General features: G+C 67.1%; 215 protein-coding genes, 2 tRNA genes and 2 riboswitches (2 of these 219 only partly in view). Of the genes, 121 read left to right on the forward strand and 96 right to left on the reverse strand.

The genetic code is table 11. The features are described from left to right. The 4 genes from BUA54_RS01605 to BUA54_RS01620 all read left to right on the forward strand — a co-directional run. On the forward strand, positions 1 to 48 hold the end of the coding sequence (locus BUA54_RS01605) for an ABC transporter substrate-binding protein (RefSeq protein ID WP_072855453.1). It extends 918 nt beyond the left edge of the window; the window shows 48 of its 966 coding nt (coding positions 919-966); the start codon falls outside the window, past its left edge; the stop codon is at positions 46 to 48. Then, the gene (locus BUA54_RS01610; protein WP_072855454.1) at positions 45 to 656 is read left to right on the forward strand and encodes an ABC transporter ATP-binding protein; all 612 of its coding nucleotides are present in this window, start codon (positions 45 to 47) and stop codon (positions 654 to 656) included. Before BUA54_RS01605 ends, BUA54_RS01610 begins: the two co-directional genes overlap by 4 nt. Before the next feature lie 134 nt (positions 657 to 790). Then, positions 791 to 1315 (forward strand): SRPBCC family protein, encoded by a 525-nt coding sequence (locus tag BUA54_RS01615; protein ID WP_072855455.1) that lies wholly within the window; start codon positions 791 to 793, stop codon positions 1313 to 1315. Positions 1316 to 1599: 284 nt separating this feature from the next. Then, a complete protein-coding gene (locus BUA54_RS01620; RefSeq protein WP_072855456.1) occupies positions 1600 to 2403 on the forward strand; it encodes an ABC transporter permease in 804 nt (267 codons plus the stop codon). A gap of 10 nt (positions 2404 to 2413) precedes the next feature. Here BUA54_RS01620 and BUA54_RS01625 read toward each other — a convergent pair whose 3' ends face one another. The 3 genes from BUA54_RS01625 to BUA54_RS01635 all read right to left on the reverse strand — a co-directional run bounded on the left by BUA54_RS01625 (position 2414) and on the right by BUA54_RS01635 (position 5937). Beyond that, the gene (locus BUA54_RS01625; protein ID WP_072855457.1) at positions 2414 to 2866 is read right to left on the reverse strand and encodes a hypothetical protein; all 453 of its coding nucleotides are present in this window, start codon (positions 2864 to 2866) and stop codon (positions 2414 to 2416) included. 254 nt (positions 2867 to 3120) lie between these two features. Beyond that, entirely contained in the window at positions 3121 to 5163 is a 2043-nt protein-coding gene (locus BUA54_RS01630) for an ASKHA domain-containing protein (RefSeq protein ID WP_072855458.1), read from the reverse strand. An 87-nt stretch (positions 5164 to 5250) separates the two neighbouring features. Then, a complete protein-coding gene (locus BUA54_RS01635; protein ID WP_072855459.1) occupies positions 5251 to 5937 on the reverse strand; it encodes a hypothetical protein in 687 nt (228 codons plus the stop codon). A 177-nt stretch (positions 5938 to 6114) separates the two neighbouring features. On the opposite strand from BUA54_RS01635, the gene guaB reads away from it, so the two are divergent. The 3 genes from guaB (at position 6115) to BUA54_RS01650 (ending at position 11209) form a co-directional block, all read left to right on the forward strand. Then, complete coding sequence (gene guaB, locus BUA54_RS01640; RefSeq protein ID WP_072855460.1) at positions 6115 to 7563, forward strand: IMP dehydrogenase; 1449 nt, start codon at positions 6115 to 6117, stop codon at positions 7561 to 7563. Between the two features lie 45 nt (positions 7564 to 7608). Continuing rightward, complete coding sequence (locus BUA54_RS01645) at positions 7609 to 8775, forward strand: RsmB/NOP family class I SAM-dependent RNA methyltransferase (protein ID WP_072855461.1); 1167 nt, start codon at positions 7609 to 7611, stop codon at positions 8773 to 8775. A 178-nt stretch (positions 8776 to 8953) separates the two neighbouring features. After that, positions 8954 to 11209 carry a hybrid sensor histidine kinase/response regulator gene (locus BUA54_RS01650; protein WP_084114104.1) on the forward strand — a complete coding sequence of 752 codons (2256 nt, stop codon included), beginning with the start codon at positions 8954 to 8956 and terminating at the stop codon, positions 11207 to 11209. A gap of 508 nt (positions 11210 to 11717) precedes the next feature. Here the strand turns inward: BUA54_RS01650 and BUA54_RS01655 are convergent. Further along, complete coding sequence (locus BUA54_RS01655; protein ID WP_072855463.1) at positions 11718 to 12698, reverse strand: glucokinase; 981 nt, start codon at positions 12696 to 12698, stop codon at positions 11718 to 11720. Continuing rightward, positions 12695 to 14026, reverse strand: coding sequence for a GH1 family beta-glucosidase (locus tag BUA54_RS01660; protein WP_072855464.1), 1332 nt, complete (start codon positions 14024 to 14026; stop codon positions 12695 to 12697). Before BUA54_RS01660 ends, BUA54_RS01655 begins: the two co-directional genes overlap by 4 nt. Before the next feature lie 136 nt (positions 14027 to 14162). On the opposite strand from BUA54_RS01660, the gene BUA54_RS01665 reads away from it, so the two are divergent. After that, complete coding sequence (locus tag BUA54_RS01665; protein WP_072855465.1) at positions 14163 to 15806, forward strand: alpha-amylase family glycosyl hydrolase; 1644 nt, start codon at positions 14163 to 14165, stop codon at positions 15804 to 15806. Positions 15807 to 15817: 11 nt separating this feature from the next. Then, the gene (locus tag BUA54_RS01670; protein ID WP_072855466.1) at positions 15818 to 16585 is read left to right on the forward strand and encodes an HpcH/HpaI aldolase family protein; all 768 of its coding nucleotides are present in this window, start codon (positions 15818 to 15820) and stop codon (positions 16583 to 16585) included. Positions 16586 to 16634: 49 nt separating this feature from the next. Here the strand turns inward: BUA54_RS01670 and BUA54_RS01675 are convergent, their stop codons facing one another. The 4 genes from BUA54_RS01675 to BUA54_RS01690 are packed head-to-tail and all read right to left on the reverse strand — an operon-like array spanning position 16635 to position 19238. Continuing rightward, positions 16635 to 16865 (reverse strand): N-(5'-phosphoribosyl)anthranilate isomerase, encoded by a 231-nt coding sequence (locus tag BUA54_RS01675; RefSeq protein ID WP_072855467.1) that lies wholly within the window; start codon positions 16863 to 16865, stop codon positions 16635 to 16637. 35 nt (positions 16866 to 16900) lie between these two features. Next, positions 16901 to 17968, reverse strand: coding sequence for a methyltetrahydrofolate cobalamin methyltransferase (locus tag BUA54_RS01680; protein ID WP_072855468.1), 1068 nt, complete (start codon positions 17966 to 17968; stop codon positions 16901 to 16903). Then, the gene (locus BUA54_RS01685; protein WP_143155341.1) at positions 17965 to 18891 is read right to left on the reverse strand and encodes a methylenetetrahydrofolate reductase; all 927 of its coding nucleotides are present in this window, start codon (positions 18889 to 18891) and stop codon (positions 17965 to 17967) included. The genes BUA54_RS01680 and BUA54_RS01685 overlap by 4 nt, the downstream gene beginning before the upstream one ends. A gap of 50 nt (positions 18892 to 18941) precedes the next feature. Continuing rightward, entirely contained in the window at positions 18942 to 19238 is a 297-nt protein-coding gene (locus tag BUA54_RS01690) for a virulence factor (protein WP_072855470.1), read from the reverse strand. Positions 19239 to 19492: 254 nt separating this feature from the next. Here BUA54_RS01690 and BUA54_RS01695 point away from each other — a divergent pair, with 254 nt between their 5' ends. Further along, complete coding sequence (locus BUA54_RS01695) at positions 19493 to 20605, forward strand: Ppx/GppA phosphatase family protein (protein ID WP_072856092.1); 1113 nt, start codon at positions 19493 to 19495, stop codon at positions 20603 to 20605. Positions 20606 to 20695: 90 nt separating this feature from the next. Next, positions 20696 to 21436, forward strand: a complete 741-nt coding sequence (locus tag BUA54_RS01700) for an RlmE family RNA methyltransferase (RefSeq protein ID WP_072856093.1) — start codon at positions 20696 to 20698, stop codon at positions 21434 to 21436. Here BUA54_RS01700 and BUA54_RS01705 read toward each other — a convergent pair. Beyond that, positions 21415 to 22017 carry a sulfotransferase family protein gene (locus tag BUA54_RS01705; protein ID WP_072855471.1) on the reverse strand — a complete coding sequence of 201 codons (603 nt, stop codon included), beginning with the start codon at positions 22015 to 22017 and terminating at the stop codon, positions 21415 to 21417. The two genes, BUA54_RS01700 and BUA54_RS01705, sit on opposite strands and share 22 nt — an antisense overlap. Before the next feature lie 198 nt (positions 22018 to 22215). Between BUA54_RS01705 and recA the strand changes: the two genes are divergently transcribed. The 4 genes from recA (at position 22216) to BUA54_RS01725 (ending at position 26876) form a co-directional block, all read left to right on the forward strand. Further along, the gene (gene recA, locus BUA54_RS01710) at positions 22216 to 23295 is read left to right on the forward strand and encodes a recombinase RecA (protein ID WP_072855472.1); all 1080 of its coding nucleotides are present in this window, start codon (positions 22216 to 22218) and stop codon (positions 23293 to 23295) included. Between the two features lie 175 nt (positions 23296 to 23470). Next, on the forward strand, positions 23471 to 26125 hold the full coding sequence (alaS, locus tag BUA54_RS01715) for an alanine--tRNA ligase (RefSeq protein ID WP_072855473.1): 2655 nt from the start codon (positions 23471 to 23473) through the stop codon (positions 26123 to 26125). Beyond that, a complete protein-coding gene (locus BUA54_RS01720) occupies positions 26122 to 26409 on the forward strand; it encodes a DUF1330 domain-containing protein (RefSeq protein ID WP_072855474.1) in 288 nt (95 codons plus the stop codon). The genes alaS and BUA54_RS01720 overlap by 4 nt, the downstream gene beginning before the upstream one ends. 20 nt (positions 26410 to 26429) lie before the next feature. Further along, on the forward strand, positions 26430 to 26876 hold the full coding sequence (locus BUA54_RS01725) for an MOSC domain-containing protein (RefSeq protein WP_072856094.1): 447 nt from the start codon (positions 26430 to 26432) through the stop codon (positions 26874 to 26876). Positions 26877 to 27044: 168 nt separating this feature from the next. Here the strand turns inward: BUA54_RS01725 and typA are convergent, their stop codons facing one another. The 9 genes from typA to BUA54_RS01770 all read right to left on the reverse strand — a co-directional run bounded on the left by typA (position 27045) and on the right by BUA54_RS01770 (position 35951). After that, on the reverse strand, positions 27045 to 28862 hold the full coding sequence (gene typA, locus BUA54_RS01730; RefSeq protein WP_072855475.1) for a translational GTPase TypA: 1818 nt from the start codon (positions 28860 to 28862) through the stop codon (positions 27045 to 27047). 63 nt (positions 28863 to 28925) lie between these two features. Next, positions 28926 to 29261, reverse strand: a complete 336-nt coding sequence (locus BUA54_RS01735) for a DMT family transporter (protein ID WP_072855476.1) — start codon at positions 29259 to 29261, stop codon at positions 28926 to 28928. A gap of 100 nt (positions 29262 to 29361) precedes the next feature. Continuing rightward, positions 29362 to 30360 (reverse strand): hypothetical protein, encoded by a 999-nt coding sequence (locus tag BUA54_RS01740; RefSeq protein ID WP_072855477.1) that lies wholly within the window; start codon positions 30358 to 30360, stop codon positions 29362 to 29364. Between the two features lie 254 nt (positions 30361 to 30614). After that, a complete protein-coding gene (locus BUA54_RS01745) occupies positions 30615 to 31217 on the reverse strand; it encodes a YitT family protein (RefSeq protein ID WP_072856095.1) in 603 nt (200 codons plus the stop codon). A gap of 110 nt (positions 31218 to 31327) precedes the next feature. Beyond that, positions 31328 to 32536 (reverse strand): NADP-dependent isocitrate dehydrogenase, encoded by a 1209-nt coding sequence (locus tag BUA54_RS01750; RefSeq protein WP_072855478.1) that lies wholly within the window; start codon positions 32534 to 32536, stop codon positions 31328 to 31330. A 93-nt stretch (positions 32537 to 32629) separates the two neighbouring features. Further along, on the reverse strand, positions 32630 to 33631 hold the full coding sequence (locus tag BUA54_RS01755) for a serine hydrolase domain-containing protein (protein WP_072855479.1): 1002 nt from the start codon (positions 33629 to 33631) through the stop codon (positions 32630 to 32632). Positions 33632 to 33688: 57 nt separating this feature from the next. After that, complete coding sequence (locus tag BUA54_RS01760; RefSeq protein WP_072855480.1) at positions 33689 to 34672, reverse strand: quinone oxidoreductase family protein; 984 nt, start codon at positions 34670 to 34672, stop codon at positions 33689 to 33691. A gap of 86 nt (positions 34673 to 34758) precedes the next feature. Beyond that, on the reverse strand, positions 34759 to 35364 hold the full coding sequence (locus tag BUA54_RS01765; RefSeq protein ID WP_072855481.1) for a TorD/DmsD family molecular chaperone: 606 nt from the start codon (positions 35362 to 35364) through the stop codon (positions 34759 to 34761). Next, positions 35361 to 35951 (reverse strand): DUF3306 domain-containing protein, encoded by a 591-nt coding sequence (locus BUA54_RS01770; protein ID WP_072855482.1) that lies wholly within the window; start codon positions 35949 to 35951, stop codon positions 35361 to 35363. Before BUA54_RS01770 ends, BUA54_RS01765 begins: the two co-directional genes overlap by 4 nt. 284 nt (positions 35952 to 36235) lie before the next feature. Between BUA54_RS01770 and BUA54_RS01775 the strand changes: the two genes are divergently transcribed. From BUA54_RS01775 to BUA54_RS01795, 5 genes are read left to right on the forward strand one after another with little or no spacing between them, the layout of a single operon-like run. Next, entirely contained in the window at positions 36236 to 38185 is a 1950-nt protein-coding gene (locus tag BUA54_RS01775; RefSeq protein WP_072855483.1) for a 4Fe-4S binding protein, read from the forward strand. A gap of 9 nt (positions 38186 to 38194) precedes the next feature. Next, entirely contained in the window at positions 38195 to 38410 is a 216-nt protein-coding gene (locus BUA54_RS01780) for a DUF6494 family protein (protein ID WP_072855484.1), read from the forward strand. Beyond that, entirely contained in the window at positions 38407 to 39471 is a 1065-nt protein-coding gene (locus BUA54_RS01785; RefSeq protein ID WP_072855485.1) for an Mrp/NBP35 family ATP-binding protein, read from the forward strand. Before BUA54_RS01780 ends, BUA54_RS01785 begins: the two co-directional genes overlap by 4 nt. Beyond that, a complete protein-coding gene (locus tag BUA54_RS01790) occupies positions 39468 to 40172 on the forward strand; it encodes a biotin/lipoate--protein ligase family protein (RefSeq protein WP_072855486.1) in 705 nt (234 codons plus the stop codon). The genes BUA54_RS01785 and BUA54_RS01790 overlap by 4 nt, the downstream gene beginning before the upstream one ends. Next, positions 40169 to 40672 (forward strand): DUF6505 family protein, encoded by a 504-nt coding sequence (locus BUA54_RS01795; RefSeq protein WP_072855487.1) that lies wholly within the window; start codon positions 40169 to 40171, stop codon positions 40670 to 40672. Before BUA54_RS01790 ends, BUA54_RS01795 begins: the two co-directional genes overlap by 4 nt. Before the next feature lie 15 nt (positions 40673 to 40687). Here BUA54_RS01795 and BUA54_RS01800 read toward each other — a convergent pair whose 3' ends face one another. Further along, positions 40688 to 41116: a cupin domain-containing protein gene (locus BUA54_RS01800; RefSeq protein ID WP_072855488.1), complete on the reverse strand. Its 429-nt coding sequence runs from the start codon at positions 41114 to 41116 to the stop codon at positions 40688 to 40690. A gap of 131 nt (positions 41117 to 41247) precedes the next feature. On the opposite strand from BUA54_RS01800, the gene BUA54_RS21515 reads away from it, so the two are divergent. Continuing rightward, a complete protein-coding gene (locus BUA54_RS21515; protein ID WP_245810539.1) occupies positions 41248 to 41877 on the forward strand; it encodes a PRC-barrel domain-containing protein in 630 nt (209 codons plus the stop codon). Between the two features lie 186 nt (positions 41878 to 42063). On the opposite strand, the gene eno is transcribed toward BUA54_RS21515, so the two are convergent. The 3 genes from eno to BUA54_RS01820 all read right to left on the reverse strand — a co-directional run bounded on the left by eno (position 42064) and on the right by BUA54_RS01820 (position 44823). Beyond that, positions 42064 to 43341 carry a phosphopyruvate hydratase gene (gene eno, locus BUA54_RS01810; RefSeq protein ID WP_072855489.1) on the reverse strand — a complete coding sequence of 426 codons (1278 nt, stop codon included), beginning with the start codon at positions 43339 to 43341 and terminating at the stop codon, positions 42064 to 42066. A 37-nt stretch (positions 43342 to 43378) separates the two neighbouring features. Then, on the reverse strand, positions 43379 to 44269 hold the full coding sequence (locus BUA54_RS01815) for a DMT family transporter (protein WP_072855490.1): 891 nt from the start codon (positions 44267 to 44269) through the stop codon (positions 43379 to 43381). Positions 44270 to 44412: 143 nt separating this feature from the next. Continuing rightward, complete coding sequence (locus tag BUA54_RS01820) at positions 44413 to 44823, reverse strand: Fur family transcriptional regulator (RefSeq protein ID WP_072855491.1); 411 nt, start codon at positions 44821 to 44823, stop codon at positions 44413 to 44415. Positions 44824 to 44974: 151 nt separating this feature from the next. Between BUA54_RS01820 and BUA54_RS01825 the strand changes: the two genes are divergently transcribed. Next, entirely contained in the window at positions 44975 to 45727 is a 753-nt protein-coding gene (locus BUA54_RS01825; RefSeq protein WP_072856097.1) for a DUF533 domain-containing protein, read from the forward strand. Here the strand turns inward: BUA54_RS01825 and BUA54_RS01830 are convergent. From BUA54_RS01830 to BUA54_RS01845, 4 genes are read right to left on the reverse strand one after another with little or no spacing between them, the layout of a single operon-like run. Next, positions 45724 to 46701: a CorA family divalent cation transporter gene (locus tag BUA54_RS01830; RefSeq protein WP_178352693.1), complete on the reverse strand. Its 978-nt coding sequence runs from the start codon at positions 46699 to 46701 to the stop codon at positions 45724 to 45726. The genes BUA54_RS01825 and BUA54_RS01830 overlap by 4 nt on opposite strands. Then, positions 46688 to 47542, reverse strand: coding sequence for a PhzF family phenazine biosynthesis protein (locus tag BUA54_RS01835; protein ID WP_072855492.1), 855 nt, complete (start codon positions 47540 to 47542; stop codon positions 46688 to 46690). The genes BUA54_RS01830 and BUA54_RS01835 overlap by 14 nt, the downstream gene beginning before the upstream one ends. Then, the gene (locus tag BUA54_RS01840) at positions 47539 to 48798 is read right to left on the reverse strand and encodes a cation:proton antiporter (protein ID WP_072855493.1); all 1260 of its coding nucleotides are present in this window, start codon (positions 48796 to 48798) and stop codon (positions 47539 to 47541) included. Before BUA54_RS01840 ends, BUA54_RS01835 begins: the two co-directional genes overlap by 4 nt. 44 nt (positions 48799 to 48842) lie before the next feature. Further along, the gene (locus tag BUA54_RS01845; protein WP_084114000.1) at positions 48843 to 49712 is read right to left on the reverse strand and encodes a GNAT family N-acetyltransferase; all 870 of its coding nucleotides are present in this window, start codon (positions 49710 to 49712) and stop codon (positions 48843 to 48845) included. Positions 49713 to 49782: 70 nt separating this feature from the next. On the opposite strand from BUA54_RS01845, the gene BUA54_RS21710 reads away from it, so the two are divergent. Then, on the forward strand, positions 49783 to 49905 hold the full coding sequence (locus BUA54_RS21710; protein ID WP_281250627.1) for a hypothetical protein: 123 nt from the start codon (positions 49783 to 49785) through the stop codon (positions 49903 to 49905). Here the strand turns inward: BUA54_RS21710 and tyrS are convergent. After that, a complete protein-coding gene (tyrS, locus tag BUA54_RS01850; RefSeq protein WP_072855494.1) occupies positions 49902 to 51152 on the reverse strand; it encodes a tyrosine--tRNA ligase in 1251 nt (416 codons plus the stop codon). The two genes, BUA54_RS21710 and tyrS, sit on opposite strands and share 4 nt — an antisense overlap. Positions 51153 to 51213: 61 nt before the next feature. Between tyrS and BUA54_RS01855 the strand changes: the two genes are divergently transcribed. Further along, positions 51214 to 52314: an anhydro-N-acetylmuramic acid kinase gene (locus BUA54_RS01855; protein WP_072855495.1), complete on the forward strand. Its 1101-nt coding sequence runs from the start codon at positions 51214 to 51216 to the stop codon at positions 52312 to 52314. 117 nt (positions 52315 to 52431) lie between these two features. After that, positions 52432 to 53040, forward strand: a complete 609-nt coding sequence (locus tag BUA54_RS01860) for an outer membrane protein (RefSeq protein ID WP_072855496.1) — start codon at positions 52432 to 52434, stop codon at positions 53038 to 53040. Positions 53041 to 53140: 100 nt separating this feature from the next. Here BUA54_RS01860 and BUA54_RS01865 read toward each other — a convergent pair whose 3' ends face one another. Together BUA54_RS01865 and BUA54_RS01870 are read right to left on the reverse strand one after the other, a co-directional pair. After that, a complete protein-coding gene (locus tag BUA54_RS01865) occupies positions 53141 to 54313 on the reverse strand; it encodes a pyridoxal phosphate-dependent aminotransferase (RefSeq protein WP_072855497.1) in 1173 nt (390 codons plus the stop codon). 31 nt (positions 54314 to 54344) lie between these two features. Further along, the gene (locus BUA54_RS01870; protein WP_084114108.1) at positions 54345 to 54701 is read right to left on the reverse strand and encodes an MmcQ/YjbR family DNA-binding protein; all 357 of its coding nucleotides are present in this window, start codon (positions 54699 to 54701) and stop codon (positions 54345 to 54347) included. A gap of 220 nt (positions 54702 to 54921) precedes the next feature. Between BUA54_RS01870 and cysS the strand changes: the two genes are divergently transcribed. The 3 genes from cysS to BUA54_RS01885 all read left to right on the forward strand — a co-directional run bounded on the left by cysS (position 54922) and on the right by BUA54_RS01885 (position 58856). Continuing rightward, on the forward strand, positions 54922 to 56367 hold the full coding sequence (gene cysS, locus BUA54_RS01875; protein WP_072855498.1) for a cysteine--tRNA ligase: 1446 nt from the start codon (positions 54922 to 54924) through the stop codon (positions 56365 to 56367). 70 nt (positions 56368 to 56437) lie between these two features. Next, complete coding sequence (gene cimA / locus BUA54_RS01880) at positions 56438 to 58057, forward strand: citramalate synthase (protein WP_072855499.1); 1620 nt, start codon at positions 56438 to 56440, stop codon at positions 58055 to 58057. Between the two features lie 31 nt (positions 58058 to 58088). Next, entirely contained in the window at positions 58089 to 58856 is a 768-nt protein-coding gene (locus BUA54_RS01885) for a squalene/phytoene synthase family protein (protein ID WP_072855500.1), read from the forward strand. On the opposite strand, the gene BUA54_RS01890 is transcribed toward BUA54_RS01885, so the two are convergent. Genes BUA54_RS01890 through cobA form a run of 3 tightly spaced genes read right to left on the reverse strand, consistent with a single transcriptional unit; the run spans position 58853 to position 62259 of the window. Beyond that, positions 58853 to 60067, reverse strand: coding sequence for an MFS transporter (locus BUA54_RS01890; RefSeq protein ID WP_072855501.1), 1215 nt, complete (start codon positions 60065 to 60067; stop codon positions 58853 to 58855). The two genes, BUA54_RS01885 and BUA54_RS01890, sit on opposite strands and share 4 nt — an antisense overlap. 28 nt (positions 60068 to 60095) lie before the next feature. After that, entirely contained in the window at positions 60096 to 61358 is a 1263-nt protein-coding gene (locus BUA54_RS01895; protein ID WP_072855502.1) for a cobyrinic acid a,c-diamide synthase CobB, read from the reverse strand. A 49-nt stretch (positions 61359 to 61407) separates the two neighbouring features. Further along, on the reverse strand, positions 61408 to 62259 hold the full coding sequence (gene cobA / locus BUA54_RS01900; protein WP_072856101.1) for a uroporphyrinogen-III C-methyltransferase: 852 nt from the start codon (positions 62257 to 62259) through the stop codon (positions 61408 to 61410). A gap of 85 nt (positions 62260 to 62344) precedes the next feature. On the opposite strand from cobA, the gene BUA54_RS01905 reads away from it, so the two are divergent. From BUA54_RS01905 to pgi, 8 genes are all read left to right on the forward strand, one after another. After that, positions 62345 to 63391, forward strand: coding sequence for a cobalt-precorrin-5B (C(1))-methyltransferase (locus tag BUA54_RS01905; RefSeq protein WP_072855503.1), 1047 nt, complete (start codon positions 62345 to 62347; stop codon positions 63389 to 63391). Next, complete coding sequence (locus BUA54_RS01910; RefSeq protein ID WP_072855504.1) at positions 63388 to 64116, forward strand: cobalt-precorrin-6A reductase; 729 nt, start codon at positions 63388 to 63390, stop codon at positions 64114 to 64116. Before BUA54_RS01905 ends, BUA54_RS01910 begins: the two co-directional genes overlap by 4 nt. Further along, on the forward strand, positions 64098 to 64742 hold the full coding sequence (locus tag BUA54_RS01915; protein ID WP_072855505.1) for a DNA-3-methyladenine glycosylase family protein: 645 nt from the start codon (positions 64098 to 64100) through the stop codon (positions 64740 to 64742). Before BUA54_RS01910 ends, BUA54_RS01915 begins: the two co-directional genes overlap by 19 nt. Continuing rightward, entirely contained in the window at positions 64739 to 65407 is a 669-nt protein-coding gene (locus BUA54_RS01920) for an alpha/beta hydrolase (RefSeq protein WP_072855506.1), read from the forward strand. The genes BUA54_RS01915 and BUA54_RS01920 overlap by 4 nt, the downstream gene beginning before the upstream one ends. A 211-nt stretch (positions 65408 to 65618) precedes the next feature. After that, positions 65619 to 66203 carry an HNH endonuclease gene (locus tag BUA54_RS01925; RefSeq protein WP_072856102.1) on the forward strand — a complete coding sequence of 195 codons (585 nt, stop codon included), beginning with the start codon at positions 65619 to 65621 and terminating at the stop codon, positions 66201 to 66203. Between the two features lie 125 nt (positions 66204 to 66328). Further along, the gene (gene zwf, locus BUA54_RS01930) at positions 66329 to 67783 is read left to right on the forward strand and encodes a glucose-6-phosphate dehydrogenase (RefSeq protein WP_072855507.1); all 1455 of its coding nucleotides are present in this window, start codon (positions 66329 to 66331) and stop codon (positions 67781 to 67783) included. A gap of 102 nt (positions 67784 to 67885) precedes the next feature. After that, positions 67886 to 68557, forward strand: a complete 672-nt coding sequence (gene pgl, locus BUA54_RS01935) for a 6-phosphogluconolactonase (RefSeq protein ID WP_072855508.1) — start codon at positions 67886 to 67888, stop codon at positions 68555 to 68557. A gap of 2 nt (positions 68558 to 68559) precedes the next feature. After that, positions 68560 to 70158, forward strand: a complete 1599-nt coding sequence (gene pgi, locus BUA54_RS01940; protein WP_072855509.1) for a glucose-6-phosphate isomerase — start codon at positions 68560 to 68562, stop codon at positions 70156 to 70158. A 20-nt stretch (positions 70159 to 70178) separates the two neighbouring features. Here the strand turns inward: pgi and BUA54_RS01945 are convergent, their stop codons facing one another. Both BUA54_RS01945 and BUA54_RS01950 read right to left on the reverse strand, forming a co-directional pair. After that, positions 70179 to 70649: an acyl-CoA thioesterase gene (locus BUA54_RS01945; RefSeq protein ID WP_072855510.1), complete on the reverse strand. Its 471-nt coding sequence runs from the start codon at positions 70647 to 70649 to the stop codon at positions 70179 to 70181. Next, a complete protein-coding gene (locus BUA54_RS01950) occupies positions 70649 to 70993 on the reverse strand; it encodes a RidA family protein (protein ID WP_072855511.1) in 345 nt (114 codons plus the stop codon). The genes BUA54_RS01945 and BUA54_RS01950 overlap by 1 nt, the downstream gene beginning before the upstream one ends. A gap of 446 nt (positions 70994 to 71439) precedes the next feature. Here BUA54_RS01950 and BUA54_RS21135 point away from each other — a divergent pair, with 446 nt between their 5' ends. Continuing rightward, complete coding sequence (locus tag BUA54_RS21135) at positions 71440 to 72720, forward strand: hypothetical protein (protein ID WP_178352694.1); 1281 nt, start codon at positions 71440 to 71442, stop codon at positions 72718 to 72720. A 543-nt stretch (positions 72721 to 73263) separates the two neighbouring features. Here BUA54_RS21135 and BUA54_RS01955 read toward each other — a convergent pair. Together BUA54_RS01955 and mepK are read right to left on the reverse strand one after the other, a co-directional pair. Continuing rightward, positions 73264 to 73337: transfer RNA gene (locus tag BUA54_RS01955), tRNA-Gly, on the reverse strand. A gap of 121 nt (positions 73338 to 73458) precedes the next feature. Further along, on the reverse strand, positions 73459 to 74028 hold the full coding sequence (mepK, locus tag BUA54_RS01960) for a peptidoglycan L,D-endopeptidase MepK (protein ID WP_072855512.1): 570 nt from the start codon (positions 74026 to 74028) through the stop codon (positions 73459 to 73461). Between the two features lie 318 nt (positions 74029 to 74346). Between mepK and BUA54_RS01965 the strand changes: the two genes are divergently transcribed. The 4 genes from BUA54_RS01965 to BUA54_RS01980 are packed head-to-tail and all read left to right on the forward strand — an operon-like array spanning position 74347 to position 78608. Continuing rightward, complete coding sequence (locus tag BUA54_RS01965; protein ID WP_425434941.1) at positions 74347 to 75972, forward strand: L,D-transpeptidase family protein; 1626 nt, start codon at positions 74347 to 74349, stop codon at positions 75970 to 75972. 36 nt (positions 75973 to 76008) lie between these two features. Continuing rightward, positions 76009 to 77103, forward strand: coding sequence for a UDP-3-O-(3-hydroxymyristoyl)glucosamine N-acyltransferase (locus BUA54_RS01970; protein WP_072855513.1), 1095 nt, complete (start codon positions 76009 to 76011; stop codon positions 77101 to 77103). A 33-nt stretch (positions 77104 to 77136) separates the two neighbouring features. Then, positions 77137 to 77394: an acyl carrier protein gene (locus BUA54_RS01975; RefSeq protein ID WP_072855514.1), complete on the forward strand. Its 258-nt coding sequence runs from the start codon at positions 77137 to 77139 to the stop codon at positions 77392 to 77394. Positions 77395 to 77399: 5 nt separating this feature from the next. Next, complete coding sequence (locus BUA54_RS01980) at positions 77400 to 78608, forward strand: beta-ketoacyl-[acyl-carrier-protein] synthase family protein (protein ID WP_072855515.1); 1209 nt, start codon at positions 77400 to 77402, stop codon at positions 78606 to 78608. A 62-nt stretch (positions 78609 to 78670) separates the two neighbouring features. On the opposite strand, the gene BUA54_RS01985 is transcribed toward BUA54_RS01980, so the two are convergent. Then, positions 78671 to 79456, reverse strand: coding sequence for an invasion associated locus B family protein (locus tag BUA54_RS01985; protein WP_245810540.1), 786 nt, complete (start codon positions 79454 to 79456; stop codon positions 78671 to 78673). 419 nt (positions 79457 to 79875) lie between these two features. On the opposite strand from BUA54_RS01985, the gene BUA54_RS01990 reads away from it, so the two are divergent. Both BUA54_RS01990 and BUA54_RS01995 read left to right on the forward strand, forming a co-directional pair. Then, positions 79876 to 80754 carry an SDR family oxidoreductase gene (locus tag BUA54_RS01990; RefSeq protein ID WP_218588260.1) on the forward strand — a complete coding sequence of 293 codons (879 nt, stop codon included), beginning with the start codon at positions 79876 to 79878 and terminating at the stop codon, positions 80752 to 80754. 244 nt (positions 80755 to 80998) lie between these two features. Further along, entirely contained in the window at positions 80999 to 82543 is a 1545-nt protein-coding gene (locus BUA54_RS01995; RefSeq protein ID WP_072855516.1) for a helicase HerA-like domain-containing protein, read from the forward strand. A gap of 163 nt (positions 82544 to 82706) precedes the next feature. Here the strand turns inward: BUA54_RS01995 and ggt are convergent, their stop codons facing one another. The 5 genes from ggt to BUA54_RS21140 all read right to left on the reverse strand — a co-directional run bounded on the left by ggt (position 82707) and on the right by BUA54_RS21140 (position 88631). Next, entirely contained in the window at positions 82707 to 84500 is a 1794-nt protein-coding gene (gene ggt / locus BUA54_RS02000; protein ID WP_072855517.1) for a gamma-glutamyltransferase, read from the reverse strand. A 79-nt stretch (positions 84501 to 84579) separates the two neighbouring features. Further along, entirely contained in the window at positions 84580 to 85887 is a 1308-nt protein-coding gene (locus BUA54_RS02005; protein ID WP_072855518.1) for an HlyC/CorC family transporter, read from the reverse strand. Between the two features lie 85 nt (positions 85888 to 85972). Continuing rightward, on the reverse strand, positions 85973 to 86932 hold the full coding sequence (locus BUA54_RS02010; RefSeq protein WP_072855519.1) for a site-specific tyrosine recombinase XerD: 960 nt from the start codon (positions 86930 to 86932) through the stop codon (positions 85973 to 85975). Further along, positions 86929 to 88476, reverse strand: a complete 1548-nt coding sequence (locus BUA54_RS02015; RefSeq protein ID WP_245810541.1) for a hypothetical protein — start codon at positions 88474 to 88476, stop codon at positions 86929 to 86931. The genes BUA54_RS02010 and BUA54_RS02015 overlap by 4 nt, the downstream gene beginning before the upstream one ends. Before the next feature lie 2 nt (positions 88477 to 88478). Beyond that, a complete protein-coding gene (locus tag BUA54_RS21140; RefSeq protein ID WP_178352695.1) occupies positions 88479 to 88631 on the reverse strand; it encodes a hypothetical protein in 153 nt (50 codons plus the stop codon). A 159-nt stretch (positions 88632 to 88790) separates the two neighbouring features. On the opposite strand from BUA54_RS21140, the gene BUA54_RS02020 reads away from it, so the two are divergent. Next, positions 88791 to 89363 (forward strand): shikimate kinase, encoded by a 573-nt coding sequence (locus BUA54_RS02020; protein WP_072856107.1) that lies wholly within the window; start codon positions 88791 to 88793, stop codon positions 89361 to 89363. Next, positions 89360 to 90463 carry a 3-dehydroquinate synthase gene (aroB, locus tag BUA54_RS02025; protein WP_072855520.1) on the forward strand — a complete coding sequence of 368 codons (1104 nt, stop codon included), beginning with the start codon at positions 89360 to 89362 and terminating at the stop codon, positions 90461 to 90463. The genes BUA54_RS02020 and aroB overlap by 4 nt, the downstream gene beginning before the upstream one ends. 39 nt (positions 90464 to 90502) lie before the next feature. Here aroB and ssb read toward each other — a convergent pair whose 3' ends face one another. Continuing rightward, positions 90503 to 91024, reverse strand: coding sequence for a single-stranded DNA-binding protein (gene ssb / locus BUA54_RS02030; RefSeq protein ID WP_072855521.1), 522 nt, complete (start codon positions 91022 to 91024; stop codon positions 90503 to 90505). 132 nt (positions 91025 to 91156) lie between these two features. Between ssb and BUA54_RS02035 the strand changes: the two genes are divergently transcribed. Next, positions 91157 to 91744 (forward strand): lytic transglycosylase domain-containing protein, encoded by a 588-nt coding sequence (locus BUA54_RS02035; protein ID WP_072855522.1) that lies wholly within the window; start codon positions 91157 to 91159, stop codon positions 91742 to 91744. Here the strand turns inward: BUA54_RS02035 and BUA54_RS02040 are convergent. Further along, on the reverse strand, positions 91741 to 92586 hold the full coding sequence (locus tag BUA54_RS02040; RefSeq protein ID WP_072855523.1) for a DUF1206 domain-containing protein: 846 nt from the start codon (positions 92584 to 92586) through the stop codon (positions 91741 to 91743). The two genes, BUA54_RS02035 and BUA54_RS02040, sit on opposite strands and share 4 nt — an antisense overlap. Positions 92587 to 92735: 149 nt before the next feature. On the opposite strand from BUA54_RS02040, the gene BUA54_RS02045 reads away from it, so the two are divergent. Continuing rightward, the gene (locus BUA54_RS02045; RefSeq protein ID WP_072855524.1) at positions 92736 to 94034 is read left to right on the forward strand and encodes a DUF2254 domain-containing protein; all 1299 of its coding nucleotides are present in this window, start codon (positions 92736 to 92738) and stop codon (positions 94032 to 94034) included. A 96-nt stretch (positions 94035 to 94130) separates the two neighbouring features. On the opposite strand, the gene BUA54_RS02050 is transcribed toward BUA54_RS02045, so the two are convergent. From BUA54_RS02050 to miaA, 3 genes are all read right to left on the reverse strand, one after another. After that, positions 94131 to 95807 carry an ABC transporter substrate-binding protein gene (locus BUA54_RS02050; protein WP_072855525.1) on the reverse strand — a complete coding sequence of 559 codons (1677 nt, stop codon included), beginning with the start codon at positions 95805 to 95807 and terminating at the stop codon, positions 94131 to 94133. 181 nt (positions 95808 to 95988) lie between these two features. Then, a complete protein-coding gene (locus tag BUA54_RS02055; RefSeq protein ID WP_072855526.1) occupies positions 95989 to 96828 on the reverse strand; it encodes a helix-turn-helix transcriptional regulator in 840 nt (279 codons plus the stop codon). A gap of 65 nt (positions 96829 to 96893) precedes the next feature. Next, a complete protein-coding gene (gene miaA, locus BUA54_RS02060) occupies positions 96894 to 97787 on the reverse strand; it encodes a tRNA (adenosine(37)-N6)-dimethylallyltransferase MiaA (RefSeq protein ID WP_072855527.1) in 894 nt (297 codons plus the stop codon). A 112-nt stretch (positions 97788 to 97899) separates the two neighbouring features. On the opposite strand from miaA, the gene pyrH reads away from it, so the two are divergent. The 13 genes from pyrH to lpxB all read left to right on the forward strand — a co-directional run bounded on the left by pyrH (position 97900) and on the right by lpxB (position 110051). Continuing rightward, positions 97900 to 98622: a UMP kinase gene (pyrH, locus tag BUA54_RS02065; protein ID WP_072855528.1), complete on the forward strand. Its 723-nt coding sequence runs from the start codon at positions 97900 to 97902 to the stop codon at positions 98620 to 98622. Positions 98623 to 98741: 119 nt separating this feature from the next. After that, positions 98742 to 99302, forward strand: coding sequence for a ribosome recycling factor (gene frr / locus BUA54_RS02070; RefSeq protein WP_072855529.1), 561 nt, complete (start codon positions 98742 to 98744; stop codon positions 99300 to 99302). 60 nt (positions 99303 to 99362) lie between these two features. After that, the gene (gene uppS / locus BUA54_RS02075) at positions 99363 to 100100 is read left to right on the forward strand and encodes a polyprenyl diphosphate synthase (protein ID WP_072855530.1); all 738 of its coding nucleotides are present in this window, start codon (positions 99363 to 99365) and stop codon (positions 100098 to 100100) included. Between the two features lies 1 nt (position 100101). Further along, the gene (locus BUA54_RS21520; RefSeq protein WP_072855531.1) at positions 100102 to 100905 is read left to right on the forward strand and encodes a phosphatidate cytidylyltransferase; all 804 of its coding nucleotides are present in this window, start codon (positions 100102 to 100104) and stop codon (positions 100903 to 100905) included. Continuing rightward, positions 100902 to 102071 (forward strand): 1-deoxy-D-xylulose-5-phosphate reductoisomerase, encoded by a 1170-nt coding sequence (dxr, locus tag BUA54_RS02085; protein WP_072855532.1) that lies wholly within the window; start codon positions 100902 to 100904, stop codon positions 102069 to 102071. Before BUA54_RS21520 ends, dxr begins: the two co-directional genes overlap by 4 nt. Before the next feature lie 4 nt (positions 102072 to 102075). After that, positions 102076 to 103398, forward strand: coding sequence for an RIP metalloprotease RseP (gene rseP, locus BUA54_RS02090; RefSeq protein WP_072855533.1), 1323 nt, complete (start codon positions 102076 to 102078; stop codon positions 103396 to 103398). Positions 103399 to 103476: 78 nt separating this feature from the next. Further along, on the forward strand, positions 103477 to 103602 hold the full coding sequence (locus BUA54_RS21715; protein ID WP_281250628.1) for a hypothetical protein: 126 nt from the start codon (positions 103477 to 103479) through the stop codon (positions 103600 to 103602). A 120-nt stretch (positions 103603 to 103722) separates the two neighbouring features. Continuing rightward, the gene (gene bamA, locus BUA54_RS02095) at positions 103723 to 106077 is read left to right on the forward strand and encodes an outer membrane protein assembly factor BamA (protein ID WP_425434942.1); all 2355 of its coding nucleotides are present in this window, start codon (positions 103723 to 103725) and stop codon (positions 106075 to 106077) included. After that, a complete protein-coding gene (locus tag BUA54_RS02100) occupies positions 106077 to 106769 on the forward strand; it encodes an OmpH/Skp family outer membrane protein (protein ID WP_072855535.1) in 693 nt (230 codons plus the stop codon). Before bamA ends, BUA54_RS02100 begins: the two co-directional genes overlap by 1 nt. A 108-nt stretch (positions 106770 to 106877) precedes the next feature. Next, on the forward strand, positions 106878 to 107351 hold the full coding sequence (fabZ, locus tag BUA54_RS02105) for a 3-hydroxyacyl-ACP dehydratase FabZ (protein ID WP_072855536.1): 474 nt from the start codon (positions 106878 to 106880) through the stop codon (positions 107349 to 107351). Then, positions 107351 to 108130, forward strand: coding sequence for an acyl-ACP--UDP-N-acetylglucosamine O-acyltransferase (gene lpxA, locus BUA54_RS02110; protein WP_072855537.1), 780 nt, complete (start codon positions 107351 to 107353; stop codon positions 108128 to 108130). Before fabZ ends, lpxA begins: the two co-directional genes overlap by 1 nt. Beyond that, positions 108130 to 108918 (forward strand): LpxI family protein, encoded by a 789-nt coding sequence (locus tag BUA54_RS02115; protein ID WP_072855538.1) that lies wholly within the window; start codon positions 108130 to 108132, stop codon positions 108916 to 108918. Before lpxA ends, BUA54_RS02115 begins: the two co-directional genes overlap by 1 nt. Then, positions 108915 to 110051, forward strand: coding sequence for a lipid-A-disaccharide synthase (lpxB, locus tag BUA54_RS02120; RefSeq protein WP_072855539.1), 1137 nt, complete (start codon positions 108915 to 108917; stop codon positions 110049 to 110051). The genes BUA54_RS02115 and lpxB overlap by 4 nt, the downstream gene beginning before the upstream one ends. A gap of 60 nt (positions 110052 to 110111) precedes the next feature. Here lpxB and BUA54_RS02125 read toward each other — a convergent pair whose 3' ends face one another. The 3 genes from BUA54_RS02125 to guaA form a co-directional block, all read right to left on the reverse strand. After that, positions 110112 to 111470: a hypothetical protein gene (locus BUA54_RS02125; RefSeq protein WP_072855540.1), complete on the reverse strand. Its 1359-nt coding sequence runs from the start codon at positions 111468 to 111470 to the stop codon at positions 110112 to 110114. 127 nt (positions 111471 to 111597) lie between these two features. Continuing rightward, positions 111598 to 112461, reverse strand: coding sequence for a DMT family transporter (locus BUA54_RS02130; RefSeq protein WP_072855541.1), 864 nt, complete (start codon positions 112459 to 112461; stop codon positions 111598 to 111600). A gap of 19 nt (positions 112462 to 112480) precedes the next feature. Then, positions 112481 to 114040, reverse strand: coding sequence for a glutamine-hydrolyzing GMP synthase (gene guaA / locus BUA54_RS02135; protein ID WP_072856108.1), 1560 nt, complete (start codon positions 114038 to 114040; stop codon positions 112481 to 112483). Positions 114041 to 114170: 130 nt separating this feature from the next. On the opposite strand from guaA, the gene BUA54_RS02140 reads away from it, so the two are divergent. Beyond that, entirely contained in the window at positions 114171 to 115718 is a 1548-nt protein-coding gene (locus tag BUA54_RS02140) for a trimethylamine methyltransferase family protein (RefSeq protein WP_072855542.1), read from the forward strand. Here the strand turns inward: BUA54_RS02140 and BUA54_RS02145 are convergent. Continuing rightward, positions 115711 to 116013 (reverse strand): DUF6477 family protein, encoded by a 303-nt coding sequence (locus tag BUA54_RS02145; protein ID WP_072855543.1) that lies wholly within the window; start codon positions 116011 to 116013, stop codon positions 115711 to 115713. The genes BUA54_RS02140 and BUA54_RS02145 overlap by 8 nt on opposite strands. 253 nt (positions 116014 to 116266) lie before the next feature. Between BUA54_RS02145 and BUA54_RS02150 the strand changes: the two genes are divergently transcribed. Beyond that, complete coding sequence (locus BUA54_RS02150; RefSeq protein ID WP_143155345.1) at positions 116267 to 117340, forward strand: DUF6456 domain-containing protein; 1074 nt, start codon at positions 116267 to 116269, stop codon at positions 117338 to 117340. Positions 117341 to 117342: 2 nt separating this feature from the next. Here BUA54_RS02150 and BUA54_RS02155 read toward each other — a convergent pair whose 3' ends face one another. Then, entirely contained in the window at positions 117343 to 117816 is a 474-nt protein-coding gene (locus tag BUA54_RS02155; protein ID WP_072855544.1) for a hypothetical protein, read from the reverse strand. Between the two features lie 130 nt (positions 117817 to 117946). On the opposite strand from BUA54_RS02155, the gene lipA reads away from it, so the two are divergent. After that, entirely contained in the window at positions 117947 to 118894 is a 948-nt protein-coding gene (gene lipA, locus BUA54_RS02160; RefSeq protein WP_072855545.1) for a lipoyl synthase, read from the forward strand. Positions 118895 to 120265: 1371 nt separating this feature from the next. On the opposite strand, the gene BUA54_RS02165 is transcribed toward lipA, so the two are convergent. The 3 genes from BUA54_RS02165 to hpt are packed head-to-tail and all read right to left on the reverse strand — an operon-like array spanning position 120266 to position 122229. Further along, positions 120266 to 121504: a sensor domain-containing phosphodiesterase gene (locus BUA54_RS02165; protein WP_072855546.1), complete on the reverse strand. Its 1239-nt coding sequence runs from the start codon at positions 121502 to 121504 to the stop codon at positions 120266 to 120268. A gap of 6 nt (positions 121505 to 121510) precedes the next feature. Beyond that, the gene (locus BUA54_RS02170; RefSeq protein ID WP_072855547.1) at positions 121511 to 121690 is read right to left on the reverse strand and encodes a hypothetical protein; all 180 of its coding nucleotides are present in this window, start codon (positions 121688 to 121690) and stop codon (positions 121511 to 121513) included. Next, on the reverse strand, positions 121687 to 122229 hold the full coding sequence (gene hpt / locus BUA54_RS02175) for a hypoxanthine phosphoribosyltransferase (protein WP_072855548.1): 543 nt from the start codon (positions 122227 to 122229) through the stop codon (positions 121687 to 121689). Before hpt ends, BUA54_RS02170 begins: the two co-directional genes overlap by 4 nt. 79 nt (positions 122230 to 122308) lie before the next feature. On the opposite strand from hpt, the gene BUA54_RS02180 reads away from it, so the two are divergent. Next, entirely contained in the window at positions 122309 to 122764 is a 456-nt protein-coding gene (locus BUA54_RS02180; protein WP_072855549.1) for a type II toxin-antitoxin system RatA family toxin, read from the forward strand. Here the strand turns inward: BUA54_RS02180 and BUA54_RS02185 are convergent, their stop codons facing one another. The 3 genes from BUA54_RS02185 to BUA54_RS02195 are packed head-to-tail and all read right to left on the reverse strand — an operon-like array spanning position 122765 to position 124853. Continuing rightward, positions 122765 to 123250, reverse strand: coding sequence for a CinA family protein (locus BUA54_RS02185; protein ID WP_072855550.1), 486 nt, complete (start codon positions 123248 to 123250; stop codon positions 122765 to 122767). Next, on the reverse strand, positions 123247 to 123738 hold the full coding sequence (locus BUA54_RS02190) for a phosphatidylglycerophosphatase A family protein (RefSeq protein WP_072855551.1): 492 nt from the start codon (positions 123736 to 123738) through the stop codon (positions 123247 to 123249). The genes BUA54_RS02185 and BUA54_RS02190 overlap by 4 nt, the downstream gene beginning before the upstream one ends. Further along, positions 123735 to 124853 (reverse strand): bifunctional 2-C-methyl-D-erythritol 4-phosphate cytidylyltransferase/2-C-methyl-D-erythritol 2,4-cyclodiphosphate synthase, encoded by a 1119-nt coding sequence (locus BUA54_RS02195; protein WP_072855552.1) that lies wholly within the window; start codon positions 124851 to 124853, stop codon positions 123735 to 123737. Before BUA54_RS02195 ends, BUA54_RS02190 begins: the two co-directional genes overlap by 4 nt. A 189-nt stretch (positions 124854 to 125042) precedes the next feature. Here BUA54_RS02195 and dusB point away from each other — a divergent pair, with 189 nt between their 5' ends. The 9 genes from dusB (at position 125043) to hflX (ending at position 136789) form a co-directional block, all read left to right on the forward strand. Continuing rightward, on the forward strand, positions 125043 to 126032 hold the full coding sequence (gene dusB / locus BUA54_RS02200) for a tRNA dihydrouridine synthase DusB (RefSeq protein ID WP_072855553.1): 990 nt from the start codon (positions 125043 to 125045) through the stop codon (positions 126030 to 126032). Continuing rightward, on the forward strand, positions 126029 to 127102 hold the full coding sequence (locus tag BUA54_RS02205) for a two-component system sensor histidine kinase NtrB (RefSeq protein ID WP_072855554.1): 1074 nt from the start codon (positions 126029 to 126031) through the stop codon (positions 127100 to 127102). The genes dusB and BUA54_RS02205 overlap by 4 nt, the downstream gene beginning before the upstream one ends. After that, on the forward strand, positions 127102 to 128472 hold the full coding sequence (locus tag BUA54_RS02210; protein ID WP_072855555.1) for a response regulator: 1371 nt from the start codon (positions 127102 to 127104) through the stop codon (positions 128470 to 128472). The genes BUA54_RS02205 and BUA54_RS02210 overlap by 1 nt, the downstream gene beginning before the upstream one ends. Positions 128473 to 128597: 125 nt before the next feature. Continuing rightward, on the forward strand, positions 128598 to 130808 hold the full coding sequence (locus tag BUA54_RS02215; RefSeq protein ID WP_072855556.1) for a sensor histidine kinase NtrY-like: 2211 nt from the start codon (positions 128598 to 128600) through the stop codon (positions 130806 to 130808). Positions 130809 to 130818: 10 nt separating this feature from the next. Then, a complete protein-coding gene (gene ntrX, locus BUA54_RS02220; protein ID WP_072855557.1) occupies positions 130819 to 132219 on the forward strand; it encodes a nitrogen assimilation response regulator NtrX in 1401 nt (466 codons plus the stop codon). Between the two features lie 56 nt (positions 132220 to 132275). Then, positions 132276 to 133652, forward strand: a complete 1377-nt coding sequence (trkA, locus tag BUA54_RS02225) for a Trk system potassium transporter TrkA (protein ID WP_072855558.1) — start codon at positions 132276 to 132278, stop codon at positions 133650 to 133652. Further along, positions 133652 to 135172: a TrkH family potassium uptake protein gene (locus tag BUA54_RS02230; RefSeq protein ID WP_072855559.1), complete on the forward strand. Its 1521-nt coding sequence runs from the start codon at positions 133652 to 133654 to the stop codon at positions 135170 to 135172. The genes trkA and BUA54_RS02230 overlap by 1 nt, the downstream gene beginning before the upstream one ends. A gap of 101 nt (positions 135173 to 135273) precedes the next feature. Beyond that, the gene (hfq, locus tag BUA54_RS02235) at positions 135274 to 135507 is read left to right on the forward strand and encodes an RNA chaperone Hfq (protein WP_072855560.1); all 234 of its coding nucleotides are present in this window, start codon (positions 135274 to 135276) and stop codon (positions 135505 to 135507) included. Between the two features lies 1 nt (position 135508). Continuing rightward, complete coding sequence (gene hflX, locus BUA54_RS02240; RefSeq protein ID WP_072855561.1) at positions 135509 to 136789, forward strand: GTPase HflX; 1281 nt, start codon at positions 135509 to 135511, stop codon at positions 136787 to 136789. Here hflX and BUA54_RS02245 read toward each other — a convergent pair. From BUA54_RS02245 to BUA54_RS02270, 6 genes are all read right to left on the reverse strand, one after another. Further along, entirely contained in the window at positions 136770 to 137567 is a 798-nt protein-coding gene (locus BUA54_RS02245; protein WP_072855562.1) for a GGDEF domain-containing protein, read from the reverse strand. The genes hflX and BUA54_RS02245 overlap by 20 nt on opposite strands. A gap of 63 nt (positions 137568 to 137630) precedes the next feature. Then, entirely contained in the window at positions 137631 to 138389 is a 759-nt protein-coding gene (locus BUA54_RS02250; protein WP_084114008.1) for a GGDEF domain-containing protein, read from the reverse strand. A gap of 54 nt (positions 138390 to 138443) precedes the next feature. Continuing rightward, entirely contained in the window at positions 138444 to 140921 is a 2478-nt protein-coding gene (locus tag BUA54_RS02255; RefSeq protein WP_072855563.1) for a penicillin acylase family protein, read from the reverse strand. 74 nt (positions 140922 to 140995) lie between these two features. Continuing rightward, positions 140996 to 141343, reverse strand: coding sequence for a DUF4345 family protein (locus BUA54_RS02260; RefSeq protein ID WP_072855564.1), 348 nt, complete (start codon positions 141341 to 141343; stop codon positions 140996 to 140998). 67 nt (positions 141344 to 141410) lie between these two features. Further along, positions 141411 to 142046 (reverse strand): nucleoside/nucleotide kinase family protein, encoded by a 636-nt coding sequence (locus tag BUA54_RS02265; RefSeq protein WP_072855565.1) that lies wholly within the window; start codon positions 142044 to 142046, stop codon positions 141411 to 141413. A gap of 184 nt (positions 142047 to 142230) precedes the next feature. Beyond that, the gene (locus tag BUA54_RS02270; protein WP_072855566.1) at positions 142231 to 142542 is read right to left on the reverse strand and encodes a hypothetical protein; all 312 of its coding nucleotides are present in this window, start codon (positions 142540 to 142542) and stop codon (positions 142231 to 142233) included. 384 nt (positions 142543 to 142926) lie between these two features. Here BUA54_RS02270 and BUA54_RS02275 point away from each other — a divergent pair, with 384 nt between their 5' ends. From BUA54_RS02275 to pepT, 7 genes are all read left to right on the forward strand, one after another. Beyond that, entirely contained in the window at positions 142927 to 143856 is a 930-nt protein-coding gene (locus BUA54_RS02275; protein WP_084114010.1) for a YihY/virulence factor BrkB family protein, read from the forward strand. Between the two features lie 121 nt (positions 143857 to 143977). Further along, positions 143978 to 146809: a BapA prefix-like domain-containing protein gene (locus BUA54_RS20770; protein ID WP_072855567.1), complete on the forward strand. Its 2832-nt coding sequence runs from the start codon at positions 143978 to 143980 to the stop codon at positions 146807 to 146809. A gap of 95 nt (positions 146810 to 146904) precedes the next feature. Beyond that, entirely contained in the window at positions 146905 to 148236 is a 1332-nt protein-coding gene (locus BUA54_RS02285) for a TolC family protein (RefSeq protein WP_143155324.1), read from the forward strand. Beyond that, positions 148233 to 150479, forward strand: a complete 2247-nt coding sequence (locus tag BUA54_RS02290; protein ID WP_072855569.1) for an ATP-binding cassette domain-containing protein — start codon at positions 148233 to 148235, stop codon at positions 150477 to 150479. Before BUA54_RS02285 ends, BUA54_RS02290 begins: the two co-directional genes overlap by 4 nt. Continuing rightward, on the forward strand, positions 150479 to 151648 hold the full coding sequence (locus BUA54_RS02295) for a beta-barrel domain-containing protein (protein WP_072855570.1): 1170 nt from the start codon (positions 150479 to 150481) through the stop codon (positions 151646 to 151648). The genes BUA54_RS02290 and BUA54_RS02295 overlap by 1 nt, the downstream gene beginning before the upstream one ends. Positions 151649 to 151796: 148 nt before the next feature. Then, positions 151797 to 151883: riboswitch (glycine riboswitch) on the forward strand. 5 nt (positions 151884 to 151888) lie between these two features. Then, positions 151889 to 151974, forward strand: a riboswitch (glycine riboswitch). Positions 151975 to 152033: 59 nt separating this feature from the next. Continuing rightward, positions 152034 to 153260 (forward strand): D-amino acid dehydrogenase, encoded by a 1227-nt coding sequence (locus tag BUA54_RS02300; protein ID WP_072855571.1) that lies wholly within the window; start codon positions 152034 to 152036, stop codon positions 153258 to 153260. 98 nt (positions 153261 to 153358) lie between these two features. Next, positions 153359 to 154618 (forward strand): peptidase T, encoded by a 1260-nt coding sequence (pepT, locus tag BUA54_RS02305; protein ID WP_072855572.1) that lies wholly within the window; start codon positions 153359 to 153361, stop codon positions 154616 to 154618. A 239-nt stretch (positions 154619 to 154857) separates the two neighbouring features. Here the strand turns inward: pepT and BUA54_RS02310 are convergent, their stop codons facing one another. Continuing rightward, positions 154858 to 155619, reverse strand: coding sequence for an SDR family NAD(P)-dependent oxidoreductase (locus BUA54_RS02310; protein ID WP_072855573.1), 762 nt, complete (start codon positions 155617 to 155619; stop codon positions 154858 to 154860). 186 nt (positions 155620 to 155805) lie between these two features. Between BUA54_RS02310 and BUA54_RS02315 the strand changes: the two genes are divergently transcribed. From BUA54_RS02315 to BUA54_RS02325, 3 genes are all read left to right on the forward strand, one after another. After that, positions 155806 to 157380 carry a Re/Si-specific NAD(P)(+) transhydrogenase subunit alpha gene (locus BUA54_RS02315; RefSeq protein WP_072855574.1) on the forward strand — a complete coding sequence of 525 codons (1575 nt, stop codon included), beginning with the start codon at positions 155806 to 155808 and terminating at the stop codon, positions 157378 to 157380. A 14-nt stretch (positions 157381 to 157394) separates the two neighbouring features. Continuing rightward, positions 157395 to 158828, forward strand: a complete 1434-nt coding sequence (locus BUA54_RS02320) for an NAD(P)(+) transhydrogenase (Re/Si-specific) subunit beta (protein ID WP_072855575.1) — start codon at positions 157395 to 157397, stop codon at positions 158826 to 158828. A 114-nt stretch (positions 158829 to 158942) separates the two neighbouring features. Beyond that, entirely contained in the window at positions 158943 to 159590 is a 648-nt protein-coding gene (locus BUA54_RS02325; protein ID WP_072855576.1) for a hypothetical protein, read from the forward strand. Positions 159591 to 159713: 123 nt separating this feature from the next. On the opposite strand, the gene BUA54_RS02330 is transcribed toward BUA54_RS02325, so the two are convergent. After that, complete coding sequence (locus tag BUA54_RS02330; RefSeq protein WP_072855577.1) at positions 159714 to 160256, reverse strand: pseudouridine synthase; 543 nt, start codon at positions 160254 to 160256, stop codon at positions 159714 to 159716. Between the two features lie 229 nt (positions 160257 to 160485). On the opposite strand from BUA54_RS02330, the gene BUA54_RS02335 reads away from it, so the two are divergent. Both BUA54_RS02335 and BUA54_RS02340 read left to right on the forward strand, forming a co-directional pair. After that, entirely contained in the window at positions 160486 to 161655 is a 1170-nt protein-coding gene (locus BUA54_RS02335; protein WP_143155325.1) for a type III PLP-dependent enzyme, read from the forward strand. Between the two features lie 148 nt (positions 161656 to 161803). Continuing rightward, the gene (locus tag BUA54_RS02340; RefSeq protein WP_072855579.1) at positions 161804 to 163084 is read left to right on the forward strand and encodes a DUF3422 family protein; all 1281 of its coding nucleotides are present in this window, start codon (positions 161804 to 161806) and stop codon (positions 163082 to 163084) included. A 65-nt stretch (positions 163085 to 163149) separates the two neighbouring features. On the opposite strand, the gene BUA54_RS02345 is transcribed toward BUA54_RS02340, so the two are convergent. From BUA54_RS02345 to BUA54_RS02365, 5 genes are all read right to left on the reverse strand, one after another. Continuing rightward, on the reverse strand, positions 163150 to 164139 hold the full coding sequence (locus BUA54_RS02345; protein ID WP_072855580.1) for an ABC transporter permease: 990 nt from the start codon (positions 164137 to 164139) through the stop codon (positions 163150 to 163152). Then, entirely contained in the window at positions 164132 to 165139 is a 1008-nt protein-coding gene (locus tag BUA54_RS02350; RefSeq protein ID WP_072855581.1) for an ABC transporter permease, read from the reverse strand. The genes BUA54_RS02345 and BUA54_RS02350 overlap by 8 nt, the downstream gene beginning before the upstream one ends. 85 nt (positions 165140 to 165224) lie before the next feature. After that, positions 165225 to 166952, reverse strand: coding sequence for a peptide ABC transporter substrate-binding protein (locus BUA54_RS02355; RefSeq protein WP_072855582.1), 1728 nt, complete (start codon positions 166950 to 166952; stop codon positions 165225 to 165227). A gap of 25 nt (positions 166953 to 166977) precedes the next feature. Continuing rightward, the gene (locus BUA54_RS02360; protein ID WP_072855583.1) at positions 166978 to 168009 is read right to left on the reverse strand and encodes an ABC transporter ATP-binding protein; all 1032 of its coding nucleotides are present in this window, start codon (positions 168007 to 168009) and stop codon (positions 166978 to 166980) included. Next, positions 167999 to 169015 carry an ABC transporter ATP-binding protein gene (locus tag BUA54_RS02365; protein WP_178352696.1) on the reverse strand — a complete coding sequence of 339 codons (1017 nt, stop codon included), beginning with the start codon at positions 169013 to 169015 and terminating at the stop codon, positions 167999 to 168001. Before BUA54_RS02365 ends, BUA54_RS02360 begins: the two co-directional genes overlap by 11 nt. A 290-nt stretch (positions 169016 to 169305) precedes the next feature. Between BUA54_RS02365 and argE the strand changes: the two genes are divergently transcribed. The 3 genes from argE to BUA54_RS02380 all read left to right on the forward strand — a co-directional run bounded on the left by argE (position 169306) and on the right by BUA54_RS02380 (position 173037). Then, positions 169306 to 170472, forward strand: coding sequence for an acetylornithine deacetylase (gene argE, locus BUA54_RS02370; protein ID WP_072855584.1), 1167 nt, complete (start codon positions 169306 to 169308; stop codon positions 170470 to 170472). After that, positions 170469 to 171809: an NAD(P)/FAD-dependent oxidoreductase gene (locus tag BUA54_RS02375; RefSeq protein WP_072855585.1), complete on the forward strand. Its 1341-nt coding sequence runs from the start codon at positions 170469 to 170471 to the stop codon at positions 171807 to 171809. Before argE ends, BUA54_RS02375 begins: the two co-directional genes overlap by 4 nt. Positions 171810 to 171873: 64 nt before the next feature. Beyond that, positions 171874 to 173037, forward strand: coding sequence for a M20 aminoacylase family protein (locus tag BUA54_RS02380; protein ID WP_072855586.1), 1164 nt, complete (start codon positions 171874 to 171876; stop codon positions 173035 to 173037). 146 nt (positions 173038 to 173183) lie between these two features. Here the strand turns inward: BUA54_RS02380 and BUA54_RS02385 are convergent, their stop codons facing one another. The 3 genes from BUA54_RS02385 to moaA are packed head-to-tail and all read right to left on the reverse strand — an operon-like array spanning position 173184 to position 176513. Further along, positions 173184 to 174236 carry a glycosyltransferase family 4 protein gene (locus tag BUA54_RS02385; RefSeq protein ID WP_072855587.1) on the reverse strand — a complete coding sequence of 351 codons (1053 nt, stop codon included), beginning with the start codon at positions 174234 to 174236 and terminating at the stop codon, positions 173184 to 173186. Then, entirely contained in the window at positions 174233 to 175507 is a 1275-nt protein-coding gene (locus BUA54_RS02390) for a 3-deoxy-D-manno-octulosonic acid transferase (RefSeq protein WP_072855588.1), read from the reverse strand. The genes BUA54_RS02385 and BUA54_RS02390 overlap by 4 nt, the downstream gene beginning before the upstream one ends. A 1-nt stretch (position 175508) precedes the next feature. Then, positions 175509 to 176513 (reverse strand): GTP 3',8-cyclase MoaA, encoded by a 1005-nt coding sequence (moaA, locus tag BUA54_RS02395; RefSeq protein WP_072855589.1) that lies wholly within the window; start codon positions 176511 to 176513, stop codon positions 175509 to 175511. Between the two features lie 87 nt (positions 176514 to 176600). On the opposite strand from moaA, the gene BUA54_RS02400 reads away from it, so the two are divergent. Beyond that, positions 176601 to 177086: a D-galactarate dehydratase gene (locus BUA54_RS02400; protein WP_072855590.1), complete on the forward strand. Its 486-nt coding sequence runs from the start codon at positions 176601 to 176603 to the stop codon at positions 177084 to 177086. 159 nt (positions 177087 to 177245) lie between these two features. Here BUA54_RS02400 and glmS read toward each other — a convergent pair whose 3' ends face one another. Further along, positions 177246 to 179069: a glutamine--fructose-6-phosphate transaminase (isomerizing) gene (gene glmS / locus BUA54_RS02405; RefSeq protein WP_072855591.1), complete on the reverse strand. Its 1824-nt coding sequence runs from the start codon at positions 179067 to 179069 to the stop codon at positions 177246 to 177248. Positions 179070 to 179074: 5 nt separating this feature from the next. Continuing rightward, positions 179075 to 180424: a bifunctional UDP-N-acetylglucosamine diphosphorylase/glucosamine-1-phosphate N-acetyltransferase GlmU gene (gene glmU / locus BUA54_RS02410; protein WP_072856113.1), complete on the reverse strand. Its 1350-nt coding sequence runs from the start codon at positions 180422 to 180424 to the stop codon at positions 179075 to 179077. Positions 180425 to 180552: 128 nt separating this feature from the next. Between glmU and BUA54_RS02415 the strand changes: the two genes are divergently transcribed. Genes BUA54_RS02415 through BUA54_RS02425 form a run of 3 tightly spaced genes read left to right on the forward strand, consistent with a single transcriptional unit; the run spans position 180553 to position 182994 of the window. Beyond that, entirely contained in the window at positions 180553 to 181215 is a 663-nt protein-coding gene (locus BUA54_RS02415; RefSeq protein ID WP_072855592.1) for an HAD-IA family hydrolase, read from the forward strand. A 40-nt stretch (positions 181216 to 181255) separates the two neighbouring features. After that, positions 181256 to 182461, forward strand: a complete 1206-nt coding sequence (locus BUA54_RS02420) for a DegT/DnrJ/EryC1/StrS family aminotransferase (RefSeq protein WP_072855593.1) — start codon at positions 181256 to 181258, stop codon at positions 182459 to 182461. Continuing rightward, the gene (locus BUA54_RS02425; RefSeq protein ID WP_072855594.1) at positions 182458 to 182994 is read left to right on the forward strand and encodes a hypothetical protein; all 537 of its coding nucleotides are present in this window, start codon (positions 182458 to 182460) and stop codon (positions 182992 to 182994) included. Before BUA54_RS02420 ends, BUA54_RS02425 begins: the two co-directional genes overlap by 4 nt. Positions 182995 to 183118: 124 nt before the next feature. Here BUA54_RS02425 and BUA54_RS02430 read toward each other — a convergent pair whose 3' ends face one another. Further along, positions 183119 to 183595, reverse strand: coding sequence for a CreA family protein (locus BUA54_RS02430; protein ID WP_072855595.1), 477 nt, complete (start codon positions 183593 to 183595; stop codon positions 183119 to 183121). Positions 183596 to 183695: 100 nt separating this feature from the next. On the opposite strand from BUA54_RS02430, the gene BUA54_RS02435 reads away from it, so the two are divergent. The 11 genes from BUA54_RS02435 to BUA54_RS02485 all read left to right on the forward strand — a co-directional run bounded on the left by BUA54_RS02435 (position 183696) and on the right by BUA54_RS02485 (position 193805). Then, positions 183696 to 184859, forward strand: coding sequence for an isovaleryl-CoA dehydrogenase (locus BUA54_RS02435; protein ID WP_072855596.1), 1164 nt, complete (start codon positions 183696 to 183698; stop codon positions 184857 to 184859). Then, a complete protein-coding gene (locus tag BUA54_RS02440; RefSeq protein WP_072855597.1) occupies positions 184856 to 185140 on the forward strand; it encodes a hypothetical protein in 285 nt (94 codons plus the stop codon). Before BUA54_RS02435 ends, BUA54_RS02440 begins: the two co-directional genes overlap by 4 nt. Positions 185141 to 185151: 11 nt before the next feature. Further along, a complete protein-coding gene (locus tag BUA54_RS02445) occupies positions 185152 to 185658 on the forward strand; it encodes a lysozyme inhibitor LprI family protein (RefSeq protein WP_072855598.1) in 507 nt (168 codons plus the stop codon). After that, positions 185655 to 187214 (forward strand): carboxyl transferase domain-containing protein, encoded by a 1560-nt coding sequence (locus BUA54_RS02450; protein ID WP_072855599.1) that lies wholly within the window; start codon positions 185655 to 185657, stop codon positions 187212 to 187214. The genes BUA54_RS02445 and BUA54_RS02450 overlap by 4 nt, the downstream gene beginning before the upstream one ends. Positions 187215 to 187288: 74 nt before the next feature. Next, entirely contained in the window at positions 187289 to 189217 is a 1929-nt protein-coding gene (locus BUA54_RS02455) for an acetyl/propionyl/methylcrotonyl-CoA carboxylase subunit alpha (protein WP_072855600.1), read from the forward strand. Positions 189218 to 189426: 209 nt separating this feature from the next. Further along, positions 189427 to 189792, forward strand: a complete 366-nt coding sequence (locus tag BUA54_RS02460; protein ID WP_072855601.1) for an NADH-quinone oxidoreductase subunit A — start codon at positions 189427 to 189429, stop codon at positions 189790 to 189792. Beyond that, positions 189792 to 190313, forward strand: a complete 522-nt coding sequence (locus tag BUA54_RS02465) for a NuoB/complex I 20 kDa subunit family protein (RefSeq protein WP_072856114.1) — start codon at positions 189792 to 189794, stop codon at positions 190311 to 190313. Before BUA54_RS02460 ends, BUA54_RS02465 begins: the two co-directional genes overlap by 1 nt. Positions 190314 to 190322: 9 nt before the next feature. Then, the gene (locus BUA54_RS02470; protein ID WP_072855602.1) at positions 190323 to 190955 is read left to right on the forward strand and encodes an NADH-quinone oxidoreductase subunit C; all 633 of its coding nucleotides are present in this window, start codon (positions 190323 to 190325) and stop codon (positions 190953 to 190955) included. Next, positions 190952 to 192190, forward strand: a complete 1239-nt coding sequence (locus BUA54_RS02475; protein WP_072855603.1) for an NADH-quinone oxidoreductase subunit D — start codon at positions 190952 to 190954, stop codon at positions 192188 to 192190. The genes BUA54_RS02470 and BUA54_RS02475 overlap by 4 nt, the downstream gene beginning before the upstream one ends. After that, positions 192187 to 192528 carry a hypothetical protein gene (locus tag BUA54_RS02480; protein ID WP_072855604.1) on the forward strand — a complete coding sequence of 114 codons (342 nt, stop codon included), beginning with the start codon at positions 192187 to 192189 and terminating at the stop codon, positions 192526 to 192528. Before BUA54_RS02475 ends, BUA54_RS02480 begins: the two co-directional genes overlap by 4 nt. Positions 192529 to 192578: 50 nt before the next feature. Next, entirely contained in the window at positions 192579 to 193805 is a 1227-nt protein-coding gene (locus tag BUA54_RS02485; RefSeq protein ID WP_072855605.1) for an NADH-quinone oxidoreductase subunit E, read from the forward strand. A 58-nt stretch (positions 193806 to 193863) separates the two neighbouring features. Here the strand turns inward: BUA54_RS02485 and BUA54_RS02490 are convergent, their stop codons facing one another. Both BUA54_RS02490 and BUA54_RS02495 read right to left on the reverse strand, forming a co-directional pair. Further along, positions 193864 to 194922 carry a FliG C-terminal domain-containing protein gene (locus BUA54_RS02490; RefSeq protein ID WP_072855606.1) on the reverse strand — a complete coding sequence of 353 codons (1059 nt, stop codon included), beginning with the start codon at positions 194920 to 194922 and terminating at the stop codon, positions 193864 to 193866. A 45-nt stretch (positions 194923 to 194967) separates the two neighbouring features. Then, the gene (locus tag BUA54_RS02495) at positions 194968 to 195450 is read right to left on the reverse strand and encodes an autoinducer binding domain-containing protein (protein WP_084114016.1); all 483 of its coding nucleotides are present in this window, start codon (positions 195448 to 195450) and stop codon (positions 194968 to 194970) included. 142 nt (positions 195451 to 195592) lie between these two features. Here BUA54_RS02495 and BUA54_RS02500 point away from each other — a divergent pair, with 142 nt between their 5' ends. Both BUA54_RS02500 and BUA54_RS02505 read left to right on the forward strand, forming a co-directional pair. Next, positions 195593 to 196189 (forward strand): helix-turn-helix transcriptional regulator, encoded by a 597-nt coding sequence (locus BUA54_RS02500; protein ID WP_245810543.1) that lies wholly within the window; start codon positions 195593 to 195595, stop codon positions 196187 to 196189. Between the two features lie 141 nt (positions 196190 to 196330). Further along, complete coding sequence (locus BUA54_RS02505) at positions 196331 to 196981, forward strand: acyl-homoserine-lactone synthase (protein WP_072855608.1); 651 nt, start codon at positions 196331 to 196333, stop codon at positions 196979 to 196981. A gap of 46 nt (positions 196982 to 197027) precedes the next feature. On the opposite strand, the gene BUA54_RS21145 is transcribed toward BUA54_RS02505, so the two are convergent. Next, positions 197028 to 197186 (reverse strand): hypothetical protein, encoded by a 159-nt coding sequence (locus BUA54_RS21145; RefSeq protein WP_178352697.1) that lies wholly within the window; start codon positions 197184 to 197186, stop codon positions 197028 to 197030. A 92-nt stretch (positions 197187 to 197278) separates the two neighbouring features. Then, on the reverse strand, positions 197279 to 198586 hold the full coding sequence (purB, locus tag BUA54_RS02510) for an adenylosuccinate lyase (protein WP_072855609.1): 1308 nt from the start codon (positions 198584 to 198586) through the stop codon (positions 197279 to 197281). Between the two features lie 124 nt (positions 198587 to 198710). Here purB and BUA54_RS02515 point away from each other — a divergent pair, with 124 nt between their 5' ends. Then, positions 198711 to 199466, forward strand: coding sequence for a helix-turn-helix transcriptional regulator (locus BUA54_RS02515; RefSeq protein WP_178352698.1), 756 nt, complete (start codon positions 198711 to 198713; stop codon positions 199464 to 199466). Between the two features lie 232 nt (positions 199467 to 199698). On the opposite strand, the gene glnA is transcribed toward BUA54_RS02515, so the two are convergent. Beyond that, positions 199699 to 201117 (reverse strand): type I glutamate--ammonia ligase, encoded by a 1419-nt coding sequence (gene glnA / locus BUA54_RS02520; RefSeq protein ID WP_072855611.1) that lies wholly within the window; start codon positions 201115 to 201117, stop codon positions 199699 to 199701. Positions 201118 to 201165: 48 nt separating this feature from the next. Further along, positions 201166 to 201504, reverse strand: coding sequence for a P-II family nitrogen regulator (locus BUA54_RS02525; RefSeq protein WP_072855612.1), 339 nt, complete (start codon positions 201502 to 201504; stop codon positions 201166 to 201168). Between the two features lie 172 nt (positions 201505 to 201676). Between BUA54_RS02525 and BUA54_RS02530 the strand changes: the two genes are divergently transcribed. Further along, positions 201677 to 203224: a bifunctional ADP-dependent NAD(P)H-hydrate dehydratase/NAD(P)H-hydrate epimerase gene (locus BUA54_RS02530; RefSeq protein WP_072855613.1), complete on the forward strand. Its 1548-nt coding sequence runs from the start codon at positions 201677 to 201679 to the stop codon at positions 203222 to 203224. 24 nt (positions 203225 to 203248) lie between these two features. Here BUA54_RS02530 and BUA54_RS02535 read toward each other — a convergent pair whose 3' ends face one another. Then, a complete protein-coding gene (locus BUA54_RS02535; protein ID WP_072855614.1) occupies positions 203249 to 203707 on the reverse strand; it encodes a Hint domain-containing protein in 459 nt (152 codons plus the stop codon). A 172-nt stretch (positions 203708 to 203879) separates the two neighbouring features. On the opposite strand from BUA54_RS02535, the gene BUA54_RS02540 reads away from it, so the two are divergent. The 3 genes from BUA54_RS02540 (at position 203880) to BUA54_RS02550 (ending at position 205965) form a co-directional block, all read left to right on the forward strand. Beyond that, a tRNA-Leu gene (locus BUA54_RS02540) sits at positions 203880 to 203963 on the forward strand. A gap of 26 nt (positions 203964 to 203989) precedes the next feature. Continuing rightward, positions 203990 to 205324, forward strand: coding sequence for a trigger factor (tig, locus tag BUA54_RS02545; protein ID WP_072855615.1), 1335 nt, complete (start codon positions 203990 to 203992; stop codon positions 205322 to 205324). Between the two features lie 149 nt (positions 205325 to 205473). Beyond that, positions 205474 to 205965 (forward strand): hypothetical protein, encoded by a 492-nt coding sequence (locus BUA54_RS02550; RefSeq protein ID WP_072855616.1) that lies wholly within the window; start codon positions 205474 to 205476, stop codon positions 205963 to 205965. A gap of 36 nt (positions 205966 to 206001) precedes the next feature. Here the strand turns inward: BUA54_RS02550 and BUA54_RS02555 are convergent, their stop codons facing one another. The 6 genes from BUA54_RS02555 to rpsF form a co-directional block, all read right to left on the reverse strand. Continuing rightward, positions 206002 to 207960 (reverse strand): bifunctional 2',3'-cyclic-nucleotide 2'-phosphodiesterase/3'-nucleotidase, encoded by a 1959-nt coding sequence (locus BUA54_RS02555; protein WP_072855617.1) that lies wholly within the window; start codon positions 207958 to 207960, stop codon positions 206002 to 206004. 132 nt (positions 207961 to 208092) lie between these two features. Next, entirely contained in the window at positions 208093 to 208602 is a 510-nt protein-coding gene (locus BUA54_RS02560) for a hypothetical protein (RefSeq protein ID WP_072855618.1), read from the reverse strand. A 114-nt stretch (positions 208603 to 208716) separates the two neighbouring features. After that, the gene (locus BUA54_RS02565; protein ID WP_072855619.1) at positions 208717 to 209778 is read right to left on the reverse strand and encodes an SDR family oxidoreductase; all 1062 of its coding nucleotides are present in this window, start codon (positions 209776 to 209778) and stop codon (positions 208717 to 208719) included. Positions 209779 to 209896: 118 nt separating this feature from the next. Beyond that, complete coding sequence (rplI, locus tag BUA54_RS02570) at positions 209897 to 210496, reverse strand: 50S ribosomal protein L9 (protein ID WP_072855620.1); 600 nt, start codon at positions 210494 to 210496, stop codon at positions 209897 to 209899. A gap of 12 nt (positions 210497 to 210508) precedes the next feature. Next, positions 210509 to 210736, reverse strand: a complete 228-nt coding sequence (gene rpsR, locus BUA54_RS02575) for a 30S ribosomal protein S18 (RefSeq protein WP_072855621.1) — start codon at positions 210734 to 210736, stop codon at positions 210509 to 210511. Between the two features lie 24 nt (positions 210737 to 210760). Continuing rightward, complete coding sequence (gene rpsF / locus BUA54_RS02580) at positions 210761 to 211114, reverse strand: 30S ribosomal protein S6 (protein ID WP_072855622.1); 354 nt, start codon at positions 211112 to 211114, stop codon at positions 210761 to 210763. A gap of 270 nt (positions 211115 to 211384) precedes the next feature. Between rpsF and BUA54_RS02585 the strand changes: the two genes are divergently transcribed. From BUA54_RS02585 to BUA54_RS02595, 3 genes are all read left to right on the forward strand, one after another. Continuing rightward, entirely contained in the window at positions 211385 to 211966 is a 582-nt protein-coding gene (locus BUA54_RS02585) for a hypothetical protein (protein WP_072855623.1), read from the forward strand. 99 nt (positions 211967 to 212065) lie between these two features. Further along, positions 212066 to 212644 carry a YceI family protein gene (locus tag BUA54_RS02590; protein ID WP_072855624.1) on the forward strand — a complete coding sequence of 193 codons (579 nt, stop codon included), beginning with the start codon at positions 212066 to 212068 and terminating at the stop codon, positions 212642 to 212644. A gap of 158 nt (positions 212645 to 212802) precedes the next feature. After that, the gene (locus tag BUA54_RS02595; RefSeq protein WP_072855625.1) at positions 212803 to 213141 is read left to right on the forward strand and encodes a hypothetical protein; all 339 of its coding nucleotides are present in this window, start codon (positions 212803 to 212805) and stop codon (positions 213139 to 213141) included. Between the two features lie 13 nt (positions 213142 to 213154). Here the strand turns inward: BUA54_RS02595 and BUA54_RS02600 are convergent, their stop codons facing one another. Further along, positions 213155 to 213385: a hypothetical protein gene (locus BUA54_RS02600; protein ID WP_072855626.1), complete on the reverse strand. Its 231-nt coding sequence runs from the start codon at positions 213383 to 213385 to the stop codon at positions 213155 to 213157. Between the two features lie 142 nt (positions 213386 to 213527). Beyond that, the gene (locus BUA54_RS02605; RefSeq protein ID WP_072855627.1) at positions 213528 to 214724 is read right to left on the reverse strand and encodes a cytochrome b/b6 domain-containing protein; all 1197 of its coding nucleotides are present in this window, start codon (positions 214722 to 214724) and stop codon (positions 213528 to 213530) included. Positions 214725 to 214863: 139 nt separating this feature from the next. Between BUA54_RS02605 and fabD the strand changes: the two genes are divergently transcribed. From fabD to BUA54_RS02620, 3 genes are all read left to right on the forward strand, one after another. Then, entirely contained in the window at positions 214864 to 215808 is a 945-nt protein-coding gene (gene fabD / locus BUA54_RS02610; RefSeq protein ID WP_072856117.1) for an ACP S-malonyltransferase, read from the forward strand. Then, positions 215808 to 216545: a 3-oxoacyl-[acyl-carrier-protein] reductase gene (gene fabG / locus BUA54_RS02615; protein WP_072856116.1), complete on the forward strand. Its 738-nt coding sequence runs from the start codon at positions 215808 to 215810 to the stop codon at positions 216543 to 216545. Before fabD ends, fabG begins: the two co-directional genes overlap by 1 nt. A gap of 138 nt (positions 216546 to 216683) precedes the next feature. Next, positions 216684 to 216917, forward strand: coding sequence for an acyl carrier protein (locus BUA54_RS02620; protein ID WP_072855628.1), 234 nt, complete (start codon positions 216684 to 216686; stop codon positions 216915 to 216917). Between the two features lie 129 nt (positions 216918 to 217046). On the opposite strand, the gene BUA54_RS02625 is transcribed toward BUA54_RS02620, so the two are convergent. From BUA54_RS02625 to map, 3 genes are all read right to left on the reverse strand, one after another. Continuing rightward, on the reverse strand, positions 217047 to 217436 hold the full coding sequence (locus tag BUA54_RS02625; RefSeq protein ID WP_072855629.1) for a RidA family protein: 390 nt from the start codon (positions 217434 to 217436) through the stop codon (positions 217047 to 217049). A gap of 164 nt (positions 217437 to 217600) precedes the next feature. After that, positions 217601 to 218050, reverse strand: a complete 450-nt coding sequence (locus BUA54_RS02630) for a GFA family protein (RefSeq protein WP_072855630.1) — start codon at positions 218048 to 218050, stop codon at positions 217601 to 217603. Between the two features lie 68 nt (positions 218051 to 218118). Continuing rightward, complete coding sequence (gene map / locus BUA54_RS02635; protein WP_072855631.1) at positions 218119 to 218868, reverse strand: type I methionyl aminopeptidase; 750 nt, start codon at positions 218866 to 218868, stop codon at positions 218119 to 218121. Positions 218869 to 219031: 163 nt separating this feature from the next. Here map and fabF point away from each other — a divergent pair, with 163 nt between their 5' ends. The 5 genes from fabF to BUA54_RS02660 all read left to right on the forward strand — a co-directional run. Further along, positions 219032 to 220294 (forward strand): beta-ketoacyl-ACP synthase II, encoded by a 1263-nt coding sequence (fabF, locus tag BUA54_RS02640; protein ID WP_072855632.1) that lies wholly within the window; start codon positions 219032 to 219034, stop codon positions 220292 to 220294. Continuing rightward, the gene (gene mltG / locus BUA54_RS02645; protein ID WP_072855633.1) at positions 220294 to 221457 is read left to right on the forward strand and encodes an endolytic transglycosylase MltG; all 1164 of its coding nucleotides are present in this window, start codon (positions 220294 to 220296) and stop codon (positions 221455 to 221457) included. Before fabF ends, mltG begins: the two co-directional genes overlap by 1 nt. 190 nt (positions 221458 to 221647) lie before the next feature. Then, entirely contained in the window at positions 221648 to 222067 is a 420-nt protein-coding gene (locus tag BUA54_RS21525) for a hypothetical protein (protein WP_245810544.1), read from the forward strand. Beyond that, positions 222003 to 223265: a DNA-packaging protein gene (locus BUA54_RS02655; protein WP_245810545.1), complete on the forward strand. Its 1263-nt coding sequence runs from the start codon at positions 222003 to 222005 to the stop codon at positions 223263 to 223265. Before BUA54_RS21525 ends, BUA54_RS02655 begins: the two co-directional genes overlap by 65 nt. A 124-nt stretch (positions 223266 to 223389) precedes the next feature. After that, positions 223390 to 223424 carry the beginning of a phage portal protein gene (locus BUA54_RS02660; protein ID WP_072855636.1) on the forward strand. It continues 1141 nt past the right edge of the window, so 35 of the gene's 1176 nt are visible here — the first part of the coding sequence; it begins with the start codon at positions 223390 to 223392; its stop codon lies beyond the right edge, outside the window.

Here is a 223424-nt window from a genome sequence, read left to right on the forward strand (position 1 = left end):
GATGTCACGGCGCTGCCGGACGGCCTGTTCTACACACCCCCGGAATGAGCGTCGTCCACCTTCACCTGCCGGGATTCTCCTTCGGCGACGTTCCGGTGCTGGGGCCCTTGACCCTGACGGTAGACCGGGGCGAGACGCTGGCCCTGACCGGCCCGTCCGGCATCGGCAAGTCGACGCTGCTGCGCATCGTGGCGGGAGTCTATCCGGCCCGCGGCACCCGCGAAATCGCTGGGCGGATGGCCTTCGTCTTTCAGGAACCGACCCTGCTGCGCTGGCGCACCGCGCAGCGGAATGTCGAGATCGCGGCGAAGGTGTCGCCCGACACGGCCCTTGCGGCGCTGACGGAGGTCGGCCTCGGCGCTTGCGCTGACCGGTTTCCGGACCAGCTTTCGCTCGGGCAGCAGCGGCGGTTGGCGCTGGCCCGTGCCTTTGCCTGCGATCCGGACCTGATGCTTCTGGACGAACCCTTCGTGTCCCTCGACGCGGCAGCGGCGGAGGAGATGATGGGCCTTTTCGCCGATCTGCGTGCCCGTCGCAACATGGCGGGCATCCTTGTCACCCATGACGCCGCCGAGGCCCGCCGCTTGGCGACGCGGACCCTGACGCTGTCGGGCCGCCCCGCGACGGTCACAGCCGATGTCCATGCCGCGGCCTGATCAGAACCTGTCGCCGCGATCCGGCGAAGGGCACTCGATCTGCTGGCGGACCACGGCGCCGGTCGCTACCGTGGTCCTGCGGTTGACGATCAGGGCCCGGGCTTGCCGGCGCTGACAGAACAGGAGGAGAGGACATGGAACTCAAGGACGAACGCGCGATCGACGCCCCGCCAGAGGCCGTCTGGGCCGCACTGCTGGACGCCGATGTATTGCGGCAGTGCGTTCCCGGCTGCACCGAGATGTCGGGCAATCCCGAGGACGGGTTCGAGGCTGTCGTGGTGCAGAAGGTCGGCCCAGTGAAGGCCACCTTCAAGGGGGAGGTCACACTGACCGACATGACGCCGCCGCACAGCCTGACGATCACCGGCGCCGGCAAGGGCGGCCCCGCGGGCTTTGCGTCCGGCGGGGCGGATGTGGTGCTGACGCCGCAAGGTGATGGCACGCTGCTGTCCTACGACGTGAACGCCAAGGTCGGCGGCAAGATGGCCCAGCTGGGCAGCCGGGTCATCGACGGCTTTGCACGCAAGATGGCGGACCAGTTTTTCGACGACTTCAAGCGGGTGGTCGAGGGTGGGGAGGCCGGCGACGCCCCCGCACCCGACGCCCCGGCGGAGGAGAAGAAGGGCTGGGTCAAGCGCCTGATCGGGTCGAAGGAGTAGCCCGCGGGTTCGGCGTTCCCCTGTGGCGGGCCGGCGGGGAGGGCGAAGGTGGGCCAGCACCCCGTCCGTGCCGGAGTCCCCCGGGAGTTTATCTGGCCAGGTGAACGGGGGGCACCGCGCCCCTTTGGGACGAAGTGCGACGGGGCGCGGCGGTCTTGAAGTGTCGCATGGGACGGACTGTTTCAGGGGCGCGGCGGGCGGCCAGTCGTTGGCCTGCGGCATTCGGTGGCAGATGATTGTGCACGTCAGGCTGCGGCTTTGACCTGGGAGGGGCAGGGCCGACCATGGCGACAGGAGAGCGGGCCTTGCATCCACGGCTGACATCGACGGCGATCACGGTGGCATCGTTGCTGGCGCTCATTGCGCTCTGGGGCGTGGCCGCGGGGGCGATCGACACGCCGCGCACCTTTCCGGGGCCGGGCCGTGTCGGCGCGATCATGGCGGCCGAGGCCCTGAACGGCAAGTTGCTGCATCATCTGGTGCCGACGCTGGTGCGGGTGGCGCTGGCCTTCGGCATCTCGATGGCGCTTGGGGTCGTGCTGGGGGTGATGCTTGGCACGATGCCGCGCCTGAACCGCTGGCTCGACCCGTGGGTCGTCGTGGCGCTGAACATTCCGGCACTGGTGGTGATCGTGATGTGCTATCTCTGGATCGGGCTGAACGAGACGGCGGCCATCGTCGCCGTCAGCTTCAACAAGACGGCGACCGTGATCGTGACGGTGCGCGAAGGCGCGCGCGCGCTGGACCGCCCGCTGAAGGAGATGGCGCAGGTCTTCGGCCTGTCGCGGATGGACCGGCTGCGGCACGTCGTGGTCCCGCAGCTGGCACCCTATCTGTCGGCGGCGGCGCGCAACGGCCTCGCCATCATCTGGAAGCTGGTGCTGGTGGTCGAGTTCCTGGGGCGGCCCGACGGGATCGGGTTCCAGATCCACCTGTACTTCCAGCTGTTCGAGGTGCCCTTCGTCATGGCCTATGCGCTGGCCTTCATCGTCGTGATGCTGGGCATCGAATACGGCATCATGCAGCGGATCGAGGACCGGGCGACCCGCTGGCGACGCACGGTGGCGCTGGACCGGACGGTCGCCTGAGCTGGCGCCCTCAGCAGGTCGGGTAGCCCATCGCGATCAGCTGGCGGCCGGACACCTGCGTCAGGGTCGTGATGCTGTAGCGGGCCTGCGACATGAACCATTGCTGCAGTTGCGGGCTGTAGTAACGCGCCATGATGCGCGACCACTTGTCGAACTGGTCGGCGGGCAGGGGGCGGCCGCTGCGGCTGGGGCCGTGGAACCCGAAAGAGGTGCGTGGATCGACGCAGACATTGCCCGCGCCAAGGTACATCGTGCAGGACGAATAGCAGACGCTGCCGCGGATTTCGACCCGCCGGCCGGCGCGCTTCAACTGCTCGATCTGAAGGGCGCGCTGGCCGACCAGGCCGCCGCGGTCGTTACCGACGACGAGGGTCTGCTGGGCCGCGGCGGGAGCGGCGCCAAGGGCGGCGGCAAAGCCCGCGGCGAGGGTGAGGCTGCGCAGGACGGTCTTGAGGGATGGCATGGACAATCTCCTGATCTGTGGCGGGATCAGAAGTGGCCGAGGCTGTTAAGTAGCAGCTAAAGCACGGATTTGCTGCAGTTTTTCGAGAAATGCGAATTACGGGCAAGACCCGGTAAAAAAGGGGGAACGCCCGGAGGCGTCCGAAAAGAGAGAAGGATTGTGCGTATTGAGCAGGAGGCCGGCCGCGGCGTCGGGTCGTCACGGCGCCGCCCAGGATACCGGGCCGGCGCCGCGATTCGCCCGGATCGCCCGGCCTAGTCCGTCGTGCGGGCGCGCCTGCGCCGCCGGCCGTCCGCATCGACACTGCCGCCGCCGCCAAGGTTGAAGCTGACCTGCGGCAGCGTCACGACGGCCGAGAGGTGCGGGAACGGATCGGTGGCGTGAGGGATCGCGTTGGCGTTGACGAAATGTTCCTGGAACTTCGGCGCGATGGCGGTTTCGACCTTGGTGATCTGCCGCACCGTCTGCGCAATCGTGCGACGCGCGTCGACGGAGCAGAGCGCGATGCGCGCCCCGGTGCCTGCCGCGTTGCCGGCAGAGGTCACCTTGTCAAGTGGCGCGTCGGGGATCATGCCCAGCACCATCGCGTGCTTGGGGCTGATATGCGCGCCGAATGCCCCCGCCAGCGTGATCCGGTCCACGTGATCGACGCCCATCTCGTCCATCAGCAGCCGCGCCCCGGCGTAGAGGGCCGACTTCGCCAGCTGGATGGCGCGGATGTCGCCCTGCGTCACGGTGATCAGCGGCCCGCCTGTCGCGGTGCCGTCGTGCAGGACATAGGCGTGGGTGCGGCCCGTCTCGACGGCGCGCGGGGTACCGGTCTGTTCGGCAGAACCGATCAGCCCCTTGGCATCGACGATGCCCGCCATGCGCATTTCCGCCACCGCCTCGATAATCCCCGACCCGCAGATGCCGGTGATCTGCGGCGTGCCGAAAGCGGGATCATCGGACCAAAGGTCGCTGCCGATGATCTTGAAGCGGGCGTCCTTCGTGACCGGATCGATCTCCACCCTCTCGATGGCGCCGGGGGCGGCGCGCTGGCCCGAGCTGATCTGCGCGCCCTCGAAGGCCGGCCCGGTGGGGGAGGAGCAGGCCAGCACCCGGGTCTTGTCGCCCAGCAGGATCTCTGCATTCGTGCCGACGTCGACGATCAGGACGAGGTCCTCGGACTTGCCCGGCTCCTCGGACAGGGCGACGGCGGCGGCATCCGCGCCAACGTGACCCGCGATGCAGGGCAGGATGAAGACCTGTGCCGCAGCGTTCATCGCGGTCAGCTCCAGCGCCTCTGCCGACAGCGCCATCGCGTCGGAGGTCGCGAGGGCGAAGGGGGCCTGACCAAGCTCCACCGGGTCGATTCCAAGCAGCAGGTGGTGCATCACCGGATTGCAGACGAAGACGGCTTCGAGGATCTGAGCGGGTTCGATCCCGGCCTCTGCCGCGATCTCGACCGTCAAGGCGTTGATCGCCTGCCGGACGGCGGCGGTCATCTCGACCTCTCCGCCGGGGTTCATCATGGCATAGCTGACGCGGCTCATCAGATCCTCGCCAAAGCGGATCTGGGGGTTCATCACCCCGGCGCTGGCCTTGACCGTGCCGTTGCGCAGGTCGCAGAGATGGGCGGCGATGGTGGTGGAGCCGAGGTCGATGGCAAGGCCGTAGATCCGCCCTTCGTGGAAGCCCGGCCAGATGTCGATCAGCTTGTGTCGGTCGTCGAGCGATCCGCGGTGCAGGGCGACCGTCACCTCCCAGTTGCCCTTGCGCAGGGCCTTCTGCAGCTTGCGCAGCACCGGCAGCGGGGCGTGCAGGTCGTCGATCTGCCATTCCGCCTTCAGCGCGGCGGCAAGGCGTTCCAAATCGCCGGAGGGTTCGTGCATGTCGGGTTCCTGCACATGCACGAAGTAAAGCTTCGTCGCCGGGTCCATGATGATGTCGCGGGCAGAGGCCGCCTTGCGCACGACCTGCCGGTGGACCTGGCTTTCAGGCGGTACGTCGACCACGATGTCGCCCTGCACCGTCGCCTGACAGCCCAGACGCCGCCCCTTGGGAAGGCCGCGGATGTCGTCGTAGCGCTGCTCGACACTGTTCCAGGGCGACAGCGCATCGTCGCGCACCGTGACGCCGTGCTTGGGGAATTCGCCGAAGGACGGGCTGACCTGACACTTGGAACAGATGCCGCGCCCGCCGCAGACCGAGTCCAGATCGACGCCCAGCTGCCGCGCGGCGGTCAGGATCGGCGTGCCAACCGGGAAATGCCCGCGCTTGCCGGAGGGGGTGAAGATCACGAGGGGGTCGGTCATGGGGATGCTTTCGGTCAATTCAGGCGCAACCTAGCGATTTCGGCGGGGGGTGAAAGGGCGGTTGCGGCATGGGATGCGCGACCTGCGTCACTTCAGGACGTCGGCGCCCATGAACCAGACCGCCAGCGGCACCGGCGCGGTGGCAAGGCAGACCGTCAGCAGCGTCCAGCCGGGGGCGAACAGGCGGCTGATCCCCGCCAGCATCAGGATACCGCCGCCGCCGCCAAGTGCCACGTTTCCGGGCACATTCAGCAGGACCGCCAGCATGGCATAGCGATAGCGCGTCGCCAGCGGCGCCAGCCAGCGCGGCAGGCGGTCGGACAGGCTGGCGAGGCGGTTTTCCGGCGGTTCGGTCTTGATGCGGTAGACCATCTCGCAGGCGCGCAGCAGATGCAGGTCGCGAAACATGCCGTGCAGCCAGTCCAGAGAGACCTTTCGCCCCACGACATAGGCCAGCAGCAGCCCCAGCACGGTGGCGATCCAGACGAAGGGGGCCATGATCGGCCCCTCCATCACCATCAGGGCGATCGCGATCTCGATCGCGGGGACGAACGGGATGGCGATGATCGTGGCATAGGCCACGATGGCTGCGATCACGAGGGTCGTCATCATGCGCGACCGGGCCGCGTCCTCCAGATCCGCGATATGGCCCTGCAGCCAGTCGAAAAGCGCAAGGCCGGCCCAGACCATCAGGCCGATCACCGCCAGCCGCAGGATCAGCCGGGGCAGGGACCTGCGCAGGGGCGGTGGCGTGATGGTGGGGGCGGGCTTCATACCGTCTTCTGCGGTGTTCCGTGCGCTGACGCAAGCGGCGCCGCCGGTGCGGGACCGCACAGAAGCGCGGCACCGGACGCACGGCCGACCATTCCGACCGCGGCGTTTCGGCCTTTTGCCCACCGCCGTTCCATGCGATAGCGCAGTGCCAAGTGACCACATCAGGAGAAGACCGTGATGGAGATTCGCGAGGCATTGACCTTTGACGACGTCCTGCTCGTACCCGGAGCAAGCGCCGTCCTGCCCAGCACGGCAGATACCCGCACCCATGTGACGAAATCCATCGCCATGAACATCCCGCTGCTGTCCAGTGCGATGGACACGGTGACCGAAGGGCGCATGGCCATCGCCATGGCACAGGCCGGCGGCATGGGGATCGTGCACAAGAACCTCGACATCGCGGCGCAGGCCAAGGAGATCCGGCAGGTCAAACGCTTCATCTCGGGCACCGTCTACAACCCGGTGACGCTGACGCCCGACCAGACGCTGGCCGACGCCCGCGTGCTGATGGAACGCTATCGCGTCACCGGCTTTCCGGTCGTCAACGAAAAGGGTCTGGTGGTCGGCATCGTCACCAACCGCGACATGCGCTTTGCCACCGACGACAACACGCCGGTCAGCGTGATGATGACTTCCGACAACCTCGCAATGCTGCACGAACCCGCCGATCTGGACGAGGCGCGGAGCCTGATGCAGGCCCGCCGGATCGAGAAGCTGCTGATCACCGACGGCACGGGCAAGCTGACCGGCCTGCTGACCTTGAAGGACAGCGAACAGGCGGTGCTGAACCCGATGGCCTGCAAGGATCATCTGGGTCGCCTGCGGGTCGGCGCTGCGACCGGGGTCGGCGATGCCGGTTTCGAGCGCAGCCAGGCGCTGATCGAGGCGGGCGTCGACCTGATCGTCGTCGACACGGCCCACGGCCATTCCGAAGGCGTCGCCCGCGCCGTCGAACGGGTCAAGGCCCTGTCGAACGAGGTGCAGGTCGTCGCCGGCAACGTCGCCACGGGAGAGGCGACGAAAGCCCTGATCGGGGCGGGGGCGGACGCGGTCAAGGTCGGCATCGGGCCGGGGTCGATCTGCACGACGCGGATGGTCGCCGGCGTCGGCGTGCCGCAGCTGACCGCCGTGATGGACTGCGCGCAGGCGGCGGGCGACGTGCCCGTCATCGCCGATGGCGGCATCAAGTTCTCCGGCGATTTTGCCAAGGCGATCGCGGCGGGCGCGTCCTGCGCCATGGTCGGCAGCATGATCGCTGGCACGGACGAAAGCCCGGGCGAGGTCATCCTCTATCAGGGACGGTCGTTCAAGTCCTACCGTGGCATGGGATCGCTCGGCGCCATGGCCCGCGGGTCCGCCGACCGCTATTTCCAGAAGGATGCCGCCAGCGACAAGCTGGTGCCGGAGGGGATCGAGGGGCAGGTGCCCTACAAGGGGAGTGCCTCTGCGGTGGTGCACCAGCTGGTGGGCGGCCTGCGCGCGGCGATGGGCTACACAGGCTGCGCCACGGTTCCCGAAATGCGGCGCAACTGCACCTTCGTGAAGATCACCGGCGCCGGCCTGCGTGAAAGCCATGTCCACGACGTGCAGATCACGCGCGAAAGCCCGAACTACCGGATTGGATAGCAATATCAAACTTCTACGCGCCGTCCTTCAACTTGATGGTCGATCGTGACCCCGGCCGCACGACTGGCCGCGGCGATCGACGTCCTTGACGACGTGATTGCCGGCACGCCCGCGGAACGGGCGTTGACGCACTGGGCGCGGACGCATCGCTTTGCCGGCTCGGGCGACCGGGCGGCGCTGCGCGATCACGTCTACGACGTGCTGCGCGCCCGCCGGTCGCTGGCTGCGCTGGGTGGTGGAGATACAGGCCGCGCGCTGGTTCTGGGCCTGTTGCGGCGCGACGGACCCGACCCGCTGACCGTCTTCGGCAGCGGCGGCCACGCGCCGCAGGCGCTGACCCCAGAGGAGACCGAGGTCGCACACCCGCCGACGAACGAGGCGGCGATGGCGGACCTGCCGGACTGGCTGTGGCCCTTGTGGCAGAGGGCGCTGGGCGATCGCGCGATGGAACTGGCGCAGCTGCAGCTGCAGCGGGCGCCGGTCTTTCTGCGGGTCAACCTGTCGCGCATCAGCCGGGCCGCCGCGCAGGCCAGCCTGCTGGCCGAAGCCGTGACGACCCAGCCGCACCCCTTCGCCGACACGGCCCTGCAGGTGACGGACAATCCCCGTCGCGTTGCCGCCAGCGCCGCCTATCTTGACGGTCAGGTGGAGGTGCAGGACGCCGCTTCTCAGATCGCGGTCGCCCGGCTGCCGGTGGACCCGGGGCAGCGTATCCTCGACTATTGCGCCGGCGGCGGTGGCAAGGCGCTGGCCCTCGCCGATCGTCTTGGCGGCCCGGTCTGGGCCCACGACATCGACCCGCGCCGCATGGCGGATATTGCTCCCCGCGCCGCGCGCGCCGGCGCCACGATCAAGACGCTTGCGACAGCCGAAGTGGCCAAGGCCGCCCCTTTCGATCTGGTGCTATGCGACGCCCCCTGTTCCGGCAGCGGAACATGGCGCCGGACACCCGACGCGAAATGGCGGCTGACACCGGAAAGGTTGAGCGATTTGAACACGATGCAGGCTGATATTCTGGCAACCGCCGCGACCCTGACGCGGCCGGGCGGGTTGCTGGCCTATGCAACCTGCTCCGTCCTTTTGGAAGAGAACGAGGCGATTGTGGCGTCGTTTCTGTCCGGCCACGCCGGGTGGAGCCGGGTCGACCGCCTATTGCTTTCGCCGACCGCCGATCACGACGGGTTCCAGATGTCGGTCCTGCGTCGGTCCTGAAACATCTTCGGGCGTCATTTCCTTAACCTTTTGTTGACCTGCGCCGGCCTAGGCTGCAACCTCTCGTTGAGATCGGGGTCGGGGTGAACGGAACGTGCGCGATGGTGGATTGAACTTGGCCTCGCGGCCACCGGCGCTTTTCTGGGTGTTGTTGGCGGCGACCGCGGGGCTGGGACTGATGGCACTGCTGGGGCGGGGGAATGTGGTGCCCACCGTAGCGGCCGCCGCGGCCGCGACGATGCTGTTGCTGGCCTGCGTGGAACGGCTGCGACACGGCCGCCGCGGCGGCGTGGGGCAGGACCGTCCCGGCGGCGGGCGAACCCCCTCCGCCCCGGCGGAGGACGCGATCGCGGCGCTGCTGTTGCACGATGCGGACGCGGCCTATCTGACCGATGTCGACGGCGACATCATCTATGCCAACCCCGTTGCGCTGGAACGCTTCGGTGCCATATCCGACGGGCATCTGGCCTCTGCCTTCAGCCGAATCCTCGCCAACCCCGAGGCCGTGCTTTTTCGCCTGCAGAACCGCGCCGCGGCGACCGGTTCCGCACGAGAGGACATTATTACCCGGTCGGGGCAGTTCCGCATGTCCCTTGTGCATCTGGGCGATGACCGGCAGCTCTGGCGTCTTGACGATCTGGGCAAGGCAGGGCGGTCCACCGGACGCGCGGCCGACCTGCTGACCCTGCCGATGCTGACCGCCGGATCGACGGATGCGATCCTCTATCTGAACGAGGCGTTCCGCAAGCTGCTGGGCGCGCGGCCGAAATCACTGTCGGACATCTTCGGCCCCGATGCCCTGTGCAGCGGACAGACCCGACAGATCCGGACCGTGGACGGCCAGCAGACCGTTCTGCTTGGCGTCGTCGAAGGTGCGGCGGGCCGACGGGAGGTCTATATCTTCCCCCCGGGCCCGACGGGCAAAAGCACCACGCCGGTGCTGTCCGCGGGGTGGAACGCGATCGAGGATCTGCCGGTCCCGCTGCTGAAGATCACCGAGGACGGCCAGATCACCGCCTCCAACCGCGAGTCGCGCAGCCTGCTTGGCCTGACCGAAGGACAGGACAAGCGGGTGCAGGACGTGCTGGACGGTCTGGGGCGGCCGATCACCGACTGGGTTCGTGAGGCTTTGAACGGCCACGGCGGCCATGTCAGCCAGTTCCTGCGCGGTCGCGGCGAGCGTCAGGAGATCTTCGTGCAAGTCACGCTGAACACCGCGGACGGGGCCGACGGACGGCACCTGATCGCCGTCCTGAACGACGTGACGGAACTGAAGACGCTGGAAGCGCAATTCGTCCAGAGCCAGAAGATGCAGGCCATCGGCCAGCTGGCCGGCGGTGTGGCGCACGATTTCAACAACCTGCTGACGGCGATTTCCGGCCATTGCGACCTGCTGCTGCTGCGGCACGACCAGGGGGATCAGGATTACGGCGACCTGATCCAGATTCACCAGAACGCCAACCGTGCGGCGAGCCTCGTGGGCCAGTTGCTGGCCTTCTCGCGCAAGCAGAACCTGCAGCCGGAGCGGATCGACCTGCGCGATACACTGTCAGACCTGACGCACCTGTTAAATCGCCTCGTGGGGGAAAAGGTGTCGCTGGTGCTGGACCACGATCAGGACCTCGCGGCGATCAAGGCCGACAAGCGGCAGCTGGAACAGGTGATGATGAACCTCGTCGTGAATGCCCGCGATGCGATGCCCCAGGGGGGCGAGATCGTGATCAAGACCGAAAACCGCATCCTTTCAAAACCGCTGGACCGGGACCGGGTGACGGTGCCGGCCGGCGACTACGTCGTCGTCCGCGTGGTGGACGAAGGCTGCGGCATCCCTGCCGACAGATTGCACAAGATCTTCGAGCCGTTCTGGACGACGAAACGCCCGGGCGAGGGGACGGGCCTTGGCCTGTCGACGGTCTACGGCATCGTGAAGCAGACCGGGGGTTATATCTTCGCCAACTCCGAGGTGGGCGTCGGCACGGAATTCGAGTTGCTCTTCCCCAGCCATTCCTTGCCGGTCACCGATTCGCCATTGCTGGCACCGCCGCCGCATGCGGCGCTGGCCCGGCACGGCGACGGCGTGGTTCTGCTGGTCGAGGACGAAGCGCCGGTCCGTGCCTTTGCCTCGCGCGCTTTGCGTCTGCGCGGATACACCGTGCTGGAGGCGGACTGCGCGGAAGGGGCCCTTGCGCTGCTGTCGGACCCGGATCTTCAGGTCGACATCTTCGTGACGGACGTAATCATGCCCGGAAAGGACGGCCCGACATGGGTGCGAGAGGCGCTGGCGGACCGTCCCACGACGAAGGTCGTCTTCGTGTCGGGCTATTCAGAGGACGCCTTCACCGACGAGAACGAGCGCATTCCGAATGCCGTATTCCTGCCCAAACCGTTCTCTCTGAACGAATTGACGAATACGGTTCAAGATCAATTGATGTAACCGACACGGGCCAATGGCAGTCACCACGCACTAGCACGGGGCGGCCAATGCGTTGGGCGGAGGGGCCGCCGTTCCGGTGCGTTTGAGCATGGAGGGCAGACTTCGCAGCGACAATCGGCTTTGGTGACCGGCCTGTAAGGTGACGGTCGGTTCGAACGGCAAGGTGATTTGAAGTAAGGCGTTGGCCGGGCAACCATGCTGGCCGCTGTCAGCGCCCTGTGGCAAAGATAATGCGTTTGGCGCAACGTCTGGCATTTGCCGGGAACGGTGAGCCCATGACTGCCATCGACAAAAGCAGCAGCAGGACTCATCGCGCTGAGCAGATTTTTTCGCCGGATACCTAGAAAGGTCGACGCCATGACCCGAAGACCATCGGTCTTGGCCTAATCCTGAACGAGCCGTGACAATGGTTCTGAATTTCATCCTGAGGCTGATCTTGCATGAGCGCGGGGACTTGATCGGCCAAGCTGTGCGTCGATCCACCCCTCCGCCCCCCGAACCAAATCGTTCAGTCGGCAGCGGACAGGGCCATGAGGTGTGCGGCGGACCCGGTCAGGGCGGCGTAGTCGTCCTCGACCACCGACACGCTGAAGTTGCCCATGAACCCTGCGAAGCGGCCCTTGTCGCGGAAGGCTTCGCCGAAGCCGAATTGCGAAAGGTAGGGGGCGATGGCGCGGGCTACGCCACCCACAAGGAAGACGCCGCCGAAGGGCAGCTGGATCAGCGACAGGTTTCCGGCGACGGTGCCGAGGATCCGGGTAAAGATCTGCACCGCGTCGACCGCCCGGGGATCGCGCCCGTCGGCAAGGGCCGCCATGATCATATGGGCGCGCTCCTCGCGCGGATCGCCAGCCTCTTGCCCAAGAAAGGCATAGACCCGTTCCAGCCCGCGCCCCGACAGCACGTCCTCGACCGCCGGGAACCCGTGCGCGTTCGACACGTAGCGGCACAGGCGAAGCTCCTGCTCCGTGCGGATCGGGAGGTTGGCGTGGCCGCTCTCGGACGGCGTCACGAGGCGGCCGGCATCCGTCTCGAACACCGGGGCCGCGTTGAAACCGGTGCCGACGCCGATCACCAGCTTGGCGGCATGGGCGCCGCCGGCGATCCCGTCAAGGATCGGCAGCACATTCGCGGGATCGAGGAAGCCCAGTGCATGCCCCTGCGCCTGCAGGTCGTTCAGGATCGCCACGGTCTCGGACCGCGTCGCGCGGGCCAGGGTGTCCTTGTCGATGACCCAGTCGAGGTTGGTCATCGTGGCGCGTCCGTCGCGCACCGGTCCCGCCACCGCGACGCAGGCGGCATGAGGGTCGAGGCCGCCGGAATCCGCCTCGAACTGGCGGATCACGCTTTCGAGGCCGGGGAAGTCGGCATTCTGGTAGCGCCGCACGGTGTCCGGCAGCACGCGCCGCGCCTCTGCCAAAGCGATCCGCGTGTTCGTTCCGCCGATATCGGCGACCAGATTGTAGGAATTGGCGGGCGGCAGGGTCATGGGACGTTCTTTCGCGGGGCGATGGCGGACTTCAGCGCGTGATAGGAGGCTTTCGGCGTCCGGTCCAGCGTTTCGAAATCCACGTGGACGAGGCCGAACCGCTTCTCGTAACCGAAGGCCCATTCGTAATTGTCGAGCAACGACCAGTAGAAGAAGCCCTGCAGGTTCACGCCAGCGGCGATGGCGTCGTGCATCGCACCCATGTGCGCATCGATGAAGGCGATGCGCGCCTCGTCGTCGGTGCCGACCGCATCGGGCCAGGCCATGCCGTTTTCGGTGACGAAGACCGGCAGGTCGCCCACGTAGTCCTGCGCCATCCGTGTCAGGGTCCGCTTCAGCCCCTCCGGGTAGACTTCCCAACCCATCTGGGTCTTGTCGAGCGGCCCTGTGACGGGCCGCGTGCCGGGCCACGTCGCCTCCGGATCGGCGGCGACAAGCCCGCGGGTGTAGTAGTTCACGCCGAGGAAATCGATCGGCTGGGCGATCTCTGCCATGTCGTCCTGCCAGCCCCGCGGCAGGTGGGGCCCGAAGCCCTGCAGCGCCTCCTCCGGGTAGGTGCCTTTGGTGATCGCCTCGATGAACCAGCGGTTGTGGGTCGCATCCTGCGTCACGGCGGCGGCCCGGTCGGCGGCGCTGTCGGTGGCGGGTTCAGTCGCCTCGAAGTTCAGGACGATGCCGCAATTCTGCATGCCGAGGTCCCGCAGGCGGGTCATCGTGCGGCCGTGGGCCTTGTTGACGTGATGCATCGCGCGGGCCGCGGCGCGGATATCGCGCAGGCCGGGGGCGTGGTGGCCAAGGAAGTGAGACAGATAGGCGACGCACCAGCTTTCGTTCAGGGTGGCGATGGAATGGACCCGGTCGCCGATGCGGTTCGTGATGACCTCGGCGTAGTCGGCCATCCAGTCGGCGACGTCCGGGTTCGTCCAGCCGCCCAGATCGGCCAGCGCGGACGGCATCTCCCAGTGGTAGAGGGTCTGGAACGGTCTGAGCCCACGGGCCAGGCAGCCGTCGACGAGGCGGTCGTAGAAATCGAGCCCCTCCTGATTCACCTGACCCCGCCCTTCGGGCAGAACGCGCGCCCAGCTGGTCGAGAAACGGTAGGCATCCATGCCGGCGTCGCGCAGCAGGTCGAGGTCGCCCTCCCACCGGTGGTAGTGGTCGCAGGCGACGGCCCCGTCCTCTGCCCGCACGACATTTTCCGGCCCCTTGGCGAAGGTGTCCCAGTGCGTCGGACCGCAGCCGCCGAAAGACGACCCCTCGATCTGGTAGGCCGCGGTAGCGGCGCCGAACAGGAAGCCCTGCGGAAAGTCGCTGCGGGTCAGTTTCATGAGGTCCTCCGGCCGGTCACGTCCCTATCAGTCGCGCACGGGCCGGAGAATGACAAGACCGCCGACCTTCGGCCCGTTGTGTTCGCAGGTGGGCGTTGCTAGCAGAAGACAAAGCGCGCAGACCAAGGACGCCCCCATGACGCCAGCCAAGATCGACAACGTCGCCAACCCTGACTGGTGGCGCGGCGCCGTGATCTATCAGATCTATCCGCGCAGTTTTCAGGACAGCAACGGCGACGGTGTCGGCGACCTTCTGGGGATCGTCGGGCGGATTCCCTATATCACGTCTCTGGGTGTCGACGCGATCTGGATCTCGCCGTTCTTCACCTCGCCGATGAAGGATTTCGGCTATGACGTCAGCGACTATTGCGATGTCGACCCGATGTTCGGCACGATTGCGGATTTCGATGCGGTGGTCGAAACGGCGCATCGCTTCGGCATCCAGGTGATGATCGACCTCGTGCTGAGCCATACCAGCGACCAGCACCCCTGGTTCAAGGAAAGCCGCGAGGACCGCACCAATCCTCGGGCCGACTGGTATGTCTGGGCCGATCCCAAGCCGGACGGCACGCCGCCCAACAACTGGCTGTCGATCTTCGGCGGCAGCGGCTGGCGGTGGTCGCCCCGGCGCGAGCAGTATTACCAGCACAACTTCCTCGCCAGCCAGCCGGACCTGAACTTTCACAACATGGACGTGCAGGATGCCCTGCTGGATGTCGCCACCTTCTGGCTGCACCGCGGTGTCGACGGGTTCCGGCTGGACACCATCAACTTCTACACCTGCGATGCAGAGCTGCGCGACAATCCCGCGCTTCCGAAGGAGCGGCGCAATGCCACCATCGCGCCCGCCGTCAACCCCTACAACCATCAAGAGCATGTCTACGACAAGAACCGGCCCGAGAACCTCGACTTCCTGCGCAAGCTGCGCGCCGTCATGCAGCCCTACGGCGCCGCCGCCGTGGGCGAGGTGGGCGATGCGCAGCGCGGGCTGGAGATCATGGGCGAGTACACCCGCGGCGATGACCTGATGCAGATGTGCTATGCCTTCGAGTTCCTGTCCGACACCCAGCCCACCGCCGCCCGCATCGTCGAGGTGATGCAGGATGTCGACCGGCTGGCGGCCGACGGCTGGGCCTGCTGGGCGTTTTCCAACCATGACGTGATGCGCCATACCAGCCGCTGGAACCTGTCGACCGGGGCGCAGCGGATGTTCGTCACGCTGATCATGGCCCTGCGGGGGTCGGTCTGCCTCTACCAGGGCGAGGAACTGGGACTGCCCGAGGCGGAGCTGCGCTTCGCGGACCTGCAGGATCCCTACGGCATCGAGTTCTGGCCGGAGTTCAAGGGCCGCGATGGCTGCCGGACACCGATGGTCTGGGATGCCGGGGCGCAGAACGCGGGGTTCTCGACGGCCCCCCGGACGTGGCTGCCGATCGGCAACGCGCACCGCGATCTGGCGGTATCGGTGCAAGAGGCGGACCCGGGCGCGGTGCTGCACCACTACCGCAAGGCCATCGCCTTCCGTCACACGCACCCGGCGCTGCGCACCGGCGCGCACGACGGTTTGAAATCCGACGGCGACGTGATCTACTTCACGAGAGAGACCACGGCCGAAAAGCTGTTCTGCGTGTTCAACGTGTCCAACAGTCCCAGCAGCTTCCGGATGCCCGAAGGGCACTGGCGCTCGGTCGGTCAGGAGTTGGGCAGCGCCACGATCGGAGAGGACGGCTGGCTGCATCTGGGGCCGTGGCAGGCATGCTTCGCGCTCGACCGCACATGAAGGACTGACCCATGGACCTGCCCGAGAACACCCTCAAGACCCGCCTGCAATCCGGCGAGGTGCTGACCGGCCTGTGGCTGTCCAGCGCGTCGTCCCTGCTGGCGGAACTGGCCGGGCAGGCCGGGTTCGACTGGTGCCTGATCGACGGAGAACACAGCCCGCAGAGCCTGCCGGACATGCTGCCGCTGCTGCAGGCACTGGCCGCGACGCCGACGCCGGCGGTGATCCGGATACCGGCAGCCGAGGACTGGATGGTCAAGCAGGCGCTGGACATGGGCGCCCATGCCGTGCTGGTCCCCCTCGTGCACGATGCCGATACCGCCACCCGGATGGCGCGGGCCATGCGCTATCCACCGGACGGGACGCGCGGCATGGGGGCGGCAATGGCGCGGGCGTCGCGCTTCGGCGCGATGACAAGCTACGCGCATCAGGCCAACGCCAACGCCTGCCTGATCGTGCAGGCCGAGAGCCGCGCCGCCCTGGACAACATCGATGCGATTGCCGCGGTCGACGGCGTCGACGGCGTCTTTGTCGGCCCGGCCGACCTGTCGGCCGACATGGGATTCGTCGGTCAGCTGGAGCACCCGGAGGTCGACGCCGCCATCGATCACATCATCGCGCGGACGCAGGCGGCAGGCAAGTTTGCGGGCGTGCTGACCTTCAACCCGGAGCGAATCGCGAAGTATCGCAGGATGGGCGTCGCATTCCTTGGCGTCGGCGGCGATGTGGCAGTGCTCGCGAAAGCCCTGCGGGTGCTTGCGCAGGAAGCGCGGGGGTAGCCGATTTTTCTAGAAAAATCGGAGACTCCAAATTTTCTAGAAAATTTGACTAGAACAGGACCCGGATCGCGCCAGAGTGGCAGATCACCACGAGATCGGCACCCGTTTCGATGAGGTGAAAGCCGCGGCGTCGCACTTCCGCCTCGAACCGATCGCGACCGACCTCCTGAGCGACCCAATCGGCCTTGCGCCGGATTACACCTCCCTGAGCGACGGCCTTGGCCGTGAAGATCTGTGCAAGCCAGTCTTTAGGTGCATGGGTGCGGGTCACGATCTTCATGCCCGCACCACATCATAGCTGACGTAAAGACGTGGTTAACCGCGCTTGCGGCGTCCCGTGCGCGCACGACCTTCGCCTTCGGCGACGACGGCGCGGTTGAAGCGGATCCATTCGCCGCCCGACGGGTCGTTGTCGGTCAGGAAGTTGGCGGCGCGGATCGCCTCCATTTCGGATCCGGCGCGCGACTTGGTCGAGCCGAGGCCGGTCAGCTGGCAGAACAGCTCCAAGTCGATGTCGTCAGGCACCATGATCCCGGCGGCGGCAAGTTCGGCCTTCTTCGCCTCGATCTTGGCCGCCGTCACCGGCAGGGCGACCGGGTTCATGATGGCGGACGTCATGCCCGTCGCCATCGCCATCGGCAGGAAGGCGTTGTTGATCCCGTGGCGGTTCGGCAGGCCGAAGCTGATGTTGGACGCGCCGCAGGTGGTGTTCACGCCCAGCTCGTCGCGCAGGCGGCGGACGAGGGTGAAGACCTGCAGGCCCGCGGTCCCCATTGCGCCGATCGGCATGACCAGCGGATCGACCACGATGTCATGGGCCGGGATGCCGAAGTCGGCGGCGCGCTCCACGATCTTCTTTGCCACGGCGAAGCGCACCTCCGGGTCTTCTGAAATGCCGGTGTCGTCGTTGCTGATCGCCACGACAGGCACGTTGTATTTCTTGACCAGCGGCAGGACGAGTTCCATCCGCTCCTCTTCGCCCGTGACCGAGTTCAGCAGCGGACGGCCTTCACAGGCGGCCAGACCTGCCTCCAGCGCGCCGGGGACCGAGCTGTCGATGCACAAGGGCACGTCGACGACGGCCTGCACGCGCTTGATCAGTTCCGGCATCAGCATCGGCTCGACGAAATTGTTGTCGGCGTAGCGGGGATCCTCGGCCATCTTGTTGGTAAAGACCGCACCGGAGTTGATGTCGAGCACCGTGGCCCCGGCGGCGACCTGCGCCATGGCATCGGCCTCGACCCGGCTGAAATCGCCCCGTTCCAGTTCGGCGGCGAGGATCTTGCGGCCCGTCGGGTTGATGCGTTCACCGATCACGCAGAAGGGCTGGTCAAAGCCGATGATGGCGGTCTTGGTCTTGGATTCGACGATGGTGCGGGTCATGCGGGGTCCTTCTGCGGGTTGGCCGGGCGGGCATTGGCGCCGCCGTGGTCCATGGCCCACTTTGCGTTGGTCTTGATCCCGCCCAGCGGGAAGAAATGCACGTTCGTGACATTGAAGTCGGGGTGGGCGGCCTTGTGCGCGGCAAGGGCGGTAATGACCTCGTCCGGCTCGTAGGGCAACAGCAGCTTGGTCACATCCATCGCGCGGCGTTGCAGGACGCGCAGGGACGGGCCGACGCCGCAGGCCATCGCGAACTTGATCATCGTCTGCAGCTTGGCGGGACCGGCGATGCCGATGTGGATCGGCAGGGTGATTCCTGCGTCCTTCAGCGCGTCCGCCCAGGCGATGATCGGTTCCGCCTCGAAGCAGAACTGGGTCGCCAGTGCCATCTGCGCGTCCGTCGTGTCGCTGAAACGCTGTTTCCAGCGCAACGCCTCGCTGACGTTGGTGTCGGACCCGTCCGGATCGATGTCGCGGTTGCCTTCCGGATGACCCGCGACGTGCAGACGCCTGAAATCGGCGAAGGCGCCGGACTCGAGCAGTTGCATCGAGGTCTCGAAGTCGCCGTGGGGCAGGGTGACGCCACCGGCCAGCAGCAAGGCCTGATCGACGCCCGCCTCGCCTTGGTAGCGGGCGATCCAGTCGGTCAGTGTGGCACGGTCCTTGATGATGCGCGCTGGAAAGTGCGGCATCACGGCGTAGCCGTCACGCGCCAGCCGCTTCGCGGTGGCGACCATGTCCTCGATCGGGGTGCCGTCGATATGGGCGATGTAGACGCGGGTGCCGGCGGGCAGCAGCGACTGGAAGTCCTCGACCTTCTCGGCGGTGCGGGGCATCACCTCGATCGAGTAATCCTTGAGGAAGGCGGCCACCTGCGCATCCGGCGCGACGGCGGGGGCCGGTTTCTTCTTGAGAAAGGGCATGAGCGACACGACGGACTCCTTCAGTCTGTGGGGCAGGGACGGCGTGTCGGTCACGACCAGCCGTCGTTGTCGATCAGCGTCCGCAGGCGGTCCGCCGTATAGTCGCGGTCGAGACGCGCGGCCTCGGAACTGGCGACGACGGCATCGTCGCCCTCCATCGTATAGGGGTCGCCACGACGCATGCCGGCCAGATAGTCCTCGGTGCCGGCGGCACCCGACTTCATCGCGGCGCGGTCGATGGCCTGTTCGAAGCGTTCCGGCAGCTGGATCTTGGTCGCCTTGCGCCCGCGGCCGACCATGACCTGCGCCGGCATGTCGCGCCAATAGATGATGGTGACGTCTGGCATTCGCGTGATCCTCTCGCGCCCCGGGGGCGTGTCTGCCCCGCTGTCTAACAGTCCGGTGCCCCGCAGAATGTCGAATTTCGACATTCTGCGTTGACTGCGCGACGGTATCGCCCGCGCCGCCTGCGATGGCCAGACCCGCGCGCGCCCGAATCCCGCATGATGATGGTGAAGCGCCTTCATGCCGCAAGGCAAACCCTTGCAAGCGCAGGCCCGAGCGCCTAGCCTTGAGGCAACTCGAAATGGAGGGCGTGACCATGGCGCCCAAGCGTCCCCTTGGTGCGGGCGCGTTCCCGATAGCGGTCGATACCCCCGCGCCACAGACCCCGGATCCGGAAACGCTTTATGCGGCTCTCGATCTGGGGACAAACTCGTGCCGCATGCTGATTGCCCAGCCGAAGGGCAGCCAGTTCCATGTGGTCGACAGTTTCTCCAAGTCCGTCCAGCTGGGACAGGGATTGGAGAGCAGCGGAAAGCTGTCCCGCGCGTCCATGAACCGGACGATCGCGGCGATGCGGATCTGCAAGCAGAAGCTGGAGCGTCACAAGGTGACCCACATGCGCCTCGTCGCGACAGAGGCTTGCCGCCGTGCGCGCAACGGCGCCAATTTCGTGGCTCAGGTACGACGAGAGACCGGCCTCAAGCTGGAGATCATCAAGCCTGAGGAGGAGGCGCGGCTGGCCGTCATCTCCTGCGCGCCGCTGGTCAGCACCAAGACGGAGCAGCTGCTGGTCGTCGACATCGGCGGCGGCTCGACCGAGCTCGTCTGGATCGACCTCGGTCATGTGCCCGCCCGCGAGCGACCGCGCGCCATCATGCGGCTGCACGCCGGTTTCACCGCCGACCCCGGTCCCTTTGCTGCGGCCAAGGTCGTGGACTGGATTTCCGTGCCGCTGGGTGTGGCCACCCTGCGCGATCAGTTCGTCGACGTGGAGGATGACGCCGCACGCTTCGCCCTCATGAGCTGGTTCTTCGAGGAGAACCTCGCGAATTTCTCGCCCTATACGTCGGAGCAGGCGCGCGAGAACTTTCAGATCATCGGCACCAGCGGGACGGTGACGACCGTCGCGGCGAGCCATCTGGGGCTGAAGCGCTATGACCGGACCAAGGTGGACGGGCTGCGCATGACCTCCGACCAGATCGACACGGTGATCCGCAACTACCTGACGCTGGGACCATTGGGCCGGCGCAGCGATCCGAGGATCGGGCGCGACCGGCAGGCGCTGATCATGTCCGGGGCGGCGATCCTGCAGGCACTGATGCGGCTTTGGCCGACGGACCGGCTGTCGGTGGCGGACCGCGGCCTGCGCGAGGGGTTGCTTTATGCGCAGATGTCGGCAGATGGAGTGTTGGAAGATGCGCCGTATTGAGCGCGAGCCGATTTTTCTAGAAAAATCGGAGAGAAAATTTTTCCAGAAAAATTTTCGCTTCCTTGCCGGCCAGTGGAAGAAGAAGATGACATCGTGAAGAAACCGACGAAGAATACCTCCGGTCGCGGCCAGCGCGACCTGACCGTGAAGGTCAAGACCGCCCGCGGTCGCTCGCTGTCCTCGACCCGCTGGCTGCAGCGGCAATTGAACGACCCTTACGTCAAGAAGGCCAAGGCCGAGGGCTATCGCGGGCGGGCTGCATACAAGATCCTCGAGATCGACGACAAGTACCGCTTTCTCGTCCCCGGCGCGCGGATCGTCGATCTGGGCTGCGCCCCCGGGGGCTGGTGTCAGGTCGCGGTCAAGCGCGCGAACGCCCTGGCCGAGCGGCCGTCGAAGGCGCAGGGCCGCGTGCTCGGCATCGATTTGCAGGAGGTGGAGGCGATCCCGGGGGCGGAAATCCATCAGCTCGACTTTTTGTCCGAAGATGCCGACAAGCTGGTCATGGCATGGCTCGACGGACCTGCGGATGTGGTGATGTCCGACATGGCGGCGTCATCCTCCGGTCACAAGCAGACCGACCATCTGAAGATCATCGCGCTGTGCGAGGCGGCGGCGGAATTCGCCTTCGACGTGCTGACGCCGGGGGGCACCTTTGTCGCCAAGGTGCTGGCCGGCGGGGCAGAGGGCAATCTGCAGAAATTGCTGAAGTCCCGGTTCGAGAAGGTGGCCAACGTGAAGCCGCCCGCGTCACGCGCCGACAGTTCTGAGAAATTCGTCGTCGCGACCGGCTTCAAGGGGCCGCTGGTTCAGGACGATCCGGACGCCTGATCCCAGACTGCGAACTCCGCCGCGCACCGGTCGCGCAACTTCGCCTCGACCGCCGGGCTGAGCGCCGTGTCCCGCCGCGGCGAGACGTTCAGGCGGGGCAGGTCGAGCGTGACGTTCAGCCGCCGTTCCAGAAACGCGATCAGGCGGTCCTGATCCTCGTACCGGAACAGATGGTCGACGGCGATCTGCCCGTCGCCGTCGCAGACGAACTTGGCCTGGCTGCCGACATTCGCGAAGGGTGCCGGCTTTCCCTTCGTGTATTCCAGCACGAAATCGTCGAATGAGATGTCCTTCGTGCTGTTGGGATGTCCATCGAGATCGGGCCGACCCCGGTAACGGTACCAGCTGCCCAGCCAGTCGACGGGATGACGCAGGACGGCCATGGTCTCCGGCTCCCGCCCGCCGGCCTGAACGAACAGCGGTTTGAGGAAACGGCGGTAGCGGTAGATCGGCGCATGCTTGATCGTCGGCGGATCCCGCAGGACCATGGCGGCCTTCGGCGCCAGCGCGCCTTCGATCGCCGTGGTGCCGGTCTTGGGAACCGCAAGGAATACGAGGTTTTCCTTCCAGAACACCAGCATCGCCACCTCCGCATCAGATAAATCGCGGCCACCTTATGGGATGCACGCTTTTTTAACCACTGGGGTGCAAGGATAAAATGGTTAAGAAAAAGATTGAAATGTTCCTGCTTTGGTCCCATATCATGTGTCGGAACAGACCAAGAACGAATTGCGGCGTTGCCGCGCACCCACCGGGCATGACATAAGGACGCGACTGACATGGCAACGGCAGAACTTCTGAACATGACTGACAAGAAAACCGCCGACAAGCAGAAGGCGCTGGAAAGCGCCCTGGCGCAGATCGAGCGTCAGTTCGGCAAGGGGTCGATCATGACCCTTGGCGGACAGAATCAGATGCGCGACATCGAGGCGACCAGCACCGGGTCGCTGGGGCTGGATATCGCGCTGGGCATCGGCGGCCTGCCCAAGGGCCGCATCATCGAGATCTATGGTCCCGAATCCTCGGGCAAGACGACGCTGACCCTGCATTCCATCGCGGAAGAGCAGAAGAAGGGCGGCGTCTGCGCCTTCGTCGACGCGGAACATGCTTTCGACCCCACCTATGCGAAGAAACTGGGCGTCAATCTGGACGAACTTCTGATCTCGCAGCCCGACACGGGCGAGCAGGCGCTGGAGATCGTGGACACGCTCGTCCGCTCCGGCGCCGTCAGCCTCGTCGTCGTCGACTCCGTCGCGGCGCTGACGCCCAAGTCGGAGATCGAGGGCGACATGGGCGACAGCTCTGTCGGCGTCCACGCCCGCCTGATGAGCCAGGCGATGCGCAAGCTGACCGGGTCGATCAACCGCTCCGGCTGCATGGTGATCTTCATCAACCAGATCCGCATGAAGATCGGCGTGATGTTCGGATCGCCCGAGACGACGACGGGCGGCAACGCGCTGAAGTTCTATGCTTCGGTCCGCCTCGACATCCGGCGCATCGGGTCGATCAAGGACCGGGACGAGGTCGTGGGCAACTCGACCCGCGTGAAGGTCGTCAAGAACAAGGTGGCACCGCCCTTCAAGCAGGTCGAATTCGACATCATGTACGGCGAGGGCATTTCAAAGACCGGCGAGCTGCTGGACCTCGGTGTCAAGGCCGGTGTCGTCGAAAAGTCGGGCTCGTGGTTCAGCTACGGCGACGAGCGCATCGGGCAGGGCCGCGAGAATTCCAAGCAGTTCCTGAAGGACAACCCCGCCACGGCGCTGGAGATTGAGGACAAGATCCGCGCCGCCCACGGTCTGGATTTCGCCATGACCGAAGGCGGCGACAGTTCCGATGACGATCTGGTCGAAATGTAAGCGCCACGCTTTTGAAAGAACGGTGCGGGGCGACACCAGAAACGCCTGACACGTTGGACGACGTGGACAATACCCGGGAAAGGGCGCGGCGCAGGCCGTGCCCTTTTTCGTTATGGCTTTACGGTCCGGCATGGCCCCGCTATTTCAACGGCAACCCAAGTTGACAGGCGCTGACATGACATCCCTTTCCGATATCCGTTCGACCTTCCTGAATTTCTACGGGCGCAACGGGCACGAGGTCGTGGCGTCCAGTCCGCTGGTGCCGCGCAATGACCCCACCTTGATGTTCGCGAATTCCGGCATGGTGCAGTTCAAGAATCTGTTCACGGGGGTCGAGACGCGGGATTACCAGCGCGCCACGACGGCCCAGAAGTGCGTGCGCGCGGGGGGCAAGCACAACGATCTGGACAACGTGGGCTATACCGCGCGGCATCACACGTTCTTCGAGATGCTGGGGAATTTCAGCTTCGGCGACTATTTCAAGGACGATGCCATCGCCTTTGCCTGGGAGCTTTTGACCAAGGATTTCGGCCTGAACAAGGACAAGCTGCTGGTCACCGTCTATCACACGGACGACGAAGCGGCCGCGATCTGGAAGAAGGTCGCGGGCATCACCGACGACCGGATCATCCGTATCCCGACCGACGACAACTTCTGGCGGATGGGGCCGACCGGCCCCTGCGGGCCCTGCACCGAGATCTTCTATGATCACGGCGACAGCATCTGGGGCGGCCCTCCGGGCTCCGCCGAGGAGGACGGCGACCGGTTCATCGAGATCTGGAACCTCGTCTTCATGCAGAACGAGCAGTTCGAGGACGGCACGATGCGCCCGCTCGACATGCAGTCGATCGACACCGGCATGGGGCTGGAACGCATCGGCGCGCTGCTGCAGGGCAAGCATGACAACTATGATACCGACCTGATGCGCAGCCTGATCGAGGCCAGCGCCCACGCCACCAGCTCCGACCCCGACGGCCCCGGCAAGGTGCATCACCGCGTCATCGCGGACCACCTGCGGGCGACCTCTTTCCTGATCGCCGACGGCGTGATGCCATCCAACGACGGGCGCGGCTACGTCCTGCGCCGGATCATGCGCCGCGCGATGCGGCATGCGCATCAGCTGGGCGCGCAGGATCCGCTGATGTACCGCCTCGTGCCCTCTTTGGTGCAGGAAATGGGCGCGGCCTATCCGGAGCTGGGGCAGGCGCGCACGCTGATCGAAGAGACGCTGAGGAACGAAGAGGTCCGCTTCCGACAGACCCTCGACCGGGGACTGAAGCTGCTGGACGACGAGGTGTCGCGGCTTGGCGAAGGCGAGAACCTCGCCGGCGAGGCGGCCTTCAAGCTCTACGACACCTACGGCTTCCCGCTGGACCTCACGCAGGACGCGCTGCGCGAAAAGGGGCGCGGTGTGAATACCGAAGGCTTTGACAGCGCCATGGCGGAACAGAAGGCCAAGGCGCGTGCCGCCTGGGCCGGGACGGGAGAGGCGGCGGATGCGTCGGTCTGGTTCGATCTGGCCGAAGACAAGGGTCTGACCGATTTCCTCGGCTACGACACGCTGACCGCAGAGGGCCAGATTCTTGCGCTGGTCGTCGACGGTGCGCAGACCGACACGGCAAAGGGCACGGTGCAGATCGTGCTGAACCAGACGCCGTTCTACGCGGAATCCGGTGGTCAGGTCGGCGACACGGGCACGATCAGGACCGAGACCGGCATGGCACGGATCACCGACACCAAGAAGGTTGCGGGCGTCTTCATCCACTTCGGAGAGATCACGATGGGCGAGATCAGCCGCGGGCAGGGGGCGCAACTGACCGTCGACATGGATCGCCGCGACGCGGTGCAGGCCAACCACTCTGCCACGCACCTTCTGAACGAGGCCCTGCGCGAGACGCTGGGCGATCACATCGCGCAGCGCGGATCGCTGAACGCGGCGGACCGCCTGCGCTTCGACTTCAGCCACAACGCCGCGCTGTCGGCAGAGGACATGCGCTCGGTCGAGGAGACGGTCAATGCCATGATCCGCCAGAACGCGGCTGTCGAGACGCGGATCATGACGCCGGACGATGCGCGCGGACTGGGGGCGCAGGCGCTCTTTGGCGAGAAATACGGCGACGAGGTGCGGGTCGTGTCCATGGGGCGCAAGGCCGGCTCCGGCAAGGGGGCCGACGGGCAGACCTGGTCGCTGGAACTGTGCGGCGGCACCCATGTGAAGCATCTGGGCCAGATCGGCACCTTCGTCCTGCTGGCCGACAGCGCCAGCAGCGCCGGGGTGCGGCGCGTCGAGGCGCTGACCGGTCAGGCGGCGCTGAACCACCTGCGCGCGCAGGACGCGACGCTGGCGCAGGTCGCGGCGACGTTGAAGGCGCCGGTGGCCGAGGTGGCAGAGCGGGTGCGCAGCCTGATGGACGATCGCAAGGCGCTGGTCAACGAAGTGGCACAGCTGCGCCGCGACCTCGCCATGGGCGGCGGCAAGGCCGAGACCAGCGTCGAGACGGTCAACGGCGTGACCTTTCAGGGCCAGCTGATGCAGGGCGTCACCGGCAAGGACCTGCCAGCGCTCATCGACGACATGAAGGCCCGCATGGGCAGCGGCGCGGTCCTGCTGATCGCCGAGGCCGGCGGCAAGGCCGCTGTCGCTGCCGGCGTGACGGCGGATCTGACGGACCGGGTGTCGGCCGTCGATCTGCTGCGCGCGGCGGTGGCAGAGCTGGGCGGCAAGGGCGGCGGTGGCCGACCCGACATGGCACAGGGGGGCGGCGCATCCGTCGATAACGCGGAAGCGGCCATCGCCGCGGCCCGCACGGTTCTGGAGGGACTGGCATGAAAACGGCACTTTGGGTGGCGCACGTCCACGTGACGGACGCGGAGGCCTACGGCAAGTACGCAGCCCTCGCGACGGGTGCGATCACGGATCACGGCGGCGTCTTCCTCGCCCGCGGCGGCGCCTACGAGACGCTGGAAGGTCCCGATCGGCCGCGCAACGTGGTCGCGCGCTTTCCGTCGATGCAGGCCGCCCACGATTGCTATTATTCCGATGCCTACCAAGCGGCACTGTCTCACGCCAAGGGCGCTGCGCAGCGCGAGTTGAGCATCATCGAAGAGCTGTGAGCCCCGCCTCGCTGGCCGAGATGATGAGCCGCCACGCGCAGGCGGGGCGGCTCGACTGGATCGGCCTGCGGGCGGCGCGGCGCAGCGCCGTGATCCCTGTCGACCGGGTTGCGGTGGCCGAGGACGGTCTGGCGGGCGACCACGCACGACCGGGCAAGCGCGCCGTGACGCTGATCCAGGCAGAGCATTTGCCAGTGATCGGGGCCCTGACCGGCCGCGCTGTCGCCCCGGCAGACCTGCGGCGCAATCTGCTCGTGTCCGGCATCAACCTCGCGGCCCTGCGCAAGGGGCAGGTGCGGATCGGTGATGTCGTGTTGACCGTCGAGGGGCCTTGCCCGCCGTGTTCTCGCATGGAGGAGGTTTTGGGGCCGGGCGGATACAACGCCGTGCGCGGACACGGCGGCTGGTATGCGAGCGTCGCAACGGGCGGCATGCTGCGGGTTGGCGATGCGGTGATGGCGAGGTAGCCGAATTTTCTAGAAAATTCGGAGACTCCGATTTTTCGGGAAAAATCGGTGGGGGGCCAGCCCCCCGTCGCGCGAGGCGCGACTCCCCCCGAGGTATTTGTGACGAGAAGAAGGATCAGACAGAGCCTGACGTGAATAGGCCCGCCTCAGGGGCGGGCCTTTGAAGGATCAGCTGGCCTTGGCGTGGCGCTTGCGCTCGTGCGGGTCGAGGTAGCGCTTGCGCAGGCGGATGGCGTTCGGCGTGACTTCGACCAGTTCGTCATCGTCGATGTAGGCGATAGCCTGTTCCAGCGTCAGCGTGATTGGCGTCGTCAGGCGCACGGCCTCGTCCGTGCCGGAGGCGCGGACGTTGGTCAGCTGCTTGCCCTTCAGCGGGTTCACCTCGAGGTCGTTATCACGGGTGTGCTCGCCGATGATCATGCCGGTGTAGACGGCCTCCTGTGCGCCGATGAAGAACTTGCCGCGATCTTCCAGCTTCCAAAGGGCGTAGGAGACGGAGGTGCCGTTTTCCATCGAGATCAACACGCCCTGCCGGCGACCCTGGATCGGGCCCTTGTAGGGGGTCCAGCCGTGGAACAGGCGGTTCAGCACGCCGGATCCGCGGGTGTCGGTCAGGAATTCGCCGTGGTAGCCGATAAGGCCCCGCGACGGGACATGGGCAATGATGCGGGTCTTGCCGGCGCCGGCGGGCTTCATCTCCAGCAGGTCGCCCTTGCGGGGGCCGGTCAGCTTCTCAACCACGGCACCGGTGTACTCGTCATCCACGTCGATGGTGACTTCTTCCAGCGGCTCCATCCGCACGCCGTCCTCGGTCTTGAAGATGACCTGGGGGCGGGACACGGACAGTTCGAAGCCCTCACGGCGCATGTTCTCGATCAGCACGCCCATCTGCAACTCGCCACGCCCCGAAACCTCGAAGGCATCGCCGGTGGGGGTGTCGGCGATCTTGATCGCGACGTTGACCTCCGCCTCGCGCATCAGGCGCTCGCGGATCACGCGGGACTGCACCTTCTTGCCGTCGCGGCCCGCGAGCGGCGAATCGTTGATGCCGAAGGTGACGGTGATCGTGGGCGGGTCGATCGGCTGTGCCGGGATCGCGGTGTCGACGGACAGATCGCAGATCGTGTCGGCCACGGTGGCCTTGGACATGCCGGCGAGGGTGACGATGTCGCCCGCCTCTGCCACGTCGATGGCGGTCTGGGACAGGCCGCGGAACGCCAGGATCTTGGACACGCGGAACTGTTCGATCTTGTCGCCCTTGCGCGACAGCGCCTTCACGGTCTCGCCCGCGCGCAGCGTGCCGGCCTCGACCCGGCCGGTCAGGATGCGACCGATGAACGGGTCGGCGGACAGCGTGGTGGCCAGCATCTGGAACGGCTCTTCGCGGCGTTCGATCTGCTTGGGCATCGGCACGTGCTTGAGGATCATGTCGAACAGCGCGTCGAGGTTTTCGCGCGGACCGTCGAGTTCCATGTCGCACCAGCCGGAGCGGCCGGAGGCATACATCGCCGGAAAATCAAGCTGCTGGTCGTCGGCGTCGAGGGCGGCGAAAAGGTCGAAGACCTCGTCCAGCGCGCGATCCGGCTCCGCATCCTGCTTGTCGACCTTGTTCAGGACGACGATCGGCCGCAGGCCCAGCGCCAGCGCCTTGGAGGTCACGAACTTCGTCTGCGGCATCGGGCCTTCAGCGGCGTCGACCAGCAGGACGACACCGTCGACCATCGACAGGATCCGCTCCACCTCGCCGCCGAAATCGGCGTGGCCGGGGGTGTCGACGATGTTGATGCGGGTGCCTTTCCACTCGACACTCGTGCATTTCGCGAGGATGGTGATTCCGCGCTCGCGCTCGATGTCGTTGCTGTCCATGGCGCGTTCGGTCGTCGCCTCGTTCGCGCGGTAGACGCCCGATTGCTTCAGAAGCTCGTCCACCAGGGTGGTTTTGCCGTGGTCAACGTGTGCGATGATCGCAATATTGCGAATTTCCATGTGGTCTGCCTTTGTCCGGAGTTGTCGCGCGCATACAGTGCAAACGCAGCAAAGGCTAGTCCCTTAGTGCGGCGTGGTGTCCGAGAAGAGCTGGATCACGACGATGCCCGCGATGATGAGCGCGAGGCCAAGGACCGCGGCGCGGTCCAGCCGCTGGCCGAAGACGACGAATCCGATGCCCGCGATCAGCACGATGCCAAGGCCGGACCAGATCGCGTAGACGATGCCGACCGGCATGACCTTCAGCGCCAGCGCCATGAAGTAGAACGACGCCATGTAGGTCAGGATGCAGACCACGGTGGGCAGGGGGCGGGTGAACTGCTGGCTCGCCTGCAGCGCGGTGGTGCCGATGGTTTCGGCGATGATCGCGATGACGAGGGCAAGGTAATGGTATGGCATGCTGCCGGGATCACCGATGGACCGCGACTTGTCAATCCATGTGAAAGCGCCCCGGCAGCGGTGCTGCCGGGGCGCTTTGCCGTCGCATGGGGTGCGGGCGTCAGCCGTGATAATGCAGCCCGCGGAAGGTGCGTCCCGCGTCGCGGTCGCGACCGCCGTGAACCGCACCTGCGAAGGCTGCGACACCGGCGATCAGGGCCGCGGCCGCCAGCACGAAGGCTGTCAGGATGCCGGCGTTGCGCGCGGTACGGGCGGCTTCGACGGCCGTGGCCTTGGCCTCGTCGGCCAGCTGCTGGGCCTCGTCCTTGGCGGCCTGCACCGCATCGGCGGCCTGCTGACGGGCGGTCTGGGCGTCCGTCACGACCTGATCGACGCGGGCCTGCGCCTCTTGCTGGGTCATGTTCGTGCGCGCGGCGACGGCGCTGGCCAGATAGGTGCGGTCGGCATCGCTGACTTCACCGGTGCGATAGACATTGGCCACGATGCTGGCGGCCTGCTGGGCCACCTGCGCGGGGTCGGCGGCGTTCGGATCGACCTGTGCGGGACGCAAAAGCTGGTTCGACAGATACTCGGTCGGGTCCGCCTTGGCCTCGTCCGGAATCGCGGCACCGGCGGCATTCGCGACGCCAGAGGCGACGCCGCCGACGGCGGATCCGGCGGTCTGCACGACGGCCCCCGCGGCCTGACCAGCGCCGGCGGCGACGGAGCCTGCGGTGTTCGCGGCAAAGCTGACGGCGTTGGACAGCAGCACGGCGGTGATGATCGTGCCAAGGCCCCAGACGGTGAGGCCATTGATGCCGTCGCGGGTGGTGACTTCATCCTTGGTGGCGGACTTGACGCGGCGACGCATGCGGCCCGCGATGTAACCGCCTGCAAGGTAGGAGGCGATCAACGTCAGGACCAGCCACAGTGCGGTCAGGATCAGCTCGAAGGTGGAGGAGTCGTCGGTGCCGTCCAGCGTGATGCTCGACAGTCCGAGGGCGGCGCCGAAGGTGGTCAGCAGCAGGCCGATGGCGACGGCGACGACGGTGCCCGCGAAAATGGCAGCCCAGTCGACGTAGGATCCGTCGGTGGCCGTCGCGGTGTTCGGTGTGTTCATGGTGTTACCCTTTTGATGCGGTGATGTCGGTGTCGGTGCGGCTTAGCCCAGACCCAGCAACGACAGGACCGCCATGACCACGACAACGAGGCCCACAAGATAGATGATTCCGCCCATTTGAATTCGTCCTTCATTCTGACCGCCCGCAAGGTGCGGCGGTTTGGTGGAGGTGAACCTTGGGCGGGGTGCGTTGTTCCGTCGCAGCGGCGAAGATTCGCGCGATGCGGCTGCGGTTTGGATATTCCTGATCTGGATCAGGTCGCGATGTAGCGATCGCGGCGGTGGTTGAAGGTGATGATAAGGTTCAGCACCACGGCGCCCAGCAGGGACCACATCACGATCGTGGCCGGGAACAGGAAGAACGCGGCGCCAAAGATCACCGCATCGACCGACAGCTGCACGTAGCCCGCCTTGAACCCGGTCGTGTCCTGCACCAGCAGCGCCACGACGCCAAGGCCGCCAAGGCTGCCGTTGTGGCGGAACAGGGCCAGCAACCCGAGGCCCGTCACGGCGCCGAACGTAATCGCAGCCAGCGCCGGGTTCAGCGTGGCGAAGGTCATGCCGCGCGGGATCAGCGTGCTGAGGACGGACAGCAGCGTGACGGAGATCAGCGACTTCACGGTAAAGACCGGCCCGAGCCTGCGCCAGGCCAGCACGTAGAAGGGCAGGTTGATGACGAAGAAGACGAGGCCGAAGGACCAGCCCGTCAGGTAGGCGATGATGACGGCCAATCCCGCCGTCTGCCCGGTGATCAGGCCGACCGCCGTCAGCACCGTCAGCCCGAGGGCGCAGAGGAAGACCCCGAGGGCCATGCCCTGGATGTCTTCGAGAAGGCTGTGCTTGGTGCTCGGGCTCATGCCTGTCGGATAGGACAGCAATGATGACCTGTCTAGACGAGAAAGGCCGCCCCCGGGCGGGGACGGCCTCTGTGCTGTTCGATTTCGGAACGACTGCCCGAAAAACGGGCTTACATCGCCTTTTGCAGGTTCTGGTCGACAGCGTCGAGGAAGCCTTCGGTCGTCAGCCACTTCTGATCCGGGCCAACCAGCAAAGCAAGGTCCTTGGTCATCTGGCCGCTCTCGACCGTGTCCACGACGACCTTTTCTAGCGTCTCGGCAAAGCGCATCAGCTCGGCGTTGTCGTCCAGCTTGGCGCGGTGCTTGATGCCACCGGTCCAGGCAAAGATCGACGCGATGGAGTTCGTCGACGTCGCCTTGCCCGCCTGATGCTGGCGGTAGTGGCGGGTGACGGTGCCGTGGGCGGCCTCGGCCTCGACGATCTTGCCGTCGGGCGTCATCAGCTGCGATGTCATCAGGCCGAGCGAGCCGAAGCCCTGCGCCACGGTGTCCGACTGCACGTCGCCGTCATAGTTCTTGCAGGCCCAGACGTAGCCGCCGGACCATTTCATCGAAGCGGCGACCATGTCGTCGATCAGGCGGTGTTCATAGGTGATCCCGGCCTTCTTGAAGTCCTCGGCGAACTCCTGGTCGAAGACCTCCTGGAAGATGTCCTTGAAGCGGCCGTCGTAGGCCTTCAGGATCGTGTTCTTCGTCGAAAGGTAGACCGGGTAGCCGCGCTTCAGGCCGTAGTTCATGGATGCGCGGGCGAAGTCGCGAATGCTGTCGTCGAGGTTGTACATCGCCATCGCCACGCCGGCGGAGGGGGACTGGAACACCTCGTGTTCGATCGTCTCGCCGTCGTCGCCGACGAACTTGATCGTCAGCTTGCCCTTGCCCGGGAAGCGGAAGTCGGTGGCCTTGTACTGGTCGCCGAAGGCGTGACGGCCGACGATGATCGGCTGGGTCCAGCCGGGCACCAGACGGGGCACGTTCTTGCAGATGATCGGCTCGCGGAAGATTACGCCGCCCAGAATGTTGCGGATCGTGCCGTTGGGGCTGCGCCACATCTTCTTGAGGCCGAATTCCTCGACCCGCGCCTCGTCGGGCGTGATGGTGGCGCATTTCACGCCGACGCCGACTTCGGCGATCTTGTTGGCCGCATCCACGGTGATCTGGTCGTCGGTGCGGTCACGCTCCTCCATCCCCAGATCGTAGTAGAGCAGGTCCACGTCCAGATAGGGCAGGATCAGTTTCTTCTTGATGAAATCCCAGATAATGCGGGTCATTTCGTCGCCGTCGAGTTCGACGATCGGGTTGGCTACCTTGATCTTGGACATGGGTATCCCCTTTGGGCACGTTGCGATTGCAGACGTCCTAGCGGATATCGATGGGCGCGTGAAGGCGGTATACCTGTGTATACCGTAAAATCGTCAGGCGGCCCGCGCGGTCGGGATGATGGCCTGTTCGATCAGATCGGTCAGGACCCCGAAATAGCCGTCGCTGCGTGCGGGCAGGGTGGGGTCGGACGTGATGACGACGCTGGTCGCAAGCGCCGGGACGATGCAGATGATCTGCCCGCCGTAGCCGCGCGCCAGCGCATAGTCGGACCCTTGGGCGCGGCCCAGAAACCAGCCGTAGCCATAGGACAGACCGGAGTAGGGAGAGCGGGTCTGCGGCGCGAAGGAGGCCGCGATCCAGTCGCGGCTGACGATGCGGGCGCCGTCCCACGTGCCGCCCTGCCGGATCATCTCGGCAAAGCGCAGCATGGCCGTGGGGGTCAGTGCCATCTCGTTCCCGCCCAGATAGCGGCCCTGCGGGTCGCGGGTCCATGGCGGGATGTCGATACCGAGCGGGCGGCCCAGACGCTGGCGCGCAAGGTCCAGCAGGTTTGTGTCGGCCACCGTGGACAGGACGGCGCCAAGGACGTGGATGGACCCGGTGGAATACAGCATACGGCCCCCCGGTTCGGCCACGAAGGGACGCGACAGCGCATTGGCGACCCAGTTGCCACTGCTGACCCAGCTGCCATAGCCGGGGCCGGAGGTGCGTTCCAAACCCGCGCGCATGGTCACGAGGTCCTGTACGGTCAGGTCCGCCACGCGCGGATCGGCACCGGCGGGGATCAGGCGCGGGGCAACTTCGGACAGGGTGTTGTCGAGGGTCAACTCGCCCCGTTCGATGGCGATGCCGGTCAGGGTCGCGACGATGGTCTTGGACACGGACTTTATGTTGGCCAGCCGGTCCAGCCCCGGTCCGCGCGGCGCGATCGCCAGCACCCGCGCGCCGTTCCGGGCGACGATCAGGCTGTGCAACTGATCCAGACTCCGCGCCCGATCCGCCACGGCGTCCCAGCCGGCGGCCTGCGCCGGTAGGCGCGTTGCGGTGGCGGCCAGCGTGCCGGCAAGGAAGAGGCGTCGGGTCAGGTCTGTCATGGCCCTCAGATGGGGCGGCGGCGGCCCCCGGCCACTCACCGCCCGATCACGCCTGTGTCAGAGCGTCAGGATCGTCGAACCGGTCGTCTTGCGCGCCTCGAGGTCGCGGTGCGCTTCTGCCACCTTGTCCAGCGGGTAGCTCTGACCGATGTTGATCGTGACGGCACCGCTGGCGACCTTGTCGAACAGGTGCTGCGCCATTTCCTGACAAACCACGTGGTCCGCGATATGGCTGAACAGGGTTGGGCGGGTGATCTGCAGCGACCCCTTCTTGCCCAGCATTCCCAGATCGACCGGCGGCACCACGCCAGAGGCATTGCCGAAGCTGATCATCATGCCGACGGGCCGCAGGCAGTCGAGCGAGCCTTCGAAGGTATCCTTGCCCACCGCGTCCATCACCACGTCGACGCCGCGCCCGTTGGTCAGCTCGCGGACGCGACCGACGAAATCCTCGTCCTCGTAGTTGATCATGTGCGTGGCACCATGATCCAGCGCCAGCTGACACTTCGCATCGCTGCCGGCGGTCCCGATCAGCGTGATACCCTCGCTTTTCGCCCACTGGCAGGCGATCAGGCCGACCCCGCCGGCGGCGGCGTGCATCAGGACAGTGTCGCCGGCCTTCAGCGGGACCGTGCGGTGGAACAGGTATTCGACCGTCATGCCCTGCAGCATCATCGCCGCGCCTTCCTCGAAGCTGATCGCGTCGGGCAGGGGGCAGACCTGTGCCGCCGGCATCACCCGGGCCGCGCAATAGGCACCCGGCGGGTTGGAGGCATAGGCGGCGCGGTCGCCGACCTTGAGGTGCGTGACACCCTCGCCCACGGCCTCGATCACGCCAGAGGCTTCCATGCCGATGCCGTGCGGCAGGTCGAGGGGGTAGACACCACTGCGGTGATAGACGTCGATGTAGTTCAGGCCGCAGGCCTTGTGCGCGATGCGGACCTCGCCCCGGTCCGGGTCGCCGACGGGGCGATCCTCGATCTGAAAGACGTCGGGGCCGCCGGTGTCGCGGATGATGACGGTGCGGGCTGTATCGGTCATGGCGTGGGCCTTTCGGGCAGTCTTTGGGATACGGACATGGTGGTGGCCGCCGCCCGGAGGACAAGGGGCGGCAAGGGGAGGTCAGGTCAGGACGACATCCGGAACGCCTCGCGCTCGATCTCGAGGAAGGCGAGGCCCAGATCGCCGACGGCGGTATAGAACGCCGCCCCCTCGGCCTGGGTCAGATCGGTCATGAAGCGGTCGGCCCAGGGGCCGATATGCTTGTCGAAAAAGTCCTGTTGTGCCGCGGGCCCGGCGGGCGAACCGAACCGTCCGGTGATCAGGCCCGCCATCATCTCGAACAGGGCGGCGATGTTGTCCTCGGGATCGGATGTGCCGCCGGACCGGGCGATTCCCAGCGTCTTCATGTCGCCACGCAGCCGCGCCAGCGGCTTGTCGTTCAGAAAGCCGGTCAGGTAGTAGCTGGCGTAGGGCAGCAGTTCGCCGCGCCCGACCCCGATGAACAGCGCGTTGTATTCGCGGGTCAGCGCCTGCGGTGTCGCGGCACCCGCCGCCCGCGCCAGCCGCTCGATGCCCTGCCCAAGGCGCGATGCGTCCCCGGTCAGGCCGGCGGTGCGGTCCAGCAATGCCTGATCGGGCGGTGCAGTCAGCAGGACGGCGAGGAAGTCGTAAAGGTCCGCGCGCAGGCGATCCTCGGGATCGATGGAAAGGGAAGAGGTGGCGTCGGTCATGTGCTGTCTCCGAATTGAAAGCGCATGCGGCGCGGGAACGGGGGAGTGTCGTCTTCCGGCACGGGTGGCGGATCGGTTGCGGCGGGATCGGCGAGGGGAGCAGGGTCTTCGACCGTGGGCGCCTCTGCCAAGGCAGCGGGCGTCGGGTCGGTCACCGGATCGGGTTCCGGCGCAGCGGGCGCCTCGGGCACGGTCACCGGGTCGGACAACAGGCCGCGTCCGACCCGGTAAGCGCTGCGCAACATCTCCTGCCCGGTCGCGGGGACGGTATAGTCCGCATCGTAATCGTTCAGCCCGTCGAGGTTGGCCAGCACCGGGTCGGACCGCCACAGGCTGCGCAGCGCCCGGTTGCGCAGGTGCTGCGGCACGGCGCGCGCCATGAACGCGGCGAAGTCGTCCTCGCGCTGCAAGGTGTCCGGGTCCGGCAGGTCCAGCGCGTCCAGCAGTTCCGCGTCGGAGAGTTCCTCCGGGACCTGCTCCGGGCTGTCCACGGCCTCCTCGGATGGGGCCACCGGCGCCTCTTCGGCCGCGCGTTCCGCGATCAGCCCGGCACGGCGGCGGGCAAAGAACGACGGCCGGTCGGTCACGGGCGGGCCTGCGGGCGGCTGGTGTCGCACGCAGCAAAGGCGCCGGGCGTCGCGGGGGCAGGGGGCATGGGCTGTGTCGGGTGCAAGGTGAACCCTCCGATCAGGTCCGGGGCAGTCAGGTGGAACAGCGGACAACATGACGCAAAGCCCCTCCGCCGCCAAGGGCAAACTCCACCCCGCTGCCACGGGGTCGCGCCGCGGCCCGCCCGCATCACGCAGGTTTGCGGTTTACCTCCGGCCCGTTTGATGATGAACAGGGGTCTGCACGCAGCGGAGCATTCCCCATGTCCAGACCGGTCCTGATCTGCAGCTGCCTTGGCAGCCAGCGCGCCGACGGCCCAACCCTGTCAGAGGCGACCGGCCTGTCCTGTTCGCGCACCTTCGACAGTCTTTGCGACCGGCAGATCGATGCGGCCTCTGCCGCGATGGCGCAGGGCGATGTCGTCATCGCCTGCGGGCAGGAGGCGCCCCGCTTCACCGCCCTCGCGGCAGAGATCGGCGCCACGGTCCCCGATTTCGTCGACATCCGCGACCGCGCCGGCTGGACCGACGACGCTGACGCCACCCCCAAGCAGGCAGCCCTTCTGGCCGAAGCGATGCTGCCCGTGCCTGATGTGCGGTCGCTGGACGTGACCTCTGCCGGCACCTGCCTGATCCTCGGCCGTGACGCTGTGGCCGTCGGCGCTGCAGAGGCGCTGTCGGACATCCTCGGCGTCACCCTGCTGATGCCCGAGGAGTGGGAGGTCGAACGCCATCCCGGCTTCGACACCGTCACGGGCCGGCTGGTGCAGGCGACCGGATCGCTGGGCCGGTTCGAGACCCGGATGGACGCCCTGCGACAGGTCATCCCCGGTGGCCGCGGCCCCGCCACCCTGACGCCCCCGCAGGACGGCGCCCGGTCAGAGTGCGACCTGATCCTCGACCTGCGCGGCGACGGCCCCCTCTTTGCCGCCGACGCCAAGCGCGACGGCTACCTGCGCGCCGACCCCGCCAGCCAGCCAGCCGTCGCTGCCGCCGTGCTGGCCGCCAGCCAGATGATCGGCACCTTCGAGAAGCCGCTTTACGTGCGCCTCGAAAAATCTCTCTGCGCCCATTCCCGCGCGGAACAGGTGGCCTGCACCAATTGCCTCGACCTGTGCCCGACCGGCGCGATCAGCCCGGACGGCGATCACGTCACCGTCGACCCGATGATCTGCGCGGGCTGCGGCGCCTGTTCCGCCGTCTGCCCGTCCGGCGCGATCAGCTTCGACGCGCCCCCGGTCGAGACGGTCTTCGCCCGCCTGACCACGCTCGCCGCGACCTACCGCAAGGCAGGCGGCACCGCCCCCCGCCTGCTGGTCCACGACGCAGAGCATGGGGCAGAGATGATCCGCCTCGCCGCCCGCTTTGGGCGCGGCCTGCCCGCGGACGTCATCCCGCTGGAGGTCGCGGCCCTTGCCGCCTTCGGCCACGCCGAGGCGGTCGCCGCACTGGGTGCGGGCTTTGCCGATGTCGCCGTGCTGCTGTCGCCAAGGACCGAGACCGAGGCCCCGGTGCGCGAGGCGGCGCTGGCCAACGCCATCGCCGGGCGCGACGCGATGGTCCTGCTGGACATGACCGATCCGGATGCGCTGTCGGATCACCTCTACGACACGCCCGCCGGTCCGGTGGTGGCGACGCCGACCCTGCAGATCGGCACCCGCCGCCAGATCACGCGCCTGGCCGCCCGCACCCTGCAGCCGCAGGCAGAGGTCATCGACCTGCCCGCCGACGCCCCCTACGGCGCGGTCCTCGTCGACACCGACGCCTGCACGCTGTGCCTGGCCTGCGTGTCGCTGTGCCCCTCCGGCGCGCTGGGCGACAACCCCGACCTGCCGCAGTTGCGCTTTCAGGAAGACGCCTGCCTGCAGTGCGGCCTTTGCGCCAACATCTGCCCCGAGGATGCGATCACGCTGGAACCGCGCCTGAACCTGACGCCGGACGCCTTCCGCCAGACCGTCGTGCACGAGGAGGAGCCCTTTGCCTGCGTGTCGTGTGGAGAGCTCTTCGGCGTGAAGTCGACGATCGACAACATCACGGCAAAGCTGACGGGCCACGCCATGTTCAGCAATCCCGCCGCCCTGCGGATGATCCAGATGTGCGACGACTGCCGCGTTGCCGCGCAGTATCATTCCGACGACAATCCCTTCGGCGGCGCGCCGCGGCCGCGGCCCCGGACCAGTGCCGACTATCCGACCAAACGCCGCGACAACTAGGAGAGACCGATGACCGACGACACCTTCAACATGTCCATGCGCAAGTTCCTGAAACAGGTCGGCGTGACCAGCCAGCAGGCGATCGAGACCGCGATGCGCGAAAAGGGCGATACCGCCGGCCAGACCTTTCAGGCGCGCGTGGTGCTGACCATCGACGGACTGGATCTGGAACATGTCGTGACCGGCCGGATCGACGGCATGGACAAGGACGACACCACCGCATGAGTGTCACCCGCGACGCCGTCCTGACGGCCCTGAACGGCATCACCGACCCCGTGACGAACGGCCCGCTGCCCGCCTCTGGCGCCGTGAAGGCCCTGACCGTGGATGACGGCGCCGTCCGCTTCGTGCTGGAAATTGCCCCCAGCCGCGCCGCCGACTATGCCCCCGTGCAGGCCGAGGCCGAGCGTCTTGTCGGTGCGCTCGACGGCGTGACCAAGGTCTCTGTGGTGATGACCGCCCACAGCACACCCGCCGCGCCGCCGGACTTGAAGCCGCAGCGCGCGGCCCCCGCGGGGCCACAGCCGATCCCGGGTATCGCCCGGATCATCGCCGTCGCATCGGGCAAAGGCGGTGTCGGCAAGTCGACGGTGGCCGCGAACCTTGCCTGCGCCCTGTCGGCCGCCGGCCGTCGCGTCGGCCTGCTGGACGCTGACGTCTACGGGCCCAGCCAGCCGCGGATGCTCGGCGTCTCTGGCCGGCCCGCCAGCCCCGACGGCAAGACGATCCTGCCGCTGCGCAACTTCGGCGTCACGATGATGTCCATCGGCCTGATGACGAACGAGGATCAGGCGGTCGTCTGGCGCGGCCCGATGCTGATGGGTGCGCTGCAGCAGATGATGAATCAGGTGCAATGGGGCACGCTCGACGTGCTGATCGTCGACCTGCCGCCGGGCACCGGCGACGTGCAGATGACGCTGGCCCAGAAGGCCCGGGTCGACGGCGCGATCATCGTGTCCACCCCGCAGGACGTGGCCCTGCTGGACGCCCGCAAGGGTATCGACATGTTCCAGCAACTGCACGTGCCGATCATCGGCATGATCGAGAACATGAGCACCCATATCTGTTCCAACTGCGGGCACGAGGAACACGTCTTCGGTCACGGCGGCGTCGCTCGCGAGGCCGAGAAGCTGGGCGTGCCGCTGCTGGCGGAGATCCCGCTGCACCTTTCGATCCGCATGGCCGCCGACGGTGGTGCGCCGATCGTCGTGACCGATCCCGACAGCGCGCAGGCAGCAGGGTTCCGCAGCGTCGCCCGGCACCTGATCGACGCGGACCTTGCATGACAGAAGACGACGTCCCGCCGCTCTTCACCGATTACACCAGCGCCGGCGCCGACCCTTGGCCGCTGGCCTGTGCCGCGGCGGCTGACGGAACGGATGCCGGTCTGGTCATCCATGACCTCGGCGACGACTGGATGCGGGCGGCGGTGGTCTTTGCCCCCGACCTGCCCCTGCGGCAGAGTGCGGCGATGCTGCCGCTCTGCGGTGTGGCCCTGCAGCGGGCGCTGGGCATCCTTGGCCCGCCGGCGCTGGTCGTTCAACTGGGCTGCGATGGCGGCGTATTCGTGAACGGGGCGGGCTGCGGTATGGTGACGATCTCTGCCGCGACGGACGATCCCGACCGGGTGCCGGACTGGCTGGTCATCGGCCTGACATTGCACTGGGCCGACGACGGCGCCGAGGGCGGTGAGGCGCCCGACACGACGACCCTTCAGGCTGAGGGCTGCGGCGAGGTCTCACCCGCCGCGCTGCTGGCCGGTTGGCTGCGGCAGGTTCTCCTCGTCCTCGACACGTGGCAGCACGATGGGATGGCAGAGCTGCATGCGGCGTGGACCGGCATGGCGCGCGGACTGGACGACACATGCGCGATCGCGGGCACGACGGGCACGCTGATCGGCGCCGATGCGGACCTGAACCCGCTGTTGAAAACCGGCGACCGGACGCGGATGATGCCCCTGACCACCTTTCTGAGGAAGACCGCATGAACCTCGCCCGCGCGATCCATTTCGACGACAGCGACACCCGCGTCTTTCACAGCCCCGCGCGGACCGGCGAATGGTGCATTTCCGGCGGTTTCGAATTCTCGAATTGGTCACAGGGCGATCTGGTCGGCAAGGCGCGTCAGGCCTTCACCAACGGCTGGCTGGGGGTCGAGACCTTTGGCCGCACCAGTTTCGTCGCCGTGACGCCGATCACGCCGGCCGAGATCGCGCGCCTTGCCGACGCACTGGCAGCGCATTTCGTGACGATCTACGGCGCCCCGGACGTAGAAACCGCCCGGCCGACGGCGCTGGAGGAGTTGCATCAGATGACGGAGCTTTGCGCCGGTCACGACATCAACACGCTGCTGACCGTCACCCGCGACCTGACGGAAAACGGCGTGCGCGAAAGCTTCCGCGCCCTGCCGCCGCAGGCCGCCGCACTGGACCAGTTCGCGATCCATGTGACCGACGACGCGCCGCACGGCCACGATCACGACCACTAGGGACGGCGCAAGGGATCACGTATCGCCGGACGGAATGTTGAACCCGGGCGGCGTTAGGGTGAAACCGGCGAAGTCGAACCCGGGGGATACGGTGCAGCTGACCAGCGACCAGTCGCCGGTGCTTTGCGCCGATTGCCAGTGGCCCGCCGGCACAATGGCCTGAACCGCGTGTCCCTGCAAAACCTTTGGACCCAGCACCGTAGCATGGGCGGGCCCGGCTGACGTGGCCGCCTGGCGCAGGATCAACGGCGCGCCGGCGTGGTGAAACCAGATCTCCGTCGCATCGACGGTGTGCCAGTGGCTGATCTCTGCGGCCTTCAGCAGGAACAGGATCGCGGTGCCGGTGGGACGGCCGGGATTGTCGGCCACCCATGTCTGGCGATACCAGCCGCCCTCGGGGTGGGGCGACAGATCCAGGTGGGCAATCAGGTCGTCGGCAGTCATCGGGCGTCCTTTCTGAATCAGGCATCGCAAAATCTTAAACTGGGTTAATAAATGATATTCCAGGCAATCCGGTATGCAACCGAATGCCGTGCCAGCCGTTGTTGCATCAGATCACTAAACAGGAGAGAACAATGAATATTCTCAAGACAAGCACCGCAGCCCTGGCCCTCACACTCGCCGGTTCGATGGTATCCGCCGAGAGCCACATGAACGCTGACGGCACCGCCGTCGACACCAATGCCGAGCAGGCAGAGCAGTCGATGGAGAATGCAGCCGATTCCGCAGGCAACGCTGTCGAGAACGCCGCCGACGCCACCGGCAACGCTGTCGAAAACGCCGCCGATGCGACCGGCAATGCGGTCGAAAACGCCGCTGCCGATGTCGACGAAATGCAGAACTTCGATCTGACGACGTCGGAAAATCTGATCCGCACCCGTGATATCACGGGCGGCCAGATCTGGCGCATGGATGCGGCGGAAGACAACACCATGTGGACCGACAACGAGACCTATGAAGGCACCGGCGAAGGCTGGGAGCGTATCGGCTCGATCGAGGACGTCGTGCTGTCGCGTGACGGTCAGATGGTCGGCATCGTCGGCGAAGTCGGCGGTTTCCTCGGCCTCGGCGACAAGATGGTGCTGATGCCCGTAGAGAACGTGCGTCTGACGGCGCTGGACGATGGGACCTATGCCTACGTCACGCAGATGACGCAGGAAGACATCGAAGCCGCACAGGACGTGGACGAAGGTTTCTGGGAGTAATTTCTCGGACCCAGACGTTCGATGGAAGGGGTGGCGAAAGCCGCCCCTTTTTCGTGTGTCAGACGGCCAGGCGGCGTGCCGGGGGCCAGCCCCCGGCACGCCGAGATATTGGCGACGGTCTCAGCGCATCATGCCGAGGCGAGGCGGGACCGCGCACGAGAGGCGAGGCGGTCCACGCCGCTGCCGTCAGCTCCGCAGGATGCTGCGCCCGGCGTATAGTGCGGTCTCGCCCAGCATCTCCTCGATCCGGATCAGCTGGTTGTATTTTGCCAGCCGGTCGGACCGGGACAGCGATCCTGTCTTGATCTGGCCGCAGTTGGTGGCGACGGCGAGGTCGGCGATGGTCGTATCCTCGGTTTCGCCCGACCGGTGCGACATGACGTTGGTGAACCGGGCGCGGTGGGCCATATCGACGGCCTGCAGCGTCTCGGTCAGGGTGCCGATCTGGTTGACCTTGACCAGCATGGCATTGGCCGACCCGCGCCTGATGCCTTCGGCCAGTCGCTTGGGGTTGGTCACGAACAGGTCGTCGCCCACAAGCTGCACCCGGTCGCCCAGACGGTCGGTCAGGGCCTTCCAGCCGTCCCAGTCGTCCTCGGACATGCCGTCCTCGATGCTGATGATAGGGTAGTCGTTCACCAGCTTTTCCAGATAGTCGACGTTCTGATCGGAGGTGAGCGAGGCACCTTCGCCCTTCATCTCGTACTTGCCGTCCCTGAAGTATTCGGTCGAGGCGCAGTCGAGCGCGAGGTAGATGTCCTCGCCGGGGGTGTAGCCGGCCTTCTCGATCGACTTCAGAATGAAATCAAGCGCTTCGCGGGTGGAGTTCAGGCCGGGCGCAAAGCCGCCCTCGTCGCCGATGCCGGTGTTGTGGCCGGCGGCAGACAGTTCCTTCTTCAGCGTGTGGAACACCTCGGACCCCATGCGCACCGCCTCGCGGATGTTGCTGGCCGCGACCGGCATGATCATGAATTCCTGAATGTCGATCGGGTTGTCGGCGTGTTCGCCGCCGTTAATGATATTCATCATCGGGACCGGCAGCATCCGGGCCGAGGTGCCGCCGATGTAGCGGAACAGCGGCTGCGACGTGAAATCGGCAGCGGCCTTCGCCACGGCCATCGACACGCCGAGGATCGCATTGGCGCCCAGACGGCCCTTGTTGTCGGTCCCGTCCAGTTCGATCATCGCCTCGTCGATACCGACCTGATCGGTGGCGTCGCAATCCAGCAGCGCCTCGAAGATCTCGCCGTTCACGGCGGCCACGGCCTCCAGCACGCCCTTGCCCATGTAACGCGCCTTGTCGCCGTCCCGGCGCTCGTGCGCCTCGTGCATCCCGGTGGAAGCACCCGACGGCACCGCGGCGCGGCCCATGGTGCCGTCTTCGAGGGTCACGTCGACCTCCACCGTGGGGTTGCCACGGCTGTCGAGGATTTCGCGGGCATGGATGTCGATGATGCTGCTCATGGGAGCCTCCGGTCGGTGGATGTTAGCGTTAACGGGGTTATATCGCGCCTGCTGCCGCAAGGGAAGCGCGGCGGCGCTGGCCTTCGCGCAGGGCGGAATAGATGCCGGACCCGACGATGATGGCGGCGCCGATCAGCGTGGCCGCATCGGGCCGTTCGCCAAAGACGGTGACGCCGACGATCAGCGCAAAGACCAGCCGGGAGTAGCGGAAGGGCGCGACATGGGACATCTCGCCGATCCGGGTCGCCGCGACGAGGGCATAATAGCCCAGAACGCCGACGACGACGGACCCCAGCACGCGCAGGGTGTCCAGCGTGCCGGGCCGGACGAAGGGTTCGCCCATGATCGCCATCAGGATCAGGCCCGTGGGCACGGTCACGCCGAAAGCGTAGGTCGACAGCCGCATCGAACTGACCGTCGCCGGCACGCGCCGGGTGGCGAGGTCGCGGATGCCCAGAAACACCACCCCCTGCACGGCAAAGAGAGAGGCGGGGCGGAACGCTTCCATCCCCGGGCGGATGATGAGGAGCACGCCGCAGAAGCCGACGCAGATCGCGACCCAACGGCGCCAGCCGACCGCTTCGCGCAGAAACAGCGCGGCCCCCAGCGTGACGAAGAGCGGCGTCGCCTGAAAGATCGCCGAGGCGGAGGAGATCGGCGTCAGCACCACGGCGGTGACGTAGCCCAGCGTGCCGAAGATCTCTCCGACATTGCGCAGCAGAACCATCGGATGCAGAGCATCGCGCTGCAGCAGGGCGGCGCCCTGCGCGCGGCAGATGACGGCGAAGACGACGCACCCGCCAAGGCCCAGCGTGGCGAGGATCTGTCCCGTCGGCAGCGCCCCCGACATCTGCTTGATGAACATGTCCTCGAGCGCGAAGCCCAGCATGGCGAGGACCATCAGTATGCTGCCGCGCAGGTTGTCCACGGGTATTCTTTCCAAGTATCTGTGCCGACCGGTTACGCCGAAGTGGCGCGGTTGGAAAGCGCCGGCCCGACATTTCGCGTGCGGGGCGGCGGGAAGCGGCGGCAGCGCCCTGCCGTCCGCACGCAGATCAGGCCGAAGGGGCCTTAGTCCTCGATCCGCTCTCCGAACAGTTCCAGCCGGTGGCCGATCAGCCGGTAGCCGAGGCGGCGGGCGATTTTTTCCTGCAGCGCCTCGATCTCGGGATCGACGAACTCGATGACCTGACCGGTCGCCATGTCGATCAGGTGATCGTGGTGGCCGCCGTCCGCCGCCTCGTAGCGGGCACGCCCGTCGCCGAAGGCGTGCTTTTCGAGGATGCCCTGCTCCTCGAACAGCTTCACCGTGCGGTAGACCGTGGCAAGCGAGATGCGCGGGTCGATGGCCGCGGCGCGGGCGTGCAGCGCCTCGGCGTCCGGGTGATCGTCGGCGGCGTCCAGCACCCGGGCGATGACACGCCGGGGTGCTGTCATGCGCAGCCCGGCGGCGGCGGCGCGGTTATGGATGGTCTGGGTCATGGCGCCTCGTTGATGCGTTCTGGTTCCGGTCTTAGCGAAGTTTCGCCCACGGGGCCATCGATCCGGTCCCCGATCGGCGGGACGCGCGTTTGCCGAGACACAAAGGCGCGGGATGTGGCATCCTGCGCCGCGCAGCAAGCGGGAGAAGACGATGAGCCTGATGAGAACACTCGCCCGGGTCGCCATGGGCGTGGCCGTGGCCAAGGGCGCCAGGGCGCTGACGCAGAACGCCCGCGCGGGCAAGTCCGGCACGGTGCTTGACGACATGCTGGGACGCCGCGGCACGACCGCGCGCACGGGTCAGACCGGCGGGCTGGGCGGCCTGCTCGACAGCCTGCAGGGGCGTCAGGGCGGGACGCGCCGCACGCCGCCCTCGTCTGGCGGTTTGTCTGACATGCTGGGCGGCCTGGCCGGGGCCGGGGGCCTCGGCGGGTTGATCGGCGGCTTGACCGGCGCGGGCACCCACCCGCGCGAGACCGGCCATTTCGGCCAGACCCTGCAGTCGCAGATCGATACCACCGCCGACCCGCAGGCGCATATCCCGCCAGAGCAAGAGGGCCTTGCCGCCGTCATGCTGCTTGCAATGGTGCAGGCCGCACAGGCCGACGGCACCCTCGACGACACCGAGCGGTCGCGCATCATGGAACACCTCGACGGCGCGACGGCGCAGGAACGCGCCTTCGTCGAGGATGCGATGACCCGGCGCATGTCCGCGGCGGAACTGGCCGCCGGCGTGCCGCAGGGGGCAGAGGCACAGGTCTATGCCATGGCTTTGATGGCCATCGACCTCGACCATCCGGCAGAGGTCGACTTCCTGCGCAGCTTCGCGGACGAGCTGGGTTTGCGGTCCGACGATGTGAACGACATCCACGCCAAGGCGGGTGTCGTGCCGCTTTACAGCTAGAACCAGCGCAACCAGCGCATGACGGCGGCCGACACGACGCCGATGACGACCATGCCGACGCACAAGACGGCAAAGGCATGGTCGTTCTGGACGCCCGGCATCCCGCCCACGTTCACGCCGAAGAGGCCGGTCAGGAAGCCCAGCGGCAAGAAGATCGCGGCGACCACGGACAGGCGGTAGCTGTTCTTTTCCAGCCGCGTGTTCTGCACCGTGTCCAGATGATCGGCCATGGCGGTCAGCCGGTCGTGCACCTCCGACAGTTCCTCCAGCGCCCAGCGGCAGCGGCTGGCGGTATCGCGCAGGCGGTGGCGCAGATCCTCCTTGATCAGGTCGGTGTCTGCCTGTGCCACCTGTGTCAGCGCCTCGGCCAGAGGGGCGACGTGCCGACGGAACTTGATGATCTCGCGCCGTAGCGGTGAGAGGTCGTCAAGCGGCGCACGGTCGTGCTCGTAGACGTCGTCCTCCATATCGTCGGCGGTATCCTCGCGGGCAAAGGCGATGCCTTCCAGACGCTCCACCAGTCCTTCGGTGATCCGGGCCAGCATGTGGCCGGGGCTGTGCGGCGCGTCGTCCGCCATGACCTGATCCCGCAGATCCTCCAGCGCGAAGATGCGTTGTCGCCGCACGGTGATGATCAGCGTCTCGGTCAGCCAGATCCGCAGCGACACCATGTCGGCGGTCTCTTCCCCGGCGTTGAGGTTGATGCCTCGCAGGGTGATGGCCATGCCGTGGTCGTCCATGTCCATGCGGGGCCGCGTCTTGTCGGCCAGCAGGGTGCGCCGCGCGAGGCCGGGCAGGTTCTGCGCCGACCAGCCCGCCAGCGCCATGTCCGACAGGTCGAAGTGCAGCCAGCGGTAGGCGGCCCCGTCGACGGGGCATGCCGCCAGGTCGGGGGCGGGCTTGGCGGTTCCGTCCGTCCAGATGTCGAAGGCGGACAGCGGCACCAGCGTTGTGTCCTCGTTATCGATCGACACGGAACTGCCCTTCCATGACCCGCACGGCATTGCCTGAAATGATGACGCCTGCGTCCGGTCCATCGGTTTGCGCAAGGATAAGCGAGGGGCGGCCCATGTCCAGCCCCTGATGGATGCTCAGCCGCTGCGGCACACCGGTCAGGTCATGAAGCAGCGCGCAGAGGGCGGCGGCGGCGCTTCCGGTGGCCGGATCCTCGGGGATATTATCGACCGGCGCGAACATCCGGGCATGGACCGTATCACCGTCGATGACATAGGCGAGCGTGGCGAAGTCGAGGCCCGCCGGATGCAGGGCCGCACCCTCCCTCATGGCGGCCACATCAGGCTGGCAGCGGCGCAGCGTGTCCCGATCCGTCAGCCGGGCGATGACGAAGGCCAGACCGACGCCGGCCTGCACCGGCGCATGCAGACCGGTGTCGATGTCGCCGGGTCGCAGCCCCAGCGCACGCGCGACCAGCGCGATATCGGGCGTCGCGTGGCGGGTCAGCGGCGTCGTGGCGGTAAAGCTGGCACGTCCATCCGCCACCGTGCAGGGGATCGGGCCCACGCCGGTTTCGAGGATCATCTCGGCCGGGAACCCGAGGTCGGCCAGCGCCACCGCCGTCCCGATCAGCGGGTGCCCGGCAAATGGCACCTCCTGCGTCGGGGTGAAGATCCGGACCCGCGCACTGTGGCGCAGGTCGTCCGGCGGAAAGACGAAGACCACCTCGGAGAAGTTGAACTCCCGCGCGATCGGGTGCAGCAGACCCTCCGGCAGGGCGCCGGCGTCGGGAAAGACGGCCAGCTGGTTGCCGCCGAAGGGGCGGTCGGTGAAGACATCGTAGACGACGTAGGCGGTCATGGGATCAGGCTCGGTTGTGGATTGACGTGGTTGGCCAGCCGCGCGACGGTCAGCCCCTGCACGATGATCGAGAAGACGACGACCATATAGGTGGCGGTCAGGATGATCGGCTTCCATTCGCCGTCCGGCAGCGACAGGGCCAGCGCCACGGATATGCCGCCCTTCAGCCCGCCCCATGTCATCACGCGGATCACCCCGCCGGAATAGCTGCGGAAGGGACGCAGCAGCGTGATCGGCACCGCCACCGCAAGCAGGCGGGCGACCAGCGCCAGCACGATGGCGGCGCTGCCCGCGATCAGGTGGGACTTGTCGAAGACGACGGCGAACACCTCTACCCCGATCAACAGGAACAGGACGGCGTTCAGGATCTCGTCGATCAGCTTCCAGAACGCCTCGACATACTTGCGTGTCTCCTCGGACATGCCCAGCCGGGTGCCGACGTCGCCGATCAGCAGCCCCGCGCACACTGCCATGATCGGGGCAGAGACATGCAGCGCCACCGCCAGCTCGTAGCCGCCGAAGGCAAGACCCAGCGTCAGCAGCACCTCCAGCGCGTAGTCGTCGATCCGCCGCATCAGGCGGAATGTCAGGAACCCCAGCACGAGGCCCAAGACTGCGCCACCGAAGGCTTCGCGCGCGAAGAGGAGCGCCGCGTCGGCCACGCCCGCATCTTCGGTCGCACTATGGCCGCCACCGGTGAAGGCGGCACCGACGAGGATCAGGTAGACGACGTAGCCCACCCCGTCGTTGAACAGGCTTTCACCGGCGATCTTGGTTTCCAGCGACTTGGGCAGGTTGGTGTCGCGCAACACCCCCATGACGGCGACCGGATCGGTGGGCGAGATCAGCGCGCCGAAGACCAGCGCCACCAGCAGCGGCATCCCGGTGATCCACGCGAACCCATAGCCCACGATGACGGTCGAGATCGCGATGCCCATCGTCGCCATCAACCCGACCGTGGCCCACTCCGCCTTCAGGTCCGACGTCTTGACGTGCAGCGCGCCCGCGAACAGAAGCAGGCCCAGCATCCCCTCCAGCAAAGCATCGGAAAATGCGATGCCTGACACCTGCCTGCGGATCGTGTCCGCGACGTTCAGGCCGGGCACGACCGCGTCGAGGGCCATGACGATCAGCGAGGCCAGCAGCGCGACGACGAGGATGCCGATGGCAGAGGGCAGTTTCAGGAACAGGTAGTTGATCGCCCCGAACAGGCCCGCGAGGACGATCAGCAACGACGCGATCTGCAACAGGGTCATGGGGCCGCCTCCGACAGGGTCGGATCTGCGCTAGCACGGCACCCTCAGCCGTGCCACCCCGGCAGGCGCACCCATGTGCCGCCAAGGCGCCGGACTGTGGCGCCGCTGCCCAGCTTGAACCGTGCCAGACCCGCCGCCGCGTCGGTGTCGATCGTGCCGAGGTCGAGTTCCGTGACGCCCGAGGCGGCCAGCCTTTGCGCCGCCGCCATCAGCAGGACGGGGTGCGCCCGCAGGCTGCGCCCCCGTGGCCCGGACCAGGCGATCTGGTAGGTCGCGGCGCGGCCGTGGCGCAGGATCAGCATGGCGGCGACGGGCGTCGCACCTTCCAGAGCGGTCAGGACCAGCGCGTCGCCGGGATTGGCGTCGGCAAAGGCGAGGCTGACCGCATGGGGCAGGGCGCGAAAGCGCTTCTGCCGCTGCTGTTCGCGGTCCGCCGCCAGAAACCAGCCATCGCGGCGGGGACAGAGCGGCCGCGCCTTGATCCGCAGACCCCTCTGCCGTCCCTGCCGGACATTGCCCCGCCACGCCGGATGACACAGGGCAAGCTGCCGGTCCGGATCGGGGTCGAGCGGCAGGACCGCGCGTGTCGCCGGGGTCATCACCCGGCGAAAGCCCGCGGCGCGCAGAAGCGTCGGGTCGTCTTCCTCGGCATTTATGACGTGCAGATTTGCGGCGCGCAGGGCCGCCACGCGTGCGGCAGGCGGGGTGTCCGCGTGAAACACCGGCCCGCGCGAGGCGAACCGCACGGTCCCCAGCGCCCCGAGGGGGCGCGACACCACAAGCACCTGACCGCCGTCCTGCAAGGCTTCGATTTCGGCTCGGCGCCCAAGACGGGTCAGGGCGCGGGCGAAACCCACGGACTGCTGCAGGGGCAGCGGAGGATCGGGCGGGGCCATGACGGGGCGCATCAGCATGGCCGATCTTAAAGCATTCGAAACCTAATGCGGTGTTAATGGCGCAAAGGCCCCTGCGAAAGGTTATCCCATGCGCCATCCCCCGACCGTCCACGGCATCCGCGCCGCGGCCCCGCGCCTGACCCTGCCGGCCGCCGCCGTGCTGGCGGCCCTGACCTGCCTGCCGCTGCTGGCGCTGGTGCTGATCCTTTAGGTCAGCCGTACCAGCGCGTGCCGCTTCTTGCCCGCAGACAGCTTCATCGGCTGGGCCAGCATGTCGGGCGTCACCATCAGGCCGGCGTCGGTCAGCGCCGCGTCGTTCAGGCGTGCGCCGTTGTCGGCGATCAGGCGCTTCGCCTCCTTGCCGGACGCCGCCAGACCGCTGCGCACGAGGATCTGCGCAATGGACAGCCCGTCGCCGATCTCTGCCGCCGTCAGGTCAAGCGTCGGCAGGTCGTCGCCGACGCCGCCCTGCTCGAAGACTTCGCGCGCCGTCGCCTCTGCCGCCTCGGCCGCGGCGCGGCCGTGCAGCAGCGCCGTGACCTCGTTGGCAAGGATCACCTTGGCAGCATTGATCTCCGACCCCTCCAGCGCGCCCAGACGCTCGCATTCGTCAAGCGACAGCTCTGTATAGAGCTTCAGGAACCGCCCCGTATCGGCGTCGGTCGTGTTGCGCCAGAACTGCCAGAAGGCGTAGGGCGCGGTCAGGTCGGCGTTCAGCCAGACGGCGCCCGCAGCGGTCTTGCCCATCTTCCGCCCGTCGCTGGTGGTCAGCAGGTGGGACGTCAGGCCATAGATCTCGTGATCCAGCACCCGGCGCGTCAGGTCGATGCCGTTCACGATGTTGCCCCACTGGTCCGATCCGCCCAACTGCAGCAGACAGCCGTAGCGGCGATTCAGCTCGAGGAAGTCATAGGCCTGCAGGATCATATAGTTGAATTCAAGGAACGACAGGCTCTGTTCCCGGTCCAGCCGCGACTTGACGCTGTCGAAGGCCAGCATCCGGTTGATGCTGAAGTGCCGCCCGATGTCGCGCAGGAAGGACAGGTAGTTCAGATCGTCCAGCCACTCGGCATTGTTGAGCATCAGCGCGCCGGTCGGGGCGTCCGAATAGTCGAGGTAGGCGGCGAAGACCTGCCGGATCCCCGCGATGTTGGCGTCGATGGCCGCGTTGTCCAGCAGCGGGCGTTCGTCGGCGCGGAACGACGGGTCGCCGACCTTCGTCGTGCCGCCGCCCATCAGGGTGATCGGCTTGTGGCCCGTCTTCTGCAGCCAGCGCAGCATCATGATCTGGATCAGCGACCCCACGTGAAGCGACGTGGCAGTCGCATCGAAACCGATATAGGCAGGCACGACACCGGCGCTCAGCGCATCGTCAAGGCCCTGATAGTCGGTGCAGTCGGCCAGAAAGCCGCGCTGCATCATCACGGCCATGAAGTCCGATTTGGGATGGTAGGTCATGTCTTGTCCCCTGTGTCGTGCCGGGGCATCAATAGCGGCGCCGCGTCACGAGGGAAAGACCATGAAGATCAAAGGACCGATCCGCGCCCTGGGGGCGATGTCGGGCACGTCCCTCGACGGTATCGACGCCGCCGTGCTGGTGACGGACGGTGTCACGATCGAGGCTTTCGGCGAAAGCGACTACCGCGAGTATTCCGACCGCGAGCGTGCGACCTTGAAGGCCGCACTCGGGCTTTGGCCCGAGGATGACGTGGCGGCGGCGGCAAAGGTCGTGGCCCACGGCCATCAGGCGCTGCTGGGCGGATTCGAGGGCATCGACCTCGTCGGTTTCCACGGCCAGACACTGGCCCATTACCCGGACGGACGCGGCACGCATCAGCTGGGTGACGGTGCGGCGCTGGCGCAGATGCTCGGCTGGCCGGTGGTCTGGGACTTTCGCAGCGCCGACGTGCGGCTGGGCGGGCAGGGCGCGCCGCTGGCGCCGTTCTACCATTTCGCGCTGGCGCGCTGGATGCAGGCCGATGCGCCGCTGGTGTTCCTCAATCTGGGCGGTGTCGGCAACCTGACATGGATCGACCCCGCCAGGACACGCCCAGAGGACGACGGCGCCCTGCTGGCATTCGACACGGGGCCCGCGAACGCCCTGCTGGACGACGCGTTGCTGAAACGGCGGGGCACCGCGCGGGACGAGGGCGGGGCGCTTGCGGCCTCTGGCACGATCCACGACGGCATCGTCGCCGACTTCCTGTCGCATCCCTACTTCTACCGCATGCCGCCGAAGTCGCTGGACCGCGATACCTTCACCGCCCTCGCCGCGGCCGTCGTGCCGCTGTCGGATGCGGACGCGGCGGCGACCCTGACGGCGGCCAGCGCGCTGGCGGTGGCCGAGTCGCTGCAGCATTGCCCGGCCCCTCCCGCGGCGATCTGGGTCGGCGGCGGCGGGCGTCACAACGCCACCCTGATGCAGATGATCGCGGCGGCGACAGACATTCCCGTGCGCCCGGTCGAGGATGCGGGCCTCGACGGCGACATGCTGGAGGCACAGGCCTTCGCCTATCTGGCAGTGCGCGTTGCCCGTGGCCTGCCGACATCCTGCCGGGGCACGACCGGCGTCAGCGCCGCCGTTTCGGGGGGAACGGTCAGCCGGAACACAAGTCTGTGATTGTTGTGCCGTTGCAACGCTGCCCGATTTCCATGCAGAACGCGGGAACGGCATGCCGTGCACACTGCGTTGAACAGGCGTAGTGTGAAGAAACGAAACCTCCCAAAGGAAGACAACATGAAAAACGTAATGATCCTCGGCGCCGTCGTCGCTATGGCGACCGCTTCCGCCGCGACCGCCGGCGGCATGGCAGCACCCGTGGTGGAGCCCGCCCCCGCACCGGTCATCACGCCGATGGCGCCGATGTCCAGCGACTGGAGCGGCTTCTACCTCGGCGCGCAGGCCGGTGCCGGCAAGGCAGAGCTCGACGGCACCTTCGGTGGCGCAGCCCTGGCCGACCAGGACCTGAACAACTACGGCGTGCACGCCGGCTACCTCTACGACCTGGGCAGCTTCGTCCTGGGTGGCGAGCTGGCCTACGACAAGCTGGACGTCGACACCATCGGTGACAACAACGATGTCGTCCGCGCCGGTGTGCTGGCTGGCTACGACGCCGGTCGCTTCATGCCGTACCTGGCCGGTGGCTATGCCTACCTCGACACCGATGCCTTCGGCACCAGCGAGAACGACAACGGCTACTACTACGGTGTGGGCGCGACCTATGCCGTGACGCCGAAAATCCGCGTTGGCGTTGAATACCTCGAGCACAAGTTCGACGATTTCAACGACACCGGCGTCGACCTGACCGCCAAGACCACCTCGCTGAAGGCCTCCTTCGCGTTCTGATCTGAACGGCCATTAAGGCAGAACGGGCATCCCGCAAGGGGTGCCCGTTTTATTTTGTTCAGGTGGCAACGGTCGAGACACGGGCCGTGCAGTCCCCGTGTCAGCCGACGCGCGTCGCCGCAAAGGCCGCGATCCGGCGCACCGCATCCGCCAGCCGGTCGTCGTCCACTGTCATGGCGACCCGGATGTGACCTGCGCCACCCTGTCCGAAACTCTCGCCCGGCATGACGCCGATCAGTTCCGCGTCCAGCAGGGCGTTCGCAAAGGATTCGCCGTCCATCCCCGTCGCACGGATGTCGAGCATGGCATACATCGCGCCGGAAATCGGCGCCGCGCGCACCGCGTTCTGACCCGCCAGCGCGTCGAGCACGATCTGGCGGCGACGGCGGAAGGGCGCGGCCACCGCCTCCTCTGCCGCTGTGCCCTGAGACAGGGCAAAGACGGCGGCATCCTGCACGAAGCCCGCGACGCCGTAGGTGTTGTGGGTGGCCAGATTGTGGATCGCATGCACGACATCCGCCGGCCCGCAGATCCAGCCGATCCGGCTGCCGGTCATCGCATGGCTCTTCGACAGGCTGTTCACGATCAGCGTCCGCTTAGCCATGCCGGGCAGGGCGCGGGGGCTGATGTGCGTGCCCTCCCAGACCTGCGTGTCGTAGACCTCGTCAGAGATCAGCCAGAGGTCGTGGTGCTGACAGACGGCCGAGATTCCGTCCATCGTGTCGGCGTCATAGACCGCGCCGGTCGGATTGTTCGGTGAATTGATCAGCAGCGACGATGCCCCCTCGGCGGCCTCTTCCAGATCGCGCCGCTGCGGCTGGAACCCATTGTCGGCGCTGACCTTGATCGCCCGCGGCACGGCGCCGACGGCGCGGATCGTGCCGGGGTAGGTGGCGTAGTAGGGATCGATGAACAGCGCCGTGTCGCCGGGATCGCAGGCGGCGTGATGAGCGGCGAACAAGCCCGCCTGACCGCCGGGCAGGATCACGATGTTCTCGGGACCCGTCGGCACCCCGGTGCGGCTTTCGATCCGCTCCGCCACCGCCGCCCGCAGGTCGTCGTTGCCGACGACGAGGGCGTAGCCCGTATTCCCGCCGGTGGCTGAACGGTGCATAGCGTCGAGGATCGCGCGGTCCGTCCCGATGTCGTGTTCGCCCATGGTCAGCTGGATGACGGGCTGGCCCGCGGCCTTCATGGCGCGGGCGCGGTAGTAGACCGCCCAGCCGTCGGAACCGCCGGCGGTGATGTTCTGGATGCGAGAGGACATTTTCATGGCCGCACCCAACCGGGCAGCGTGCGTCGTGTCAACCCGCGGTGTCGGGGGCCGGGGGCAGCGCGGCCTGCGCCTTGCGGGTCAGGCTGGCCCGGACAAGGCGGTAGGACACGGCGATCCGGTGCGCCATCTCTTCCGCCGCGGCTTCCATCGGCACGGAAACCCAGCTGGCATGGCAATAGGGGGCACGGGTGGCGACGCCCGCGTCGATCAGCATCCGCGCCGTCTCGACGCTGTCGGTATTGACCGAAACGCCGTGCGCCTGACTGCCGACGATGGCAAAGAGCTTGCCGCCGATCTTCCAGCTGTCGTGGTCGGGACCGAAGTTATGGTCCAGCGTGGCGCCGGGCAGGGCGGCGCAGAGGCGGCTGACGGTCTGGCGTGACATGGCGGCATCATGGCGCGTGTCGGCGGTGCGGGTCAACGGCGTTGCCGCAGCCCTCTCGACAGGGGCCGGGGGCGGTGCTAAGGAACATGCCATGACCAAGCGCCGCTTCCTCATTTGCTGCATTATTCCCTGCTGATCCAGTCCGCGGGCCGCTTTTTCACGTTTCATCCCCTGAATTGATGATCGAGGCCCGCAGGCGCAACCGCCCGTGCGAGGCCCCATGACCGCTGACGACACCCTCATCCGCCTGCAGAACACCCGGACCCGCCGCCGCGAGGTGTTCGAGCCGCTCGACCCCGACCGCATCGGCCTCTACCTTTGCGGTCCGACGGTCTATGACCGGGCGCATCTGGGCAACGCGCGGCCCGTGCTGGTGTTCGACGTGCTGTACCGGCTGTTGCGGCAGGTCTATGGCGCGGATCACGTGACTTACGTCCGCAACTTCACCGACGTCGACGACAAGATCAACGCCCGTGCCGCCGAGGCGGGGCGCGAGATCGGCGACATCACCGCCGAGACGATCCGCTGGTATCACGAGGACATGGACGCCCTTGGCGCACTGCGCCCGGACCACGAGCCGCGGGCGACCCAGTTCATCGGCGCGATGGTCGACATGATCCGAGAGCTGATCGATCGCGGCAATGCCTACGAAGCGGAGGGCCATGTCCTCTTTGCCGTGGACAGCTACGACGCATACGGCGCGCTCTCGGGCCGGTCCCTTGACGACATGATTGCGGGCAGCCGGGTGGAAGTCGCGCCCTACAAGCGCAACCCGATGGATTTCGTGTTGTGGAAGCCGTCTGGCGCAGGCCAGCCCGGCTGGGACAGTCCGTGGGGCGTCGGCCGTCCGGGCTGGCACATCGAATGTTCCGCCATGAGCCGCGCCCTGCTGGGGCCGGCCTTCGACATCCACGGTGGCGGCAACGACCTGATGTTCCCCCACCACGAGAACGAGATCGCCCAATCGTGCTGCGCCGACCCCGATGCGGGCTTTGCGACCTACTGGCTGCACAACGAGATGCTGCAGGTCGAGGGCAAGAAGATGTCGAAATCGCTCGGCAATTTCTTCACCGTGCGTGATCTGCTGGACGACGGCGTCAGCGGCGAGGTCATTCGCCTCGTGATGCTGGGCACCCATTACGGCAAGCCGATGGACTGGACGGCGAAGAAGCGCGAGGACGCGGAAGCGACGTTGCGGCGCTGGTATGGCATCCTCGCGGGCCACGGCTTCGGCCCCGCGCTGATCAAGGCGCTGAAGGCGGACGGCCAGTGGCAGCCCGACGCAGAGTTCCTCGGCGTACTGGCGAACGACCTGAACACGCCGGGCGCCATCGCGCGGCTGCACGTGCTGGCCAAGGGCAAGACACCGGCGCAGCTGGCGGGCTTTGCCCACGGTCTTGACCTGTTGGGACTGGTGCCCGACTGGGCCGCGCTGCCACGGCTGGCGGGCGGCGAGGGCGGCGCGTCCGTGGACGAGGCGACGGCGGCGCGGATCGACGCGCTGCTGGCCACCCGCGCGCAGGCGCGGGCGGCCAAGGACTGGGATCTGGCCGACCGCGTGCGCGACGTGCTGACGGCGGCGGGCGTCGTGGTGACGGACGTGGGCGGTCAGGCCAGCTGGCAACCCGGCCCCGACTTCGACGCCGCCGCGCTGGAGGAGATGTGATGCCGAATTTTCCAGAAAATTCGGAGGGCTGCAAATTTTCTCCGAAAATTTCGGCGCGGGAGGATAGGTCATGACGAAGGAGCGTCTGTATCTCTATGACACCACCCTGCGCGACGGCCAGCAGACGCAGGGCGTCCAGTTCTCGACCGCGGAGAAGCTGAAGATCACCGCGGTGCTGGACTCCCTTGGCATCGACTATATCGAGGGCGGCTGGCCCGGCGCCAACCCCACGGATTCGGAATATTTCGAGCAGGTCGGATCCATCCGCCCCCGCCTTGCGGCCTTCGGCATGACCAAGCGCGCGGGGCGGTCGGCCGCGAACGACGACGTCCTGGCCGCCGTGCTGAATGCGGGCACGCCCGCGGTCTGCCTCGTCGGCAAGAGCCATTCCTTCCATGTCTCGACCGCGCTGGGCATCACGAACGCCGAGAATACCGAGAACATCCGCGCATCGATCACCCATCTCGTGGCGCAGGGGCGCGAGGCCATGCTGGACGCCGAGCATTTCTTCGACGGCTACGCCGCCGATCCGGTCTATGCGCTGGAGGCGGTGCACGCCGCCCATGACGCCGGCGCCCGCTGGATCGTGCTGTGCGATACAAACGGCGGCAGCCTGCCCGACGACGTGGCCCGCGTGGTGCGCGAGGTCATCGCCTCCGGCATTCCGGGCGAAAAGCTGGGGATTCATACCCACAACGACACGGAACATGCGGTGGCGAACACCTTGGCCGCCGTGCTGGCGGGGGCGCGTCAGGTGCAGGGCACGCTCAACGGTCTGGGCGAGCGCTGCGGCAATGCCAACCTCACCACGCTGATCCCGACGCTGCTGCTGAAGGAGCCCTTCGCCAGCCGGTTCGAGACCGGGGTGACGCTGGACGCCCTGAAGGGGCTGAAGAAGGCCAGCCGCGTGCTCGACGACATCCTGAACCGGGTCCCGGCCAAGCAGGCGGCCTACGTCGGTGCCTCGGCTTTCGCCCACAAGGCGGGGCTGCACGCCAGCGCCATCGCCAAGGACCCCACCACCTACGAACACATCGACCCCGCGCTGGTCGGCAACGCGCGCATCGTGCCCATGTCCAACCAGGCCGGGCAGTCGAACCTGCGCGAACGGCTGGCGCAGGCCGGGCTGGAGGTCGCGCGCGACGATCCGCGCCTGCCGCGCATCCTCGACCGGATCAAGGAGATGGAGAGCCGCGGCTATTCCTACGATACCGCCCAAGCCAGCTTCGAGCTTCTGGCGCGGCGCGAGCTGGGCTTGCTGCCGGAATTCTTCGAAGTGAAGCGCTATCGCGTCACGGTGGAACGCCGGCGCAACAAGCGGGGCAAGATGGTCAGCCTGTCGGAGGCCGTCGTCGTGGTGAAGATCGCGGGCGAGAAGGTGCTGAACGTGTCGGAATCCATCGGCCCCGACGGATCCGACCGCGGCCCGGTCAACGCCCTGAGCCGTGCGCTGGCCAAGGACCTTGGCCCTTATCAGGCGATCATCGACGACCTGCGGCTGGTCGACTTCAAGGTGCGCATCACCGATGGCGGCACAGAGGCCGTGACCCGCGTCATCATCGACAGCGCCGACGGGCAGGGGCGGACGTGGTCCACCGTTGGCGTCTCGGCGAACATCGTCGATGCGTCCTTTGACGCCTTGCTGGATGCGATCAACTGGAAACTGATCCGCGACGGGACGGAGGTCTGATTTTGAGTATTTGTGAAAAAAGCGAGGACGCATGAGCTTCGAGGCCTGCGCCCGGCTGGTGGAGCGCGGCGACCCGGTGCGGTTCCGCGCGACGATGGCCGTGCCCGTCGCGGCGCGGCGCGTGCTGTTTCCGCTCTATGCCTTCAACCTCGAGGTTGCCCGCGCGCCCTGGGTGACCAAGGAGGCAATGATCGCCGAGATGCGCCTGCAATGGTGGCGCGATGTGCTGGGCGAGATTGCGGCAGGCGGGCCGGTGCGCAGCCACGAGGTGACGGATGCGCTGGCCGAAGTCCTCGACCCGCAGGGCGCGCGCGATCTGGATGCGCTGATCGACGTGCGGCGCTGGGACATCTACAAGGACGCATTTGCGGATCAGGCGCATTTCGACCGCTACATCGACGGGACGGCGGGGGCGCTGATGGGCACGGCGGCGCGGCTGCTTGGGACCGCGGACCCGGCGGTCGTTGCGGACTACGCCTATGGTACCGGGGTGGCGAATTTTCTGCGCGCGATTCCGGCGCTCGAGAATGAAGGCCGCAGGCCGCTGGTCGACGGGACCGTGGACGGTGTTCGGGACCTCGCGCAGTCCGCCCTGCAGCGTCTGGACCGGGCGCGGTCGCGACATGCGGCGGTCAGTTCCGGCGCGGGGGCGGCGCTTTTGGCGGGGTGGCAGGCCCGGCCTGTGCTGGTTCGCGCCGCCCGCGATCCGCAGGCCGTGGCGGCGGGGGGGGTGGAGCCCGCGTCGCTGCCGGACCGCCTGCGTCTGCTGCGGTCTGCAACCTTCGGCTGGTGGCGCTAGGCGGGCGCCCGGCGCGACGACAGGGCCAGCCAGACCAGCGCGCCGGCGGCCAGCGCGATCAGCGGCAGCATGGCGAGGTTGACCATGTCCCAGCCCTGCACAGGGCTGCCGCCGGAGCAGTTCATCAGCCCGCCGGAGGTGACCGAGGCCACCGTCACCATGCCGAAGACGATTGTGTCGTTCAGGCCCTGCACCACACCGCGCTCTGCCGTGTTGTGGGATCCGGCCAGCATCGTGGTCGCCCCGATGAAGCCGAAGTTCCAGCCCATGCCCAGCAGCACCAGCGCCCCGAAGAAGTTCATCAGCGTGACGCCCGACAGGGCCACGACACCGGCCGCCGTCAGGATCGCAAGACCTGCGCCCACGATGCGCGTGACGCCGAAGCGGGCGATCAGATGGCCGGTGAAGAAGCTGGGCAGATACATCGCGACGACATGGGCCGAGACGATGTCATTGGCATTGTTCTTGGAAAAGCCGCAGCCGACGACGGCCAGCGGCGTCGAGGTCATCACGAGGTTCATCAGCGCGTAGGAGACCATGGCGCAGATGATCGCCACGACGATGCGCGGATCGCGGAGGAGTTCGCGCCGGGTGCGCGGCGGGATCGCGCTGACCGGCTGGGGCTGGCCGCGGGTGCCTTTCGGCAGGTCGAGGAACCAGAACAGCGACATGCCGACGATGTTGATCGCGGCGACGGCAAGGTAGGTGCCGAGGTACGGCACCACCAATGCGTCCTGCACCAGCTTGTTGAGCTGTGGCCCGATCAGGGCAGAGACCAGCCCGCCGGCCAGAACGTAGGAAATCGCCTTGGGCTTGAATCTGTCCGAGGCCGTATCGGCGGCGGCGAAACGGTAGAAGCCCTGCGCGCTCATGTAGATGCCGGTAAAGAACGACCCCAGCAGCAGGACCGCGAAGGACCCGATGTAAAGACCGTAGGCCGCGATCAAGGCGCCGATGGCCCCCGCACCGGCCCCCAGCACGAAGCCGAAGCGGCGACCGCGCCGCTGCATCAGCGGCGACAGCCACGGCGCGGTGGTCATCGAACTGAAGACGATGAAACTGATCGGCAGGGTGGCGAGGCAGATGTTCGGCGACAGCATGCCGCCCGCGAGCCCGCCGATCACGAAGATCATCGGCATCTGCGCCCCGAGAAAGGCTTGCGCGGCCACGAGGACCGTCACGTTGCGCCGGGCGCGGGTATCGTCGATCACGGGATGAGTCCTCGCTGGTTCGCCTGACTTATGCCCGGTCGATCAGATGGGCGAAAGACCCCGCGACACGGCCCAGACGCAGACCCATCGGCGGCAGGGCCGTGCCTTCCGCATCGGTCGCGGCAAACAGGGGATCGCCGGCGGCCTGCAGGGTCGTGGCATAGTGGAATTCGTGCCCCGTCCAGTCCCCGACAAGCGGACCATGGGTGGCGCTCAGATGACGATAACCGAGGTGCAGTTTCCGGGTGGCGAAAGAGGTATCCAGCCGCAGCAGCCCGGCCATCGGGTGAACGATGCCGGATGCATCCATCAGGCTGTCACCCAAGGCCATGTATCCACCGCATTCACCATATACATCAGTTCTTTGCGACGCTTTCATGATGCTTTGCATGAAGCTCCGCGCGGCAGAGAGGCGGCCTGCGTGAAGCTCTGGATAGCCGCCGGGGAGGACGATCAGGTCGGCGTCCGGCACGGGGTCGTCCGCGAGGGGCGAGAAGAAGGCGACCTCGGCCCCTGCGGCGCGCCAGTCCTGCAGATGGTGAGGATAGAGGAAGGAGAAGGCCGCATCCCGCGCGATGGCGATCCGTTGCGCAGGCGGTGGCTGGACACGGGCGCTTGCGTCGGTCAGCGGCATCGCGAGGGCGACCATCCCGTCCAGATCGCAGCCCGCCGCGACCCAGTCCGCAGCGCGGTCGAGGAAGGCATCGAGTGCAGGATCCTCCGCCGCCTGATGCAGACCGAGGTGACGCGCGGGGCGCGCGATGTCGGGATTGCGCGGCAGCATCCCCAGCACGGGCAGGTCGAGCGGGGCGAGAGCACGGCGCAGCATCGCGCCATGCCGGTCGGACCCCAGGTTATTGAGGATCACGCCCGCAATCCGCACGTCAGGGTCCCACCGCAGGAAGCCCGCGACCAGCGGGGCGACGGATTGCGCCATGCGCGCGGCATCGACGATCAGCACGACCGGCAGGCGCAGCAGGCGCGCCAGATCGGCGGTGGCGCCGCGTCCGTCCGGCGGGGCGCCGTCGAACAGGCCCATTCCGCCTTCGATCAGCAGCAGGTCCGGCGTGGCGGCGCGGGCGGCGATCGCCTGCGGCGTCATCGCCCAGGCGTCGAGGTTCAGGCAGGGCCGGCCGCAGGCGGCCGCGTGGTAGCCGGGGTCGATGTAGTCGGGCCCGGACTTCGCCCCCCGCACGGCGACGCCTCTGCGGGTCAGGGCGCGGAGCAGCCCCAGTGTCACGGTGGTCTTGCCGCTGCCGGACTGCGGCGCGGCGAGGATCAGGCCCGGCATCGGCGCACGGGTGCCTCGGGCGGCCGCTTGTCCAGCCGGGTGAAGGAGATCATGCGCTTTCGGCCGGCAACCCGCGGCCGAGGGGGTCGAGATTGCGCGGCGCCTCGCCCGCCATCATGCCCTGCCAGTCGAGGACCTGCCGCATCAGGACGGACGCGCCGACGCAGATGATCGCCGGCGGCTCCATGCCGCTTGCGGCGATGTCGTCCACGATGGTGCCGAGGGTGGTTTCGAGGACACGCTGGTCCGGCGTCGTGGCGGTGGTGACGACGGCGCAGGGTTCCGACAGGCTGCGGCCTGCGGCGATCAGGTGCCCCGCGATCTGGGCGATGTGCTTCATCCCCATGTAGATCACGATGACCTGCGACCCCTTCGAGATGCTGGCCCAGTCCAGCGATCCGGGTGTGTTTCCGCTCTGGTCGTGGCCGGTGACGAAGGTCACGGACTGGTTCACGTCGCGGTGCGTGACCGGGATGCCCGCATAGGCCAGCCCGCCGATGCCCGCGCTGATGCCGGGGATGATGCGGACGCGGATGCCGTGCTGCACCAGCGTCTGCGCCTCCTCTCCGCCCCTGCCAAAGACGAAGGGATCGCCGCCCTTCAGCCGCAGGACGCGCTTGCCCGCGCGGGCGAGGTCCACCAGCCGCAGCGAGATGTCGCGCTGCTTGGCCGACGGTTTGCCGCCGCGTTTGCCGGCGTAGATGTGCTCGGCCTGCGGGGCCCAGGCGAGGATGGCCTCCTGCACCAGCGCATCGTAGATCACGACGTCGGCCTGCCGCAGGGCGTTGACGGCGTGCAGGGTCAGCAGGCCGGGGTCGCCGGGGCCGGCGCCGCACAGCCAGACCCACCCCGGCTGCAGCACGGGCCAGTCGTGATCGGGAAGTGAAAGCATGTCCGTCATGCCCGGGTTATGGCGCGAACCGGCGCCGTTGAAAAGCGCGGGATGCGGCATTTCCTTGGTCCGCGCCGACGGCTAGTGTCGCGCCATGACACGCAGACCCGAAGGCCCCCTGCGCCGTGGCTGGACCACCGGCGCCTGCGCCACCGCCGCGACGCGGGCGGCGCTGCTGCGGCTGTGGGGCGGGGCGTTTCCCGACACCGTGCAGATCACGCTGCCGAAGGGCGAAACGCCGGTCTTCGCCGTCGCGCACCGTGCCGCGGGCGAGGGCTGGGCGGAAGCGGGCATCACCAAGGACGCGGGCGACGATCCGGACGTGACTCATGGTGCGCTGATCGTGGTGCGGGTCAGCGCCAGTGACGGCGGCGTGCTTTTCCGGGCGGGCGAGGGGGTGGGCACCGTCACCCGCGCCGGTCTGCCCGTCGCCGTGGGAGAGCCCGCGATCAATCCGGTGCCGCGACAGATGATGACGGCAGAGGTCATGGCGCTGGCCTCGCAACACGGGCAATCGCCCGATGTCACGATCACCGTCGGCATTCCCGGCGGTGCCGCGATCGCACTGAAGACCTGGAACCCGCGCCTCGGCATCGTCGGGGGGTTGTCGGTGCTGGGGACGACGGGCGTGGTGCGGCCCTTCAGCTGTGCCGCATGGATCGCCTCGATCCATCGCGGTATCGACGTCGCGCGTGCCGCGGGGCTGACCCATGTGGCGGGCTGCACCGGTGCCACCAGCGAGGCGACGGTGCAAGCCCTGCACGGCCTGCCGGATCACGCCATGCTGGACATGGGCGACTTTGCCGGTGGCATGCTGAAATATCTGGCCCGGCACCCGGTGCCGCACGTGACCATCGGCGGCGGGATCGGCAAGATGACCAAGCTGGCGCAGGGGGCGATGGACCTGCACTCCGGCCGCAGTCAGGTGGACTTCGCGGCCCTTGCCGACCTGAGCGGTCACGCCGCTGTAGCCGGGGCCAACACCGCCTTGCAGGCGCTGGAGATCGCGGGCACACCGCTGGCGCAGGCGGTCGCCGACCGGGCCCTGCAGGTCGTGACCAGACAATTCGGGGACCGGATGACATTCGACACGGTGGTGATCGACAGGGCGGGCGCCATCCTCGCAAGGGCCGGCGGATGACGGTCCTGTTACTGGCCGGCACCGGCGACGCGCGCCTCATCGCAGAGGGTCTGGCGCACCGGGGCGTCGCGGTCATCGCGTCCCTCGCGGGGGTCACGCAGCGGGCCCGGCCCCTGCCGGTGCCGACCCGGTGCGGCGGCTTCGGCGGGCAGGCCGGGTTCGAGGCCTGGCTGGACAGCGCCGGGATCGCGGCCGTCCTCGATGCGACCCATCCCTTTGCCGAGCGGATCACCCGACGCACGGCGCAGGTCTGCGCTGTGCGGGGCATTCCCTATCTCTATCACCTGCGCCCCGCATGGCAGCCCGAAGAGGGCGACGACTGGCGCGAGATCGCGCGCGAGGAGGAGGCTGCCGCCCTGATCCCGCCGGGCAGTACCGTGTTCCTTGGTACCGGGCGGCAGACCCTTCATCGTTTCGCCAATCTGCAGGGGCGCCGCGTGATCTGTCGCCAGATCGACCCGCCCACGGCGCCGTTCCCCTTTGATGGCGGCGAGTTCCTGATCGGGCGGCCCCCGTTCTCCGTCCCGCGAGAGAGGGATCTGTTCGCGGCCTTGGGCATCGACTGGATCGTGGTCAAGAACGCGGGGGGCGAGGCCAGCCGGACCAAGCTGACGGCGGCGCGCGAACTCGGCATCCCAGTCCTGATGATCCGCCGCCCGCCGCCTCCAGATGCGCCGGTCACGGACAGCGTCGATGCGGCGATCGCATGGGCGGCGCGCCAGTGACCGGGCGTCTCATCAAAGGGGACGCCTGCGTGGCCGAAGGCGCGGCATGGCTCGCGGCGCGGGACCCGCGCTTTGCCCGGGCGCTGGCGGATACCGGACCCCTTCCGCTGCGCCTGCGCGGCGACGGCTTCCCGGCGCTCGTCTCGGCGATCTGCGGCCAGCAGGTCAGCGTCGCCTCTGCCACGGCGATCTACGCCCGGCTGGGGGCGGCCGGCATGGACGATCCGAGGAGCGTCGCGGCAGCGAGCGAGGAGGATTTGCGCGCCCTCGGCCTGTCGCGACCCAAGGCCCGTTACGTAAAGGCGCTGGCAAAGGCGGATATCGACTACGACGCATTGCGCCGCATGCCCACGGACGAGGTCATCGCGACGCTGGTCCACGTTCCCGGCATCGGCATCTGGACCGCCGAGATCTACGCCATGTTCAGCCTCGGCCGTGCCGACGTCATCGCGCCCGGCGATCTGGCCCTGCAGGAAGGCGCGCGCATGCTCTTCGACCTGCCCGCACGCCCCACGGACAAGGCCTTGCGCGCAATGGCAGAGGCATGGTCGCCGTGGCGGTCGGTTGCGGCGCGCCTGCTCTGGGCCTATTACGCTGCGATGAAATCACGCGAGGGGATCCGATGACACGCGCACTGAACGCCGGCCGCAAGGAACCGGCATCGGGAGAGATCCGCGCCGCGGTGGTCTTCCTGCACGGCTACGGCGCCAACGGGGCCGACCTGCTGGGGCTGGCCGATCCGTTGGCGGAACATCTGCCCGACACGCTGTTCATCGCGCCCGATGCGCCAGAGGCCTGCGCCGGCGCGCCGATGGGGTTCCAGTGGTTCCCGATTCCCTGGATCGACGGATCGTCGGAGGAAGAGGCGGAAGACGGCCTGCGCCGCGCGGCGGACGACCTGAACGCCTTCCTCGACGGTGTGATGGTGGACGAGGACCTGCTGCCGGAGCAGGTCATGGTGCTGGGCTTCTCTCAGGGCACGATGATGGCGCTGCACGTCCTGCCGCGACGCGAGGATCCCGTCGCGGGCCTCGTCGCCTTTTCCGGCCGTCTGTTGCAGCCGGAACTGCTGGAGGACGAGGTCGTCAGCCGTCCGCCCGTGCTGTTGATCCACGGCGATCAGGACAACGTGGTGCCACCGCAGTCCCTGCCGCATGCGGCAGAAGCCCTGCAGGGTGCCGGCTGGACCGAGGTCTTCGCCCACGTGATGAAGGGCACCGCCCACGGGATCGCGCCCGACGGGCTGCAGGTGGCGCTGGCCTTCATGGCCGACCGGCTGGGCATGGACTGACGCACCCGCGCAGGGGCCGGACCGCTGCAGGATGCGGCGTTCCGCCGCCTGTCACACCGGTTTTACCTGCCGGCGGCATACCTGCGATATCTGGGGGCGATTTAGGCCTTGGTTTTTGAAAACCCCCAGATATAGTTTTCCTGACGCGGCCGGTGCGGCCCCGTGGCAAGGGTGCCGTCAGCCGACCGCCAGCAGATGGATGCAGGCGACGATGTACGGTGATTTCAGAACGGAATTCGTGCGCGAACCGGGGGCGTTGAAACACTTTCCCGCGCTCGTGCTGAACGCGGATTACAGGCCGCTGTCCTACTATCCGCTCTCGCTCTGGCCTTGGCAGGAGGCGGTGAAGGCGGCCTTCCTCGACCGGGTCACGATCATCAGCGAATACGACGAGGTGGTGCACAGTCCATCCACCCGGATCCGCATCCCGTCAGTCGTGGTGCTGAAGGATTTCGTCAAACCCCAGAAGCGCGTGGCCTTCACGCGCTTCAATCTTTTTCTGCGGGACGAATTCTGCTGCCAGTATTGCGGCAGCCGCGGCGACCTGACCTTCGACCACGTCCTGCCGCGGGCGCGGGGCGGCGTGACCAGCTGGACCAACGTCGTTGCCGCCTGCAGCCGGTGCAACCTTCACAAGGGCTCCAAACTGCTCAAGCAGTCCGGCATGACCCTGCGCAAGCCGCCGCGCCAGCCCGCAGCCGCGGAACTGAACAACATCGGGCGCAAGTTTCCGCCCGGCCACCTGCACGACAGCTGGATGGACTACCTCTACTGGGATGCGGAACTGGAAGCCTGAACAGCCGCCACGCGGCACGCGCCGGGGCCATGACGAAGCGCGTTCCATCCGCTAGACTTTTCCGGCGTCGCTGGCTATCAGCAAGGCGTTAGCGCTAACGCGTTCCCCAATTGTCCGGAGTTCTCATGGTCTCTCGCGTCATTCCCGTCGATGAATTCGACCTTGTCATCTTTGGCGGCACCGGCGATCTCGCGCGGCGCAAGATCCTGCCGGGCCTGTTCCGACGCTACCTTGCAGGCCAGATGCCGCGCGGCAGCCGCATCATCGGTGCGGCCCGGACGGAAATGGACGACGCCGGCTACCGCGAGATGGTAAGCGAGGCCGTGGCCGAATTCGGTGGCCCGGAAAAGGCCGATGCCACCGGGCTTGCCGATTTCCTCGCCGCCCTGCGCTACGTCGCGATCGATGCAACCGGCGACGGCGGCTGGTCTGACCTTGCCGCGCTGATGCGCGACGGCGTGGTGCGCGCCTTCTACTTTTCGGTCGCCCCGTCGCTCTTCGGCGATCTGGCAGAGAGGCTGCACACCTACGGCATCGCCGACCGGAACAGCCGCATCGTGGTGGAAAAGCCCTTCGGCCGCGATCTGGCCTCGGCCAAGGCACTGAACGACACGCTGGCGGCGCATTTCAACGAAGGCCAGATCTATCGCATCGATCATTACCTCGGCAAGGAAACCGTCCAGAACCTGATGGCCGTCCGCTTCGGCAACGTCCTGTTCGAACCGCTGTGGAACAGCCACTACGTCGATCACATCCAGATCACCGTGGCGGAAACCGTGGGCGTCGGCGGGCGCGGGGCCTATTACGACAAGTCGGGCGCCATGCGGGACATGGTGCAGAACCACCTGATGCAACTGCTCTGCCTGATCGCGATGGAACCGCCATCGGTCTTCGGCGCGGACGAAGTGCGCGACGAGAAGCTGAAGGTCATCCGCGCCCTGCAACCGGTCGAAAGCCACCACATCGTGCGCGGCCAGTACGATGCCAACGGCGATACACCCAGTTTCCGCGCCGACGTGGAAAACCCCCGCAGCTTCACCGAAAGCTTCATCGCGATGAAGGTGAACGTGTCGAACTGGCGCTGGGCCGACACGCCGTTCTATCTGCGCACCGGCAAGAAGATGAAGGGACGTGCGTCGGAGATCGCCGTCGTGTTTAAGGACCTCGGCCACTCGATCTTCGAAGGCGACACGGCGCGGCACCGCAACATCCTCGCCATCCGCCTGCAGCCGAACGAGGGCATCGATTTGCAGGTCACGATCAAGGAACCGGGGCCGGGGGGCATGCGCCTGATCGACGTGCCGCTCGACATGACCTTTGCCGACGCGCTGGGCGACGATGCCGAACCCGCGACCGATGCTTACGAGCGGCTGATCATGGATGTGATCCGCGGCAACCAGACGCTGTTCATGCGCGGTGACGAGGTCGAGGCCGCCTGGGCCTGGACCGATCCGCTGATCAACGGCTGGGAGGCGCGCAACGACGTGCCGAAGCTATACGATCAGGGCAGCGCCGGGCCAGAGGACGCGATGATGCTGATGCACCGCGACGGCCGTCGGTGGCGCGACGTCAAGGCCTAGGCCGATGCATGCCGATGCCGGGCTTGCCGCCGGTTTGGCATCGTCCGGTGGTTGTGATCTGCTGAACAGCGCAGTGCTGCACAAGAACGGAGGGCCACGGCCTTGGAACTGATCGAATATCCCGACGGCGAGATGATGATGATCGACCTCGCCGGCAAGCTGGCGAGCGAGCTGCGCCAGTGCCTGCTGAACCACGACCATGCGTCCTTTGCGGTGCCGGGCGGCACGACGCCGGGCCCGGTCTTCGACAACCTGTGCAGTGCCAACCTCGACTGGTCCCGCGTGCATGTCATGCTGACCGACGAACGCTGGGTGCCCGAAACGTCCGAACGATCCAATACCCGCCTGCTGCGCCAGCGTCTGCTGACCGACCGCGCGGCAGAGGCTGTCTATGTCCCGCTCTACGCCGACGCGCCCACGCCAGAGGACAAGTTGGCCGACCTGCAGGAGGCGCTGAAGCCGGAACTGCCGCTGTCTCTGGTGCTGCTGGGCATGGGTGCCGACATGCACACGGCCAGCATCTTTCCCGGGGCCGACCAGCTGGATCTGGCCCTGAACGGCACCGACACGCTGGTCGCGATGCGCGCCCCCGGTGCGCCGGAACCGCGGATCACCCTGTCGGCCAAGGTGCTGCGAGAGGCGATGAGCCGTCACATCGTCATCGTGGGCCGCGAAAAGCGCGAGGCGCTGGAACTCGCCAACGGCCTGTCCCCGGCAGAGGCGCCCGTCGCGGCGATCCTGCCCGGCACCATAGTTCACTGGGCGGAGTCCTGATCATGTTCGCAGACCTCAAGGCACACTACGAAGCGCTGAAGGACCGCCGCATCGCGGCGACCCTCGATGCCGACCGGGCGCGGAATTTCGCGGCGCAGACCGGCGACCTGCGCCTCGACTACGCCAAGACCCAGATCGACGAGACGGCGCTGGCGATGCTGATCGACCTGCTGGACCAGACCGGCGTCGCGGACAAGCGCGCCGCGATGTTCGAAGGCCGACCGATCAACGAGACCGAGGGCCGCGCGGTCCTGCACACGGCGCTGCGCAACCTCGACGGCGGGGCGGTCATGGTCGACGGTCAGGATGTGATGCCCGAGGTGCTGAAGACGCTGGACCGGATGGCGGATTTCGCCAATGCCGTGCGCGACGGCAGCTACACGGGGCAGGGCGGGGCGATCACCGACGTCGTCAACATCGGCATCGGCGGGTCCGACCTTGGCCCCAAGATGGGCACGCTGGCGCTGGCACCCTATCACGACGGCCCGCGTTGCCATTTCGTCAGCAACGTCGATCCGGCGGACATCGCGCAGACCCTGCGGGCGCTCGACCCCGCGACGACGCTGGTGATCGTCGCCTCCAAGACCTTCACCACGATCGAGACGATGACCAACGCCCGCACGGCCAAGGCGTGGATGGGCGAAAGCGTCAGCGACACCGGCGCGCAGTTCGCGGCGCTGTCCACCGCCGCCGACAAGACCGCCGATTTCGGCATCGACCCCAGCCGCGTCTTCGGTTTCGCTGACTGGGTCGGCGGGCGCTATTCCATGTGGGGGCCGATCGGGCTGTCCATGATGATCGCCATCGGCCCCGACGCCTTTCGCGCCTTCCTGCGCGGCGGTCAGGCGATGGACCGGCATTTCCGCAGCGCACCCTGGCGCGAAAACCTGCCCGCCCTGCTCGCCATGGTCGGGCTATGGCACAATCAGGTCTGCGGCCACGCCACCCGTGCCGTGCTGCCCTATGACAACAACCTCAGCCGGCTGCCCGCCTACCTGCAGCAGCTGGAGATGGAGAGCAACGGCAAGGGCGTCAGCATGGACGGCGTGGCACTGCCCTTCGATTCCGGCCCCGTCGTCTGGGGCGAACCGGGGACGAACGGACAGCACGCCTTCTATCAGCTGATCCATCAAGGCACCCGGGTCATTCCCTGCGAATTCCTCGTCGCCGCGCGCGGGCACGAGGACGCGCTGCACCATCAGCATCAGCTGCTTGTTGCCAACTGCCTCGCCCAGTCAGAGGCGCTGATGATGGGCCGCACGCTGGACGAGGCGAAGGCGAAGGTCGCGGACAAATACGCCGGTGCGGAACTGGACCGTCAGGCGGCGCACCGGGTGTTCCCCGGCAACCGCCCCTCGGTCACGCTGACCTATCCGCAGCTGACGCCGGAAATGCTGGGCATGCTCGTTGCCCTTTATGAACACCGGGTCTTCGTCGAAGGCGCGGTGCTGGGCATCAATTCCTACGACCAGTGGGGGGTGGAATTGGGCAAGGAACTGGCGACCTCCCTGCAGCCGGTGGTCGAGGGCGACAAGACGGCAGAGGGCAAGGACGGATCGACGGCGGCGCTGGTCGGCTTCCTGCAGAAGCACGGGTTGTAATCGGCCCGGCGCGGCGCGGCTTAACCCTGCGCGGCGCCGTCCCGGTCGATGAACATCTGCCGGATCTGATCGGGCAGGGGCCGCTTGGTGTTGTCGTCGTTCAGCATGACGAGGACCGCGTGGCTGGCGGTGCAAAGCTGCCCGTCCACCCAGACCGCGTATTCCATCGTAAAGCTGCTGGTGCCCAGCCGCGTGGTGCGCCCGGTCATGATGTAGCTGTCCGTCAGCTTGATTTCGCGGATGTAGTCAAGGCCGATGTTGCGCAGCACGACGCGCGGCCGCTTGCCGTCCACGTTCCAGATATCCCGGTCCGCGAAATAGAGGACCCGCAGATTCTCGAACCACTTGAGGTAGACCGCATTGTTGACGTGCTGCAGCGCGTCGATCTCGCCGAAGCGGACCTTGTCGGCCATGCCGAAGGACCACGGCTCGGGGATACCCGCGGCCCTCAGGTCGGCCGCGTGCAGGGGCGTCAGGTAAGGGGTCGTCATCAGACGACGGCGGTCACGATGATCTCGACCTTGTAGTCGGGCGTGGCGAGCTTCGCTTCACCGGTCCAGCGGGCGGGGGCGTTCCCCTGGCTGACCCAGCCGTCCCAGACGGCGTTCATCGCAGCGAAATCGGCCATGTCCGCGACCCAGACCTGCGCCGTCAGGATTTTCGACTTGTCGGTACCCGCCAGTGCCAGCAGCCGGTCGATCTGCGCCAGCACTTCGGTCGTCTGGGCGGTCGCATCCTCGCCGGGCTGGCCGACTTGACCGGCCAGATAGACGATACCGTTGTGGACGACGGCCTGCGACATCCGGTTGCCGGATTCGATGCGGGTGATGGTCATGGGATGTTCCTGCGCGGCGAGAAGGGAGGGTGGAGCGGGTAACGGGAATCGAACCCGTAACTGAAGCTTGGGAAGCTTTCGTGATACCTTTACTCATTTCAAAGACATTAGCTTTAGGCCTAAACAACTGAATTCATTGACTAAACAAAAAGCTAAGCTTGCGTTTTGCCCCAAATTTGGGATGCTTTTTGGGATACACTTTCAATGTCAGAAGTGCAAGCTTAGCAATAGAAAGACTGTTACGGTTTCGGGCATCATACAAGTTTCTGTATGGAAGTTGGTTAGAAGCTTGATGATGAGCAATCGAAACCTTTAGATCGAAAAAGTTCCGTGGGCAAAGGTTACGCTTGTGTGAAGCCCTTGAGTGCCGCAGTTCGCGTGGTCGCTCAAAGCGTAATTCATGATGCTACATTGGTGAGTATCTTTAACGAAATTGAGGAAATGAATTGGAAATAGAAGTTAACGAAGATTCATTGAGAAAGTTGTTTGCGGAGCATCTTGAGGGTGAAAGGGCATTTAAACTAGTCGTTGATGAAATAGAAGATGAGGGCAACAAAAGGTTCACTTACTTCCTTCATCATCCTTGGAACGATACGACATTAACAATCGTTCTTTCAGACTCATATGAAGATGTGCAGGAAATAGAAGCTATACTCAAACGGATCAGCTTTCCCGAAAACTATTCCGCTATAATGCATAATGAAAGCAGGCACTTAGAGGTGTTCTGGACAGCGTTTAAATTGAGAAAAAAACATGATGATATGAAGTCGCGCTCATTTGAGGTTTGGTGGCGCGGCACAAAAAGGATCTGTCGGTTTGGTGCTGCAAGTGACGATGCTTTAAAGCTCGCAGGTTCAATATTTCCTATTGCGGCCCCGAGCCATACTGAACACCGGAATCTAAGCTCATTTAATTTGATCGCCATTGGGGCGGACCATCATAATCTCGGGGAACCAAGATGTTTTTGGGTGGACTGTAGTGGGGTAGAGGACGAAGATCTTGATGAATATCTTCGCACCATCAACTTTTATATGACGTATTATGACAGAGAAACGCCGCGAATTCTGATCCACGAACCGCAAACAAAAATGAACGATAGTTCCAGGCCGCGTTATGTTGAGGGTAACTTTCCAGAAGAGCTAGTCGCTGGTGCTATTGATCCGTCAGTGACTTCATTTTGGTTAGGGACATTTGAGACTCGAGACCCAGCAATGAAGTTTCTCCTTCATTACCGTTTACTAGAGTTTCTTGCATTGTCCTATATAAAGGAAGAGCAGAGGAAGGAACTTATCGACATACTTAGGCGTCCGCACTTGATCGCTTCTACTGATCGCGCGGCTGGGGAGATTGCGACGCTCTTCTCCGGTCAAATTGCAGCTAACGATCGACTTAAAAACTTTGTAAAAGAATCGGTAGATGCGAAGAAAGTTTGGGCTGTTATAGATATGAACAGAGCTGAATTTTGTGACGATTGTCGATTTGATGGTGGCTATGAAGTGCATTCCGTGATCGGAAAGCAATTGAAGTTTGAAGATTGGAAGAAAAGTGGTCCAATTTCCCTCGTCGATAAATTACGGGCGATTAGAAATTGCCTTGCGCACGGTCAAGATGACGTCACTCGCGGCGTCATTCATACAACTGAGAGAAACAGAAGAATATTGATGCCATGGGTTAATCTTATTGAAACTTTTGCCGCAGAGGCTATGTTGTATGGAAGACAAACCTAGTCTGGGAGAGACTAAATGAGCACTACTGATTAACCTACATAACTACATATAGTTTTTTCTGGTGGGCCTTGGTGATTCGTTATCGCCAAGGCCTGCGCTGTTTTAGAAAGGTAGAAATTCCATTTAACCATTAATCTAGGCCACTTGAGAGAGTCGAGCCTGACCACACAACCGCTGCCGTCACGCAAGCGGCGCTTTGTAACTTCTATACTCCTGACGATGATTCGGCCGACATCTAAGGGTCTGGCTCGCTATGTCTCAGCCTATGGTGAAGTATTTCGGCCTATGGTGAAGTCATATCACCATATTTTCATGCAGAAATACCACACAATCTATAAATCATATTGATCTAACCCTTTGCAACTACAGGATAAACACCGTTCTCGTCCTGATTGCGAATCAATTCACAAATGGGCATTTCGGTCCCGCTGCCCAGGCGTGGGATACGTTATGGGATACACTTTGGAAATAGTTGCTAGGACCGAGGGCGACGCCAGAAAGTTCATACTTGCGTAAGCCATTGATTAATCAAGTGAATTTTTGTGGAGCGGGTAACGGGAATCGAACCCGTAACAGGAGCTTGGGAAGCTCATGTGATACCTTTTCACCATACCCGCCTGCGGCCGGCCCGAAGGCCGTCCGACAGCCTTACACCGGGCCGAGACCTGCCGCAAGCAGCGCCGGGCATGAAAAAAGCGCCCGCAGGCGCTTTGTTTCGGTGACGTCAGGCCGGATGGCTCAACCGCGCCAGCTGCGCACGTCGCCGCAGTCCATGTGCACGAAGTTCGACCCGGAATAGGTGCCGACGCCACCCGCGTGGCAGGCCGCGGCCGCCTTGGCCATCTGTCCCACGCTGCGGTTCGACAACCGCAGGTCGGCGGCCTGACCTCGCATGTGCAGCGAATTGCGCGCCACGCCCGAGGAAGTCTGTCGCAGCATCGCATTCGTCTCGGGGCTGCGGTAGCCGGACAGCAGCATGTAGGGTTCCGAGGTGTCCATCAGGCGGTGCGACGCGGCCATGATGTCGACGGTGCGGCTGTCCATGTTGACGACCTTGCCGTTGCGCCAGTCGCGCATGAAGGCGTTGATCTCGCGCAGCGCCTCGCCGATGTATTCGCCTTCGATCCAGTAGATCGTGTCCAGACGCTCGCCTGTCCGGCCGGAATACATGCTGATGCGGCGGATGTCGCCGGCGCCCCGCAGGAAGCCGGCAGCCTTCGAATAGGTGGGGGCCGTTGCAAGGGCGGTTGCCGCGAACGCACCCAATAGGCCACGCCTGGAGAGTCCAGTTGAACGCTGTTCTGTCATGTAGTGCCTGTCCCGTCTGTCGTGTTTTGCGCGTATTTCCCGCGCTTTTCATCTTCCCCAGATGTGAAGACTTTATTGCACAGGGCCGCAAATGCGCCAAGCCCGAACCGGAATGGTTCCATGCCCTGTCGAAAATCGGCAAGATTCTGCGCATTTTCGCCGATCGGACCGGCGGAGGGAGGTGATATCGGCAGGTTTGCAACAGGTCGTGGCAAAGCGGCCGGCACCCCCATTGTGAATGGACAGCAGGGTTTGCAGCCCCGAATAAACGACAGACGCCTGCAATGCGGGCCATTTCGCCTTTCGGGGGACAAGACCGTGACGCTCGCCTTCCTGCCATGCCATCCGGTGCGCCGCCTGCGCGCCTTTGCGCTGATTGTGACCCTCGGGACGCTGCTTCTGACCGCGCCGGCGCCCGTGCAGGCGCAGGTAACGGCCTTTCGGCAGGCCGTAGCCGAATCGGCGGCCCGCGATACGGACCTCGCGACCTTCTACCGTGACCGCGCGTTCGAGGGGATCTGGACCGGCGCCGACCGGGCCGCCGCCACCCGCCGCAACGCGCTGCTGTCCGCATTGGCGGATGCCGGGGCCCACGGGTTGCCGGTCGGGCGCTACGATCCCGACAGCCTGATGGCGCAGCTGCGCGCCGCGGCCACCCCCGCCCAGCAGGGTGCGGCAGAAGTCGCGATGTCGCAGGCTTTCCTGCACTACGCCCGCGACGTGCAGACCGGTATCCTGACGCCGTCCAAGGTCGTGCCGCTGATCGTCCGCGAAGTGCCGTTGCGGTCCCCCCTTGGCACGCTGCAGGCCTTCATCCAGTCGAACCCCGCCGCCTTCCTGCGGTCGCTGCCGCCCAGCAGCCCCGAATACGCCCGCCTGATGCGCGAAAAGCTGCGGCTGGAAGGGCTTCTGGCGCAGGGCGGCTACGGCCCGACGGTGCAGGCGGCAAGCCTTGCCCCCGGTGCCAGCGGTCAGGCCGTCGTCGACCTGCGCAACCGCCTGATGCTGATGGGATTCCTCGACCGGACCGCGACGCAGACCTATGACGCCGGGATTCAGGCGGCGGTGCAGCGCTTCCAGCAATCCATGGGCCTGTCCGTCGACGGCACCGCCGGCGGCGAGACGATGAAGGAAATCAACGTTCCCCTCGACAAGCGGATGCAGTCCGTCATCGTCGCGATGGAGCGCGAGCGCTGGATGAACCGCCCGCGCGGCCAGCGGCACATCTGGGTCAACCTGACCGACTTCACCGCGGCCATCGTGGACAACGACCGCGTCACCTTTTCCACCCGTTCGGTCATCGGTGCGACCGAAGGCGACCGCCAAAGCCCCGAGTTCTCGGATGTCATGGAATACATGGTCATCAACCCCAGCTGGTACGTCCCCCGGTCCATCGTGGTGAACGAATACCTGCCGCAGCTGCAGCGCAATGCCGGCGCGGTCAGCCATCTGGATGTCACCGACCGCAGCGGCAAGGTGATCCCGCGCGGGTCGGTCAACGCCTCGAAATACAACGCCCGGACCTTTCCCTATTCCATGCGTCAGGGGCCGAGCGAGCGGAATGCGCTGGGTCTGGTGAAGTTCCTGTTCCCCAACAAGTACAACATCTATCTGCACGACACGCCGTCCAAGAACCTGTTCAGCCGCGAAAGCCGCGCCTTCAGCCATGGCTGCATCCGCCTGAACGATCCCTTCGACTTTGCCTATGCCCTGCTTGCGCGGCAGGAATCGGACCCGCAGGCCGTGTTCCAGGCGCGGCTGAAATCCGGCGCCGAAAGCCGGATCACGCTGCAAGAGCCTGTGCCGGTGCATATCGTCTACCGCACGGCCTTCACCAATGTGACCGGTCAGCTGCAGTTCCGCCGCGACGTCTATGGCCGTGACGCCGCGATCTGGAACGCGCTGGCGCGCGAAGGGGTAGCGGTGCGCGCCCTTCAGGGTTAGATCAGGGCCGGACGAAACCGACGCGAGGCACTTCCGATGACATTGACCGTTGCGGACATCGCACAGGCTCTTGGCACGACGGCCCACGGCGACACCTCCCTGATACTCCGCCGCCCGGCAGAGCCGGGCGACGCCGGTGCCGATGATCTCGCCCTCGCGATGTCGCCCGCCTATGCCAACGCCCTGGCCGACAGCAAGGCACTGGCGGCGATCGTCTGGGACGGGGCCGACTGGCAGGCGCTCGGGCTGAAGGCCGCGATCACCGTGCCGCGCGCGCGGCTGGCGATGGCGGCGCTGACGCAGGCCTTCGATCCGGCACCGGCGCCCACCGGCATCCACCCCACCGCGATCGTCCCCGACAGCTGCAGCGTGGGCGCCGATCCCAGCATCGGGCCCTTCGTCGTGCTGGCCGAAGGCGTCACTCTCGGCGATCGCTGCCGGATCGAGGCGCATGTCTCCATCGGCCCCGGCAGCACGCTGGGCAACGACTGCTGGCTGAATGCCGGCGCGCGGGTGGGCCGCAACTGCCACTTCGGCAACCGCGTGATCCTGCAACCCAACGCGGTCGTTGGCGCCGATGGCTTCTCTTACGTCACCAGGGATCTGTCGAACGAGGAACGCGCCTATCAGTCGATGGGCCGCGAGCCCCTGACCCCGCCCGAAGACGGCACGCGCCACCGGATCCACAGCCTCGGCGGCGTGATCTTCGGCGACGATGTGGAGCTCGGCGCCAACTCCTGCGTCGACGCGGGCACCATCCGGCCGACCCGCGTCGGGCGCGGCACCAAGATCGACAACAACGTCATGGTCGGCCACAACTGCATCATCGGCGAGGACTGCATCCTCTGCGGTCAGGCCGCCATGGCCGGGTCCGGCGTGCTGGGCGACCGGGTCGTCATGGGCGGACGCGCCGGCACCAAGGATCACATCACCGTCGGCAACGACGTCGTCATGGCCGCGGCCACCGGCCTTTACGTCAGCGTCAAGGATGGCCAGTTCATCATGGGGCAGCCGGCCATGGACATGCCCAGCTACCGCGCGCGGGAAAAGGGTCTGCGGCGCCTGCCGCAGATGCTCAAGGACATCGCCGCGTTGCAGAAACGGGTTCCCAAAGACGACGCCAGCGATTAGATCGCAGTCACGGAACATACAGGACGAGCGACCATGACTGTTCAGGACAAGATCATCGCCATTCTCGCGGATCAGGCCCTGCTCGACGTGTCGGACGTCGGCCTTGACGACACGCTCGACAGCCTCGGCATCGACAGCATGGGACTGGTCGAGACGATCTTCGCCATCGAGGAAGCCTTCGACATCACGGTGCCCTTCAACGCGAACGCCCCCGCCGAAAGCGGCTTCGACGTCACCTCTGTCCGCGCCATCGTGGCCGCGGTCGAAAGCCTCGTGAAAGAACGGGTCTAGGCGCCATGCGCCGCGTGGTCATCACCGGGGCCGGCACGATCAATCCGCTGGGCCACGACGTGCCGTCGACCCTTGCCGCGATGCAGGCTGGCCGCTGCGCGATCGGACCGCTCGACATGCCCGACGTCGACCGGCTGATGATCACGATCGGCGCGCAGGTCCGCGACTATGACGAGGCCGCGCATTTCTCGCGGCAGGACCTGACGCTCTTCGACCGGTTCACCCAGTTCGCCCTGCTGTCCGCGCGGCAGGCGCTGGCGCAGGCGGGGTTGTCGTTCGAGGGGGAGGCCGCCGACCGCGCCGGCGTGATCCTCGGCACCTCCGGCGGCGGACTGACGACGCAGGACGACAACTACCGCGCCGTCTATGCAGAAGGTAAGAACCGCGTGCATCCCTTCATCGTGCCGCGGCTGATGAACAATGCCGCCGTCAGTCAGGTGTCGATCGCGCATAATCTGCGCGGCCCGGCCTTCACCGTCTCGACCGCCTGCGCGTCGTCGAACCACGCGATGGGGCAGGCGCTGGCGATGATCCGGGCAGGGTTGGCCGACGTCATGCTGACCGGCGGGACAGAGGCGATGCTCTGCTTCGGCGGCATCAAGGCGTGGGAAGGGCTGCGCGTCATGTCCCGCGACGGCTGCCGCCCGTTCTGTGCGACCCGCAACGGCATGGTGCAGGGCGAGGGAGGGGCCGTCTTCGTCTTCGAGGACCGCGACCACGCCATCGCCCGTGGGGCAGAGATCCTGTGCGAGGTGGCGGGCTTCGCCATGTCGTCGGACGCCGCCGACATCGTGACCCCCTCGGCCGAGGGGGCTGCCCGTGCGATGCGCGGCGCGCTGGCCGACGGCGGCATCGGGGCCGAGGACGTCGGCTACATCAATGCCCACGGCACCGGAACCACCGCCAACGACCGGACCGAAACGGCGGCGATCCACGACGTCTTCGGCGACCACGCGGGGTCGCTTGCCGTATCGTCGACCAAGGCGATGCATGGCCACCTGATCGGCGGCACCGGTGCGGTGGAATTGCTGGCCTGCATCATGGCGCTGCGCGACGGGGTGCTGGCCCCAACCATCGGACTGACGTCCGCCGATCCGGAGTGTGATCTGGACTACGTCCCCAATACCGCGCGTCAAAGTCCCGTTGACGTCGCCCTGTCCAACGCCTTCGCCTTCGGCGGGCTGAACGCCGTCATCGCCCTGCGCCGCGCCTGATGCAAAAGGGCCGCGCCGGCGATGATCGCCGGCGCGGCCCGTTCTGTCGCGATAAGGGTGTCTCAGTTGGCGGATAGGCTGTCGTAACCGGCGGTGAAGCCGCTCAGCGACAGGTTCAGCACGACTTCCTGATCCGGCGCCGCGGCGGGCACCATGCGCACGGTCGCACCGGCCCCGCGCTTCAGCTGCGTGACCTCTGCACTTGTGAAACCGACGCGCGCGACGCAGCCGGCGGCGTTGCAGAAGGTGAAGGGATAGACCTTGGGTTCGCCGTTGTCGATCTTCAGCTGCAGCTGCGCGGTCAGCAGCGTTTCCAGTGGCACGACGATGGTCGCGCCGGCCGCGGCCTGATTGCCCGACGGTAGCGGGAAGGTGCTGAACTCGGCTACGGCATTGCCCTGGTCATCCATCAGCAGCTGGTACAGCTGGCAGGGATCGACCTGACCTTCCTCGGCCTTCAGGCAGCGCTGGGACCAGTCGCCGAAGGTCTCTCGGATGAAGGGCTGGCCCAGCTTGGGCGTGCCGTCCGCCGCATCTGCCGTCGCGCCGTCGGCAGGCGCGGTCGTCCCGTCTGCCGCCGCTGCGCCCGTCGTGGTGTCCGCTGCCGGTGCATCCGTGGCCGGGCCGTCCGCGGCTGGCGCATCGGTCGTCGCGGGGGCATCGGTCGTCGCGGGGGCATCGGCGGCGGGGGCCGTGGTCGCCGGGGCATCCGTTGCCGGCGCGTCCGTTGCGGGGGTCTCCGTTGCCGGGGCATCGGTTGCGGGCGTGTCGGTCGACTGTGCCATCACGGCAAAGGGGGCGGTGGTCAGCATCAGGCCGACCAGAAGGGGTTTCACGGCGTTACGCATCTTATGTGTCTCTCCGGGCTCATGGATGTTGGGCGCGATCTATCATGCGCGGGCTGGACTGTCAGGGGCAAAATGCCGTGAGGCGGGGACCCGCGCCGGCGCCCGGCCCGGCATCGCCATCCCGTCCACCTGCAAGGAAAAAGGGCCCCCGAAAGGACCCTTTCCCGATTGCTCCCTGTCGGACTTTGCCGACGAATTGGACAGCCGCTAGGCGATGGCCGTCGCGGCGTCAACATCGAATGAAGCCCTGCAACTTCCGGGAGATGCGGCCGTTTGCCATACGCGCGGCGGCGAAGAAATCGGGGCGTCCGCGAACGGTGTCGGCCAAGTTCACTTTTACCAAATGGCCTGTTCGTCTCATGCTCAAGCGGAGGATACCCCTGTGCCATTCCGATTTTTACCGTTTCATGAGATGCGCGTTGATCTGGGTTGACCGTGTCGAACGGCGGTTCGTCTTCGGTCTCGCAGCTTCAGCGACAGATGACATTTTCATCGCTTTCCGATATGCTTCCGGCATGGAAACCTCAGTGACACTGGTCACCGCTGCAACAGGCGGCATCGGAGATGCCCTTACCCGCAGGCTGGCATCTGCCGGAGGCCGTTTGATCCTCGTGGCGCGCAGGCAGGAGGTCTTGGAGACGCTCCGCCTCTCTCTGAAGGACCCGGATCGGCACCATAGCTTGTCATTGGACATGGCACAGCCGACTGAAGCCGCGAAACTTTCCACATTGCTGTCCAGGTTTTCGTTGAGGCTGGATCATGCGGTCATCATGCCGCCCCAGCCACATGCGTCTGCTGACGCGATGCCAGAGCCGGAGGTCTGGCGCGACCTTTTTGAAACGAGCTTCATCGGTCCGCTGGAGATCCTGAAAACCGCGATTGCACACATGCAGCCCGATCCTCAGGTCGGGCGGCGCAGCAAGATCGTGATCGTTTCCGGAATTTCGTCGGCACAGGTCTTGAGCCACTATGCGACCGCAAACGTCATCCGCACCGCTTGGGTCGGGCAGGCCAAAACGCTTGCCTTCGCACTCGGCGCGCGCGGCATCCACGTCAATACGTTGTCGCTGGGTGGGACACTGTCGCCCTGGTATCGCGCCGGGATTGCAAAGCGGGCCGAGAGCAAGGGCATGACCTTCGATGAAGGTATTCTTGCCGAGACGGACAATGTGCCTTTGGGCAAATATGGCACGCCAGAGGAAGTCGCAAACGCCATTGAAACGTTGCTCGGTCCTTTTTCAGATCACATCACAGGCACGAACCTCATGCATGACGGCGGTTTCACGCGGGCCTACTGACCGTCGGGTGAAACGATTGCTTGCTATCTCGATCCGGTCATCCGTTCCTGATGATGTGAACCGACACGGTTCGCGGACACCCCTAAAAATGGCCGCGTCCGCAAAGACGCGGCCAGATCGGGAGGATGTCGTTGACAAGGTCGCCCAGCGCCCCCGGGGGACATTGGAAGCACCGGGCACCTTTGTTCTGGCACAAAGGGGTTAAGGATGTATTTTGAATCTGCGCAAAAGAGGCGGGGCAGGCATGACGGACAACATCTTTCTGGGGGGCGGCGGGGCGGACTACGGCACGCCGCAGGTCATGCTGCTGGACAAGGCCAACCGTCACGGGCTGATCGCCGGCGCCACCGGGACCGGCAAGACCGTCACCCTGCAGATCATGGCCGAAGGCTTCTCCTCCGCGGGCGTGCCGGTGTTCCTGTCGGACGTGAAAGGCGATCTTTCGGGCCTCGCCGCCGCCGGTTCGCCCGATTTCAAACTGCACGACGCCTTCGCTAAACGGGCCGCGACCATCGGCCTCGACCTGCAGTACAGCGCCTTTCCGGTGACCTTCTGGGATCTGCTGGGCAAGCAGGGCCACCCGGTCCGCGCCACCGTGGCCGAGATGGGGCCGCTGCTGCTGGCCCGCCTGCTGGAACTGACCGACGTGCAGGAGGGCGTTCTGAACGTCGCCTTCCGCGTGGCCGACGAGGAGGGGCTGCCGCTGCTGGATCTCAAGGACCTGCAGGCGCTGCTGGTCTGGGTCGGGCAGAACGCCAAGGCACTCTCGCTGCGCTACGGCAACGTCGCCAGCAGTTCCGTCGGCGCGATCCAGCGGCAGCTGCTGGTGCTGGAAAATCAGGGCGGGGCGGCGCTCTTCGGCGAACCGGCGCTGGACCTTGCGGACATGATGACGCTTGCCCCCGACGGACGCGGGCAGATCAACATCCTCGCCGCCGATCAGCTGATGGGCAGCCCGAAGCTCTATTCGACGTTTTTGCTGTGGCTTTTGTCGGAGCTTTTCGAGGTGCTGCCCGAGGTCGGGAACCCGGACAAGCCGAAGCTGGTGTTCTTCTTCGACGAGGCGCATCTGCTGTTCGACGGGGCGCCCAAGGTGCTTGTCGACAAGGTGGAGCAGGTGGCCCGGCTGATCCGGTCCAAGGGCGTCGGCGTCTTCTTCATTACCCAGAACCCGGCGGATGTGCCCGACGACGTGCTGGGGCAGCTGGGCAACCGGGTGCAGCACGCCCTGCGCGCCTTCACCGCCCGCGACCGGCAGGACCTCAGGAAAGCGGCCGAAACCTACCGCGACAATCCCGCCTTCGACACCGCCGAGGCGATCCAGCAGGTCGGCACGGGCGAGGCGCTGACCTCCATGCTCGACGCCAAGGGCGCGCCGCTGATGGTGGAGCGGACCCTGATCCGCCCGCCGTCGTCGCAACTGGGGCCGATCGATCTGCCCGTGCGCGCGGTGCTGATGGCGAACTCTCCGATGGCCGGCAAGTATGGCACGGCGATCGACCGGGAAAGTGCCTTCGAGATGCTGGCCAAGCGGGCGGACGCCGCCGCGGTCGAAGCGGCAAAGGCCGAGGCGGTCGCGGCGGAGGCCGCGGCGCAGGAACGCGAATTCAATCGCGCCCGCCGCTACGATGCGCCGCAGGCCGGTCGGTCGACGTCCCGGCGGCGCGGCAGCGCGCAGGACGAGGGTTTCGGCGGCGCCGTGGCGCAGGTCGTCATCAAGGAACTGAAGGGCACCACGGGGCGCCGGATCGTGCGCGGCATTCTGGGCGGGCTGTTCAGGGGGAGGTAGGTCGCCACGCCCGTGACGGCGGGCGGGACCCGCGTCGATCTGGTCAGATGGATGCGGATCCTGCGCGACAGTGGCACGGCCCGCGCATATGGCCGATGGCTGTCTTTGAGTATTTGAAAAAAAGCGAGGACAGGGGGCGGTTTGCGGGATCGGGCGGCCGGTGTCACCGGCCCAGGGCGATGCCTTCGCGGCGGGGGTCGGCGCCACCGGTCAGGGTGTCCGCGTCGATCACGATGGCCTGCAGGCCGGAGTTCAGGTCGCCGACCTTCACCTCGAAGCCGAGGTCGGTCAGCGGCGCCTCCAGGTCGGCCATGGGCGTGCCGGCCTCGATGTCCATCGTGCCGAAGCGGTTCAGAACGTGGCCCATCGCCACCGCCTGCTGCGCGTCCATGCCCCAGTCGAGGTGCGCGATGATCGCCTGTGCCACGTAGCCGATGATCTGGCTGCCGCCGGGCGAGCCCACGACCATCGCGGGCTTGCCGTCCCGCATGACGATTGTCGGCGCCATGGACGACCGGGGGCGCTTGCCCGGCTCGATCCGGTTGGCGATGGGATAGCCCGCGTCGTCGTGGGTGGCGAAGCTGAAGTCGGTCAACTCGTTATTCAGCAGGAAGCCCCGCACGAAGAGGCGGCTGCCGAAGCCGTTCTCGATCGTCGTGGTCATCGACAGGGCGTTGCCGTAGCCATCCACGATCGAGATGTGCGAGGTGGAGGGGAATTCGATCGCCATGTCGTCGCCCCAGAGCATCGCGTGATCCCAGTCCGGTTGGCCGGGGGCGACCTCTGGCAGGGCGTCGTCGCCTTTCAGCAGGCCGGCGCGTTCGGCGAGGTAGGGGGCGGCGGTCAGCCCCGCCGTCGGCATCGGCACGAAGTCGCTGTCGGCCATGTAGCGGCCCCGGTCCGCGAAGGCGAGGCGCGAGGCGTCGCCGATCAGGCGCCAGCTTTCGGGGTTGTCCGGCCCCAGCGCCGCAAGGTCGAAGGTGTCCAGCGTGCCGAGGATCTGGCCCACAGTCAGCGCACCCGAGGAGGGGGGGCCCATGCCGCAGACCTCTGCCGTGCGGTATGTGACGCAGACGGGGTCGCGCTCCTTCACCCGATAGAGCGCAAGGTCGTCCAGCGCCAGATAGCCGGGATTGCCGGCGGCGGTGCGCACGGTCGTCACGATGTCCTGCGCAATGGGGCCGGTGTAGAAGGCGTCGGTGCCTTCGGCCGCGATCCGGCGCAGGGTGTCGGCATAGTCGGAGTTGGTCAGCGTGGCGCCGCCGGCCAGCGGCTGCCCATCGGGCAGGAAATAGGCGGCGGTGGCTGGGAAGCGCGACAGACGCTCCGCATCCTCGGCGATGGCCCCGGCCATGCGGTCGGAAACGGCGAAGCCGTTGTCCGCCAGTCGGATCGCATCGTCGAAGAGGCTCGCCCAGTTGGCGCGGCCCCAGCGCCGGTGCGCATCCTCCAGCAGTTTCGGCGTGCCGGGGGTGCCGACGGACAGACCGCCGACCACCGCGTCGAAGAACTGCAGCGGTGTGCCGTCGTCCTTGAGGAAGGCCTTCGGAGTCACCGCCAGCGGGGCGGTTTCGCGGCCGTCCAGCGTCGTGACCTCGCCGCTGGCGGCGTCGTACCAGACGAGGAAGGCCCCGCCGCCGAGGCCCGAGGACTGCGGTTCCACCAGACCCAGCACCGCCTGCGTCGCGACCATGGCATCGGCGGCGGTACCCCCCGCGGCCAGCACGTCGGCCCCCGCCTGCACCGCCAGCGGGTTGGCGGCGGCGATCATCCAGTCCTGCGCGGTCACCGGCTTGCCCGCGGCCTTGGCGTCGAGGGCGGCGCGCGCGCCGTCCGACAGCCCGGCAAAGCTGTCGCCGGCGCCGACCGCCTCGGGTGCGATGGCGTCGGCGGCCTGCTGGGCGGACAGTGGCGTGGCGCAGAGGGCGGCGAGGGCGATCAGGGAGAGGCGGTGCATGGCGTGTCCTTCATGCTGGCAGGGATGCCGCCAGCATGAAGGACCAGCCTCAAAGCGCAACCTTCAAGTGCACGACGGGTCAGAGTGGGCGGATCTTCAGCGTGGCGAGGCGGTTCTCGTCCTTCTCCATCACCTCGAAGCGGAAACCGTGGAAGGAAAAGACCTGCCCCTCCAGCGGGATGATCTGCGCGGCGTGGATCACGAGGCCCGCGACCGTGTTCGCCTCGTCGTCGGGCAGGTTCCAGTCGTGCGCCCGGTTCACGTCGCGGATCGTCATCGACCCGTCGATCAGATAGGCGCCGTCCTCGGTCCGCGTGATGACGTAGTCGTCTTCCTCGTCGAACTCGTCGGCGATCTCGCCCACGATTTCTTCGAGGATATCCTCCAGCGTCAGAAGGCCCTGCAGGGCGCCGTATTCGTCCACCACCAGCGCGAAATGCGTCTTGCGCTTCAGGAACTGGCGCATCTGGTCGTCGAGGGTCGTCGTTTCCGGGATGAAGTAGGGCGGCATCGCGACATCCATGATGTCGACGCGCGTCATCCGGTCCGCCCCGTCGGCGGTCGCGTTGTGGGTCGCGCGCAGCAGGTCCTTGGCGTGGATCACGCCCACGATGTTCTCGGGGTCTCCACGATAGAGCGGCAGGCGCGTATGCGCGGATTCGAGGCACTGGCGCAGGATGTCGGCGGCGGGCTGGTCGGCGTCCACCATCTCGATGCCGGAGCGGTGCAGCATCACCTCCTCGACGGTGCGCTCGCCCAGATCCAGCGCGCCGAGGATGCGGTCGCGGTCCTCCTTCTCGACCACACCTTCCGAATGGCCCAGCTGCAGGGCGCCCGCGATCTCCTCGCGCACGGCGAGGATGTGGCTGTCCGGATCGGTGCGCACGCCGAAGACGTAGAGCACGCCGCGCACGAAATAGCGCACGGCGGCGACCAGCGGCGAGAAGACGAGGATCACCACCTTGATCGGACGCGCCACCAGCGACGCGGTGCTTTCGGGATTGGTGATGGCATAGGTCTTCGGCAGAACCTCGGCGAAGATCAAAACCAGCAGGGTCATCACGACGGTCGCCAGCGCCACGCCGTTCGGGCCGAAGGTCGTGGTCAGCAACGCCGTCGCAAGAGAGGTCGCGAGGATGTTGACCACGTTGTTGCCCAAAAGGACGGAGCCGATCAGCCGCTCGCTGTCCTCCGTCACCTCGAGCGCGGTCTGCGCGCCGTTGCTGCCGCGGTCCGCGGCCGCCCGCAGCTTGCCGCGAGAGGCCGCCGTCAGCGCGGTTTCAGAGCCGGAGAAGAAGCCCGACATCACCAGCAGCACCAGAATGCCCCCTGCCGTCAGCCAGAAGGAGGCGTCGAAAAGGGAGGCGCCGGTCGTCGAGGGGTCCATGGTCAGCTTTCAGAGTTGTTCGGCTTGGTTATGGGGTGCGGACGGCATCCCTTCAAGAGGGGCGGCGTCCCGCTGCGATGCGGTGTCAGCTGGCGGCGGTCTTGCGCGCCAGCGGGTGGTGGGTCATCACGAGGTCGGTCAGCGCCTCGTCCAGCACGTGGGTGTAGATCTCCGTCGTGGCGACATCCGCATGGCCCAGCATGATCTGGATCGCCCGCAGGTCGGCGCCACCCGCCAGCAGATGCGTGGCAAAGGCGTGGCGCATGGTGTGGGGTGTCACGTCTTCGGGCGGGACGCCGGCGGCGTTGGCCAGTTCCTTGATCAGGAAGAAGAAGCGTTGCCGCGTCATGTGGCCGGTCTTGCCGCGGGTGGGAAAGAGGTGTTTGGACACCGGCTTGCCCTCTGCCCGGCGCTGGTCCTGCTGGGCATCCCAGTCCGCCAGCCATGCGGTGACGGCGGCGCGGGCAGGGGGCGACAGCGGCACAAGCCGTTCCTTGCCGCCCTTGCCGCGCACCAGCAGCATCCGCGGGTCGCCCCGCGCGGCGCTGACGGGCAGCGATACCAGTTCGGTCACGCGCATCCCGGTGGCATAGAGCAGTTCCATCAGGCAGGTGTTCTTGACCGCGTCGACGCCGCTGTCCCGGGCGGCCTGCAGCAGGCGGGCGACCTCCTCGATGCTCAGGGTCTTGGGCAGGGATTTCGCCTTGCCCGGCCCCTTGATCCGGATCGCCGGATTGTCGGCGCGCCAGCCTTCCTCGAAGGCGAAGCGGTAAAGCTGCCGGATCGACGACAGGCGACGGGCGCGGGTCGCGCGCGCCAGCCCCTGCGCGTCGCAGTCGATCAGGTAGCCTTCGACGTCGTCCTGCGTGGCGGTCGCGAAATGCAGGTCCCGGTCCGCCAGCCAGCCCGCCACGTCGTTCAGGTCGCGGGCATAGGCCAGCTGCGTGTTCCGCGCGGCGTCGAGTTCGGCCGCCTGCGCGGCGACGAAGGTCTGGATCCAGCGCGCCATGCCGTCGGGGCCGCCCATGGATCCCGCGCCGGTCATGTCGTCCGGTCCAGCAACAGCAGTTGCAGCGTGGCCCGCCGCGCGGTGTCGTCCAGCCCCGCCCGGCGCAGGACCAGCAGCGCGTCCGTCACCGACCGGGCGTCGCCGGCGACGCCCGCATCGAAGACCGGCAGCACGCGCAGCAGCGTCTCGCCCAGCTTGTCCTCGGCCAGCAGGTCGGCAAAGACCTCCGGCGGTACCTTCTGGGTAAAGCCCGCGACGATGGCTTCTTCCATCGCGGTCTGGGGTGCGATGGCCGCGAAACGGCCGGTCGCCACGGCGCGCAGCAGCGGGTCCAGCGACGGGGTGCGGTCCGCGACGCCGGCGTAATCGTCCGACAGCAGCCCTAGGGTCGTGGCGATCGTGGCGGCCTCGCCGGTCAGGTCAAGCCGCGCCAGCGGGGCGGCGTAAAGGCTGGCAAAGGCCACCTCCGCCCGGATCGTGCGCATCGCGTCCCACGCGGCGGGCAGGGTCTGCGCCACCGCATCCGGGTCCGCCGCGTTCACAGCCGCGTTGAGCTTCTGGAATGCATCCACCCGGTCCCAGACCCCGCCAGAGGCCGCAGGCGTGACCCGCGACATGACCTGCGCCAGATCCTGCGCCGACAGCGCCCCGTGCAGCGCCAGCCGTTCGGCCGCGTCGAGCCGCGCCTTCTCGCCCACCGTGTCGCGCAGGTCGGCACTGGCAAAGGCCAGCGGCAGCGGCCCCGTGGACATGCCTTCGCCGATCGCCTCGCGCATCCGAAAGATCAGCGGGCTCAGGCGTTCCGGCGGGGGCAGGGGGGCATCGGGGTCGACAAGGTCCGCATCCAGAAAGCGCGACAGCAGGGCGTCGTCTTCCTCTGACATGTCGCCCAGCGCCCGGTGCGTGTTCAGCGTCAGCGCCGCCGCCATCCAGTCGCCCCCGCGCGCGAGACAAAAGATCCGCGCCGGAAACGTCGGTGCCAGACCGGGGGCGGACCGCATGACATCGCAGGGCGCATCCTCCGTCCCGGTCAGCAGGGCGATGTCGAACCAGCGCCGAAAGACGTCCGGGTCCGTGGGATCGGCGGCGCGGGTCAGGGCCAGCGCTTCGTTCAGGTTGCCAAGGTCCAGCAGCTTGTCGATGCGCGCCAGCAGCAGGGCATGGCCGCCGCCCGCCGGCGCCTCTGCCTGCGCCAGCAGCAGTGTCAGCAGCAGATCGTGCAGCGCGGGCAGGCCGGGTTCCCCCACGGCCTGGATCAGGGTGGTCAGCGTCGTGGTATCGCTGGCGGTCCACAGGGTCGGGGGCAGTCCGGTCAGGGCCTGGGGCAGGGTGCCGATCGCCTGCGGCGTCGCGGCATCCAGCGGCGTCACGGTGATTTGCGGCGTGCCGGCGCCCTGCGCCACCGGCGCCTCCGGCAGGCGGGGCCGCGGAACGGGTTCCGGCGAAACCGCCGGTTCCTCGACCGAGCGCGACAGCCAGTCGATCGCCGACAGGGGCCGGTTCGCGGGTCCTTGCGTCGTTTGTGCCATGGCCGGCGCCGCCAGCGCCATCGCGATCAGGGGCAGCCAGCGCCGCACCACGGTCAATCTGTGCCCAGCGTGACGGGTTGCGTGATCTCTTGCGTGGGCGGGGCGAAATCGCCGGGAAAGAACAGCGGTCCGGCGTAGGCGTAGGCGATCAGCGCCAGTGCCGCCAGAACCGCCAGAAAGAAAAGTGCCTTGATCAGTCGCCACATGTATTCGCGTCCCGTCTTGTGCCTGTCGCCCGACCTCTCGCCGGATCTCCCGTGTTTATATATGGCCTTTTCGGCAAGATCACGCCATTCAGGGTGACAATTCGAAACTCGGCGGCGCGCGGCCTGCGCCGGCGCGCTAATCAGGGGGCGGATGTGACGGTGACGACGGCCGACCAGAGCGGGGCGCGCCTTGTCCTGCGCCGTACGGTGGTGCTGGTGGGGATGATGGGATCGGGCAAGACCGCTATCGGCCGCGCCCTGTCGCACAGGCTGGCCGTGCCGTTCCTGGACAGCGACGCCGAGATCGAGACCGCCGCCAACGCCTCCATCGCCGAAATCTTCGCCCGTGACGGAGAGCCGTTCTTCCGTCGCCGCGAATCGGAGGTCATCGCCCGCCTGCTGACCGGCGCGCCCTGCATCCTGTCGACGGGCGGCGGCGCCTATCTTGCCGAAGGCAACCGCAGGGCCATCGGCCAGCACGGAGTCGCGGTCTGGCTCAACGCCCCGCTCGACCTGCTCTGGGACCGGGTGCGCCACAAGGATTCGCGCCCCCTGCTGCGCACCGCCGACCCGCAGGCGACGCTGGCGCGCATCTTCGCCGACCGCACGCCGGTCTATGCCAAGGCCGCGCTGCACCTCGACGTGCGGCACCGCGCCTCGATCGAGGAGACGACGGATGCCGTCCTCGACCTTCTGAAGACCCGCAAGGACATACTGGAAGACCTCTCATGACACAGACCGTGCCCGTCGCCCTGCCGGGGCGCGCCTATGACGTGCTGATCGGCCCCGGCCTGCTGGCGGGGGCGGGGGCCCGCATCGCGGCCCTCGGCGGTCGCCGTCACGTCGCGATCCTGACGGACGAGACCGTCGCCGCGCTCCATCTGGGGCCGCTGCAAGACGCGCTGGCGCGGGCCGGGCTGACAAGTGCGGCCCTGGCCCTGCCGCCGGGCGAGGGCACGAAAAGCTGGGCCCAGCTCGAAGCCTGCTGCGATTTCCTGCTCGATCAGCGGGTCGAGCGGGGCGACGTCGTGATCGCCCTCGGCGGCGGCGTCATTGGCGACCTCGGCGGCTTTGCCGCGGCCATCCTGCGGCGGGGCGTGCGCTTCGTGCAGGTGCCGACGACCCTGCTGGCGCAGGTCGACAGTTCCGTCGGCGGCAAGACCGGAATCAACACCGGCCACGGCAAGAACCTGATCGGCGCCTTCCACCAGCCCAGCCTCGTGCTGGCCGATACCGACCTGCTGGCGACGCTCCCGCCCCGCGACTTTCTGGCCGGCTACGGCGAGGTCGTGAAATACGGCCTGCTGGGCGATACCGCCTTCTTCGACTGGCTGGAAGCGCACGCGCCCGAAATGGCCGCCGGCGACTTGGCCGCCCGTGTCCACGCGGTCACGCGGTCCGTCCAGATGAAGGCCGAAATCGTGGTGCGCGACGAGACCGAGCAGGGCGACCGCGCGCTGCTGAACCTCGGCCATACCTTCTGTCACGCGCTGGAAAAGGCGACCGGCTACGGCGACCGCCTGTTGCACGGCGAAGGGGTCGCCATCGGCTGCGCGCTGGCCTTCGATCTGTCGGCGCGCCTCGGCCTGTGCAGTCAGGAAGACCCCAGCCGCGTCCGGGCCCACCTGCGCGACATGGGGATGAAGGTCGACATCCGCAACATCCCCGGCGACCTGCCGGACGCAGAGTCGCTGCTGGCCCTGATGGGGCAGGACAAGAAGGTGATCGGGGGCAAACTGCGTTTCGTGCTGGCGCGTGGCATCGGTCAGGCCTTCGTCACATCGGACGTGCCGCGGGATGCGGTCCTCTCGGTCCTGCGCGACGCCGCCTGACGCGGCATGAAAACGCCGCCCCGAAGGGCGGCGCATCCATCAGAACGGAATTTCGTCGTCCATGTCGCCGCCGCGACCGCCGCCAGAGGACGACCCGCCGGAACTGCCGCCGCCATAGCCGCCGCCCTGGTCGTAGCCGCCGCCATAGCCGCCGTCCGACCCGTAGCCGCCACCGCCGCCGCCCATGCCGCCGCCACCGCCGCCATCACCGCGCCCGTCGAGCATCGTCAGGGTCGAGGTGAAGGGCCGCAGCACGACCTCCGTGCTGTAGCGGTCCGCGCCGGACTGGTCCTGCCACTTGCGGGTTTCCAGCTGCCCCTCGACATAGACCTTCGATCCCTTCTTCAGATACTGCTCTGCCACCCGCGCGAGAGGTTCCGAGAAGATGGCGACCGAATGCCACTGGGTGCGCTCCTTGCGCTCGCCCGACTGCTTGTCCTTCCACGTCTCGGACGTGGCGATTCGCAGGTTGCAGACCTTGCCGCCGTTCTGAAAGCTGCGCACCTCCGGATCGGCACCGAGGTTGCCGATCAGAATGACCTTGTTGACCGAACCCGCCATAACTTTTTCCTCGCGATTCTGCGTTTGCGCCAGTGTGGCAGATAAGCGCGCAGAGGTGAACCGATCAAGGGGTGGCGCGAAAGGCGATTTCGGTTAAGGTGGCGGCAAGAAAATGGGGACGGGGATGTTGGTATGCGGATGATCGGTCTTGGACTGACGATGGCGCTTGGCCTCACGGGGCAGACACTTGCAGCCGATACGGTCTCCACCTCGTCGCGCATGTCGCTGTTCCGCAACCAGCTGTCGGTGCTCGATACCCGGTCCGCCGGGCAATACAGCAACTCGGTCCGGCTGCAGCCGAAGCGTGCGGTGGTCCCCGTCGCGGCACCCGCGACGCCGGCCTTCATCGGACGCTATAACGGTCCCTATCTGGCGCTGGCGCGCAGCGCCGCTCGCAAGCACGGCGTGCCAGAGGATCTGTTCCTGCGCCTCGTGCAGCAGGAATCGGGCTGGAACGCCCGAGCGCGGTCGCACAAGGGCGCGATGGGACTGGCACAGCTCATGCCGGAAACGGCGCGCCGCCTCGGCGTCGACCCGACCGACCCGGTCCAGAACCTCGAGGGCGGCGCCCGCTACCTCAAGCTGCAATATCAGCGGTTCGGCAACTGGCCCCACGCGCTGGCCGCCTACAACGCGGGCCCGGGCGCGGTCGAGAAATACCGTGGCATCCCGCCCTACGCCGAAACGCGCAACTACGTCCGCGTGATCTGGGGCAGCTAGGCGCCATCCGCCATCTGCTTCACCTTGGTCGCCAGCGACATCACGTCGGGGTCCTTCAGCCGGGGAATGATGCGGTAGACGGCATTCACCGCCATGAACAGCGCAAAGAGCCCGAGCCCAACGCACATCGCGGTCACCAGCACCTGCCCGTAGACCTGCTGTCCCAGCCAGCCGAACGCCTTGTCGAGCCCGCCCGCCGCCTGCGGGTCGTGCTGCCACGCGGCCAGCCCCATCAGCCCGCCGATGATCAGCACCGACACGCCCTGCGCCGCCACACCCGCCTGCAGCAGCCGATTCCAGTGCAGCGTGAAGCGGTTCGCCTGCAGCTTCTTGCGATAGCTTTGGGTCCAGGCCTTCGCCAGATAGTAGACGCCGGCGCCCATCGTGACGAGCGCGACGGCACCCAGAATGATCTCTCCGAACGGCCACGACATCAGCTTGGCAAGGTAGAACGCGGTCTTTGACCCTTCGCCGCTGTCGGTGGACCCGAAGATCAGCAGCAGCGCCAGTCCCCCCAGCGCGCCGTGGATCAGCCCCGTGACCGCCTGCCCGAGCCGGGCGAGAATCCCCTTGGCGTCGGTGCCGTGATCCTCCAGATCGAAGCCCGCATCGACCAGCCGCCATGCCATGTAGGCGAAAAGGCCCAGTGCCACGACCCAGAGCGCAACGAGACCGAAGGGAGAGCGTTCGACCATCGACAGCGCCTCGGACGTGCCCTTCGCCTCCTCGCCGTGCCAGATCGCGAAGAGGGAGATGCCGGACACGATGGCATAGACCAGCGCGCGCCCGGCATAGCCTGTCCGCATCACGGGCATCGCCCAGTTCAGTTTGTCGTCGGCCATCCGTTGCTCCGCCAAATGTGATGCAACCCAATGTTCTGCGCGGCGGGAAGTTCCCCCGGCCGCACGATCTGGGCAATCCGGTGCGCCGTGCTATGGTTGCGATGACGTGCCGGACGGGTCTTCGGCGTCCTGCCAGAAAGCATCACACCATGCTGTCATCCCTGCGATACCGCCTGAAGCGCATGTTCAACCATATCTGGGTGCCCATCGGATGCTACGCCGTCCTCGGCCTCCTCGCGGCGGTGGTGGCGGTCAGGCTGCGGGCCTACATCCCGTCGTCATGGGCCTTCAAGATCGGCGCCGACGCGATCGACAGCCTTCTGAACATCCTCGCAAGCTCGATGCTGGCGGTCACGACCTTCTCGCTGTCGATCATGCTGGCGGCCTTCGCCGCCGCGTCCAGCACCGCCACGCCGCGGGCGTTCCAGCTGCTCAAGACCGATCGCACGGCGCAGCAGGTGCTGGCCAGCTTCATCGGAGCCTTCATCTTCTCTCTGGTCGGGATCATCAGCCTCAAGATCGGGATCTACGGCGAGGGCGGCCGCGTCATCCTGTTCGCCGCGACGATCCTCGTGCTGATCCTGATCGTGTTCAACCTCGTGCGCTGGATCGGCCATCTGACCGACTTCGGGCGCCTCGGCGACACCATGGCGCGGGTCGAGGATGCGGCGGCGGACGCCATGACCCGCCGGCTTAAGACCCCTTGGCTGGGCGCCAACCCGATGCACCGCGCCCATCCGCCGGACGCGGCGGTCCCGATCAGGTCCGACAAGGTGGGCCATATCCAGTTCATCAACCTTCAAAGCCTGAACGATCTGGCAGAGGAGGCCGGTTGCACGATCTACATCGCCGTGACGCCCGGCAATTTCGTCTATCGCGGATCGGACCTCGCCCATATCCTGAACGGTCCGACGGGCGAGGCCTACGACACCCTTCTGCAGCAGGTAGGCAACTGCTTCGACATCGGCATGACCCGCAGCTTCGATCAGGATCCCCGCTTCGGCATGATCACCCTGTCGGAAATCGCCAGCCGTGCCCTCTCGCCCGCGGTCAACGACCCCGGCACCGCGATCGACGTCATCCGCCGCATGACCCGCGTGCTGTCGCTCTGGAACGAGACATCGGAGGTCGACGTCATCTTTCCGCGCCTTTACGTCCACGGCCTGCAGTCGGAGGACATGCTGCGCGACGCCTTCAGCGCGATGTCGCGCGACGGCGCGGCGCTCTACGAGGTGCACGTCGCCCTGCAAAACGCGCTTCTGGCGCTGGTGCGGCTCGATCCCCGGATCTTTGCCGCGGGGGCGGTGGGGGAATCGCGCCGCGCGATGACCTATGCGTGCGAGGCGATGATCTTCGACGCGGATCTGTCCCATTTGCAGCGGATCGCGGACCGGGTCGCGGAAGTGGCGCAGATCCCGGCCGCGGATTCGCAAGTGACGCGGACGTAGACGAAAGGCCCGGCCGGCGATGCGCGGTGGCCAGGGTCGGACCGGGGCCAGCCCCGGACCCCGAGGTATTTTCGACGAGAAGAAGGCGGGCGGCGGTCAGTCGGGGGCGGCGGGGGCCGCGATGCCGAAGTCGTAGAGGCGCGGCAGGTAGCTGATGTTCATCTCGGCCCCGGTCACCCCGGGCCGCGCGTGGCGGTAGAGCGACCGCCAGTAGGGCTGCAGTACGACGCCCTCGTCGCGCATGATGGTCTGCAACTCTGCCATGATCGTGCGCCGCGCATCCGCATCGGCGATGGCGCCCGCGCGGTCCAGCAGACTGTCGAAGGCGGAATTGGCAAAGCCGGACTCGTTCCAGGCCTCGCCCGAGCGATAGGCCAGGGCGTAGATCTGGATGCCGAGGGGCCGGTGGTTCCAGTCGGTCGACGAGAAGGGATAGGTCGTCCAGTTCACGGCGAAGGCGCTGCCCGGCACGATGGTCCGCTTCACCTTGAATCCGGCGTCGCGCAACTGGGCCGCGACCGCGTCGGTCGTGTTCTTGCGCCAGTCGTCGTCGACCGAGATCAGCTCCATCTCGTCGTCCTGCCAGCCCGCTTCCGTCAGCAGGGCGAGGGCGGCGGCGGGATCGACCGCGAGCGCGGGGACGTCGGCCCATTCCGGGTGCATCGGGCCGATGTGCATGTTGCGCGCCACCTCTCCGCGGTCGCCGTAGCCGAGCTCCAGACAGACGGCGGGATCGACGGCCATGGCGATGGCCCGCCGCACCCGCACGTCGGCGTAGGGCATGCGCCCGTCGACCACGGCCTGCTGGTTCGGGCGGATCACGATGGTCGACCCGGAGGCGACCTTGCTCTTCTGCCAGCCCATCCCGTCGAGGATGTCGACGTAGTCACCCACGGTCTCGTAGATCACGTCGATCTCTCCGGCCGCGGCGGCGGCGACATGGGCTGACGGGTCGGTGCCGTAGTCGATGAATTCGAACCGGTCGACGGATGCGCCCTTGCCGGCGTCGTAGCCCCACCAGGCGTGGTCCAGGTTGCGCACCAGCACCGCCTTGACGCCGACCTCCACCGTCTCCGGCAGGTAGGGGCCGGTGCCCTTGGGGCGGGTCAGGATGTCGCTGGCGTCGAAATCCGCGGGCACGATCTGGGCGGGGTAGTCCGACATCCCGGCGATGATCGTGATGTCGGGCCGCGGCAGGGTCAGCACCACCGTCATGTCGTCCGGCGTCGCGATGGCCCCCGCGATCGCCTGCCCGGTCACAGGGTCGATCAGGGCCGCCATGCGACCGGCCATGGAATTGCCGTCCACGCCCTTGTCGCACCAGCCCGCGATGTTGCGGGCCACGTCGGCGGCGGTGAAGGGCGTGCCGTCGTTCCATGTCACCCCGGGGCGGACGTGCAGGGTGTAGCGGGTGGCGTCGTCGTTGACCTCCCACCGGTCCAGCAGCCAGGGGCCGAAGGTGCCGTCGTTGTGGTATTCCACCAGGTATTCCAGCCAGCCCGCGGTGATATAGGCGATCTGCGGCCAGTCGAAGGCCCGCGGATCGCGCAGGGCGCGCACCTCCATCTGCATGCGCAGGGTGCTGCCTTGCGGGGCGGTTTCCTGTGCGCGCGCCGGTGCCGTCAGTCCGATCAGGCCATAGGCGGTGGCGGTGGTGGCGCCGAGCGCCGTCGCGCGAGACAGGAACGCGCGCCGGTCCAGCGTGCCGCGGCGCACCTCTTCCGCATACATCCGGACCGCCGGGTGAAGCCGCGTCGTCGTCGTGTCGGTCATCTGAAGTCTTCCGGTCGCAGGCGGTGAACGGGGACGCCGTCCGCGCGACAGGCCGGGGCCGGCGGGCGGGACGGTGACATCCGCGAAGGGGCATGTGCGCGCATCAGGCCCCATGACGGGGCGCAGGTCAATGCGCGACCTGTCACGTTTGCAGGATGCGGGTAAGCGGCGGGCCGCAGGATCAGCCGTGGCGGGGACTTGCACCGCTGCGGCGAAAGGCGCTGGGGCTCTGGCCGGCGCGCGCCTGAAAGGCGCGGCTGAAATAGGCGGCGGACTGGAAACCGGTGGCGCTGGCGATGTCCTGCACCGGCGTGGTGGTGTCGCGCAGCATCACGCAGGCCTCGTAATGGCGGCGGTTGGCCAGCAGCGCCAGCGCCGACTGGCCGCAGGTCTGCCGGCAGCAGCGGGTCAGATGCGTCGGCGTCACGCCCAGTTCGGCGGCATAGGCCGCGACCCCGCGGTCGGCGCGAAAGTGTCGTTCCACCAGCCCGGTATAGGCGGCGACGAGGCGGGCCGCACTGGTGTCGGCCCGGTCGCGGGCGGGGTCCGCGGCCTTCAGCGCCACCTGCCGCGCCAGATAGACCGACAGCAGCCCGGCATGGTAATGCGCCGCGCGCCGGTGCTGCGGCCGGTCCGAGTGCAGTTCCCGCTCCAGCCCCTCCAGCAAGGCCAGCAGTTCCTTTTGCGAGGCGACGTCCTTCAGGCGCAGGTGGACGGGCCGGTCCGGCCATTCGGCGGCCATCGCCCCCGGCACCGCCATGATCTGGCCAAAGACCGAAGGCCCCATCTCGAACCCGTACATCGTGCCGGCGGGGATGAAGATCAGGTTGTTGGCGCCGTAGCCGCTGGTCAGCCCGGCGACGGTGATCCGGCCCTGACCGCGGGCGAAGAAGATCAGGCGCGGCGTCGCGTGGCTGCGCATCGCCTCGGTGCGCCAGCGGTTCGCCAGCGGTCCCTGACCCAGCGCATGCAAGGCCAGTGCGGTCGTCTGCGGCGACATCGGGCTGGCGTCTTGAATCATGGCGGAACCTTCCTGTCAGGTCAGACTTCAAGTCTGCGGTGGCGGACGATTCTAGACAATCCCGTTTATCGGATCAGGGCCGCCGCGACGCCGGACAGGTCCGTTTCGGCGGCATTCAGCCGGTGCCAGCCCCGCATCCGGGCCCTGAACCACGTCCTCTGCCGCTTGGCATACTGGCGTGTGGCGATGATCGCGGCCGCGCGCGCCTGCGTCAGCGACATTTCGCCGTCGAGGTGGGCCATCAGCTCTGCCGCGCCGATGGCACGGGCGGACCGGTCGGTCGGGCGCCACTGCGGCCGGATCGCCGCCGCCTCGGCCAGCACGCCCGCGTCCAGCATCATGTCGAAGCGCCGTGCGATCCGCGGCGTCAGCCAGTCGCGCGGCGCGTCGATCAGAAGGGGCAGGGTGCGGTCGAGGGGCAGCAGCGGCGGCGGCGTGGCGTCCTGCCAGTCGGACAGGCTGCGGCCCGTTGCCTCCTGCACCTCCCACGCGCGCTGGACCCGCATCCGGTTGGCGGTGTCGATCCTTGCGCGGGTGGCCGCGTCGATCCCGTCCAGCAGGGCAGGCAAGGGCAGGGCATCGCCGCGGGCCCGCACCGCTAGCGGCACCGGCGGGATCTCTGCCAGCCCCTCCGTCAGGGCGGTAAAATACAGGCCCGTGCCGCCCACGATGATCGGCCGCGCGCCACCCAGCAGGGGGGCCACGTCTCGCAGCCAGTGACCCACCGAATAGTCGCCCTTCAGCGGCACATGACCGTAAAGCGCGTGCGGCGCCTGCGCCAGATCCGCGTCGGAGGGGCGCGCCGTCAGCAACCGCCAGCCGTCGAAGACCTGCAGCGCATCCGCGTTGACGACCACGCCCCCCTGTGCCCGCGCGATCGCCAGTGCCAGCGCCGACTTTCCGCTGGCGGTCGGGCCCGCGATCAGGACCGGTGTGTCTGGGGTCAACGGCGGAAGCATCGGGACTTTCTGCGTGGGGGCCGACCTGCGGCATTGAACCTGCCGCCCATATGCTTCATTTTGCGCCGCAGCGAAAGCAGCAGCCCCACCGCCCCAGCAAAGGACCCTCCCCATGACCGAAAACCGGACCAAATACGGGCGCGTGATGCTCAAGATTTCGGGCGAGGCGCTGATGGGCGACACCGCCTTCGGCCTGCACCCGCCCACGGTCCAGCGCATCGCCCGAGAGGTCAAGTCGGTCCACGACATGGGGGTCGAGATCTGCATGGTGATCGGCGGCGGCAACATCTTCCGCGGATTGCAGGGGTCGGCACAGGGGATGGAGCGGACGACCGCCGACTACATGGGGATGCTCGCCACGGTGATGAACGCGCTCGCCATGCAGTCCGCGCTGGAGGAGCTGAAGATCCACACCCGCGTGATCTCTGCCATTCCGATGGATCAGGTCTGCGAACCCTACATCCGCAGGCGGGCCGTCCGGCACCTTGAAAAGAAGCGCGTCTGCATCTTTGCCGCCGGCACCGGTAACCCCTATTTCACCACCGACACGGCCGCGACTTTGCGTGCGAACGAAATGAGTTGCGAGGCGATCTTCAAGGGCACCAAGGTCGACGGCGTCTACGACAAGGACCCCAAGAAGCACGCGGACGCGAAACGCTACGAGCGCATCAGCTACGACGAGGTGCTGCAGAAGCACCTTGGCGTCATGGACGCCAGCGCCATCGCACTGGCCCGCGACAACCACCTGCCGATCATCGTCTTCAGCCTCGACGACATGGGTGGTTTCAAGGGAATCCTTGCGGGCGAGGGAACATCCACCACCGTGCACGATTGAACATGGGCGGGTTCCGCCACACTCCGCGAAACGCGGTGACGGCGACCTATACATTTTAATGCCTTTGCCCTAAGAGCGGGCAAGGCAGGCAGTTTGCCGCGAGACAGAGCAAGACGAATATGACTGACGACTTCGAACTCGACACCGACGATCTGGCACGCCGCATGGATGGCGCCATCGCCAACCTGCGGACCGAACTGGCATCGCTGCGCACGGGCCGTGCCTCCGGCTCCATGCTGGAACCGATCATGGTGGACGCCTACGGCAGCCCGACCCCGATCAATCAGGTCGGCACGGTGAACGTGCCCGAACCGCGCATGGTCACGATCAACGTCTGGGACAAGGGCCTCGTGAACAAGGTCGAAAAGGCGATCCGCGAAAGCGGTCTTGGGATCAATCCGCAGATGAACGGCACGATCATCATGCTGCCGATCCCCGAACTGAACGAGGAACGCCGCCGCGAACTGACCAAGGTCGCGGGCCAGTATGCCGAAGCGACGCGCGTCAGCATCCGCAACCTGCGCCGCGACGGCATGGACCAGATCAAGCGCGCCAAGGACGGCATGGCCGAGGACGATCAGAAATTCTGGGAATCCGCCGTGCAGGAACTGACCGACGCGCACATCAAGAAGGTCGACGAGACGTTGGAGACGAAGCAGGCCGAGATCATGCAGGTCTGAAGAGGCGGGGGCTTCACATGGCCAGCCGCAGGCGGGCCGAGCAGGACGGAAAGAGGCATCATGCCCAAGGACGACATCAAGTTGAGTGACGCGGCCAAAGGCCCGAACCACGTTGCCGTCATCATGGACGGAAACGGCCGGTGGGCGCAGCAGCGCGGCCGCCCGCGCCTCTTCGGCCACCACGCCGGTGCGCGCCGGGTGCGGGAAATCGTCCGGGCCTGCCCGGACGAGGGCGTCAAGTATCTGACGATCTTCGCCTTTTCGACCGAGAACTGGAAGCGGACCCAGACCGAGGTCTCCGGCCTCATGGCCCTCTTCCGCCGCTACATCATGCGAGAGGCGAAGGCGCTGTTCGACGAGGGCGTGCGGGTGCGCTTCATCGGCGACCGCATCAAGCTCGACGACAAGCTGGTGCGCCTGATGGACAACCTTGAACTTTTCACCGCCGGCAACGACAAGGTGCATCTGACGATCGCCCTGAACTACGGCGGCCGCGACGAGGTGACCCGTGCCGCCCAGCGGCTGGCCTTCGAGGTTGAGCAGGGGCGCCTGTCCTACAAGGACGTCGACGCCGAAATCCTGTCCAAGTTCCTCGACACCCGCTTCCTGCCCGACCCCGACCTCGTGATCCGCACCAGCGGTGAGGCGCGGATCAGCAACTTCCTGCTGTGGCAGTCGGCCTACGCGGAATACGAATTCATCGACACGCTCTGGCCCGACTTCAGCAAGGAGGTCTTTGCGCAGGTCCTCTCCGGCTACGGCAAGCGCGAGCGTCGATTCGGCGCCGTTCTGGCCTGACGTGAGCCCCACACCCGCCAGTTCCGGCAAGTGGGACGACCTGACGGTGCGTCTTCTGTCCAGCGCCGCGATGATCGTCGTGGGGTCCATCGGCGTCATGCTCGGCGGCGTCTGGTTCCAGATGATGGTGGTTTTCGTGACCGCCGTCATGATCTGGGAACTCTGGATGATGATTGCGCCCGACCTGCCCACGCCGGGCATGCTGCAGGCGGCGCTGACGGCGTCGGTGCTGTCGGGGATGCTGGAACATGCCTCCACCTTGGGTCTGCTGCTGTTCCTCGTCGTGCCCTGCGTCGGGTCCTACATGGTCAAGCACGAACGCCTGTCGTTCTTCTGCTTCTCGCTCGGCATTCAGGTCGCGGGATGGGGGCTGGTCACGTTCCGCGCCGACTACGGCTTCATCTGGATTCTTTGGGTCATCTGCGTCGTGGTCGCGACGGATGTCTTCGGCTACATGATCGGCCGCGCCGTGGGCGGGCCAAAGTTCTGGCCCAAGGTCAGCCCCAAGAAAACATGGTCCGGCACCGCCGGTGGCTGGGTTGCGGCCGGCCTGATGGGCTGGATCTTCACCCTGTTCACCCCGGCAGGGTTCGAGATCGTGATCCTGTCGATGATCCTCAGCTTCGCCAGCCAGATGGGCGACGTCGCCGAAAGCGCCTTGAAACGCCGGATGAAGGTCAAGGACAGCTCTACCCTGATCCCCGGCCACGGCGGGCTGTTCGACCGGTTCGACGCACTTCTGGGCGCCTCGCTCTTCATGCTTTTCGTCGCCGGCACCTTCAACGTCCCCGGAGTGGCCTTTTGAGGCGCATCTCCATCCTCGGGGCCACCGGGTCCATCGGGCAAAGCACCATCGACCTGATCCGCCGCGATCCCGACGTCTATGACGTCGTGGCCCTGACGGGCGGCTGTAACGCACAGCTTTTGGCAAAGGATGCCAAGGACCTGCGCGCCGAAGTTGCAGTAGTCGACAGCGCTGACTGCTACGCTGAACTGAAGGATCTGCTGGTCGGCACCGGGATCGAGGCTGCCTGCGGTGCCGCCGCCATCGCCGATGCCGCGCGTCGTCCCGCCGACTGGATCATGTCCGCCATCGTGGGTGCCGCCGGTCTGCCGCCGGGCATGGCGGCGCTGGAGCAGGGCACCACGCTGGCGCTGGCCAACAAGGAATCCCTCGTCACCGCCGGTCCCCTGCTGATGCAGACCGCCCGGACCCACGGCGCCACGATCCTGCCCGTCGACAGCGAGCATTCCGCCGTGTTCCAGGCACTGGCGGGCGAGGACATCGCCGCCGTCGAGCGCATCGTCATCACTGCCTCCGGCGGTGCCTTCCGCGACTGGCCGCTGGACCGGCTGAAGACCGCGACGCTGGCAGAGGCGTCCAGCCACCCGAACTGGGCGATGGGGCAGCGGATCACCATCGACTCCGCTTCGATGTTCAACAAGGCGCTGGAACTGATTGAAACGAAGGAATTCTTCGGCATCGATCCGGACAGGATAGAGGCCATCGTCCACCCGGAATCCCTGATCCACGCCCTCGTCGGGTTCAACGACGGCGCACTGATGGCCCACGTCGGACCGCCCGACATGCGCCACGCCATCGGCTATGCCCTGCACTGGCCCGACCGGAAACATCTGCCGGTCGCGCGTCTCGACCTCGCACAGATCGGCGCGCTGACCTTTCGTGCGCCCGACGAGGCGCGCTGGCCCGCCCTGCGCCTTGCGCGAGAGGTCATGGCGGCGGGCGGCCTGATGGGGGTCGTCTTCAATGCCGCGAAGGAAGCCGCCCTCGACGCCTTCATCGCCGGGCGGATCGGCTTCATGGACATGAGCGGACTCGTCGCCGACGCGCTCGCCAAATTGTCAGCGCAGGGGGGGCAGCACAACGCCCCGCTCGACCTAGATACGATCATGGACATCGACCGCTTGACGCGCCTGCGCGTCGCGGAAAGCTTGGAAAACCGGGGATGACACAGTGGACCTGACGCAACTTCTGCCGCAACTGGGCGGTGGCCTGTTCACCCTGCTGGCCTTCGTGGTGTCGCTGTCGATCATCGTGGCGATCCACGAATACGGCCACTACATCGTCGGCCGCTGGTCTGGCATCCATGCAGAGGTCTTCTCGCTCGGCTTCGGCCCGGTCATCTATTCCCGCACCGACAGGCGCGGCACGGTCTGGCAGGTGGCGGCGCTGCCCTTCGGCGGCTACGTCAAGTTCCTGGGCGACGCCAATGCGGCCAGCGTCGGCGGCACCACGACGGTGGCGGGCCACGATCCACGCAACACCATGGCCGGCGCGCCGCTCTGGGCGCGCGCGGCGACCGTGGCGGCCGGCCCGGTGTTCAACTTCATCCTCGCCGTCGCGCTCTTCGCCGCCTACCTGATGGTCACCGGCATGCCCACCGACCCGGTCACCTACAAGGACGAGGTCGCGCTGCCGCCGGCCTATGCCTCTGACCTGCGGCCCGGCGACCAGATCGTGAAGGTCGGCGCCGTCGACATGGGCGGCGACGTCAGCCTCGACACCCTGCCGGTGACGGACCGCGTCGATTATACCGTGCGCCGCGACGGGTCCGATGTCGTGGTGCAGGGGCCCTATCCGCTGCCGCCGCGCGCCTCCGGCGTCACGCCGCGATCCGCCGCCGACGACGCGGGTCTTCGCATCGGGGACGTCATCACCGCGATCGACGGTCAGCCCATATTCGCCTTCCGCCAGATTGTCGACGTGGTCAACGCCGCCGACGGCCGGTCGCTCGACCTGACGATCTGGCGTGACGGCGCCACCCGAGACGTCACACTCGCCCCGCGCCGCATGGACCTGCCCAAGGCCGACGGCACGTTCGAAACGCGCTGGCTGATCGGCATCACCGGCGACCTCTTCTTCCAGACCGCGACCGACACCGTCGCCCCGTGGACGGCCCTCTGGCTGGGGATGAAGCAGCTCTGGTTCTCGATCACCATGTCGCTGTCGGCCCTGTCGCACATGATTTCCGGCGACATCTCGACCTGCAGCCTGTCGGGCCCGGTCGGCATCGCGGAAACCAGCGCCACGATGGCGGGGCAGGGGCTGGCGTCCTACATGAGCTTCATCGCCGTGCTGTCGGCCGGCGTCGGCCTGCTGAACCTGTTCCCGATCCCGATCCTCGACGGCGGCCACCTCGTCTTCTACGCCTACGAGGCAGTGACCCGGCGCAAGCCGTCGGAACGGGCGATGAACGTGATGATGATCGGCGGCCTGACGATCATCGCGGGGATGATGGTCTTCTCGATCCTGAACGATCTGCTGCTCTGTCCTTAGGGACAGGGTGCCTCATACGGGTCACATTTCCGCCCCATTGCCCTGTCAGGGCGTCCTCCTGTCCAGAAGGAGGATACCATGCAGACCATGACCAAGGGTTTCCGGGGCGTCAGCACGTTGGTGACGCTGAACTGGGACCGCATGCTGACGACGGCCGCGATGATTGCAGCGCTCTATGCCGGCGCCTACCTTGCGTTGATCTAAATGTGACGGTCGCCGCGCGAACTGCGCGGCATACCACAGTTAGTGCTGGTTCGTTTTGACATCCCGACCGGGACCAAGTAATTCCGGTGCAACAGGGACAGACGAATTGCAGGCGCACACATGATATTGAAGACCTCTCGCGGCACGATGTCCGTGACGACGCTGACCCTGCGGGGTCTGATGCTTGCAGCGGCCCTGCTGATGACCCTCATTGCCGGGCGGGCACTGGCCCAGACCTACGCCTTCAACGCGGTCCAGATCGAAGGCAACCAGCGCGTCGCCGACAGCACGATCCTGTCCTTCGCGGGCATCAGCCGGGGCGAGGCGATCAGCGCCGACCAGCTGAACGCCGCCGGGCAGAAGATCCGCGATTCCGGCCTGTTCGAAAGCGTCGACGTGCAGGCGCAGGGCAACACCCTCGCGATCACCGTCGTCGAATTCCCGACGATCAATCAGGTCGCGGTCGAAGGCAACCGCAAGCTGAACGACGCGGAATTCCTGCCGATCCTCGAAAGCCAGTCGCGCAAGATCTACTCTCCCGCGACGGTCGAACGCGACGTGGCCACGATCGCCGGCCTCTATGCCTCCAAGGGGCGGATCAACGCCTCCGTCACGCCGCGCATCATCCGCCAGTCCGACAACCGCGTCGATCTGGTGTTCGAGGTCGAGGAATCCGGCGTGACAGAGGTGCAGCGCATCACCTTCGTCGGCAACCGCAGCTTTACCGACCGCCGCCTTCGCGGCGTGCTGGAAACCAAGCAGGCCGGCCTGCTGCGGTCGATCATCACCCGCGACACCTACTCGGCCGAGCGGATCAACTTCGACAAGCAGGTGCTGACCGACTTCTACCAGTCGCGCGGCTATGCCGATTTCACCCTGCAGAACGTCGACGTCACCCTGACGCGCGAACGTGATGCCTACCTCATCACCTACAACATCCGCGAAGGGCAGCGGTTCAGCTTCGGCAACGTCTCGGCCAGTTCCGACCTGCCAGAGGTGAACGTGCCCGCCTACCAGCGCGCCCTGACGACACGCACCGGCATGACCTATTCGCCGGGGCAGGTGGACCGCGACATCGCGCGTCTGGAACGCCTCGCGATCCAGCAGGGCCTGACCTTCGTCGCCGTCGAACCCGTCATAACCCGCAACGACCGCGACCTGTCGCTGAACGTCGACTACAAGCTGGTCCGCGGCCCCCGTATCTTCGTCGAGCGCATCGACATCGAAGGCAACTCCACCACGCTTGACCGTGTCGTGCGCAACCAGTTCCGCACGGTCGAAGGCGATCCCTTCAACCCGAGAGAGATCCGGCAGGCCGCCGACCGCATCCGCGCGCTTGGCTTCTTCACGACGACCGACGTGAACGCCCGCGAGGGTACCACGCCGGAACAGGTCATCATCGACGTCAATGTAGAAGAGGCGCCGACCGGCTCCCTGTCCTTCGGTGCCAACTACAACACCGACAACGGCGTGGGCCTCGTGGCCGCCTTCAAGGAGGCGAACTTCCTCGGCCGCGGCCAGTCGCTCAGCTTCGAGATCTCGACCGCCACCTCGAACCAGGTCATCAGCTTCGGTTTCTCGGAACCGAACTTCCTTGGCCGCGACCTGCGGGCGGGCGTCGACTTCAGCTATCGCACCACGGACAACCAGAACGCCGACTACGACACGGAAAACTTCCGCTTCGCTCCCAGCCTGACCTTCCCGGTCAGCGAAAGCGGCCGCCTGACGACCTATACGGCCCTGTCCTACGACGACCTGACCGGCGCCGACGGCGACAACGTCAGCCCCTTCATCAAAGAGGAAGCGGCACTCGACGCGGTGGTCACCGGGTCCGTCGGCTACAACTACTCCTTCGACAACCGCCGCACCGGCCTCGATCCGACCTCGGGCTACGTCTTCCGCTTCGGACAGGAATTCGGCTTCGGCGACACGCGCTTCATCAAGACGACGGCTCTCGCCGCCGCCGAGACCAAAGTGCTGAACGAGGGCGTGACCCTGCGGGCCACGATCGAGGGCGGGCATCTGGCCTATCAGGACGGCTTCAGCCGCGTCACCGACCGCTTCTTCCTGAACGGCAACACCTTCCGCGGCTTCGACGCGAACGGGGTCGGCCCGCGCGACTACCAGACCACGACCGTCGACGGCGAGACCGTCACCACCGTGGACGATGCCCTCGGCGGCAACAGCTTTGCCGTCGCCCGTTTGGAAGCCGAATTTCCCCTTGGCCTGCCAGAGGAATACGGCATCACCGGTGGCGCCTTCGTCGACTACGGCTCTGTCTGGGATGTGGGCCGCACCGCGCCGCAGGGGACAGAGATCCTCTACAACGGCTTCACGCCGCGGGCGACGGCGGGCCTGTCGATCTTCTGGACCACGCCGCTGGGGCCGCTGCGCTTCAACTTCACCGAACCGCTGAAGGCCGAGAAGTTCGACCAGACCAAGGCGTTCGACGTGACGATCTCGACCCAGTTCTGATGCGCGGCGGGGTGGCGGCGGCTTTGGCGGCAGCCGTGCTGTCGGTCACCCCGGCGGCGGCGCAGGACGCGCCGCCACCTGTCGCCGCCCCGGTGCTGATCCTCGACAGCGACCGCCTCTACCTCGATTCCGCCTACGGTCAGACCATCCGCGACGGGCTGGAGGCGGAGGCCGCCGACCTGAAGGCCGAGAACGACCGCATCGTCGCCGCCCTGACAGAGGAAGAGCGCAGCCTGACCCAGCGGCGCCCCACCATGACGCCAGAGGCGTTCCGGGCCGAGGCCAATGCCTTCGACGTCAAGGTGCAGGGCATCCGCCGCGCCCGCGATGCCAAGGAAATGGCGCTGGAAGACTCGCGGCTGAAGGCGCGCGACGATTTCTTCAACACCGTCCGCGACATCGTCGGCCAGCTGATGCTGGAGGAGGGGGCGACCGTCATCCTCGACCGCCGCTCGGTCTTTCTGGCCCTGTCGGCGGCGGACATGACGGAAAAGGCCATCGCGCGCATCGACGCCGCGATGCTGAAACCCGGCCCCGCGCCGCAGTCCGCGCCGCTGCCTCTGGTCGAGGGGCCGACCGCGCCCGATGGCGAGGCAACCGACGCACCACCGTCAGAGGACACGGCGCCCGACGCCCTCGCCGAACCCTCCACCCCGGATACCGCCGACGGCCCGACGCCGCTGAACCCCTGACGCCGCTGAACCCCCGACGCAGGCTCCCTTGCCCGTGGCTGGGTGGCTTGCTAATCAGGTCGGGGCGCGTCAGGGATGCGCCGATTGACCCAAGGATGACCCCGCCCCATGACCGATGCCCCCACCCAGCCGATCACGACCTGCGACATCCAGCTGATCCAGAAGATCCTGCCGCACCGCTACCCTTTCCTGCTGGTGGACCGCGTGCAGGACATCGACGGCACCGCCTCGGCCACGGGCATCAAGAACGTCACCATGAACGAGCCGCATTTTCAGGGTCACTTCCCCGGTGCGCCGATCATGCCCGGCGTGACCATCATCGAGGCGATGGCCCAGACCGCGGGCGTCATGGTCGGCGCCTCCATGGGCCTCATCAACGGCGACCTGCTGATCTACTTCATGTCGATCGACGGCTGCAAGTTCCGGCGCAAGGTGATCCCCGGCGACCGCATGGTGATGAAGATCACGACGGTGCGCGGCAAGCCCGGTGCCAAGGTCTGGAAGTTCCACGGCCGGGCAGAGGTCGACGGAGAGCTGGCCTGCGAATGCGAATTCGCCGCCATGCTGGACATGCGCAGCTGATGCCGGACATCCACCCCAGCGCCATCGTCGCCGACGGCGCCGTGATCGGCGACGGCTGCATCATCGGCCCGTTCTGCGTCGTCGATGCACAGGTCGTGCTGGGGGAACGTGTCACGCTGAAAAGCCATGTCGTCGTGACCGGCGACACCCATATCGGCGCAGATACCACCGTCTTCCAGTTCGCCGTGATCGGAGAGATCCCGCAGGACCTGAAGTTCGGCGGAGAGGACACGCGCCTGCGCATCGGCGCCCGCAACCGCATCCGCGAGCATGTGACGGTCAACTGCGGCACGGCGGGCGGCGGCGGGCTCACCACAATCGGCGACGACTGCCTGCTGATGGCCGGCTGCCACGTCGCCCACGACTGCACGCTGGGCAACCGCGTCATCGTCGTCAATTCCAGTGCCGTGGCGGGCCATTGCGTGCTCGAAGACGACGTCATCGTCGGCGGCCTGTCGGGCATCCACCAGTTCGTGCGGATCGGGCAGGGGGCGATCATCGGTGCACTTTCGATGGTCACGAACGACGTGATCCCCCACGGTCTCGTCATGGGGCCCCGCGCGGCGCTCGAAGGTCTGAACCTCGTCGGATTGAAACGACGCGGCATGGCGCGCGCCGACATCGCCGCCCTGCGCCGCGCCTACGACGTGCTGCGCGACGGCGACGGCACGTTCCATGCCCGTGCCGAGGGGCTGGACGGGGCCGACAGCGCGGCAGTGCAGCAGATCCTCGACTTCATCAGGGGCGAAAGCGACCGCAGCTTCCTGACGCCGCACTGATGCTGGCGCTGATTGCCGGCACCGGCGATCTGCCCCGCGCGATGCTGGCGGCCCTGCCAGAGCGGCCTCTGGTCTGCGCGTTGGAGGGCGTCACGCCGCAGGTCTCGCCGGACATCACCTTCCGGATAGAGCGCCTCGGCGGCTTTCTGCACGCCCTGCGCCGACGCGGTGTCACGCAGATCTGCATGGTCGGCGCGATCCGTCGCCCGCCGGTCCGCCTGCAGGCCCTCGACCTTGCCACCTTGACCCTGCTGCCGACGATCTGGCGCGCCCTGCGCCGCGGCGACGACGGGGCGCTGCGCGCTTTCATCGCGGTGCTGGAACGGCGCGGTTTCACCGTCCTCGGCGCGCATCAGGTCGCACCGGACCTGCTGCCGCCCTCCGGCATCCTGACGCGGGCCGCGCCGCAGGACCGCCACCGGATCGACGCCGTGGAGGGAGAGAGGCATCTGGCCCGCATGGGCGCCGCCGATCTGGGGCAGGCCTGCCTCGTGCGCGACGGTCGCGTCACCGATGCCGAGGATGACAGCGGCACCGATGCCCTGCTTGCGCGCAACCGGGCTGCCGATGGCGGCGGCATCCTGTTCAAGGGGCCGAAGCCTGATCAGGACCGCCGCGCCGATCTGCCGGTCATCGGCCCCGGCACCGTGACTCAGGCCGCCGCCGCCGGTCTGGACGGTCTGGTCATCGAAGCGCAGGGGGTGATGATCCTCGACCGTGCCGCCGTGATCGCGGCACTGGACGCCCGCGGCATGTTCCTCTGGGTCAGACCGAAGGGTGCGAAATGAAGATCTTCGTGATTGCAGGAGAGCCCTCCGGCGATGCCCTGGGCGGAGCCGTCATGGCGGGGCTGCGGGACCTCTCTCCCGGTGTCACCTTCGACGGCGTCGGCGGCCCGCTGATGCAGGCGCAGGGCCTCGTCAGCCGCTTTCCCATGGACGAACTCTCCGTCATGGGACTGGCCGAGGTGCTGCCGAAATACCGCGCGCTGAAGCGGCGGATCGCGGAATCTGCGCAGGCGGTGCTGGACACCCGCCCCGACGTGCTGCTGACCATCGACAGCCCGGACTTCTGCCTGCGGGTGGCCAAGCTGGTCAAGGCCCGGTCCGACATCCGGACGATCCACTACGTCGCCCCCACCGTCTGGGCCTGGCGTCCGGGCCGGGCCGCGAAGATGGCCCGCCACATCGACCACGTCCTCGCCCTCTTTCCGTTCGAACCGCCGCTGATGCAGGCCGCCGGCATGTCCTGCGATTTCGTGGGCCACCCTGTCGTCGCACAGAAGGTCGCGACGGAGGCAGAGGCTTCGGCCTTCCGCGCCAGTCACGATCTCGGCCCCGGTCCCGTCGTGCTGGCCCTGCCGGGGTCGCGCCGAGGCGAGGTCTCGCGCCTCGCCGACCGCTTCGGCGGCGCCCTGCGCCTGTTGCAGCAGACCAGCCCCGGCCTGCGCGTCGTCGTGCCCTGCGCGGGGCCCGTCGCCGCCATGGTGCGCGACGTGACGCAGAACTGGCCCGGCCGGCCCCTGCTGACCGCCCCCGACGACGCGGCGGCCAAGCGCGCGGCCTTCCGCGCGGCGGACGTGGCGCTCGCGGCGTCCGGCACCGTCTCGCTAGAGCTTGCGGCGGCCGGCACGCCAATGGTGATCGCCTACGACATGAACTGGCTGTCGCGCCAGATCATCGGGCGGATGCTGCTGGTCGACACGGTGACGCTGGTCAATTTGGTATCCGAGACGCGCACCATCCCCGAGTTCATCGGCCCCGCCTGCACCTCCTCGCGCATCGCCGATGGCCTGCGCGCCGTATTGGCAAAGCCGCAGGCGCAGCACGACGCGATGGCGCTGACCATGGACCGCCTCGGCCGTGGCGGAGAGCCCCCCGGCCTCCGCGCCGCCCGCTCGATCCTTGCCCATAGCGGCTGACTGGCCACAGAATGCAAAAAGCCCCGGCCACGGCCGGGGCTTTCCACCGATGTCAGGCGATCAGAAGCGGTAGCCGACCGACAGGCCCACGGCGACGGCATCGTTGTCGGCGAACCGGGTGTTCGTACGGGCGGGATCGTCATTCCCCTCGCCGAACTTGATGTATTCGACGCCACCCGTGATCTTGAAAGCATCGCGGGTATAGGTGCCGCCAACGCCGAAGGACGTCGATCCATCCGTCGGTGCCAGTCGAGACAGATCGTCCCCGTTGCTCGGTTCATAGGTGACGCGCACGAAACCGGACACATTGTCAGAAAACTTGCGACCGACGCCAAGCCTGTAGGTGGTGCTGTCGCTGTCGATCCCGGTCACTTCCTCGCCGCCGGTGATGTTGGCATAACCCGCCGGCTTGACGTGCCAGTCGGACCACGTCGCGTGGCGAATGGACCCAAAGACCAGCGTATCCTGTGCGACGCCCGACTGAAAATCGAGCGTATACACATCCGGCATCGAGATCGATGTAGTCGAAGGAGGCAGATCGGCACCGCCAAAGGTTTCGGTCGTACTGAATTTGTGCGTGTAGCCGGATTCGTAAGTAAAGGCGACACGCAGGGCAATTTCGGGTTTTTCGTAAGCCGCACCAATGACGTAGCTGGTCTGACGGTCCTTTTCTGCGTGGGCGGTGTAGGTGAACCGGCCTGTCAGTGCGCTATTGGGATCAAGGATGGCCTGCGCCTGCCCGCCAAGCTCTATGGCCTGCGCTTGCAGCGCTTGTGCCTGCGCTGCCAGCGCCGCAGCCTGCGCACCGAGCTGCTGAGCCTGCGCCAAATCGCCGTCCGCTTGGGCAGCGGCGGCGGCTGCACCGGCTGCACGTGCCAAGTCCGCTTTTTCTTGTGCTGCCGCACCGGCCTGCCCGGCTCTCGCTCCCAGTTCCTGACCGGTCGAAGCGCCAAGCAACTGACTAGGGATAACGATATTCGCTTCCGATTCGATGCTACGGACGCCACCGTAAACGCTGATCGCCGGCGTGACCTTGTATTTCATCATGATGGTCTGGCCGTTCGAATCCCACTCCGCCGACAGGCCGCGATAGAAACCCTGGGGATAGTCCGCATCCGCACCGAATGGCTGGTTGAAGAACAGCCCCAGCGCCAGCCGCGGCGTCAAATCGTATTTCAGAGATCCCGACAGCGTGCTGAAGTCCTTTGACATCACACCGGTCGAGGCAGAGCCGCCCAAGGTGTCAAAGGGGGCCTGATATGTGCCCGATACGCTCGGCTTCACCGCGGCGTAGGACAGCTCGACATAGTTGCCGGGCTCGAACAGTGTGCCGTAGTTCGTCAGGTTGCGGTCGATCCCGGCGGCATGTGCGCCGGTCGTCGTCAGCAGCAGAGCTGCGGCCGTCGTGAGTTTCTTCATGTCTCCATCCCCGTAGTAGAGTGTTTCCTCGTTACCGAACCTTCAGCCGCAAATCGGACCCGTCAATTGACGACGCAGCGTCAAAATAAAGGCACGGGGGTGGTTGTGACCTGTTTGCACGCCGCGCTCAGGCGCGGGCCGGCTGGCCGCGGGTGATGTTCAGGTAGTTGCCCGCAAAGATCAGCGCGGCGCCCAGCAGGATCCACGGGTCGATCACCTCGGCATAGACCAGCGCGCCGACGATCGCGATGGTGGGCAGGCGGACGAAGTCGATCGGCATCACGACCGAGGCGGGCGCCAGCGACAGCGCCGTCGTCAGGCAGAAATGCGCAAAAAGCCCCGCGCAGCCGATCAGCACCAGCCAGGGCAGGGTGGTCGCATCCGGCAGGGCCATATCGCCGTCCCAGCCCGCGCAGATCAGGCCAAAGACCGCCTGCATCACCGTCAGGTAGAACAGGATGCAGGTGATCGTCTGCGTCCGCGTCAGTCTGCGGGTGAAAATGGCGGAAAAGGCAAAACCCACGGCGCAAAGCGCCGCGGCGATCAGGCCCGGCGACAGCGGTGCGCTGCCGGGGCGGGTGACGACCAGCACCCCGACGAAGCCGATTGCAGCCGCGATCAGGCCGACCCGCGTCAACCGCTCGCCCAGCAGCAGCGGCGACAGCAGCAGCACCCAGATCGGAGAGGTGAATTCCAGCGCGAAGACCTGCGCCAGCGGGATCGCGGTGATGGCAAAGAACCACAGGTTCTGCCCGGTGAAATGCGCGATGTTGCGGATTGCGTGCAGACCCAGTTGCTGGCCGTTGATCTGCCGCCACGTCCCCGACAGGCCCGCCACCGTGCAGACGATGACAATGCCCAGCAGGCTGCGATAGGTCATGATCTCGAAGGTATCGAGGGCGAAGCTGACTTGCCGACCGGCAATCGCCATGGACGTGAAGGACACGATCGCGCCGATCATCCACAGGCAGGCCCGCAGGGTGCTGGTCATGCGGGCGCGCCCGCGGGGGTCATTCCCACTCGATGGTGCCCGGCGGCTTGCTGGTGATGTCATAGGTCACGCGGTTGATGCCCTGCACCTCGTTGATGATCCGCGTCGCGGTCTCGCCCAGGAAATCGTGGCTGAAGGGATAGTAATCCGCCGTCATCCCGTCGACGGATGTCACGGCCCGCAGCGCGCAGGCGAAGTCGTAGGTCCGTCCGTCGCCCATCACGCCCACGGTGCGGACGGGCAGGATCGCGACGAAGGCCTGCCAGATGTCGTCGTAAAGCCCGTGCCGCCGGATCTGGTCGATAAAGACCGCATCCGCCTTGCGCAGGATCTCCAGCTTCTCGCGCGTGATCTCTCCGGGGCAGCGGATCGCAAGGCCGGGGCCGGGGAAGGGGTGACGGCCGATGAAGCTGGGCGGCAGGCCCAGCTCCACCCCCAAGGCGCGGACCTCGTCCTTGAAGAGCTCGCGCAGCGGTTCGACCAGCTTCAGGCCCATCTTTTCCGGCAGCCCGCCGACGTTGTGATGGCTCTTGATCGTGACGCTCGGCCCGCCGGAGAAGCTGACCGATTCGATCACGTCGGGATAGAGCGTCCCCTGCGCCAGAAATTCCGCCCCCTCGATGTCGTTGGCGTATTTCTGAAAGACGTCGATGAACAGACCGCCGATGATCTTGCGCTTCGTCTCGGGATCGCTGACGCCCTCCAGCCGGCCGAGGAACAGCGCGCTCTCGTCCGCGTGGATCAGGTTCAGGTTGTAGTTGTCGCGGAACATCTTCACGACCTGCTCCGCCTCGCCCAGACGCAGCAGCCCGTGATCGACGAAGACGCAGGTCAGCTGGTCGCCGATCGCCTCGTGCAGCAGGACGGCGGTGACGGAACTGTCGACGCCCCCCGACAGGGCGCAGATCACCTTGCGGTCGCCCACCTGTTCGCGAATCGCGGCGATCGCCTGCTCGCGGTAGGCATCCATCGTCCAGTCGCCGGTGAAACCCGCCATGCGGACGAAGTTTTCGTAAAGCTTCGCGCCGTTCGGGGTGTGATGCACCTCGGGGTGGAACTGCACCGCGTAGAACTGCCGCGACACGTCGGCAGTGATTGCAAACGGCGCGTTGGGGGACGTGCCGTAGACCGCGAATCCCGGCGCCAGCGCCGACACGTGGTCGCCGTGGCTCATCCAGACCTGCTCGCGCTCCGTCAGGAACCAGCCGTCCAGCAGGTCCAGCTGGCCTTCCGCCTTGACGTAGGCGCGGCCGAATTCCTTGGTGCCTTCGCCGCCGACGACGGTGCCGCCCAGCTGTGTCATCATGGTCTGCTGGCCATAGCAGATGCCCAGCACCGGCACGCCCATGGTAAAGACGCTCTCGGCGGCGCGGGGCGACCCCTCGCGGGTCACGCTGTCAGGCCCGCCCGACAGGATGATCGCCAGTGGCGCGAACTCCGCCAGAAAGGCGTCGGTGACCTTCTGGTAGGGGTGGATTTCGCAATAGACGTTCAGTTCCCGCAGGCGGCGCGCGATCAGCTGCGTCACCTGCGACCCGAAGTCGACGATCAGAAGGCGTTGGTGGTCTGTGATATCCATGGCGCTGGAATAAGTCGGAAACCGCACCGCCGCAATGTCGCTTTCGCGTGTCAGATGGCGTTTGTCGCTTCTCTGACCGTCGCGCCATCGCGTATCAGGGGCACCAAGATCAGCGGGAAAGGTGCGCGATATGACAGAGGCAGCAACAGCAGGACGCCGGGCACGGGGTGGCGGCGGGGCCGCGCGGCGCGCCGAACGCACCGCCGTCAGCGTCGAAACCGCGAAATACATCGAACGCAACATCCCGAACTACGAAGTCCTGACCGAAGAGGCGCTGGACACGATCGAGCGCAACGCCGAGACCGTGCTGGCCGAGATCGGCGTGAACTTCGTCGACAATCCCGCCGCCCTGCAGCGCTGGCGCGAAGCGGGCGCAGAGATCGAGGGCGAGCGCGTCCGCATCCCCCGCGGGCTCGCCCGCAAGCTCTGCAGCACCGCGCCGTCGCAGTTCACCCAGCACGCCCGCAACCCGGACCGCAACGTGGTGATCGGCGGCAAGAACCTCGTCCTCGCCCCGGTCTACGGCCCGCCCTTCGTGCGCGATGCCGAAGGTGGCCGCCGCTACGCCACCATGGCCGATTTCGAGAAATTCGTGAAGCTGGGCTACATGTCCAAGTGGCTGCATCACTCCGGCGGGACGGTCTGCGAACCGACCGACGTGCCGGTGAACAAGCGCCACCTCGACATGCTGTTGGCGCACATGACCCTGTCCGACAAGCCTTTCATGGGCTCCGTCACCGAACCGAGCCGCGCGAAGGACTCGGTCGAGATGTGCGAAATCCTCTTTGGCAAGGATTTCGTGCGCGACAACACGGTGATGACCTCGCTCATCAACATCAACTCGCCCATGACCTTCGATTCGATCATGATGGGCGCGCTGGAGATCTTCGCCGAACACAATCAGGCCAGCATCATCAGCCCCTTCATCGTCGGTGGCGCCATGGCGCCCGTGTCGGTCGCCGGCACCCTGACGCAGGTGTTGGCAGAGGTGCTGGCCGGTGTTGCCTACAGCCAGCTCGTGCGCCCGGGCGCGCCGGTGATCTTCGGCGCCTTCGTGACCTCGATCGACATGAACTCCGGCGCGCCCACCTTCGGCACGCCGGAAGCCGCGCATATCACCTACGGTGCCGGCCAGCTGGCACGCCGCCTCGGGCTGCCCTACCGCTCCGCCGGATCGTTCTGCGGATCGAAGCTGCCCGACGCGCAGGCCGCCTACGAGACGTCGAACAGCCTGCAGATGGGCCTGCTGTCCGGCGTGAATTTCATGCTGCACGCCTGCGGCTGGCTCGAAGGCGGCCTTGTCGCCAGCTTCGAGAAATTCGTCATGGACGCCGACCAGCTCGGCACGCTGCACCACTTCGCCCGCGGCGTGGACCTGTCCGAGAACGGTCAGGCGATGGAGGCCATCGCAGAGGTCGGTCCGGGCGGCCACTACCTCGGCTGCGCCCACACGCAGGCGAACTTCAAGTCCGCCTTCTGGCGCTCCGACCTCTTCGATTACAAGCCGTTCGAGACATGGGACGAAGAGGGCGCGCGCGACACGCAGACGCTGGCGTCGATCCGCGTCAAGCGGATGATCGACACCTACGTCCAGCCGCCGCTCGACCCCGAGATCGAGACCCGCCTGCGCGCCTACGTGGCCGACAAGAAGGCCTCGATGCCCGACAGCTTCATGTGACGTCGCGGGGGCGCGTGATGGCCTCGAAGTCGCGCGCCTCTGCCATGATGGCCGTCAGCAGATCGATGTGGCGCACCAGCGCATAGCTTGTGGCCTGCGCCTGTCGTGCCGCATCCTCCAGCGCTTCCGCCTCCAGCAGGGCGATCAGCACCGGGCCGTGAAACGCAGCCCCCAACCCCGGCACCAGCCGGGGCAGATCCCGTGCGCGCCGGTAATCGTCCAGCCCGAACCGCGCCGCCCGCACCAGCAGGCCCGGCCGTTTCAACTGGCTGACCCGCGATCGAATGTCCTGCATCTTTGCGTCCTCGCATTGTTGATTCCGTGTCGCTCGGACGGTAATGACACAACCATGGCGCGTGTTGCGTCAGGGCCGGAAGTTAAGAACGGTCGGTATCCCTTTGATTAATCATTTTTAGGAAGAGTGTTACCAAGACAATAACGTTAACCCTCAATTAAGGATGCACCCCTAGGTTGTTCGTTCTGTGCTAGTGCGGTGAACACGGCACGGGGCGTTCGATTGGGGACCAGAGAGGCTGGCCAGAATGACGATGATGCAGGATATTCCCAGACCGGAGGTTCCCGGATGGGTCCCCGTTCCTGTCCGCCACTATCTTGCGCATACGGTCAGCGGGACGTCGATCAGGGCACTGGCGCGCCAGTGCGACGTCCACCCCTCGACCATCATGCGTCAGGTGCGCGCCTGCGAGTTGCGGCGCGACGATCCGCTGATCGACGCGGCCCTCCGGGCCCTCTCGCCGGTATCCCCCTCTCACCCCTCAAAGGAAAGCCGTGCCATGCCCCATGCCGCGCCCGCCCGCCACGCCGTCAGCCGCACCCCCGTCACGCAGGGCCGTCTGGACCGCGAAGCCCTGCACATCCTGCGCCGCCTGTGCGAACCCCGTGCGGTCATGGCCGTCGCCCGCGACATGGACTCGGCGGTCATCGTGCGCGAGGATCCCGCCGGCGGCACCCTGCGCACCGCAGTGGTAGAGTCCGACATCGCCCAGGCCATGGCGCTGCAGAACTGGATTTCCTGCGCCGATCCCGAGGCCCGCATCGCCCGCTATCACATCACGGGGCAGGGGCGCACCGCGCTGCGCCAGCTGACCGCCGCGGACGAGAACCGGGCGAACGGCTTTGCCGAAACCGCGCAGGATACGATGGATGGCGCCGCCTTCGGCAACGTCCTGACCGCCCGCTTCATCGCCGCCGAAACGCCCCTGATGGGCCTGTCGCGGCGCCGCGACCGCGACGGCAAGCCGTTTCTGTGCAAGGAACTCGTGAAGGCGGGCGAACGGCTGCGCGAGGATTTCGTCCTGTCCCGCCCCGGTCCGGACGCCGCCGACGACTGGCGGGACGCGCTGAACCGCCCCGGTCCCGGCACGTCGCATCCGGGGGTGCAGGCCGCCCGCGCCCGCGTGATCGCTGCATTGGACGACCTCGGCCCCGGCCTGCAGGACGCTGTCCTGCGCTGCTGCTGCCTGCTGGAGGGGCTGGAAACGACGGAACAGCGCCTGGGCTGGTCCGCCCGGTCCGGCAAGATCGTCCTGCGGATCTCCCTCCAGCGCCTGTCGCGCCATTACGAGGAGGCGACAGGCAAGTTCGGCCCCCGCATCGGCTGACCTCAATCGGTCGCGCAGCGCCCCGTGGCGTCGGCAAAGGCCGTATCCGTTGCCGCAAGGGTCCCCTCGATGATCCGGATGGGGACGTAGGGCGGCTGATCCTGGATCGACGGGCTGACCTGTGACAGCTGATAGCAACCGGTAAAGACCGCTTCCGTGCCCTCCGTGTCGGTGGCCCGGATCACGACCGGCAACATGGTATAGGTCGTGCCCGCCGCGCCCTCCGTCACCGGCGTGCCGAGGCGCAGATCGACATGGTCCGTATCGGCGTAGCCCGCCTTGAACGCCGCGTAATCGCCGATCCTGTCGCGCGCGAAATAGCTGTAGGCCCGCAGGTATTCGTGCCGGTTCACCGCGTTGTAAAGCGATTCCACCACCGCCGCGGGCGACGACCGGTCGTCGCGGAACGCAACCTGCTGCGCCCCAGCGGCAGAGCCGGCCAGCAACAGGGTGAGGATCAGGGGGCGGCTGGTCATGGGGCTTGGCCTTTGCGAATGAGGTTGGGGTCAATGCCCGTCCCGCATGACCGGTTCCCGGCCTCGGCAATGGACTTTCGCCGCGATCATGCCTAGATGACAAGGCATCACAGCCAAAAGGCCCGCCGTCATGCGCGATCTGAAGATCCCCGCCCAGCGTCACCCGGAAAAGGCGAAACGCCCCGACGCGCCGCAGCCGAAGAAGCCGGACTGGATCCGCGTCAAGGCGCCGACATCCGAAGGCTATCGCCAGACCCGCGACATCATGCGCGAACACAAGCTGACGACCGTCTGCGAGGAAGCGGGCTGCCCCAACGTCGGGGAATGCTGGTCCCAGGGTCACGCCACCATGATGATCATGGGCGAGGTCTGCACCCGCGCCTGCACCTTCTGCAACATCGCCACCGGCAAGCCGCCCGAGGCGCTCGACGTCTTCGAGCCGGGGCGCGTGGCCGACGCGGTCAAGAAGCTGGGCCTGAACCACGTGGTCATCACCTCTGTCGACCGGGACGACGTGGCGGACGGCGGGGCAGAGCATTTCGCCCAGACGATCCGCGCCATCCGTCGTCAGGCGCCGCACACCACGATCGAGATCCTGACCCCCGATTTCATCCGCTGCGACCCCTCCGTGCTGGAGATCGTGGTCGCGGCGAAGCCCGACGTCTTCAACCACAATCTCGAGACGGTGCCGGGCCTCTACCCGCAGGTGCGCCCCGGCGCGCGCTATTTCCATTCGCTGCGCCTGCTGCAGCGGGTCAAGGAACTGGACCCCACGATGTTCACCAAGTCGGGCATCATGGTCGGTCTGGGCGAGGATCGTCAGGCGGTGACCCAGGTGATGGAGGACATGCGCGCGGCCGACATCGATTTCCTGACGATCGGCCAGTACTTGCAGCCGACGCCCAAGCACCACCGCGTCGACCGCTTCGTCACGCCAGAGGAATTCGCCGCCTACGAGAAGGCCGCCTACGGCAAGGGCTTCCTCATGGTCTCCGCCTCGCCGCTGACCCGGTCGTCCTACCACGCCGGCGACGACTTCTCCCGCCTCCGCGCCGCCCGCCTGGCGCGCTTCGCCTAAGGTAGCGGGCAAACACGCAGGGGCCTCCTCTGGATCGCGATGATCACACGGTCTGCCATCCCGATGGCGTCGGCGCCCACCGATAGGCTCTGCCATAGGCACCCGGTTCGCCACAGGCGCCGGACAACGTCCACGGGTCGCCCTTGGCCGCACCTGCCGCCGCGCCGCCCGCCCGGCGCGCTTCGCCTGAGGTGAGGGGCGCAGGCGCGCGGACCTGCCCTGGATTTCGATGATAACACGGTCTGACATCCAGATGCCGTCAGCGCCCACCGATGGACTCTGCCAGAGGCACCCGGTTCGCCACAGGCGCCGGACAACCTCCACGGGTCGCCCTTGGCCGCACCCGCCGCCGCACCGCCCGCCCGGCGCGCTTCGCCTGAGGTGAGGGGCGCAGGCGCGCGGACCTGCCCTGGATTTCGATGATAACACGGTCTGACATCCAGATGCCGTCAGCGCCCACCGATGGCCTCTGCAAGAGTCACCCGGTTCGCCACAGGCTTCAGACAACGCCTTCGGGTCCCCCTTGGCCGCACCCGCCGCCGCACCGCCCGCCCGGCGCGCTTCGCCTGAGATGAGGGGCGCAGGCGCGGGGACCTCCCCAGGATCTCGATGACAACACGGTCTGACACCCCGGTGGCGTCGGCGCCCACCGATGGCCTCTGCAAGAGTTACCCGGTTCGCCACAGGCTTGAGACAACGTCCTCGGGCGCTCGGCCGCACCCGCCTTCGCGCCGCCCGCCCGGCGCGCTTCGCGTGCGATGAGGGGCGCAGGCGCGGGGACCTCCCCTGGATCTCGATGACAACACGGTCTGACATCCCGGTGGCGTCGGCGACCATCGATGGACTCTGCCATAGGCACCCGGTGCGCCACAGGCGCCGGACAACGTCCACGGGTCGCCCTTGGCCGCACCCGCCGCCGCGCCGCCCGCCCGGCGTGCTATGCCTGAGGTAACGAACGCAGACGCGCGGACCTGCCCTTGGATGGGGATGATGACACGTTCCGACAACCCAATGGCATCGGAGCCGATCAATGTACTGTGCCAGAGGCACCCGGTTCGCCACAGGCTTCAGACAACGTCCTCGGGTCCCCCTTGGCCGCACCCTCCGCCGCACCGCCCGCCTGGCGTGCTATGCCTTAGGTAACGAACGCAGGCGTGCGGATCTGCCCTTGGATGGGGATGATGACACGTTCCGACAACCCGATGGCATCGGCGCCCATCAATGTACTGTGCCAGAGGCACCCGGTTCGCCACAGGCGCCGGACAACGTCCTCGGGTCCCCTCCGGCCGCACCCCGCTTCAATCGGGTCGCCGGGGGCTTGAGAAACGCCCGTCCTTCCCCTTGGAGCGTCACCGGCCCACACGCCCGCCCTCAATACCCGAAGGTCCGGGCATGCAGCGCCGTAAGCCCCCCCGGGCGGCCCAGAAGAAAGCCCTGACCGTAGTCCACGCCGAAAGCGCGCAGGGCCGCGGCTTCCTCCGTCCGCTCGATGCCCTCGGCCACGACCCGCGCGCCGATCGCCTTGCTGAAGTGCAGAATGCCGGCAGTGAGCGCCTGATTGACCGGGTCCATGTGCAGCCCCCGGATCAGGTCGCGGTCCAGCTTCACGATGTCCGGCTTGATCTGCAGCACCGCGTTCAGGCTGTTCGGGTCGGTCCCCAGATCGTCGACGGCGATCTGCGCACCAAGGCTGCGCAGCGCCTTCATCTCCGGCAGCATCGCCTGCAGGCTGCCGATCCCGGCGTGGTCGGTCAGCTCGAAGATGATGCGGTCGCTGAACGGCCCGTCGATCAGCCGCGGCAGGTCCGCGTTGATCAGCGTATCGGGCGCCACATTGATCGCGAGCTTCAGCGCCTGCGGCAGCTCCGGCAGCAGTTCCAGCGTCTTCGCGATCACCACCCGATCCAGCCGCCGGTCGAGGCCCACCGTCCGCGCCTCCGCGAACCAGGTGTCGGGGCTGCGGTAGGGGGTGGGGCGGAACCGGCACAGCGCCTCCGCCCCCATGACCGTGTCGTCGGCCAGCGCCACGATGGGCTGCAGCAGCAGCTGGAAATCGCGGTCCGCGATCACGTCGCCGATCCGCCGGCGCAGGTCCGGCCCGCCCGCCGCGTGGTGGGACGTCCGGTCGAGGACATCCGCCAGCAATCCGGCGTAGGAGGTCACGATCGCCAGATCGCCCTCGTCCAGCATCGGACGGGGGAAATGCGACAGGCAGCACAGCATCGCCGGTCCGGCGCCGTCGCACCGGGGCAGGGGCACCCCGATCATCGCGCCCACCGCGCCCATCGCCCCCGGCTGCAGCACCTGCGCCCGGGGATCGGCCCCGGCGTCGGGCAGCAGCCGCGGCAGCGCGCCCTGCAGGATCGCGCCGCAGAACGTCCCCTCTGCCTTGAAGCGGTCACCGGGCACCAGCCGCGCCGCGGCATTGTCGCAGGACAGCGCGTGCAGCACCACGTCGGGACCGTCGAACAGCACGAGGTAGGCCAGCGCCATGTCGAGATGGTGCCTGACGGCCCCCAGCATGTCGGTGACGACGGTCATCGGGGCGCGCGGCGGCGCGGCGGCGGCAAGAAGGGGGGCAAGCTCTGTCATGCCCCCGGTATGGGCCATTTTCCCTTAATTCGACGTAAAGGGCCGCATCGTTCTTGCCGGGGCCTCCGGCGTGCCGTTCACCAGCCGCTCGATCCCCGCCAGCGCCAGACAGGCCGCGACGACGCCCAGCACCAGCCAGACCCGGCTCGCCTTCGGCGGGTTGCGGGCCAGCTGGCTCAGCCGCAGGAACCAGCGCGGGTTCATGCGTCGTCCGTGAACCGCACCTGCCCGATATAGGGCAGGTTGCGGTTGCGCTGCGCGAAATCGATGCCGTAGCCCACGACGAAGGCGTCGGGAATCTCGAACCCGGTCCAGTCGGCGCGGAAATCGACCTCGCGCCGCGCCGGCTTGTCCAGCAGGGCGATGGTCTTCAGCCGGGCGGGATGGCGCGACCGCAGGTAGTCGGTCACATGGCTCAGCGTGTGGCCGGTGTCGACGATATCCTCGACGATCAGCACGTCGCGCCCCTCGATGGTGCCGCGCAGATCCTTCAGGATCCGCACCTCGCGGCTGCTTTCCATGCCGTCGCCATAGCTGCTGGCCTCGATGAAATCGACTTCCACCGGCAGGTCGAGTTCGCGCACGAGGTCGGCGATGAACACGAAGGACCCGCGCAGCAGGCCCACGACCACCAGCTTGTCGGTCCCGTCAAAGGCGTCGTGGATGTCGCGGGCCAGCGCCTCGATCCGGGCGGCGATGGACTTGGCACTGATCATCTGGTCGATGACATAGGGGCGTGACATGTTGACCTTTCGGGCAAGGGTTGATTTCCGCCTGCCTTTTACGACATCAACACATGAAGTCACACCGCGAAAGTCATCCATGCCCGTCCACGACGAAACCCGCGTCCTGCCCTATACCGCCGACCAGATGTATGCGCTCGTCGCGGACGTCGAGAGCTATCCGAAGTTCCTGCCATGGACCGCCGCCGCGCGCCTGCGGTCGGAAAGCGAGGAGGGCGACCACACCGTCCTGCTGGCCGACCTCGTGGTGTCCTTCAAGGTGTTCCGCGAAACCTTCGGCAGCCGCGTGACCCTCTGGCCCGAGAAGAAGCAGATCGACACCGCATACATCGACGGCCCCTTCAAGCACCTGAACAGCCGCTGGACGTTTCAGGACGTGGCCGAGGGGTGCAAGGTCCACTTCCACGTCGATTTCGAATTCAAGAACCGGCTGTTGCAGGGTGCCGCCGGCATGTTCTTCAATCAGGCGATGCAGACCATCGTCCGGGCGTTCGAGCGGCGGGCGGCGGCGCTTTACGGGGCGGGGGCCGCCTGATCAGCCGGCGGGCGCCTGCTGCCGGATAGCCTCCAGCAGCAGGTCCAGCGCATGATCCACGGTCGCGGCACGCACATGGCTGCGGCCGATCGCCCCGAACTCCACCGTTTCCGCATGCATCCCGTTGGTCGTCGCCACGCCGAAGCAGACCCGCCCCTCGGGCTTGTGCTCCGATCCGCCGGGACCGGCGATGCCGGTGACGGACAGAGCGATCCGCGCGTCGGACCGGTCCAGCGCACCCTGCGCCATCTCGCGCGCGACCTCTTCGGAGACGGCGCCGAAGGTGTCGAGCGTCTCGGCCCGCACCCCCAGCATCTGCATCTTGGCGGCATTGGTATAGGTCACGAATCCCCGGTCGAAGATCGCGGAACTGCCCGCGACCTCGGTGATCGCCCCCGCGATCAGGCCGCCGGTGCAGCTTTCCGCCAGCGCCACCATCATGCCGCGTTCCCGCGCCAGATCAAGAAGTTGCGCGGCCTTGCTCATCTCAGGATGACCCCGTGGTAAAGCGCCGCGAAGAGCACGACGCCGATGGCGGCGAAAACACCCGCGATCACGTCGTCCAGCATCACGCCCAGCGGATCGCCACGGCGGTCGGCCCAGCCCACCGGGCCCCACTTCCTGATGTCGAACAGCCGGAACAGGGCAAAGGCCGCGATCCAGCCGGGCCACAGCGCCGTATAGGGCGCACCCACCTGCGCCGCGCCGATGGCCAGCGGCCACAGCGCGATCCATTGGCCGACGACCTCGTCCACCACGATCTCGCCCGGATCCTCGACGCCAGAGGCCCGCGTTTCCACCGTCGTGGCCCACCAGCCGATGCCGAACAGCGCGAACGTCGCCACGATCAGCACGACCGGCCCGCCCAGCACCATCAGCAGCCACCCCACGGGCAGGGCCACCAGCGATCCCCATGTGCCGGGGGCAGGGCGCAGCAGGCCCACGTATAGGAATGTCGCGATCAACCGTGTCATGCGCTCACCAAAGTTGCGGTGGCGAGGGCGGCGATGCCTTCCTCGCGACCCGTGAATCCAAGGCGCTCCGACGTGGTGGCCTTCACGCTCACCCGGTCCGCCGCCAGCCCCATGATCGCGGCCATGGCGGCGCGCATCGCCGCCTGATGCGGCCCGACCTTGGGGTATTCGCAGACCAGCGTGCAGTCCACGTTGGAAATCCTGAATCCCATCTCCGCCGCCAGCGCGACCGCGTGGCGCAGGAAGATATGGCTCTCCGCCCCCTTCCACTGCGGGTCCGACGGAGGGAAATGCACCCCAATGTCGCCCTGTGCCAGCGCGCCATAGATCGCGTCGGTCACCGCGTGCATCCCCACATCCGCGTCGGAATGGCCCTGCAGGCCGCGCCCGTGCGGCACCTTCACGCCGCACAGCATCACGTGATCCCCCGGCCCGAACCGGTGCACGTCGTATCCGTTGCCCAACCTGATATCCATGCCTGCCCCCAGCAGCCGCTCCGCCCGCGCGAAATCCTCCGCGTGGGTGATCTTGAGGTTGTCTTCATCGCCCCGCACGATCGAAACGTCCAGCCCCGCCGCCCGCGCCACGGCGACGTCGTCGGCAGCGGCACCGCCATGGGCAGCATGGGCGGCCCGGATCGCGTCCGTCCGGAAGCCCTGCGGCGTCTGGGCCCGGAACAGACCAGCGCGGTCCTGCACCCCCGTCACCTGCGTATCGCCGCGCCACAGCGCATCCGTCACCGCGACGGCGGGCGCCGCACCGGGCGCGTGATCCAGCGCCGCGATCACCCGGTCGATGACGGCGGCGCTGACAAGGGGGCGGGCCGCGTCGTGGATCAGCACGCGATCCTCCGTCACCGCATCAAGGCCGCGGCGCACCGATGCCTGCCGGTCGGCACCGCCGGTCACCACCGTCACGGCGGAATCGGTCCACCGGTGCAGGTCATCCGGGTGCAGGACCAGCACGATCCGGTCGATGCCCGGATGCCGGGCGAAGGCCGCAACCGTATGCCCCAGAACGGTTTTCCCCGCCAGCGTCCGCCATTGCTTTGCGACGTCGCCGCCCGCGCGCACGCCGCGTCCCGCGGCCACGATCAATGCGGCTGTCGTCGTCATGGCAGGCCTCGCTCACCAAAGGGTCCGGTCCCCCCTGACTAGCGATCCGCCAATCCCTGCGCAATCACGGGCGTGATGCCTCATTTTTAGGCGACCTTGCGGGAATTTTATCATCGGTTGCCGCACCGCGTTGTCAGGCGGGCCGGGCCGGGATAGTTCAAAGACGCACGCACAGCCTTTAGGCAAAAGATGAATTTGACGGCATCGCAACGGTTTCTTCCGGCACCCCCCGTGGCCCTCGCACCCTTGGCCGGGATCACCGACCTGCCGTTCCGGCAGTTGGTCGCCAGTTTCGGCGCGGGCTGGGTGGTGTCCGAGATGGTCGCCTCTCAGGACATGGTGCAGGCAAAGCCGTCCGTCCGGGACCGCGCAGAGCTTGGCTTCGACCAAAGCGCGACAGCGGTGCAGCTGGCCGGCCGCGATCCTTACTGGATGGCAGAGGCGGCGCGCATGGTGGCCGACAACGGCGCCGCCGTGATCGACATCAACATGGGGTGCCCCGCCAAGAAGGTCACGGGCGGCCTGTCCGGCTCCGCCTTGCTGCGCACCCCCGACCACGCCCTCCGCCTGATCGAGGCGGTGGTGAGCGCCGTCGACGTGCCGGTGACGCTCAAAACGCGTCTTGGCTGGGACGACGACAGCCTGAACGCAGCCGACGTGGCCCGCCGGGCCGAATCCGCCGGCATCGCTCTTGTAACGATCCACGGTCGCACCCGCTGCCAGTTCTACAAGGGCCGCGCCGACTGGTCCGCGATCCGTGCCGTCCGCGATGCGGTGACGATTCCAGTCATCGCCAACGGCGACATCACGGGCGCGCAGGACGCCCGCACGGCGCTCGCCCGCTCCGGCGCCAACGGGGTGATGATCGGCCGCGCCGCACAGGGCCGGCCATGGCTGCTGGCGCAGATCAGCGCAGCACTTTACGGCACCATGCCGCCGCAGGTGCCGCAGGGCAGGGCGTTTTGTGACATGGTGTCAGGCCATTACGAGGCGATGCTCACCTTCTATGGCGCCGCCCTCGGCAGCCGCGTCGCCCGCAAGCATCTGGGCTGGTACATGGATACCGGAGGCACGCCGACTGCCCTGCGCACCGCCGTTCTGACCTCTACCGACCCGGCCCGCGTGCTGGCGCTGCTGCCCGATGCCCTTGCATCCACCGGGGCGGAGGCCGCGGCATGATCGCCGACGAAGCGCTCTGGACCTCGCTGCCGGTGCCCGCCCTGCTGCTGGGCGCCGACGACCGCATCCTGCAGTCGAACCCCGCAGCCGAAAGTTTCCTGAACCTCTCGGCAAAGGCCCTTGCGGGCGAGATCGTCTGGGACAAGGTCCTGATCGACGCTCCCCTCGATTCCGCCTTCGAAAGAGCCCGCGAACAGCGCACCTCGCTTTTCATCAACGATGTCGACGTCGGCTCCGGCATGCGGTCGCCGCAGCATTGCAACATCCAGTTCGCCCCGCTGCAAGGCCGCGACCGGGTCACGATCATGATGATCAGCCCCCAGCAGATCGTCAGCCGCCTCAATCAGAACGCCATGTCCGGCAAGGCCGCCCGGTCCGCCATCGGCATGGCAGAGATGCTGGCGCACGAGATCAAGAACCCCCTCGCGGGCATCACCGGGGCGGCGCAGCTCTTGTCCATGGGCCTCGACCCCCAGGATCAGGAACTGACGGACCTGATCGTCGCCGAATCGCGTCGCATCGTGAAGCTGCTGGAACAGGTCGAACAGTTCGGCAACCTGCGCCCGCCCTTGCGCAAGTCCATCAACATGCACGACACCCTCGACCGCGCGCGCCAGTCCGCCAGCGTCGGCTTCGGCGCGCACATGATGTTCCTGACCGACTACGACCCGTCCTTGCCCCGTGCGCTGGCCGATGCCGACCAGTTGCAGCAGGTCTTCCAGAACCTGCTCAAGAACGCGGCAGAGGCTGGCGACTCCGGCGGCACGATCCGCATCCGCACCTTCTACGACGCCTCCCTGCGCGTCATGCAGCCCGATGGCACCCACGCCCGCCTGCCGCTGCAGGTCGAGATCATCGACGACGGCCCCGGCCTGCCACCCGACATCGCCGCCGACATCTTCGAGCCTTTCGTGTCGGGCCGCGAGAACGGCACCGGCCTCGGCCTCGCGCTGGTCAGCAAGCTGATGCACGACGGCGGCGGCTGGATTACAGTGGATTCCGTGCCGGGCCGCACCGTATTTCGCCTGTCGCTGCCGCAGGCCGACCCCAATGACGACGGAGAAGACTGATGGATGGAACGGTTCTGGTCGCGGACGACGACCGCACGATCCGCACGGTGCTGACGCAGGCGCTGACGCGGGCGGGCTGCAAGGTCCACGCGACCTCCAGCCTCGTCACGCTGATGCGCTGGGTGGACGAGGGCAAGGGCGACCTCGTGATCTCCGACGTCATCATGCCCGACGGCAACGGGCTGGAACAGCTGCCCCTGATCGCCAAGGCGCGCCCCGGCCTGCCGGTCATCGTGATTTCGGCCCAGAACACCATCATGACCGCCATTCAGGCGGCAGAGGCGGACGCCTACGACTATCTGCCGAAACCCTTCGACCTGCCGGACCTGATGAAACGCGCCGCCCGCGCGCTGGAGGTCAAGCGACACGCCACGACGCCACGCCCGGCCGCAGAGCGGACGGACGCCTCCTCCGACCTGCCGCTCGTCGGGCGCACGCCCGCGATGCAGACCCTTTACCGGCTGGTCGCAAGGGTGATGAACACCGCGCTTCCCGTTCTGATCACGGGGGAATCCGGCACCGGCAAGTCGCTGATCGCCCGCGCGGTCCACGACTTCTCCGACCGCCGGTCGCTGCCCTTCGTCACCGGCACGGCCGCCGACCTCGACACCATCGACGGCCCCGCCACGATCCTGTCACGCGTTCGCGGCGGCACCATCCTCTTCGACGAGGTGGGTGATCTGGACGCCACCGCGCAGGCCCGCATCGTCCGCCTGCTGGACACGCTGGGCGACAACGCCCCGCGCATCATGGCCACGTCGCAAGGCAACCTCGGCGCCCTGATGGACGAGGACAAGTTCCGCGACGACCTGTTCTATCGCCTGTCGGGCGTCACCATCGCCGTCCCCGCTCTGCGCGAACGGGTCGACGACATCCCGCTGCTGGCCGAACACTTCCTGCAGGCGGCAGAGCGCGAGGGCGCCCCCCTGCGCCACCTGTCGCCCGGCGCCATGGACATGGTGCGCGCCTACAGTTGGCCCGGCAACGTGCGGCAGCTTGAAAACACCGTGCGCCGCCTCGTCTTCACCGCCGCCGCGGACGAGATCACGCGGGCCGAGGTCGATGCCGTCCTCGGCAACCAGCCCGCGATGGAACCCCTGCGCGGCGGGGCGGAGGGCGAAAAGCTGTCGGTCTCCGTCGCACGCCACCTGCAACGCTATTTCGACCTGCACGGCGGCGCGCTGCCGCCCCCCGGCCTCTACATGCGGATCCTCAGAGAGGTGGAGGCCCCGCTGATCGAGATCGCGCTGGATGCGACCGGCGGCAATCAGGCGAAATGCGCCGATCTGCTGGGAATCAACCGCAATACCCTCAGAAAGAAGATCACTGACCTCGATATTCGCGTGACACGTCGCCGCAAATTGATGTAAAACCGCAACATAAACGTGGCCCCGGGGAAACAACGCCCCGGCAGGACCATAAAAGACGGCGGTAACGGCGGGGTCAGACCCGCCATAGTGACAGGGCGAAGCGCGTGCAGCGTTCCCTCTTGGGTATGAATTTCCAGCGGCTTGCGCGCTGGCGGCGGCAGCGTGCCGTCCAGAACGGGCTGACCGTCCTGCTGGTCGTGCTGGGGCCGGTCCTGACGATGATGACCTTCCTCATCCTGGGTGGTCCGCTCGACCGTGCGTCCTCGTCCCCGCTGCTGCGCCTGATCCTGCTGGCCGACCTCGTCTATGTCATCATCGTCGCGGGGCTGGTCATCCAGCGCGTCACCTCGATGATCGTGGCGCGGCGCAACCGGTCCGCCGGATCGCGCCTCCACCTGCGCCTGACCGGCGTCTTCGTGGCGCTGGCGCTGATCCCCACGGTGCTGGTCGCGATCTTCGCCGTCCTGTCGATCAACCTCGGGTTCGAGGGCTGGTTTTCCGAACGCGTCCAGAACGTGCTCGGCACCTCCTTGACCACGGCGCAGGCCTACGACGGCGAAGAGCGTTCCGAACTGCTGCGCGATGCCAACGCCTTGGCGGGCTTCCTGAATACAGAGCGGCAGACGAACTTCTTCATGAACGACGGCGACGTGCGGCAGGCGATCGGCTCGGTCCAGAACCAGCTCGACCGCGGCCTGTCAGAGGTCTTCTTCATCGATGGCGCAGGAGAGATCATGACCCGCGGCGCGCGGTCCTACGATTTCAACTACGAACGTCCCACGCCCGCCGATTTTGCCGCCGCCGACGCCACCGGCAGCCAGATCATAGAGGACGGCGCCAACAACGAATTCCGCGCCCTCATCCCGATGGAGACGTTTCCGAACCGCTACCTCTACGTCACCCGCGCCGTCGACGGGCAGATCCTGTCGCTGCTCGACGACACGGAAGCGACGGTCGCCCTCTACGACCAGCTGGAGCGTGACCGCGGACAGCTGCTGTTCCAGTTCGGCTTCCTCTACCTAGGTTTCGCCGTCATCCTGATCCTCGCGGCCACGTGGCTGGGCCTGCAATTCGCAGAACGCCTGTCGCGTCCCGTCGGGCGTCTGGTCACTGCGTCCCAGCGCGTCGGCGCGGGCGATCTGGACGTGCGCGTGATCGAGGATGACGGCGACGACGAGATCAGCCAGCTTGGCCACTACTTCAACCAGATGACCAGCCGCCTGAAGGGGCAGCGCGACGACCTGATGGACAGCAACCGGCTCTTCGATTCGGTGCTCAGCTCCGTCACCTCCGGCGTCGTCGGCCTCGATCCCGAAGGGCGGATCGCCTTCCTCAATCCCTCCGCCGCGCGGATGCTGTCGATGGGACCGGGGCAGGCGGCGGCGGCGTCCCTTTCCGTCGCCGTGCCGGAACTGGCGCCGCTCTTCGACCGGCTGCGCCGCGAATCGCGGCCCGTGGTGCAGGAACAGGTCAACCTCGTGCGCGGCGGCAAGCAGGAAAGCCTGCTGGTCCGCATGGCGCCTCGCACCGGCGCCAACGGCGTGCTGGATGGCTACGTCGTGGCCTTCGACGACGTCACCGACCTTGTCAGCGCGCAGCGCATGGCCGCATGGGGCGACGTCGCCCGCCGCATCGCGCACGAGATCAAGAACCCGCTGACCCCGATCCAGCTGTCGGCCGAACGGATCAAGCGCAAGTTCTCGGGCGAGGTGAAGGACAGCACCAAGCTCGACCAGATGACCGACGTGATCGTGCGCCAGACCAACGACCTGCGCCGCATCGTCGACGAGTTTTCCAAGTTCGCCCGGATGCCCGAACCGCAACTGGCACAAAGCGACCTCGTCCGTCTGGTCCGGGACGCGGTGACGCTGCAAGAGGCGGGCCAGCCCGGCGTGCGGATCACGACGGACCTGCCCGCCGACCCGGTGCTGGCAGAACTTGACGACACGATGATCGGGCAGGCCCTGAACAATCTGATCAAGAACGCCGGAGAAGCCATTGAAACGCTTCAGGAACGCGACGGCACAGGCAGCGTCGCGCCGCAGATTCGCGTGGCCCTGACGACCACGCCGACGCAGGCGCGCATCACCGTGTCGGACAACGGCATCGGCCTGCCCACCGACCGCGCGCGCCTGTTCGAACCCTACGTCACCACCCGCGACAAGGGCACCGGCCTCGGCCTGCCCATCGTGCGCAAGATCATCGAGGAGCACGGCGGCACCCTGTCCCTGACGGACGCCGAGCCCTTCGACGACACCGACCGCCGCGGTGCCTGCGCGGTCATCCTTCTGCCGCTGGCCCCCGTCGGGGTGGCGGCCAATAAGATTCCAGCATGAGGTTTACGATATGAGCGACATTCTGATTACCGACGACGAGCGCGACATCCGCGAATTGATCGGCGACATCCTGCAGGACGAAGGCTTCGAGACGCGGCTGGCCGCCAATTCCGAACAATGCATGAGCGCCATCGCCAAGCAGAAACCCGCGCTGATGATCCTCGACATCTGGCTCAAGGACAGCGGGATGGACGGCATCGACATCCTCAAGACCGTCAAGCGCGACCACCCGGAAATCCCCGTCGTCATCATCTCGGGCCACGGCAACATCGAGATCGCGGTCGCCGCGATCAAGCAGGGCGCCTACGACTTCATCGAAAAGCCCTTCAACATCGACCAGCTGATGGTCGTGATCCGCCGGGCGATGGAAACCAGCCGCCTGCGCCGCGAGAACGTCGAACTGAAACGCGGCGAGTCCGCCCCGGCAGAGATGCTGGGCGAAAGCGCCGCCTTCCGCGCGCTGAAAGCGCAGCTGGACAAGGTCACCAAATCCAACGGCCGCGTCATGCTGTCCGGTCCCGCCGGATCGGGCAAGGAAATCGCGGCCCGCTACATCCATGCCAATTCCGCCCGTGCCAACGCGCCCTTCGTCATCGTCAGCTCCGCCAGCGTCGCCCCCGACCGGATGGAAGAGGTGCTCTTCGGCCGCGAGACCCCCGGCCGCGGGGTCGAGAAGGGTCTGCTGGAACAGGCTCACGGCGGCATCATCTATCTCGACGAGGTGGCGGACATGCCGCTGGGCACCCAGACCAAGATGCTGCGCGTGCTGGTCGACCAGTCCTTCACCCGCGTCGGCGGCACGGAAAAGGTGCAGGTCGACCTGCGCTTCGTGTCCTCCACCAACCGCGATCTGGCGTCGGAAATCGCCGCCGGCCGGTTCCGGCAGGAACTGTTCCACCGCCTGAACGTCGTGCCGATCCCGGTCCCCAGCCTCGAGGAACGGCGAGAGGACATTCCCGTCCTCGCCGCCCACTTCATCGCCATGCTGAACCGCACTCAGGGCCTGCCGCTGCGCGAACTGGGCGAGGATGCCCGCGCCCTGCTGCAGACGATGCTCTGGCCCGGCAACGTCCGACAGCTCAAGAACGTCGTGGAACGTGTGCTGATTCTGGGCGAATCCGGCGATCCGATCTCTGCCCGCGAACTGCCCTCGGCAGAGGAGACGCCCGCCGGCGACGGCCGCATCGTGCTGTCCGGCGGTCTTGCGACCCTGCCGCTGCGCGACGCGCGCGAACTGTTCGAGCGTGAATACCTGCTGACCCAGATCAACCGATTCGGCGGCAACATCAGCCGCACCGCGTCCTTCGTCGGCATGGAACGCAGCGCCCTGCACCGCAAGCTGAAATCGCTGGGCGTGGCCACCGCCAACAAGTCCGGCGCGCGCATCGCCTATGTCGAGGAAGACAGCTGAATTGACGCCCCCGTGACGCTCTGTCACGAGAGGGGCGGTTGCAGGGGAATCCGCGCATGAAGATCATCATCTGTGGGGCCGGTCAGGTCGGCTGGCAGATCGCGCGGCACCTGTCGGGCGAACGCAACGACGTGACGGTCGTCGACAACAACGCCGAACTGGTGCGCCGCATCACCGACACGCTGGACGTGCAGGGGATTTCCGGCCACGCCAGCTATCCCGACATCCTCGACCGGGCAGGGGCCCGCGACGCCGACATGATCATCGCCGCGACCCATTCGGACGAGGTGAACATGGTCACCTGTCAGGTCGCCCATTCGATCTTCAACATCCGGCGCAAGATCGCGCGGCTGCGCGCCCAAAGCTATCTCGACGCGATCTACTCGGATCTCTACCGCCGCGATCACCTGCCGATCGACGTCGTCATCAGCCCGGAACGCGAGGTGGCAGAGGCCGCGCTGCAACGCCTTGCCTCACCCGCCGCCTTCGACACCGAAAGCTTCCTCGACGGCACCGGCACGCTGATGGGCATCGCGATCGAGCCCGACTGCCCGGTCATCAACACGCCCCTGCGCCAGCTGACCGACCTCTTTTCCACCCTGCGGGCGGTCGTCGTCGGCGTGCGCCGCGACGGCGTGCTTTTCGTGCCGACGGCCAAGGACCAGCTTTTCGCCGGGGACGAGGCCTATCTCTTCACCCATACCGACGACATGGGCCGGGCGCTGGAAATCTTCGGCAAGGTCCAGACCAAGCAGGAACGCGTCGTCATCATCGGCGGCGGCAACGTCGGCCGCGCCGTGGCGCTGGCACTGGAGGATCGCACCGACCGCGTCCGCGTCCGCATGATCGAACGGTCCCGCGACGTGGCAGAGGCCGCCGCAGACGCCCTCGACCGGACCATCGTGCTGAACGGCGACGGCCTCGATGCGGCTTTGCTGGAAGAGGCGGGGATCACCTCTGCCGATGCCGTGCTGGCCGTGACCGACGACGACAAGACGAACCTGCTCGCCTCGGTCCGCGCCAAGGAGATGGGGTGCAAGATGTCGATCTGCCTCGTCAACGATCCCACGCTGGTGCCGCTGATGGGGCCGCTCGACATCGACGCCTACATCAACCCGCGGTCCACCACCGTGTCGTCGATCCTGCGCCACGTCCGCCACGGCCGGGTGCGCGGCGTCTATTCCATCGGCGACGCAGAAGCCGAACTGCTGGAGGCGCAGGTCCTGTCCACCAGCCCCATCGCGGGGCAGAAGATCCGCGACGTGGCCTTTCCCGAAGGCGCGCTCGTCGGCGGCATCCTGAAACCCTCCGGCATGGTCAAGCCGACCGGAGAGACCCGGATCGAGGAGGGCGACATCGTCGTGATCTTCGCCATGTCCGACGACGTGCCAGAGGTCGAGCGGCTGCTTCAGGTCTCGATCGACTTCTTCTGATGCACCGGCTGAAGTCCCTGCCGTTCTTCGTGATGCTGATGGGCATCGGGGCGCTGGCGATGCTGGTGCCCGCCCTGCACGCATGGGCGCTGCGCGACTTCACCTCGATGCGCACGTTCTTCTATGCCGCGGTGCTGTTCTTCACGCTGACGCTGCTGATCGCGCTGGCCACCACCGGGACGCAGCCGAAATCCGCCGCGCGCAGCCAGCTTCTGACGCTGGTGCTGGCCTTCGGCGTGCTGCCGCTGATGTTCGCCGTCCCCTTTCAGGAGGCGGGCCGCAACATCCGCTTCTTCGACGCCTGGTTCGAGATGGTCAGCAGCTTCACCACCACCGGCGCCACGCTCTACGAAAACGCGGGCCGGCTGCAGCCGTCCCTGCATCTGTGGCGCGCCACCGTCGGCTGGATGGGCGGGCTGCTGGTCTGGATCATGGCCGTCGCCGTCTTCGCCCCGATGAACATCGGCGGGTTCGAGGTGCGCGCCGCCGGCGGCAGCGCCAATGTCACCGCCGGCGCCTACACCCAGATCGGCCGCACGGCGCAGGTGCAGGACCGTCTGGCCCGCCACGCCGCCACGCTGGCACCGATCTACACGGCCCTGACCTTCGTGCTCTGGCTCGCCCTCGTCCTGTGCGGAGAGGTGCCCTACATCGCCCTCTGCCACGCCATGTCGGTGCTCTCGACCAGCGGCATTTCCCCGATCGGCGGCGTCTACTACGCCGTCGCCGGCTTCTGGGGAGAGGTCTGCGTCTTCGCCTTCTTCATCTTCGCCCTGTCGCGCCTGACCTTCTCGCGCGGGATGTTCGGCGACAGCGACGCCCGGCTGATCCGCGACCCGGAAATCCGCATGGCCGCGGGCCTCGTCGCCGGCACCACGCTGCTTCTGATCGCGCGCCACTACATCGGCAGCATGGAGGAGGGGACACAGGGCACATGGGGCGGCTTCTTCGCCTCGATCTGGGGCAGCGTGTTCACCGTGACCTCGTTCCTGACCACCACGGGCTTCGAATCGCATTTCTGGGATGGCGCCTCGCGCTGGTCGGGGCTGGAAACGCCGGGGCTCTTCCTCGTCGGCATGGCGTTGATCGGCGGCGGTGTCGCCACCACCGCCGGCGGCGTCAAACTGCTGCGCGTCTACGCCCTCGCACGGCATTCCGAACGCGAACTCGAACGCCTGCTGCATCCGTCCTCCGTCGCCGGCGGCGGGCGAGAGGCGCGGATGATCCGCAGGCAGGGCGCCTACGTGTCGTGGATCTTCTTCATGCTCTTCGCGCTGTCCGTCGCGGGCACGATGATCCTGCTGTCCCTGACCGGCGTGCAGTTCGAAACCTCGATGGTGCTGACCGTGGCCTCGCTGTCCACCACCGGCCCGCTGGCCGTGGTCGCCGCCGAAACTCCGATCAGCTTTTCCGGCCTGCCGGACCTCGCCAAGACCGTCCTCGCCGCGGCCATGGTCCTCGGCCGGCTGGAGGCTCTGGCCATTGTCGCCTTGTTCAACCCCGAAATCTGGCGCAAATAGGGATTCGCGTTTTTGGGGGTGGCATATCGACGCCCTCCACGACATAATCTTTCGTAATCAAGCCGATCCGTGGCGACAAGAATAAATGAGGGTGAATTTTCATGGCGTCCGACAAAGCCAATCTGCAAGACGCGTTCCTCAACCATGTGCGCAAGACCAAGGTCCCCGTCACCATCTTCCTCGTGAACGGCGTGAAACTGCAGGGCGTCATCACGTGGTTCGACAGCTTCTGCGTGCTTCTGCGTCGCGACGGCCAGTCGCAGCTGGTCTACAAGTCGGCGATCTCGACGATCATGCCGTCCCAGCCCATCAGCCTGTACGAAGGCGAGGAATAACTTGTTCGAACGCGACCGGCCCGTCACCCGGGCCTTTGTCCTGCACCCCGACCTGAAGTCCGACCGTGACCGCAGGGACGCCGATCCCGCCTTGGAAGAAGCCGTCTCGCTCGCCGCCGCCCTGCCGGACCTCACGGTCGTGGGCGCCGAAATCGTGCGCCTGCCGAAACTGCATCCCGGCATGCTGTTCGGCAAGGGCAAGATCGCGGAACTGAAGGACCGGCTAAAGGCCGAAGAGGCAGAGCTGGTGCTGGTCGACGGCCACGTGACGCCCGTCCAGCAGCGCAATCTGGAAAAGGAATGGGGCGTCAAGCTCCTCGACCGGACCGGCCTCATCCTCGAGATCTTCTCGGACCGCGCCCGCACCGCCGAAGGCGTGCTTCAGGTGGAAATGGCGGCGCTGTCCTACCAGCGCACGCGCCTCGTCCGGGCATGGACCCACCTCGAACGCCAGCGCGGTGGCCTGGGCTTCGTCGGCGGCCCCGGCGAGACCCAGATCGAGGCGGACCGTCGCGCCATCGACCTGCAGCTGCAAAGCCTCAAGGCGCAGCTGGCGAAGGTCGTCAAGACCCGCGCCCTGCACCGCGCCGCCCGCGCAAAGGTGCCCTATCCCATTGTCGCGCTGGTGGGCTACACCAACGCCGGCAAGTCGACCCTCTTCAACCGCCTGACCGGGGCAGAGGTCTTTGCCAAGGACATGCTCTTCGCCACCCTCGACCCCACGATGCGTCAGATCGAACTGCCGCACGGCGAGAAGATCATCATGTCCGACACCGTGGGCTTCATCTCTGACCTGCCGACGGAACTGGTCGCCGCCTTCCGCGCCACGCTGGAAGAGGTGCTGGACGCAGACCTGATCGTCCACGTCCGCGACATCAGCCACCCGCAAAGTCAGGAACAGGCCGACGACGTCATGGCGATCCTCGGCACCCTCGGCGTGTCCGACACCGCCCCCATGCTCGAGGTCTGGAACAAGATCGACCGCCTCTCGCCAGAGGCGCACGACGGCATGATGACCCAGTCGGCCCGGACAGAGGACATCTTCGCCACCTCCGCGATCACGGGCGAGGGGCTCGATGCCCTGCTGGAGGCGATCACCGAAAAGACCAAGGACCCCCGCACCGCAGAGGTGCTGACCCTCGGCTTCGCCGACGGCCGCGCCCGCGCGTGGCTGTTCGACGCGGGCGTCGTCACCGACGACCGCCAGACCGACGACGGCTACCGGATGGAGGTCTTCTGGACCGCCCTGCAAAAGGAACGGTTCAGCCGGCTGCCGGACTGAATGCGGGCTCCGCCCTGCGCTGGTGGCAGGCGACATGCTCTGCCATCCACGTCACCAGCATCGCGCGGCCCCTTTCCTTGGCACAATACATCGCCTCGTCCGCGCGGCGCATGACCTGTTCCAGCGATTCGCCCCCGCGCGTTTCGGCGGCCCCGGCGGACAGGGTCAGGTGCAGCGACTCGCAGGCATCGTCTGATCTGACCGGGATCGCGGCGCAAAGCATGCGGCCCAGCGCCTCGATCTCCTTGGGGTCGCGCCGGAGGTATATGCCGAATTCCTCTCCTCCGATCCGGGCGATCACGTCCTGCGGTGTCGTGATCTCGCGCAGGCGGTCGGCGACCGAACGCAGGCACAGATCGCCTACCGCATGGCCAAAGCTGTCGTTCACCCGCTTGAAATGGTCCGCATCCACGATCAGCACGTAACCCGGCACATCCTCTGCCAGCCGGGCCTGCGTTTCGGCGATGAAGGCGCGGCGGTTCAGCAGCCCGGTCAGCACGTCGGTGCTGGCCATCGCCACAAGCTGCTTGTGCAGAAGATAGGACCGCCGCACCGCATAAAGCGTCAGCCAGACGAAGGGCGCGCCGGAAAAGAACGTCACGAGGAACCGCATCCCCGGCGCCATGTGCTGCTGCCCGGTCAGCAGGTATTCCGCCGTGAGCGACACGAGGTGGATGACCACCATGAACATGCAGAACTTGACGACCGAATCGGGCCCGCTCTTCGGCGCCGTCGCACGAATCAATCGCGTCGTCAGCAATGTGGCTTTGCTCTTCATGAAAAATCCGGGTTTATGCGGTCGGTCAAATGGCGGAATACAATTGAGAAAATGATAGGCATGTCAGGCCACCCTGTCCATCGCCCTGCGCGACCAGACGACCAGCCGGGCGCGTCCGGCCGCCTTTGCCGCATAAAGCGCCTGGTCCGCCCGCGAAAGCGCCGCCTCGATCATCTCGTAGGGCTGGGTTTCCGCGGCACCCACGGACAGCGTCAGCCGCAGGGGATCGCGTTCTTCGCGCAGGTTGATCATGATCGCCCCGCACAGGCGGCCGCCGATCTGGTGGATCTCTTCCATCGTGCAATAGGGCATGTAGGCGCCGAACTCCTCTCCGCCGATCCGGCCGACCAGATCCTCCGCCCGGCGGACATCGTTCAGACGCTTGGCGATGGCCTGCAGGCAGCGGTCGCCGACCGCGTGGCCCCATGTGTCGTTGATCCGCTTGAAATGGTCCGCGTCGATGATTAGCACGAATCCCGCCGCGCCGTCCGCCTGCGCCCGTCCCGCCTGCGCCACGAAGGCGCGCCGGTTCGGCAACCCGGTCAGCATGTCGGTCAGCGCCAGATCCGCCAGTTGATCCTGCACCCGGCCCATGTAGCTGACGAGTGTGAAGCCGATGCCGATGAAGGGCAGCTGAACCAGCACGGCGGTGAACAGGGACGCCAGCAATTCCCGCCAGTCGTGTTTCAGCAGCAGGACCCCGGCCACCGTATAGAGAATCGCGAAAACGATCAGCATGATCAGCGGCTTGACGATATAGTCCCGCCGCCGTTCCAGCGCGAAGGTCCGCAGCATCCATTCCATGATCGTGTGTTTCATCATGGGCGCGACAATGCTGCCGCACGTCTTTGCGAATCCTGAACGGCCGGGCCGGATTTACGGCGACTTTGAACCGCTTTGCGGCTCCAGCCGCATCGTCCCCAGCGCCGCCGCCCGCGCCAGATCGGGGTCGAGGGACATCGGGATGTATTCCCCCCGCCGCCACAACTCTCCGAGGTTGTCGTAGTAGCGCGACAGGAAGTGCCCCGACTGGCCCGTCGCCGTGACGAAGACCGAGGAGTCCGGGTCGGCGAAGTCATAGACCCCGCGATAGCCGGCCGCATGGACGTTCAGGAACGGGTTTGCGCCGGTGCCGCTGGTCTGCCCGCGCATCAGCGTGTTGTCACCGCCGCTGGTCGACTGGCGGATGTTCACGAACCACTGCAGGATCGGCACCTTGCCCAGCGTCGGATGGTCGTTCGCCGCCTGATGCGCATCGCCCCAGCGCAGCGTTTCCAGGTTCGTGCCCCAGGTCTCTCCGATCCATGTCAGCGCATCGTCAAGCGACTGGCGCGCGATGTCGGTGCAGGTCTCGACCGGGGCGGACTGGATCACGTCGCACCAGACGGACGCGCCGTCCACGTCGCGAAAGACCCGCTCGATGAACACCGGGTCGATATGGGTGAACTCGGTCGCCAGCGGCCCCAGCTCGTCACGGATCAGCCGGTCCTGCAGGCTGCGCATCCACGCGGCATAGATCAGCGGTTCCGGCAGATGCTCGTTCATCTCGCCGTTCCAGTTCGCCAGCAGCGTCAGCGCGATCTGGCGGCGCCGTTCCGGCGTGCCGTCCTCTGCCGCGTCGCCGGTGAACCACAGGTCCGCCCCCACCAGCGGCAACAGCGACCGCGCGGTAAAGCTCACCGTATCCAGCTGCGCCTCGATGAAGCTGTCGCGGGTATGCACCTCGCGGCTTTGCATCAGGCGCCGCCAGCGCTGCACCCGCTGGGTGTCGCCCCAGTTGTAACTGACATGGTTCGGAAACGGCCGGTCCACGGTCTTGTTGTTGGTGTTGCCGACGATGCCGCCCTCGGGCGCCACGAATTCCGGATTGTCCGCATAGGGCATGACGCCCTGCCAGCGATTCTCGGGCAGGTAGCCGTAAGAGGGCAGGCGCCCCTTGCTCTGGTGGTTCGGGTCGCGGCGGGGGATTGCGCCGATCGTCTTCATCGCGACGTCCGTGCGGTCCGCCAGCGTCAGGTTCTGCGCCGGCGCGACATAGGGCTCTGCCGCGGCGATCGCCTCCTCGATGGTGCGTGACTTCATCATCGCCATCGCCGCCGACAGGCTGGGGTCGTCGCCGGTCAGCGCGGTCCACGACAGGCTGGTCACATGCCCCGGCGGCGTCACGGTCCCAAGGTCGAAGACATCGCCCGGCAGTACCGGCCCGTTGTCGGTCCACTTCAGCTTCAGCGTGATCGCGGGGGCGTCCTTGATCGTCACGATGCTGTCGCGGGCCCGGAAATCGGCCCAGCCGTCCGGCGTGCGGTACTGGTTCGGATTGTCGGGGTTGATCTGCTCGATATGCACGTCCTGATCGTCGACATAGGCCGTGGTGATGCCCCAGCCCAGATCGGCGCTGCGCCCCGACAGGACCAGCGGCAGACCCGGTATCGTGCCGCCGATCACGTCGCCCGCGGCCAGTTGCAGCCGCGCCAGATACCACACGGTCGGCGCCGTCAGCTGCAGGTGCGGGTCGCTGGCCAGCAGGGTCGATCCCGTCGCCGACCGGCTGATCCCCGCGGCCCAGGCGTTCGACGCGCCGGCCAGATTGTGCCCCATCAGCGGCGACAGCGGATCGTCGGGCCAGCGCGTATTGGCCGCGTATTTCGGCACGTCGCCCACCAGCGCGCTGTAGTCGGGCAGGGCGGCGATCCCGTCCGTGGGATCGTCTGGCAGGATGTCCACCAGCCGCTCCGCCGGCACCACGAGGGACGTGCGCGCCCGCAGCACCTCGTCGTTCGCCTGACCCGACAGCTGCAGCGCCAGCAGCTTGAGGATCGCGATGCTGTCCGCCGGCTGCCACGGGGCGATCGGCGCGTTGAAGATCCACATCTCCGGCGCGCCGCGCCCGCGCGACCCGGTGTTGATCTCGCCCAGCCAGGCGTTCACCCCGGCCGCATAGGCGGTCAGCGCCGCCGTCGTCGGTGCGTCCTGCGCCTTGACCGAGGTCACGGCCAGCCCATACAGATCCAGCCGCCGCATCAGGTTGTCGATCTTCACGGTGCGCTGGCCGAACAGCTCGGACAGGCGGCCCTGCACCGTGCGGCGCAGCATGGTCATCTGCCACAGCCGGTCCTGCGCATGGGCATAGCCAAGGGCAAAGAACACGTCCTCGTCGCTCTGCCCGAAGATATGCGGCACGTCGGCATTGTCGCGCACGATCTCGACCGGGGCGGTGATGCCGCTGACCGTGTAGGTGCCGTCATAGTCGGGCAGGGACCGCGACGCGAAGTACCAGACCAGCACGACGGCGGCGACCACCAGCACGACGGCCCCCGTCGCCAGCCACATCAGCCACTTGAAAATCCGCGCCATCAAAGAACCCCCGTCGTCGGCGGGTTCTTCCTAGCGCGCGCCGCCCGCCACCGCCACCGGGGTTTTCCGCCCGATCAGCCGAAGTTGACCCACAGCGCGCCAAGGCCCACCACGACCTCTGCGGCAAGGAACTTCCATTTCAGGCTGCTGGTCCCGTCCAGCGCCAGCGACGTGGCCCGCCCCACGGCGGCCCCGGTCCATGCGCAGCCGACCATGCCGTAGGCGACCGGCGTGCCGATCAGGATCGCCCCCAGCCCCAGCCCCACGAACAGCGCACCCGACGCCGCGCGGATCTCGCTCGGCCCCATGTTGCCCTCGCCCTTCTTCAGGTCGAGCATGTCCATCGTATAGGCGGGCGCCAGCCAGCCCACGGCACCAAGGCCAATGCTGGCCAGCGCAAAGAGGTAATTCAGAATATCCATCGGTGCGACCTTTCTCTGTGTCAGCGCATGGACCTAGCGGGTCTTGCGCCGACGGCGAGGGGGCGGGTCAGTCCTGCGGGCGCAGCGTGATGTCGCAGGGCAGGGCGCGCATGATGATCCGCTCGGCGTTGGGAATGTCGTTGCCTTCGGCCCGGCGCATGGCGGCGGTGCGCGACAGGTTCAGCGACAGCCAGCGCTGGATCAGCCTCGCGCGCAGTTCCGGCAGACCGACCTCCACCCGCACCGACAGGTCCCACAGGTCCGCAAGATTGGCCCACGGCATCTCGTCGAACATCAGGTAGTTGCCTTCGACGATGATGACGGGACAGTTCGCGGGCACCACGACGGCGCCGGCGACGGACAGGTCGCGCGCACGGTCAAAGACCGGGGCCACGACCTCCACCGCCTCGGTCATGCGCCGGACAAGGTGCAGGAACCCGTCCGCGTCGAAGGTTTCCGGCGCGCCCTTGCGCCCCCGCAACCCGCGGGCATCCAGCACCGCGTTGTCCAGATGAAAGCCGTCCATCGGCACGATCATCGCGGGACAGCGCTGCAGGTTCAGCCGCCGCGCCAGTTCGGACGCCAGCGTCGACTTGCCGCTGCCCGGTGCCCCGGCGATCCCCACGAGGATGCGCTCCTGCGTTTCGCGCATCTCGTGAATACGCTCCGCCAGCAGGTTGACCTGTTCGGTGATGTTCTGCACGTCTGCCCTCGCCGTCCGCGTTTGCCGCGGTATCTCTGCCGTCACGCTAGCCAGCGGCGGGCGGTCAGGCGAGGGGAAATGCCGCCTCTGCGTGCATTTTGCGCAAAGGCGCTGACGTCGATGACACACCCCGGCAGTGCAAGGCACGGACCGGGGACCGACACGCGATCCCCGGAAGGGCGGCTCAGCGCGGCGGCATCTGCGCGATTTCGGACAGGACGCGCGCCTTCAGACGTTCCGGGTCATTGACCAGCGACTCGTCCTTGCAGATCACCGTGGCAAGCGCCTCGGCGTTGGCGAAGTCATAGCCATAGGCCACCAGATCCGTGACGAAGCTGCCCTGCGGCCGATCCCAGATCGTTTCCGCCCAGGGACCGCGGAAGCAGTCGGCGTTGATGACATGGGTCTGGCGCTCGCCGCCGGCGGCAAAGGCGGCGGGTGCGGCGGCGGCACAGACCGCGGCAAGACTCAGGGCGCGGATCAAGGTGGTGGTCATGGTGGTCCCTCTCGTTAAGAACTGACGTGGTCGATAGTGAAGGGCACGGGCCACGACACGGTGATCCGGCACGACGTCCAGGGCCGGGCCAGCGGGCCGGTTTTAACATCCGCCGGCCTTCCGGCGCGGTCGAATCGTTGCCGCCGCGTCCAGCCGGGATCACGTTCGCGTGATCGGCGCCTGATTGCCGGTCGCCCTATCGATCGCCTGCAATTCCGGGTTGCGAGCGCTTGCAGGACACATCCGGACGGGGTGCCGGCAAAAGAGGCGTCCCGCCTCGGCAGGGGTCATTCCCTCCTCTGATTCTGCGCCATTTGCGTAACACCGCCGACAACGATGTCGCACCGGCTGGGCAGGGGGGCGGCCATGCCCTAGCTTTCGGGCATGACAGACACCTTGCCGTCCGGCGCGGGCCACGGCTCCGCCACCGCAAAAAGTCCGTCGCCGGGCGCCATCCGGCGGCTCTGGACGCTGCTGATGGCCGTCTGGACTACCGCGACGGAACGGCACGTCTCGCTCATCGCCGCCGGCGTCGCCTTCTTCGGCATGTTCGCGCTGTTTCCGGCCCTCGCCGCGATCATCGCCATCTTCGGCCTGCTGGCCGATCCCACCGTCGTCGTGCAGCAGCTGGAGCTGATGAAGGAAATCATCCCGCAGGAGACCTACCTGCTCTTCGTGGGCCAGATGGGCCGCCTGCTCGCCGCCCAGACCGGCACGCTGGGCTTCGCCTCCGGCGTGTCGCTGATGCTGGCGCTCTGGGCGGCGCGGGCAGGGGTCGCGGGCCTGATGGAGGGTCTGAACGCCATCGCCAACCGCCCCGCGCGCAACGGCTTCAAGCAGATCATCGTGGCCCTGACGCTGACGGTCACGCTGGTCGCCCTCGCGATTCTTGCCATGGCAGCGGTCATCGTGGCCCCGATCGTCATGCGCATCATCCACATCGACCCGAACACCGCATGGATCCTCGAGGTGATCCGCTGGCTGGTGGCACTCTTCGTGCTCTACGCCGCGCTGTCGCTGCTTTACCGCTTCGGCCCCAACCAGCGCGGCTCGCGGCTGCGCTGGATGACCATCGGGGCGGCCACCGCGGTGGTGCTCTGGATCGTGGCCTCCGCCGGCCTGTCCTATTATCTCGGAAATTTTGGGAACTATAACGAGGTTTACGGAAGCATCGGTGCGGTGATCGGCATGCTGCTCTGGCTCTACATCACCGCCTACCTTATTTTGCTGGGCGCCGCGCTGAACCTGCAGGTTCACGGCAACGTCGACGGCCAGCACGACGCGCCGAAGCCTGCGGCAAATGTGTCACCATGAAGGCCGCGATACGATGACCGCCGCCACATTGCGTCTGGATCATCACCGACCCCCGCGCTAACCTGACCGCAATCAAAATGATGCGTCCCATGATGGGCGCGCAATGAGGCGGAGTAGTTTTATGTCGGCGATTGAATTCGTCGTCCGCAATGATGCGGGCGGCTTGCAGCGTGGTGAAGTGTCCGGCAAGGGCGCGAACGCGAACATCATCGTGGGTCAGAGCCAGGACGTGTCCCTGAACCTCGAGCGCAGCCACGTTCTGTCCTACGCCCGTCAGGGTCAGGCGCTTCAGGTGATGCTGGTCGATGGCGAGATCATCACCATCCAGGGCTTCTTCACGCCCGAAGGGCAGGCGCAGAACCACCTGTTCCTGTCCTCTGGCGGTCAGCTGGCCGAAGTGCAGCTGGTGCCCGGCGACGGCAACCTGATGCTGGCGCAGTATGTCGACAGCGACAGCTTCGGCAAATGGTCCCCCAACGACGAACTGTACTTCACCCAGATCGCGGATCTGCCCGTCGATGACGGCGGTCCGCAGGCCACGATGATGGCGGCCCCCCTGATGGGCGGTCTTGGCGGTATTGGCGGCTGGGGTGCGGCCGGTGCGGCCGCCGTCGGCGGCGCGCTGCTTCTGGGCGGCGGCAATAGCAGCGACGGCGGTGCCGGCGGCAACGAGGGCGACGGCGACGGCGGCACGCCGACCGATCCCACGGACCCGACCGATCCGACCGACCCCACGGACCCGACCGATCCCACGGACCCCACCGATCCGACTGATCCCACGGATCCCACGGACCCAACCAACCCGACCGATCCCACGGACCCCACCGATCCGACCGATCCCACCGATCCCACGGACCCGACCGACCCGGTCGAGCCTCCCGCACCGCAGCCGCCGGTCGTCGAGATCACCACGGGCACCCGCACTGACGGCACCGTCGTGAACGAGGAGGACTATTCCGACGGCGTCGACATCGGCGGCACCGGCACGCCGGGCGCCACCGGCACCGTCACCGTCGGCACCGTCGTCGTGGACATCACCATCGACGAAACCGGCCACTGGCACACCACCATCCCCGCCGGCCAGCTGCCCGAAGGCGAATACGACCTGCCCGTCAAGGTCGTCGTGACCAACGAGGGCGGCTCCGCCACCGACACCGACACGCTGGACGTCGACACCCTGGCCATGGTCACCTTCGACGCCTCCAAGGTGGAAACCGACGGCACCGTGAACTTCGTCGAGGAATCGGACGGTGTCGTGCTGAACGGCACCACGCAGCCCGGCTCTACCGTCGTCGTGGAATTCGGCGGCGCCTCCTACACCGCCGTCGTCACCGGCGGCACATGGACGCTCGACGTGCCCGCCGGGGTGCTGCCGCAGGGCGACCTCGGCACCGCGATCGACATCACCGTCACCGCGACCGACACCCACGGCAACACCGCCACCGTCACCGACACGCTGGAAATCGACACGATCACCGGCGTCACCATCGACCGCATCCCCGCGGGCGGCGACAACACCGTGAACGCGACCGAACGGACCGCAGGCGTCACCGTCACCGGCACCGCCGAGGCGCATGCCACGGTCGTCGTCAGCATGGGGGCCGCGTCGCACACGGTCACGGCCAACGCGCAGGGCATCTGGACGACCACCTACGTCCAGAGCGAAATCCCCCGTAGCGAGGGCATGGTCCAGACCGTGACCGCCGTCTCGACCGACCTTGCGGGCAACACCGCCACGGCCTCCGGCACGGTGAAGATCGACACCGAGATCGCCGTGACCATCGACACCTCCGACGTCGACGGACCCGACGGCATCGTGAACGCCGAGGAAACCAAGGACGGCGTGATCCTGCACGGCACCGCCGACGCGGGCTCCACCGTGGTCGTGACCTTCAACGGCGCCACCCACACGACCAAGGCGGATGCGAACGGCAACTGGACCTCGCCCTACGGCCGCGACGAACTGCCCGCCGGCAATATCGAGCAGAACGTCCGCGTCGACGTCGTCGCCACGGATGCGGCGGGCAACACCGCCACGACCACCGGCACGGTCCGCATGGACACCTGGGTCAACCAGCTGAATACCACCAGCAAGGTCGGCGGGGACGGCGTCCTCGACCATCAGGAAGCCGCGCAGGGCATCACCCTGAACGGCCGCGTGGAACGCGGATCGTCCGTCTTGGTCGACTTCGACGGCGTTCAAGAGAAGGCGACGGTCAACGCCGACGGCACATGGACGGTGCACTTCGACGCCGCCGACATCCGTGACGGCGAATACAATGCGGTCATCGGCATCCACGCCACCGACGCCGCCGGCAACACCCGCTCGATCGAGGAAACCTTCGTCGTCGACACGGTCCTGCCGGAAGCACCCGGGATGGAGGGCATCGGCCTTTACGAGAACGGCGTGCGCGACATCGCCATCGACGACAACCCGGCCGAGATCGACGTCTACTCCTACACCTCCGGCGGGGCGGGGGTCGTCCAGATCGCCGACGACGGCGACCGTTACTTCAACGGCCGCACCGGAGAGCTGGAATTCGGCTTCGATCGTCCGGTGGTCGACGGCAAGCAACTGATCGTCAACGCGACCGACGATCACGGCAACACCAGCGCGACGCTTCTGGTGCTGGACGAACAGTCGACCAACACCGTGGACATCACCGCACCGGGCCTCGAAGGCTTCAACATCGGCGCCATCGACCTGACCTTCGCGGACAAGTCCAACCTGTCGCTGACCAAGGCAACCATCGACGCGCTGTCCGACAACGACAACGTGCTGGTGATCCACGGTGCCACCGACGACATCGTCAGCTTCCACGGGATCGAAAGCAGTGCCATGCTGACCGGAACGGAAACGATCAACGGTCAGGCCTACGATGTCTACAGCGTCGGCGAAGACACGGTGATCAAGATCGATCACGACATCCAGTTCTCGCAATCCATCGTCTGACACTGCGATCCAAGGGGGTGGGCAACGACCCGCCCCCTTTGTCCCCGTCGGCGGGGGGACATGCCACCATAATAAAAATCCGGGGCGGACAGTACGTGAGACCACAGGCACATAAGAACACCCTCATTGCGCTTTGCGCGGTGGCGGCACTGGGCGGCTGTTCAGCCGGCCCGGACGGCGTGACGCGTTCGCCGTTTTCCGCACTGGGGTTCGGCAAACCCGCCCCCGTGGCCGACACGAACGCCCCGGCGCTCGACACCACCACCCCCGACGGCACGGAATCAGAGGTCATCGCGACCCTGCTGACCCGCCGCTCGATCTTGCCGCAAGGCCCCTATACCCAGGTGTCCGACGCCGTGCTGGCCGCCAACGCCCGCGCGGCAGAGGCCGATCTGCGCGCCGCCACCCTGCGGGCAGAGGCCCGGTCCAAGAACTGGCTTCCCACGCTCGGGCCGCAGGTCTCCCTGACCTCGCTCGGCACCATCGTCACATCGCTGGTCGTGGAACAGGTCGTCTTCGACAACGGCCGCAAGAAGGCCGAACGCGCCTACGCCAAGGCCGATGTCGAGGTCGCCGCCGTGGCCCTCGCCCAGGACACCAACACCCGCGTCGCCGACGCGCTGACGCTCTACCTGACCGCGCAAAAGGCAGAGGCCCGCGCGAAGGTCAACGCCGACGCCATGGCCGACATGGAACACTTCGCCTGGATCATGGACGAACGGGTCAAGGGCGGCGTGTCCAACAGCGTCGACCGCATGGTCGTGCAGCAGAAGCTGAACCAGATGCAGTCCGACATGGCCTCTGACCAAGAGGCGGCGGCCGCCGCCCGCGCCGAACTCGCCGCGATGTCGGCCACGCCGCTCGACGGCGTCAGCGGCATCTCGCCGCTGCCCACCGATCTCACCGCCACACCGCTCGCCGTCGTCAAGGCAGAGGCGGAAGCCACCCGCACCGTGGCCGAAGCCCGCGCCGCCCGCGCCGGCTTCCTGCCCGGCCTGACCGCCGTGGGCAACGTCAACAAGAACGGCGCCGACGCCGGGCTTACCGTGCAGGCGGATCAGGGCATCGGCCTTGGCACCGGGGCGGCGCTGGCCGCCGCCGACCAGCAGGCCGCCGCCGCCGACGCCCGTGTGGCCCAGACGCGAGAGGACGCCGAACGCAGCTTGCGCGCCCTGCAGGGCGAACTCGCCTCGCTTCGGCGCCAGCAGGCCCAGACCGCCGCGCTGGCCGAGGGCGCCGAGGAAAACTACCGCAATTTCGCGGCCCAGCAGAAGGCGGGCCAGCGCAGCGTGAACGATGTCGTCGGCGTCTTCGAATCCGCCGTCGACCTGCGCCGCGCCGCCGCCGCCCTGCCGTTCGAGGTCGCGCGTGTCGAACTGAAGATTGCCGCCCTCAAGGGCGTTCTCGTGGATGGAGACAGGATATGACCGGACCCGTGCTGGCCTTCGACGTGACCGCGACCCGCGGCGGCAGGCTGACCCGCATCGGCGGCACCCCGTCGCCAGCCGCAGCCCCTGACACCCCGCCGCAGCCCGTCGCCGCCGCACCGGCCCCCGTCGCCGCGCCCCGCGACAGCGCCGCGGCGCAGGCCCGCGCGGCGGTCATCGCGACCTACGCCGGCATCCTCGGCATCGATCTCAAGCCGACCGACATCCTCGACCGCCAGACCGACGACACCTCCGCCGGCCTCCCGGCCGAGACGCTGATCGCCGCCCTCGAATCCGCGGGCCTGCGCGCCGGCGCCCGCACGGCCCTGCCGCCCAAGCCCGCCGACTGGCCCGCCGTCGCGCGCCTGACATCCGACAAGCTGGTGCTGGTCCTGTCCCAGTCCCGCGACACCGTGACGATCCACGACCCCGACGCCGCCGACAACCGCGATGAGGTGCCGCTGGCCGACTTCGTCGAGCATTTCACCGGTCGCATCATTCGCGCGGAAGTCCCCGCCGCCGAGCTGAACCGCCGCCACGCGATCCAGTCCAAACCCGGCCACTGGTTCTGGTCCGAATTCTCCAGCTTCCGCCGGGTGATCGGAGAGGTCGCCTTGGGCTCGCTCGTCGCCAACCTGCTGGCCGTCGCCGTGGCGCTCTTCTCGCTGCAGGTCTACGACCGCGTGATCCCGCACCAGTCCATCGCGACCCTCTGGGTGCTGACCATCGGCGCCGGCGTCGCCATGCTGATGGAGGCGTGCCTGCGCATCGCCCGCGCCCGGCTGATGGACGGCGCCGGCCGCCGGATCGAGCTGCGGCTGCAGGACATGCTGATGAACAAGCTCTTGGGCATGCGCGGCGGCCTGCCGGGGCACGCGCCCTCCACCACCTTCTCGGCGTTCCGCGAGTTTTCCGCGGTGCGGGAATTCTTCACCGCCTCCACCATCGGTTCTCTCACCGACATTCCCTTCATCTTCCTCTTCCTCGCCCTCGTCTGGTCCATCGGCGGCCCCGTCGTCTGGGTGCTGGTCGCGGGCGGCGTCCTCATGGTGCTGCCGTCGCTGCTGGCGCAGAAGAAGATGATGAAGCTCACCCTCGCCACGCAGGGCGCCTCCACCCGCTCCTCTCGCCTGCTGCAAGAGGCGGTCTTCGAGGCCGACACCATCAAATCGCAGCGGGCCGAGGACCGCTTCGCCCGGATCTGGGCCGAACTCACCGGCCTTTCCGCCATCTCGACCTCGGAACAGCGGCGCCTGACCACGACGCTGACCTACTGGGCGCAGGGCGTGCAGCAGGCGACCTATGTCGCAGCCGTCGTCATGGGCACCTTCCTCGTCTTCGCGGGCGAATTCACCGTGGGCACGATCATCGCCGTCGGCATCCTGACCTCGCGCACCCTCGGCCCGCTGAACGGCCTCGCCGGCCTCATCGCCCGCTGGGCCAACACCCGCGCCGCCCTCGACGCGCTGGACAAGATCGTGCAGTCCCCGCAGGACCACGACGCGGACCGCACGTATTTGCGCCGGGAAAAAATCACCGGCCGCTTCGACCTGCGCGAGATGTCCTACACCTACGACGACGAAGGCGCCCGCGCCCTCGACATCCCCAACCTGACGATCCAGCCGGGGCAGCGCGTCGCCGTTCTGGGGGCCAACGGGTCCGGCAAATCGACCCTGCTCAAGATCCTCTCGGGCCTCAACCAGCCCACCACCGGCCGCGTCCTGATCGACGGCGTCGACATGGGGCAGGTGCTGGCCCGCGACCTGCGCCGCGGCGTCGGCTATCTGGGGCAAGAGGTGAAGCTCTTCGCCGGGACCCTGCGCGACAACCTGAACCTGACCCAGCTGGAACGCGACGACGACCGCATGCTGGCAGCCCTCGACTTCGGTGGCCTCGGCCAGTTCGTCCGCAACCACCCCAAGGGGCTCGACCTTGCGATCCGTGACGGCGGGGCAGGGCTGTCTGTCGGGCAGCGCCAGTCGATCGGCTGGGCGCGGCTCTGGCTGCAGGACCCCTCCGTCTGCCTGCTGGACGAACCCACCGCCGCCCTCGACCAGACGCTTGAAAAGGCCCTCGTCTCGCGGCTGACCGACTGGCTGCAAGGGCGCACCGCCGTTATCGCCACGCACCGCATGGCGCTGCTGCAACTGACCGACCGCACGCTGGTCCTGCACAACGGCCGCATGGCCATCGACGGCCCCCGCGACGACGTCATCGCCCACATGAACAAGGAGGCGTCCTGATGGCCCTTGCCGATCACGAATTCGAAGGCCAGATGCGCCGCCCCTCGCTGATCATCTGGCTGGTCGGCGCCACGGTGCTGCTCTTCATCCTCTGGGCCCGCTTCGCCTGGGTGGACGAGATCGTGCGCGCCCCCGGCGAGGTCGCCAGCGTCTCGCGCCCGCAGATCATCCAGAACTTCGAAGGCGGCATCCTCGGCGAACTCCTCGTCGGCGAAGGCGATACCGTCGAGGAAGGGCAGGTCCTCGCCCGGCTGCAGGGCACGCAGTTCATGGCGCAGGTCGGCGATCTTTCCGAACAGATCGCCGCCGGCGACATCCGCCGCCTGCGGCTCGAGGCCGAGATGGCCGGCCTCTTCGATTTCGAGGTCCCCTCCGACATCGCCGACGCCGCCCCCGACATGGTCGCCTCCGAACGTCAGCTGCTGGCCGCGCGGCAGGCCGACTACGCCTCCAAGGTGGACGGAGCCCAGCGCATCATGACCGAATCGAAGCGCGAACTCGACGACATGGAGGACATGCTCGCGCGCGAAATCGTGTCCCTGTCCGAGACGACCCGCGCCCGCAAGGCCTTTGCCGACGCCGAGATCAAGTACAACGAGATCGTCACCGGCGCCGACCTCGCCCGCGCCAACGAATATTCCGAGGTGCTGGCCGACATCGCCAAGCTGAACCAGCAGCTCGCCTATGCCACAGACCAGCTCGACCGGACCGTGATCCGCGCGCCGATGCGCGGCGTGGTCAACAACCTCGGCGTCACCACCATCGGCGGCACCATTCGCCCGGGCGAAGAGATCTTCCAGATCATCCCCCTCGACGACGCGCTCTATGTCGAGGCGCGGGTCAAGCCGCAGGACATCGCCAACGTGACCACCGGCCAGACCGCGACGATCAAGCTCTCGGCCTACGATTACACGATCTACGGCAGCCTGACCGGGGTGGTGCAGAACGTCTCTGCCGACACCTTCAAGGACGACCGCCGCCCCGACGGCGACCCGCACTACCGCGTCAGCGTCCGCGTCGACGACACCGACCTCGGCGCGCGGCAGCAGAAGATCGAGATGCGCCCCGGCCTGCAGGCCAACGTGGAACTTCACACCGGTGAAAAGACGATCCTGCACTACCTGACCAAGCCGCTTTACCGCAGCCAGGAAGCCCTGCACGAGAAGTAGGGGGCGCCCCCCTTCGCCACGGCGCCCCGCATCGCCGCAGGCTGCCCGAAAAACGGGCGACCTTCGCCACACCGCGCGATAGCGCCCCGCGCACGCGCATTCACCCTTGCCGCAGCCTTCGTTCGGACCTAACCAGCCCCTGTCACAAGACGCCAGTGCAGGAGAGTCCGGGTCCGCCCGGCGCCGAAGGAGCAACCCCCCGGAAACTCTCAGGCAAAAGGACTGCACGCCGGCGGACGATCTGGAAAGCGGCACCGCGTCATGCGGGGTCCACCGAAGGGGAAAACGGGGCGGCCACCCTGTAAACTCTCAGGTCCAATGACAGAGGGGGTCGCGGTGCGGATGGTCCGTATCCGGGACGATCTGCTGCAAGGAACTTGGACTGATGAAGAAAATTGCCGTCATCGGCGCCGGTGTCACCGGCGTGACGACCGCCTACGCCCTGCTGAACCGGGGCTACGACGTGACCGTGTTCGACCAGAACCGCTATGCGGCGATGGATACCTCCTTTGCCAACGGCGGCCAGCTTTCCGCCTCCAACGCAGAGGTCTGGAACCAGTGGTCCACGGTCATCAAGGGGCTCAAATACATGACCCAGCGCAGCGCCCCGCTGCTGGTGAACCCCAAGCCCAGCTGGCACAAGTACAGCTGGATGGCGGAATTCGTCGCCAACATTCCGCACTACCGCAAGAACACCGTCGAAACCGTCCGCCTCGCCATCGCCGCCCGCGAACACCTGCACGCCACCGCGGCAAAGGAAGGCTTCGCCTTCGACATCGAGGAACGCGGCATCCTGCACGTCTACAAGACGAAATCCGACTACGACCACGCGATGAAGGTCAACGCCCTGCTGGCCGAAGGCGGTCTGGAACGCCGCCCCGTCGCGCCGGAGGAGATCAGGACCATCGAACCCGCCGTCCACGGCAATTTCTACGGCGGCTTCTTCACGCCGTCGGACGCCACCGGCGACATCCACCTCTACAGCCGCGGCCTGTCAGAGGCCTGCCGCAAGAAGGGCGTGACCTTCCACTACAGCTCCGACGTGACCAAAATCGCCGCCCGCGACGGCGGTCACGTCATCCACTGGAAGGACAACAAGGGCGCGAAGTTCGACGAACCCTTCGACGCCCTCGTCGTCTGCGCCGGTGTCTCCAGCCGCAAGTTCGGCAAGATGCTGGGCGACCGGGTGAACATCTATCCGGTCAAGGGCTACTCGATCACTGTCAAGCTGGACGACGACGCCAGCCGGGACGCCGCCCCCTGGGTCAGCCTGCTGGACGACAAGGCCAAGGTCGTGACCTCGCGCCTCGGTCGCGACCGGTTGCGCATCGCGGGCACGGCGGAATTCAACGGCTACAACTGGGACATCCGCGACGACCGCGTCCGCCCGCTGGTGCGGTGGGTCGAGGACTATTTCCCCGACGTCGTCACCGAACACGCCGTGCCTTGGGCCGGCCTGCGCCCGATGATGCCCAACATGCTGCCCAAGGTCGGCCCCGGCAAGCGTGCGGGCGTCTTCTACAACACCGGCCACGGCCACCTCGGCTGGACCCTCTCTGCAGCCACCGCGGAAATCATCGGCGACCGGATCAGGGACGACATCCCGGCCTGAGGCCACCGGGCCTGCCGTCCGCACGGCGGGCCCGCTTTCTTGACACGCCGCGGCGCCCGGCTCCAGATGCGCCCCAGACCCCAAGGACAGGAACCCCCATGCGCACCGAATTCGACACCGAACTGGAAGAGCGTCTCGTCCGCTACGCCCGCATCGACAGCCAGAGCGACGCGCACAGCCCCTCCGTCCCCAGCACCCGGATCCAGCTCGACATGTCGCGCCTGCTGATCGAGGAGCTGGAGGCGATGGGCGCGCAGGACGTGACCCTCAGTCAGGACAGCGTCGTGCTGGCGACCCTGCCGGCCACTCCGGGCGTCGATGCGCCCGTCATGGGCTGGCTCGCCCATGTGGACACCGCGCCGCAATACAACGCGACCGGCGTGAAACCCGTTGTCCACCGCGGCTACAACGGCGGCGACATCAGCTTTGCCGATGCCCCCGACCTGCGCCTGTCCCCCGACGACTTCCCCTATCTGGCGCAAAAGGTGGGCGAGGACATCGTCACCGCCAGCGGCACCACGCTGCTGGGGGCCGACGACAAGGCCGGCGTCGCCGTCCTGATGACCGCCGCCCGGCACCTGCTGAACAACCCCGACATCCCGCACGGCACCATCCGCCTCGCCTTTGTCCCGGACGAGGAGATCGGCCGCGGCGTTACCCCGCAGCTGCCCGCCGACCTCGGCGCCGATTTCGCCTATACCTTCGATGGCTCCTCGCCGGGCGAGGTGCAGTACGAAAGCTTCTCCGCCGACGCGGGCGTGGTGCGGATCACCGGCGTCTCGATCCACCCCGGCACGGCCAAGGACGAACTGGTCAACGCCCTGCACCTCGGCGCCAAGATCCTGATGACGCTGCCCCACGTCACCATGACCCCCGAAACCACCGAAGGGCGCGATGGCTTCATCCACGCCGTGTCGATGACCGGCAGCGCGGCAGAGGTCGAGATGCACTTCATCCTGCGCGACTTCGAGATGGCGGGGCTGGAGTCCAAGGGCACCCTGCTGCGCCAGGTCTGCGAGACGGTGGCCGCGACCGAACCCCGCGCCCGCATCACCTGCGAGATCAGCCACCAGTATCGCAACATGCGCTACTGGCTGGAAAAGGACATGACGCCGGTGGACGTCGCCCTCGACGCCCTGCGCGCCGCGGGAATGGAACCCCTGACCGGCGCGATCCGCGGCGGCACCGACGGGTCGCGCCTGACCGAGTTCGGCACGCCGTGCCCCAACATCTTCTGCGGCATGCAGAACGTCCACGGTCCGCTGGAATGGGTGTCGGTGCAGGACATGGCAAAGGCCGCCAAGGTGGCCCTGAACCTCGCCACCGGCGTTGCGCGACTGGACCCGACACCGCGCTGACCGCGACATTTCGGCCTGCCGCCCCTCCGGGCCGCGGCAGTCCGGCAGGACACGCTTCCACGTGGCCAAGGGCCTGTCGGAAAACGCCTTCCGGCGTCGCGCGCGTGCCAAAAGGCGGCACCGATCCGCCGCGCCGTCTTCATGGCCTTAAGTCTTTGTTCACAAAGATGAATAAAGACCCCTCGTTTTACATAATATGTATCGCATGCGAAACATTTGCTTTTTGAAATGTATCTTCCTCAGACCTGCCCCCCGGCAATCTGGATCGACTGCCCGTTGACGCTCCGCGCCGCGTCCGAACACAGCCACATCGCCGCCGCCGTCGTCTCGTCCACCTGCAGCAACCGCTTGTGCCGGTTGCCCTTTGCGATGATCGCCTCCGCCGCGTCGCGGTCCACGTCGAACCGGCGCATCAGCCCCGGCAGCTGGTTGTGGACGATGTCCGTGTCGACATAACCGGGACACAGCGCGTTGAAGGTGACGGGGCGCTTGAACATGAACTCCTCGCTCAGCCCGTGGATCAGCCCGATGACGCCGTGTTTCGACGCCGTATAGGGAATCGCGTTCTTCAGCCCCCGCACCCCGGCGATGGAGCTGACGACGATGTAGCGCCCCGGAACGTCCTCCGGCAGGCTCTGCAGGGCGGCCTGAAAGGTCAGGAACACGCCGTCGAGGTTGGTCGTCATCGTCTGCCGCCAGTCCCGCAGCGACAGCTTCAGGAACGGCCCCCCCTCGGCGATGCCGGCGTTCGCCACGCAGATCGCGACCGGCCCCCTTTCGGCAACGGCTGCCGCGATCCCGTCGCGCACCGACGCCGCGTCGGTCACGTCCATGACCAGCGGGTGCAGGCGCTTCGATCCGCGTCCAGCCTCCTCCAGCACCTCCGCCCGGCGGCCGGTGATCGTGACCTCCGCACCCGCATCCGCCAGCGCCTCTGCGATCGCGCGGCCGATGCCGCTGCCGCCCCCGGTGACGAGGGCGTGCTTGCCGATATGTTCCATGTGATCCTCCGCTTGCCATGGCCGATGCTAGCGAGGGGCATGGCAGGTGCAAGCGGAAGTCATACCAATGATTGGACCGCCGCGAGGACAGGCTGGCCCGAAAGGGCCTTGCAACCCCGGTCGCGTGAAATAATGTTGCGTGAATGCGGACCGGCAGGTCCAGGGCTGACACCAGGGGGACACGGCGTGAAAATCGGCGCACCGAAGGAAACGTATCAGGGCGAGGCGCGTGTCGCGATGACACCGGCCTCGGCTAAGGATCTGCAGAAGCTGGGCCACGATTGCCTGATCGAAACGAACGCCGGCATGGCGGCAGGCTTCACCGACGACGCCTACCGCGAGGCGGGCGTCACCGTCGTCGACGATGCGCAGACCCTGTTCGCCGGGGCCGACATCGTGGCCAAGGTCAGGCCCCCCTCGGACGACGAGGTGAAGCTGCTGCGCGAGGGGCAGACGCTGATCTCGTTCTTCTACCCCGGCCAGAACGAGGCGCTGATGAACGCCGCCAACGCGCAGGGCGCCACGGTGATCGCGATGGATATGGTGCCGCGCATCTCGCGCGCCCAGAAGATGGACGCCCTGTCGTCCATGGCCAACATCGCAGGCTACCGCGCGGTGATCGAGGCGGGTGCGAACTTCGGCCGCTTCTTCACCGGTCAGGTCACCGCCGCCGGCAAGGTGCCGCCCGCAAAGGTGCTGGTCGTCGGCGCCGGCGTGGCGGGCCTTGCCGCCATCGGCACGGCGACCTCGCTGGGGGCGATCACCTATGCCTTCGACGTGCGCCCGGAAGTGGCGGAGCAGGTGGAATCGATGGGGGCGGAATTCGTCTTCCTCGATTTCGAGGGCGAACAGACCGACGGCTCCTCCACCGGTGGCTACGCCTCGGTGTCCTCGCCTGAATTCACCGCAGCGCAGCTCAAGAAGTTCCGCGAGATCGCGCCGGACATGGACATCGTCATCACGACGGCCCTGATCCCCGGCCGCGACGCACCCGAGCTCTGGACCGAGGACATGGTGAAATCCATGAAGCCCGGGTCGGTGATCGTCGACCTTGCGGCAGAGCGCGGCGGCAACTGCAAGCTGACCGTGAAGGACGAGAAGATCGTCACCGACAACGGCGTGACCATCGTGGGCTACACCGATTTCCCGTCCCGCATGGCGACGCAGGCGTCATTGCTGTATGCCACCAATATCCGCCACATGATGACCGACCTGACGCCGGCCAAGGATGGCGTGGTCAATCACAATATGGACGACGACGTCATCCGGGGTGCCACGGCGACCCACGGCGGAGAAGTGACCTTCCCTCCGCCCAAGCCCAAGGTCGCGGCCATCGCGGCGGCCCCCAAGAAGGAAAAGCCGAAGGAACTGACGCCGGAGCAGAGGCGCAGCACCGAAATCGCGGCCTTCAGGAAGGAGACGCAGACGCAGGTCGGCCTGATCGCCGTGGGCGCGGTCATCCTGCTGGCGATCGGCCTCGTGGCACCCGCCAGCTTCATGCAGCATTTCATCGTCTTCGTGCTGTCGGTCTTCATCGGCTTTCAGGTAATCTGGGGCGTGGCGCACAGTCTGCACACGCCATTGATGGCGGTGACCAATGCGATCAGCTCGATCATCATCCTCGGTGCGCTGGTGCAGATCGGGTCGGGGTCGTTCCTCGTCATCCTGCTCGCGGCGCTGGCGGTGTTCATGACCGGCATCAACATCTTTGGCGGCTTCCTCGTCACGCGGCGCATGCTTGCCATGTTCCAGAAGTCCTGAAGGGATAGAGAAAAATGGAATACGGTTTCACAACAGCGGCCTACGTCGTCGCGGCAGTTCTCTTCATCCTCTCGCTCGGCGGTTTGTCGGGGCAGGAGAGCGCCAAGCGCGCGGTCTGGTACGGTATCGCGGGGATGGCACTCGCCGTGCTTGCGACACTCATGGGGCCGGGGTCCGGCCTGTGGCTGCTCTCGCTCATCCTGATCGCGGGCGGCGGGGTCATCGGCTATCAACTGGCGACCAAGGTGCAGATGACGCAGATGCCCGAACTGGTCGCGGCGATGCACTCGCTCGTCGGCCTCGCCGCGGTCTTCGTCGGCTACATCGCGCATATCGAGCTGAACCGCGTGCTGGGCATGATGCCGACGGAGCGTGCGGCGCTGGAGGGCTTCGCCGCCCTGCTGGCGCACAAGACGCCGGTCGAGATCAACATCCTGCGGGTCGAGCTTTTCCTTGGCGTCTTCATCGGGGCCGTGACCTTTACCGGGTCGGTGATCGCCTACGGCAAGCTGGCGGGCCGCGTCGATTCGGCGGCGAAGAAGCTGCCGGGGGGTCACATGCTGAACGCGGGCGCCGCGGCGCTGTCGCTGCTGTGCCTCATCTGGTATTTCAACAGCGGCAGCTTCTTTCCGCTGTTCCTGATGACGCTGGCGGCGCTGTTCATCGGCTATCACCTGATCACCGGGATCGGAGGGGCGGACATGCCCGTCGTGGTGTCGATGCTGAACAGCTACTCCGGCTGGGCCGCGGCGGCGATCGGCTTCTCGCTTGGCAACGATCTTCTGATCGTGGTGGGCGCGCTGGTGGGCTCCTCCGGTGCGATCCTGAGCTACATCATGTGCAAGGCGATGAACCGCAGCTTCGTCAGCGTGATCCTCGGCGGTTTCGGTGGAACCTCCGGCCCCGCAATGGCGGTCGAGGGTGAACAGATCGCCATTGATGCGGACGGTGTCGCAACCGCGCTGAACGAGGCGGATTCGGTCATCATCATCCCCGGCTACGGCATGGCGGTGGCGCAGGCCCAGCAGGCGGTCAGCCAGCTGGTGACCAAGCTGCGGGCCAAGGGCAAGACCGTGCGTTTCGCGATCCACCCGGTCGCGGGGCGCCTGCCGGGCCACATGAACGTGCTGCTGGCCGAGGCGCGTGTGCCCTACGACATCGTGATGGAGATGGACGAGATCAACGAGGATTTCCCGGATACGGACGTCGCCATCGTGATCGGGTCGAACGACATCGTGAACCCGGCCGCGCAGGACGATCCCAACAGCCCTATCGCCGGCATGCCGGTGCTGGAGGTCTGGAAGGCCAAGCAGGTCTTCGTCAGCAAGCGCGGGCAGGGGACCGGCTATAGCGGGATCGAGAACCCGCTGTTCTACAAGGACAATACGCGAATGTTCTACGGCGACGCCAAGAAATCGCTGGAGGAGCTTTTGCCGAAGATCGAGTGATCTGCGGCAGGATTGCCACGCCGGATCGAAAACGCAATGTTTCGATCCGGCCCTATGCGTTTCGCGGCGGACGGTTGGTAGAACCGGGGCACACAACTTTTAAGGAAATTTTAAATGTTTCGATTCGTGCTTCCCGCCATGGGATCGCTTCTGCTTCTGAGCGCCTGCGGTGGCGGCGGCAGCGACGGTCGTCTGCCGACCGACCTGCTGAATGATCGGGTGCTGTCGGGGGCGGCGCTGGCGACCCGTGTCGACGATCTGGGCGGCACCGCCTTCAAGGAAATGCCGACGACCGGGGCCGGCAGCTTTCGCGGCGTCGCGGAACTGACGGTGGACCGCACGTCCAAGATTCATCCCAAGGGGCTGAACATGATCGGCGACGCCACCATGACCGCCGACTTCGGCGCGGGCCGCGTGACCGGCACCGTCGACAATTTTCAGGGGGTGGAAGTCGGCGCAAACAAACCCGTGGTGGCCTATGCCGTCGACGGAAAGGTCGCCGTCGGTGGCAAGGCATCGGAAATCGGTGCCGCGGGTCCGAACCGGTTTACCACGGACTATGCCGGCACGCTGGCCATCAAGGGCACCGGCGACGTCAATGTCGCGGGCGGGCTGGATGGACAGTTCGTCGGAACGCGCGCTACCGCCGTCGGCACGCCGCGCGTCGTGAAGGGGCTGACCGCCGTTGATGGCGATCTCGTCGCAACACAAGGGGCTCGCCGGAACGGCGGCAGTCTCGCGATCTACGCCGAACAGAAGTGACGCGGGGCTGAGCCGTTTCGCGCTGTACCGCCGTTCCACCGCCGATTTTTCCAGAAAAATCGGAGTCTCCAAATTTTCTAGAAAATTTGGGGGGCGCCCGCTGCGCGCGCGGCGGCTAGCGATCTAGCCGTCGCGCCATTCACCCGGCGCGAGGTCGTCCAGCGACCAGTCCCCGATCCGCCAGCGCACGAGGCGCAGGGTGGGGTGGCCGACGTGGGCGGTCATGCGGCGGACCTGACGGTTGCGGCCTTCGGTGATCGTCAGTTCCAGCCAAGTGTCGGGGACGGTCTTGCGGAACCGCACGGGGGGCACGCGGGGCCAGAGGGCGGGGGTGTCGATGCGTCGCACCTGTGCCGGGCGGGTCGGGCCGTCCTTCAGCGTGACGCCCCTGGCGAGGGCGGATAGGGCGGTGGCGTCGGGGTCGCCCTCGACCTGGACGAGATAGGTCTTGGGCGCCTTGAAGGCGGGGTTGCTGATGCGGGCCTGCAGGGCGCCGTCGTCGGTCAGCAAGAGCAGCCCCTCGCTGTCGCGGTCGAGGCGGCCCGCTGGGTAAACCCTTGGCACGTCGATAAAATCCGACAGGGTGGCGCGGGGTGTCGGGCTGCGCGCATCGGTGAATTGCGACAGCACGTCGAAGGGTTTGTTGAACAGGATCAGGCGCGGCATGAGCGCGGTTTAGCCCGTGCCGGGGCAGGGTGCAAAATATTTGCCGCGATCCGGATTATCCTCTTGATCGGCCCCCGCGATTGCATCAAATGCCCCCCATAGACGCCAACGCACGCGCCTCTGGCCTGCACCTTGCATTGTTATGCAGCGACGGTAACGTCTCCCTTGGAACTGAGCGGTCTCGAGGCGGGTTGTCCCCCTTCAATGGCCGGGTCTACTGGAGATGACCATGATTGCATCAACTGCTGGCGCGCAAGCGCCTGTTCGTGTCGCCACCCCCAAGCTGGACGCCTACGTCGCGGGACGGGAGTTCGACAAGCCCACCCTCGTGATCGACTGCGACCGGGTCGAGGAACAGTACACCGCGCTGAAGGCCGGACTGGGTCACGCGGACATCCACTATGCCGTGAAGGCGAACCCGGCGAAGCCGGTGCTGGAGCGTCTGGTGCAGCTCGGCTCTCACTTCGATGCCGCCAGCCGTGGCGAGATCGAGATGTGCATCGCCGCAGGCGCCCATCCGGACACGATTTCCTATGGCAACACGATCAAGCGCGCCGCTGACGTGGCCTGGGCGCATGGGGCGGGGATCACGCTCTTTGCCGCCGACGCCGAGGAGGAGTTGGACAAGATCGCCGAACACGCGCCCGGTGCCAACGTCTACATCCGCCTGATCGTCGAAACCTCGGAGGCCGACTGGCCGCTGACGCGCAAGTTCGGCTGCGACGCGGGGCTTGCGCTGGTGCTGCTGGACTATGCCAAGGAGGTCGGGCTGGTGCCGGTCGGATTCTCGTTCCACGTCGGATCGCAGACCCGCCGGGCCGAGATGTGGGCGCCGACGCTGGACCAGATGGCCGAGATCTGGAAAGCCGCGAAGGATGCGGGCCACGACCTGACCCTGTTGAACATCGGCGGCGGATTTCCGGCCTTCTACGGCGAGGCGATCGACACGCCGACGGTCTATGCGTCCCGCGTGATCGCGCTGGTGGAAGAGAAGTTCGGCCACATCCCCCGCATCATGGCGGAGCCGGGCCGCGGCATGGTGGCCGAGGCGGGCGTGATCGCCTGCGAGGTCATGCTGGTCAGCCGCAAGTCGGACCGGGACGTGCACCGCTGGGTCTATCTGTCGATCGGCCGCTTTTCCGGCCTGGCCGAGACGGAGGGCGAGGCGATCCGCTATCAGTTCGAGACCGACCGCGACGGCGACGCCACCGGGCCCTGCATCATGGCCGGACCGTCCTGCGACAGTGCGGACGTGCTTTACGAAAAGCGCCCGATGAACCTGCCGCTGACGCTGAAGGCGGGCGACCGGGTGCTGATCCGCAACACCGGGGCCTATACCTCGACCTATTCCTCGGTCTGCTTCAACGGCTTTCCGCCGCTGGATGTGGTTGTGATCTAAGGCTTTTTCATCTTTCCGGGTCACGACAGGCGGCGCACGGTATACAATCGTGCGCCGCTAAGTGTTTCCAGCCATTGAGTTTTCCTGTTTACCCGGTGGCAAAGCCGGCTAGGGTGACGCGCAGGCAACCCCGGAAGGCCAGCGCCCCATGACCGCGATCGAAGACCACCCCCTGCGCTACGCCATGGCCAACGAGCTGCACGCGCGGCCGTTCCCTTCTGTTCTGGCACCGGCGCGGGCCGCCTATCTTGCGATCAAGCCGGTGCAGAATGCCGCCGGGCGGGACCGGGACGCGGACCGGGCGCATCTGGTGGCGCTGCTCGACCGGTTCGGGGCGCCGCATCCGCAGCCGGGGGCCACGCATTATTCCGGCAAGATCGGCAAGCACCTGCTGAAGTGGGAGAGCCATACGGAGTTCGTGACCTTCACCGTCTTCGGGCCCGGGGTCGCCGACCGGCCGTTCGACGCGGGCACCTTCTCGGTCTTTCCGGACGACTGGCTGCGGGCGGCGCCGGGGGTGCGGATCACCAGCGCGCTGATCCGGATCGAGGCGCTGGACGGCGACGAGGGCATCGCGCGCAAGGTCGACGACTGGTTCGTGCCGGAAAGCCTGGCGATCAGCCGGGTGCTGGACGGGGAACTGGTGATCGCCTCCGACTTCCGGATCGACACCGGCGGTCACATGCGCTTTGCCGTCTTCGCGCGCGAGGCGGCGGGCGAGCGGCGCACCGGGCGCGTGGTGCAGCGCCTGTGCGAGATCGAGACCTACAAGGCGATGTCGATGCTGGGGCTGAGCCGGGCGCGGGGCCTCGGCCGCCAGATGGCGGCGATCGACGACCGGCTGACGACACTGCTGTCGACGATGTGCGGCCCGGTGGGAGAGCCTGCGGCGCTGCTGCAGGACCTGCTGACCGTGTCGTCGGAACTGGAGAACATCGTGGCGCAGTCGGCCTTTCGCTTCGGCGCGACGGGGGCCTACGAGACGATCGTGAACCAGCGCATCGCGGTGCTGCGCGAGGAGCGTTTCGCGGGGCGGCAGACCTTCGGGGAGTTCATGATGCGCCGCTTCGATCCGGCGATGCGGACGGTGAAATCGACGGAAGCCCGCCTGAAGGCGATGAGCGACCGGGCACTGCGGGCGGGCGACCTGCTGCGGACGCGGGTCGACGTGGAGCGGTCGGCCCAGAACCGCGACCTGCTGGCCAGCATGGACAAGCGGTCGGACACGCAACTGCGCCTGCAGCGCACGGTGGAGGGGCTGTCGACGGTGGCGATCAGCTATTACGCGGTGTCGCTGGCGATGTATGTCCTTGGGCCGCTGGAATACCGGTTCGACATCAGCAAGACGACACTGGCCGCGATCGTGACGCCGGTGGTGCTGCTGGGCGTCTGGGCGATGGTCCAGCGCCTGAAGCGGCATCTGGAGTAGCCGATTTTTCCAGAAAAATCGGAGACTCCAAATTTTCTAGAAAATTTGGGTGGGACGGTCGCGTCCTACATGCCGCGGATGCGCGGGTCGAGGGCGTCGCGCAACCCGTCGCCGATGTAGTTCACCGCAAGCACGGTGAGCGAGATCGCGAGGCCGGGCCAGATCACGCGCTCTGGGAAGGCGGTCATGCGCGGCACGCTGTCGGCCAGAATCTTGCCCCAGGTAGGGAAGTCTGGCGGAAACCCGAGACCCAGGAACGACAGCGCGGATTCGGTGATGATCGCGGTTGCGAGGCCGAGAGTGGCCGAGACCATGATCGGCGAGAGCACGTTGGGCAGCAGGTGGCGCGTGATGATGCGGCGCGAGGGCGTGCCGATGGAGCGGGCGGCGAGGACGTATTCCCTTTCCTTCAGGGCCAGCACGTCGCCGCGCACGATGCGGGCGGTGTGCATCCATGACGTGATGCCGATGCCGGTCACGATCAGGATGAAGATGCCCTGTTCGGGGCCGAAGGCGCTGCGCAGCGGATCACGGAACAGCAGCATCATCACCAGCAGCAGCGGCAGCAGCGGCAGGGCGAGGAACAGGTCCGTCAGGCGCATCAGGATCCCGTCGAGGCGGTTGAAGTAGCCGGCGATCACGCCGACGAAGGTGCCGATCAGGATCGCGAGGATCATCGCGGCGGCCCCCACGGCGAGCGAGATCCGTCCACCCTGCATGATCTGGGCCATCAGGTCGCGGCCGAGGTTGTCGGTGCCCATGGGGTGGGCCCAGGACACCTTTTCTGCCCCCCAGAGGGCGTTGACGATCGGTCGCACGTCCTTGTTGCGGATGTCGAGCGCGGCGGGGTCGAGGCCCCAGAGCCAGGGGCCGATGAGCACGAAGAGCGCGATGAAGATCAGGAACAGCAGGGAGGCGACGGCGCCCTTGTGGGTCTTGAACTGGTCCCAGACGTCAAGCCACTGGTTGCGCGCCTTGACGGCCTTCACCGGGGCGGTGGGATCGCCCGCGACAAGAAGGTTGTCGGCGTCGGCGTGGATGTCACGGTCAGTCATAGCGGATCCTCGGGTCGAACACGCCATACAGCACGTCGGCAATCAGGTTGAACATCACGATCAGGATCGCGAAGAGGAAGGTGAGCGTCATCACCATCGGGATGTCGGAGCCCTGCAGGGCGATGATCAGCAGCTGGCCAAGGCCGTTCACCTTGAAGATCTGTTCCGTGATGATGGCGCCGCCGAAGATCGAGGGGATGCCCAGTGCGATCACGGTGATGACCGGGATCATGGAGTTGCGCAGCACGTGCTTCATCACGACGGTGCTTTCGCTCATGCCCTTGGCGCGGGCGGTCCGCACGTAGTCCTGACCGAGGTTGTCGAGCATGGAGGCCCGCATGTAGCGGCTGACCTGCGCGGTGGTCTGCAGCGCGAGCACCATGACGGGCATGACCATCTGCATGATCTGCATCTTGAAGGTGGCCCAGCTGTTCACGACCAGCGTGGTGTCGTAGATCGACGGCAGCCAGCCCAGCGTGACCGAGAAGATCACGATCAGCAGCACGCCCGAGAAGAACGGCGGCACCGAGAAGCCGATCATCGACACGAATGTGCCGGCCTGGTCGAAGACCGAATACTGGCGGTAGGCACTGATGATGCCGATGGGCAGGGCGATGATGACGCCGACGACATAGCTCATCCCCACGACCCAGAGGGTCTGCGGCAGGCGCTGCGCGATGGTGTCGAAGACCGGCGAGCGCGACTGGAAGCTGACGATGCGCTGCGCGCCGCCCGCGAGGTCGGTACCGAAGCTGTTGTCGATCCAGTAGGCCGGTTCGATGATGAAGAACTGCTTGAGCCAGAGGGGGAAGCGGATCCACCAAGGTTCGCCCAACCCCAGGGCGATGCGCATCTTCTCCTTCACCTCTGGCGGGATGGTCAGGGGCATCTGCGCCATCGGGTCGCCGGGGGCGAGTTCGAGCAGCATGAAGATCACGAAGGCGATGAACAAAAGCGTCGGAATCGAGATCAGCAGCCTGCGGAAGGTGTAGGTCAGCATGGGGGGCGCCTTGGTTCAGGACTTCGGGGAGGTGGGGAGGCCGGGATCGTCCGGGCGGCGCGGCGCGCCGCCCGGACGGGGTGTCTTACGACTTCATGCGATACCAGTCGGCCGCATTCCAGAGTTCGGAATCCCAGGTGTTCAGGATCACGCCGCCCAGGGTGTTCGACTTGGCCGAGACCCGGCCACGGTCGACCAGCGGCAGCAGGGACATGCTGTCCTTGGTCAGCATGTCGTTGAGCTGCTTGGCGATGGTGGCGCGCTCTTCCAGTTCCGCGGTCTGGCCCAGCTTGACGATGAGGGCGTCGTATTCCTCGGAGCAGAAGCGGTTGACGTTCTGGCCCTGCCACTGGCTGTCGGGGCCGGGTGCCTTGTCGCAGGTCCGTTCCGCCAGATAGGACGCGGGGTCGGTGCCGTCGAAGTTGTTGGCGTACATCTCGACGTCCGCATAGAACTTCTGGAAGGTGTCGGGCGAACCCGGATCGCCGCCGAAGAAGACGGAGGCATCGACGTTGCGCAGTTCGACGCCGAAGCCGATCTGTTCCCACCAGTCCTTGATCAGGGCCTGGAAGTCCTGACGCACGGCGTTGGTGGAGGTCTGGTAGAGGATGTTCATCTCGACCCCGTCCTTGTCGCGGACGCCGTTGCCGTTGGTGTCGGTCCAGCCGGCCTCGTCCAGCAGGGCCTTGGCACCCTCGATGTCCTGTTCAAGGCAGCCGGTGTTGTCGGAGGCGAAGAGTTCCGGCGCCGGCACGATGTTGCAGGTCGCGCGGCCCGCGTCGCCGTAGCCGACCTCGACCAGCAGGTTCCGGTCGATCGCCATGGAGAGCGCGCGGCGGACCTTTTCGTCGGTCAGGAAGGGGTGCGGATGCGCCCGCGTGGACCGTTCGCCCTCTGGCAGGTTCGGAGAGGGGTCGGTGTGGTTCAGCTCGATCCGTTCGACCAGGGTGCCGAAGGCGATGATCGGGGTGCCGACGCCGCCTTCGGCCATCGCGGCGATGACGTCGGGGGCGAGTTGCAGGTTCCAGGCGTAGTCGTATTCGCCGGTCTGCAGCACGGCACGGCCTGCGGCCTCTGCGTCGCCGCCGCCCTTGAAGGTCACGTTCTGGAACGCGGGCTTGGACGGGTCACGGTAGTTCGGGTTGGCTTCCAGCTGGATCACGTCGTTGGTGCGGAAGTCCGTCACGACGAAGGGGCCGGTGCCGATCGGCTTGAAGTTCGCGTCGGTGCATTCGGGCGCCTTGGCGCCGGTGCAGTCGGCGAACTGGGCGGCCTGGATGATCGGCGACTGGTTGCCCATGAAGGGGCCGTAGGGGTTCGGGGTGGGTTCGGAGAAGTTGACCTTGACGGTCAGGTCGTCGATGACCTCGACGCTTTCCACGCCCTCGAACTTCGCCAGCTGCGCGCAGCCGCCTTCGGGGTTCATGCAGTAGTCGGCGGTGAACTTCACGTCGTTGGCGGTGAAGGGGGTGCCGTCGGACCACTTCAGGCCTTCGGTGATCTTCCAGGTGATCGAGGTCAGGTCCTCGGCCACGCCGCCGTTTTCGACGGTCGGGATTTCATCGACCAGCCATGGCACGGGGGCGCCGGTCTCGTCGTAGCGGCCCAGCGGCTCGATCACGAGGGAGGCGGCTTCGATGTCCTTGGTGCCACCGGAGAGGTAGCTGTTCATGATCGACGGCGCCTGCCAGTAGATGATGCCCACGGACCCGTCGCGGCCGCGTTCGCCGCCCGGGTTCGTGTCCTGGGCCTGCGCCATCTGGCCCATGGCCAGGGTCGCGGCAGCGCCCAAAAGAATTGTCTTCATTTTCATCAGGTTCTTCTCCCTTGCTGATGTATTACGGGTGGCCGGCGGTTGCATCCGCCGTGCCGGTTGACTCGTAAAGGTGACAGGCGACGAAGCGGCCCGGTCGCACCTCTTGGTAGGTCGGTTCGATCTGGCGGCAGACGTCCATCACGGCCGGGCAGCGGGTGCAGAAGTTGCAACCCTTTGGCGGGTTGGCGGGGGACGGCACGTCACCCTGCAGCACCACGCGTTCGCGGGTCTGGGCGAGGGCCGGATCGGGTTCCGGCACGGCCGACAGCAGCGCCTTGGTGTAGGGGTGCAGCGGCTCTTCATACAGCGGGCCGCGCGGGGCGAGTTCGACGACCTTGCCCAGATACATCACCGCGATGCGGGTCGCGATGTGGCGGACCATCGACAGGTCGTGGCTGATGAAGAGGTAGGTCAGGCCGAACTGTTCCTGCAGATCTTCCAGCAGGTTCACGACCTGCGCCTGAATCGACACGTCGAGGGCGGCGATGGGTTCGTCGCAGACGATGAACTTCGGATTGAGCGCCAGCGCCCGCGCGATGCCGATGCGCTGCCGCTGCCCGCCCGAGAAGGCGTGCGGGTAACGCTTGGCGAAGCGGCGGTTGAGGCCGACGGTGTCCATCAGTTCGCCGACCTTCTTTTCCTTTTCGGCGGCGGTCAGCTTGGTGTGTTCGTCCAGCGGTTCGCGAATGATCGCCTCGACCGTCATGCGGGGGTTCAGCGACGCCTGCGGGTCCTGAAAGACCATCTGCATGGCGGGGCGCAGGGGGCGCAGGTCGCCCTGACTCATCTTGCCGATGCGGGCGCCGTCGATGGCGACCTCGCCGCCGGTGATGTCGTAAAGGCGCAGGATCGCCCGGCCACAGGTGGACTTGCCGCAGCCGGATTCGCCGACGAGGCCCAGCGTTTCGCCTTCCATCACGTCGAAGGTGACGCCGTCGACGGCCTTGACCGCGCCGGTCTGGCGGCGGAACAGGCCGGAGTAGATCGGGAAGTGCATCTGCAGGTCGCGGACCTGCACCAGAGGCTTTGACGGCTTGGCGGCGTTATCCAGCATGTTGAGAGCCTTTCGCGACGAAGCAGGCCGCATCGTGGTTGTGGCCAAGGTCGTAGCGCGGCGGATTCTCGCGGCTGCACCGGGGGATCGCCACGTCGCAGCGGTCGCGGAACGGGCAGGCGGTGGGCGCGTCGCCGAGGATCGGCGGCTGGCCCTGAATGACCGTCAGGCGGCGGGCACGCTCGCCGCTGATCTTGGGGATCGTCGTCAGAAGGGCGCGGGTATAGGGGTGCTGCGGGTTACGGAACAGCTCTTTCACCGGGGCGTGTTCGACGATCTGGCCGCCATACATCACCACGACCCGGTCGGCGATGCCCGCGATCACGCCAAGGTCGTGGGTGATCCAGATCACGGCCATGCCGAGCTTGTCGCGCAGGTCCTTCATCAGCTCGATGATCTGCGCCTGAATGGTGACGTCGAGGGCCGTCGTCGGCTCGTCCGCGATCAGCACCTTGGGGTCGCAGGCCAGCGCGATCGCGATCATCACGCGCTGGCGCATGCCGCCGGAAAACTGGTGCGGGTAGTCGTTCAGGCGCTGCGCCGCACCGGGGATGCCCACCAGTTCCAGCAGTTCCTGCGCACGGGCGCGGGCGGCGGATTTGTTCAGGCCCATGTGCTCCTGCAGCGGCTCCATGATCTGGTAGCCGATGGTGAACACGGGGTTGAGCGATGTCATCGGGTCCTGAAAGACGAAGCCGATGCGCCCGCCGCGCACCTTACGCAGCTTGTCGAGGGGAAGCTGCAGCAGATCCTCCCCCTCGAAGGTGACGGTGCCGCCGCGCACGTCGGCGGGGGGCGAGGGCAGCAGGCCCAGCAGCGACATCATGGTGACGGACTTGCCGGAGCCGCTTTCGCCCACGACCCCCAGCAACTCTCCGGCGCCGAGCGCGAAGCTGACATCGTTGACGGCATGGACTTCGCCGCCACGGACGCGGAACACGGTCTTGAGGTGCTGCACGTCCAGCACGGGGGTTGTCCCAGCGGGCAAATCGGCCCCATCGGGCATAAGCGAACCTCCCCGGTTCATTTTTCGGCAGGCCACCTGCAGTGACCGTCTTATTTTTAAGCGGGCGCCTGTCTTTGATGCAGGTCGGCTGAGGCCAGACGGTAACATCGTTTTCGAGGCCCGCAAGAGCAAAGGTTCGTGGGTTGCGGCAGTGCAGCGTCGCGGGACCGGATGCCGCAAAAAGAGGCAGGGCGCGCGGTCCGCATGCGCTTTCTGCCCGCCGGTCGCTTGACCTTTCCCCTTTCGCGCGCAGGGTGGGCGCACCCAGACCCCCTGACCGGAGAGAACCGATGTCCGCCCCGATGACCCCCCGTGCCCTGCTGGAACGGCTCGTCGCCTTTCCCACCGTCAGCCGCGACAGCAACCACGCGCTGATCGACTTCGTGCAGGACTATCTGGAGGGGATCGGGGCCGACTGCGTGCGCGTGCCCAGCCCGGACGGGACGAAGGCGGCGCTTTACGCCCATATCGGGCCCAGGGTCGACGGCGGCGTCGTGCTGTCGGGGCATACGGACGTGGTGCCGGTCGACGGGCAGGACTGGACGACGGACCCCTTCACCGTGGTGGAAAAGGACGGACGGCTTTACGGGCGCGGCTGCTGCGACATGAAGGGGTTCGATGCGCTGGCGCTTTGGGCGATGGCCCATGCGGCAGAGGCGGGGATCAAGCGGCCATTGCAGATCGCGCTGAGCTATGACGAGGAGGTGGGCTGCGTCGGCGCCCCGGTGATGATCGACCACATGGTCAGCCACGGGATGCCCCGCGCCGACACGGTGCTGGTGGGCGAGCCGTCGATGATGCAGGTGGTGACGGGCCACAAGGGCGGCATCGGCTTCAAGGTGCATGTGCGGGGATTCGAGGTCCATTCGTCCAAGATCACCGAGGGCGTCAGCGCCGTGATGCAGGCCGCGCGCCTGATCAACTGGGCCTACGAGGTCAACCAGGAACAGGTGGCGAGGACGCCGAGCGATCTGGCGGCGGTCTTCGATCCGCCCTTCACCTCTGTCCACACCGGCGTGATCGCGGGCGGCACGGCACACAACATCACCGCCAAGGATTGTCATTTCGACCTGTCCTTCCGCGTGGTGCCGGGCGAGGACGTGAACGACTGGGCCGACCGCTTTCTGGCGAAAGTGCGCGAGGTCGAGGCCGAGATGCAGGCCGTGCATCCCGACACCTATATCGACGCGCAGGCCTATTTCGGCCTGCCGGGGCTGAAGCCCGAGGATCAGGGCCGCGCCGAGGAGCTGGCGCGGATGCTGACCGGCGACAACGGCAGCCATGTCGTCAGCTACGGCACCGAGGCCGGGCAGTTTCAGGAGCGCGGCTACTCCGCCGCGGTGGTGGGCCCCGGCGACATCGCACAGGCGCACCAGCCGGACGAGTTCATCGAGATTGCGCAGTTCGAGGCCGGTCAGGACTTCATGCGCAAGCTGGTGGAGCATCTGACGCGATGAGCTTTCCGATCCGGGCCGATCTGGCGGCGACCTTTCGCGATCCCCTGCCTGAGCGGGCCGATGTCGTCGTGATCGGCGGCGGCGTCATCGGGGTGATGACGGCCTGGGAGCTGGCGCGGGACGGCGTGAGTGTCGTGCTGCTGGAAAAGGGCCGCGTCGCGGGCGAACAGTCCAGCCGCAACTGGGGCTGGGTCCGCGCGCAGGGCCGGGACCTTGCCGAGCTGCCGATCATGCTGGAAGCGCAGCGGATGTGGCCCAAGCTGGCGGAGGAGGCGGGCGACGTCGGGCTGCGCACGACCGGCACGCTCTATCTGGCGGAGGACGACGCGCAGATGGCCCGCTACGCCGGCTGGCTCGCAGAGGCGGAGCGGTTTCAGGTCAGCAGCCGGATGCTGGATGCCGCACAGGTGGCGGAGGCGCTGCCGGGGGCGGCGCGGGGCTACAAGGGTGCGCTCTGGACGCCGACGGACATGAAGGCAGAGCCCTGGGTCGCGGTGCCGGCCTTCGCGCGGGCGGCGCAGGCGGCGGGGGCCGTCATCGTCGAGGACTGCGCGGTGCGGATGCTGGACCTGACGGGCGGCCGTGTGACCGGGGTGGTGACAGAACGGGGGCTGATCGGCGCGGATGCGGTGGTGCTGGCAGGCGGGGCGTGGTCCTCGCTGCTGCTGCGCCGCCACGGGGTCGCGATCCCGCAGCTCTCGGTCCGGGCGACGGTGGCGGCGACGGCGCCCATGGGGGACGTGAACCTCGGCGGCGCGGTGGACAAGCGGCTGGCCTGGCGCAAGCGGGCGGACGGCGGCTATTCGCTGGCGCCGGCGGGGTTCCACGAGCTTTTCGTCGGGCCGGACGCCTTTCGCGCCTTCGGCAGCTTCACCAAACTGCTGTGGGAGGATCCGCTGGGCACGCGGCTTCTGCCCATGGCGCCGCGCGGCTATCCCGACGGGTGGGGCACGCCGCGCCGCTGGGCGGGCAATCAGGTCAGCCCGTTCGAGCGCTGCCGCGTGCTGGACCCGGCCCCCAACGCCGCGCGGGTGGCGCGGCTGGCACGGGATTTCGCGGCGACCTTCCCGGGGTTGGGCGAGGTGCGAATCGCGCAAAGCTGGGCCGGGATGATCGACACGCTGCCCGACGTGGTGCCGGTCGTCGATCATGTCGCGGCGCTGCCGGGGCTGACGGTCTGCACGGGGATGTGCGGCCACGGCTTCGGCATCGGCCCCGGCATGGGGCGCGTCGCAGCGCGGCTGGCCACGGGACGCGACCCCGGCCACGACCTGACACGCTTTCGCCTGTCGCGCTTTTCCGACGGATCGCGGCTGGTCGCCGGTCCGAATCTGTAAACCCGGCGATCCCTTGCGGCCCGGACGGGCCGGTGACAGGATCGCGCCCAAAAGGAGACATACCATGCCCGTCAAGAACCGCTTTGCCGAACTGCTGCCGGACATCACGGCGATCCGCCGCGATCTGCACGAGAACCCCGAGATCCTGTTCGAGACGCACCGCACGTCGAAGGTCGTGGCCGACCGGCTGACCGCGATCGGCTGCGACGAGGTCGTCACCGGCATCGGCCGCACCGGCGTGGTGGGCGTCATCAGGGGGAAAAGCGACAGCAAGGGCAAGGTGATCGGGCTGCGCGCCGACATGGATGCGCTGCCGATCACGGAACAGACCGGGCTCGACTATGCCTCCAAGACGCCGGGGGCGATGCATGCCTGCGGCCATGACGGCCATACGGCGATGCTGCTGGGGGCGGCGCAGTATCTGGCCGAGACGCGGAACTTCGACGGCACGGTGGTGGTGATCTTCCAGCCCGCCGAGGAAGGCGGCGGCGGCGGCAAGGAAATGTGCGACGACGGCATGATGGACCGCTGGAAGATCGACGAGGTCTACGGCATGCACAACTGGCCGGGGATGCCGCTGGGCACCTTCGGCATCCGGTCCGGCGCATTCTTCGCCGCCACCGACACCTTCGAGATCACCATCGAGGGCAAGGGCGGCCATGCCGCCAAGCCGCAGGAGACGGTCGATTCGACGCTGATCGCCAGCCACGTCGTCGTGGCGCTGCAGTCGATCGCGTCCCGCAACGCCGATCCGACGGATCAGGTCGTGGTCTCGGTGACCAGCATCGAAAGCTCCTCCAAGGCCTTCAACGTGATCGCGCAGCGTGTGCACCTGAAAGGCACCGTCCGCACCATGTCGAAGGACATGCGCGCCCTGGCGGAGAGGCGGCTGAAGGCCCTGGCGGAAGGCACCGCAAGCGCCTTCGGCGCGCGGGCGGATGTCAATTACGTCAAGGGCTACCCGGTCATGGTGAACAGCGATGACCAGACCGCCTTTGCCGCGGAGGTCGCCCGCAGCGTGTCAGGCGATTGCGCCGAGGCACCGCTGGTCATGGGCGGCGAGGATTTCGCCTACATGCTGGAGGAACGCCCCGGCGCCTACATCCTCGTGGGCAACGGCGAGGGCGCCAGCGTGCACCACCCGGAATACAACTTCAACGACGACGCGATTCCCGCCGGCTGCAGCTGGTGGGCCGAGATCGTCGAAAAGCGGATGCCCGCGGCCTGAGCAGACGTGGCGGACGGCCCCATGGGGGCCGTGCCTCCGGCGGGGATATTTGAAAGACAGAGAGGCGCAGGCGCCGCGCCCCCTCTCTCTGTCTTGGAAATATCCTCGGGGGGTCCGGGGGGCAGACAGCCCCCCGGTCCGGCGATTCAGCCCGCGCTGCCGTCCAGAAGGTCGCGGTAGATGGCGATCAGGGCGGCGGCCTCGTCGGCGATGCGAAAGCCGCCTGTCGCGCGGGGGCGGCAGGCGGCGGCCCAGCGGGACAGGCGGGCCGGGTCCGACAAAGTGGCACGGATCGCCGCCTGCAGGGCGGCGGGGTCGTCCGTGGGGATCAGCAGGCCGGTCTCGTCCGGGGCCACGATCTCGGCGAAGGCGCCGGTGTCGGTCGCGATGCTGGGGACGCCGCAGGACATCGCCTCGAGCGGGGTGAGGCCGAAGCCCTCGTTGCGCTGCGGCGCGATGTAGAGGTCGATGGCCTGGAACCAGGGGGCGATGGTCCAGCCGGGATCCTCGGGCAGGATGTGGATGCGGTCGGCGACGGGGGAGGCGGCGGCTCTGGATTTCAGGTCGGCGGCATAATCCGCGAATTGATCCGTCACGCCGCCCATCATCACCGCGTGGGCCTCGGGAAAGTCCGGCAGCACGGCGATCATCGCGTCGATGAAGAGGTCGTTGCCCTTCGATGGCCTGATCCGGCCGAAGCAGCCCAGCAGCAGCTTGTCCGCGGGCAGGCCGAGGCGCGCGCGCAGGGCGGTGCGGTCCGGGGCGGGGGCGAAATGGTCGGTGTCGATGCCGTGGTGAATGACGTGCGCGGGCACACCGAGAAAGGCGGCGGAGCGGGCGGAGGTCGCGACGACCCGGTCCATCCGGCGAATCAGCTGTTTGGTGTAGCCGGAGTGGCGCCGCTGGGCGGCGGAGGTGAACATCAGCTTCAGCGGCTGGCGCAGGAGGTGTTTCAGCGCGAGGCCGGCCAGCATCTCGTTGTTGCGCCGCGCGTGCCAGACGCGGGGGCGGCGCGGCATGGTCAGCAGGTCGCGCAGGCGGATCTGCGGGATCTCCGCCGGCAGTTTCGGACCGACCGTGGCGATCGCGATGTCGCGGGCCTGCAGCGGGACGAGGCGCAGGACGGTGGAGGTGACGCCGGAATAGCGCTTCTTCAGGTTTGGCGCGATGACGGTGACGGTGGCGGGATCGAGGGTCATGGGGCGGCCTTTGCGGGCATCAGTGACGTGAGGTCCGCGACCGTGCGGGCGATGTCGTCGCCCTGACGGGCGGTGACGGCGGCGGCGCGGCGGCCCATGGCGCGGGCGGAATCGGGATCGGTCAGCATGTCCTGCAGGACGGGGCCCAGCGTATCGGCGGTCAGACCCGTGCGGGCGGCGTCGGCCTCGGCCAGGGTCTGCCAGTCCTGCGTGCAGTTGGCCAGATGTTCGCCCGTCAGCAGGGCGCAGCCGAGCGCCGCCCCTTCCCACGGGTTGTGCCCGCCGTTGGGCGTCAGCGAGCCGCCGACGAAGGCGAGGGGGGCGGTGCGGTACCACAGTCCCATCTCGCCCAGCGTATCGGCGAGGTAGACCTGTGCGGTCGGCGCCTCACCGGCGCTGCGGCGGGTCAGGGTGAGGTCCGTCGCCATGGCCGCGACGCGGTCGCCGCGTTCCGGGTGGCGGGGCGCGAGGATCAGGCAGAGGTCGGGGTGCGTCTGCAAGAGGTGCCGGTGGACGGCGAGCAGCGCTTCCTCCTCGCCCGGGTGGGTGGCGGCGGCGAGCCACCGCGGGCGCTCGGCCAGCGCCTGCCGGATCTGCGCCACGGCTGCGGGGTCGGCGTCCGGGGGCGGGGCGGCGGCCTTGAGGTTGCCGCCCGTGCGGATGCGGTCCGGGGCGACGCCGAGGGCGCGCAGGCCGGCGGCGGTCGCCTCTGTCTGGGTGACGATCAGGGCGAGGCGGCGCAGCAGCCAGGCGGCGGAGGGGCCGAGCCGTTGCCAGCGCGCGAGGGCCCGGGCCGAGAGGCGGGCATTCAGCAGGACCACCGGGCAGGGCGCCGTTTGGATCATCTGGGGCCAGATCTCTGATTCCATGAGAACCAGCAGGTCCGGCCGCCAGTGGGCGTGAAAGCGGCGCAGGGCGCGCGCGCTGTCGAGGGGGGCGAACTGGTGGATCGCATCGGGCGGCAGGCGCCGTGCCAGGATGTCGGCGCTGGAGGCGGTGCCGGAGGTCACGAGGATGCAGGGCGGATCGTCCTGCGCCAGCAGGGCGGTGACGAGGGGCAGGGCGGAGAGGGTTTCTCCGACGCTGGCACCGTGGAACCAGACCAGACGGCCCGCGGGTCGCGGTCGCGTCGGATGGCCCAGACGTTCGCGGGCCCGGGCGGGGCTGGTGCCGTGGGCGACGAGCCGGTCGCGGATCCGTCGATAGAGCAGCGGCGCCGCAAGGTTCGCGAGCCGCCCGTAGGTGCGCAGCAGCAGGGGCGGGCGGGTCACCTCAACCGCCGGTATGGCTCATGTGGCGCGAGACCTGTCCGTCGACCGCCTGACGGGAATAGTCGAAGTCGTGGCCCTTCGGCTTCAGCGCGATGGCGGCGCGGATCGCGTCGTCGAGCACCGCGTCGGATTCCGACGACCGCAGAGGCGCGCGCAGGTCCGAGTGGCCCTCCTGCCCGAGGCAGGTGTAGATCTCTCCGGTGCAGGTGATGCGCACGCGGTTGCAGGATTCGCAGAAGTTGTGGGACAGGGGCGTGATGAAGCCGATCTTTTGTCCCGTCTCGTTCAGGCGGACGTAGCGGGCGGGGCCGCCGGTGTCGTCGGGCAGGTCGGTCAGGGTGTAGCGGGTGGCGAGCTGTGCGCGCAGGTCCTTGAGCGACCAGTATTGCCCGATGCGGTCCTCGTTGCCGATGTCGCCCATGGGCATGACCTCGATGAAGGTCATGTCGATGTCGCGGGCGGCGGCCCATGCGGTCATGGTGAAGAGCTCGTCCTCGTTGAAGTCCTTCAGCGCCACGGCGTTGATCTTGACCCGGAGGCCGGCGCGTTGCGCCGCGTCGATGCCGCGCAGCACCTGCGGCAGGCGGCCCCAGCGGGTGACGCGGGCGAATTTCGCCTCGTCCAGCGTGTCGAGGCTGACGTTCACCCGGCGCACGCCGGCGGCAAAGAGGTCGTCCGCGAAGCGTTCGAGCTGGCTGCCGTTGGTGGTCAGCGTCAATTCCTTCAGCGCGCCGGAGTCGAGGTGCCGCGACATGCTGCGGAAGAAGGTCATGATCTCGCGCCGCACCAGCGGTTCGCCGCCGGTGATGCGCAGCTTCTGCACCCCCAGCCGCACGAAGGCGGAGCACATGCGGTCGAGCTCTTCCAGCGTCAGGAGGTCCTTCTTGGGCAGGAAGGTCATGTTTTCCGACATGCAGTAGACGCAGCGGAAATCGCAGCGGTCCGTGACGGAGACACGCAGGTAACGGATGGCGCGGGCGAAGGGGTCGATCAGGGGTGCAGTCATGTCGCAGAACCTAGGGCTGCGCGGTGGGGTGCGCAAGGCGCGGGGAGGGACTTGTCAGGAATGTGCGCTGAACCTAGCGTCTGTCCCATGAGAATCCTGTTGTTGATCCCCGCCTTCGCCCTGGCCGCCTGCGAAACCCTGCAGACGCCCGCAACCGCAACCGCCCCCGGCGCCGCCGTGACCCCCGCGGGGGCCGCGGCACCTGCGCCGACCCTCGATCCCACGCCGCCACCGCGACCGCCGGCGGCGGCACGCACGGTGGATCAGTTCGACACCACCTCGGCCGAGGACAAGGCCGAGGCGCTGGCGGTGAAGGCGGATGCACCGGTCAAGGACCTGGGCACCACGCTGGCGACGCTGGGCCCGCCGGCGGAGCCGGGGATCTGGCTGAAGACGCCGCTGGTCGACGCGCTGACGAAAGGCCGCGTGAGCTACAACGGCAAGGATGCCAACGTGGAGCTGCGCCCGTCCGGCGGGGCGGCGGGGTCGGGCAGCCAGATCTCTCTGGCGGCGATGCAGACGCTGGGAATTCCGCTGACCGAGATCGCCGAGGTGAGCGTCTCGATGGAATGAGGGGGTGGCGGGCCCCGCCCGCCCACCCCTTTCGGGGCTCTGCCCCGGACCCCGAGGTATTTCGGACGAGGAGAAGCGCAAAGGCGGTCTGATGGCCTCGATCCGGGATCCGGGCCGTGTATCGGCGGATCGGATCGGCGCAGCCGATCCGATCCGCTGTCATTCCACCGTGACGGATTTTGCCAGATTGCGCGGCTGATCCACGTCGGTGCCCTTGGCGATGGCCGTGTGGTAGGCCAGGAGCTGTGCGGGGATCGCGTAGAGGATGGGTGCAAGGAACGGCGGCACGTCGGGCAGGATCAGCGTCTTCCAGACACCGTCGGAGGCGGTCCGCGCGCCTGCGGCGTCGGTGATCAGAAGGACTTTGCCGCCGCGGGCCATGACCTCTTGCATGTTCGACACGGTCTTGTCGAAGAGGCCGTCGGTGGGGGCCATCACGATGACGGGAACGGCGGGATCGACCAAGGCGATCGGGCCGTGCTTGAGTTCGCCTGATGCGTAAGCTTCGGCATGTATATAGCTGATTTCCTTAAGTTTCAGCGCGCCTTCGAGGGCCAGGGGATACATCGCGCCGCGGCCGAGGAAGAGAATATCGCGGGCCTCCGACAGCTCTTGGGCCAGATCGCGCGTCGCCGTTTCGATGTTCAGGGCGGCGTTCATGATGCCCGGCAGGCGGCGCAATGCGGCGAGGTGATCCGCGAGGATGGCGTCGTCGATCTCGCCCCGGTCGCGGGCGGCCTTCAGGACCAGAAGTGCCAGCGTGGTCAGCTGACAGGTGAAGGCCTTGGTGGAGGCGACGCCGACCTCTACCCCTGCCAGGATCGGCAGGGCGAGGTCGCTTTCGCGGGCGATGGAGGATTCGGCCACATTCACGACCGAGAGGATCCGGTCGGCCTTGCCGGCCATGTAGCGCAGGGCGGCGAGGGTGTCCGCCGTCTCGCCTGACTGGCTGACGAAGAGGGCGGCGGTGCCGGGCGTCACGGGGGGCTCGCGGTAGCGGAATTCCGAGGCGACGTCGATTTCCACCGGCAGGCGGGCGATCTGTTCGAACCAGTATTTCGCCACCATGCAGGCGTAGAAGGCGGTGCCGCAGGCGACCAGCGTCAGGCGCTCGATCCCTGCAAAGTCGATGCCGGGGTCGGGCAATGTCACGCTGCCGCCCGCGGCGTCGATGTAATGGGCCAGCGCCCCCTGCAGCACGGTGGGCTGTTCGGCGATTTCCTTGGCCATGAAGTGCTTGTAGCCGGCCTTGTCGACGGCGGCGGAGCCGGTGGCGATGGTCTTGCGCGGGCGGTCGACCTGTTCGCCGGCGGCGTCGCGGATCTCGACGCTGTGGCGTGTGACGATGGCCCAGTCGCCTTCGTCGAGGTAGGTGATCGTGTCGGTCATCGGGGCGAGCGCGATGGCGTCGGAGCCGATGTAGTTCTCGTCCTCGCCGTGGCCGACGGCCAGCGGGCTGCCCTTGCGGGCGGCGATCAGCAGATCGTCCTCTCCGTCGAAGAGGAAGCACAGGGCGTAGGCGCCGTGCAGCTGGGCGATGGTTTCGCGCGCCGCCTCGCGCGGGGCGAGGCCGCGGTCGAGGTGGTATTGCGCCAGCAGGGCGACCGTCTCGGTATCCGTGTCGGTGCTGTAGCCGATGCCGTTGTCGGCGAGGAAGGCGCGCAGCTCTCGGAAGTTTTCGATGATGCCGTTGTGGACGACGGCGACCCGTCCCGCCCGGTGCGGGTGGGCGTTGTTCACCGAAGGCGCGCCGTGGGTGGCCCAGCGGGTGTGGCCGATGCCGGCCTTGCCGGGCAGCGGGTCGTGCACCAGCAGGTCCTGCAGGTTCACCAGCTTGCCCATGGCGCGGCGGCGGTCGAGCGTGGTGCCGTCGATGGTGGCGATGCCGGCGCTATCGTAACCGCGATATTCGAGCCGCTTCAGCGCATCGACGAGGATGGGAGAAGCTTCGTGGGAGGAGAGAACGCCGACAATGCCGCACATGGGATTCAGTCTTTCTGCTTGGCGGCCTTGAGGGCCTTGAGTTTGTCCATCAGGCGGGCGGCGAGGCCCGTCTTGTTGATCTGCGGCGCGCGCCCCAATGCGAGGTCGCCCGGGGGCACGTCGCGGGTGATGACGGAGCCGGAGCCGGTCATGGCGCCCGCGCCGACGGTCACGGGCGCGACCAGCATGGTGGAGGAACCGATGAAGGCGCCGGCGCCGATTTCCGTGTGGTGCTTGAAGTAGCCGTCGTAGTTGCAGGTGACGGTGCCCGCGCCGATGTTGGCGCCCGCACCCACGTGGGCGTCGCCGATGTAGGTCAGGTGGCTGACCTTGGCGCCGGTGTCGATCAGCGCGCTCTTGATCTCGACGAAGTTGCCGACCTTGGCGTCCTCGGCCAGTTCGGCGCCGGGGCGCAGGCGGGCGTAGGGGCCGACGGTGGCGCCGCGGCTGACGTGGCAGCCTTCGAGGTGGGAAAAGGCGCGGATCGTGGCACCACTTTCCACCGTGACGCCGGGGGCGAAGACGACGTAGGGCTCGATCAGGGCATCGGCGCCGATGTGGGTGTCGTGGGCGAAGATCACCGTGTCGGGGGCGGGCAGGGTGACGCCGTCGGCGATGGCGGCGGCGCGGGCGCTGCGCTGGAACTGCTGTTCGGCGGCGGCGAGTTCGGCGCGGGAGTTGATGCCCAGCGTTTCCGCTTCGTCACAGGTCACGACGCCGGCGGTGAGGCCGCGGGCGCGGGCGAGGCCCACGATGTCGGTCAGGTAGTATTCGCCCGCGGCGTTGGCGTTGCCCACCGCGTCGATCAGGGCAAACAGCGTGTCCGCATCGGCGCAGATGACGCCGGAGTTGCACAGGTCGATGGCGCGGGTGGCATCATCCGCGTCCTTGTATTCGACGATCTCGGCGAGGCTGTCGCCGTCCATCACCAGACGCCCGTAGCGGCCCGGATCGGCGGCGTGGAAGCCCAGCACGACGACATCGTGGCTGCGGCGGGCATCCAGCATCCTCTCCAGCGTTTCCGGCGTGATGAAGGGGGTGTCGCCGTAGAGCACCACGGCGTCGCCGGTGAAACCGGCGAGGGCCGGGCGGGCCTGGGCGACCGCATGGGCGGTGCCCAGCTGTTCGGTCTGGCGGACGCAGGCGATGCGGTCGTCGAAGGCGGTCGCGGCCTTTTCCACGAGGTCGCCGCCGTGACCGGTGACGACGACGGTGCGCGCAGGGTCGAGCGCGCCGCCTGCCTGAAGCGCATGGATCAGCAGCGGTGCGCCTGCCAGCGGGTGCAGGACCTTTGGCAGGTCCGATTGCATGCGTGTGCCCTTGCCTGCCGCGAGAACGATCAAAGCTGTTGTCATGTGCGCTGTCTGCCCCATTTGTCGTCTGGCCGGGTTGTATCCATTCCTGTCCCGCTTACAAGGCGGAGCGGTTTCACGAAGGTTTACCATTCGTAACAGTGGACCGGACGGGACCAAGGGGGAATGACATGCGCACGGTGGTTTTCGATCTCGACGGCACGCTGGCGGACACCAGCGGCGACCTGATCGCGGCGGCGAACGCCTGTTTCCGCGATCTGGGGCTGGGCGATCAGCTGGACCCGGCGCGGGACCAGAAGACGGCGGTGCGCGGGGCGAAGGCCATGCTGCGGCTGGGGCTGGAGCGGGCGGGGCGGCTGGACGAGGATCTGGTCGATGCGCAGTATCAGCCGCTGCTGGATCATTACGGGCGGGCGATCAGCACCCATACCTATCTTTACGACGGTGCGATGGATGCGATCGCCGCGCTGACCGCGGCAGGCTACCGCGTGGCGATCTGCACCAACAAGCCGGAGGCGCTGGCGGTGCAGCTTCTGACCGCGCTCGGCGTGGGCGAGCGGTTCCATGCGATGCTGGGGGCGGACAGTCTGGCGGTGCGCAAGCCCGACCCGGAACATCTGCTCGAGACGGTGCGCCGGGCGGGCGGCGATCCGGGGATGTGCCTGCTGGTCGGCGACACGGACACGGACCGCAAGACCGCCCATGCGGCGGGCGTGCCATCGGTGCTGGTGACCTTCGGTCCGGCGGGCGAGGACATGGCGGCGCTGAACCCTGCCGCCTTGTTGGACCATTACAACGATCTGCCCCGGGTCGTGCGCGACCTGATCGGTTAACAGATTGACGACGCCTGCGTCTGCCGCGACAGTCCGTCCCATGGGAGAGGTGTTCACAGGCAGCTTCACGCAGCAGGAACCGTTGCCGGAGGCATCCATCGCGGCGGCGGAGGCGGTGCTGCGCCACGGTCGTCTGCATCGCTACAACACCGCCGAAGGCGAGATCGCGGAAACCGCCCTGCTGGAAGAGGAATTCGCCGCCCGGACCGGGGCCGCCTTCTGCCTCGCCGTCGCCTCTGGCGGCTATGCGCTGGGTTGCGCGCTGCGCGCCTGCGGGGTGACGCCGGGCGATACCGTGCTGACCAATGCCTTTACCCTTGCCCCGGTGCCGGGGGCGATCGCGGGCGTGGGGGCGGTGCCGGTGCTGGTCGGCGTGACCGACGCGCTGGTCATCGATCTGGAGGATCTGGCGGCGAAGCTGGACCGGGCGCGGGTGCTGCTTCTGTCCCACATGCGCGGGCACATCTGCGACATGGACCGGCTGATGGACCTGTGCGACGCCGCCGGCGTCACGGTGATCGAGGATTGCGCGCACACCATGGGCGCCGCATGGAACGGCAGGCCCACGGGTCGCTGGGGGCTGATGGGATGCTTTTCCACCCAGACCTACAAGCACGTCAATTCCGGCGAGGGGGGCTTGCTGATCTCTGACGATGCGGAGGCGATGGCGCGGGCGGTGCTACTGTCGGGGAGCTACATGCTTTATGGCCGGCACAGGGCGGCCCCGCCGCCGGAGGCCTTTGCCGAACTGCGCTACGCGGTGCCGAACATCTCTGGCCGGATGGACAACCTGCGCGCGGCGATCCTGCGGCCGCAGCTGCGCGCGCTGACGCGGCAGGCGGGGCGCTGGAACGACCGCTACCGCAAGGTGGCGGAGGGGCTGGCGGATGTGCCGGGGCTGGTGGTGCCCGCGCGCCCGGCAGCGGAGCAGTTCGTGGCGTCGTCCATCCAGTTCCTGCTGCCGGACCGGTCGGAGACGGAGGTCGCGGCGGTCGTCGCGGGCTGCGCCGCGCGGGGGGTGGAGCTGAAATGGTTCGGTGCGGCGGAGCCGGTGGGCTTCACCTCGGACTACGGGTCGTGGCGCTATGCGCCGCAGGACCGGCTGCCCGCGACGGACCGGGTGCTGGCGGGGCTGCTGGACATGCGCCTGCCGCTGACGTTCAGCCTGGACGACTGTGCCCTGATCGCGCGGATCATCCGCGCGGTGGTGACAGAGGTCCTGACGCCCGCGCGGGGGGCCGCATGAGGCTGGCGGAGGTCGAAACCGCCATCGCCGCCGCCCTGTCGGAGATCGGCCAGAGCGCAGCGCCCTACCGGATCGACCGCCAGCCCCGCGGCGACGGCACGCCCCATGTGGAGGGCGAGGGACCGTTCTTTGAACTCGTCGTGGACGACGACGGGATGGAGCGGACCCGCGAGACGGTGGACGGTCACGAGCTGCTGTACCGGATGCTGCGGCGCGAGACACGGTTGCTGGCGATGGCCGCGGAACGGCGGACGCGGACGGTGCAGGCGCCCGGCTGGGTCATGCGGCTGCGCCGGTGGTGGCCGGGGGCGCTGGAGGGGCTGGTCGGCACCGACGACTATTCCCGCGCCACATGGATGGAGGCGCATGCGCACCTGATGACGCGCCTGCGCAGCGACTGGGGCGCCCGGGTGAAGACCGAGAACGACGCGATGCTGCGGCGCTATCCCCTGACCACGGCGGAGCGGGAGAATTTCCGCAGGCTGGATCTGGCGGCGTTCGGGATCACGGACGGGCGGTCGGCGCCGCGGTGAGGGCCCGCGCAACAGCGCAGCGCGGCTGCGCGATGGAGTCCGGTGCGACACGGCCTCGGCGGATCCCGGTGGCTCTGGCCGGACCCTCCGGGGGGAGTATTTGGAAAAAAGCGAGGACGGGGCGTCAGTCTTGCGCCGCGGCCTCTGCCCCGGGGGTGTAGAGCGGGACGGTGCTGATCGACATCTTGGCGGAGCCCTGCGTCAGCTCGTTCGCGTGGGCGAGATAGATCAGGGTGTTGTTCGCCTCGTCGAAGATGCGCTTGATGCGGATCGACTTGAGGATGATGGACTGGCGTTCCTGAAAGACGTTCTCTCCGTCCTTGCTGCGGTCGATGTCGCCGATCACGATGGGGCCGGTCTGGCGGCACGCGATGGAGGAGTTCGAGGGGTCCTCGAACCAGTTGCCGTTCGACAGACGGTCGATGATCGAGCGGTCGAAATAGGCGAGATGGCAGGTGACGCCCTGCACCTTGGGGTCGTGCACCGCCTCGATCACGATGTCGTTGCCGACCCAGTCGACGCCGACCTTGCCGACGGTCTCTGCCGTCGTGACGGTGGCAAGCAGGGTGATGGCGGTCGCGATTGCGGTGATGTGTTTCATGAAAACCGATGTAAGCTGGCGGCGGGGGGATGCAAGGGACTTGACCGCCGGGGCGCCCCTGACCTAGGAATTGAACAAGTGTTCAATAAAGGATGCCGCGATGTTCCATGCCTCGATGACCTTCGACCTTGGCGAGGACGTGAACGCCCTGCGCGACATGGTGCACGGCTGGGCGCAGGATCGTCTGAAGCCGATGGCCGCGGCGATCGACCGGGACAACGCCTTTCCGCCCGCGCTGTGGCGGGAGCTGGGCGATCTGGGGCTGCTGGGCGTGACGGTGCCGGAGGACTACGGCGGAGCGGGGATGAGCTATCTGGCCCATACGGTCGCGGTTGAGGAGATCGCGCGGGCGAGTGCGAGCGTCAGCCTGTCCTATGGTGCGCATTCCAACCTTTGCGTGAACCAGATCAAGCTGAACGGGACCGCGGCGCAGAAGGCGAAGTACCTGCCGCGGCTGGTCAGCGGCGAACACGTCGGTGCGCTGGCGATGAGCGAGGCGGGGGCGGGGTCGGACGTGGTGTCGATGTCGCTGGCGGCAGAGAAGCGCAACGACCATTACCGGCTGTCGGGAACGAAATACTGGATCACCAACGGGCCGGATGCCGACACGCTGGTGGTCTATGCCAAGACCGACAGGGACGCGGGATCGAAGGGGATTACGGCATTCCTGATCGAGCGGGAGATGACCGGATTCTCTACCAGCCCCCACTTCGACAAGCTCGGCATGCGGGGGTCGAATACGGCGGAGCTGGTGTTCGACGACGTGGAAGTGCCCTTCGAGAACGTGCTGGGCGAGGAGGGGCGCGGCGTGCGCGTGCTGATGTCCGGCCTCGACTACGAGCGGGTCGTGCTGGCGGGGATTGGCCTCGGGATCATGGCGGCCTGTCTGGACGAGGTGATGCCCTATCTGGCGGAGCGCAAGCAGTTCGGCCAGCCGATCGGGTCGTTCCAGCTGATGCAGGGCAAGATCGCGGACATGTACACGGCGATGAATTCGGCCCGGGCCTATGTCTACGAGGTCGCGCGGGCCTGCGACCGGGGGACGGTGACGCGTCAGGATGCGGCGGCCTGCTGTCTTTATGCCTCCGAGGAGGCGATGAAGCAGGCGCATCAGGCGGTGCAGGCGATGGGCGGGGCCGGCTTCATGGCCGACGCGCCGGTCGCGCGGCTGTTCCGCGATGCCAAGCTGATGGAGATCGGGGCGGGCACCAGTGAGATCCGGCGGATGCTGGTGGGGCGCGAGCTGATGGCGGCGATGGGGTGAGGCGCTGGGCGCTCTTCGCGCCGCTGGGGGCGCTGATCGTGCTGACGGGCTACCTTGGCCTGCGCATGGGGCAGCCGCTGGGGGATACGGAGATCATAGAGCGGGCCGCGGCGCGCTATGTGGCCGAGGCGGGGGACGGCGCGGCGCGCACCGATTGCGCGGCGACGGCGCATCCGCAGGCGCGGATGATCGTGGTGTGCCATCACCCGGACGGGCGCAGCTTTTCCTACGTGATGGGCGACCGGGGCGAGGTTTTCGAGGCGGCGGGGCCGCAGGCGTGAGGAGGTTCGGGATGAAGATCGTGGTGCAGGCAATTGTAGCGGCGGGGTTTTTCGCCGGGCCGGCAGCGGCGCAGGATCTGGTCTATGCGGACGATGCGACGCAGACCTGTCTGGCGGATGCGGCGCCGGGGGACCGTGCGGCCTGCGCCGGGGACTCGGCGGCGGCCTGCATGCGGGATACGCCGGGCGGGGATTCGACCGTCGGCATGGGGGGCTGTCTGGACCGGGAGCGGCAGTTCTGGGACGACGCGCTGAACGCCGCCTACGGCGACCTGATGGCGCTTTACAAGACGCGCGACGCGGAGGCCGCGGCGGGCGGCTGGAACGCGCCGGAGCAGGTCCCGGCGCTGAAGGCGATGCAGCGGGCCTGGATCGCCTATCGCGATGCGCGTTGCGATTTCGAGCGGGCGAAGTGGGGCGGCGGCACCGGCGGCGGGCCAGCCACGCTGCAGTGTCTGATGGCGGTGACGGCGGAACAGACGGTGTTGCTGCAGGACGGCATGGACGGTCTGCAATGACGCGGGACGCGCATCTGGCGGCGCTGGGGCGGGTGGCCGATGCGGCGGCGCTGGCGATGGCCGGCGGCGGCGACAAGGCCCGCGACCGGCACGTGAGCCGCGGCAAGATGCTGCCGCGCGACCGTGTGGCGAACCTGCTGGACGCCGGATCGCCCTGGCTGGAGATCGGGGTGACGGCGGGGCACGGGATGTACGATGGCGCGGCACCGGGGGCCGGCGTGATCGCCGGGATCGGGCGGGTTTGTGGCGTTCAGGTCATGGTGGTCTGCAACGACGCCACCGTGAAGGGCGGCACCTATTACCCGGTCAGCGTCAAGAAGCACCTGCGCGCGCAGGAGATTGCGGCGCACTGCCGGTTGCCCTGCGTCTACCTCGTGGATTCGGGCGGGGCGAACCTGCCGAACCAGGACGAGGTCTTTCCGGACCGCGATCATTTCGGACGCATCTTCTACAATCAGGCAAACATGTCGGCGGCGGGCATCGCGCAGATCGCGGTGGTGATGGGGTCCTGCACCGCCGGCGGCGCCTACGTGCCCGCCATGGCGGACGTCAGCATCATCGTGCGGGATCAGGGGACGATCTTCCTGGCCGGGCCGCCGCTGGTGAAGGCGGCGACGGGCGAAGTGGTGTCGGCGGAGGATCTTGGCGGCGGCGACGTGCACACGCGGTTGTCGGGCGTGGCGGATTACCTGGCCGAGGACGATGCCCATGCGCTGGCGCTGGCGCGGCAGGCGGTGGCGAGCGTGTCGCAGCGGACTCTGTGCAATGTCAAGCGGTTGGAGAGCGAACCTCCGGCGCTGGATCCCGAGACGCTGTTCGACGTGGTGCCTGCCGATCTGCGCACGCCCTACGACATCCGCGAGGTGATCCAGCGGATCGTCGACGGCTCGCGCTTCGATGAATTCAAGGCGCGGTTCGGGGATACGCTGGTGACGGGGTTCGCCCATATCGACGGCTGGCCCTGCGGAATCGTGGCCAACAACGGGGTGCTGTTCAGTCAGGCCGCGCAGAAGGGCGCGCATTTCGTGGAGCTGTGTTCGCAGCGGCGCATCCCGCTGGTGTTCCTGCAGAACATCACCGGCTTCATGGTGGGCCGCGCGTACGAGAACGAGGGGATCGCGCGGCACGGGGCCAAGATGGTGACGGCGGTGGCGACGACCAAGGTGCCCAAGATCACAATGGTCGTGGGCGGCAGCTATGGCGCGGGAAATTACGGCATGGCGGGAAGGGCTTACAGCCCGGATTTCATGTGGACGTGGCCCACGTCGCGGACCGCCGTCATGGGCGGCGAGCAGGCGGCGGGGGTGCTGGCGACGGTGCGGCGCGAAGGACTGGAGCGGCGCGGGATCGACTGGGCGGAGGAGGAGGAGACGGCCTTCAAGCAACCGATCCTGGACCAGTTCGCGGAACAGTCGGACCCGCTTTATGCCGCGGCCCGGTTGTGGGACGACGGGGTGATCGACCCGCGGCAGAGCCGGGCGGTGCTGGCGCTGAGCCTGGCAGCGAGTTGCAATGCAGAGATCGAGGAGACACGCTTTGGCGTCTTTCGGATGTAGGCCGCTGCGGGGGTGGGCGTCCCACCCGCCCACCCCCGCCCACCCCCGCAGCGTCCGGCGAGCGGAGGGTTGCCATGTTTGACCGGGTGCTGGTGGCGAACCGGGGCGAGATCGCCTGCCGGATCATGCGGACCTGCCGGGCTCTGGGGGTGGAGACGGTGGCCGTTTATTCCGATGCCGACGCAGGCGCGGTGCACGTGCGGATGGCGGACCGGGCGATGCGGCTGGGGCCGGCGGCGGTGGCGGAGAGCTATCTGCGCGGCGATCTGATCATCGCGGCGGCGCGGGAGACGGGCTGCGACGCGATCCATCCGGGCTATGGCTTTCTGTCCGAGAACCCTGATTTCGTCGATCAGGTGACGGCGGCGGGGCTGGTGTTCATCGGGCCGAGCGCCGCGGCGATCCGCGCGATGGGGCTGAAGGATGCGGCCAAGGCGCTGATGCAGAAGGCCGGCGTGCCGGTGGTGCCGGGCTATCTGGGGGCCGACCAGTCGCCCGCCGTGCTGGCCGCGGAGGCGGGACGGATCGGCTATCCGGTGCTGATCAAGGCGGTTGCGGGTGGCGGCGGCAAGGGGATGCGGCTGGTCGAGGCGGCGGAGGGTTTCGCCGAGGCGCTGGAGAGTGCGAAAGCGGAGGCGCGGACCGCCTTCGGCAACGGCGACGTGCTGATCGAGAAGTATATCCAGCGGCCACGGCATATCGAGGTGCAGGTCTTCGGCGACGGGACCGACGCGGTGCATCTGTTCGAGCGCGATTGCTCGTTGCAGCGGCGGCATCAGAAGGTGATCGAGGAGGCGCCGGCGCCGGGGATGACCGAGGCCGTGCGCGCGGCGATGGGCGATGCTGCCGTGCGGGCGGCGCGGGCGATCGGCTATGCCGGGGCGGGGACGATCGAGTTCATCGTGGACGCCAGCGACGGGCTGCGCGCCGACGGCTTCTGGTTCATGGAGATGAACACGCGGTTGCAGGTGGAGCATCCGGTGACCGAGGCGATCACCGGCGTCGATCTGGTGGAATGGCAGCTGCGGGTCGCGAGCGGCGAGGCCCTGCCGTTGCGGCAGGATCAGCTGGCGATCAACGGGCACGCCATCGAGGCACGGCTTTATGCAGAGGATGTGCCGGCGGGGTTCCTGCCGGCGACGGGACGGCTTGCGCATCTGGCCTTTCCGGCAGCGGCGCGGATCGACAGCGGGGTCGAGACCGGGAGCGAGATATCCCCCTGGTACGATCCGATGATCGCCAAGGTGACGGTGCATGGCGCCGACCGTGCCGCGGCGCTGGCGGCGATGGGCGCGGCGCTGGACGCGACGCAGGTGGCGGGGACGGTGACGAACCTCGGGTTCCTGCAGCGGCTGGTGGCGGAGCCCGACTTTGCCGCGGGGACGATGGATACCGGGCTGATCGCGCGGCAGGCGGATCTGGTGGCGCCTGCGCAGGCCGACCCCGCGCGCACCGCGCTGGCGGCGCTGGTGGCGGCGGGGCTGGCGAGGGAGGCGGCGCCGTGGCAGGGCTTTGCCCTGTGGGCGCCGCTGTCGCAGCGGGTGGCGCTGATGCGCGAGGGCGCCGAGGTGGCGGCAACGCTGACGGCGCGGCCGGAGGGCTGGGATGTGCAGGTCGGCGGGACGACGGTGGCGCTTTGCCGTGATGCGGGGGGCTGGCGGGCGGACGGGGTGCGCTTGCCGCGGGCCCTGCGCCACGGCGATGCGGTGACGGTCTTCGGGGCCGATCCGCTGACCTTTGCGATCCCCGATCCGCTGGCGCGCGGCGGGGCCGAGGCGGGCGGCGACGCGGTCCTGGCGCCGATGCCGGGGCTGGTGGCGCAGGTGACGGTCAGCGCGGGGCAGGCGGTCGCCGCGGGCGACCGGATGGTCGTGCTGGAGGCGATGAAGATGGAACACGTGCTGCGCGCGCCCCGCGACGGCATCGTGGCCGAGGTCGCCGTGGCGCAGGGCGATCAGGTCAAGGCCGGCGTGGCGCTGGTGACGCTGGCGGTCGCGGACTGAGGACGCGGCGCGCCGGGATGGGCGTGCAGGGGGCGCTGCCCCCGGTGCGGTGCGCCTTCCTCGAGGTATTTTCGACGCGAAGATGCGGGCGCGACAAAGGGTGGCAGAGGGGGGCGGCGTCGGTTGACCCTGCCGGGAGCCGGGTTTAAGTGTGACCGCAGCCGCACCCGCCCGCCTTGCGCGGGTGCACCGGGAAAAGGATCACCCCCTTGGAATCGATGCTGAACGAATACCTGCCGATCATGATCTTTCTGGGGCTGGCGATCGTGCTGGGCCTGATCCTGATTCTGGCGGCGGCGCTGGTCGCCGTGCGCAATCCCGACCCGGAAAAGGTGTCGGCCTACGAATGCGGGTTCAACGCCTTCGACGACGCCCGGATGAAGTTCGACGTGCGGTTCTACCTCGTGTCGATCCTGTTCATCATCTTCGATCTGGAGGTCGCCTTTCTGTTTCCCTGGGCCGTGGCGTTCAAGGACATCAGCATGGTCGGGTTCTGGTCGATGATGGTCTTCCTCGGGGTGCTGACCGCGGGCTTTGCCTATGAATGGAAGAAGGGAGCTCTCGAATGGGAGTGATGACCGGAACGCAAGTCGGCCCCGACCGCGAGGTCGCGACGCAGGCGCTGAACAGGGAACTGACCGACAAGGGGTTCCTCGTCACCTCGACCGCCGACATCGTGAACTGGGCGCGGACCGGGTCGCTGCACTGGATGACCTTCGGGCTGGCCTGCTGCGCGGTCGAGATGATGCATACCTCGATGCCGCGCTATGACCTCGAACGCTTTGGCACCGCACCGCGCGCATCCCCGCGCCAGTCGGACCTGATGATCGTGGCGGGCACGCTGACCAACAAGATGGCGCCCGCGTTGCGCAAGGTCTACGACCAGATGCCGGAGCCGCGCTACGTGATTTCGATGGGGTCCTGCGCCAACGGCGGCGGCTACTATCACTACAGCTATTCCGTGGTGCGCGGCTGCGACCGGGTCGTGCCGGTGGACGTCTACGTGCCCGGCTGCCCGCCGACCGCAGAGGCGCTGCTTTATGGTATCCTGCAGCTGCAGCGCAAGATCCGCCGCACCGGCACCATCGTCCGCTAAGGGGGCCCCATGTCCGACGCTTTGAACGAACTCGGCCAGCATCTGGAACAGAAGCGGCACGATTGCGTGCTGGGGTGGGCGGTCGCCCATGGCGAGCTGACCGTCACCGTGGCGCTGTCGCAGATCGTGGGCTTCGTCGATTTCCTGCGCGTCGATCCGGCGTGCCGGTTCTCATCAATCGTGGATATCACCGCTGTGGACCATCCCCAGCGGCCCAAGCGGTTCGAGGTCGTCTACCACTTCCTGAGCATGTACCAGAACCAGCGCATCCGGCTGAAGGTCGACGTGCGCGAGGAGGACATGGTGCCGTCGATCATCACCGTGCATCCCAGCGCCAACTGGTTCGAGCGCGAGATCTTCGACATGTTCGGCATCCTGTTTTCCGGCCACCCGGATCTGCGGCGCCTGCTGACCGACTACGGATTCCGCGGCCACCCGCTGCGCAAGGATTTCCCGACCACCGGCTATACCGAGGTCCGTTATGACGAAGTGCAGAAGCGCGTCGTCTACGAGCCCGTCAGTCTGGTGCAGGAATACCGTCAGTTCGACTTCATGTCGCCGTGGGAAGGGGCCGAATACATCCTGCCCGGCGACGACAAGGCGGCACCTGACGGCCATGTCTCGAAAGGACCGGCGAAATGATGGACGGCGATATCCGCATCAACAGCTACGACGACGGGTCGGTGGACGCGCGCACGGGCGAGCAGAAGATCCGCAACTTCAACATCAACTTCGGCCCGCAACACCCTGCGGCGCATGGCGTTCTGCGTCTTGTGCTGGAGCTTGACGGCGAGATCGTCGAACGCTGCGACCCGCATATCGGGCTGCTGCACCGCGGCACCGAAAAGCTGATGGAGAGCCGCACCTACCTCCAGAACCTGCCGTATTTCGACCGGCTGGACTACGTGGCGCCGATGAATCAGGAACATGCCTGGTGTCTGGCGATCGAACGGCTGACGAAGACGGTGGTGCCGCGCCGCGCGCAGCTGATCCGGGTGCTTTATTCCGAGATCGGGCGCATCCTGAGCCACCTGCTGAACGTCACCACGCAGGCGATGGACGTCGGTGCGCTGACCCCGCCGCTGTGGGGGTTCGAGGAGCGCGAGAAGCTGATGGTCTTCTACGAGCGGGCCTGCGGCGCGCGTCTGCATGCGGCCTATTTCCGCCCCGGCGGCGTGCATCAGGACCTGCCGGACCAGCTGGTCGAGGATATCGACAGCTGGTGCGTCGCGTTCCCCAAGGTGCTGGACGACATTGACGGGCTGCTGACGGAAAACCGCATCTTCAAGCAGCGCAACGCCGACATCGGCATCGTGACCGAGCAGGACATTCAGGACTGGGGTTTTTCCGGCGTCATGGTGCGGGGGTCGGGCCTCGCCTGGGATCTGCGGCGGGCGCAGCCATACGAATGCTACGACGAATTCGAGTTCCAGATTCCAGTCGGCAAGAATGGCGACTGCTATGACCGCTATCTCGTCCGCATGGAGGAGATGCGCCAGTCGATCCACATCATGCGGCAGGCCTGCGAGAAGCTGCGGCACGAGCGCGGCGACGTCATGGCGCGGGGCAAGATGACCCCGCCCACGCGGCACGCGATGAAGACCGACATGGAAAGCCTGATCCACCACTTCAAACTTTATACCGAAGGGTTCCACGTGCCGGAGGGCGAGGTCTATGCCGCCGTCGAGGCGCCGAAGGGCGAATTCGGCGTCTATCTGGTGGCCGACGGCACGAACAAGCCTTACCGCGCCAAGCTGCGCGCGCCGGGGTATCTGCACCTGCAGGCCATGGACTATATCGCCTCTGGGCACCAACTGGCCGACGTGGCTGCCATCATCGGCACCATGGACGTCGTTTTCGGGGAAATCGACCGATGATCGCACGTATTCTGACCGTGACCGCGGCGTTGACGCTGGCCGCCTGTGCCCCTGCGGGCAATGGCGTCGGGATCAGCCGGCTGGGCAACAACCTGCCCGCCGATCCGACGCCGAAGCCCACGCCGCAGCCGGTGCTGCTGACCGCGAAGGAGCGGCTGGTCGGCGCGATCGAGGCCAACGACTGCGCCCTGACGCCGGACAACGCGGGCGCGGTGCTGTCGCAGGCGACGATCAGCAAGGCCGAGATGGGGCCGCTGATTCAGGAGTTGCAGGCCGAAGGCCGGGTGGAGACCTCCTCCGCCTCCTCGATCCGCGTGCTGAGCGACCGCTGCATCTGAAATCCCTGACGCGCCCCCGGGCGTACGAACAGACCGGAAGACCCAAGACCATGCTGCGACGCCTTTACCACGATCAGCCCGAAAGCTTTGAATTCACGCCGGACAATCTGGCCTGGGCCAAGGGGCAGATGACGAAGTTCCCGGAGGGGCGTCAGGCCTCTGCCGTGATCCCGCTGCTGTGGCGCGCGCAGGAACAGCATGGCTGGCTGACCCGGCCGGCGATCGAGCATGTCGCCCGGATGCTGGACATGGAATACATCCGCGTGCTGGAGGTGGCGACCTTCTACTTCATGTTCCAGCTGCAACCGGTTGGCAGCGTTGCACATATTCAGGTCTGCGGCACCCTGTCCTGCATGATCTGTGGGGCAGAGGACCTGATCGGCGTCTGCAAGGACAAGATCGCGCCGAAGGCGCATCAGCTGTCCGCCGACGGCAAGTTTTCCTGGGAGGAGGTCGAATGCCTCGGGTCATGCGCGAACGCGCCGATGGCGCAGATCGGCAAGGATTACTACGAGGATCTGACCGCCGCGCGGCTGGGCGAGATCATCGACGAGATGGCGGCGGGGCAGGTTCCCGTGCCGGGCCCGCAGAACGGTCGCTATGCGGCAGAGCCGCTGTCCGGACTGACCAGCCTGAAGGACCACGAGAGCGGCAAGCGGCAATACAATGCCAGCGCGCAGCTTGCGGTCGATATCGGCGACACCATCAAGCGGATCGATGGGACAGAGGTCCCGTTGCTGACGCCGTGGAACGCGGCCAAGCAGGCCGACCCCGATCCGAAGGCCGCGGCGCGCGACGATCAGATGGCGCCCGAAGGCCCGGACGGTCGGCAGGGCGGTCGCGTGGCAGGCGACGAAGCGGCCCCGCGCGATCAGGGCGACGCCTCTGACGGGGTGGCCGAGGTCGAGGGCGAGGCCAACGGTGAAACCCGTGCCGGCCGCCCTGACGAAGGCAGCGTGGCGCCGGAGCCGGAGACCGACGTGAAGGCCGAGAGCGGCACTAGGACACCGGGTCTGCAGACGGGTGAGGCGCCCGCGACCGCGGACCATGCGCCGGAGCGGCTGGATGCGGCGCGCGACGGTCAGGCGGACAATCTGAAGCGGATCAACGGCATCGGGCCGAAGATCGAGGCCGCCCTGAACGATCTGGGCATCTATCACTTCAGCCAGATTGCCGCGTGGTCCGACGCCGACGCCGCATGGGTCGAAGGCCAGCTGAAGTCCAGAGGCCGGGTTGCCCGCGAAGACTGGATCGGTCAGGCCAAGACGCTGGCCTGAGGCCGACAAGACCTTGCAGGCACACTGACGACCCGCGACCGTGCGGTCGCGGGATTGATCAGGTTTCTTCCTCCTCGTCCGGGTCGATCAGGGTGATCGTGCCGTCGTCCGCCAGCGCGCGGATGGCAGAGCTGACGGCGTTCATCGCAGCCTCGCCGTCCACGGGCTTGACGGTGCCGCGGTCGGCAGCCTGTTCCTTCAACGCGGCGGCCATGCGTTGCGAAATGCAGTCCATGATGTAGGTCGCCGCCGCCTCACGCTCCCCCCCCGCGACGAGGGCGTAGCCGATCGCGGTCGCGAGGTCCGCGGGATCGATGGCGCGCAGGCAGTTCGGGATGTGAATCGGACGCACGCGGGCGGGGATGTTTTCGAAGGTGAAGATCGCCTTGCGCACATTTTTGGCGAAGTCCGCGTCGGTTTCGTCCAGCCCGACGAGGACATCGTCGCGGGTCGGGGCCAGGCTGGAATTGAGGATCGCGCCGACACGTTCGACCGGAGCCTTGTCGAAGGCGGTCAGACGGGTGCGGCAGTAGTCGCTGACCAGCGCCTGACCGATGCGCAGCACGGCATCCGGGCCGATGTCGGAGGTCTGGCGCACGGCAAAGGTGATGCGCCGGGCGCGGGGGCCGGGGATCTTGCCCAGCACCTCTGCCGCGCGGGTGACGGGCAGTTTCGACAGCAGCACGGCGCCGATCTGGATGCTTTCGGTGGACAGGATGCGCACGACGTCGTCGGTGGTCAGGTTCTGCAGCCGCGGCCAGGGGTCGCGGCCGTGGCGATTGTCGAGCTGGTCGCGCAGCTTGTCCGCCAGATGCGGCGAGATCTGACCGGCCAGTGCTTCGAGCGCCGCATCGACGTTGCCGGGGGCGCAGAGGCCGACGGCATCCAGCAGGTCGGCGAATTCCGTGGCGACGGCATTCACCGTATCGCGGTCGACGAGGCGGATCGCGCCCAGTTCGCGGGCCAGATCCTCTTGCACATGGTCAGGCATGGTGGACAGGGCAAGCTTGTTCCCGTCGTTGATCAGCAGTTGCACGATCAGGGCTGCCTTGCGCTTGCGCGACAGGGGCAGGGTCGGGGGCGCCGCGTCGGGCAGGGGATCGAAAGCGTTGAACATGCAGCCGACCCTAGCCCGCGTTGGTCAAGGAACGGTGAACGGCGGTCAGCCCTTGGCGTAGTTGACCGACATTTTCCGCAACTCCTCGACACTCGTCGGGGACAGGTCCGACACGTTGCGGGTCGCTTCGTGCAGATCGGTCAGGACGTCTAGGAGGGCCGCCATTTCCTCTTGGGTGAATTCGCGGTCGGCGCGCGAAAAGCTGCCGAAGCTGCGGCTGTCGTGGGATTCGACTGCGCAGACCATGCCGAAGTTCAGACCGTGTTCGGCGGCGCGGACCATCACGCGTGCCGGATCGTCCGTCAGGTCGGACCAGCGGCATGCGCCTTCGTGGGTAAAGCCCCAGGCGACGGTCGGGTCCGACATCACCAGCGCGTGCAGGGAATAATACGATGTCCACGCCTTGGGATAGGCCTGCAGCAGGAATGTCGGAGAGGCGTAACGGATGTGAAATGCCAGGGCGTATCCGGCGGGTGCCACGGCTGCTGCATCCTGCAGGCGAGTCATCGATGGCATGGAATCTGGCATTACAAGGGCCTTGTCATTAACAGTCAAACACGTCGATTATTGGATATTAATTGGTATTCACTGGTGAATAACCTTCTTACTGTCCTTAAGTATAAACATGCAGTGGTAACGACAGGATTCAACCCCCGGTATGACGCGACGAATGACACCGCAGGACCTGGAGACGGTTTCGCCTGCGGGCCACTACATCGCCCTGCGTATCGGTTTTGCGTTTCCGATGAAGGAAATCAATGCGCTGCCGACCCCTTGGGTGGAGCACTATACCCGCAACAGCCTGATGCTGTTCGACCCCATCATGCGGTGGGCCCATACCAACACCGGCATGGCGGCGTGGTCGTCCCTGCGTGACGATGACCGCCGCGGCGTTCTGGGGATGGCGGCGGCCTTCGGCCTGCGATTCGGGCTGGTGGCGGCGGTGTTCGACGGCAACGCCGATGGTCAGCGGTCCTTTGCCAGTTTCTGCCGGGCGGACCGGGAGTTCACGGCGCTGGAGTCGCAGCTGCTGCTGGCCTACCTGACACGCTGCCACGACGAGATGCTGCCGCCCAAGACCCTGACCGGGGCGGAGCTGGAGGCCTTGGCCATGGTCAACGACGGCAAGCGGCTGAAGCAGATCGCCTTTGATCTGGGCGTCACCGAAGGCGCGGTGAAGCAGCGGCTGAAGAACGCCAAGACCAAGCTGCGGGCCAAGACCAGCACCGAGGCCGCGGCGCTGGCACGGCAGTTTCAACTGATCTGAGAATCGCAAAGGACGGCAAATCTGTCCGATGTCGCGGCTTTGGCTGCGGCACAGCGACCCTGTTGCGCCATTGTCAATAGGAAATGAGACAATTTGTAGATGTTTTGATACATAGGGATTCTTCCAGTAGGAGAACCCAGAATGGAAAACATCACGTTCAACATGCGCGATTTGCACGTCCATGGTACTGCTTTCTATGACTTTTTACGGCTCCGGAAGCGATTCTTCGTGGACACGCTGGGGTGGCATATCCCCCATGACGACGATGTCGAGATGGACCAGTACGACAACCCGAAGGCGTGGTATTCCGTCGTCCTGCGCGACGGCGAGGTCATCGGCGGGGCCCGTGCCATGGCCACGACGGCGACATGGGGCAGTCACAGCTACATGCTGCGCGACGCGGTGCAGGGCAAGCTGATCGACATTCCCGCAGAGGTGCTGGCGCAGGACATCGTCAGCCCCGACATGTGGGAATGCACCCGGCTTGTCATCTCTGACGCGGTGGACACGCAGGCGGCCCGCAGCACCTGTCTGACCATGATCGTGCAGGGGCTGATCGACGTGGCGGCGGATCAGGGGGCGACCACCCTGATGTCCCTGTCGCCGCTGGCCCTGATGCGCGCGCTGCGTCAGCTGGGCTTCGGGGCAGAGCGAATCGGCGAACCCTATGTCAACGACAACGACGGTCGCCGCTATGCGGTCCTGTCGATGCCCACGACCCGGATCATGCCGCCGCTGCCGCGCGCGACCCATCGCGTGCAGCCGCAGCCCGTCCACGCGCCGTCTGTCTGACTTTGCCGGGGGCAGGAAGGCGGGCAGACTGCCCGCCTTTCACCCGTCAGCTTGTGGTTACGGGCACGCAGGTGCCTGTTTCCGCATCGGGGATCATGCCATCGGCGCAGGACATCGCCGTCGTCTTGGCATGGTTGCATCCCTGCGCCAGCGCGAGGCCGGGCAGCAGGGCCAGTGCCAGTGCCGCAAGAGAGGTCTTCATCATCGCAAACTCCTGTCATCAACCAAGGTGGCGTCATCATAGCATGACGCAGGGTCAATCACCGACAGGTTTTATCTGCGACAGGGTGTCCCGCGTCAGCCTTGCCCGAACACCCGCGCAAAGATCGTGTCCACATGCTTGGTGTGGTAGCCGATGTCGAACTTTTCCTCGATCTGCGCGGGCGTCAGGGCGGCTGTGACCTCGGGGTCGGCCAGCAGCTCTGTCTTGAAGTCGGCGCCCTGTTCCCAGACCTTCATCGCGTTGCGCTGCACGAGGCGGTAGCTGTCCTCTCGGCTGACGCCGGCCTGCGTCAGCGCCAGCAGGACGCGCTGCGACATCACGAGGCCGCGGAACTTGTTCATGTTGGCCAGCATGTTGTCGGGATAGATCACCAGCTTTTCGACCAGACCGGCAAGGCGGTTCAGGGCGAAGTCGAGGGTGATCGTGGTGTCGGGGCCGATCGCGCGTTCGACGGAGGAATGGCTGATGTCGCGCTCGTGCCAGAGGGTCACGTTTTCCAGCGCCGGCGTCACGGACATGCGGACGAGGCGGGCGAGGCCGGTCAGGTTTTCCGACAGCACCGGGTTGCGCTTGTGCGGCATGGCGGAGGAGCCCTTCTGGCCGGGGGAGAAGAACTCCTCTGCCTCCAGCACCTCTGTGCGCTGCATGTGGCGAATCTCTGTCGCGATGTTTTCCATCGAGGAGGCGATGACGCCCAGCGTGGCGAAGAACATGGCGTGGCGGTCGCGGGGGATGACCTGCGTGCTGATCGGTTCCGGCGTCAGGCCAAGCTGCTTGCAGACGTGCTCCTCGACCGCGGGGTCGATGTTGGCAAAGGTGCCGACGGCGCCGGAGATGGCGCCTGTGGCGATCTCTGCCCGGGCGTTGACCAGACGGGCGCGGCCGCGATCCATCTCGGCGTAGAAGCGGGCGAAGGTCAGGCCCATCGTCGTGGGTTCGGCGTGGATGCCGTGGCTGCGGCCGATGCGGACGGTGTCCTTGTGTTCCATCGCGCGGGATTTTAGCGCCGCCAGCACGCGGTCCATGTCGGCCAGCAGGATGTCGGCGGCGCGGACCAGCTGGACGTTCAGCGTGGTGTCCAGCACATCCGAGGAGGTCATGCCCTGATGGACGAAACGCGCCTGATCGGACCCGATGTGTTCGGCCAGATGGGTGAGGAAGGCGATGACGTCATGCTTGGTCACGGCCTCGATCTCGTCGATGCGTGCCACGTCGAACTGCACGTCCTTTGCCTTCCAGACCGCCTGCGCGTTTTCCTTCGGGATCACGCCGAGGTCGGCCATGGCGTCGCAGGCGTGGGCCTCGATTTCGAACCAGATGCGGTATTTCGTGGCGGGGTCCCAGACGGCGGTCATTTCGGGGCGGGCATAGCGCGGGATCATGGGCGGGCCTTTCGGGTTGGCGGCGGCGTTGGCTGCGTCATACTGGCAAGGCGCGGGAATGGAAAGTTTCGATCCCCCGCAAGGTCGCTTGACTCTCGTCGGCGGAATAAGGCCAAAATGTGGCATGATACCGCGTAGCTTTTCCCAGTTGGACGTTCTGAGCCGGTTTGCCGTGGGCGCCCCGCCAGAGGAGATCTGGGCGCAGGCCACCCGCACCTTTGCCGATCTGGGCAGCCCGACGATGACGCTTGGCACCGCGCCCGTCGGTCGGCCCCACGCGCCGACGATCAGAAGCACGGCGTCCGACCGGCTGCTGGACGACTATGTCGCCGCCGGGCTGCACGCGGTCGATCCCTGGATGGAGATCTGCGCCGCGACCTGCGACGTCGGCATCATGGACTTCACCCAAGGCACGCCGGCGCGGGACGGTGACGCAGGAACCGCGCAGGTGCGCGACCTGTTCCGGGATCACGGCTATGCGCAGACCATGCTGGTGCCCTGCGCCGGATCGGTGCAGACCGCGGGCGTCGTCCTGTATGCCGAGACGCGGGATGCCGCAGCGTCTTTGCGCCGGCCCGAGACCCTGCGGCTGCTGCAATTGGCGGCGACGGCCTTTGCGCTGAGCTACCGGCCCGGGCCGGGGGCGGAGGATGACGTGGAGATGCGCGTCATCCGCCCTGCGGCACCGCTGACCGCGCGTGAGATCGAGGTGCTGCAATGGCTGGCCGCCGGGCTGAAGACCGGGCAGATCGCGCACCGGATGGCGCTGCAGGACGTGACGGTGACGAAGCATCTGGCGAACGCCAGACGCAAGCTGGGCGCCCGCACGCGGGAACAGGCGCTGGTCATGGCGGTGATGGCCGGACTGCTTTCCCTGTAACCCGCGGGCGACAGTAGGAATCTTGATACCTTTCGCCCGCACGGGGGGATGTCCCATCATGCCGCCATTCAAAAGCGCGTTCCGCGCTTCAATTTGAAAGAAGCCATTTCGAGACGAAGGGAGGGGAGCCGCTTGACGGCTCCCCTTCTGCGTTCGGCGGGGCGGGCCATGGTGCCGGGCAGCAAAAAGGGCACCCCGCAGGGTGCCCCTTGATCGATCGCCGTGGCTGCGGTCAGCAGCTGTAATACATCTTGTACTCGATCGGGTGCGGCGTGTGCTCGTAGGCGTAGACCTCTTCCCACTTCAGCGCCATGTAGCCTTCGAGCTGGGAGCGGGTGAAGACGTCGCCGGCCAGCAGGAACTCGTGGTCCTTTTCCAGCTCGTCGAGGGCTTCGCGCAGGCTGCCACAGACGGTCGGGATCGCGGCCAGTTCTTCCGGCGGCAGGTCGTAGAGGTCCTTGTCCGACGCGGGGCCCGGGTCGATCTTGTTCTTGATGCCGTCAAGGCCGGCCATCAGCAGGGCCGAGAAGGCGAGGTAGGGGTTCGCCGCCGGATCGGGGAAGCGGGCCTCGACACGCTTGGCCTTGGGCGATTCGGACCACGGGATCCGGACGCAGCCCGAGCGGTTGCGGGCGGAATAGGCGCGCAGCACGGGGGCCTCGAAGCCGGGGATCAGGCGCTTGTAGCTGTTCGTGGTCGGGTTGGTGATCGCGTTCAGCGCCTTGGCGTGCTTGAGGATGCCGCCGATGAAGTAGAGCGCTTCCTGAGACAGGTCGGCATACTTGTCGCCCGCGAAGAGCGGCTTGCCGTCCTTCCAGATCGACATGTTGACGTGCATGCCGGTGCCGTTGTCGCCGGACATCGGCTTCGGCATGAAGGTCGCCGACTTGCCGTAGGCCTGCGCCACGTTGTGGATGACGTACTTGTACTTCTGGATCTCGTCGGCCTGCTTGGTCAGCGTGCCGAAGATCAGGCCCAGTTCGTGCTGGCAGGACGCCACCTCGTGGTGGTGCTTGTCGACCTTCATGCCCATGCGCTTCATGGTGGACAGCATCTCGCCCCGCATGTCCTGCGCGTCGTCGATCGGGTTGACCGGGAAGTAGCCGCCCTTGATGCCCGGACGGTGGCCGGTGTTGCCGACGCCGGTTTCGGACCGGTAGTCGGTGTCCGTGTTCCACGCGCCGTCGATCGCGTCGACCTGGAAGCTGACCTTGTTCATCGCGACGGAGTAGCGCACGTCGTCGAAGATGAAGAATTCGGCTTCGGGCCCACAGAAGAAGCTGTCGCCGATGCCGGAGGACTTCAGGTAGGCCTCTGCCTTTTCGGCGGTGCCGCGCGGGTCGCGGTCGTAGGGTTCCATCGTGTCGGGTTCGACCACGGTGCAGTGGATGCAGATCGTCTTTTCCGCGTAGAAGGGATCGACGTAGCCGCTGGTGGTGTCGGGCATCAGCTTCATGTCGGACTGGTCGATCGACTTCCAGCCGGCGATGGAGGAGCCGTCGAACATGAAGCCTTCCTCGAGGAAGTCCTCGTCGACGAGGTCGGCGACGATGGTGACGTGCTGCAGCTTGCCCTTGGGATCGGTGAAGCGGATGTCGACGTAGTCGGCCTCTTCATCCTTGATCATCTTCAGGAAGTCTTTGGTGCTCATGTGATGCGAGTCCTTTTCGGTCTTGATCGTGTGGATGATGTGCGGGCGTTACAGCGCGTCGTCGCCGGTCTCGCCGGTGCGGATGCGGATCGCCTGTTCGACGGACGAGACGAAGATCTTGCCGTCACCGATCTTGTCGGTCTTGGCGGCGGCGACGATGGCCGCGATGGCGGCGTCGACATGGTCGTCGGGGATGACGATCTCGAGCTTCACCTTGGGGAGGAAGTCGACGACGTATTCCGCGCCGCGGTAGAGTTCCGTGTGACCCTTCTGCCGGCCGAAGCCCTTGACCTCGACGACCGAGAGGCCCTGGATGCCGACGTCCTGCAGCGCTTCCTTCACCTCGTCCAGCTTGAACGGCTTGATGATCGCTTCGATCTTCTTCACGCGGGGCCCCCCTTGGTTGCGGTCTTGTCGCGGTCAGACCATCTTCGACAGACAGGAACAATTCAAGCCGTGAAAGGTGCAAGCGTGGACCGGTGGAAATTGGGCGTCGCGCCGTCTTATTGTGCCGGTTGCGTGAATATTGTGCGGTTTGAGAACACGGGGTGCTGAAACGATGACCGAATTGCTGACCGCTGCCCAAATGCGCGCCATCGAGGGGGCTGCCATCGAGTCCGGTGCGGTGACGGGACTGGAGTTGATGGAGCGGGCCGGGCGGGGGGTGGTGGAAGCGATCCTTGCGCAGTGGCCGGAGCTTGCGCCATCGCGGGGGCCAGCCCCCGCACCCCCGAGGTATTTGCAACGAGAAGAAGGGGACCGGTGGCGCGCCGTTGTGCTGTGCGGGCCCGGCAACAATGGCGGCGACGGTTTCGTCGTGGCACGGCTGCTGCGGCAGGCCGGGTGGGCGGTGGAGGTGTTCCTTTACGGCGATGCGGCGCGGCTGCCCCCGGACGCGGCGGAGAATCACGCGCGCTGGGTTGCGAGGGGTGAGGTGAGGACGCTGACGGCGGAGACCCTGGGGGGGATGGCGGGCGATCTGGTGGTCGACGCGCTGTTCGGCACGGGGCTGCGGCGCGCCGTCGACCTGCTGCTGGACGGGGCCGGGGCCGGGATGCGGCGGGTGGCGGTCGATCTGCCTTCGGGGCTGTGTTCCGACAGCGGGCGCGCCCTTGGCCCGGTCATGGCGGCGGACCTGACGGTGACCTTTCATGCGCGAAAGCGCGGTCACGTGCTGGCGGACGGGCCGCGGGCCTGCGGACGGGTCGTCTGCGTCGATATCGGGCTGCCTGTGCCGGAAATGGGGCCGGACCGGGTCCGGTGCGTGGGCGCGCCGGGGGGGCTGGGCAAGGCGGGCGGCCACAAGTACGACTTTGGCCACGGGCTGGTGCTGTCGGGCGGTGTCGGGCGCGGCGGGGCCGCGCGGATGGCGGCGCGGGGGGCGCTGCGGATCGGGGCGGGGGCGGTGACGCTGGGCTGTCCGCCGGCCGCGCTGATCGAGAACGCGGCGCAGATGGATGCGGTGATGTTGCGGCGCGTCAAGGACGCGGAGGCCTTGGCCGGGGTACTGGAGGACGGGCGGATCAATGCGCTGTGCCTTGGACCCGGACTGGGGACCGATGCGCGGGAGGCGGCGCTGGTGGCGACGGCCCTGAAGGCCGGGCACAGGGTGGTTCTGGATGCGGATGCGTTGACGCTGCTGTCGCGGGATGCGGGCCTGTTCGGGCAGCTGCACCGCGATTGCGTGCTGACGCCCCACGCGGGCGAATTCGCGCGGCTGTTTCCCGACATCGCCGCGACGCTGGACGCGCCGGCGACGGCGGGGCCCGCGTATTCCAAGGTCGATGCCACGCGGGAGGCGGCGCGGCGGGCGGGCTGCGTGGTGCTGTTCAAGGGGCCGGATACGGTGATCGCCGACCCGGACGGCTGGTGCAGCGTCAATGCGGCGGTCGACGGCCGCAGCGCGCCGTGGCTGGCCACGGCGGGCGCCGGCGACGTGCTGGCGGGGTTCATCACCGGGCTCCTGGCGCGGGGGTCCGGTCCCCGGCAGGCGGCGGAGACGGGGGCGTGGCTGCATGTGGAATGCGCGCGCGCCTTCGGGCCGGGGCTGATCGCCGAGGATCTGCCGGAGATGCTGCCGGGTGTTTTGAGGGCGCTGGGTGCCTGACGAGGGCCGGAGGGCGCGCGGGGGTCAGACGGCGGCGGAGGCCATCTCGATCCCGTCGGCATAGATGATGTGCTGGGCGTCGAAGGTCAGGGTGTAGACCTGCATGTCCTGCAGGGCCTGCACCGCGAGGAATTCGCCGTCGACGAGGCGCGAGGCGGCGACGGTGGCGGCGGGGGCGCCGAAGAGCGCCTGTGCCCGCCAGTCGCGGATGTGGATCTGGGCGCCGGGCGGCACGATCATGTCGCGATCCGGGCGGGTGTGGCCGAGGGAGCCCGCCTTGATCCGGATGGGCGCGGTCCGCACGGTCCGCACGCTGACGGCGCGCAGGACCGCCATGCCGGTATCGCGGGTGATGACGCGGGCGCCGGGGGCCAGACGCTCGACCGAGACCTCTCCGTTCAGGGTCATGATGGTCGTGCCGGCGCAGACGCCGGATACCGCCGCGGCCGTGATCGTGTCGCGCGTTCTTGTCCCGGTCGTCATGGCGTCTTCCCGCTCTTGCTGTTGTCAAGTTTCAGGTCTGGATCGGAACTAAGGCGAAAACGTGGCGGGCTGCCGCCTTTTTTGGGACTGCGATTTTCCCTCGCATCCGTCTGTGACCTTTGATAGACACCGCGCAAAGCCGGGGGTGGGTCAATCCGCCCCCGTTTCACATGCGGGTGTGGCGGAATGGTAGACGCACCAGATTTAGGTTCTGGCGCCGCAAGGCGTGGGGGTTCGAGTCCCTTCACCCGCACCAAGGTTGAGTAGAAAGAAGGAAAGCCCATGCAGGTCAAAGAGACCCTGAACGACGGCCTCAAGCGCGGATACACCATCACGGTGACGGCGGCGGAACTTGACGACAAGGTTGTCGGCAAGCTGAAGGAAGCGCAGCCCGACGTCGAGATGAAGGGCTTTCGCAAGGGCAAGGTCCCGATGGCCATGATGCGCAAGCAGTTCGGCCCGCGCCTGATGGGCGACGCGATGCAGGAGGCCATCGACGGCGCGATGAACGAGCATCTGACGACATCCGGCGACCGCCCGGCGGCGCAGCCCGAGATGAAGATGTCGAACCCCGACTGGAAAGAGGGCGAGGACGTCGTCGTCGACGTGACCTACGAAAAGCTGCCCGACGTGCCGGAGACCGACCTGAGCAAGGTGAAGCTGGAGCGTCTGGTCGTGAAGGCCGACGATGCGGCCGTCGAAGAAGCGCTGAAGAACCTGTCGGAAAGCCCGCAGGCCGTGTCCTACGACGCCAAGAAGGGTGCCGCAAAGGATGGCGATCAGGTGCTGATCGACTTCGTCGGCAAGATCGACGGCGAGCCCTTCGACGGCGGTGCCGGCGAGGACTATCCGCTGGTGCTGGGGTCCAACAGCTTCATCCCCGGGTTCGAGGATCAGCTGCTGAAAGCCAAGGCCGGCGAGGAGAAGGCCGTGACGGTCAGCTTCCCCGAGGACTATCAGGCGCCGCATCTGGCCGGCAAGGAAGCCGTGTTCGACGTGACGGTGAAGGAAGTGCGTGCGTCGAAGGCGCCCGAGATCGATGACGAGCTGGCCAAGAAGTTCGGCGCCGAGGATCTGGAGGCCCTGAAGGGTCAGATCCGCGAGCGGCTGGAGGCCGAGTACAGCGGTGCGTCCCGCGCGATCGCCAAGCGCAAGCTGCTGGACGAGCTGGACACGCTGGTCGACTTCGACCTGCCCGCGTCGCTGGTCGAGGCGGAGGCCAACCAGATCGCGCACCAGCTGTGGCACGAGGAGAACCCCGACCATCAGGGCCACGACCACCCCGAGATCAACCCCACGGACGAGCACAAGTCGCTGGCCAAGCGCCGGGTGAAGCTGGGCCTGCTGCTGGCCGACATCGGCCAGAAGGCCGAGGTGAAGGTCACGGATCAGGAAATGACACAGGCCGTGATGAACCAGGCGCGGCAGTATCCGGGGCAGGAACGCCAGTTCTTTGAATTCGTGCAGCAGAACGCGCAGTTCCGCCAGCAGCTGCAGGCGCCGCTGTTCGAGGACAAGGTCGTCGACCACATCTTCGACAAGGCGACCGTGACCGAGAAGGAGGTCAGCAAGGAAGACTTGCAGGCCGCCGTGGAAGCGCTGGAAAACGAAGACTGATCGTCGGTCCCGACGACGGGGCAAAGTTGAAACGGCACCCCGGATCGGGGTGCCGTTTTGCGTTGTGCCCTTGCGGTTCGCGGGCCGCGGCGCGATAGTCGACGCCAGCGCGGATGCGTTCTTTCGAACTTTTGAAGCGGGAAATTGCCATGTCTGCGTGGTGTCGTCGGATTCTGACCCTTTGCCTTGCCGCGCTTGCCGTGGGGGCGGGTGACGCCGCACTGGCCTGTCCAAATCCGGATCTGGGCGGGGGCAGCATCCTGTCCAGCAACGGGGCGTCCCTGCGTCTGGGGCAAAGCCGCAGGGTCTTTGCCGGCGGTGCGGGATCGCTGGACGGGTGCACCTATCTGGGCCTGCCGGAGGTTCCCGTCGCGCGGTTCAACGATGCCCCGGCCCTTGTGGCGGAGCTGGGCGGCATGCTGGGACTGGGGATGGAGATCGGGGTGTTCAGCAGTTGCGCCACGGCGCTGCTGGTGCAGACCGAGGATGAAAGCTGGTATTTCAATGATGACGGGCAGGGTCCGGGGCGGCCGCGGATGCTGCTGTCGCGGCCCGGCAACGGCACATTGTCGGTCTGGATCGGGACCGAGGACGGTCAGCCGTGCCGGGCGCGCGTGACGCTGACCACGCTGATGCGATAATGGGAGGGCGCCCCGAAGGGCGCCCCGTGTGGATGGCTAGAGGATCATGCGGTAGACGGCGAAGCCTTCGGGGGATTCGCCGGCGGGTTCGAGGGTGACGCTCTCGATGGTCTCGGCGTATTGCGCGGCATTCGGCCCCGTCTCGAACAGGGCGGTGGTGCCGGGCATCGGCGCGAAGGACCAGTTGGCGTCGGCGTTGGGGCTGATCGTGCCTTCCTCGACGATGTAACGCACGAGGACGTCGCGGTTGGTGTCCGGCCCCTCGAAGACGATCGTGCTGCCGTCGGCGCCCGGGAAGGTGCCGCCGCCGCCGGCGCGGTAGTTGTTGGTGGCGACGATGAACTCTGCCGCCGGGTCAATGGGTTGCCCGTCGAACTTCAGGTCGGTGATGCGATTGGCATCCGCCGCCGCGACGTTGCCGTCTCCGTCGTATTTCGACGGCTGCGACAGGTCGATCCGGTAGGTCACTCCGTCGATCACGTCGAAGTTGTAGCTGGGAAAGTCGGGGTTCAGCAGGGGCGCGTCCTGCGCGCCCGCCTCGATCTGGTTGAACATGCCGGCGGAGCGTTCCAGCCAGTCCTTGACCTGCGCACCGGTGATCTTCACCGCGCGGACGGTATTGGGATAGAGGTAGAGGTCGGCCACGTTCTTGATCGCCACGTCGCCCTTGGGCACATCGGTGTAGTAGTCCGGGCCGCCACGGCCGCCGGCCTTGAAGGGGGCGGCGGCGGAGAGGACGGGAAGTCCTTCGTTTTCAGTGCCCTGCATCATCTGCTTGATGTACCACGTCTGGGCGTTCGACACGATCTGGACCGAAGGATCATCGGCCACCAGCGCGAAGTAGCTGTAGAGCGGCGCATCGGTCTGGCCCACGGCGCGGCGGACGTAGTCGAGCGTGGCCTCATGCTCTTTCTGCGCGGCGTCGAGCACCTTCTGGTCGCTTTCGACCAGCGGGGTGACGCTGCGATCCTCGTTGCGCTGCGAGATCGGCCGCGCTTCTGACGTGTGGCTGATGACGCGCCAGCCGTTGCCGTCGCGTTCCAGCAGCAGGTCGATCAGGCCCATGTGGCTGCCCCAGAAGCCGCCCATGACGGCGGGCTTGCCCGAGATGGTGCCGTTGGCGACATCGACACCCGGAAAGCCGTCGTAGTCCGGCGACGGAAAGACGAGGTGGCTGTGGCCGGTCATCACCGCGTCGATCCCCTCGACCCCGGCGAGGGGGACGGAGGCGTTTTCCATCATGTCCTCCGCCTCTGCCGCGCCGATGCCGGAGTGGCTGAGGGCGACGATGATCTGCGCGCCTTCTTCCTTCATCTGCGGAACGTAGGCCTGCGCCGTCGCCACGATGTCGCGGGTCTGCACCTTGCCTTCGAGGTGCTGGCGGTCCCAATTCATGATCTGCGGCGGCACGAAGCCGATGATGCCGATCTTGATGGGATGCTTTTCCCCCGCACCGTCAGTGAGTTCGCGGTCGAGGATGATGTAGGGCGGGATCAGCGTCTCGTCCTCTGTCGGGGTGGCGCCCATGGTCTTGACGACGTTGGCGCTGACCACCGGGTAGTTGGCCCCGGCAAGGGATTTGGCAAGGAAGTCGAGGCCGTAGTTGAACTCGTGGTTGCCCAGCGTCGAGGCGTCGAAGCCCAGCGTGTTCATCGCGGCGATGACCGGGTGCATGTCGCCGTCCTTCATCCCCCGTTCGTAGGCGATGTAGTCGCCCATCGGGTTGCCCTGCAGGAAATCGCCGTTGTCGAGCAGCAGCGCGTTCGTCGATTCGGCGCGGGTATTCTCGATGATCGTCGCGGTGCGGGCGAGGCCGACGGTGTCGACGGGCTTGTCGGCGTAATAGTCGTAGGGAAAGACGTGGACGTGCAGGTCGGTCGTTTCCATCAGGCGCAGGTGGACCTGGTTTGCCTGGGCGCGCGCCGAGAACGGGTGCAGCGCGATGAAACCGGCGGTGGAGGCCAGGAACGAACGGCGGGACAGGGTGAAGGCCATGCGGGCATCTCTTGTTCTGGAAGTGATGCCGGCAGTCTGCGGGGGATTCGCGACGGTGTCACGACAGTCCGGCCAAATCGCGCCGGAATTGGCCGAAAAACCGAACCTGTGTCGGGAAACCGGGCGGCGGGGTCAGTGGCGGGTGCCGCTGTGAACCGTGTGGGTCTGGCCGGGCAGGTCGGCGCCCTGGCCCTGCGTTGCGCGGGCAAAGCGCAGCAGAAAGGGCGACAGGTCCTGTGCGAGCGCGATGGCGGGCCAGGCTGCCTGTCCGGTGATGAGGATGGCGGAGAAGAGCATCGCTTCCTCTCGGTCGCCGGTGGTGGCCGCGGCGAGCATGTTGGCGAAGGCACATTCATCGCCGCCGAAGCACTGGCAGGGGACGCCGTGGCGCATCAGGGGACGGCGGGCGCAGGACAGCGTGAGGCGCATCAGGTCGTCGAAGAGGCCGCTGGCTGTGGCCGCGTCGTCCTGTCCCAGTGCCAGCGCCAGATCGCCCGCCATGCGCTGGCGGTTGGCGCCGCCGTCGCACCACATCCGCAGGAACATGATCGCGATCGCCTCGAGCCTTGGAAGTTCGTCCATCTGGCCGACGGGGGCGGCGCCGCGGGACACGGGGACGGAAAGGTTGGGGTGTGCGGTCATCGGTCGATCCTTCGGCGCTGTTACCTTGGATAAACCTTACCGTTTTTGTCGGGTTCGTCAATCCGCTTCCTGCGGATGCTGCCCGGCCGTTGCGGACGACCGGGCGGGAGGGGGTCACGACCCCCGGTAGTCGTCACCGCCGAAGTCGCGGGGGATGGCGGTGCGCGCGTCCCTTTGCGGCAGGCGACGGCTGCGGTTCGCACGGGCGCCGGCCAGCCCGGCGGCGACACCGGCGGCCAGCGCCAGAAGCGGCAGGCCGAAGAACACGCCCTTGCGCGCACGGTCGGCGTCCACGATCACGCCGCTGTCGGAGGCGCGGTCGCCGTAGGACCCCGCGGGACTGGTCGGGTAGTCGACGGGCTCGTAAAGGTTGCCCTGCTGCACGCCGGGGGCGGGGCGGTCCGACTTCTGCCCGGTGATGCCATCGCGGGACATGCGGTTGTCGAGGTAGTTCGGCACGAGGAACTGGCCGAAGACCAGCTTCAGCACCGAATTGCCGACGAAGAGTTCGCGGGCGTTCGTGTCGATGGCGCGCAACACGGCGTCGGCGGCGACCCGTGCTGTATAGACCGGCGGCGCCGGTTGCGGCTGCTGGGCCAGACGGCTGCGGGCCCAGTCGAATTGCGGCGTGTTCATCGCGGGGAGCTGGACGAGGGAGAGGTGGATCGGCGAATCCTCTGCGATCAGTTCCGAGCGGACCGAGGCGGTGAAGCCGTTGATTGCATGCTTGGCGGCGCAATAGGCGGATTGCAGCGGGACCGCGCGGTAGGACAGGCCGGAGCCGATGTTGACGATGTTGCCGCGGATCATGTGGCGCAGGGCGGCGCGGGTGCCGTTGACCTGACCCATCAGGGTGGTGCGGATGACCCGCTCGAAATCCTCGGCCGGGGTGTCCTTGAAGGCGGAAAAGCTGGTGGCCATGGCGCAGTTGACCCAGACGGTCGGGGTGCCGAGGCGGCCGACGAGATGGTCGGCGGCGGCATCGAGCTGGCCCGCGTCGCCGGCATCGGCGCCGTAGGTCGCGACGCCCATCTGTTCCAGTTCATCGAGGCGCATGCGGCCGCGTGCGACGACGCCGACGGCATAGCCACGGTCCAGCAGGGCATCGACGGTGGCGCGGCCGACGCCGGCGCTGCCGCCGATGATGATGGCGACCTTGTTATCGTATGAGGGCATGGTGAAACTCCTTTGGCAGACAATGCCGCAGGGGTCGGTTTGGTTCATTCGGACGGGCCGCAAACGCAAAAGGCCGCACCCGGAGGCGCGGCCTTTCGTGTCGGTCGAGCGGTGAGGCTCAGGCTTCGTCGGCGCGACGCTGTTGCGCGTCGTCGTCGTTGCCGGCGCCGCCCAGATCGTCGAACAGTTCCTGGATCTCGAACTCTGCTGCGGCTTCTTCTTCCGCGGCCAGTTCCTGGATCGACTTGCCGGCGGCCTGAAGCTCTGCCTCTTCCTTGGAGCGGGCGACGTTCAGGGTGATCGTCGCCTCGACCTCGGGGTGGAGGTTCAGGCTGACGTCGTGCAGGCCCAGTTCCTTGATCGGACCACGCAGGACGACGTTGTTGCGGTCGATGGTGTAGCCATCGGCGGCCGCGGCCTCTGCCACGTCACGGGGCGTGACGGAGCCGTAGAGCGAGCCTGCGTCGGAGGCGGAGCGAATCACGACGAAGGTCGCGCCGTCGATCTTTTCGGCCTCGGCCTTTGCGGCGTCGCGGGTTTCCGCGTTGCGGGCTTCAAGGGCCGATTTCTCGGCTTCGAAGCGGGCGAGGTTGGCGGCATTGACGCGCAGCGCCTTGCCCTGCGGCAGCAGGAAGTTGCGCGCGTAGCCTTCCTTGACGGAGACGACTTCGCCCATCTGACCCAGCTTGGCCACACGTTCCAGAAGAATGATTTGCATGGTGTTTGCTCCTTACTTCACAGCGTAGGGCAGCAGGGCCAGGAACCGGGCGCGCTTGATCGCCTGAGCGAGCTTGCGCTGGTTCTTGGAGCCGACGGCGGTGATACGGGCGGGCACGATCTTGCCGCGCTCGGAGATGTAGCGCTGCAGGGTGCGGGTGTCCTTGTAGTCGATCGCGGGGGCATTTTCACCCTCGAACGGATCGGACTTGCGACGGCGGAAAAACGGTTTGGTTGCCATGATTTACGGTCCTTTCCTGATCTATCAGCGGCGCTCGCGACGGGTGTCGCGTTCATCGCGTTTCTGCATCTGCACGGAGGGCAGTTCGGCGTGTTCGTCGACCTTGATGGTCAGGACGCGCATCACGTCTTCATGCAGGCGCATCAGGCGTTCCATTTCCTGCACGGCCGCCGCGGGGGCATCCGAACGCAGGAAGGCATAGTGGCCCTTGCGGTTCTTGTTGATCTTGTAGGCCATCGTCTTGACGCCCCAGTATTCACTGTCGACCAGCTTGCCGTCGTTGTCGGCCAGCACGGTGCCGAAGTGTTCGATCAGCGCTTCGGCCTGCGTGTTGGACAGGTCCTGACGCGCGATCATCACATGCTCGTAAAGCGGCATGGCATTCCTTTTCATATGTTCGACGCATTTCATAGGGAGGGGATCATCAGGCTTCCGCACCCCACCCACGAGAGACTGCGCAGTTAACGTCATCGCGGAAGTGGGCCGCTTATACACAGGTCCCGGTGGCGCGCAACCCACGGCGTGGCGGTGGCGGCGGGGCCGGGCAGGGCGCTGCCCGACAATGCCATGGCGGTGCCCGGTTTTTGCCCCGATCGCGGTGTCAGCATGGCGCCATGTCGCCGATTTTGCGCAGGAAAGGCCAGCCCCATGACCGAAATCCCCGACCGTCCGAAGGACAGGCACGTCAGGCCGGCCCGCGTCACGCCGGCCCCGCGCGGGCGTGCGGGATACCGGGTGGAGGAGACCTATTGGGGCTACCGGATCGTCCCGGGGACCGGGCCGCGGCCGGGACTGGTCGTGCAGCAGGCCCTGGCGATGGTGGCGGGTGCGGCCTGTGTGGCGGCCGCGGTCACGTTGCTGAGCGCGGGGTTCGGCGCGGGTGTGATGCTGCGGCTGCCGTTGATCGCGGTCGCGCTGGCCGCGGGCGGTCTGCTGATGTGGTACGCCAGCCGCGGCAGCGTGGTGCAGATCGAGATCGATACGCTGCAGGCGGAGGTTCGCGCCGTGGTCACGAACCGGACCGGCAGGGCAACGGTCATGGGGCGCCATGGCTTCGACAGCATCGGCAGCGTCTTCATCCTGCGGCCCGCCGCGGGCCAGCCGACGCTGACCCTGCGGTACCGCCGGACGGCACGGCAGCTGCACGTCGCGACCGGGCCGGAGGACGATCTGGTCCGGCTGCGCGACCGTCTGGGCCGCGACCTGATCCTGAACCGCAGCGACGCCTGAGGCGGGCGAACACAACCTGTTCAAATTTGCCGGGTTGTGACGCGGGGTTGCCGGCGTCACATCGGGGTCAGACACACCCCTGACCGGAGACCCGATACAATGAAGACCCTTCTGACCACCGCCACCGTCCTTGGCCTGATGGCCGCCCCGGCCTTTGCCGCGCCAGAGGCCTATACCCTCGACCCGAGCCACAGCCAGATCGTCTTTACCTACAATCACCTTGGCTTCTCGACGGGCACCGGCATGTTTTCCGGCTTCGACGGCGAGATCCAGTTCGATCAGGAAGACCCGGCCAATTCCAGCGTGACCGTGTCCTTCCCGGTGCGCAGCATGCTGACCGGCTGGGAAGAGCGGTTCGAGCATTTCATGAGCCCGGATTTCTTTGACGCCAGCGACGACAGCGAGATGGTGACATTCGAGTCCACCGCAATTGAGGTGACGGGCGAGGATACCGCCAAGATCACCGGCGACCTGACGCTGAACGGCGTCACGAAGTCCGTCGTTCTGGACGCCAAGCTGAACCAGGTCGGCGATCACCCGATGGAGGGCAAGCCCTGGGCCGGGTTCGACGCCACGACGACGCTGCTGCGGTCGGATTACGACCTTGGCATGTTCGCGCCCTACATCAGCGACGAGGTGCAGGTGGACATCTCTGTCGAGGCGATGAAGGCGCAGTAAGCGCAAAAAATTGCGACGATCGAATGGCCGCGTCGGGGTGAACCCGGCGCGGCTTTTGCCTGTCCGGCGGGCGGATCCGGCGGAGTGCTTGCGACAACAGGGGATTTTCGCGATACTGAGGGCACGCCCGGGACGGGTGTGGACGGCGAGGATCCGACGTGGAACGCGACGACACCCGAGTGCTGACGGCGGAATACGCGCTTGGCCTGCTGGCCGAGGACGAGCGCCGCGCCATGGCGCGCCGTCTGGGCGATGATCCGGCGCTGCAGGCGGAACTGGCGTTCTGGCAGGAGCGGTTCGCGGGTCTGATGCCCGGCGAAGAGGTGACACCCCCCGCGCATGTGCTGACCGGCATCCGGGCGGAGTTGTTCGGAGAGGAGCGGCGGAGCCTGCTGCAGGACATCCTGCATCCGACCAACCGCGGCGCGGTCATCGCCATCGGTGCCGCCAAGGTCGCGCTGATCGCTGCCGTGCTTTGGCTGTTGGCCGGACGCTGAGGCGGAGGGCGGCCTAGTGGGCCGACGCCTCTCGACCCGGTGCCGGCTGTGCCAGCGACAGGGCGTGGCCGAGGTAGAGGATCAGCGACAGGGCGGTGACGAGGGTGGCGGCGAAGGTCGCCGCGATGGGCGTCAGGTCACCCTGCAGGCCGTCGACGGCCAGGACGGTGACGGTGGCGGCGAGGGGGATGTGCACCAGGGCAAAACAGATGAGCTGCACGCGGCGGACGGATGTCGAGGTCATGGGCGACGGTTCACTTCCGGGTCAGGGTGGCGGCGATGGGGCGTGTCGGCCGGTTGCCGCAGCCCGACAAAACCAAAAGTTGTAGGACAACGCAACCGCCGGCCGATCACGATTGGCTGGGTGCGGCGACGTGACGTCGCGGTCACTGTCCACGGGTGGCGGTCAGGTCCACGGCGACGACCACATCAAAGCCGAGATTGGCCTCGTCCCCCATGGTCTTGCCGACGCCGTAATCCATGCGGTTCACCGTCGTCTGACCGCGCATCGTGGCGGTGTCGCCATCGAGCGTCAGGGTGAAGGGCAGGGTCAGCGGCGCCGTCTGCCCCTTCATCGTGAGGGTGCCGTCGGCGGTGTAGCCTTCGGCGGTCTTCGTGATCGGCGCGGTGAAGGTGGCGGTCGGGAACTCTGCCACGTTGAAGAAGTCGGCGCCCATCGCCTGATCGGTGACGGACCCCAGGGTGAGGGAGCCGATGTTGATCGTGACCGTGACCTCGCCCGCGTCGGTCGCGGCTTCGGGGTCGAAGGTGATCGCGGCGGTCCAGTCGGCGAAGGTGCCCTCGACCGTCTTGCCGAACTGCTTGACGGTGATGCCGAGGGTGCCGTCCTGCACGGTCCAGTCCGAGGCGACCTGATCGAGGGTGGCGGTCTCTCGCGTCTCTTCTTCGCCGCCCGACAGCGCGACGGCGACACCGGCGCCGATCGCGAGGATCAGCGCGGCAAGGAGGGGGGCCGCGGCGGGGGTGCGGTGGTGGCCGGCCTGCGGCGTTTCGGTGCGGCCGAACCACATGCGGCGCAGGGTGGCGTCGCGGTCGACGAACTGATGCTTCAGCGCGCCCGCGATGTGCAGGATCAGCGCGCCGATCATCACTTTGCCGAAGACCCAGTGCAGGCTGCCGAACAAGTGGGCCACGCCGTCGTCCTTGGGGACGAAGGGCAGGGACTGGCCGAAGGGCCACCAGATCGGGGCAAAGCCGGTGGTGGCGGCGTGGTCGATCCAGCCGGTCAGGGGCGTGACGACGAGGGATGCGTAGAGCAGCCAGTGGACGGTTTCGGCGGCCAGAGTCTCGACCCGGCGTTCGGGGTGCAGGGCGCCCGGCTTGGCGTGGCCGAGGGCCCAGAGGATGCGCAGCAGGGCCACGCAGAAGACGGCGACGCCAAGTGTCTTGTGCAGCGAGAAGAGCTGCGCCTTTCGGGCGAGCTGCTCGTTCGTCTCGTACGGCAGGTCGGAGGCGATCAGGCCCAGCGGAATGATCGTGAGGATCAGCAGGGCGGTCAGCCAGTGGAAGACCTTTGTGACGGTGCCGTAGGTCGTGGGGCTGTCGGGCGTGGCGTGAGTCATGGGGCGTCCTTCGGGCGGCTTGGGTCAGAGGTAGCGCAGGGCGGCGACGCGCACAATTCGCAACGGCGCAGGGGCATTGTGCGGCGGGGCGGGGCAGGCTAGACCCTTGCCCGACAATGCAGACAACGGGGGCAAATCCATGCGGGCATTCGTATTTCCGGGACAGGGCGCGCAGGCGATCGGCATGGGCCGCGATCTGGCGGACGCCTATCCCGCCGCGCGCGCCGTGTTCGAGGAGGTCGACGAGGCGCTGGGAGAGGCGCTGTCGGCGCTGATCTTCGAGGGCAACATCGAGACCCTGACCCTGACGCGGAACGCCCAGCCGGCGCTGATGGCGGCATCCTTGGCCGCGATGCGCGCGCTGGAGGCGGAGGGCGTCGCGGTGACGGACGCGGATTTCGTGGCCGGTCATTCGCTGGGCGAGTATTCGGCGCTGGCGGCCGCCGGTGCGTTGGGTGTCGCCGATTGCGCACGGCTGCTGCGGCTGCGCGGCGACGCGATGCAGGCGGCGGTGCCGCAGGGGGTCGGCGCGATGGCGGCGATCCTCGGGCTGGATGCGGAGACCGTGGAACGGATCGCGGCAGAGGCGGCGCAGGGCGAGGTCTGTGCCTTGGCCAACGAAAACGATCCGGCGCAGAACGTGATTTCCGGCCATGCGGCGGCGGTGGAACGGGCAGCGGCGCTGGCCAAGGCGGCCGGGGCCAAGCGGGCGCTGATGCTGCCGGTTTCCGCCCCGTTCCATTGCGCCCTGATGGAACCCGCCGCCGTGGCGATGCGCGACGCGCTGGAAGAGGTGGCGCTGCAGGCACCGGCGGTGCCGCTGGTGGCGAACGTGACGGCGGAACCGGTGACGGACCCGGACACGATCCGCGCGCAGCTGGTGGAGCAGGTCGCGGGGCGGGTCCGCTGGGCGTCCTCGGTCGACTGGATGGCCCGGCAGGGGGTCACGCAATTCGTCGAGGTGGGCGCCGGCAAGGCGCTGTCCGGCATGATCCGCCGGATCGCCAAGGATGCGGCGACGCTGAACGTCGGCACCGCCATGGACGCACAGGTGGCAGCCGCCGCCATCAAGGGAGAGGCATGATGTTCGATCTGACGGGAAAGACCGCGCTGGTGACAGGCGCATCGGGTGGCATCGGCGGGGCCGTGGCCTCGGCGCTGCACGCGGCAGGGGCCACTGTGGGCCTGTCCGGCACGCGGGTGGAGCCGCTGGAGGCACTGGCGAAAGAGCTGGGCGAACGCGCCCATGTGCTGCCCTGCAACCTGAGCGACGCGGAGGCCGTGACGGCCCTGCCGAAGCAGGCGGTGGAGGCGATGGGCAGCCTCGACATCCTCGTGAACAACGCGGGGATCACGCGGGACAACATCTTCATGCGGATGTCCGAGGAGGAATGGGCCAGCGTGCTGGAGGTCAACCTGACCAGCACCATGCGCCTGTGCAAGGGCGCCATTCGGGGCATGATGAAGGCCCGGTGGGGCCGGATCGTGAACATCACCAGCGTCGTGGGCGCGACCGGCAACCCGGGGCAGGCGAACTATGCCGCGTCCAAGGCCGGTGTCGTGGGCATGAGCAAGTCGATCGCCTACGAGGTCGCGAGCCGCGGGATCACGGTGAACTGCGTCGCGCCCGGCTTCATCGCCACGGCGATGACCGACAAGCTGAACGACGACCAGAAGGGGGCCATCCTGGGCCAGATCCCCGCCGGGCGCATGGGCGAGGCGGAGGAGATCGCGGCTGCGGTGCTTTATCTTTCCAGCAAGGAAGCGGCCTATGTCACCGGTGCCACCTTGCATGTGAATGGCGGAATGGCCATGCTTTGAGCGAGGCCTGACAGAGGTCTTGTGAAAGCGTTTGCGCCCACCCAAATCTCTGTTATAGGCCACGCAGCAACGGACGGGCCCTCTTTCGGGTCGTTCAACAACTGGGTCCAGGCCCATCAGGAACGTGAGGAATTGTTCATGAGCGAAGTCGAAGATCGCGTACGCAAGATCGTTGTGGAGCATCTTGGTGTGGAAGAGGACAAGGTCGTCGAAAGCGCGTCGTTCATCGACGATCTGGGCGCCGACAGCCTCGACACCGTGGAACTGGTCATGGCCTTCGAGGAAGAGTTCGGAATCGAGATCCCCGACGACGCCGCCGAGACCATCCAGACCTTCGGCGACGCCGTGAAGTTCATCAAGGGCGCGCTGTAAGCGCTGACCCGCCGGGCGACTATATCGCCACGAGATTTGAAACGGCCCCCGCAGCGATGCGGGGGCCTTTTTCGTTGGGGGAGTGGGCAAGAGGTGTGGGTCCCGAATGCGGACCTTCCGGTCGTCGGTTCATTTGCGGCAGATTGCAGTTGCCTCTATCGAAAGGAGGAGCCCCATCGGCAACTCTACAATCGGCGTGGAACGGGCCGGAGGGTCAACCGGAAAGCAGTCCCCGAAGAGCGAATTGAGCGCGTCGCGATGCTGTGCATCCGTCAGATAAACCACGACCCGGACGACATCGCTCATCGACGATTCAGCGCATTTCAAGCATGTTCCCAAGTTGTCGAACGCCTGTCGCGCTTGCGTTTCGAAGTCCTCTCCCGCCTTCTGGCCAGTTTCCGGCACGATACCTGCAAGTCCGGAAACGAACAGGAATCCGCCTGCCTGCACCGCCGTGGAGTAGGCACCGTACGGTTTCGGTAGGTCGGGATGACAGATGACGTGCTTTTCAACGGACATGCTGATTCTGTGCCTCGCTCGTCGTTGAGGGTAGGCCCCGGCGCGCTTGTTGTCACCATCGCGCTATGGCGTCTGCAAGGGTCTATGCAGACAGTCCTGCCGTCTGGATCACAGAGCTGATGGCGCGCGGGTCGGGGTTTGCCTGTCCTCCCCCTTAATACCCATCACGCCGCCGCATAGGCGGCCAGCAGCGCGGGATAGTCGTCGGGGGACGGGAAGCCGTCAAAGCGGTGGTGGGCGGGGGTGGTGGCCCAGGGGAGTTTCTCGGTGACCATCGTCTCGATGAAGGGCGAGAACCATGTGGTGTCGTCGAACATGGTCGGTCGGACGTTGACGAAATCGTCCATGCCGTTGATCCGCGTGAAGATCCACGTCAGGCACGCGGGGCAGAAGCGGTGGTCGAGCGTGTCGCCCTTGAGGCCGCCGCGCACGGTCTCTCCCGTCACTTCGAAACCGGGGGTCGGGACCATGGCGGTCAGGGCATAGGCGCTGCCGGTCATGCGCTGGCAGCCGGTGCAGTGGCAGGCGGCGGTCATGATCGGGGCCTGCGTCATGGTGATCTGCACCGCGCCGCAGCGGCAGGTGCCCGTCAGGGGGAGGGTGGGGGTCGGCATGGCGGTCATCCTTTCCGGGTCGGTCGTGCAGGCCGATTGTGGCCCGCTGCGGCCGGCCGCACAACCGGTCAGCCGGGCAGGGTGACGATCAGGGGGCCGCGGTCGGTGGCGACGACGGTGTGTTCGTACTGGACGACCGGGGCGGGCGGATCGGCGTAGAGCGTCCAGTCGTCGTCGCCGTTCTGCGCCCAGTGGCCGCCGGTGGACAGGAACGGCTCGACCGTCAGGACGAGGCCGCGGTGCATGCGGCGGGTGTCGCGGCGGTTCGGCCATGTCGCGACCTCTTCGGGGTATTCGTGCAGGGCGCGGCCGACGCCGTGGCTGGCGAGGTTGCGGATCAGGGTGTAGCCGCCCCGTTCCGCAAAGCGCCCGATGGCGCGGCCGATCCCGGCGATGGGTTTGCCCGCGCCGACCTGCGCGATGCCGACCTCCATCGCGCGCCTGCCGTCGCGGCAGAGCTTGTCCCGGGCAGCGGTCACCCGACCCATGCGGAAGGTGGCACCGGTGTCGGCGAAATAGCCGTCCTTTGACGCCGAGACGTCGATGTTGACCAGATCGCCCGTGCGCAGCATGCGGTCGCCGGGGATGCCGTGGGCGATTTCCTCGTTCACGCTGATGCAGGTGGCGCCGGGAAAGTCGTATGTCGCCTGCGGGGCGGACGTGGCGCCGGCACGGTCCAGCAGGGCGCGGCCGATGTCGTCGAGGTCCCGCGTCGTCATGCCGGGTTCCATCGCGCGGGCCATGGCGTGCATGGTGTTGGCGACGATGCGGCCGATGACCTGAAGGCCGTCGAGTTCGTCGGCTTGCGTGATGGTCATGGCCCGGCCCCCTGTGATGCTGTCCTGCCAGCGATACGCCCCCTGCGGGCGCGTCGCAAGGCGGCGGGTTCCGGTCGGTGCCGGGCGGATTGTGCCACGGCTCTTGCCCCTGCGCGCAAGCCTGCGGTATCAGGGCCGAAATGACGTGTTGAGGGGACGAAAGATGCGCCGAGTTGTCGTTACGGGACTGGGACTTGTCACGCCGCTTGCCGATGGGGTCGAGGCGAGCTGGTCGCGCATCCTTGCGGGCCAGTCGGGGGCCGGGACCATCAAGGGGTTCGACACCACCGGTCTGGTGACGAACTACGCCTGCGAGGTGCCGCTGGGCGACGGCAGCGACGGCACCTTCAACGCCGACACCTACATGGAGCCGAAGGAGCAGCGCAAGGTCGACACCTTCATCCTGTTCGGCATGGCGGCGGCGCAGCAGGCGGTCGAGGACAGCGGCTGGATGCCGACAGCGCGCGAGGATCAGGAGCGCACAGGCGTGCTGATCGGGTCGGGGATCGGGGGCCTGAACTCCATCGCCAATACCGCCGTGATGATGGAGGAGAAGGGGCCGAAGCGTGTCTCTCCGTTCTTCGTGCCGGGGGCGCTGATCAACCTGATCTCGGGTCAGGTGTCGATCCGCTACGGGTTCCGGGGGCCGAACCATTCGGTCGTGACCGCCTGTTCGACGGGTGCCCATGCCATCGGCGACGCAAGCCGCCTGATCCAGCACGGCGATGCGGACGTGATGATCGCGGGCGGGGCCGAGGCGGCGATCTGCAAGATCGGCATTGCGGGGTTCAACGCCTGCAAGGCGCTGTCCACCAAGCACGCCGACGATCCGACCAAGGCGAGCCGGCCATGGGACACGGACCGCGACGGTTTCGTCATGGGCGAGGGCGCCGGGATCGTGGTGCTGGAGGAATACGAGCACGCCAAGGCGCGGGGTGCGAAAATCTATGCCGAGGTTCTGGGCTATGGCCTGTCCGGCGATGCGTTTCACATCACGGCCCCGCCGTCGGATCACGAGGGTGCCGAGCGCGCGATGCGCGCGGCCTGCCGCAACGCGGGGATCGAACCTAGCCAGATCGATTATGTGAACGCGCACGGCACCTCGACCATGGCGGATACCATCGAGTTGGGTGCGGTGGAGCGCATGGTCGGGCCGGAGGCTGCGGCGAAGCTGAGCATGTCGTCCACCAAGTCGATGACGGGACACCTGCTGGGGGCTGCGGGGGCGATCGAGGCGATCTTCTCGATCCTCGCGATCCGCGATCAGGTGGCGCCGCCGACCATCAACCTTGATACCGTCGATTGCGAGACGGCGGTGGACCTCTGTGCCGGGGCCAAGCGCGAGCGGAAGATCGACATCGCGCTGTCGAATTCCTTCGGCTTTGGCGGCACGAACGCCAGTCTGGTGCTGGGGAAGCTGCGCTGATGTGGCGACATATCGCGTCCAACGGGATCACCTTTCTGATCGTGACCCTGTTCCTGCTGGCCGGCGTGATCGTCTGGGGGACGCAAAGCTACAAGGCGCCCGGGCCGCTGGCCGAGGGCATCTGCCTGCAGGTCGCGCCGGGGTCGAACATGCGCCGCGTGAGCGAGCAGCTGGTGGCGCAGGACGCCGTCAGTTCCGCCGCGATCTTTCGCATGGGGGCGGATTATTCCGAAAAGTCGGGTGATCTGAAGGCCGGCAGCTTTCTGGTGCCCGAAGGCGCGTCGATGGCGCAGATCGTCGATCTGGTGACCAGCAGCGGGCAAAGCACCTGCGGCACCGAGGTCGTCTATCGCGTGGGCGTGCGGCGCAACCTCGTGCAGGTGCGCGAGCTGGATCCGGCGACGGGCGACTATGCCGAGGTGGCCGAGTTCGATCCGGCGGTCGACGCGGCCCCGGCGGAATACGACCGGGTGAAGGCCGAGGGCGATACGCGGTTCCGCATGGCCGTGGCCGAGGGCGTGACCAGCTGGCAAGTGGCGGAGATGCTGCGCGAGGTCGATATCCTTGACGGCGCGATCGCCGAGACCCCGCCGGAGGGGACCCTGGCGCCCGACAGCTATGAATTCACGCCGGGCACCGATCGCGCCGGCATCATTGCGCGGATGACAGCGGCACAAAGCCAGATCCTGGCCGATGCCTGGGCGGCGCGGGCCGAGGGGCTGCCGCTGAAGTCGCCGGAGGAGGCGCTGGTGCTGGCGTCTTTGGTCGAGAAGGAGACCGGCGTGCCGACGGAACGGCGTCAGGTGGCGAGCGTCTTCGTCAACCGGCTGGAACGGGGGATGCGCCTGCAGACGGACCCGGCGGTGATCTATGGCGTGACCAAGGGCGAGGGCATTCTGGGCCGGGGCCTGCGGCGCAGCGAGTTGGACGCGCCGACGCCGTGGAACACCTATGTCATTCCCGGCCTGCCGCCGACGCCGATCGCCAACCCCGGGCGCGCCAGCATCGAGGCGGCGCTGAACCCGGACAGCACGGACTACGTGTTCTTCGTCGCGGACGGCAGCGGCGGGCATGCCTTTGCCACCAACCTCGACGATCACAACCGGAACGTGGCGGCCTACCGCGCGATCGAGGCACAGCAGGCGACCGGAGGCAACAACTGACGCCGCGGTGCCGTTAGGAATTCCTTAACGGCACCGCGCGACCAAGGTCCCTTAAATCTTGATTTTTCAGCCGTTCCTGCTATGCAGGGCACGAGCTGGAGGAGTGGCTTTGCCCGGTCCATCCCCGCATGCGGGATCGGTGGCGCCGCTCTCTCGACTGTCACGGATGACAACGGACAGGTGCGACCTCATGACAGAACCAGACGACCCCTGCCCCATGGGGCGGGCGCAGGCGCTTGCGCGTGTCCGCGAGCTGAAGGCCTTCTACGACAGCCTCAAGGCCGCGTTCCAGACCCAGTTGCAGCAGATCGGCACGGCGGTGGAACCGCCGTCGAAGACGCATGTCGCGCGGCTTGCGGACCTGCAGGCGATCCACGTTCACCTTCTGAAAGCCGAGGACAGCTTCATTGAAAAATTCGGACAAGGCACGGACGACGCGGACATCGACCATGACGCCCTGCGGGCTGACATCGGGCGCAGCCTTGATCGCATCCGGGACCGGGGAGCAGCAGGCGACGTTTCTGGCGGGGCTGACGGACAGGGAGGTGAGGGCCCTGCCGTATTTGTTCGATTTCTGGGCGCTGCCGCATCAGCTGCCGCCAGGGGGTGACTGGCGGTCCTGGGTCATTCTAGGTGGGCGCGGGGCGGGCAAGACCCGTGCCGGGGCCGAATGGGTGCGCAGCATGGTCGAAGGGCCCGTGCCGCGCGCCAAGGGGCGGGCGCGGCGGGTGGGCATCATCGCAGAGACCTATGATCAGGCGCGCGAGGTCATGGTCTTCGGCGACAGCGGCATCATGGCCTGCGCGCCGGCGGACCGGAAGCCGCACTGGATCGCGGGCCGCAAGGCGCTGGTCTGGCCGAACGGGGCGGAGGCGCTGCTGTATTCCGCGTTCGATCCCGAGGCGCTGCGCGGGCCGCAGTTCGATGCGGTCTGGGCGGACGAGCTGGCGAAGTGGAAGCAGGGACAGAAGACGTGGGACATGGTGCAGTTCTGCCTGCGGCTGGGCGAGGATCCGCGGGCCTGCATCACGACGACGCCGCGCAACGTGCCGGTGTTGCGCGACATGCTGGAGCGGGACAGCACCGTGACCACCCATGCGACGACCTATGACAATGCGGCGAACCTTGCGCCCGGATTTCTGGAGGAGGTGCGGCGCCGGTTCGGCGGCACACGCAAGGGGCGGCAGGAGCTGGACGGCGTGCTTCTGACCGATGCGCCGGGGGCGCTGTGGACCGAGGCGATCCTGACGGAGGCGCTGGTGACGACGGTGCCCGATCTGGACCGGATCGTGGTGGCGGTGGACCCGCCGACGACGGGGCACCGGGGGTCGGATGCCTGCGGGATCGTGGTGGCCGGCGTGGTGATGCAGGGGCCGCCGCAGGCGTGGCGGGCCTTTGTGCTGGAGGATGCGACGGTGCAGGCGGCGTCACCGCTCGACTGGGCGACGGCGGCGGTGGCGGCGCTGCGCCGGCACGGCGGAGACCGGCTGGTGGCCGAGGTCAACCAGGGCGGCGACATGGTGGAGGCCATCGTGCGGCAGGTCGATCCGCTGGTGCCCTATCGCAAGGTGACGGCGACGCGGGGCAAGGTCGCGCGGGCGGAGCCTGTCGCCGCGCTCTACGAGCAGGGGCGGGTCTGCCATGTCCACGGGCTGGCGGCTCTGGAGGACCAGATGAGCCTGATGACGACCAGCGGCTTTGCGGGCACCGGGTCGCCGGACCGGGTCGACGCGCTGGTCTGGGCGCTGCACGACCTGATGATTGCCCCGGCGCAGGGCTGGCAGGCGCCGCGGGTGCGCAGACTGTAGGGCGTTGCGCCCCGTCCCCGCCGGGCGCGCGGTGGGGACGGGGAACGGTAAGGACTGGTTTGTAAAGGTGGCTTCATAAGACGACACGGGGCCGCGGCGCAGCGGCAGGACCAGGGAGCGAGCGATGTTTGAATTCTTCGGCAAGGGCGGTGCGCGGGG

Origin of the sequence: Loktanella atrilutea (assembly GCF_900128995.1) — a bacterium.
Classification (GTDB): Bacteria; Pseudomonadota; Alphaproteobacteria; order Rhodobacterales; family Rhodobacteraceae; genus Loktanella; species Loktanella atrilutea.

Excerpts from the sequence above, each read along its gene's own strand:
- BUA54_RS01610 (WP_072855454.1), top strand. The coding sequence starts at position 45 with ATGAGCGTCGTCCACCTTCACCTGCCGGGATTCTCCTTCGGCGACGTT.
- BUA54_RS01615 (WP_072855455.1), top strand. The coding sequence starts at position 791 with ATGGAACTCAAGGACGAACGCGCGATCGACGCCCCGCCAGAGGCCGTC.
- BUA54_RS01620 (WP_072855456.1), top strand. The coding sequence starts at position 1,600 with ATGGCGACAGGAGAGCGGGCCTTGCATCCACGGCTGACATCGACGGCG.
- BUA54_RS01625 (WP_072855457.1), bottom strand. The coding sequence starts at position 2,866 with ATGCCATCCCTCAAGACCGTCCTGCGCAGCCTCACCCTCGCCGCGGGC.
- BUA54_RS01630 (WP_072855458.1), bottom strand. The coding sequence starts at position 5,163 with ATGACCGACCCCCTCGTGATCTTCACCCCCTCCGGCAAGCGCGGGCAT.
- BUA54_RS01635 (WP_072855459.1), bottom strand. The coding sequence starts at position 5,937 with ATGAAGCCCGCCCCCACCATCACGCCACCGCCCCTGCGCAGGTCCCTG.
- guaB (WP_072855460.1), top strand. The coding sequence starts at position 6,115 with ATGGAGATTCGCGAGGCATTGACCTTTGACGACGTCCTGCTCGTACCC.
- BUA54_RS01650 (WP_084114104.1), top strand. The coding sequence starts at position 8,954 with ATGGCACTGCTGGGGCGGGGGAATGTGGTGCCCACCGTAGCGGCCGCC.
- BUA54_RS01655 (WP_072855463.1), bottom strand. The coding sequence starts at position 12,698 with ATGACCCTGCCGCCCGCCAATTCCTACAATCTGGTCGCCGATATCGGC.
- BUA54_RS01660 (WP_072855464.1), bottom strand. The coding sequence starts at position 14,026 with ATGAAACTGACCCGCAGCGACTTTCCGCAGGGCTTCCTGTTCGGCGCC.
- BUA54_RS01665 (WP_072855465.1), top strand. The coding sequence starts at position 14,163 with ATGACGCCAGCCAAGATCGACAACGTCGCCAACCCTGACTGGTGGCGC.
- BUA54_RS01670 (WP_072855466.1), top strand. The coding sequence starts at position 15,818 with ATGGACCTGCCCGAGAACACCCTCAAGACCCGCCTGCAATCCGGCGAG.
- BUA54_RS01675 (WP_072855467.1), bottom strand. The coding sequence starts at position 16,865 with ATGAAGATCGTGACCCGCACCCATGCACCTAAAGACTGGCTTGCACAG.
- BUA54_RS01680 (WP_072855468.1), bottom strand. The coding sequence starts at position 17,968 with ATGACCCGCACCATCGTCGAATCCAAGACCAAGACCGCCATCATCGGC.
- BUA54_RS01685 (WP_143155341.1), bottom strand. The coding sequence starts at position 18,891 with ATGCCCTTTCTCAAGAAGAAACCGGCCCCCGCCGTCGCGCCGGATGCG.
- BUA54_RS01690 (WP_072855470.1), bottom strand. The coding sequence starts at position 19,238 with ATGCCAGACGTCACCATCATCTATTGGCGCGACATGCCGGCGCAGGTC.
- BUA54_RS01695 (WP_072856092.1), top strand. The coding sequence starts at position 19,493 with ATGGCGCCCAAGCGTCCCCTTGGTGCGGGCGCGTTCCCGATAGCGGTC.
- BUA54_RS01705 (WP_072855471.1), bottom strand. The coding sequence starts at position 22,017 with ATGCTGGTGTTCTGGAAGGAAAACCTCGTATTCCTTGCGGTTCCCAAG.
- recA (WP_072855472.1), top strand. The coding sequence starts at position 22,216 with ATGGCAACGGCAGAACTTCTGAACATGACTGACAAGAAAACCGCCGAC.
- alaS (WP_072855473.1), top strand. The coding sequence starts at position 23,471 with ATGACATCCCTTTCCGATATCCGTTCGACCTTCCTGAATTTCTACGGG.
- BUA54_RS01720 (WP_072855474.1), top strand. The coding sequence starts at position 26,122 with ATGAAAACGGCACTTTGGGTGGCGCACGTCCACGTGACGGACGCGGAG.
- BUA54_RS01725 (WP_072856094.1), top strand. The coding sequence starts at position 26,430 with ATGATGAGCCGCCACGCGCAGGCGGGGCGGCTCGACTGGATCGGCCTG.
- typA (WP_072855475.1), bottom strand. The coding sequence starts at position 28,862 with ATGGAAATTCGCAATATTGCGATCATCGCACACGTTGACCACGGCAAA.
- BUA54_RS01735 (WP_072855476.1), bottom strand. The coding sequence starts at position 29,261 with ATGCCATACCATTACCTTGCCCTCGTCATCGCGATCATCGCCGAAACC.
- BUA54_RS01740 (WP_072855477.1), bottom strand. The coding sequence starts at position 30,360 with ATGAACACACCGAACACCGCGACGGCCACCGACGGATCCTACGTCGAC.
- BUA54_RS01745 (WP_072856095.1), bottom strand. The coding sequence starts at position 31,217 with ATGAGCCCGAGCACCAAGCACAGCCTTCTCGAAGACATCCAGGGCATG.
- BUA54_RS01750 (WP_072855478.1), bottom strand. The coding sequence starts at position 32,536 with ATGTCCAAGATCAAGGTAGCCAACCCGATCGTCGAACTCGACGGCGAC.
- BUA54_RS01755 (WP_072855479.1), bottom strand. The coding sequence starts at position 33,631 with ATGACAGACCTGACCCGACGCCTCTTCCTTGCCGGCACGCTGGCCGCC.
- BUA54_RS01760 (WP_072855480.1), bottom strand. The coding sequence starts at position 34,672 with ATGACCGATACAGCCCGCACCGTCATCATCCGCGACACCGGCGGCCCC.
- BUA54_RS01765 (WP_072855481.1), bottom strand. The coding sequence starts at position 35,364 with ATGACCGACGCCACCTCTTCCCTTTCCATCGATCCCGAGGATCGCCTG.
- BUA54_RS01775 (WP_072855483.1), top strand. The coding sequence starts at position 36,236 with ATGTCCAGACCGGTCCTGATCTGCAGCTGCCTTGGCAGCCAGCGCGCC.
- BUA54_RS01780 (WP_072855484.1), top strand. The coding sequence starts at position 38,195 with ATGACCGACGACACCTTCAACATGTCCATGCGCAAGTTCCTGAAACAG.
- BUA54_RS01785 (WP_072855485.1), top strand. The coding sequence starts at position 38,407 with ATGAGTGTCACCCGCGACGCCGTCCTGACGGCCCTGAACGGCATCACC.
- BUA54_RS01790 (WP_072855486.1), top strand. The coding sequence starts at position 39,468 with ATGACAGAAGACGACGTCCCGCCGCTCTTCACCGATTACACCAGCGCC.
- BUA54_RS01795 (WP_072855487.1), top strand. The coding sequence starts at position 40,169 with ATGAACCTCGCCCGCGCGATCCATTTCGACGACAGCGACACCCGCGTC.
- BUA54_RS01800 (WP_072855488.1), bottom strand. The coding sequence starts at position 41,116 with ATGACTGCCGACGACCTGATTGCCCACCTGGATCTGTCGCCCCACCCC.
- BUA54_RS21515 (WP_245810539.1), top strand. The coding sequence starts at position 41,248 with ATGAATATTCTCAAGACAAGCACCGCAGCCCTGGCCCTCACACTCGCC.
- eno (WP_072855489.1), bottom strand. The coding sequence starts at position 43,341 with ATGAGCAGCATCATCGACATCCATGCCCGCGAAATCCTCGACAGCCGT.
- BUA54_RS01820 (WP_072855491.1), bottom strand. The coding sequence starts at position 44,823 with ATGACCCAGACCATCCATAACCGCGCCGCCGCCGCCGGGCTGCGCATG.
- BUA54_RS01825 (WP_072856097.1), top strand. The coding sequence starts at position 44,975 with ATGAGCCTGATGAGAACACTCGCCCGGGTCGCCATGGGCGTGGCCGTG.
- BUA54_RS01835 (WP_072855492.1), bottom strand. The coding sequence starts at position 47,542 with ATGACCGCCTACGTCGTCTACGATGTCTTCACCGACCGCCCCTTCGGC.
- BUA54_RS01840 (WP_072855493.1), bottom strand. The coding sequence starts at position 48,798 with ATGACCCTGTTGCAGATCGCGTCGTTGCTGATCGTCCTCGCGGGCCTG.
- BUA54_RS01845 (WP_084114000.1), bottom strand. The coding sequence starts at position 49,712 with ATGCTGATGCGCCCCGTCATGGCCCCGCCCGATCCTCCGCTGCCCCTG.
- BUA54_RS21710 (WP_281250627.1), top strand. The coding sequence starts at position 49,783 with ATGCGCCATCCCCCGACCGTCCACGGCATCCGCGCCGCGGCCCCGCGC.
- tyrS (WP_072855494.1), bottom strand. The coding sequence starts at position 51,152 with ATGACCTACCATCCCAAATCGGACTTCATGGCCGTGATGATGCAGCGC.
- BUA54_RS01855 (WP_072855495.1), top strand. The coding sequence starts at position 51,214 with ATGAAGATCAAAGGACCGATCCGCGCCCTGGGGGCGATGTCGGGCACG.
- BUA54_RS01860 (WP_072855496.1), top strand. The coding sequence starts at position 52,432 with ATGAAAAACGTAATGATCCTCGGCGCCGTCGTCGCTATGGCGACCGCT.
- BUA54_RS01865 (WP_072855497.1), bottom strand. The coding sequence starts at position 54,313 with ATGAAAATGTCCTCTCGCATCCAGAACATCACCGCCGGCGGTTCCGAC.
- BUA54_RS01870 (WP_084114108.1), bottom strand. The coding sequence starts at position 54,701 with ATGTCACGCCAGACCGTCAGCCGCCTCTGCGCCGCCCTGCCCGGCGCC.
- cysS (WP_072855498.1), top strand. The coding sequence starts at position 54,922 with ATGACCGCTGACGACACCCTCATCCGCCTGCAGAACACCCGGACCCGC.
- cimA (WP_072855499.1), top strand. The coding sequence starts at position 56,438 with ATGACGAAGGAGCGTCTGTATCTCTATGACACCACCCTGCGCGACGGC.
- BUA54_RS01885 (WP_072855500.1), top strand. The coding sequence starts at position 58,089 with ATGAGCTTCGAGGCCTGCGCCCGGCTGGTGGAGCGCGGCGACCCGGTG.
- BUA54_RS01895 (WP_072855502.1), bottom strand. The coding sequence starts at position 61,358 with ATGCCGGGCCTGATCCTCGCCGCGCCGCAGTCCGGCAGCGGCAAGACC.
- cobA (WP_072856101.1), bottom strand. The coding sequence starts at position 62,259 with ATGACGGACATGCTTTCACTTCCCGATCACGACTGGCCCGTGCTGCAG.
- BUA54_RS01905 (WP_072855503.1), top strand. The coding sequence starts at position 62,345 with ATGACACGCAGACCCGAAGGCCCCCTGCGCCGTGGCTGGACCACCGGC.
- BUA54_RS01910 (WP_072855504.1), top strand. The coding sequence starts at position 63,388 with ATGACGGTCCTGTTACTGGCCGGCACCGGCGACGCGCGCCTCATCGCA.
- BUA54_RS01915 (WP_072855505.1), top strand. The coding sequence starts at position 64,098 with ATGGGCGGCGCGCCAGTGACCGGGCGTCTCATCAAAGGGGACGCCTGC.
- BUA54_RS01920 (WP_072855506.1), top strand. The coding sequence starts at position 64,739 with ATGACACGCGCACTGAACGCCGGCCGCAAGGAACCGGCATCGGGAGAG.
- BUA54_RS01925 (WP_072856102.1), top strand. The coding sequence starts at position 65,619 with ATGTACGGTGATTTCAGAACGGAATTCGTGCGCGAACCGGGGGCGTTG.
- zwf (WP_072855507.1), top strand. The coding sequence starts at position 66,329 with ATGGTCTCTCGCGTCATTCCCGTCGATGAATTCGACCTTGTCATCTTT.
- pgi (WP_072855509.1), top strand. The coding sequence starts at position 68,560 with ATGTTCGCAGACCTCAAGGCACACTACGAAGCGCTGAAGGACCGCCGC.
- BUA54_RS01945 (WP_072855510.1), bottom strand. The coding sequence starts at position 70,649 with ATGACGACCCCTTACCTGACGCCCCTGCACGCGGCCGACCTGAGGGCC.
- BUA54_RS01950 (WP_072855511.1), bottom strand. The coding sequence starts at position 70,993 with ATGACCATCACCCGCATCGAATCCGGCAACCGGATGTCGCAGGCCGTC.
- mepK (WP_072855512.1), bottom strand. The coding sequence starts at position 74,028 with ATGACAGAACAGCGTTCAACTGGACTCTCCAGGCGTGGCCTATTGGGT.
- BUA54_RS01970 (WP_072855513.1), top strand. The coding sequence starts at position 76,009 with ATGACATTGACCGTTGCGGACATCGCACAGGCTCTTGGCACGACGGCC.
- BUA54_RS01975 (WP_072855514.1), top strand. The coding sequence starts at position 77,137 with ATGACTGTTCAGGACAAGATCATCGCCATTCTCGCGGATCAGGCCCTG.
- BUA54_RS01980 (WP_072855515.1), top strand. The coding sequence starts at position 77,400 with ATGCGCCGCGTGGTCATCACCGGGGCCGGCACGATCAATCCGCTGGGC.
- BUA54_RS01985 (WP_245810540.1), bottom strand. The coding sequence starts at position 79,456 with ATGCGTAACGCCGTGAAACCCCTTCTGGTCGGCCTGATGCTGACCACC.
- BUA54_RS01995 (WP_072855516.1), top strand. The coding sequence starts at position 80,999 with ATGACGGACAACATCTTTCTGGGGGGCGGCGGGGCGGACTACGGCACG.
- ggt (WP_072855517.1), bottom strand. The coding sequence starts at position 84,500 with ATGCACCGCCTCTCCCTGATCGCCCTCGCCGCCCTCTGCGCCACGCCA.
- BUA54_RS02005 (WP_072855518.1), bottom strand. The coding sequence starts at position 85,887 with ATGGACCCCTCGACGACCGGCGCCTCCCTTTTCGACGCCTCCTTCTGG.
- BUA54_RS02010 (WP_072855519.1), bottom strand. The coding sequence starts at position 86,932 with ATGACCGGCGCGGGATCCATGGGCGGCCCCGACGGCATGGCGCGCTGG.
- BUA54_RS21140 (WP_178352695.1), bottom strand. The coding sequence starts at position 88,631 with ATGTGGCGACTGATCAAGGCACTTTTCTTTCTGGCGGTTCTGGCGGCA.
- aroB (WP_072855520.1), top strand. The coding sequence starts at position 89,360 with ATGACACAGACCGTGCCCGTCGCCCTGCCGGGGCGCGCCTATGACGTG.
- ssb (WP_072855521.1), bottom strand. The coding sequence starts at position 91,024 with ATGGCGGGTTCGGTCAACAAGGTCATTCTGATCGGCAACCTCGGTGCC.
- BUA54_RS02035 (WP_072855522.1), top strand. The coding sequence starts at position 91,157 with ATGCGGATGATCGGTCTTGGACTGACGATGGCGCTTGGCCTCACGGGG.
- BUA54_RS02040 (WP_072855523.1), bottom strand. The coding sequence starts at position 92,586 with ATGGCCGACGACAAACTGAACTGGGCGATGCCCGTGATGCGGACAGGC.
- BUA54_RS02045 (WP_072855524.1), top strand. The coding sequence starts at position 92,736 with ATGCTGTCATCCCTGCGATACCGCCTGAAGCGCATGTTCAACCATATC.
- BUA54_RS02050 (WP_072855525.1), bottom strand. The coding sequence starts at position 95,807 with ATGACCGACACGACGACGACGCGGCTTCACCCGGCGGTCCGGATGTAT.
- BUA54_RS02055 (WP_072855526.1), bottom strand. The coding sequence starts at position 96,828 with ATGATTCAAGACGCCAGCCCGATGTCGCCGCAGACGACCGCACTGGCC.
- miaA (WP_072855527.1), bottom strand. The coding sequence starts at position 97,787 with ATGCTTCCGCCGTTGACCCCAGACACACCGGTCCTGATCGCGGGCCCG.
- pyrH (WP_072855528.1), top strand. The coding sequence starts at position 97,900 with ATGACCGAAAACCGGACCAAATACGGGCGCGTGATGCTCAAGATTTCG.
- frr (WP_072855529.1), top strand. The coding sequence starts at position 98,742 with ATGACTGACGACTTCGAACTCGACACCGACGATCTGGCACGCCGCATG.
- uppS (WP_072855530.1), top strand. The coding sequence starts at position 99,363 with ATGCCCAAGGACGACATCAAGTTGAGTGACGCGGCCAAAGGCCCGAAC.
- BUA54_RS21715 (WP_281250628.1), top strand. The coding sequence starts at position 103,477 with ATGCAGACCATGACCAAGGGTTTCCGGGGCGTCAGCACGTTGGTGACG.
- bamA (WP_425434942.1), top strand. The coding sequence starts at position 103,723 with ATGATATTGAAGACCTCTCGCGGCACGATGTCCGTGACGACGCTGACC.
- BUA54_RS02100 (WP_072855535.1), top strand. The coding sequence starts at position 106,077 with ATGCGCGGCGGGGTGGCGGCGGCTTTGGCGGCAGCCGTGCTGTCGGTC.
- fabZ (WP_072855536.1), top strand. The coding sequence starts at position 106,878 with ATGACCGATGCCCCCACCCAGCCGATCACGACCTGCGACATCCAGCTG.
- lpxA (WP_072855537.1), top strand. The coding sequence starts at position 107,351 with ATGCCGGACATCCACCCCAGCGCCATCGTCGCCGACGGCGCCGTGATC.
- BUA54_RS02115 (WP_072855538.1), top strand. The coding sequence starts at position 108,130 with ATGCTGGCGCTGATTGCCGGCACCGGCGATCTGCCCCGCGCGATGCTG.
- lpxB (WP_072855539.1), top strand. The coding sequence starts at position 108,915 with ATGAAGATCTTCGTGATTGCAGGAGAGCCCTCCGGCGATGCCCTGGGC.
- BUA54_RS02125 (WP_072855540.1), bottom strand. The coding sequence starts at position 111,470 with ATGAAGAAACTCACGACGGCCGCAGCTCTGCTGCTGACGACGACCGGC.
- BUA54_RS02130 (WP_072855541.1), bottom strand. The coding sequence starts at position 112,461 with ATGACCAGCACCCTGCGGGCCTGCCTGTGGATGATCGGCGCGATCGTG.
- guaA (WP_072856108.1), bottom strand. The coding sequence starts at position 114,040 with ATGGATATCACAGACCACCAACGCCTTCTGATCGTCGACTTCGGGTCG.
- BUA54_RS02140 (WP_072855542.1), top strand. The coding sequence starts at position 114,171 with ATGACAGAGGCAGCAACAGCAGGACGCCGGGCACGGGGTGGCGGCGGG.
- BUA54_RS02145 (WP_072855543.1), bottom strand. The coding sequence starts at position 116,013 with ATGCAGGACATTCGATCGCGGGTCAGCCAGTTGAAACGGCCGGGCCTG.
- BUA54_RS02150 (WP_143155345.1), top strand. The coding sequence starts at position 116,267 with ATGATGCAGGATATTCCCAGACCGGAGGTTCCCGGATGGGTCCCCGTT.
- BUA54_RS02155 (WP_072855544.1), bottom strand. The coding sequence starts at position 117,816 with ATGACCAGCCGCCCCCTGATCCTCACCCTGTTGCTGGCCGGCTCTGCC.
- lipA (WP_072855545.1), top strand. The coding sequence starts at position 117,947 with ATGCGCGATCTGAAGATCCCCGCCCAGCGTCACCCGGAAAAGGCGAAA.
- BUA54_RS02165 (WP_072855546.1), bottom strand. The coding sequence starts at position 121,504 with ATGGCCCATACCGGGGGCATGACAGAGCTTGCCCCCCTTCTTGCCGCC.
- BUA54_RS02170 (WP_072855547.1), bottom strand. The coding sequence starts at position 121,690 with ATGAACCCGCGCTGGTTCCTGCGGCTGAGCCAGCTGGCCCGCAACCCG.
- hpt (WP_072855548.1), bottom strand. The coding sequence starts at position 122,229 with ATGTCACGCCCCTATGTCATCGACCAGATGATCAGTGCCAAGTCCATC.
- BUA54_RS02180 (WP_072855549.1), top strand. The coding sequence starts at position 122,309 with ATGCCCGTCCACGACGAAACCCGCGTCCTGCCCTATACCGCCGACCAG.
- BUA54_RS02185 (WP_072855550.1), bottom strand. The coding sequence starts at position 123,250 with ATGAGCAAGGCCGCGCAACTTCTTGATCTGGCGCGGGAACGCGGCATG.
- BUA54_RS02190 (WP_072855551.1), bottom strand. The coding sequence starts at position 123,738 with ATGACACGGTTGATCGCGACATTCCTATACGTGGGCCTGCTGCGCCCT.
- BUA54_RS02195 (WP_072855552.1), bottom strand. The coding sequence starts at position 124,853 with ATGACGACGACAGCCGCATTGATCGTGGCCGCGGGACGCGGCGTGCGC.
- dusB (WP_072855553.1), top strand. The coding sequence starts at position 125,043 with ATGAATTTGACGGCATCGCAACGGTTTCTTCCGGCACCCCCCGTGGCC.
- BUA54_RS02205 (WP_072855554.1), top strand. The coding sequence starts at position 126,029 with ATGATCGCCGACGAAGCGCTCTGGACCTCGCTGCCGGTGCCCGCCCTG.
- BUA54_RS02210 (WP_072855555.1), top strand. The coding sequence starts at position 127,102 with ATGGATGGAACGGTTCTGGTCGCGGACGACGACCGCACGATCCGCACG.
- BUA54_RS02215 (WP_072855556.1), top strand. The coding sequence starts at position 128,598 with ATGAATTTCCAGCGGCTTGCGCGCTGGCGGCGGCAGCGTGCCGTCCAG.
- ntrX (WP_072855557.1), top strand. The coding sequence starts at position 130,819 with ATGAGCGACATTCTGATTACCGACGACGAGCGCGACATCCGCGAATTG.
- trkA (WP_072855558.1), top strand. The coding sequence starts at position 132,276 with ATGAAGATCATCATCTGTGGGGCCGGTCAGGTCGGCTGGCAGATCGCG.
- BUA54_RS02230 (WP_072855559.1), top strand. The coding sequence starts at position 133,652 with ATGCACCGGCTGAAGTCCCTGCCGTTCTTCGTGATGCTGATGGGCATC.
- hfq (WP_072855560.1), top strand. The coding sequence starts at position 135,274 with ATGGCGTCCGACAAAGCCAATCTGCAAGACGCGTTCCTCAACCATGTG.
- BUA54_RS02245 (WP_072855562.1), bottom strand. The coding sequence starts at position 137,567 with ATGAAGAGCAAAGCCACATTGCTGACGACGCGATTGATTCGTGCGACG.
- BUA54_RS02250 (WP_084114008.1), bottom strand. The coding sequence starts at position 138,389 with ATGATGAAACACACGATCATGGAATGGATGCTGCGGACCTTCGCGCTG.
- BUA54_RS02255 (WP_072855563.1), bottom strand. The coding sequence starts at position 140,921 with ATGGCGCGGATTTTCAAGTGGCTGATGTGGCTGGCGACGGGGGCCGTC.
- BUA54_RS02260 (WP_072855564.1), bottom strand. The coding sequence starts at position 141,343 with ATGGATATTCTGAATTACCTCTTTGCGCTGGCCAGCATTGGCCTTGGT.
- BUA54_RS02270 (WP_072855566.1), bottom strand. The coding sequence starts at position 142,542 with ATGACCACCACCTTGATCCGCGCCCTGAGTCTTGCCGCGGTCTGTGCC.
- BUA54_RS02275 (WP_084114010.1), top strand. The coding sequence starts at position 142,927 with ATGACAGACACCTTGCCGTCCGGCGCGGGCCACGGCTCCGCCACCGCA.
- BUA54_RS20770 (WP_072855567.1), top strand. The coding sequence starts at position 143,978 with ATGTCGGCGATTGAATTCGTCGTCCGCAATGATGCGGGCGGCTTGCAG.
- BUA54_RS02290 (WP_072855569.1), top strand. The coding sequence starts at position 148,233 with ATGACCGGACCCGTGCTGGCCTTCGACGTGACCGCGACCCGCGGCGGC.
- BUA54_RS02295 (WP_072855570.1), top strand. The coding sequence starts at position 150,479 with ATGGCCCTTGCCGATCACGAATTCGAAGGCCAGATGCGCCGCCCCTCG.
- BUA54_RS02300 (WP_072855571.1), top strand. The coding sequence starts at position 152,034 with ATGAAGAAAATTGCCGTCATCGGCGCCGGTGTCACCGGCGTGACGACC.
- pepT (WP_072855572.1), top strand. The coding sequence starts at position 153,359 with ATGCGCACCGAATTCGACACCGAACTGGAAGAGCGTCTCGTCCGCTAC.
- BUA54_RS02310 (WP_072855573.1), bottom strand. The coding sequence starts at position 155,619 with ATGGAACATATCGGCAAGCACGCCCTCGTCACCGGGGGCGGCAGCGGC.
- BUA54_RS02320 (WP_072855575.1), top strand. The coding sequence starts at position 157,395 with ATGGAATACGGTTTCACAACAGCGGCCTACGTCGTCGCGGCAGTTCTC.
- BUA54_RS02325 (WP_072855576.1), top strand. The coding sequence starts at position 158,943 with ATGTTTCGATTCGTGCTTCCCGCCATGGGATCGCTTCTGCTTCTGAGC.
- BUA54_RS02330 (WP_072855577.1), bottom strand. The coding sequence starts at position 160,256 with ATGCCGCGCCTGATCCTGTTCAACAAACCCTTCGACGTGCTGTCGCAA.
- BUA54_RS02335 (WP_143155325.1), top strand. The coding sequence starts at position 160,486 with ATGATTGCATCAACTGCTGGCGCGCAAGCGCCTGTTCGTGTCGCCACC.
- BUA54_RS02340 (WP_072855579.1), top strand. The coding sequence starts at position 161,804 with ATGACCGCGATCGAAGACCACCCCCTGCGCTACGCCATGGCCAACGAG.
- BUA54_RS02345 (WP_072855580.1), bottom strand. The coding sequence starts at position 164,139 with ATGACTGACCGTGACATCCACGCCGACGCCGACAACCTTCTTGTCGCG.
- BUA54_RS02350 (WP_072855581.1), bottom strand. The coding sequence starts at position 165,139 with ATGCTGACCTACACCTTCCGCAGGCTGCTGATCTCGATTCCGACGCTT.
- BUA54_RS02355 (WP_072855582.1), bottom strand. The coding sequence starts at position 166,952 with ATGAAAATGAAGACAATTCTTTTGGGCGCTGCCGCGACCCTGGCCATG.
- BUA54_RS02360 (WP_072855583.1), bottom strand. The coding sequence starts at position 168,009 with ATGCTGGATAACGCCGCCAAGCCGTCAAAGCCTCTGGTGCAGGTCCGC.
- BUA54_RS02365 (WP_178352696.1), bottom strand. The coding sequence starts at position 169,015 with ATGCCCGATGGGGCCGATTTGCCCGCTGGGACAACCCCCGTGCTGGAC.
- argE (WP_072855584.1), top strand. The coding sequence starts at position 169,306 with ATGTCCGCCCCGATGACCCCCCGTGCCCTGCTGGAACGGCTCGTCGCC.
- BUA54_RS02375 (WP_072855585.1), top strand. The coding sequence starts at position 170,469 with ATGAGCTTTCCGATCCGGGCCGATCTGGCGGCGACCTTTCGCGATCCC.
- BUA54_RS02380 (WP_072855586.1), top strand. The coding sequence starts at position 171,874 with ATGCCCGTCAAGAACCGCTTTGCCGAACTGCTGCCGGACATCACGGCG.
- BUA54_RS02385 (WP_072855587.1), bottom strand. The coding sequence starts at position 174,236 with ATGACCCTCGATCCCGCCACCGTCACCGTCATCGCGCCAAACCTGAAG.
- moaA (WP_072855589.1), bottom strand. The coding sequence starts at position 176,513 with ATGACTGCACCCCTGATCGACCCCTTCGCCCGCGCCATCCGTTACCTG.
- BUA54_RS02400 (WP_072855590.1), top strand. The coding sequence starts at position 176,601 with ATGAGAATCCTGTTGTTGATCCCCGCCTTCGCCCTGGCCGCCTGCGAA.
- glmS (WP_072855591.1), bottom strand. The coding sequence starts at position 179,069 with ATGTGCGGCATTGTCGGCGTTCTCTCCTCCCACGAAGCTTCTCCCATC.
- glmU (WP_072856113.1), bottom strand. The coding sequence starts at position 180,424 with ATGACAACAGCTTTGATCGTTCTCGCGGCAGGCAAGGGCACACGCATG.
- BUA54_RS02415 (WP_072855592.1), top strand. The coding sequence starts at position 180,553 with ATGCGCACGGTGGTTTTCGATCTCGACGGCACGCTGGCGGACACCAGC.
- BUA54_RS02420 (WP_072855593.1), top strand. The coding sequence starts at position 181,256 with ATGGGAGAGGTGTTCACAGGCAGCTTCACGCAGCAGGAACCGTTGCCG.
- BUA54_RS02425 (WP_072855594.1), top strand. The coding sequence starts at position 182,458 with ATGAGGCTGGCGGAGGTCGAAACCGCCATCGCCGCCGCCCTGTCGGAG.
- BUA54_RS02430 (WP_072855595.1), bottom strand. The coding sequence starts at position 183,595 with ATGAAACACATCACCGCAATCGCGACCGCCATCACCCTGCTTGCCACC.
- BUA54_RS02435 (WP_072855596.1), top strand. The coding sequence starts at position 183,696 with ATGTTCCATGCCTCGATGACCTTCGACCTTGGCGAGGACGTGAACGCC.
- BUA54_RS02445 (WP_072855598.1), top strand. The coding sequence starts at position 185,152 with ATGAAGATCGTGGTGCAGGCAATTGTAGCGGCGGGGTTTTTCGCCGGG.
- BUA54_RS02450 (WP_072855599.1), top strand. The coding sequence starts at position 185,655 with ATGACGCGGGACGCGCATCTGGCGGCGCTGGGGCGGGTGGCCGATGCG.
- BUA54_RS02455 (WP_072855600.1), top strand. The coding sequence starts at position 187,289 with ATGTTTGACCGGGTGCTGGTGGCGAACCGGGGCGAGATCGCCTGCCGG.
- BUA54_RS02465 (WP_072856114.1), top strand. The coding sequence starts at position 189,792 with ATGACCGGAACGCAAGTCGGCCCCGACCGCGAGGTCGCGACGCAGGCG.
- BUA54_RS02470 (WP_072855602.1), top strand. The coding sequence starts at position 190,323 with ATGTCCGACGCTTTGAACGAACTCGGCCAGCATCTGGAACAGAAGCGG.
- BUA54_RS02475 (WP_072855603.1), top strand. The coding sequence starts at position 190,952 with ATGATGGACGGCGATATCCGCATCAACAGCTACGACGACGGGTCGGTG.
- BUA54_RS02480 (WP_072855604.1), top strand. The coding sequence starts at position 192,187 with ATGATCGCACGTATTCTGACCGTGACCGCGGCGTTGACGCTGGCCGCC.
- BUA54_RS02485 (WP_072855605.1), top strand. The coding sequence starts at position 192,579 with ATGCTGCGACGCCTTTACCACGATCAGCCCGAAAGCTTTGAATTCACG.
- BUA54_RS02490 (WP_072855606.1), bottom strand. The coding sequence starts at position 194,922 with ATGTTCAACGCTTTCGATCCCCTGCCCGACGCGGCGCCCCCGACCCTG.
- BUA54_RS02495 (WP_084114016.1), bottom strand. The coding sequence starts at position 195,450 with ATGCCAGATTCCATGCCATCGATGACTCGCCTGCAGGATGCAGCAGCC.
- BUA54_RS02500 (WP_245810543.1), top strand. The coding sequence starts at position 195,593 with ATGACACCGCAGGACCTGGAGACGGTTTCGCCTGCGGGCCACTACATC.
- BUA54_RS02505 (WP_072855608.1), top strand. The coding sequence starts at position 196,331 with ATGGAAAACATCACGTTCAACATGCGCGATTTGCACGTCCATGGTACT.
- BUA54_RS21145 (WP_178352697.1), bottom strand. The coding sequence starts at position 197,186 with ATGATGAAGACCTCTCTTGCGGCACTGGCACTGGCCCTGCTGCCCGGC.
- purB (WP_072855609.1), bottom strand. The coding sequence starts at position 198,586 with ATGATCCCGCGCTATGCCCGCCCCGAAATGACCGCCGTCTGGGACCCC.
- BUA54_RS02515 (WP_178352698.1), top strand. The coding sequence starts at position 198,711 with ATGATACCGCGTAGCTTTTCCCAGTTGGACGTTCTGAGCCGGTTTGCC.
- glnA (WP_072855611.1), bottom strand. The coding sequence starts at position 201,117 with ATGAGCACCAAAGACTTCCTGAAGATGATCAAGGATGAAGAGGCCGAC.
- BUA54_RS02530 (WP_072855613.1), top strand. The coding sequence starts at position 201,677 with ATGACCGAATTGCTGACCGCTGCCCAAATGCGCGCCATCGAGGGGGCT.
- BUA54_RS02535 (WP_072855614.1), bottom strand. The coding sequence starts at position 203,707 with ATGACGACCGGGACAAGAACGCGCGACACGATCACGGCCGCGGCGGTA.
- tig (WP_072855615.1), top strand. The coding sequence starts at position 203,990 with ATGCAGGTCAAAGAGACCCTGAACGACGGCCTCAAGCGCGGATACACC.
- BUA54_RS02550 (WP_072855616.1), top strand. The coding sequence starts at position 205,474 with ATGTCTGCGTGGTGTCGTCGGATTCTGACCCTTTGCCTTGCCGCGCTT.
- BUA54_RS02555 (WP_072855617.1), bottom strand. The coding sequence starts at position 207,960 with ATGGCCTTCACCCTGTCCCGCCGTTCGTTCCTGGCCTCCACCGCCGGT.
- BUA54_RS02560 (WP_072855618.1), bottom strand. The coding sequence starts at position 208,602 with ATGACCGCACACCCCAACCTTTCCGTCCCCGTGTCCCGCGGCGCCGCC.
- BUA54_RS02565 (WP_072855619.1), bottom strand. The coding sequence starts at position 209,778 with ATGCCCTCATACGATAACAAGGTCGCCATCATCATCGGCGGCAGCGCC.
- rplI (WP_072855620.1), bottom strand. The coding sequence starts at position 210,496 with ATGCAAATCATTCTTCTGGAACGTGTGGCCAAGCTGGGTCAGATGGGC.
- rpsR (WP_072855621.1), bottom strand. The coding sequence starts at position 210,736 with ATGGCAACCAAACCGTTTTTCCGCCGTCGCAAGTCCGATCCGTTCGAG.
- rpsF (WP_072855622.1), bottom strand. The coding sequence starts at position 211,114 with ATGCCGCTTTACGAGCATGTGATGATCGCGCGTCAGGACCTGTCCAAC.
- BUA54_RS02585 (WP_072855623.1), top strand. The coding sequence starts at position 211,385 with ATGACCGAAATCCCCGACCGTCCGAAGGACAGGCACGTCAGGCCGGCC.
- BUA54_RS02590 (WP_072855624.1), top strand. The coding sequence starts at position 212,066 with ATGAAGACCCTTCTGACCACCGCCACCGTCCTTGGCCTGATGGCCGCC.
- BUA54_RS02600 (WP_072855626.1), bottom strand. The coding sequence starts at position 213,385 with ATGACCTCGACATCCGTCCGCCGCGTGCAGCTCATCTGTTTTGCCCTG.
- BUA54_RS02605 (WP_072855627.1), bottom strand. The coding sequence starts at position 214,724 with ATGACTCACGCCACGCCCGACAGCCCCACGACCTACGGCACCGTCACA.
- fabD (WP_072856117.1), top strand. The coding sequence starts at position 214,864 with ATGCGGGCATTCGTATTTCCGGGACAGGGCGCGCAGGCGATCGGCATG.
- fabG (WP_072856116.1), top strand. The coding sequence starts at position 215,808 with ATGTTCGATCTGACGGGAAAGACCGCGCTGGTGACAGGCGCATCGGGT.
- BUA54_RS02620 (WP_072855628.1), top strand. The coding sequence starts at position 216,684 with ATGAGCGAAGTCGAAGATCGCGTACGCAAGATCGTTGTGGAGCATCTT.
- BUA54_RS02625 (WP_072855629.1), bottom strand. The coding sequence starts at position 217,436 with ATGTCCGTTGAAAAGCACGTCATCTGTCATCCCGACCTACCGAAACCG.
- BUA54_RS02630 (WP_072855630.1), bottom strand. The coding sequence starts at position 218,050 with ATGCCGACCCCCACCCTCCCCCTGACGGGCACCTGCCGCTGCGGCGCG.
- map (WP_072855631.1), bottom strand. The coding sequence starts at position 218,868 with ATGACCATCACGCAAGCCGACGAACTCGACGGCCTTCAGGTCATCGGC.
- fabF (WP_072855632.1), top strand. The coding sequence starts at position 219,032 with ATGCGCCGAGTTGTCGTTACGGGACTGGGACTTGTCACGCCGCTTGCC.
- mltG (WP_072855633.1), top strand. The coding sequence starts at position 220,294 with ATGTGGCGACATATCGCGTCCAACGGGATCACCTTTCTGATCGTGACC.
- BUA54_RS21525 (WP_245810544.1), top strand. The coding sequence starts at position 221,648 with ATGACAGAACCAGACGACCCCTGCCCCATGGGGCGGGCGCAGGCGCTT.